Source organism: Streptomyces sp. DSM 40868 (genome assembly GCF_011820545.1).
In the GTDB taxonomy this organism is placed as follows: Bacteria; Actinomycetota; Actinomycetes; order Streptomycetales; family Streptomycetaceae; genus Streptomyces; species Streptomyces eurythermus.
On sequence record NZ_CP050504.1, the window covers coordinates 7,325,649 to 7,556,334 of the forward strand.

General features: G+C 72.4%; 192 protein-coding genes, 3 tRNA genes and 2 pseudogenes (2 of these 197 only partly in view). 114 read left to right on the forward strand and 83 right to left on the reverse strand.

Features of this window, described 5'->3' with window-relative positions; all coding sequences use genetic code 11:
* Window positions 1–122, forward strand: the 3' end of a protein-coding gene (locus HB370_RS33185) for an endonuclease V (RefSeq protein ID WP_030788708.1). It extends 622 nt beyond the left edge of the window; 122 of the gene's 744 nt are visible here — the last part of the coding sequence; its start codon lies off the left edge, out of view; its stop codon occupies window positions 120–122.
* A 47-nt stretch (window positions 123–169) separates the two neighbouring features.
* On the opposite strand, the gene HB370_RS33190 is transcribed toward HB370_RS33185, so the two are convergent.
* Window positions 170–1,351, reverse strand: coding sequence for a saccharopine dehydrogenase NADP-binding domain-containing protein (locus tag HB370_RS33190; RefSeq protein ID WP_030788706.1), 1,182 nt, complete (start codon window positions 1,349–1,351; stop codon window positions 170–172).
* A 338-nt stretch (window positions 1,352–1,689) separates the two neighbouring features.
* Here HB370_RS33190 and HB370_RS33195 point away from each other — a divergent pair, with 338 nt between their 5' ends.
* From HB370_RS33195 to HB370_RS33205, 3 genes are read left to right on the forward strand one after another with little or no spacing between them, the layout of a single operon-like run.
* Entirely contained in the window at window positions 1,690–2,874 is a 1,185-nt protein-coding gene (locus HB370_RS33195) for a CaiB/BaiF CoA-transferase family protein (RefSeq protein ID WP_030788703.1), read from the forward strand.
* Window positions 2,875–2,917: 43 nt separating this feature from the next.
* Complete coding sequence (locus tag HB370_RS33200; RefSeq protein ID WP_030788701.1) at window positions 2,918–4,132, forward strand: acetyl-CoA C-acetyltransferase; 1,215 nt, start codon at window positions 2,918–2,920, stop codon at window positions 4,130–4,132.
* A gap of 41 nt (window positions 4,133–4,173) precedes the next feature.
* Window positions 4,174–6,351 (forward strand): 3-hydroxyacyl-CoA dehydrogenase NAD-binding domain-containing protein, encoded by a 2,178-nt coding sequence (locus HB370_RS33205; RefSeq protein WP_030788698.1) that lies wholly within the window; start codon window positions 4,174–4,176, stop codon window positions 6,349–6,351.
* 88 nt (window positions 6,352–6,439) lie between these two features.
* Here HB370_RS33205 and HB370_RS33210 read toward each other — a convergent pair whose 3' ends face one another.
* Complete coding sequence (locus tag HB370_RS33210) at window positions 6,440–7,261, reverse strand: MerR family transcriptional regulator (RefSeq protein WP_078637697.1); 822 nt, start codon at window positions 7,259–7,261, stop codon at window positions 6,440–6,442.
* Between the two features lie 220 nt (window positions 7,262–7,481).
* On the opposite strand from HB370_RS33210, the gene HB370_RS33215 reads away from it, so the two are divergent.
* The 3 genes from HB370_RS33215 to HB370_RS33225 are packed head-to-tail and all read left to right on the forward strand — an operon-like array spanning window position 7,482 to window position 10,382.
* Complete coding sequence (locus tag HB370_RS33215; protein ID WP_030788692.1) at window positions 7,482–8,948, forward strand: amino acid permease; 1,467 nt, start codon at window positions 7,482–7,484, stop codon at window positions 8,946–8,948.
* 43 nt (window positions 8,949–8,991) lie between these two features.
* Window positions 8,992–9,480 (forward strand): macro domain-containing protein, encoded by a 489-nt coding sequence (locus tag HB370_RS33220; protein ID WP_030788690.1) that lies wholly within the window; start codon window positions 8,992–8,994, stop codon window positions 9,478–9,480.
* Complete coding sequence (locus HB370_RS33225) at window positions 9,477–10,382, forward strand: adenosine kinase (RefSeq protein WP_030788688.1); 906 nt, start codon at window positions 9,477–9,479, stop codon at window positions 10,380–10,382. Before HB370_RS33220 ends, HB370_RS33225 begins: the two co-directional genes overlap by 4 nt.
* Before the next feature lie 59 nt (window positions 10,383–10,441).
* Here the strand turns inward: HB370_RS33225 and HB370_RS33230 are convergent, their stop codons facing one another.
* Window positions 10,442–11,929, reverse strand: coding sequence for a M1 family metallopeptidase (locus HB370_RS33230; RefSeq protein ID WP_030788685.1), 1,488 nt, complete (start codon window positions 11,927–11,929; stop codon window positions 10,442–10,444).
* A 178-nt stretch (window positions 11,930–12,107) separates the two neighbouring features.
* Between HB370_RS33230 and HB370_RS33235 the strand changes: the two genes are divergently transcribed.
* Window positions 12,108–14,054, forward strand: a complete 1,947-nt coding sequence (locus HB370_RS33235) for a Xaa-Pro dipeptidyl-peptidase (RefSeq protein ID WP_030788682.1) — start codon at window positions 12,108–12,110, stop codon at window positions 14,052–14,054.
* 451 nt (window positions 14,055–14,505) lie between these two features.
* On the opposite strand, the gene HB370_RS33240 is transcribed toward HB370_RS33235, so the two are convergent.
* Entirely contained in the window at window positions 14,506–15,444 is a 939-nt protein-coding gene (locus HB370_RS33240; protein ID WP_244405727.1) for an FAD-dependent oxidoreductase, read from the reverse strand.
* Window positions 15,445–15,569: 125 nt separating this feature from the next.
* Between HB370_RS33240 and HB370_RS33245 the strand changes: the two genes are divergently transcribed.
* Window positions 15,570–17,207 carry an ABC-F family ATP-binding cassette domain-containing protein gene (locus HB370_RS33245; RefSeq protein ID WP_030788678.1) on the forward strand — a complete coding sequence of 546 codons (1,638 nt, stop codon included), beginning with the start codon at window positions 15,570–15,572 and terminating at the stop codon, window positions 17,205–17,207.
* Here the strand turns inward: HB370_RS33245 and HB370_RS33250 are convergent.
* From HB370_RS33250 to HB370_RS33260, 4 genes are all read right to left on the reverse strand, one after another.
* Window positions 17,204–17,779, reverse strand: coding sequence for a DinB family protein (locus tag HB370_RS33250; protein WP_030788675.1), 576 nt, complete (start codon window positions 17,777–17,779; stop codon window positions 17,204–17,206). The two genes, HB370_RS33245 and HB370_RS33250, sit on opposite strands and share 4 nt — an antisense overlap.
* Before the next feature lie 85 nt (window positions 17,780–17,864).
* Window positions 17,865–20,306 (reverse strand): Tex family protein, encoded by a 2,442-nt coding sequence (locus HB370_RS33255; protein ID WP_167513059.1) that lies wholly within the window; start codon window positions 20,304–20,306, stop codon window positions 17,865–17,867.
* A 104-nt stretch (window positions 20,307–20,410) separates the two neighbouring features.
* Window positions 20,411–20,542: an LPFR motif small protein gene (locus HB370_RS42525; RefSeq protein WP_268253357.1), complete on the reverse strand. Its 132-nt coding sequence runs from the start codon at window positions 20,540–20,542 to the stop codon at window positions 20,411–20,413.
* Between the two features lie 307 nt (window positions 20,543–20,849).
* Window positions 20,850–21,605 (reverse strand): enoyl-CoA hydratase/isomerase family protein, encoded by a 756-nt coding sequence (locus HB370_RS33260; protein WP_030788668.1) that lies wholly within the window; start codon window positions 21,603–21,605, stop codon window positions 20,850–20,852.
* A 257-nt stretch (window positions 21,606–21,862) separates the two neighbouring features.
* Here HB370_RS33260 and HB370_RS33265 point away from each other — a divergent pair, with 257 nt between their 5' ends.
* Window positions 21,863–22,357 carry an ATP-binding protein gene (locus HB370_RS33265; protein ID WP_030788666.1) on the forward strand — a complete coding sequence of 165 codons (495 nt, stop codon included), beginning with the start codon at window positions 21,863–21,865 and terminating at the stop codon, window positions 22,355–22,357.
* Between the two features lie 9 nt (window positions 22,358–22,366).
* On the opposite strand, the gene idi is transcribed toward HB370_RS33265, so the two are convergent.
* Both idi and HB370_RS33275 read right to left on the reverse strand, forming a co-directional pair.
* Window positions 22,367–22,960 (reverse strand): isopentenyl-diphosphate Delta-isomerase, encoded by a 594-nt coding sequence (gene idi / locus HB370_RS33270; RefSeq protein ID WP_030788662.1) that lies wholly within the window; start codon window positions 22,958–22,960, stop codon window positions 22,367–22,369.
* A gap of 199 nt (window positions 22,961–23,159) precedes the next feature.
* Window positions 23,160–24,101 carry a cation diffusion facilitator family transporter gene (locus tag HB370_RS33275; protein WP_030788660.1) on the reverse strand — a complete coding sequence of 314 codons (942 nt, stop codon included), beginning with the start codon at window positions 24,099–24,101 and terminating at the stop codon, window positions 23,160–23,162.
* A gap of 594 nt (window positions 24,102–24,695) precedes the next feature.
* Here HB370_RS33275 and HB370_RS33280 point away from each other — a divergent pair.
* The 19 genes from HB370_RS33280 to HB370_RS33370 all read left to right on the forward strand — a co-directional run bounded on the left by HB370_RS33280 (window position 24,696) and on the right by HB370_RS33370 (window position 45,982).
* Window positions 24,696–26,513 carry a DUF5941 domain-containing protein gene (locus HB370_RS33280; protein ID WP_030788658.1) on the forward strand — a complete coding sequence of 606 codons (1,818 nt, stop codon included), beginning with the start codon at window positions 24,696–24,698 and terminating at the stop codon, window positions 26,511–26,513.
* Window positions 26,510–27,262 carry a phosphocholine cytidylyltransferase family protein gene (locus HB370_RS33285; RefSeq protein ID WP_167513060.1) on the forward strand — a complete coding sequence of 251 codons (753 nt, stop codon included), beginning with the start codon at window positions 26,510–26,512 and terminating at the stop codon, window positions 27,260–27,262. Before HB370_RS33280 ends, HB370_RS33285 begins: the two co-directional genes overlap by 4 nt.
* A complete protein-coding gene (locus HB370_RS33290) occupies window positions 27,250–28,311 on the forward strand; it encodes an iron-containing alcohol dehydrogenase family protein (RefSeq protein WP_030792650.1) in 1,062 nt (353 codons plus the stop codon). The genes HB370_RS33285 and HB370_RS33290 overlap by 13 nt, the downstream gene beginning before the upstream one ends.
* A complete protein-coding gene (locus HB370_RS33295; protein ID WP_078637786.1) occupies window positions 28,289–29,068 on the forward strand; it encodes a CDP-alcohol phosphatidyltransferase family protein in 780 nt (259 codons plus the stop codon). The genes HB370_RS33290 and HB370_RS33295 overlap by 23 nt, the downstream gene beginning before the upstream one ends.
* Window positions 29,065–29,949, forward strand: coding sequence for a glycosyltransferase (locus HB370_RS33300; RefSeq protein ID WP_037703100.1), 885 nt, complete (start codon window positions 29,065–29,067; stop codon window positions 29,947–29,949). Before HB370_RS33295 ends, HB370_RS33300 begins: the two co-directional genes overlap by 4 nt.
* Before the next feature lie 90 nt (window positions 29,950–30,039).
* Entirely contained in the window at window positions 30,040–30,969 is a 930-nt protein-coding gene (locus tag HB370_RS33305) for an ABC transporter permease (RefSeq protein WP_030792658.1), read from the forward strand.
* A complete protein-coding gene (locus HB370_RS33310; RefSeq protein ID WP_030792661.1) occupies window positions 30,962–31,741 on the forward strand; it encodes an ABC transporter ATP-binding protein in 780 nt (259 codons plus the stop codon). The genes HB370_RS33305 and HB370_RS33310 overlap by 8 nt, the downstream gene beginning before the upstream one ends.
* A 361-nt stretch (window positions 31,742–32,102) precedes the next feature.
* The gene (gene hpnC, locus HB370_RS33315) at window positions 32,103–32,999 is read left to right on the forward strand and encodes a squalene synthase HpnC (RefSeq protein WP_030792664.1); all 897 of its coding nucleotides are present in this window, start codon (window positions 32,103–32,105) and stop codon (window positions 32,997–32,999) included.
* Complete coding sequence (hpnD, locus tag HB370_RS33320; RefSeq protein ID WP_030792667.1) at window positions 32,996–33,946, forward strand: presqualene diphosphate synthase HpnD; 951 nt, start codon at window positions 32,996–32,998, stop codon at window positions 33,944–33,946. Before hpnC ends, hpnD begins: the two co-directional genes overlap by 4 nt.
* A 265-nt stretch (window positions 33,947–34,211) precedes the next feature.
* On the forward strand, window positions 34,212–35,690 hold the full coding sequence (hpnE, locus tag HB370_RS33325; RefSeq protein ID WP_030792670.1) for a hydroxysqualene dehydroxylase HpnE: 1,479 nt from the start codon (window positions 34,212–34,214) through the stop codon (window positions 35,688–35,690).
* Between the two features lie 67 nt (window positions 35,691–35,757).
* The gene (locus tag HB370_RS33330) at window positions 35,758–36,822 is read left to right on the forward strand and encodes a polyprenyl synthetase family protein (RefSeq protein WP_030792673.1); all 1,065 of its coding nucleotides are present in this window, start codon (window positions 35,758–35,760) and stop codon (window positions 36,820–36,822) included.
* 111 nt (window positions 36,823–36,933) lie between these two features.
* Window positions 36,934–38,967 carry a squalene--hopene cyclase gene (gene shc / locus HB370_RS33335; protein ID WP_030792676.1) on the forward strand — a complete coding sequence of 678 codons (2,034 nt, stop codon included), beginning with the start codon at window positions 36,934–36,936 and terminating at the stop codon, window positions 38,965–38,967.
* A gap of 1 nt (window position 38,968) precedes the next feature.
* Window positions 38,969–39,652 carry a hypothetical protein gene (locus HB370_RS33340; protein ID WP_030792679.1) on the forward strand — a complete coding sequence of 228 codons (684 nt, stop codon included), beginning with the start codon at window positions 38,969–38,971 and terminating at the stop codon, window positions 39,650–39,652.
* A gap of 5 nt (window positions 39,653–39,657) precedes the next feature.
* Window positions 39,658–40,680 carry an adenosyl-hopene transferase HpnH gene (gene hpnH, locus HB370_RS33345; RefSeq protein WP_030792682.1) on the forward strand — a complete coding sequence of 341 codons (1,023 nt, stop codon included), beginning with the start codon at window positions 39,658–39,660 and terminating at the stop codon, window positions 40,678–40,680.
* 5 nt (window positions 40,681–40,685) lie between these two features.
* The gene (gene ispG / locus HB370_RS33350) at window positions 40,686–41,819 is read left to right on the forward strand and encodes a flavodoxin-dependent (E)-4-hydroxy-3-methylbut-2-enyl-diphosphate synthase (RefSeq protein ID WP_167513061.1); all 1,134 of its coding nucleotides are present in this window, start codon (window positions 40,686–40,688) and stop codon (window positions 41,817–41,819) included.
* Window positions 41,820–41,850: 31 nt separating this feature from the next.
* Window positions 41,851–43,749, forward strand: coding sequence for a 1-deoxy-D-xylulose-5-phosphate synthase (gene dxs, locus HB370_RS33355; protein ID WP_030792686.1), 1,899 nt, complete (start codon window positions 41,851–41,853; stop codon window positions 43,747–43,749).
* On the forward strand, window positions 43,746–45,131 hold the full coding sequence (locus HB370_RS33360; RefSeq protein WP_030792689.1) for an aspartate aminotransferase family protein: 1,386 nt from the start codon (window positions 43,746–43,748) through the stop codon (window positions 45,129–45,131). The genes dxs and HB370_RS33360 overlap by 4 nt, the downstream gene beginning before the upstream one ends.
* Window positions 45,132–45,239: 108 nt before the next feature.
* Window positions 45,240–45,863, forward strand: coding sequence for an XRE family transcriptional regulator (locus tag HB370_RS33365; RefSeq protein ID WP_030792692.1), 624 nt, complete (start codon window positions 45,240–45,242; stop codon window positions 45,861–45,863).
* Window positions 45,860–45,982, forward strand: coding sequence for a DUF6126 family protein (locus HB370_RS33370; protein WP_037703104.1), 123 nt, complete (start codon window positions 45,860–45,862; stop codon window positions 45,980–45,982). The genes HB370_RS33365 and HB370_RS33370 overlap by 4 nt, the downstream gene beginning before the upstream one ends.
* Before the next feature lie 16 nt (window positions 45,983–45,998).
* Here the strand turns inward: HB370_RS33370 and HB370_RS33375 are convergent, their stop codons facing one another.
* Complete coding sequence (locus HB370_RS33375) at window positions 45,999–46,796, reverse strand: tyrosine-protein phosphatase (protein ID WP_030792693.1); 798 nt, start codon at window positions 46,794–46,796, stop codon at window positions 45,999–46,001.
* Between the two features lie 173 nt (window positions 46,797–46,969).
* Between HB370_RS33375 and HB370_RS33380 the strand changes: the two genes are divergently transcribed.
* From HB370_RS33380 to HB370_RS33395, 4 genes are all read left to right on the forward strand, one after another.
* Entirely contained in the window at window positions 46,970–49,042 is a 2,073-nt protein-coding gene (locus HB370_RS33380) for an alpha-galactosidase (protein WP_030792696.1), read from the forward strand.
* Between the two features lie 176 nt (window positions 49,043–49,218).
* Window positions 49,219–50,004 carry an SGNH/GDSL hydrolase family protein gene (locus tag HB370_RS33385; protein WP_030792699.1) on the forward strand — a complete coding sequence of 262 codons (786 nt, stop codon included), beginning with the start codon at window positions 49,219–49,221 and terminating at the stop codon, window positions 50,002–50,004.
* A gap of 214 nt (window positions 50,005–50,218) precedes the next feature.
* Window positions 50,219–51,370, forward strand: a complete 1,152-nt coding sequence (locus tag HB370_RS33390; RefSeq protein WP_051816139.1) for an MBL fold metallo-hydrolase — start codon at window positions 50,219–50,221, stop codon at window positions 51,368–51,370.
* 151 nt (window positions 51,371–51,521) lie between these two features.
* On the forward strand, window positions 51,522–52,358 hold the full coding sequence (locus HB370_RS33395; RefSeq protein ID WP_030792705.1) for an alpha/beta hydrolase: 837 nt from the start codon (window positions 51,522–51,524) through the stop codon (window positions 52,356–52,358).
* A gap of 30 nt (window positions 52,359–52,388) precedes the next feature.
* On the opposite strand, the gene HB370_RS33400 is transcribed toward HB370_RS33395, so the two are convergent.
* The 8 genes from HB370_RS33400 to HB370_RS33435 all read right to left on the reverse strand — a co-directional run bounded on the left by HB370_RS33400 (window position 52,389) and on the right by HB370_RS33435 (window position 61,572).
* Window positions 52,389–53,417: an alpha/beta hydrolase gene (locus HB370_RS33400; protein ID WP_051816140.1), complete on the reverse strand. Its 1,029-nt coding sequence runs from the start codon at window positions 53,415–53,417 to the stop codon at window positions 52,389–52,391.
* A complete protein-coding gene (locus tag HB370_RS33405; protein WP_063766458.1) occupies window positions 53,414–54,463 on the reverse strand; it encodes a helix-turn-helix domain-containing protein in 1,050 nt (349 codons plus the stop codon). Before HB370_RS33405 ends, HB370_RS33400 begins: the two co-directional genes overlap by 4 nt.
* A 643-nt stretch (window positions 54,464–55,106) precedes the next feature.
* A complete protein-coding gene (locus HB370_RS33410; protein ID WP_030792712.1) occupies window positions 55,107–55,463 on the reverse strand; it encodes a GNAT family N-acetyltransferase in 357 nt (118 codons plus the stop codon).
* Window positions 55,460–56,389 (reverse strand): pirin family protein, encoded by a 930-nt coding sequence (locus HB370_RS33415; RefSeq protein WP_037703121.1) that lies wholly within the window; start codon window positions 56,387–56,389, stop codon window positions 55,460–55,462. The genes HB370_RS33410 and HB370_RS33415 overlap by 4 nt, the downstream gene beginning before the upstream one ends.
* Before the next feature lie 123 nt (window positions 56,390–56,512).
* Window positions 56,513–58,195: an MFS transporter gene (locus HB370_RS33420; RefSeq protein ID WP_030792715.1), complete on the reverse strand. Its 1,683-nt coding sequence runs from the start codon at window positions 58,193–58,195 to the stop codon at window positions 56,513–56,515.
* A gap of 141 nt (window positions 58,196–58,336) precedes the next feature.
* The gene (locus tag HB370_RS33425; RefSeq protein ID WP_030792718.1) at window positions 58,337–58,861 is read right to left on the reverse strand and encodes a DoxX family protein; all 525 of its coding nucleotides are present in this window, start codon (window positions 58,859–58,861) and stop codon (window positions 58,337–58,339) included.
* A gap of 38 nt (window positions 58,862–58,899) precedes the next feature.
* A complete protein-coding gene (locus HB370_RS33430; RefSeq protein WP_030792722.1) occupies window positions 58,900–59,562 on the reverse strand; it encodes a hydrolase in 663 nt (220 codons plus the stop codon).
* Between the two features lie 123 nt (window positions 59,563–59,685).
* The gene (locus HB370_RS33435) at window positions 59,686–61,572 is read right to left on the reverse strand and encodes an amidohydrolase (RefSeq protein ID WP_030792725.1); all 1,887 of its coding nucleotides are present in this window, start codon (window positions 61,570–61,572) and stop codon (window positions 59,686–59,688) included.
* Between the two features lie 485 nt (window positions 61,573–62,057).
* Between HB370_RS33435 and HB370_RS33440 the strand changes: the two genes are divergently transcribed.
* The 15 genes from HB370_RS33440 (at window position 62,058) to HB370_RS33515 (ending at window position 77,895) form a co-directional block, all read left to right on the forward strand.
* Window positions 62,058–63,029: an alpha/beta hydrolase gene (locus tag HB370_RS33440; RefSeq protein ID WP_030792726.1), complete on the forward strand. Its 972-nt coding sequence runs from the start codon at window positions 62,058–62,060 to the stop codon at window positions 63,027–63,029.
* Window positions 63,030–63,296: 267 nt separating this feature from the next.
* Entirely contained in the window at window positions 63,297–64,013 is a 717-nt protein-coding gene (locus tag HB370_RS33445; RefSeq protein WP_051816145.1) for a GPR1/FUN34/YaaH family transporter, read from the forward strand.
* An 83-nt stretch (window positions 64,014–64,096) separates the two neighbouring features.
* Window positions 64,097–66,385, forward strand: coding sequence for a tetratricopeptide repeat protein (locus HB370_RS33450; protein WP_030792739.1), 2,289 nt, complete (start codon window positions 64,097–64,099; stop codon window positions 66,383–66,385).
* A 555-nt stretch (window positions 66,386–66,940) separates the two neighbouring features.
* The gene (locus HB370_RS33460; protein ID WP_208974465.1) at window positions 66,941–69,367 is read left to right on the forward strand and encodes an ATP-binding protein; all 2,427 of its coding nucleotides are present in this window, start codon (window positions 66,941–66,943) and stop codon (window positions 69,365–69,367) included.
* A gap of 89 nt (window positions 69,368–69,456) precedes the next feature.
* Complete coding sequence (locus HB370_RS33465; protein WP_030792745.1) at window positions 69,457–69,891, forward strand: roadblock/LC7 domain-containing protein; 435 nt, start codon at window positions 69,457–69,459, stop codon at window positions 69,889–69,891.
* A gap of 2 nt (window positions 69,892–69,893) precedes the next feature.
* Entirely contained in the window at window positions 69,894–70,265 is a 372-nt protein-coding gene (locus tag HB370_RS33470) for a DUF742 domain-containing protein (RefSeq protein ID WP_030792747.1), read from the forward strand.
* Window positions 70,243–70,842, forward strand: a complete 600-nt coding sequence (locus HB370_RS33475) for an ATP/GTP-binding protein (protein WP_030792750.1) — start codon at window positions 70,243–70,245, stop codon at window positions 70,840–70,842. Before HB370_RS33470 ends, HB370_RS33475 begins: the two co-directional genes overlap by 23 nt.
* Window positions 70,843–70,904: 62 nt before the next feature.
* Entirely contained in the window at window positions 70,905–71,477 is a 573-nt protein-coding gene (locus tag HB370_RS33480; protein WP_030792753.1) for a GAF domain-containing protein, read from the forward strand.
* Between the two features lie 219 nt (window positions 71,478–71,696).
* Window positions 71,697–72,725, forward strand: a complete 1,029-nt coding sequence (tdh, locus tag HB370_RS33485; protein WP_030792756.1) for an L-threonine 3-dehydrogenase — start codon at window positions 71,697–71,699, stop codon at window positions 72,723–72,725.
* 34 nt (window positions 72,726–72,759) lie between these two features.
* Window positions 72,760–73,953, forward strand: coding sequence for a glycine C-acetyltransferase (locus HB370_RS33490; RefSeq protein ID WP_030792758.1), 1,194 nt, complete (start codon window positions 72,760–72,762; stop codon window positions 73,951–73,953).
* A 31-nt stretch (window positions 73,954–73,984) separates the two neighbouring features.
* Complete coding sequence (locus HB370_RS33495; RefSeq protein WP_030792761.1) at window positions 73,985–74,887, forward strand: LysR family transcriptional regulator; 903 nt, start codon at window positions 73,985–73,987, stop codon at window positions 74,885–74,887.
* 46 nt (window positions 74,888–74,933) lie between these two features.
* Complete coding sequence (locus HB370_RS33500) at window positions 74,934–75,500, forward strand: XRE family transcriptional regulator (RefSeq protein WP_030792764.1); 567 nt, start codon at window positions 74,934–74,936, stop codon at window positions 75,498–75,500.
* 2 nt (window positions 75,501–75,502) lie between these two features.
* Window positions 75,503–76,030: a GNAT family N-acetyltransferase gene (locus HB370_RS33505; RefSeq protein ID WP_037703123.1), complete on the forward strand. Its 528-nt coding sequence runs from the start codon at window positions 75,503–75,505 to the stop codon at window positions 76,028–76,030.
* Window positions 76,031–76,060: 30 nt separating this feature from the next.
* On the forward strand, window positions 76,061–76,420 hold the full coding sequence (locus HB370_RS33510; protein ID WP_030792768.1) for an MmcQ/YjbR family DNA-binding protein: 360 nt from the start codon (window positions 76,061–76,063) through the stop codon (window positions 76,418–76,420).
* A gap of 149 nt (window positions 76,421–76,569) precedes the next feature.
* Entirely contained in the window at window positions 76,570–77,895 is a 1,326-nt protein-coding gene (locus tag HB370_RS33515; protein ID WP_037703108.1) for an MFS transporter, read from the forward strand.
* A gap of 111 nt (window positions 77,896–78,006) precedes the next feature.
* Here the strand turns inward: HB370_RS33515 and HB370_RS33520 are convergent, their stop codons facing one another.
* Window positions 78,007–78,951, reverse strand: coding sequence for a transketolase (locus HB370_RS33520; RefSeq protein ID WP_030792773.1), 945 nt, complete (start codon window positions 78,949–78,951; stop codon window positions 78,007–78,009).
* 32 nt (window positions 78,952–78,983) lie between these two features.
* Entirely contained in the window at window positions 78,984–79,691 is a 708-nt protein-coding gene (locus tag HB370_RS33525; protein ID WP_030792776.1) for a transketolase, read from the reverse strand.
* A 126-nt stretch (window positions 79,692–79,817) separates the two neighbouring features.
* On the opposite strand from HB370_RS33525, the gene HB370_RS33530 reads away from it, so the two are divergent.
* A tRNA-Pro gene (locus tag HB370_RS33530) sits at window positions 79,818–79,891 on the forward strand.
* Window positions 79,892–79,991: 100 nt separating this feature from the next.
* On the opposite strand, the gene HB370_RS33535 is transcribed toward HB370_RS33530, so the two are convergent.
* Window positions 79,992–80,921: a hypothetical protein gene (locus tag HB370_RS33535; protein WP_051816141.1), complete on the reverse strand. Its 930-nt coding sequence runs from the start codon at window positions 80,919–80,921 to the stop codon at window positions 79,992–79,994.
* 1,081 nt (window positions 80,922–82,002) lie between these two features.
* Here HB370_RS33535 and HB370_RS33545 point away from each other — a divergent pair.
* The 3 genes from HB370_RS33545 to HB370_RS33555 all read left to right on the forward strand — a co-directional run bounded on the left by HB370_RS33545 (window position 82,003) and on the right by HB370_RS33555 (window position 88,204).
* Window positions 82,003–83,709 (forward strand): VCBS repeat-containing protein, encoded by a 1,707-nt coding sequence (locus tag HB370_RS33545; RefSeq protein ID WP_030792782.1) that lies wholly within the window; start codon window positions 82,003–82,005, stop codon window positions 83,707–83,709.
* A 377-nt stretch (window positions 83,710–84,086) separates the two neighbouring features.
* Complete coding sequence (locus HB370_RS33550; RefSeq protein ID WP_051816143.1) at window positions 84,087–87,926, forward strand: hypothetical protein; 3,840 nt, start codon at window positions 84,087–84,089, stop codon at window positions 87,924–87,926.
* Window positions 87,927–87,940: 14 nt separating this feature from the next.
* Window positions 87,941–88,204 (forward strand): hypothetical protein, encoded by a 264-nt coding sequence (locus tag HB370_RS33555; protein WP_030792788.1) that lies wholly within the window; start codon window positions 87,941–87,943, stop codon window positions 88,202–88,204.
* Window positions 88,205–88,415: 211 nt separating this feature from the next.
* Here the strand turns inward: HB370_RS33555 and HB370_RS33560 are convergent, their stop codons facing one another.
* The 8 genes and pseudogenes from HB370_RS33560 to HB370_RS33595 form a co-directional block, all read right to left on the reverse strand.
* The gene (locus tag HB370_RS33560) at window positions 88,416–89,267 is read right to left on the reverse strand and encodes a putative RNA methyltransferase (protein WP_030792791.1); all 852 of its coding nucleotides are present in this window, start codon (window positions 89,265–89,267) and stop codon (window positions 88,416–88,418) included.
* A 223-nt stretch (window positions 89,268–89,490) separates the two neighbouring features.
* Window positions 89,491–90,186: pseudogene (locus tag HB370_RS33565) on the reverse strand (SDR family oxidoreductase); the annotation flags it as partial.
* A complete protein-coding gene (locus HB370_RS33570; RefSeq protein WP_030792799.1) occupies window positions 90,183–91,154 on the reverse strand; it encodes a fumarylacetoacetate hydrolase family protein in 972 nt (323 codons plus the stop codon). The gene HB370_RS33570 and the pseudogene HB370_RS33565, both read right to left, overlap by 4 nt.
* A gap of 96 nt (window positions 91,155–91,250) precedes the next feature.
* Window positions 91,251–92,183, reverse strand: a complete 933-nt coding sequence (locus tag HB370_RS33575; RefSeq protein WP_030792802.1) for a VOC family protein — start codon at window positions 92,181–92,183, stop codon at window positions 91,251–91,253.
* Between the two features lie 4 nt (window positions 92,184–92,187).
* Complete coding sequence (locus HB370_RS33580; protein WP_030792805.1) at window positions 92,188–93,189, reverse strand: amidohydrolase family protein; 1,002 nt, start codon at window positions 93,187–93,189, stop codon at window positions 92,188–92,190.
* Window positions 93,186–94,316, reverse strand: coding sequence for an FAD-dependent oxidoreductase (locus tag HB370_RS33585; protein WP_030792806.1), 1,131 nt, complete (start codon window positions 94,314–94,316; stop codon window positions 93,186–93,188). The genes HB370_RS33580 and HB370_RS33585 overlap by 4 nt, the downstream gene beginning before the upstream one ends.
* A 25-nt stretch (window positions 94,317–94,341) precedes the next feature.
* Window positions 94,342–95,298 carry a cyclase family protein gene (locus HB370_RS33590; RefSeq protein WP_167513062.1) on the reverse strand — a complete coding sequence of 319 codons (957 nt, stop codon included), beginning with the start codon at window positions 95,296–95,298 and terminating at the stop codon, window positions 94,342–94,344.
* Window positions 95,295–96,290, reverse strand: coding sequence for a fumarylacetoacetate hydrolase family protein (locus tag HB370_RS33595; RefSeq protein WP_030792808.1), 996 nt, complete (start codon window positions 96,288–96,290; stop codon window positions 95,295–95,297). Before HB370_RS33595 ends, HB370_RS33590 begins: the two co-directional genes overlap by 4 nt.
* 143 nt (window positions 96,291–96,433) lie before the next feature.
* Here HB370_RS33595 and HB370_RS33600 point away from each other — a divergent pair, with 143 nt between their 5' ends.
* The 6 genes from HB370_RS33600 to HB370_RS33625 all read left to right on the forward strand — a co-directional run bounded on the left by HB370_RS33600 (window position 96,434) and on the right by HB370_RS33625 (window position 102,383).
* Window positions 96,434–97,360, forward strand: a complete 927-nt coding sequence (locus tag HB370_RS33600) for a LysR family transcriptional regulator (RefSeq protein ID WP_030792811.1) — start codon at window positions 96,434–96,436, stop codon at window positions 97,358–97,360.
* A gap of 26 nt (window positions 97,361–97,386) precedes the next feature.
* Window positions 97,387–97,743: a DoxX family protein gene (locus tag HB370_RS33605; protein WP_037703111.1), complete on the forward strand. Its 357-nt coding sequence runs from the start codon at window positions 97,387–97,389 to the stop codon at window positions 97,741–97,743.
* Window positions 97,744–98,531: 788 nt separating this feature from the next.
* Complete coding sequence (locus HB370_RS33610; RefSeq protein WP_030792818.1) at window positions 98,532–99,800, forward strand: beta-ketoacyl-[acyl-carrier-protein] synthase family protein; 1,269 nt, start codon at window positions 98,532–98,534, stop codon at window positions 99,798–99,800.
* Window positions 99,797–101,017: a ketosynthase chain-length factor gene (locus HB370_RS33615; protein WP_030792824.1), complete on the forward strand. Its 1,221-nt coding sequence runs from the start codon at window positions 99,797–99,799 to the stop codon at window positions 101,015–101,017. The genes HB370_RS33610 and HB370_RS33615 overlap by 4 nt, the downstream gene beginning before the upstream one ends.
* A gap of 45 nt (window positions 101,018–101,062) precedes the next feature.
* A complete protein-coding gene (locus HB370_RS33620) occupies window positions 101,063–101,323 on the forward strand; it encodes an acyl carrier protein (RefSeq protein WP_030792826.1) in 261 nt (86 codons plus the stop codon).
* Window positions 101,324–101,426: 103 nt separating this feature from the next.
* A complete protein-coding gene (locus HB370_RS33625; RefSeq protein WP_030792829.1) occupies window positions 101,427–102,383 on the forward strand; it encodes an aromatase/cyclase in 957 nt (318 codons plus the stop codon).
* Between the two features lie 78 nt (window positions 102,384–102,461).
* Here HB370_RS33625 and HB370_RS33630 read toward each other — a convergent pair whose 3' ends face one another.
* Entirely contained in the window at window positions 102,462–103,247 is a 786-nt protein-coding gene (locus HB370_RS33630) for a 3-oxoacyl-ACP reductase (RefSeq protein WP_030792832.1), read from the reverse strand.
* 194 nt (window positions 103,248–103,441) lie between these two features.
* On the opposite strand from HB370_RS33630, the gene HB370_RS33635 reads away from it, so the two are divergent.
* From HB370_RS33635 to HB370_RS42140, 3 genes are read left to right on the forward strand one after another with little or no spacing between them, the layout of a single operon-like run.
* The gene (locus HB370_RS33635; RefSeq protein ID WP_030792835.1) at window positions 103,442–103,867 is read left to right on the forward strand and encodes a nuclear transport factor 2 family protein; all 426 of its coding nucleotides are present in this window, start codon (window positions 103,442–103,444) and stop codon (window positions 103,865–103,867) included.
* Between the two features lie 4 nt (window positions 103,868–103,871).
* Entirely contained in the window at window positions 103,872–104,684 is an 813-nt protein-coding gene (locus tag HB370_RS33640; protein ID WP_030792839.1) for a hypothetical protein, read from the forward strand.
* Entirely contained in the window at window positions 104,681–105,424 is a 744-nt protein-coding gene (locus HB370_RS42140; RefSeq protein WP_051816144.1) for a 4'-phosphopantetheinyl transferase superfamily protein, read from the forward strand. The genes HB370_RS33640 and HB370_RS42140 overlap by 4 nt, the downstream gene beginning before the upstream one ends.
* Window positions 105,425–105,439: 15 nt before the next feature.
* Here HB370_RS42140 and HB370_RS33650 read toward each other — a convergent pair whose 3' ends face one another.
* The 5 genes from HB370_RS33650 to HB370_RS33670 all read right to left on the reverse strand — a co-directional run bounded on the left by HB370_RS33650 (window position 105,440) and on the right by HB370_RS33670 (window position 111,096).
* Window positions 105,440–106,249 carry an AfsR/SARP family transcriptional regulator gene (locus HB370_RS33650; RefSeq protein WP_030792845.1) on the reverse strand — a complete coding sequence of 270 codons (810 nt, stop codon included), beginning with the start codon at window positions 106,247–106,249 and terminating at the stop codon, window positions 105,440–105,442.
* A gap of 104 nt (window positions 106,250–106,353) precedes the next feature.
* Entirely contained in the window at window positions 106,354–106,485 is a 132-nt protein-coding gene (locus HB370_RS42530; protein ID WP_267925348.1) for a hypothetical protein, read from the reverse strand.
* 24 nt (window positions 106,486–106,509) lie between these two features.
* On the reverse strand, window positions 106,510–108,279 hold the full coding sequence (locus tag HB370_RS33655) for a biotin carboxylase N-terminal domain-containing protein (RefSeq protein WP_167513379.1): 1,770 nt from the start codon (window positions 108,277–108,279) through the stop codon (window positions 106,510–106,512).
* Between the two features lie 231 nt (window positions 108,280–108,510).
* Window positions 108,511–110,103, reverse strand: coding sequence for an acyl-CoA carboxylase subunit beta (locus HB370_RS33665; protein WP_030794352.1), 1,593 nt, complete (start codon window positions 110,101–110,103; stop codon window positions 108,511–108,513).
* A gap of 96 nt (window positions 110,104–110,199) precedes the next feature.
* Complete coding sequence (locus tag HB370_RS33670) at window positions 110,200–111,096, reverse strand: MBL fold metallo-hydrolase (protein WP_030794348.1); 897 nt, start codon at window positions 111,094–111,096, stop codon at window positions 110,200–110,202.
* 306 nt (window positions 111,097–111,402) lie between these two features.
* On the opposite strand from HB370_RS33670, the gene HB370_RS33675 reads away from it, so the two are divergent.
* Window positions 111,403–112,008, forward strand: a complete 606-nt coding sequence (locus HB370_RS33675; protein WP_078637844.1) for a response regulator transcription factor — start codon at window positions 111,403–111,405, stop codon at window positions 112,006–112,008.
* 203 nt (window positions 112,009–112,211) lie between these two features.
* On the opposite strand, the gene HB370_RS33680 is transcribed toward HB370_RS33675, so the two are convergent.
* From HB370_RS33680 to HB370_RS33705, 6 genes are all read right to left on the reverse strand, one after another.
* On the reverse strand, window positions 112,212–113,138 hold the full coding sequence (locus HB370_RS33680; protein WP_167345777.1) for a histidine kinase: 927 nt from the start codon (window positions 113,136–113,138) through the stop codon (window positions 112,212–112,214).
* 575 nt (window positions 113,139–113,713) lie between these two features.
* On the reverse strand, window positions 113,714–114,622 hold the full coding sequence (locus tag HB370_RS33685) for an NmrA family NAD(P)-binding protein (RefSeq protein WP_030794340.1): 909 nt from the start codon (window positions 114,620–114,622) through the stop codon (window positions 113,714–113,716).
* A gap of 82 nt (window positions 114,623–114,704) precedes the next feature.
* A complete protein-coding gene (locus HB370_RS33690) occupies window positions 114,705–115,685 on the reverse strand; it encodes a zinc-binding dehydrogenase (protein WP_030794337.1) in 981 nt (326 codons plus the stop codon).
* Window positions 115,686–115,720: 35 nt separating this feature from the next.
* Window positions 115,721–117,397, reverse strand: a complete 1,677-nt coding sequence (locus HB370_RS33695; protein ID WP_051816269.1) for a CocE/NonD family hydrolase — start codon at window positions 117,395–117,397, stop codon at window positions 115,721–115,723.
* 28 nt (window positions 117,398–117,425) lie between these two features.
* Complete coding sequence (locus HB370_RS33700) at window positions 117,426–118,904, reverse strand: MFS transporter (RefSeq protein ID WP_051816267.1); 1,479 nt, start codon at window positions 118,902–118,904, stop codon at window positions 117,426–117,428.
* Between the two features lie 5 nt (window positions 118,905–118,909).
* On the reverse strand, window positions 118,910–119,395 hold the full coding sequence (locus tag HB370_RS33705; RefSeq protein ID WP_157855679.1) for a MarR family transcriptional regulator: 486 nt from the start codon (window positions 119,393–119,395) through the stop codon (window positions 118,910–118,912).
* 162 nt (window positions 119,396–119,557) lie between these two features.
* Here HB370_RS33705 and HB370_RS33710 point away from each other — a divergent pair, with 162 nt between their 5' ends.
* The 5 genes from HB370_RS33710 (at window position 119,558) to HB370_RS33730 (ending at window position 123,066) form a co-directional block, all read left to right on the forward strand.
* Entirely contained in the window at window positions 119,558–120,625 is a 1,068-nt protein-coding gene (locus tag HB370_RS33710) for an LLM class flavin-dependent oxidoreductase (RefSeq protein WP_030794329.1), read from the forward strand.
* Entirely contained in the window at window positions 120,622–121,581 is a 960-nt protein-coding gene (locus HB370_RS33715) for a 3-hydroxyacyl-CoA dehydrogenase NAD-binding domain-containing protein (protein ID WP_030794327.1), read from the forward strand. The genes HB370_RS33710 and HB370_RS33715 overlap by 4 nt, the downstream gene beginning before the upstream one ends.
* Window positions 121,578–122,081 (forward strand): flavin reductase family protein, encoded by a 504-nt coding sequence (locus tag HB370_RS33720; protein ID WP_051816264.1) that lies wholly within the window; start codon window positions 121,578–121,580, stop codon window positions 122,079–122,081. The genes HB370_RS33715 and HB370_RS33720 overlap by 4 nt, the downstream gene beginning before the upstream one ends.
* 148 nt (window positions 122,082–122,229) lie before the next feature.
* A complete protein-coding gene (locus tag HB370_RS33725) occupies window positions 122,230–122,697 on the forward strand; it encodes a hypothetical protein (protein ID WP_030794323.1) in 468 nt (155 codons plus the stop codon).
* A gap of 177 nt (window positions 122,698–122,874) precedes the next feature.
* Complete coding sequence (locus HB370_RS33730; RefSeq protein ID WP_157855678.1) at window positions 122,875–123,066, forward strand: hypothetical protein; 192 nt, start codon at window positions 122,875–122,877, stop codon at window positions 123,064–123,066.
* Here HB370_RS33730 and HB370_RS33735 read toward each other — a convergent pair.
* The 5 genes from HB370_RS33735 to HB370_RS33755 form a co-directional block, all read right to left on the reverse strand.
* Window positions 123,043–124,767, reverse strand: a complete 1,725-nt coding sequence (locus HB370_RS33735) for a hypothetical protein (RefSeq protein WP_051816262.1) — start codon at window positions 124,765–124,767, stop codon at window positions 123,043–123,045. The two genes, HB370_RS33730 and HB370_RS33735, sit on opposite strands and share 24 nt — an antisense overlap.
* A 95-nt stretch (window positions 124,768–124,862) precedes the next feature.
* The gene (locus HB370_RS33740) at window positions 124,863–125,390 is read right to left on the reverse strand and encodes an NUDIX hydrolase family protein (protein ID WP_030794315.1); all 528 of its coding nucleotides are present in this window, start codon (window positions 125,388–125,390) and stop codon (window positions 124,863–124,865) included.
* Between the two features lie 16 nt (window positions 125,391–125,406).
* Complete coding sequence (locus HB370_RS33745) at window positions 125,407–126,606, reverse strand: amidohydrolase family protein (protein WP_030794311.1); 1,200 nt, start codon at window positions 126,604–126,606, stop codon at window positions 125,407–125,409.
* A gap of 2 nt (window positions 126,607–126,608) precedes the next feature.
* Entirely contained in the window at window positions 126,609–128,012 is a 1,404-nt protein-coding gene (locus tag HB370_RS33750; RefSeq protein ID WP_030794310.1) for a glutamine synthetase family protein, read from the reverse strand.
* A 49-nt stretch (window positions 128,013–128,061) separates the two neighbouring features.
* Window positions 128,062–128,871, reverse strand: a complete 810-nt coding sequence (locus HB370_RS33755; protein ID WP_030794309.1) for an SAM-dependent methyltransferase — start codon at window positions 128,869–128,871, stop codon at window positions 128,062–128,064.
* 154 nt (window positions 128,872–129,025) lie between these two features.
* Between HB370_RS33755 and HB370_RS33760 the strand changes: the two genes are divergently transcribed.
* Window positions 129,026–129,880 carry a Cof-type HAD-IIB family hydrolase gene (locus HB370_RS33760; protein ID WP_030794308.1) on the forward strand — a complete coding sequence of 285 codons (855 nt, stop codon included), beginning with the start codon at window positions 129,026–129,028 and terminating at the stop codon, window positions 129,878–129,880.
* 77 nt (window positions 129,881–129,957) lie between these two features.
* Here the strand turns inward: HB370_RS33760 and HB370_RS33765 are convergent, their stop codons facing one another.
* From HB370_RS33765 to HB370_RS33780, 4 genes are all read right to left on the reverse strand, one after another.
* Window positions 129,958–130,605, reverse strand: a complete 648-nt coding sequence (locus HB370_RS33765) for a hypothetical protein (RefSeq protein ID WP_030794307.1) — start codon at window positions 130,603–130,605, stop codon at window positions 129,958–129,960.
* A gap of 4 nt (window positions 130,606–130,609) precedes the next feature.
* Complete coding sequence (locus tag HB370_RS33770; RefSeq protein ID WP_030794304.1) at window positions 130,610–130,951, reverse strand: DUF3140 domain-containing protein; 342 nt, start codon at window positions 130,949–130,951, stop codon at window positions 130,610–130,612.
* Between the two features lie 58 nt (window positions 130,952–131,009).
* On the reverse strand, window positions 131,010–131,501 hold the full coding sequence (locus tag HB370_RS33775; protein ID WP_030794301.1) for a DNA starvation/stationary phase protection protein: 492 nt from the start codon (window positions 131,499–131,501) through the stop codon (window positions 131,010–131,012).
* A gap of 146 nt (window positions 131,502–131,647) precedes the next feature.
* Entirely contained in the window at window positions 131,648–132,457 is an 810-nt protein-coding gene (locus HB370_RS33780; protein WP_030794299.1) for an alpha/beta hydrolase, read from the reverse strand.
* Window positions 132,458–132,600: 143 nt separating this feature from the next.
* Between HB370_RS33780 and HB370_RS33785 the strand changes: the two genes are divergently transcribed.
* The 4 genes from HB370_RS33785 (at window position 132,601) to HB370_RS33800 (ending at window position 137,096) form a co-directional block, all read left to right on the forward strand.
* Window positions 132,601–133,788 (forward strand): thiolase family protein, encoded by a 1,188-nt coding sequence (locus HB370_RS33785; RefSeq protein ID WP_030794297.1) that lies wholly within the window; start codon window positions 132,601–132,603, stop codon window positions 133,786–133,788.
* Window positions 133,789–133,862: 74 nt separating this feature from the next.
* Window positions 133,863–135,374, forward strand: a complete 1,512-nt coding sequence (locus tag HB370_RS33790; protein ID WP_030794294.1) for a long-chain fatty acid--CoA ligase — start codon at window positions 133,863–133,865, stop codon at window positions 135,372–135,374.
* A 108-nt stretch (window positions 135,375–135,482) separates the two neighbouring features.
* On the forward strand, window positions 135,483–136,256 hold the full coding sequence (locus HB370_RS33795; RefSeq protein ID WP_030794291.1) for a sulfite exporter TauE/SafE family protein: 774 nt from the start codon (window positions 135,483–135,485) through the stop codon (window positions 136,254–136,256).
* A gap of 78 nt (window positions 136,257–136,334) precedes the next feature.
* Window positions 136,335–137,096 carry a cobalt-precorrin-6A reductase gene (locus HB370_RS33800; RefSeq protein WP_030794290.1) on the forward strand — a complete coding sequence of 254 codons (762 nt, stop codon included), beginning with the start codon at window positions 136,335–136,337 and terminating at the stop codon, window positions 137,094–137,096.
* 251 nt (window positions 137,097–137,347) lie between these two features.
* Here the strand turns inward: HB370_RS33800 and cobF are convergent, their stop codons facing one another.
* Both cobF and HB370_RS33810 read right to left on the reverse strand, forming a co-directional pair.
* Entirely contained in the window at window positions 137,348–138,136 is a 789-nt protein-coding gene (gene cobF / locus HB370_RS33805) for a precorrin-6A synthase (deacetylating) (RefSeq protein ID WP_030794288.1), read from the reverse strand.
* A gap of 91 nt (window positions 138,137–138,227) precedes the next feature.
* On the reverse strand, window positions 138,228–138,806 hold the full coding sequence (locus tag HB370_RS33810; RefSeq protein ID WP_037703360.1) for a DUF309 domain-containing protein: 579 nt from the start codon (window positions 138,804–138,806) through the stop codon (window positions 138,228–138,230).
* 183 nt (window positions 138,807–138,989) lie between these two features.
* On the opposite strand from HB370_RS33810, the gene HB370_RS33815 reads away from it, so the two are divergent.
* A tRNA-Pro gene (locus HB370_RS33815) sits at window positions 138,990–139,063 on the forward strand.
* Window positions 139,064–139,389: 326 nt separating this feature from the next.
* Here HB370_RS33815 and HB370_RS33820 read toward each other — a convergent pair.
* Window positions 139,390–140,142 (reverse strand): aspartyl/asparaginyl beta-hydroxylase domain-containing protein, encoded by a 753-nt coding sequence (locus tag HB370_RS33820; protein ID WP_030794282.1) that lies wholly within the window; start codon window positions 140,140–140,142, stop codon window positions 139,390–139,392.
* A gap of 239 nt (window positions 140,143–140,381) precedes the next feature.
* On the opposite strand from HB370_RS33820, the gene HB370_RS33825 reads away from it, so the two are divergent.
* The 4 genes from HB370_RS33825 (at window position 140,382) to HB370_RS33840 (ending at window position 160,488) form a co-directional block, all read left to right on the forward strand.
* Window positions 140,382–148,361: a non-ribosomal peptide synthetase gene (locus HB370_RS33825; protein ID WP_167513063.1), complete on the forward strand. Its 7,980-nt coding sequence runs from the start codon at window positions 140,382–140,384 to the stop codon at window positions 148,359–148,361.
* A gap of 2 nt (window positions 148,362–148,363) precedes the next feature.
* The gene (locus tag HB370_RS33830) at window positions 148,364–158,788 is read left to right on the forward strand and encodes a non-ribosomal peptide synthetase (RefSeq protein WP_244406065.1); all 10,425 of its coding nucleotides are present in this window, start codon (window positions 148,364–148,366) and stop codon (window positions 158,786–158,788) included.
* A gap of 84 nt (window positions 158,789–158,872) precedes the next feature.
* Window positions 158,873–159,079: an MbtH family NRPS accessory protein gene (locus HB370_RS33835; RefSeq protein WP_030791634.1), complete on the forward strand. Its 207-nt coding sequence runs from the start codon at window positions 158,873–158,875 to the stop codon at window positions 159,077–159,079.
* Window positions 159,080–159,153: 74 nt separating this feature from the next.
* Window positions 159,154–160,488: an MFS transporter gene (locus tag HB370_RS33840; RefSeq protein WP_063766450.1), complete on the forward strand. Its 1,335-nt coding sequence runs from the start codon at window positions 159,154–159,156 to the stop codon at window positions 160,486–160,488.
* 91 nt (window positions 160,489–160,579) lie between these two features.
* On the opposite strand, the gene HB370_RS33845 is transcribed toward HB370_RS33840, so the two are convergent.
* Both HB370_RS33845 and HB370_RS33850 read right to left on the reverse strand, forming a co-directional pair.
* Window positions 160,580–161,053 carry a hypothetical protein gene (locus HB370_RS33845; protein WP_051816118.1) on the reverse strand — a complete coding sequence of 158 codons (474 nt, stop codon included), beginning with the start codon at window positions 161,051–161,053 and terminating at the stop codon, window positions 160,580–160,582.
* Window positions 161,054–161,504: 451 nt separating this feature from the next.
* Window positions 161,505–162,479: a helix-turn-helix transcriptional regulator gene (locus tag HB370_RS33850; RefSeq protein WP_244405730.1), complete on the reverse strand. Its 975-nt coding sequence runs from the start codon at window positions 162,477–162,479 to the stop codon at window positions 161,505–161,507.
* 320 nt (window positions 162,480–162,799) lie between these two features.
* Between HB370_RS33850 and HB370_RS33855 the strand changes: the two genes are divergently transcribed.
* The 3 genes from HB370_RS33855 (at window position 162,800) to HB370_RS33865 (ending at window position 164,063) form a co-directional block, all read left to right on the forward strand.
* A complete protein-coding gene (locus tag HB370_RS33855) occupies window positions 162,800–163,024 on the forward strand; it encodes a hypothetical protein (RefSeq protein WP_030791623.1) in 225 nt (74 codons plus the stop codon).
* Window positions 163,025–163,270: 246 nt separating this feature from the next.
* A complete protein-coding gene (locus HB370_RS33860; RefSeq protein WP_051816117.1) occupies window positions 163,271–163,513 on the forward strand; it encodes a helix-turn-helix transcriptional regulator in 243 nt (80 codons plus the stop codon).
* Window positions 163,514–163,793: 280 nt separating this feature from the next.
* Complete coding sequence (locus HB370_RS33865; protein WP_157855645.1) at window positions 163,794–164,063, forward strand: hypothetical protein; 270 nt, start codon at window positions 163,794–163,796, stop codon at window positions 164,061–164,063.
* Between the two features lie 31 nt (window positions 164,064–164,094).
* Here the strand turns inward: HB370_RS33865 and HB370_RS33870 are convergent, their stop codons facing one another.
* Window positions 164,095–165,870: a lipase family protein gene (locus HB370_RS33870; protein WP_051816116.1), complete on the reverse strand. Its 1,776-nt coding sequence runs from the start codon at window positions 165,868–165,870 to the stop codon at window positions 164,095–164,097.
* Window positions 165,871–166,061: 191 nt separating this feature from the next.
* On the opposite strand from HB370_RS33870, the gene HB370_RS33875 reads away from it, so the two are divergent.
* The 4 genes from HB370_RS33875 (at window position 166,062) to lysA (ending at window position 170,807) form a co-directional block, all read left to right on the forward strand.
* A complete protein-coding gene (locus HB370_RS33875; protein WP_030791613.1) occupies window positions 166,062–166,739 on the forward strand; it encodes an SAVMC3_10250 family protein in 678 nt (225 codons plus the stop codon).
* Entirely contained in the window at window positions 166,736–168,838 is a 2,103-nt protein-coding gene (locus HB370_RS33880; protein WP_106980775.1) for a HEAT repeat domain-containing protein, read from the forward strand. The genes HB370_RS33875 and HB370_RS33880 overlap by 4 nt, the downstream gene beginning before the upstream one ends.
* A 251-nt stretch (window positions 168,839–169,089) precedes the next feature.
* Window positions 169,090–169,458 carry an SAV_915 family protein gene (locus tag HB370_RS33885; RefSeq protein ID WP_030791607.1) on the forward strand — a complete coding sequence of 123 codons (369 nt, stop codon included), beginning with the start codon at window positions 169,090–169,092 and terminating at the stop codon, window positions 169,456–169,458.
* Between the two features lie 14 nt (window positions 169,459–169,472).
* Window positions 169,473–170,807, forward strand: a complete 1,335-nt coding sequence (lysA, locus tag HB370_RS33890) for a diaminopimelate decarboxylase (RefSeq protein ID WP_030791604.1) — start codon at window positions 169,473–169,475, stop codon at window positions 170,805–170,807.
* A 124-nt stretch (window positions 170,808–170,931) separates the two neighbouring features.
* On the opposite strand, the gene HB370_RS33895 is transcribed toward lysA, so the two are convergent.
* The 7 genes from HB370_RS33895 to HB370_RS33925 form a co-directional block, all read right to left on the reverse strand.
* Window positions 170,932–172,299, reverse strand: coding sequence for an RICIN domain-containing protein (locus HB370_RS33895; RefSeq protein ID WP_051816121.1), 1,368 nt, complete (start codon window positions 172,297–172,299; stop codon window positions 170,932–170,934).
* Between the two features lie 38 nt (window positions 172,300–172,337).
* Window positions 172,338–173,774 (reverse strand): endo-1,4-beta-xylanase, encoded by a 1,437-nt coding sequence (locus HB370_RS33900; RefSeq protein ID WP_030791598.1) that lies wholly within the window; start codon window positions 173,772–173,774, stop codon window positions 172,338–172,340.
* Window positions 173,775–174,042: 268 nt separating this feature from the next.
* The gene (locus tag HB370_RS33905; protein ID WP_030791595.1) at window positions 174,043–175,263 is read right to left on the reverse strand and encodes a metallophosphoesterase; all 1,221 of its coding nucleotides are present in this window, start codon (window positions 175,261–175,263) and stop codon (window positions 174,043–174,045) included.
* Between the two features lie 275 nt (window positions 175,264–175,538).
* Entirely contained in the window at window positions 175,539–176,750 is a 1,212-nt protein-coding gene (locus HB370_RS33910) for a PucR family transcriptional regulator (RefSeq protein WP_030791593.1), read from the reverse strand.
* Between the two features lie 210 nt (window positions 176,751–176,960).
* Window positions 176,961–177,902, reverse strand: coding sequence for a hypothetical protein (locus tag HB370_RS33915; RefSeq protein WP_030791590.1), 942 nt, complete (start codon window positions 177,900–177,902; stop codon window positions 176,961–176,963).
* A 53-nt stretch (window positions 177,903–177,955) separates the two neighbouring features.
* Entirely contained in the window at window positions 177,956–179,566 is a 1,611-nt protein-coding gene (locus HB370_RS33920) for a DUF6801 domain-containing protein (protein ID WP_030791587.1), read from the reverse strand.
* Between the two features lie 125 nt (window positions 179,567–179,691).
* Entirely contained in the window at window positions 179,692–180,327 is a 636-nt protein-coding gene (locus tag HB370_RS33925; protein WP_030791584.1) for a hypothetical protein, read from the reverse strand.
* Between the two features lie 652 nt (window positions 180,328–180,979).
* On the opposite strand from HB370_RS33925, the gene HB370_RS33930 reads away from it, so the two are divergent.
* The 16 genes from HB370_RS33930 to HB370_RS34005 all read left to right on the forward strand — a co-directional run bounded on the left by HB370_RS33930 (window position 180,980) and on the right by HB370_RS34005 (window position 197,221).
* Entirely contained in the window at window positions 180,980–181,984 is a 1,005-nt protein-coding gene (locus HB370_RS33930; protein WP_030791580.1) for an ATP-binding cassette domain-containing protein, read from the forward strand.
* Complete coding sequence (locus HB370_RS33935) at window positions 181,981–182,745, forward strand: ABC transporter permease (protein ID WP_030791577.1); 765 nt, start codon at window positions 181,981–181,983, stop codon at window positions 182,743–182,745. The genes HB370_RS33930 and HB370_RS33935 overlap by 4 nt, the downstream gene beginning before the upstream one ends.
* 6 nt (window positions 182,746–182,751) lie before the next feature.
* A complete protein-coding gene (locus tag HB370_RS33940) occupies window positions 182,752–183,558 on the forward strand; it encodes an ABC transporter permease (RefSeq protein ID WP_030791574.1) in 807 nt (268 codons plus the stop codon).
* Between the two features lies 1 nt (window position 183,559).
* Complete coding sequence (locus HB370_RS33945; protein WP_030791571.1) at window positions 183,560–184,813, forward strand: MCE family protein; 1,254 nt, start codon at window positions 183,560–183,562, stop codon at window positions 184,811–184,813.
* Window positions 184,810–185,868 (forward strand): MlaD family protein, encoded by a 1,059-nt coding sequence (locus HB370_RS33950; RefSeq protein ID WP_030791568.1) that lies wholly within the window; start codon window positions 184,810–184,812, stop codon window positions 185,866–185,868. Before HB370_RS33945 ends, HB370_RS33950 begins: the two co-directional genes overlap by 4 nt.
* Window positions 185,865–186,953 carry an MCE family protein gene (locus tag HB370_RS33955; protein ID WP_030791565.1) on the forward strand — a complete coding sequence of 363 codons (1,089 nt, stop codon included), beginning with the start codon at window positions 185,865–185,867 and terminating at the stop codon, window positions 186,951–186,953. Before HB370_RS33950 ends, HB370_RS33955 begins: the two co-directional genes overlap by 4 nt.
* On the forward strand, window positions 186,950–187,972 hold the full coding sequence (locus HB370_RS33960; protein ID WP_030791562.1) for an MCE family protein: 1,023 nt from the start codon (window positions 186,950–186,952) through the stop codon (window positions 187,970–187,972). Before HB370_RS33955 ends, HB370_RS33960 begins: the two co-directional genes overlap by 4 nt.
* Window positions 187,969–189,270, forward strand: a complete 1,302-nt coding sequence (locus HB370_RS33965; protein WP_078637763.1) for an MCE family protein — start codon at window positions 187,969–187,971, stop codon at window positions 189,268–189,270. Before HB370_RS33960 ends, HB370_RS33965 begins: the two co-directional genes overlap by 4 nt.
* On the forward strand, window positions 189,267–190,544 hold the full coding sequence (locus tag HB370_RS33970; protein WP_030791558.1) for an MlaD family protein: 1,278 nt from the start codon (window positions 189,267–189,269) through the stop codon (window positions 190,542–190,544). The genes HB370_RS33965 and HB370_RS33970 overlap by 4 nt, the downstream gene beginning before the upstream one ends.
* Window positions 190,541–191,053, forward strand: coding sequence for a hypothetical protein (locus HB370_RS33975; protein WP_030791556.1), 513 nt, complete (start codon window positions 190,541–190,543; stop codon window positions 191,051–191,053). Before HB370_RS33970 ends, HB370_RS33975 begins: the two co-directional genes overlap by 4 nt.
* A complete protein-coding gene (locus tag HB370_RS33980; RefSeq protein ID WP_244405732.1) occupies window positions 191,050–191,829 on the forward strand; it encodes a hypothetical protein in 780 nt (259 codons plus the stop codon). The genes HB370_RS33975 and HB370_RS33980 overlap by 4 nt, the downstream gene beginning before the upstream one ends.
* A gap of 26 nt (window positions 191,830–191,855) precedes the next feature.
* Window positions 191,856–192,404 carry a hypothetical protein gene (locus HB370_RS33985; RefSeq protein ID WP_030791552.1) on the forward strand — a complete coding sequence of 183 codons (549 nt, stop codon included), beginning with the start codon at window positions 191,856–191,858 and terminating at the stop codon, window positions 192,402–192,404.
* 44 nt (window positions 192,405–192,448) lie between these two features.
* Window positions 192,449–193,279 carry a hypothetical protein gene (locus tag HB370_RS33990; RefSeq protein ID WP_030791550.1) on the forward strand — a complete coding sequence of 277 codons (831 nt, stop codon included), beginning with the start codon at window positions 192,449–192,451 and terminating at the stop codon, window positions 193,277–193,279.
* A gap of 100 nt (window positions 193,280–193,379) precedes the next feature.
* Window positions 193,380–194,651 (forward strand): lytic murein transglycosylase, encoded by a 1,272-nt coding sequence (locus HB370_RS33995; RefSeq protein WP_030791548.1) that lies wholly within the window; start codon window positions 193,380–193,382, stop codon window positions 194,649–194,651.
* A 272-nt stretch (window positions 194,652–194,923) separates the two neighbouring features.
* The gene (locus HB370_RS34000) at window positions 194,924–196,264 is read left to right on the forward strand and encodes a hypothetical protein (protein ID WP_030791547.1); all 1,341 of its coding nucleotides are present in this window, start codon (window positions 194,924–194,926) and stop codon (window positions 196,262–196,264) included.
* Window positions 196,265–196,453: 189 nt separating this feature from the next.
* A complete protein-coding gene (locus HB370_RS34005; RefSeq protein WP_030791545.1) occupies window positions 196,454–197,221 on the forward strand; it encodes a restriction endonuclease in 768 nt (255 codons plus the stop codon).
* Window positions 197,222–197,332: 111 nt separating this feature from the next.
* Here HB370_RS34005 and HB370_RS34010 read toward each other — a convergent pair whose 3' ends face one another.
* Window positions 197,333–199,093: a M28 family peptidase gene (locus tag HB370_RS34010; protein WP_051816115.1), complete on the reverse strand. Its 1,761-nt coding sequence runs from the start codon at window positions 199,091–199,093 to the stop codon at window positions 197,333–197,335.
* A gap of 419 nt (window positions 199,094–199,512) precedes the next feature.
* Here HB370_RS34010 and HB370_RS34015 point away from each other — a divergent pair, with 419 nt between their 5' ends.
* Window positions 199,513–200,460 (forward strand): LuxR C-terminal-related transcriptional regulator, encoded by a 948-nt coding sequence (locus HB370_RS34015; protein WP_051816114.1) that lies wholly within the window; start codon window positions 199,513–199,515, stop codon window positions 200,458–200,460.
* A 74-nt stretch (window positions 200,461–200,534) separates the two neighbouring features.
* Here the strand turns inward: HB370_RS34015 and HB370_RS34020 are convergent, their stop codons facing one another.
* From HB370_RS34020 to HB370_RS34055, 8 genes are all read right to left on the reverse strand, one after another.
* Window positions 200,535–200,996 (reverse strand): S26 family signal peptidase, encoded by a 462-nt coding sequence (locus tag HB370_RS34020; RefSeq protein ID WP_030791537.1) that lies wholly within the window; start codon window positions 200,994–200,996, stop codon window positions 200,535–200,537.
* A complete protein-coding gene (locus tag HB370_RS34025; RefSeq protein ID WP_037702976.1) occupies window positions 200,993–202,843 on the reverse strand; it encodes an ABC transporter ATP-binding protein in 1,851 nt (616 codons plus the stop codon). The genes HB370_RS34020 and HB370_RS34025 overlap by 4 nt, the downstream gene beginning before the upstream one ends.
* Complete coding sequence (locus tag HB370_RS34030) at window positions 202,840–203,379, reverse strand: TlpA disulfide reductase family protein (protein ID WP_030791531.1); 540 nt, start codon at window positions 203,377–203,379, stop codon at window positions 202,840–202,842. The genes HB370_RS34025 and HB370_RS34030 overlap by 4 nt, the downstream gene beginning before the upstream one ends.
* Before the next feature lie 187 nt (window positions 203,380–203,566).
* Window positions 203,567–204,112, reverse strand: a complete 546-nt coding sequence (locus tag HB370_RS34035; protein WP_037702983.1) for a MauE/DoxX family redox-associated membrane protein — start codon at window positions 204,110–204,112, stop codon at window positions 203,567–203,569.
* A gap of 81 nt (window positions 204,113–204,193) precedes the next feature.
* Window positions 204,194–204,391 carry a hypothetical protein gene (locus tag HB370_RS34040; RefSeq protein ID WP_030791525.1) on the reverse strand — a complete coding sequence of 66 codons (198 nt, stop codon included), beginning with the start codon at window positions 204,389–204,391 and terminating at the stop codon, window positions 204,194–204,196.
* Window positions 204,392–204,534: 143 nt separating this feature from the next.
* Complete coding sequence (locus HB370_RS34045; RefSeq protein WP_030791522.1) at window positions 204,535–205,335, reverse strand: AraC family transcriptional regulator; 801 nt, start codon at window positions 205,333–205,335, stop codon at window positions 204,535–204,537.
* Between the two features lie 75 nt (window positions 205,336–205,410).
* A complete protein-coding gene (locus HB370_RS34050; protein WP_030791519.1) occupies window positions 205,411–205,971 on the reverse strand; it encodes a hypothetical protein in 561 nt (186 codons plus the stop codon).
* Window positions 205,964–206,224 (reverse strand): hypothetical protein, encoded by a 261-nt coding sequence (locus HB370_RS34055; protein ID WP_030791517.1) that lies wholly within the window; start codon window positions 206,222–206,224, stop codon window positions 205,964–205,966. The genes HB370_RS34050 and HB370_RS34055 overlap by 8 nt, the downstream gene beginning before the upstream one ends.
* A gap of 519 nt (window positions 206,225–206,743) precedes the next feature.
* On the opposite strand from HB370_RS34055, the gene HB370_RS34060 reads away from it, so the two are divergent.
* The gene (locus HB370_RS34060) at window positions 206,744–207,769 is read left to right on the forward strand and encodes a LuxR C-terminal-related transcriptional regulator (RefSeq protein WP_280117767.1); all 1,026 of its coding nucleotides are present in this window, start codon (window positions 206,744–206,746) and stop codon (window positions 207,767–207,769) included.
* Between the two features lie 107 nt (window positions 207,770–207,876).
* Here the strand turns inward: HB370_RS34060 and HB370_RS34065 are convergent.
* Together HB370_RS34065 and HB370_RS34070 are read right to left on the reverse strand one after the other, a co-directional pair.
* A pseudogene (locus HB370_RS34065) lies at window positions 207,877–208,557 on the reverse strand (polysaccharide deacetylase family protein); the annotation flags it as partial.
* A gap of 121 nt (window positions 208,558–208,678) precedes the next feature.
* Window positions 208,679–209,374, reverse strand: a complete 696-nt coding sequence (locus HB370_RS34070; RefSeq protein WP_037702975.1) for a glycoside hydrolase family 11 protein — start codon at window positions 209,372–209,374, stop codon at window positions 208,679–208,681.
* Between the two features lie 379 nt (window positions 209,375–209,753).
* Here HB370_RS34070 and HB370_RS34075 point away from each other — a divergent pair, with 379 nt between their 5' ends.
* Window positions 209,754–210,839, forward strand: coding sequence for an endo-1,4-beta-xylanase (locus HB370_RS34075; protein ID WP_030791504.1), 1,086 nt, complete (start codon window positions 209,754–209,756; stop codon window positions 210,837–210,839).
* A gap of 195 nt (window positions 210,840–211,034) precedes the next feature.
* Here HB370_RS34075 and HB370_RS34080 read toward each other — a convergent pair whose 3' ends face one another.
* Window positions 211,035–212,057, reverse strand: a complete 1,023-nt coding sequence (locus HB370_RS34080) for a LacI family DNA-binding transcriptional regulator (RefSeq protein WP_030791502.1) — start codon at window positions 212,055–212,057, stop codon at window positions 211,035–211,037.
* Window positions 212,058–212,199: 142 nt separating this feature from the next.
* Between HB370_RS34080 and HB370_RS34085 the strand changes: the two genes are divergently transcribed.
* Genes HB370_RS34085 through HB370_RS34100 form a run of 4 tightly spaced genes read left to right on the forward strand, consistent with a single transcriptional unit; the run spans window position 212,200 to window position 217,667 of the window.
* Window positions 212,200–213,498 carry an extracellular solute-binding protein gene (locus HB370_RS34085; protein ID WP_030791499.1) on the forward strand — a complete coding sequence of 433 codons (1,299 nt, stop codon included), beginning with the start codon at window positions 212,200–212,202 and terminating at the stop codon, window positions 213,496–213,498.
* 7 nt (window positions 213,499–213,505) lie between these two features.
* Window positions 213,506–214,462 carry a sugar ABC transporter permease gene (locus tag HB370_RS34090; protein WP_030791496.1) on the forward strand — a complete coding sequence of 319 codons (957 nt, stop codon included), beginning with the start codon at window positions 213,506–213,508 and terminating at the stop codon, window positions 214,460–214,462.
* On the forward strand, window positions 214,459–215,277 hold the full coding sequence (locus HB370_RS34095) for a carbohydrate ABC transporter permease (RefSeq protein ID WP_030791493.1): 819 nt from the start codon (window positions 214,459–214,461) through the stop codon (window positions 215,275–215,277). The genes HB370_RS34090 and HB370_RS34095 overlap by 4 nt, the downstream gene beginning before the upstream one ends.
* A complete protein-coding gene (locus HB370_RS34100; RefSeq protein ID WP_030791490.1) occupies window positions 215,274–217,667 on the forward strand; it encodes a glycoside hydrolase family 3 N-terminal domain-containing protein in 2,394 nt (797 codons plus the stop codon). The genes HB370_RS34095 and HB370_RS34100 overlap by 4 nt, the downstream gene beginning before the upstream one ends.
* 88 nt (window positions 217,668–217,755) lie before the next feature.
* Here HB370_RS34100 and HB370_RS34105 read toward each other — a convergent pair whose 3' ends face one another.
* Window positions 217,756–219,123 carry a cellulase family glycosylhydrolase gene (locus HB370_RS34105; RefSeq protein WP_030791487.1) on the reverse strand — a complete coding sequence of 456 codons (1,368 nt, stop codon included), beginning with the start codon at window positions 219,121–219,123 and terminating at the stop codon, window positions 217,756–217,758.
* A 210-nt stretch (window positions 219,124–219,333) separates the two neighbouring features.
* Between HB370_RS34105 and HB370_RS34110 the strand changes: the two genes are divergently transcribed.
* Together HB370_RS34110 and HB370_RS34115 are read left to right on the forward strand one after the other, a co-directional pair.
* Window positions 219,334–220,236 carry a sugar phosphate isomerase/epimerase gene (locus HB370_RS34110; protein ID WP_030791484.1) on the forward strand — a complete coding sequence of 301 codons (903 nt, stop codon included), beginning with the start codon at window positions 219,334–219,336 and terminating at the stop codon, window positions 220,234–220,236.
* 125 nt (window positions 220,237–220,361) lie between these two features.
* On the forward strand, window positions 220,362–220,574 hold the full coding sequence (locus HB370_RS34115; RefSeq protein ID WP_030791481.1) for a hypothetical protein: 213 nt from the start codon (window positions 220,362–220,364) through the stop codon (window positions 220,572–220,574).
* 73 nt (window positions 220,575–220,647) lie between these two features.
* On the opposite strand, the gene HB370_RS34120 is transcribed toward HB370_RS34115, so the two are convergent.
* The 4 genes from HB370_RS34120 to HB370_RS34135 form a co-directional block, all read right to left on the reverse strand.
* Window positions 220,648–221,652: a Gfo/Idh/MocA family oxidoreductase gene (locus HB370_RS34120; protein ID WP_030791479.1), complete on the reverse strand. Its 1,005-nt coding sequence runs from the start codon at window positions 221,650–221,652 to the stop codon at window positions 220,648–220,650.
* 77 nt (window positions 221,653–221,729) lie between these two features.
* Window positions 221,730–222,881, reverse strand: a complete 1,152-nt coding sequence (locus HB370_RS34125) for a Gfo/Idh/MocA family oxidoreductase (protein WP_030791476.1) — start codon at window positions 222,879–222,881, stop codon at window positions 221,730–221,732.
* Between the two features lie 113 nt (window positions 222,882–222,994).
* Entirely contained in the window at window positions 222,995–223,339 is a 345-nt protein-coding gene (locus tag HB370_RS34130) for a cupin domain-containing protein (RefSeq protein ID WP_030791473.1), read from the reverse strand.
* A gap of 90 nt (window positions 223,340–223,429) precedes the next feature.
* Window positions 223,430–224,008, reverse strand: coding sequence for a TetR/AcrR family transcriptional regulator (locus HB370_RS34135; RefSeq protein ID WP_030791470.1), 579 nt, complete (start codon window positions 224,006–224,008; stop codon window positions 223,430–223,432).
* A 287-nt stretch (window positions 224,009–224,295) separates the two neighbouring features.
* On the opposite strand from HB370_RS34135, the gene HB370_RS34140 reads away from it, so the two are divergent.
* Window positions 224,296–225,726: an MFS transporter gene (locus HB370_RS34140; RefSeq protein WP_030791467.1), complete on the forward strand. Its 1,431-nt coding sequence runs from the start codon at window positions 224,296–224,298 to the stop codon at window positions 225,724–225,726.
* Between the two features lie 45 nt (window positions 225,727–225,771).
* Window positions 225,772–225,845 (forward strand) — tRNA-Pro (locus tag HB370_RS34145).
* Window positions 225,846–225,946: 101 nt separating this feature from the next.
* On the opposite strand, the gene HB370_RS34150 is transcribed toward HB370_RS34145, so the two are convergent.
* Both HB370_RS34150 and HB370_RS34155 read right to left on the reverse strand, forming a co-directional pair.
* Window positions 225,947–227,164, reverse strand: coding sequence for a site-specific integrase (locus HB370_RS34150; protein ID WP_167513065.1), 1,218 nt, complete (start codon window positions 227,162–227,164; stop codon window positions 225,947–225,949).
* Window positions 227,154–227,315, reverse strand: coding sequence for a hypothetical protein (locus tag HB370_RS34155; protein ID WP_244405735.1), 162 nt, complete (start codon window positions 227,313–227,315; stop codon window positions 227,154–227,156). The genes HB370_RS34150 and HB370_RS34155 overlap by 11 nt, the downstream gene beginning before the upstream one ends.
* Before the next feature lie 1,023 nt (window positions 227,316–228,338).
* Between HB370_RS34155 and HB370_RS34160 the strand changes: the two genes are divergently transcribed.
* From HB370_RS34160 to HB370_RS34170, 3 genes are all read left to right on the forward strand, one after another.
* Window positions 228,339–229,484 (forward strand): hypothetical protein, encoded by a 1,146-nt coding sequence (locus HB370_RS34160; RefSeq protein WP_244405736.1) that lies wholly within the window; start codon window positions 228,339–228,341, stop codon window positions 229,482–229,484.
* Window positions 229,485–229,620: 136 nt separating this feature from the next.
* Window positions 229,621–229,992: a trypco2 family protein gene (locus HB370_RS34165; protein WP_244405738.1), complete on the forward strand. Its 372-nt coding sequence runs from the start codon at window positions 229,621–229,623 to the stop codon at window positions 229,990–229,992.
* 47 nt (window positions 229,993–230,039) lie between these two features.
* Window positions 230,040–230,686, forward strand: partial view of a trypsin-like serine protease gene (locus HB370_RS34170; protein WP_106980828.1) — the start only. It continues 3,526 nt past the right edge of the window; only the first 647 of its 4,173 coding nucleotides appear in the window; its start codon is at window positions 230,040–230,042; its stop codon lies beyond the right edge, outside the window.

Genomic DNA, 230,686 nt, shown 5'->3' on the forward strand with positions numbered 1-230,686 from the left:
GGCTCCCGGAGACCACGCGCCGGGCCGACGCCCTGTGCCGGCGGGCCCTGCGCGAGGCGGCGCGGAGCCTGCCGGACGCCGACGGCCAGGACGCCACGACCCGTCAGGCACCCACCTCCTGATACGCCGAGTCGTGAACGGCCGGCCCGCCGGGACCGGTGCGTTCCGGTCAGCGCCGCGCCGCCTCCCGGAAGGTGATCCCGGCCGCGCGCAGCCGCTCGGTCAGGGCGTCGCCCATCGCCTCTGCCGTGGTGACCTGACCGGCCGTCGGCGGCAGCTCGTCGAAGGCCAGGCACAGGGCGGCCTCGGCGAACATCTTGGCCGTCTCGTCGTAGCCCGGGTCGCCGCCCGCGACCTCGGTGTACACGCGCTCCCCGCCGCCCTCGCCGACGAACCGCACCCGGAACCAGCTCTTCGCCCGCTTCTCGGGGCCCGGGCCGTCCCCCGGCCGGAGCAGGTCCGACAACCGGCGCCGCAGGGGCGGCACCTGGGCGGCGACCGCCAGCGCGCCGACGGCGGCGGCCCCGCCGAGGGCGACCGGCAGGTGGCGTACGGCGGCGTAGTGGCGGTAGCGGAAGTCCGGGCCGTACCGCTCCAGCGCCCGCGCCGAACGGCGTACGACCTGCGGGTCGATGGTGGGCAGCGGCAGCGCCCACGCGCCACCGGCCTCCGGGGCGTACCTCGGCGCGCCGGGCGGCGCCGTGACCCGGCGGCCCGGCAGCCGTGGCTCGTGCCGGGCCCGTGCGCGGGCGGCGGCCCGCATCCGCCCGGCGCGGGCCAGCTGGTTCAGCGCCGAGGCGAGGGTGCCGCCGGAGAAGGCCGCGTCCACGGTCACATAGCCGTCCACGGTCAGTGGCACGCCCTCGGGCAGCCGGCGGACCGTGAAGTACACGCCGAGGTCGTGCGGCACCGAGTCGAAGCCGCAGGCGTGCACCAGGCGCGCGCCCGTCTCCCGCGCGCGTGCGTCGTGCCGGACGTACACCAGGTCCACGAACTCCGGCTCGCCCGTGAGGTCCAGGTAGTCGGTGCCGCTGTCGGCGCAGGCGGCGACGAGTTCCTCGCCGTGGAGCACGTACGGTCCGACGGTCGTGGCGACCACGCGCGCGTGCCCGGCGAGCGCGCGCAGGGTGGCCGGTTCGCGTACGTCGGCCCGCAGGACGCCGATGCCCTCGCCGCCGGGCAGGCTCTCCCGCAGCCGCTCCAGCCGCCGTTCGTCACGGCCGGCGACCGCCCAGCGCAGCCCCCGCGGCGCGTGCTCGGCGAGATAGCGGGCCGTGAGCGCGCCGACGAAGCCCGTGGCCCCGAAGAGCACGAGGTCGTAGGGACGGCCGGTCCTGCCGATGCTGCTCATGTCACCCCTTGTCCACAGCCCCCAGCGCAGCCCGCGCCGCTGTCGGTGGCCGAGGCTAGCGTGAGGAGTGCGCAGTCCGAAGACCAGCCCGGAGGCAGCGGTGCCCGCAGCCAGGAACACCCCGCGCCCGCGGGAGCCGACGCACCCGTCCGGGCGGGCGATGCCGGCACCGCGCACCGGGCGGGGCAGACACGGTCCCGTTCACTCGTCCGGGTGATGGCCGACGCGCCGGGCACTTGGCTAAGCGCTTGCTCGTTGGGTCTTGTGTTCGGTGGAACACGTTCTTAGCATCACCGGTGTTACAGCAGCGGTGTCACACACGCTTGGGGGCTGGACGGATGACAACGGCACAGACGCCGCCGGCGCCGGGTACCGGCCCGCTCGCCGGCGTGCGCGTGGTGGAACTGGCCGGCATCGGGCCCGGCCCGTTCGCCGCCATGCTGCTGGCCGACCTGGGTGCCGACGTGGTCCGGGTGGACCGCCCGGGCGGCCCGGGCCTCGGCCTCGACCCGGCCCGCGACCTCACCAACCGAAACAAACGCTCGGTCGTCGTCGACCTCAAGGCGCCGGACGGCCCCGCACGCGTCCTCGACCTCGCCGAACGGGCCGACATCCTCCTGGAGGGATACCGCCCGGGCGTCGCCGAACGGCTCGGCGTCGGCCCAGGCGACTGCCACGCCCGCAACCCCCGCCTGGTCTACGGCCGGATGACCGGCTGGGGCCAGGACGGCCCCCTCGCCCACCGCGCCGGCCACGACATCGCCTACATCGCGCTCACCGGCACCCTCGGCATGATCGGCCGCCCGGACGAACCCCCGGCCGTGCCCGCCAACCTCCTCGGGGACTACGCGGGCGGCGCCCTGTACCTGGTCGTCGGCGTCCTCGCCGCGCTGCACCACGCGCGCGCGACCGGCACCGGCCAGGTGGTCGACGCGGCCATCGTGGACGGCACGGCCCACCTGTCCACGATGATCCACGCCATGCTCAACGCCGGCGGCTGGCAGGACCGGCGCGCCGCCAACCTCCTGGACGGCGGCTGCCCCTACTACGGCACCTACGAGACCGCCGACGGCCGGTACATGGCGGTCGGCGCCCTGGAAGAGAAGTTCTACGACGAGTTCCTGCGCCTGCTCGGCCTCGCCCCCCTCGCCTCCGCCCGCACCGACCTCAGCCGCTGGGGAGAGCTGCGCGAACGCGTCGCCGCCGCCTTCAAGACCCGCACCCGGGCCGAGTGGACGGCCGTCTTCGAGGGCACCGACGCCTGTGTGGCCCCCGTGCTCGGCCTGCGCGAGGCCCCGCACCACCCGCACCTCGCCGCCCGTGCCACCTTCACCGACCACGACGGCATCACCCAGCCCGCCCCCGCCCCCCGGTTCTCCGCCACCCCGACCGCCGTCCGCACCGGCCCCGCCCGGCCCGGCGCGGACACCGCGGCGGTCGCCCGGGACTGGCGCATACCGCCCCGCCCCGCCGGCGGCCCCGGCACCCCGGCCACCGAAGACGCGGTCACCGACGGCGGCTGACCCCGCCCACCCCGCCCGGACCACCCTCCCGAAAGGCACCCCAGTGAGCACCGAAGCGTACGTGTACGACGCGATCCGCACCCCGCGCGGGCGCGGCAAGGCGAACGGCGCCCTGCACGGCACGAAGCCCATCGACCTGGTCGTCGGCCTCATCCACGAGATCCGCGACCGCTTCCCCGGCCTGGACCCGGCCGGGATCGACGACATCGTGCTCGGCGTCGTCAGCCCCATCGGCGACCAGGGCTCCGACATCGCCCGGATCGCCGCCCTCGCCGCCGGGCTGCCGGACACCGTCGCGGGCGTCCAGGAGAACCGCTTCTGTGCCTCCGGCCTGGAGGCCGTCAACCTGGCCGCCGCCAAGATCCGGGCCGGCTGGGAGGACCTGGTCCTGGCCGGCGGCGTCGAGTCCATGTCCCGCGTCCCGATGGCCTCGGACGGCGGCGCCTGGTTCAACGACCCGATGACCAACCTCGACGTCAACTTCGTCCCGCAGGGCATCAGCGCCGACCTGATCGCCACCATCGAGGGCTTCTCCCGCCGCGACGTGGACGAGTACGCGGCCCTGTCCCAGGAGCGCGCCGCCACCGCCTGGAAGGAGAACCGCTTCGAGCGCTCGGTGGTCCCCGTCAAGGACCGCAACGGCCTGGTCGTCCTCGACCACGACGAGCACCCGCGCCCCGGCACCACCGCCGACTCCCTCGCGAAGCTTAAGCCGTCCTTCGCGGACATCGGCGACCTGGGCGGCTTCGACGCCGTCGCGCTGCAGAGGTACCACTGGGTGGAGAAGATCGACCACGTCCACCACGCGGGCAACTCCTCCGGCATCGTGGACGGCGCCGCGCTCGTCGCGATCGGCTCCCGGGAGGCCGGCGAACGCCACGGCCTCACCCCGCGCGCGCGGATCGTCTCCGCCGCCGTCTCCGGCTCCGAGCCCACCATCATGCTCACCGGCCCCGCCCCCGCCAGCCGCAAGGCCCTGGCCAAGGCCGGTCTCACCATCGACGACATCGACCTGGTCGAGATCAACGAGGCGTTCGCCGCGGTCGTCCTGCGCTACGCGAAGGACATGGGCCTGAGCCTGGACAAGATCAACGTCAACGGCGGTGCCATCGCCCTCGGCCACCCGCTCGGCGCCACCGGTGCGATGATCCTCGGCACCCTCGTCGACGAACTCGAGCGCCAGGACAAGCGCTACGGCCTCGCCACGCTGTGCGTCGGCGGCGGCATGGGCATCGCCACAATCATCGAGCGCATCTGAACTCCCCGCGGAACCAAGCGACTTCAACGGAGACGACTGTCATGACCGAGAGCACCACCATCCGCTGGGAGCAGGACGACACCGGTGTCGTCACCCTCGTCCTGGACGACCCGAACCAGTCCGCGAACACCATGAACCAGGCGTTCCGCGACTCCCTCGCCGTGATCACCGACCGGCTGGAGGCCGAGCGGGACTCCATCCGCGGCGTCATCCTCACCTCGGCCAAGAAGACCTTCTTCGCCGGCGGCGACCTGCGCGACCTCATCCGGGTCACCCCCGAGACCGCACAGGAACTGTTCGACGGCGGCCTCGCCGTCAAGCGCGACCTGCGCCGCATCGAGACCCTCGGCAAACCGGTCGTCGCGGCGATCAACGGCGCGGCCCTCGGCGGCGGCTTCGAACTGGCCCTCGCCTGCCACCACCGCATCGCCCTGGACACCCCCGGCACCCGGATCGGCTGCCCCGAGGTCACCCTGGGCCTGCTCCCCGGCGGCGGCGGAGTGGTGCGCACCGTACGCCTGCTGGGCATCGCGGACGCCCTGCTGAAGGTGCTCCTGCAGGGCACCCAGTACAACGCCCGGCGCGCCCGGGACAACGGCCTGGTCCACGAGGTGGCCGAGAGCCCCGAGGAACTGATCGCCAAGGCCCGCGCGTTCATCGACGCCCACCCCGAGTCCCGGCAGCCCTGGGACACCCCGGGCTACAAGATCCCCGGCGGCACCCCGGCCCACCCCAAGTTCGCCGCCAACCTGCCCGCCTTCCCGGCCAACCTGCGCAAGCAGACGAACGGCGCCCCCTACCCGGCCCCGCGCAACATCCTCGCCGCGGCCGTCGAGGGCTCCCAGGTCGACTTCGAGACCGCCCAGGTCATCGAGGCCCGCTATTTCGTGGAACTGGCCGCCGGGCAGATCTCGAAGAACATGATCCAGGCGTTCTTCTTCGACCTCCAGGCGGTCAACTCCGGCGCCAACCGGCCCAAGGGCGTCGAGCCCCGCCAGGTGCGCAAGGTGGCCGTCCTCGGCGCCGGCATGATGGGCGCCGGCATCGCCTACGCGTGCGCCCGCGCCGGCATCGACGTCGTCCTCAAGGACGTCTCCGCCGAAGCCGCGGCCAAGGGCAAGGGCTACTCGGAGAAGCTGTGCGCCAAGGCCGTCGCCAAGGGCCGCACCACCCAGGAGAAGGCCGACGCGCTGCTCGCCCGGATCACCCCCACGGCGGAGACGGCCGACCTCGCGGGCTGTGACGCGGTCATCGAGGCCGTGTTCGAGGACACCGCCCTCAAGCACAAGGTGTTCCAGGAGATCGAGTCCGTCGTCGCCCCCGACGCGCTGCTGTGCTCCAACACCTCCACCCTCCCGATCACCACGCTCGCCGAGGGCGTCGAACGCCAGGCCGACTTTATCGGGCTGCACTTCTTCTCACCGGTCGACAAGATGCCGCTGGTCGAGATCATCAAGGGCGAGCGCACCGGCGAGGAGGCGCTCGCGCGCGCCTTCGACCTCGTCCGGCAGATCAACAAGACGCCGATCGTCGTCAACGACTCGCGCGGCTTCTTCACCTCCCGGGTGATCGGCCACTTCCTCAACGAGGGCGTCGCCATGGTCGGCGAGGGCGTCGAGCCCGCCTCCGTGGAACAGGCCGCCGCCCAGGCCGGCTACCCGGCCAAGGTGCTCTCCCTGATGGACGAGCTGACCCTCACCCTGCCCCGCAAGATCCGGGCCGAGACCAGGAGGGCCGTGGAGGAGGCCGGCGGCACCTGGACCGCGCACCCGGCCGAGACGGTCGTCGACCGCATGGTGGACGAGTTCGGCCGCACAGGCCGCAGCGGCGGCGCCGGCTTCTACGACTACACCGAGGACGGCAAGCGGGCCGGACTCTGGCCCGGGCTGCGCGAGCACTTCACCAAGCCCGGCCACGACATCCCGTTCCGGGACATGCAGGAGCGCATGCTCTTCGCCGAGGCGCTCGACACCGTACGCCTGCTGGAGGAGGGCGTCCTGACCTCGGTCGCCGACGCCAACATCGGCTCCGTCCTCGGTATCGGCTTCCCCGGCTGGACCGGCGGTGTGCTCCAGTACATCAACGGCTACGAAGGGGGCCTGCCCGGCTTCGTGGCCCGCGCGCGCGAGCTGGCCGAGCGCTACGGCGACCGGTTCACCCCGCCCGCGCTGCTCGTGGCGAAGGCGGAGAAGGGGGAGACCTTCACCGACGCCCGCTGACCCGGTGCACCGCGGACCGCGCGCCCCCGGGACTCCGCGCCCGGGGGCCGCCGCGCCGTCCGCTGTCCGTGCCGTTCCGGTCCACCGTTCACGCGGTGCCGTCCGCGTCCCCGGCTCGTCCAGGGCCGCCCGCGCCCACCGCGCCCTCCGGACCGCCGCCGCCCTGAGGACCGTCCCCTCCGCCCGGGCCGTCCGCTCCGTCCAGCCACTGGCGCAGCTCCTCCCGCAGCGACCGCTGGAAGGTGGTGAGCAGTGCCTGGACCACGAGCGGGTGCATATGGGCCGACAGGGACTTCACATCCCGCGTGTCGCGTTCGGCCACCGCCTCGCGCAGCAGGTCCGACAGCTCGTGGGCCGCCGCCCGCGCGTGGCCGGTCAGCACGGTCCGCGCGGCCAGGATCGTCTCCTGCGCCAGCGGCACGTCCAGCAACTGCACCGCGAGCCGCAGCAGACCGCAGTCCACGCGGAAGGACTCCCCGTCCCGCTCCCCGTCCCCCTCGGGGGCCGGTGTCACCACGTTCATCGCGGCCAGCCGGTCCAGGTCCTCCCCGGTCAGCCGCCGCCCCGCCCGCCGATGGAGCTCCGGACGGGACACGGTCTCCACGGTGTCCGGCGCCCAGGACGCGACCACCGCCCGGTGGATCGCCAGATCGTGCGGGCCGAGATCGGCCGGCAGCTGCCGCAGGTGCCGCTCGATCGCGGCCAGGGTCATGCCCTGGTGCTGCATCTCCTCGATCAGCGCCAGCCGGGCCAGATGCTCGCGGCCGTAGTGGCCCACCCGGCGCGGACCGAGCACCGGCGGCGGCAGCAGCCCCTTGGTGCCGTAGAACCGGACCGTGCGGACCGTGACGCCCGCCCGCGCGGCCAGCTCGTCGATCGTGAGGGTGGGCTCCCCGGTGTCGGTCGTCATGCACAGCAGTATCGCTGTCTCACCAATGGTGTGAAACCCACGGGGAGTGCGTGCGAGTGGTGTGAGAAGTACCGCTCTGTGACGTGGACCACCGCTTATCGGCCGTCGCGTCTGGGAAGCTGCTGCCTTGGTCTGTGCCGCGACAAAGGGTGGTGCGGGCCAAGACCTGCACGAACCCCGGGCCCACGAGGTCCGGGCGCACCAGGAAGTGAAACCACCCGTGAGCAAGGAAGCCGTGGAATCGGCACAGGCCACCCCCCACCCCCAGGTGGCCGCAGCGCCCGCGGACGCGGGCGACGCCGGATACAGCAAGGACCTCAAGGCCCGCCACGTCAACATGATCGCCATCGGCGGCGCCATCGGCACCGGCCTCTTCCTGGGCGCCGGCGGCCGCCTGCACAACGCCGGTCCGGCGCTCGCCCTGGCCTACCTGGTCTGCGGTGTCTTCGCGTTCTTCGTCGTGCGGGCCCTGGGCGAGCTGGTCCTCTACCGCCCGTCCTCCGGGTCCTTCGTGTCGTACGCGCGCGAGTTCCTCGGCGAGAAGGGCGCCTACGTCGCCGGCTGGATGTACTTCCTGAACTGGTCGACCACCGGCATCGCGGACATCACCGCGATCGCGCTCTACACGCACTACTGGAGCATGTTCACCTCCATCCCCCAGTGGGTGCTGGCGCTGATCGCCCTCGCCGTCGTCCTCACCGTGAACCTGATCTCGGTGAAGATCTTCGGTGAGATGGAGTTCTGGTTCGCGATCATCAAGGTCGCCACCCTCGTGGGCTTCATGCTGATCGGCATCTTCCTGCTGGCCACCCAGCACGACGTCGGCGGCAGCAAGCCGGGCCTGAGCGTCATCACCGACCACGGCGGTGTCTTCCCGCACGGCCTGATGCCGGTCGTCCTGGTCATGCAGGGCGTGATCTTCGCCTACGCCGCGCTGGAGCTGGTCGGCGTCGCCGCCGGCGAGACCGCCGAGCCCGAGAAGGTCGTCCCGCGCGCGGTGAACTCGATCATGTGGCGGGTGGGTCTGTTCTACGTCGGCTCGGTCGTGCTGCTCGCCCTGCTGCTGCCCGGTTCGGTGTACTCCGCCGACCAGAGCCCGTTCGTGACCGTGCTGTCCAAGATCGGCGTTCCGGCGGCCGGCGACGTGATGAACCTGGTCGTGCTGACCGCGGCCATGTCCTCGCTGAACTCCGGCCTGTACTCCACCGGCCGCATCCTGCGCTCGATGGCCATGGCCGGCTCGGCGCCGAAGTTCACCCGCGTGATGAGCCGCAGCCAGGTGCCCTACGGCGGCATCCTGCTGACCTGCGCGGTCTGTGTGCTCGGCGTCGTCCTGAACTACCTGGTGCCCAGCAAGGCCTTCGAGATCGTGCTGAACGTCGCCTCGCTCGGCATCATCAGCACCTGGGTGATCATCATGATCTGCCACGCGATCTTCGTCCGCCGCGCCCGCGCCGGCCTGGTCACCCGGCCGCACTTCCAGCTGAAGTTCAGCCCGGTCACCGAGATCGCCACCATCGTGTTCCTGCTGGTCTGTCTCGGCATGATGTGGAACGACGAGGAGGTCGGCCGCAAGACCCTGCTGCTGATCCCGGTGATCGCCGTGATGCTCGTCGCCGGCTGGTTCGGTATCCGCCGCCAGGTGGCCAAGGACGCCGCCAAGGCCTCCGCCGAGCCGCCGAAGTAACGGACCGGCCGCCACTGTCAGTGGCGGCGTCTACGGTGGCGTCATGGCGGAGATCACGTATGTCCGGGGTGACGCCACCGTGCCGTCGGGCAAGGGCGTCAAGGTGATCGCCCATGTCTGCAACGACATCGGCGGCTGGGGGAAGGGCTTCGTCCTGGCGCTGTCGCGGCGCTGGCCGGAGCCGGAGGCCGCGTACCGCGCCTGGCACCGCGACCGCGCGCACAACGACTTCGGACTGGGCGCGGTCCAGCTGGTCCGCGTCGAGCCCTGGGTGTGGGTGGCCAACATGGTCGGCCAGCGGGGGATCAGGAGGGGCAGCAAGGGAGTCCCCGTTCGCTACGAGGCCGTCGACACCGCCCTCGCCCGCCTCGCCGACGAGGCGCTCCGGCTCGGCGCGTCCGTGCACATGCCCCGGATAGGCTGCGGCCTGGCGGGCGGGAAGTGGTCCCGCGTGGAGCCGCTCGTCGCCGGCCGGCTGGCGGCGCGGGGGATCGCCGTGACGGTGTACGACCACGGGGAGGGCGGGGCATGACCGCGGCCGATGTGCTGGTACTGGGCGGGGCCGGGGTGGACACGATCGTCCGCGTTCCTGAACTGCCCCTGCCGTACGCCGACAGTTACATGATCGACTCGGGGATCCGCACCCGCGCCGGGCAGACCGGTGACTTCGTCGCCCTCGGGCTGGCCGCGCTGGGCCTGCGCACCCACCATCTCGACTTCCTCGGCGACGACCCCGAGGGCGACCTCGTCCGCGCCCTGCACTCCGAGCACGGCATCGCCCTCACCGCGCTGCCGCAGCCGGCCGGGACCAAGCGGGCGGTCAACCTCGTCGGCCCGGACGGCCGCCGTCTGTCGCTGTACGACACCACCCGCGCCCGCCCCGGTGACCGCTTCCCCGAGGCCACCCTGCGGGCGCTGGCCGCCGCGAGCCGGCATGTGCACGTGACCATCACCCAGCCCGGCGCCCACGCCCTGCCCGTGCTCCGGGAGACCGGCGTGCCGCTCTCCACCGACCTGCACGACTGGGACGGCGAGAACCCGTACCACGAGGCGTTCGCCCACGCGGCCGACGTCGTCTTCCTGTCGGCCGCCGCCCTCACCGACCCCGAGCGGACCATGCGGCGCATCGCCGGGCGCGGCCGCGCCCACACCGTCGTCGCCACCGCCGGGGCCGAGGGCGCCTATCTCCTGGCCGACGGCGCGCTGACCCGGATACCGGCGGCGCGGCCGCCCGCGCCGGTGGTGGACTCCAACGGCGCGGGCGACGCCTTCGCCGCCGCGTTCCTCTACGGCCTGCTCGCCGGCGAGCCGCCGGAGCGCTGCGCCCGGTACGGCGCGATCGCGGGCGCCCACGCCTGCACCGTCCCGGCCGACCGCGCGGAGGCGACAAGCCGGAAGGAGCTGCTGCGGCGGGCCGCCGCACCGGGCCACTGAGGCACCGCGGCGCGGGCACCGGCGCCCCGTGGCCGAACGGGGCGCCGGCGCCGGCCGGCTCAGTGCTCGTGCACCGAGTTCGTCGCCTCGATCTTCTTCCACGACTTCGGCTGCGCCACCGTCGTGGTCGTCTTCACCAGGGCGCGGGCCGACGGCGCGGCCGGCTTCTCCGGCTGGAACAGCCAGGTGTCGAACAGCGCGGCCAGCGGCTTGCCGGACACCCGCTCGGCGTACCGCTGGAAGTCGGCCACCGAGGCGTTGCCGTAGGCGTGCTCCTTCGGCCAGCCCTTCAGGACCGCGAAGAACGCGTCGTCGCCGATCTCGTTGCGCAGCGCCTGGATGGCCAGGGCGCCCCGGTCGTAGACGGCGCCGGCGAACTGGTTGTCCGGTCCGGGGTCGCCCGGCGCGATCGTCCAGAACGCGTCGTCGGCCGGGTGCGAGGCGTACACGTAGTCGGCCAGCTCCTGCGCGGTGCCCTCGCCCTCGTGCTCGGACCACAGCCACTGCGCGTAGCGGGCGAAGCCCTCGTTGACCCAGATGTCCTTCCAGCCCCTGACCGACACGTAGTCGCCGTACCACTGGTGGGCCAGCTCGTGCACCACCAGGGAGGTGTTGGCGCCGTTCGCGAACTGCCGCGGGCTGTAGAAGACGCGGGTCTGCGTCTCCAGCGCGTACGAGGTGGTGGTGTTCGGCACGTACCCGCCGGCCGAGGAGAACGGATACGGCCCGAAGTAGCCGCTCAGCCAGTCCACGATCTCCCCGGTGCGCTCCACGCTGGCCCGCGCGGCGCCCTCGTTGTCGCCGAGGTCCTTGCTGTAGGCGTTGATGACCGGCACCCCGCCGTCGGAGGTGCCGGTGGTGATGTCGAACCTGCCCAGCGCGAGCGTGGCCAGATAGGTGGCCTGCGGCTTGTTCTGCCGCCAGTTGTAACGGGTCCAGCCCAGCCTCGAACTGGTCGACTGGAGCGTGCCGTTGGAGATGGCCTGGGTGCCGTCCGGGACGGACACCGACACGTCGTAGGTGGCCTTGTCGGTCGGGTGGTCGTTGCTCGGGAACCACCACCAGGCGGCCTCGGGCTCGTTGGCGGCCACCCCGCCGTCCGGGGTGCGGTGCCAGGAGGTGAACCCGTAGGCGCTCTTGGCCGACGGCACCCCGCTGTAGCGGACCACGATCGTCACCGGCGTGCCCTTGGGCAGCGGGGTCTTCGGGGTGACGACCAGCTCGTGCTCCCCGGAGGTGGCGAAGGCGGCCTGGGTGCCGTTGACCCGCACCTCGCTCACGTCCAGCAGGAAGTCCAGGTCGAAGCGGGACAGGTCCTGGGTGGTCTTGGCCAGGATCGTCGCGGTGCCCTGCAACTCGTCCGTCTTCGGCTGGTACTGCAGCCTCAGGTCGTAGTGCGAGACGTCGTAGCCGCCATTGCCGTAGTACGGGTAGTAGGGGTCGCCGATACCCGGTGCGCCGGGGGTGTAGCTCGCGGCCGATGCCGGGATCGCCAGCAGGACGGAGGCCGCCGCCAAAGCGCCCGGCGCGATGATTCTGCGGTGCACGTCAGCTCCAAGTCGTCAGGACCACGGGTCCGTTCGGAAAGGCTCTGTTCCGCAGCCTATTCATTACCTGTGTCCCCTGACCTGTCCATGGCACCCCCTGTCACATGATCGCCATTCAGCCGTCACGTGCCCGGAGGGTCCTCTTTTTCAGGGGAGTTGACCGGAGTACCGTCCGCCCATGCCGACACGCACGCGCTCCGCGATCCGGAGAACGCTCGTCACCGCCGCCGTCGTCACCCTGACGGCCCTCCTCCCCACCCCGGCCGGCGCCCGGCCCGCGCCCCGGGAGAGCACCCCCGTCTACTCCTACGCCCAGGCGATCCGCGAGTCCGTATGGGTCGACACCGGACTGGACGAGGACGGCGACGGGAAGCACGACCGCGTCGCCGCCGACATCGTCCGGCCCGCCGAACCCGCCCGGCAGGGCCGCAAGGTGCCGGTCATCATGGACGCCAGCCCGTACTACTCCTGCTGCGGGCGGGGCAACGAGAGCCAGCTCAAGACGTACGACGCCCAGGGCCACGTCGTCCAAATGCCGCTGTTCTACGACAATTTCTTCGTACCGCGCGGCTACGCCTTCGTCGGCGTCGACCTCGCCGGCACCAACCGCTCCGACGGCTGCGTGGACATCGGCGGCCCCTCCGACATCGGCTCCGCGAAGGCCGTGATCGACTGGCTGAACGGCCGCGCCAAGGCCTACACCAGCCGCACCGGCGGCACCCCGGTGCGGGCCGGCTGGACGAACGGCCGCACCGGCATGATCGGCAAGAGCTGGGACGGCACCATCGCCAACGGTGTCGCCGCCACCGGCGTCAAGGGCCTGAAGACCATCGTCCCGATCAGCGCCATCTCCTCCTGGTACGACTACTACTTCGCCCAGGGCGCCCCCCTGTACGACGGCGGCCCCGACCATCTCGCCGACCGCGTAGAAAGCGCCGGCGCACGCGCCCACTGCGCGGCCGTACAGCGCAGGCTGGCCGAGGGCAGCCCACGCAACGGCGACTGGACCCCGCTGTGGACCGAGCGGGACTACGTCAAGGACGCGGCCAAGGTCCGGGCCAGCGTCTTCGCGGTGCACGGCATGCAGGACCTCAACGTCCGCACCCAGCACCTCGGCCCCTGGTGGGACGCCCTCGCCCAGAACGGCGTCCGGCGAAAGATCTGGCTGTCCCAGACCGGGCACGTCGACCCGTTCGACTTCCGGCGCGGCGCCTGGGTGGACACCCTGCACCGCTGGTTCGACCACGAACTCCTCGGCTACGACAACGGCGTCGACCGCGAGCCGATGGCCGACGTCGAACGCCACCCCGACCAGTGGGTCACCACCCCCGTCTGGCCCCCGGCCGGCACCCGCGCCACCGTGCTGCACCCGGCCCCGGGCCGCCAGGCGGGCGTCGGCACGCTCGGCCCGCGCCGGGCCCACGGCACCGCGGTCCTCACGGACGACCCGCGGCTGGGCGAGACCGACTGGGCCGCCCACGTCACCGCGGCCACGCCCGAGAAGGCGGGTTTCCTCACCGCGCCGCTCTCCCGCGCGCTCCGGCTGGCCGGCTCCGCCGAGGTGACGGTCACCGCCACCCCGACCACCTCCTCCGCCCATCTGTCCGCCGTCCTGGCCGACATCGGCCCGGACACCATCCGCGACTACGCCGACCCCGCCGAGGGCATCACCACCCTCGCCGAGCGCACCTGCTGGGGGGAGAGCACGGCCGGGGACAGCGCCTGCTACAAGGAGACCCGGGCCAGGACCGCGGCCGTCGGCTACACCGTGGTCAGCCGGGGCTGGGCCGACCTCGGGCACCACGCCTCGGTGACGAAGGGCGTCCCGCTCACCCCGGGCAAGGCCTACACGATGACCCTCCGGCTGGGCGCCACCGACCATGTCGTCCCCGCCGGGCACCGGCTGGCGCTCATCATCGCGGGCACGGACAAGGACCTCCTGGAACCGCCGTCCACCCGGCCGACGCTCACCGTGGACCTGTCCCGTACGACGGCCGAGGTGCCGCTGGTGGGCGGGGCGGGTGCGTTCGCCCGGGCCACGTCCGGCGCGGCGACGGCACCGGCGCCGACGGTGTTGAAGGGGGTGGGAGCACCGCGAGCCGGCCGGCACCTGCCACTCGACTGACGGTTCGGGGAGCCGGAGGGGGCGGGACGGCTGGCCGTGGTGTTCGGCCGCGGGTGGTCCTGGGCCGGGCGCGCAGTTCTCCGCGCCCCTGGGGGTCGCCGCCCGGCTCGGCCGAAACGCCGACCCCCGTTCCCGCTCGGCCGAACCGCCGACCCCGGCTTGCGTCCAGCCGCTCGCCGGGCCGCTGGTCCCGCTCACGCCAGCTGACCAACCACGCCGCCGGCCCCGGTTCACGCTCAGCCGGGCCACCGGTCCCCGCCTCCGCCGGCCGTCCCATCACGCCGCCAGCCCCGGCTCTCGCCCACCGCACCGCCGGCCCCGGTCTCGCCCAGCCCGGCCGCCGGGCCCCGCCACGCCCCGGGCGGTCGGTCGAAACGCCGGCCCCGCTCCGGCCCAGCCGCTCACCCCGGGCGCCCGGCGACGCCCTCTCCCCGCTGCCCGTAGCCAGTGATCAGGGTGTCGGGGACGTCAGGCGGGCCGCCTCCCGGGCGCAGCCCCATGCCACCGTGACGCCGGCGCCGCCGTGGCCGTAATTGTGGACCAGGACGCGGCCGTCCGGCAGGAGCTGTCGCTCCAGGCGTACCGCCGTGCGGGCCGGGCGCAGGCCCACCCGGTGGGCGAGGATTCGGGCGCCGGCGATCTCGGGCCGGACCGACGCGCAGCGGGTGACGATCGACGCGGCGGTGCCGGGGTCCGGCTCCAGGTTCCAGTCGTCCTCCTCGGCCGTGCCGCCCAGCAGGAGCCGGCCTGGCTGCGGGATGACGTACGTGGAGGTGGCCGACGAGTCGTCGACGGTGGTGAACCACTGTGTGACGCCCGGGTTCTCCACCACGACCAGCTGCCCGCGCACCGGACGCACCGATGGGTCCGGCACCAGGGAACGGGCCCCGAGCCCCGCGCAGTTCACCACCATGGCGGCGGGCACGGCCGCCAGGTCGGTCACCTCGCGGAGTTCCACCGTGCCGGCCGCCCGCTCCAGCCGCCGCCGCAGCCACGCCAGGTGCACCGGCATGTCGGCCACCGGCAGCCGCGCCGCCAGCCCCCCGGTCACCGCCCGCAGCCCCGGCACACGGCCCGCCCAGGCGCCCAGCTCCGCGAGGTGCGCCCCGTGGTGGACGCCGTCGACCAGGCGCACCCCGGTCTCCTCCGGCCGCGCCGCCAGCTCCTGGTACACGCGCAGCGACTCCAGCGCCCACGCCCCGACCAGCGGCTCGGGTTCGATGCGGTACGGCCACCACAGGCCGCCGGCGACCGCCGAGGTGGTCCGCTCGGCCGGCTCCCGCGCCCACACCCGTACCCGTCGCCCCGACTCGGCCAGCAGCACGGCCGTCGTCAGCCCGGCGACCCCGCCCCCGACCACGATCACTTCGTCACTCGGCTCAGTGTCCACGCCAGGACGATAGGCCCCGTCCGGCCCACCCCGGCAGACCGGGGGAGGACCGTGCCCCCGGCCCCGGTGACCGGCCACGCACATGGCCGGGGCCGGCGCGGGGCGCCGTTAGGATCGGCGTCCTGATGACTGCCACCCTCGTTGCCAAGAACCTCGCCGCCGGACACGGCGACCGGCCCCTGTTCTCCGGGCTCGACCTGGTCGTCGCGCCCGGCGATGTGATCGGGCTGGTCGGCGCCAACGGCGCGGGAAAGTCCACCCTGCTGCGGATGCTCGCCGGGCTCACCCCGCCCGAGCAGGGCGAACTGAGGCTGTCCCCGCCGGCCGCGACCGTCGGTCACCTGCCGCAGGAGCCGGAGCGCCGGCCCGGCGAGACCGTCCGGGAGTTCCTCGCCCGCCGCACCGGTGTCGCCGCCGCCCAGCGGGCCATGGACGAGGCCACCCAGGCGCTGGTCGACGGCGCGCCCGGCGCCGACGACGCCTACGCCACCGCCCTGGAGCGCTGGCTCGGCCTCGGCGGCGCGGACCTGGACGAACGCGCGAAGGAGGTCGCCGACTCGCTCGGCCTGGCGGTGGACCTGGACCAGCCGATGACCGCCCTGTCCGGCGGCCAGGCGGCCCGTGCCGGCCTCGCCTCCCTGCTGCTGTCCCGCTACGACGTCTTCCTCCTGGACGAGCCCACCAACGATCTCGACCTGGACGGCCTGGAGCGTCTGGAGCGGTTCGTCACCGGGCTGCGCGCGGGCACGGTCGTCGTCAGCCACGACCGCGAGTTCCTCACCCGCACGGTCACCAAGGTCCTCGAACTCGACCTCGCCCAGCGGCAGATCAACCTCTACGGCGGCGGCTACGCGGCCTACCTGGAGGAGCGCGAGGTGGCCCGTCGGCACGCCCGCGACGAGTACGAGGAGTACGCGGACAAGAAGGCCGCCCTCCAGGACCGCGCCCAGACGCAGCGGGCCTGGATGGACAAGGGCGTGAAGAACGCGCGCCGCAAGGCGGGCGACAACGACAAGATCGGCCGCAAGTTCCGCAGCGAGGCCAGCGAGAAGCAGGCCGCCAAGGCCCGCCAGACCCAGCGCATGATCGAACGTCTGGAGGTGGTCGAGGAGCCCCGCAAGGAGTGGGAGCTGCACATGGAGATCGCCTCCGCCCCGCGGTCGGGCGCGGTCGTGGCGATCCTGCGGGACGCCGAGGTGCGGCGCGCCGGCTTCACCTTCGGACCGGTGTCGCTCCAGGTCGACTGGGCCGACCGGATCGCGGTGACGGGCGCCAACGGCGCGGGCAAGTCCACCCTGCTCGGCGCCCTGCTGGGGCGGATCCCGCTGGACTCCGGGCACGCGGCCCTCGGCTCCGGGGTGCTGGTCGGCGAGGTCGACCAGGCCCGGCGGCTGTTCCACGGCCCCGAGACCCTGCTGGACGCCTTCCGCGCGGCCGTACCCGATACCGAGCCGGTCGAGGTCCGTACCCTGCTGGCGAAGTTCGGCCTGAAGTCCGAGCACGTCCTGCGGCCCGCCGAGACCCTCTCCCCGGGCGAACGCACCCGCGCCGCCCTCGCCCTGCTCCAGGGCCGGGGAGTCAACCTCCTGGTCCTCGACGAGCCGACGAACCACCTGGACCTGCCCGCCATCGAACAGCTGGAGTCGGCCCTCGACTCCTACGAGGGCACCCTGCTGCTGGTCACCCACGACCGGCGCATGCTGGACGCCGTCCGGGTGACCCGGCGCCTGGAGGTGGCGGACGGCAAGGTGACGGAGCGTTAACTCCCGTCCGTGGCGGCCTCCTTCGCCGCCCGTGCGACCCGGCCGTAGTGGTCCGGGTCGTGGGGCGCGACGTTGAGGCCGTCCGGCCGCTGGCCCACAACGCCGTCGATCAGCTCGCGCACGATGTCGGCGTGCCCGGCGTGCCGCTGGGTCTCGGCGACCATGTGGGTCAGCGTCCGGTGCAGCGTGATCTCCCCGGGCGCACCCGGCAGTCGGCCGACCGCGTCCAGGGGGAGCGCCGCGATGGTCTCGTCCGCGTGCGCGCAGGCCCGCCGGTACCGCTCGATGATCTCCTTACGGGTCTCGTCGGCCCGCGCCCACAGGTCCGAGTCCGGCTCGGCGTCACCCGTCACCCACAGGGGCGTACCGGCGAAGGGCCGGCCGAAGGCCGCGCCGAGGTACAGGGCCTCGGCACCCGCCAGATGCTTGACCAGGCCCAGCAGATTGGTGCCGGTGGGCGTCAGCGGGCGCCGTATGTCGTACTCCGCGAGGCCGTCGAGCTTCCACAGCAGCACGTCACGCGCGTCCTGGAGATACACCTGAAGGTCGGCTTTGGGATCTGATCCTGTCATGGGACGAGTCTGACGATCAGGTGATCGTTGTCCACGGGTTGTCCGGGGCCGGGCGGAGGCACCGCCCGGCCCCGGACCCGTCGCGTCAGCGCTTCTTCTGGTCCAGCAGCCCCGCGCGGCGCAGGGCGTCCGCCATCGCGCTGTTGGCGGGCGCCGGGGCCTGGCGCCCGCCGCGGTCGCCACCGCCCCGGCCCTGCCGCTGCCCCTGGCCACCGCCCTGCCGCCGGCCCTGGCCGCCACCCTGCCGCTGGTCCTGCCCCTGGCCACAGCCCTGCCGCTGCTGGGGCGGACGGGCACCGCCGCGCTGCGGCCGGCCGCCGCCCTGCCCCTGCGGGGCCGCCTCGTCGTCCAGCCGCAGCGTCAGGGCGATCCGCTTGCGCGGGATGTCCACGTCCAGGACCTTCACCTTGACGATGTCACCGGGCTTGACGACATCACGCGGGTCCTTCACGAACGACTTGGACATCGCCGACACATGCACCAGGCCGTCCTGGTGGACGCCGACGTCCACGAACGCGCCGAACGCCGCCACGTTCGTCACCACGCCCTCCAGGACCATCCCGGCGGCCAGGTCGGAGATCTTCTCCACGCCCTCCTTGAAGGTGGCCGTCCGGAAGGCGGGACGCGGGTCGCGGCCCGGCTTCTCCAGCTCCTTGAGGATGTCGGTGACGGTCGGCAGACCGAAGGTGTCGTCCACGAAGTCGGCCGGCCGCAGCGAGCGCAGCACCCCCGTGTTCCCGATGAGGGACGCCACCTCCTGGCCCGTGGTCTTCACCATGCGGCGCACCACCGGGTAGGCCTCCGGGTGCACGCTGGAGGCGTCCAGCGGGTCCTTGCCGCCCCGGATGCGCAGGAAGCCCGCGCACTGCTCGTACGCCTTCGGGCCGAGCCGCGCCACCTTCTTCAGCTCCGCGCGGGAGGTGAAGGGACCGTTGGCGTCCCGGTGCGCGACGATGTTCTCGGCCAGCCCGGCGGAGATGCCCGACACACGCGACAGCAGCGGCACGGACGCGGTGTTGACGTCCACGCCGACGCCGTTCACACAGTCCTCGACGACCGCGTCCAGCGAGCGGGACAGCTTCACCTCGGACAGGTCGTGCTGGTACTGGCCGACCCCGATGGACTTCGGGTCGATCTTCACCAGCTCGGCCAGCGGGTCCTGCAGCCGCCGCGCGATGGACACCGCGCCCCGCAGCGACACGTCCAGGTCCGGCAGCTCCCGCGAGGCGTACTGCGACGCCGAGTACACCGACGCGCCCGCCTCGGACACCATCACCTTGGTGAGGTTCAGCTCCGGGTGCTTCGCGATGAGTTCACCGGCGAGCTTGTCGGTCTCGCGGGAGGCCGTGCCGTTGCCGATCGCGATCAGCTCGACCGCGTGCTCCTTCGCCAGCCGCGCCAGCGTGGCGATCGCCTGGTCCCACTTGTTGGCCGGAACGTGCGGGTGGATCACGTCCGTGGCGACGACCTTGCCGGTGGCGTCGACCACGGCGACCTTCACCCCCGTACGGAAACCCGGGTCGAGGCCGAGCGTGGCGCGGGTGCCGGCCGGCGCGGCCAGCAGCAGGTCCCTCAGGTTCGCCGCGAACACGTTCACCGCCTCGTCCTCGGCGGCGGTGCGCAGCCGCAGGCGCAGATCGATGCCGAGGTGCACCAGGACGCGGGTGCGCCAGGCCCAGCGGACCGTGTCCGTCAGCCACTTGTCGGCCGGGCGGCCCCGGTCGGCGATCCCGAACCGCGACGCGATGACGCCCTCGTACGACGACGGTCCCTCGGTGGGCTCCTCCGGCTCCAGGACGAGGTCCAGGACCTCCTCCTTCTCCCCGCGCAGCATCGCCAGGATCCGGTGCGAGGGCAGCTCGGTGAACGGCTCGGCGAAGTCGAAGTAGTCGGCGAACTTGGCGCCCGCCTCCTCCTTGCCCTCGCGCACCTTCGCGGCGAGCCGCCCGCGCACCCACATGCGCTCGCGCAACTCGCCGATCAGGTCGGCGTCCTCGGCGAACCGCTCGGTCAGGATCGCCCGGGCACCGTCCAGCGCGGCCTGCGGATCGGCCACGCCCTTGCCGGCGTCCACGAACGCGGCGGCCGCGGCCTGCGGTTCCACCGTCGGATCGGCCAGCAGCCCGTCCGCGAGCGGCTCCAGACCCGCCTCGCGCGCGATCTGCGCCTTGGTGCGCCGCTTGGGCTTGTACGGCAGGTAGATGTCCTCCAGCCGCGCCTTGGTCTCGGCGCCGCGGATCCGCGCCTCGAGCTCCTCGGTGAGTTTGCCCTGCTCCCGCACCGACTCCAGGATCGCCGTCCGCCGGTCCTCCAGCTCCCGCAGATAGCGCAGCCGCTCCTCGAGCGTGCGCAGCTGCGCGTCGTCGAGCATCTCGGTCGCTTCCTTGCGGTAGCGCGCGATGAAGGGCACCGTCGAGCCGCTGTCCAGCAGCTCCACCGCGGCCTTGACCTGCCGCTCCCGTACGCCGAGCTCCTCGGCGATCCTGCCTTCGATGGACCCTGCTCCGAGGGACCCGGGTGTGGTCACGTCCCGTACCGCCTTCTCCACTGGGGTTGCGCGGCAATTGTGGCAGGTGACGCCGGCCACCGGGGATCAGGGCGGCGCCCGGCGGGGCGCCGGGCCCGGGGAGGTCAGGCCCGGCTGCCGCGCGCGGTGGACGAGGCTCCGCCGAACAGCCGGGCGAGCGCCCGGAACGGCAGCGTGACCACCGTCGCGACGGCTCCGCCGATCTGTCGCAGTACGTCTGCGAGGGCACGGAACACGGCACGGTCTCCTCTCGTCGGGGAACTCACGCGCACCGGGTACCGCACGACGGCCCGGGAAACCACGGGGGGACGACGAAACCCGGCCCGGGAAACGGCGGGAGGGCGGCGAACCCCGGCTGGGAAACCACGGGATGGTGAACTACGGCCCGGGCCACCGCGGGCCGGCGAACCAACGGCCCGGGCCACCGCGGGCCGGCGAACCGACGCCCGGGCAACCGCGCGACCATGAACCCCGGTGCGGAAGAGCCGTGGGCAGCGTGACCGGCCGGCCGCCACGCGGCCCGGACGTCGGTGGACCCGCGCCTCAGCCCGTCGTGGACGTCGTCCACGTGAAGCGCGGCTGCCGGCGCTCCAGGAACGCGGCGACCCCCTCCGCGGTCTCGCCGCTCTCGCGCGCCCGCGCCGCCCAGTGGGCGTCCCGGTCGGTGCGGCCGGCCGCGAACTCCTTGGCGGCGGCCTGGGTGAGCTGCGAGCGGGACACCAGGACCCCGGTCAGCTCCGCGGTCCGCTTGTCCAGTTCCCCCTCGGGCACCACCTCGTCCACCAGACCGGTGCGCAGCGCCCGGCCGGCGTCGATCAACTCCGCCGTGAACAGCAGGTACTTGGCGGCGGCCGGGCCCACCAGGGACACCAGCCGGCGGGTGGCGGAGGCCGGGTAGACGATGCCGAGCCGCGCCGGTGTCACCCCGAACAGCGCCCCTTCCTCCGCCAGTCGCAGATCGCAGGCCGCCGCCAGCTGCGCCCCGCCGCCCACGCAGTGCCCGCGTACCGCGGCGACGGTCGGCTTGGGGAACGCGGCCAGGGCCTCCTCGGCCGCCACCGCGAGACCCTGGGCCTCCTCCGGCGAGCCCTGGAGCGTGCTGATGTCGGCGCCCGCGCAGAAGGTGCCGCCCTCGCCGGTCAGCACCAGCGCCCGGACGTCCGGATCGGCCGCCAGGGTGTCCAGCAGCGGGGGCAGGGCCCGCCACATCGCCGCCGTCATGGCGTTGCGCTTGGCGGGATGACGGATCACCACGGTGGCGACGGAGCCGGCGATGCGATGGGACAGCTCGGGGTCCATGCGGCGGATCGTAGCGGAGGCGCCGCGCGGCGCCGCCGGGGGAGCGGGCGGCACGGCCGGGCAAACCCGTACAACCCGACTAGTTCGCGAACCGGCGCCCGGAGAACAGGAGCAGTCCCGCCCGCGACCAGGTCGGACGCGGGCGGTCAGAAAGCGTTCGATACCCGCTGACTTGTGTTCAGTTGTCCGGGCGGCAGCGCATCGTTACCAACACTCGACGTGTGGTGACAATCGAGCGCGAGGACGGCGACCGGACGATGGACGACCAGGGGCACGGGAACGGCCCGCGCCCGGCGGAGGAGGGTGAACGGCCCCCGGGCCCCCTGCCCTATGAGGGCGTCTGGCGGTTCACCGCCGCCGCGGTGGACGCCTCGGTGCCGCAGGCCCGGCACGCGGTGCGGGACCTGCTGCTGCGCCAGGGCGTACCGGCCTCCGACGACCTGGTGCACGGACTGCTGCTGATCGTCACCGAGCTGGTCACCAACGCGGTGCGGCACGCGGCGCTGCTGTCGCCGGTGCTCGCCGTGGAGGTGGCCGTGGGCGCCGAGTGGGTGCGGGTGTCGGTGGAGGACAACCACCCCTACCGCCCCACCGCCCTGGAGGCCGACCACGGCCGCACCGGCGGCCGGGGACTGCTCCTGGTCCGCGAGGTGGCCCGGGAGGCGGGCGGGGTGGTCGACGTCGAGCACACCGCGAGCGGCGGCAAGGTGATCTGGGCCGCCCTGCCCCTCAAGCCCCCGGCGCTGCCGTAGCGGACCGCGTCACCAGCCGGCGGTCGGGCCCGTCAGTTCCCTGATCGCCGGCCGGGCCGCGTCCAGGACGGTCATGAACCAGGCCGAGAACGGGTCCCGGGCGTGCCGCTCGGCCAGCTCGTCCGCCGTCACGAAGACGGTCTGGGCGACCTCCTCCGGGTCCGGCGCGGGCGGCGCCTGCACCAGGCCGACGAACAGGTGGTTGTACTCCTGCTCCACCAGGCCCGAGGCGGGGTCCGGGTGGTTGTAGCGGACCGTGCCGGCCGCCGCGAGCAGCGACGGCGACACGCCGAGCTCCTCGTGGGTGCGCCGGGCCGCCGCCGCGAACGGTGCCTCGCCCGGGTACGGGTGACCGCAGCAGGTGTTGGACCACACACCGGGGGAGTGGTACTTGCCGAGCGCCCGCTGCTGGAGCAGCAGCCGCCCCCGCTCGTCGAAGAGGAACACCGAGAACGCCCGGTGCAGCCGCCCCGGCGGCTGATGGGCGGCGAGTTTCTCCTCGGTGCCGATCGTCACGCCGTTCTCGTCGACCAGTTCCAGCAAGATCGCCTCTGCGGTGTCCTCCGACGAGCCGTGCGGCGCGGTGGCGGGTGTGATCGGCATACGCATCCTTCGCTTCGGTCCCAGCTTCCCCAGTCTGCCGTACGGATCCGGCGCCCCGGCCGCGCCCCGCGGCTCCGCGCGGCGCGGCACCGGATGCCGGACCCGGTAGCCCATCGTGCCCGGCCCCCGCCCCGGGAAACCGGCCGGGGCACGCCGGGCGGTGATGCACGGCCGGGCCGGGCCGCGCGGGCCCGCGCCGTCAGTGGCAGAGCCGCGCCTCGTGCTCCGCGTGTCCGCCCGGTTCCAGCTGGAACGTGCAGTGCTCCACATCGAAGTGGTCGCCGATGCAGCCCTGGAGTTCGTGCAGCATCTTCTCGTTCCCGATGGCGTTCAGCACCTCGGAGCTGACCACCACGTGCGCCGACAGCACCGGCATGCCCGAGGTGATGGTCCAGGCGTGCAGGTCGTGCACGTCCTCCACGCCGTCCAGCGCGAGGATGTGCGCCCGCACCTGCGCCATGTCGACGCCCTTGGGGGCCGCCTCCAGCAGCACGTCCAGCGTCTCGCGCAGCAGCTTCAGCGTGCGCGGCACGATCATCAGCCCGATGACCAGGGAGGCGACCGGGTCCGCCGGCTGCCAGCCGGTGGTCAGGATCACCGCCGCCGACACCAGCACCGCCACCGAGCCCAGCGCGTCCGCGGCCACCTCCAGGAACGCGCCGCGCACGTTCAGGCTCTCCTTCTGCCCGCGCATCAGCAGCACCAGCGAGACGGAGTTCGCCACCAGGCCCACCAGACCGAACACGATCATCAGTCCGCCCCGGGTCGGCGCCGGTTCGACGAACCGCTGGACCGCCTCGTACAGGACGTATCCGCCGACCCCGAGCAGCAGCAGACAGTTGGCCAGGGCCGCGAGGATCTCGGCGCGGGCGTAACCGAAGGTGCGGTTGGTGCTCGGCGGGCGGTTCGCGAAGTGGATCGCGAGCAGCGCCATGCCGAGGCCGACCGCGTCGGTCGCCATGTGCGCCGCGTCCGCGATCAGCGCGAGCGAGTCCGCGACCAGGCCGCCGACGATCTCCACCACCATGATCGTGAGCGTGATGCCCAGCGCGACGCGCAGCCGGCCGCGATAGGCGGCCGTGGCCGTACCCGGGGCCGGCGCGTGGGAGTGCGCGTGCCCGTGGTCGTGCCCTGCCCCCATGACTACCGCCTTCCGTTCGCCTGCCAGGAGGGCCAGTGAACTACGGGTAGGGGGTATTGGCAACGCGGCACTGAACACCGTTGTCATGTGCCATGACCTGCGGAAACGTTCCGCAGGTCAGCGCGCCGGCCTGCTCGCCGAAGGCACGTCCGGCGGGCCGGCGGCCCTCCTGCCGCAGACCCGTCCCCGGGCCCGCGGCCCCCCGCCACGGACGCCTCCCTAGCGCGGACGCCCGCCACGGCCGGTGCCGGACGCGCCCCGGCGGACCCGGCACCGCCCCCGACGGAACGGCCCGGCGTCCGGCCGCCCGGCGGCCTCGAGCCGCCCGCTGTCGGTTGCCCGGCGCCTCGAGTCGCCCGGTGTCCCGGTTGCCCGGGTCTGCTCCACGGGTTTGTGGGCGGGGCCCCGGATCCCTGATGATGATCGCGGCAAAGGCCGGGTCAGCCCCGGTGGACCGGGCCGTGAACGGCCGGTGAACGCGGGCTCCGGCCCATCCGATAGCCTCTGCCGACATGCCGCCCGGTGCCGCAGGCCGGGGCGCCCCACCATGCAGCAGACCGGCGCCGCGCGCCGGCACCCAGGGAGTGAGTTCGGTTGTCGACCGCCATCGTCACCGGTCAGCCGGTCCCCGGATCGTCACTGGAGAACGATCTGCGGTCCCTCGGCTTCGACGTGCGCGTGGCCGCCGACGCCGCCGAGACCGAGACCCTGCTCGCCGCCGTGCCGGCCGACCGGCGCGTCGCCCTGGTCGACGCCCGCTTCGTCGGCCACCCGCACGCCCTGCGCCTCGGCCTGACCGACCCGCGCTTCCCGCTCGCCGCCGTACCCGGCGCCGTCACCGCCCAGCCCGCCGCCCGGCAGGCCCTCACCCGGGCCGTGGCCCGCGCGACCTCCGCGCCCGCCCGCCCCGCCGAGGGCGGCGCCCCCGCGCTCGCCGTGGACAGCCTCGCCGACCACGTGGCCGGCGCCCTGGCGGACGACGGCGGCGCGGTGCACCGGCCCGAGCTGGGCAGCCTGGTCGCCACCGTGCCCGCCGATCCGCGGGCACGGGACGAGGCCCGGCGGGCCGTCGCCGCCGTCGACGAGGAGGCCGTCCGCCTGAAGTCGGCCGTGAAGTCCCGCGACGGCTTCTTCACCACGTTCTTCATCAGCCCCTACTCGCGCTACCTCGCCCGCTGGTGCGCCCGCCGCGGCCTGACCCCGAACCAGGTCACCACGGCCTCGCTGCTCACCGCGCTGATCGCGGCCGGCTGCGCGGCGACCGGCACCCGCGGCGGCTTCGTCGCGGCCGGCGTGCTGCTCATCGCGTCCTTCGTGCTGGACTGCACCGACGGCCAGCTCGCCCGCTACGCGCTGAAGTACTCCACCCTCGGCGCCTGGCTCGACGCCACCTTCGACCGGGCCAAGGAGTACGCCTACTACGCGGGCCTCGCCCTCGGCGCGGCCCGCGGCGGCGACGACGTCTGGGCGCTCGCCCTCGGCGCGATGGTCCTGCAGACCTGCCGGCACGTGGTCGACTTCTCCTTCAACGAGGCCAACCACGACGCCACCGCCAACACCAGCCCCACCGCCGCCCTCTCCGACAAGCTCGACAGCGTCGGCTGGACGGTCTGGGTGCGCCGCATGATCGTGCTGCCGATCGGCGAACGCTGGGCGATGATCGCGGTCCTCACCGCGGCCACCACCCCCCGCATCACCTTCTACGCCCTGCTCGTCGGCTGCGCCCTGGCCGCGGCGTACACCACGGCCGGCCGGGTGCTGCGCTCGGTGACCCGCAGGGCCCGGCGCACCGACCGGGCCGCCCGGGCGCTCGCCGACCTCGCCGACTCCGGGCCGCTCGCGAACGCGGTCCGCCGGGTGTTCCGGCGCGGCCTGCCCGGTTTCGCCGTGCCCGCCGTCGCCCTCCTCGGCGGCGCCGCGGTCGTGGCCTGCTCCGCCCTCTCGGACTTCGGCGGCGCCCTCCCGGTGGCCGGGGCCCTGGTCTACGTCCTCACCTCGGCCCTCGCCGTGGCCCGCCCGCTCAAGGGCGCCCTGGACTGGCTGGTCCCCCCGCTGTTCCGGGCCGCCGAGTACGGCACGGTCCTCGCCCTGGCCGGTGAAGCGGGGGTGAACGGAGCCCTTCCCGCCGCTTTCGGGCTGGTGGCGGCCGTCGCCTACCATCACTACGACACGGTGTACCGCATCCGCGGCAACGCCGGAGCGCCCCCGGCCTGGCTGGTGCGCGCCATCGGTGGGCAGGAGGGGCGGACGCTGCTCCTCACCGTCCTGGCCGCCGTGCTCACGGCCGCGCAGTTCAAGGCCGCGCTCACGGTTCTCGCCGTGGTCATCGCCCTGGTGGTGCTCGTCGAGAGCGTCCGCTTCTGGGTGTCCGCCGGGGCGCCCGCCGTACACGATGAAGGAGAAACCGCATGATCGGCCTCGTGCTGGCGGCCGGCGCCGGACGGCGTCTGCGCCCCTACACCGACACGCTGCCCAAGGCGCTGGTGCCGGTGGGGCCCGAGGGCGTGGAGGGCGAGCCCACGGTCCTGGACCTGACGCTGGGGAACTTCGCCGAGATCGGGCTGACCGAGGTCGCGGTCATCGTCGGTTACCGCAAGGAGGCCGTCTACGCGCGCAAGGCGGCGCTGGAGGCCAAGTACGGCCTGAGGCTCACGCTGATCGACAACGACAAGGCCGAGGAGTGGAACAACGCCTACTCCCTGTGGTGCGGCCGGGACGCGCTGCGCGACGGGGTGATCCTCGCCAACGGTGACACCGTGCACCCGGTGTCGGTGGAGAAGACGCTGCTGGCCGCCCGGGGCGAGGGCAAGCGGATCGTCCTCGCCGTGGACACGGTGAAGAAGCTGGCCGACGAGGAGATGAAGGTCGTCGTCGACCCCGCCAAGGGGATGACGAGGATCACCAAGCTGATGGACCCGGCGGAGGCCACCGGTGAGTACATCGGCGTCACCCTGATCGAGGGCGACGCGGCGCCGGAGCTGGCGGACGCGCTGAAGACGGTCTGGGAGAGCGACCCGCAGCAGTTCTACGAGCACGGCTACCAGGAGCTGGTCAACCGCGGCTTCCGTATCGACGTGGCGCCGATCGGCGAGGTCGACTGGGTCGAGATCGACAACCACGACGACCTCGCCCGGGGACGGGAGATCGCGTGCCGGTACTGACGAGGCTGATCCCCTCGCCGGTCGTCGTGGACATCCGCCCGGGTGCCCTGGACGACCTGGCCTGTGTGCTCGCCGACGAACGCATCTCGCAGTCGGGCCGGCTCGCCATCGCCGTCAGCGGCGGCTCCGGCGCCCGGCTGCGCGAGCGCATCGCCCCCACCCTGCCCGGCGCCACCTGGTACGAGGTCGGCGGCGGCACCCTGGACGACGCCATCCGGCTGGCCGGCGACATCAAGGCCGGTCACTACGACGCGGTCGTCGGTCTCGGCGGCGGCAAGATCATCGACTGTGCCAAGTTCGCGGCGTCCCGCGTCGGCCTGCCGCTGGTCGCCGTCGCCACCAACCTCGCCCACGACGGCCTGTGCTCACCGGTCGCGACCCTCGACAACGACGCGGGCCGCGGCTCCTACGGCGTGCCCAACCCGATCGCGGTCATCATCGACCTCGACGTGATCCGCGAGGCACCCGTCCGGTTCGTCCGCTCCGGCATCGGCGACGCCATCTCCAACATCTCCGCCGTCGCGGACTGGGAGCTGTCCCACCAGGTCAACGGCGAGAAGGTCGACGGCCTCGCCGCCGCCATGGCCCGCCAGGCCGGCGAGGCGGTGCTGCGGCACCCCGGGGGAGTCGGCGAGGACGGCTTCCTCCAGGTGCTGGCCGAGGCGCTGGTCCTCACCGGGATCGCCATGTCCGTGTCGGGCGACTCCCGCCCGTCCTCCGGCGCCTGCCACGAGATCAACCACGCCTTCGACCTGCTCTACCCCAAGCGCGCCGCCGCCCACGGCGAGCAGTGCGGCCTCGGCGCCGCCTTCGCGATGTATCTGCGCGGCGCCCACGAGGAGTCGGCGTACATGGCCGAGGTGCTGCGCCGGCACGGGCTCCCGGTCCTGCCGGAGGAGATCGGCTTCACGGTGGACGAGTTCGTCCGCGCGGTCGAGTTCGCCCCGGAGACCCGGCCCGGCCGCTACACCATCCTCGAACACCTCGACCTCAAGACGAACCAGATCAAGGACATCTACGCCGACTATGTCAAGGCCATCGGTAGCTGAACTCCGTCCGGTCGTCCACCCCGCGGGGGTGAAGGACCGGCGCAGCGGTGAGCACTGGGCGGGACGCCTCTACATGCGCGAGGTGTCCCTGCGCGTCGACCGCTACCTGGTCAACACCAGGGTCACGCCCAACCAGCTCACGTACCTGATGACCGTCTGCGGCGTGCTCGCGACCCCGGCCCTGCTGGTGCCGGGGATCACGGGCGCGGTGCTCGGCGTGGTCGCCACCCAGCTGTACCTGCTGCTGGACTGCGTGGACGGCGAGGTCGCCCGCTGGAAGCAGCAGTACTCACTGGGCGGGGTCTACCTGGACCGGGTCGGCGCCTACCTCACCGACGCGGCCGTGCTGGTCGGCCTCGGCCTGCGCGCCGCCGACCTGTGGGGCACCGGCCGGATCGACTGGCTGTGGGCCTTCCTCGGCACCCTCGCCGCGCTCGGTGCCATCCTGATCAAGGCCGAGACCGACCTGGTCGGCGTCGCCCGGCACCAGACCGGCAAGCCCCCGGTGCAGGAGGCCGCGTCCGAGCCGCGCTCCTCCGGCATGGCGCTGGCCCGGCGGGCCGCCTCGGCGCTGAAGTTCCACCGGCTGATCCTCGGCATCGAGGCATCGTTGCTCATCCTCGTCCTCGCGATCGTGGACCAGGCCCGCGGCGACCTGTTCTTCACCCGCCTCGGCACCGCCGTGCTGGCCGGCATCGCCCTGCTGCAGACCCTGCTGCACCTGGTGTCCATCCTCGCCTCCAGCAGGCTGAAGTGAGCGCGCCCATGAAGGTCGGTGCCGTCATCATCACCATGGGCAACCGGCCCGAGGAACTGCGGGCCCTGCTCGACTCCGTCGCCAAGCAGGACGGCGACCCGGTCGAGGTCGTCGTCGTCGGCAACGGCTCGCCCGTCCCGGAGGTGCCCGAGGGCGTACGGACCGTGGAGGTGCCCGAGAACCTCGGCATCCCCGGCGGGCGCAACGTCGGCATAGAGGCCTTCGGACCCGGCGGCCGCGATGTCGACATATTGCTCTTCCTCGACGACGACGGCCTGCTCGCCCGCCACGACACCGCCGAGCTGTGCCGCGAGGCCTTCGCCGCGGACCCCGAGCTGGGCATCATCAGCTTCCGCATCGCCGACCCCGACACCGGCGTGACCCAGCGCCGGCACGTCCCCCGGCTGCGCGCCTCCGACCCGATGCGCTCCTCCCGGGTCACCACCTTCCTCGGCGGCGCCAACGCCGTGCGCACCCGCGTCTTCGCGGAGGTCGGCGTCCTGCCCGGCGAGTTCTTCTACGCGCACGAGGAGACCGACCTGGCCTGGCGGGCGCTGGACGCGGGCTGGATGATCGACTACCGGTCCGACATGGTGCTGTACCACCCGACGACCGCGCCGTCGCGGCACGCCGTCTACCACCGCATGGTCGCCCGCAACCGGGTCTGGCTCGCCCGCCGCAACCTGCCCGCCCCCCTGGTCCCGGTCTACCTCGGCGTCTGGCTGCTGCTCACCCTGGCCCGCCGCCCCTCGGGACCGGCACTGAAGGCGTGGTTCGGCGGCTTCCGGGAAGGCTGGACCACGCCGTGCGGTCCCCGCCGCCCGATGCGCTGGCGTACGGTATGGCGACTCACCCGACTGGGCCGTCCCCCGGTCATCTGACAAGCTCGTCCCCGACGGGCCGGTGCCGCCGTGCGCGGCCCCCCGCAGGACGAACCAGACACGCGTACCCGAAGACGAAAGTTTCCACCTGTGAGTGAGACCATGCACGACGGCACGGTCGCGGTGACCGCGGCCGCGTCGCCCGACGCGGGACTGACGGCGGCCGAGCTGGCCGCCAAGTACGGGCTCTCCGTGAGCGGCGCCCGGCCCTCGCTCGTGGAGTACGTCCGACAGCTGTGGGGCCGTCGCCACTTCATCCTGGCCTTCTCCCAGGCCAAGCTGACCGCCCAGTACAGCCAGGCCAAACTCGGCCAGCTCTGGCAGGTGGCCACGCCCCTGCTGAACGCGGCCGTCTACTTCTTCATCTTCGGGCTGATCCTGCACGCCAGCCGCGGCATGTCCCAGGACGTGTACATCCCGTTCCTGGTCACCGGCGTGTTCGTGTTCACCTTCACCCAGAGCTCGGTGATGTCGGGCGTCCGCGCGATCTCCGGCAACCTCGGACTGGTGCGCGCCCTGCACTTCCCGCGCGCCTCGCTGCCCATCTCCTTCTCGCTCCAGCAGCTCCAGCAGCTGCTGTTCTCGATGCTGGTGCTGTTCGCCGTGGCGATCGGCTTCGGCAGCTACCCCGGCCTGTCCTGGCTGCTGATCGTGCCGGTGCTGGTGCTCCAGTTCCTGTTCAACACCGGGCTGGCGCTGATCGTGGCCCGCATGGGCGCCAAGACGCCGGACCTCGCGCAGCTGATGCCGTTCCTGCTGCGTACCTGGATGTACGCCTCCGGTGTCATGTTCTCGATCAACAACATGCTGGCGGGCCGCCCCGAGTGGATCGTCCGGGTGCTCCAGGTCAACCCGGTCGCGATCTACATGGACCTGATGCGGTTCGCCCTGATCGACGGCTACGGCTCGTCGCACCTGCCGCCGCACGTGTGGGCCATCGCCCTGTTCTGGGCCGTGGTCTTCTTCGCCGGCGGCTTCGTGTACTTCTGGAAGGCGGAGGAGCGGTACGGCCGTGGCTGAGCAGCACAATCAGGACCGGCGCCCGACGGTCATCGCGGACGATCTGCACATCGTCTACCGGGTCAACGGAGCCAAGTCCGGCAAGGGCAGCGCGACGGCGGCCCTCAGCCGCATCCTCCGGCGCGGCGAGGAGCGGGGCGTGCGCAAGGTGCACGCCGTGCGCGGCGTGTCCTTCGTCGCCTACCGCGGCGAGGCCATCGGCCTGATCGGCTCCAACGGCTCCGGCAAGTCGACCCTGCTGCGCGCCGTGGCCGGCCTGCTGCCCGCGGAGAAGGGCAAGGTCTACACCGACGGCCAGCCGTCCCTGCTGGGCGTGAACGCGGCCCTGATGAACGACCTCACCGGCGAGCGGAACGTCATCCTGGGCGGTCTGGCCATGGGCATGTCCCGGGAGCAGATCAAGGAGCGTTACCAGGACATCGTCGACTTCTCCGGCATCAACGAGAAGGGCGACTTCATCACCCTGCCGATGCGCACCTACTCCTCCGGTATGGCGGCCCGGCTGCGTTTCTCCATCGCCGCCGCCAAGGACCACGACGTCCTGATGATCGACGAGGCGCTGGCCACCGGCGACCGCAAGTTCCAGCAGCGCTCCGAGGAACGCATCCGGGAACTGCGCAAAGAGGCCGGAACGGTCTTTCTGGTCAGTCACAACAACAAGTCGATCCGCGACACCTGCAACCGCGTGTTGTGGCTGGAGCGCGGTGAACTGCGGATGGACGGACCCACCGACGAGGTCCTGAAGGAGTACGAGAAGTTCACGGGCAAGTAACCCGTTTCGGCCAGGGCCCCGTCGGAATTTCGTCCGGCGGGGCCCTTCCACTGCAAAGGAAACGTCAACTCGGCCCAGCTTCAGGAATCTTGGAGCCAATCGGTGTGTTGTTGTGATGTGCGGGACACCCCGACGATGGGCGCCACGTTGTACAACGTAAGCTGTACCGGTGCCGGAAACCGGCAAGTGCGGCCATAATGCGCGCCTTCCCTTGCGGAGGTGTCTTCGCGCATTGCGGGGCGGCGTGTCCGAAATAGTGTGTATTGGGTCGGCAGTGTAGAACGGGAGATGTGACGGCAATGGCTACGGAAACGCCCCAGCTCAACGCAGCGTGTGCCGTCCCCGCCCCGGGCAGCGTCCGATGACGGCCACCGATACGGCGTCCGGCCTGGAACGCGCCACCCTGGACAAGGCCGCGAGCGAGAACTTCCCGGTGGCCCCCTTCTTCCTGCCCCGCGCCTGGCGCGCCGACCTCATGGCGGTGTACGGCTTCGCCCGCCTCGTGGACGACATCGGCGACGGCGACCTCGCCCCCGGCGGCGCCGACGCCCGCGCGCTCGGCGTGTCGCCCGCCGAGGCCACCGACCGGCTGCTCCTCCTCGACGCCTTCGAAGAGGACCTGCGCCGGGTCTTCGACGGCACGCCGCACCACCCGCTGCTGCGCCGCCTGCAGCCCACCGTCCGGCGCCGCGCCCTCACCCCCGAGCCGTTCCTCGGGCTGATCGCCGCCAACCGCCAGGACCAGCTCGTCGCCCGGTACGAGACCTACGACGACCTCCTCGCCTACTGCGCGCTGTCGGCCAACCCCGTCGGACGCCTCGTCCTCGGCGTCACCGGCACCTCCACCCCCGAGCGGATCCGGCTGTCCGACGCGATCTGCACCGCGCTGCAGATCGTGGAGCACCTCCAGGACGTCGCCGAGGACCTCGGCCGCGACCGGATCTACCTGCCGGCCGAGGACATGAAGCGCTTCCACGTCCAAGAAGCTGATCTTGGCCAAAAAAGCGCGGGCGCATCAGTGCGCGCCCTGGTTGCATACGAAGCACAACGCGCCCGCGATCTGCTGGATGAAGGCGCTCCCCTGGTGGGTAGCGTCCACGGCAGGCTGAAGCTGCTGCTCGCGGGGTTCGTGGCGGGGGGAAGGGCGGCGATCGAAGCGATCACCGCCGCCGGATTCGACGTACTTCCCGGCCCGCCCAGACCCGGCAAGGTCCAGTTGCTGCGTGAGGTGGGCGTGATCCTGCGAGGAGAGGGGTGATCCGGACCGTGGAGTCTGCGCCGCACGTGTCCGCACCGGTACTCGCCGCCTACAGCTACTGCGAGGCCGTCACCGGGCAGCAGGCCCGTAACTTCGCGTACGGCATCCGGCTGCTGCCGGCGGCCAAGCGCCGCGCCATGTCGGCGCTGTACGCGTTCTCCCGGCGCGTGGACGACATCGGCGACGGCGGCCTAACCGACGAGGTCAAGCTGTCGCGGCTCGAGGACACCCGGGCGCTGCTCGCCCGGATCCGCGCCGGAGAGGTCGAGGAGGACGACACCGACCCGGTGGCCGTCGCCCTCAGCCACGCCGCGCGGGCCTTCCCGATCCCGCTCGGCGGCCTGGACGAACTGATCGACGGCGTCCAGATGGACGTGCGCGGGGAGACCTACGAGACCTGGGACGACCTCAAGCTGTACTGCCGGTGTGTCGCCGGTGCCATCGGCCGCCTCTCGCTCGGCGTGTTCGGCACCGGACCCGGCGCGCGCGGCGCCGAACGCGCGGCCGAGTACGCCGACACCCTCGGCCTCGCCCTCCAGCTCACCAACATCCTCCGCGACGTCCGCGAGGACGCGCTCGGCGGCCGTACCTACCTGCCCGCCGACGACCTCGCCAAGTTCGGCTGCTCGGCCGGCTTCCGCGCGCCGACCCCGCCGGAGGGCTCCGACTTCGCCGGCCTCGTCCACTTCGAAGTACGGCGCGCCCGGGCCCTTTTCGCCGAGGGCTACCGGCTGCTGCCCATGCTCGACCGGCGCAGCGGTGCCTGCGTCGCCGCGATGGCCGGCATCTACCGCCGGCTGCTCGACCGCATCGAGCGCGACCCGGAGGCCGTGCTGCGCGGCCGGGTCTCGCTGCCCGGACACGAGAAGGCGTACGTCGCCGTGCGCGGCCTGTCCGGCCTCGACACCCGCCATGTCGCCCGGGGCTCCGTCCGGAGGCGCGCCTGATGCAGCGCACCGAACCGGAGCCGGCCGGAGAGGACGGCACGCGCCAGGCAACCCTCCACCCCGGCGCGGCGTCCCTGACTGCGGCGGCTGTCCGTGCGCCCCGTGCCCGGCATGCCCGCGCCCCGCGAGGGCGCGGGGCCGTGTCCGGCGCGCGGCCGCCGGCGCGCGGGCAGGACCGCCCGCACGGCCGGCCACGACGAAGCCGCGGACGAAGGGCGGCCCGCACCGGTTCGGCCCGCGCAGCGCTCGCACGGAAGGACGCACGATGAGCGACGGCTCACCCCACCCCGCACCGGCACCGGCCGCCCCCTCGCCGACGGCCGCCCGCAGCGCGGTCGTGGTCGGTGGCGGACTCGCCGGGATCACCGCGGCGCTCGCCCTCGCCGACGCGGGCATCCGGGTCACCCTGCTCGAAGGCAGGCCCAGGCTGGGCGGCCTCGCCTTCTCCTTCCAGCGCGGCGAACTGACCGTCGACAACGGCCAGCACGTGTACCTGCGCTGCTGCACCGCCTACCGCTGGTTCCTCGACCGGATCCAGGGCGCGGCGCTGGCACCGCTGCAGGACCGCCTGGACGTGCCCGTCGTCGACGTCGCCAAGCCCGTGGGCCGGCGGCTCGGCAGACTGCGGCGCGACCCGCTGCCCGTCCCCCTCCACCTGGGACGCAGCCTGGCCGCCTATCCGCACCTCTCGCTCGCCGAGCGCGCCGCCGTCGGGCGGGCCGCGCTCGCGCTGAAGGGGCTCGACCTCGCCGATCCGACCCTGGACTCCCAGGACTTCGGCAGCTGGCTGGCCGCGCACGGCCAGTCCGCGCGCGCCATCGAGGCCCTGTGGGACCTGGTCGGGGTCGCCACCCTCAACGCGGTCGCGGGCGACGCCTCGCTGGGGCTCGCCGCGATGGTGTTCAAGACCGGTCTGCTGTCCGACCCGGGCGCGGCCGACATCGGCTGGGCCCGCGTCCCGCTGGGCGAACTGCACGACCGGCTGGCCCGCAAGGCGCTCGACTCCGCGGGCGTCCGTACCGAGGTCCGTACACGCGTCACCTCCGTCTCCACCAACGACAACGGCGGGTGGACCGTCCGAGTTCCCGGCGAGACGCTTTCCGCGGACGCCGTCGTTCTGGCCGTGCCCCAGCGCGAGGCCCACGACCTGCTCCCGCCCGGCGCCCTGGACGCGCCCGAACGGCTGCTGGAGATCGGCACCGCGCCGATCCTCAACGTCCATGTCGTCTACGACCGCAAAGTGCTCGCGCGCCCCTTCCTCGCGGCGCTCGGCACCCCGGTGCAGTGGGTGTTCGACCGCACCGACGCCTCCGGACTGCTGAAAGGCGGGCCCGAAGGGCCTTCGGACAAGGGTGGTGGCGGGCGACGGGCGGGCCAGTACCTGGCGCTGTCCCAGTCGGCCGCGCAGGACGAGATCGACATGCCGGTGGCCGAACTCCGCGAGCGCTATCTGCCCGAGCTGGAGCGGCTCATCCCCGGCACCCGCGCCGCCGAGGTGAAGGACTTCTTCGTGACCCGGGAGCGCACGGCCACGTTCGCCCCCGCCCCCGGCGTCGGACGCCTCAGGCCCGGCGCCCGGACCAAGGCCCCCGGCCTGTACCTGGCCGGAGCGTGGACCGCCACCGGGTGGCCCGCGACCATGGAGAGTGCGGTCCGCAGCGGAGTGAGCGCGGCCGACGCCGTGCTCGGCACCCTGGGCCGGCCCCGACCCCGCCACCTCTTCGAGTTCGAGGAGGCGGCCTGATGCCCGGTCGGAGGGCGAACGCCCCCGCACCCCCGGTACCGCAACCAGAGGAGAGATTGTGCCCACTGTGCCCCCGGCCGCGACGCCCGCTCGGAGGCCCGCGGTGGACGTGACCGCGCTCCTGGAGCGCGGCAGGAACCTGGCCACACCGGTGCTGCGGGCGGCCGTCGACCGCCTGGCCCCGCCCATGGACACCGTGGCCGCCTACCACTTCGGCTGGATCGACGCCGCCGGCAACCCCGTGGACGGCGACGGCGGCAAGGCCGTCCGCCCCGCGCTGGCCGTGCTGTCCGCCGAGGTCACCGGTGCCGCGCCCGAGGCGGGCGTGCCCGGCGCGGTCGCCGTCGAACTCGTGCACAACTTCTCGCTGCTGCACGACGACCTGATGGACGGCGACGAGCAGCGCCGGCACCGCGACACCGTCTGGAAGGTGCACGGCCCCGCCCAGGCCATCCTGGTCGGCGACGCCCTGTTCGCCCTCGCCGGCGAGGTCCTGCTGGAGCTCGGCACGGTCGAGGCCGGCCGCGCCGCCCGTCGGCTGACCGCGGCCACCCGCGCCCTGATCGACGGCCAGGCCCAGGACATCTCCTACGAGCACCGCGACCGCGTCAGCGTCGAGGAGTGCCTGGAGATGGAGGGCAACAAGACCGGTTCCCTGCTCGCCTGCGCCTCCTCCATCGGCGCGGTCCTCGGCGGCGCCGACGACACCACCGCCGACGCCCTGGAGCGCTACGGCTACCACCTCGGCCTCGCCTTCCAGGCCGTGGACGACCTGCTCGGCATCTGGGGCGACCCGGAGGCCACCGGCAAGCAGACCTGGAGCGACCTGCGCCAGCGCAAGAAGTCCCTGCCGGTCGTCGCCGCCCTCGCGGCCGGCGGCCCCGCCTCCGAACAGCTCGGCGAGATCCTCGCCGCGGACGCCAAGAGCAGCGACTTCGAGAACTTCTCCGAGGAGGAGTTCGCGGCCCGCGCCGCCCTCATCGAGGAGGCCGGAGGCCGCGAGTGGACGGCCGCCGAAGCGCGCCGTCAGCACACCATCGCCATCGAAGCCCTCGACGCCGTGGACATGCCCGACCGGGTGCGGGACTCCTTCACGGCGCTCGCCGACTTCGTCGTCGTACGAAAGAGATGATCACCATTGGCTGGATAAGCCTCGCGTAGTCGCCGGCCGGTGTCGCCAAGGACACCGGCCGACGGCGGACCCACAGCAGCACGACTCGCACGACTGCACGAAGGGGAAGCCATGACAGCGACGACCGACGGAAGCACCGGGGCCATCTTGCCGTCCCGGGCTGCCGCGGCCAGCGACTCCACCCTCACCATCCCCGAGACGGCCGGGGTACAAGAAGCCGCCGCGCGCGCCGTACAGCGCGCCACCGATTTCCTGCTCGCCCGGCAGGACACCGAGGGCTGGTGGAAAGGCGACCTGGAGACCAACGTCACCATGGACGCCGAGGATCTGCTGCTCCGTCAGTTCCTGGGCATCCTGGACGAGAACACCACGCGGGCCGCCGCGAAGTTCATCCGCGGCGAGCAGCGCGAGGACGGCACCTGGGCCACCTTCTACGGCGGCCCCGGCGACCTGTCCGCCACCGTGGAGGCGTACGTCGCCCTGCGCCTGGCCGGCGACGCGCCCGGCGCGCCGCACATGGCGAAGGCCTCGGCCTGGATCCGCGAGCAGGGCGGCATCGCCGCCGCCCGGGTCTTCACCCGGATCTGGCTCGCCCTGTTCGGCTGGTGGAAGTGGGACGACCTGCCCGAACTCCCGCCGGAGCTGATCTTCTTCCCCACCTGGTTCCCGCTCAACATCTACGACTTCGGGTGCTGGGCGCGGCAGACCATCGTGCCGCTCACCATCGTCTCCGCCAAGCGCCCGGTGCGCCCGGCCCCGTTCGCGCTGGACGAGCTGCACACCGATCCGGCCAATCCCAACCCGCCGCAGCCGCTCGCCCCGGTGGCGAGCTGGGACGGGGTCTTCCAGCGGCTGGACAAGGTGGTCCGCGGCTACCGCAAGGTCGCCGTGCGCAGGCTGCGCAAGGCCGCGATGAACGCGGCGGCCCGCTGGATCATCGAGCGGCAGGAGAACGACGGCTGCTGGGGCGGCATCCAGCCCCCGGCCGTGTACTCCGTCATCGCCCTGCACCTGCTCGGCTACGACCTGAAGCACCCGGTGCTGCGCGAGGGCCTCGCCTCCCTGGACCGCTTCGCCGTGTGGCGCGAGGACGGCGCCCGGATGATCGAGGCATGCCAGTCCCCGGTGTGGGACACCTGCCTGGCCACCATCGCCCTCGTGGACGCCGGACTGCCCGCGGACCACCCGCAACTGGTCAAGGCCGCCGACTGGATGCTCGGCGAGGAGATCGCCCGACCCGGCGACTGGGCCGTGCGTCGGCCCGAACTCCCCCCGGGCGGCTGGGCGTTCGAGTTCCACAACGACAACTACCCCGACATCGACGACACCGCCGAGGTCGCGCTCGCGCTGCGCCGGGTCCGCCACCACGACCCCGAGCACGTGGACCGGGCCATCGGCCGCGCCGTCCGCTGGAACCTGGGCATGCAGTCGAAGAACGGCGCCTGGGGCGCCTTCGACGTCGACAACACCAGCCCGTTCCCGAACCGGCTGCCGTTCTGCGACTTCGGCGAGGTGATCGACCCGCCGTCCGCCGACGTCACCGCGCACGTGGTGGAGATGCTCGCCGCCGAGGGCCTGGCCGACGACCCGCGCACCCGGCGCGGCATCGACTGGCTGCTCGCCGAACAGGAGCCGAACGGCTCCTGGTTCGGCCGCTGGGGCGTCAACTACATCTACGGCACCGGCTCGGTGGTCCCCGCGCTCACCGCGGCCGGACTGCCCACCTCGCACCCGGCGATCCGGCGGGCCGTGACCTGGCTGGAGAGCGTCCAGAACGACGACGGCGGCTGGGGCGAGGACCTGCGCTCCTACAAGGACGCCAAGGAATGGAGCGGCCGGGGCGCCTCCACCGCCTCACAGACCGCGTGGGCGCTGATGGCGCTGCTCGCGGCGGGGGAGAAGGGCTCCGCGGCCGTCGAGCGCGGCGTGCGGTGGCTGGCCGGCACCCAGCGGGAGGACGGCGGCTGGGACGAGCCGTACTTCACCGGCACCGGCTTCCCCTGGGACTTCTCCATCAACTACCACCTGTACCGGCAGGTGTTCCCGCTCACCGCACTCGGCCGGTACCTGTACGGGGACCCCTTCGAGCGCAAGCTGCTCACCGCCCCGGCCGGGAAGGTCTCCGCACGGGCCGAGGGAGACTGATGTGAGCCACCAGCCCGCTCCGGCTCCGCTGCTGATCGCCTGCGCGCTCGGCATCGAGCACCTCGCCCTGCGCACCGGCGACCGCCGGGCGCGCAGGGCGGGCGCGCCGGTGCCGCGGGGCGCGGGGCGGGGGGCCGGCGGGCCGGTGACCTACGTCCGCACGGGCATGGGACCCCGTGCGGCGGAACGCTCCGTCACCCGGCTCCTGACCGGCCCGGCACCCGCCGGCACGGCCGTCCTGGCCACCGGCTTCTGCGCCGGGCTGGCCCCCGGGATGCACCCCGGCGACCTGGTGGTCGCCGAGGAGACCCGGGACCCGCGCGGTACCGTGCCGTGCGTGGGCACCGAGCTCCTGGCCAAGGAACTCGCGCGCCTGCTGCCCGGACGCACCGTCCACACCGGCCCGCTCACCGGCTCCGACCACGTGGTCCGGGGCCCCGAGCGATCCGATCTGCTCGCCACCGGCGCGATCGCCGTGGACATGGAGTCGGCGGCCACGCTGCTGGCCGCCGTCCGCACCGGCGAACGGCCGGTGGCCGCCGTCCGGGTCGTCGTGGACGCTCCCGAACACGAACTCGTCCGGATCGGCACCCTGCGCGGAGGGATATCGGCCTTCCGCGTTCTCCGCTCCGTCCTTCCCGCATTTTTCGATTGGCACCGTTCTTTGCTGCTCCCCCGGAGGTGAGCCAGATGGCCATGCCGCTGCGCCAGTCCATCAAGGTCGCTACATACCTGGCTGAACAGAAGCTCCGCAGGCGGGACAAGTTCCCGCTCATTGTCGAGCTGGAACCGCTCTTCGCCTGCAATCTGAAGTGTGAGGGCTGCGGCAAGATCCAGCATCCCGCCGGTGTGCTCAAGCAGCGCATGCCGGTCGCCCAGGCCGTGGGCGCCGTGCTGGAGTCCGGTGCGCCGATGGTCTCCATCGCCGGCGGCGAACCGCTGATGCATCCTCAGATCGACGAGATCGTGCGGCAGTTGGTGGCCAAGAGGAAGTACGTCTTCCTGTGCACCAACGCGATGCTGCTGCGCAAGAAGATGGACAAGTTCACCCCCTCGCCCTACTTCGCGTTCGCGGTGCACATCGACGGGCTGCGCGAGCGGCACGACGAATCCGTCGCGAAGGAAGGCGTGTTCGACGAGGCCGTGGCCGCCATCAAGGAGGCCAAGCGGCGCGGTTTCCGGGTGACCACCAACTCCACCTTCTTCAACACCGACACCCCACAGACCATCATCGAGGTGCTCAACTTCCTCAACGACGACCTCAAGGTCGACGAGATGATGATCTCGCCCGCCTACGCCTACGAGAAGGCCCCGGACCAGGACCACTTCCTCGGCGTGGAGCAGACCCGCGAGCTGTTCAGGAAGGCCTTCGCGGGCGGCAACCGCCGCAAGTGGCGGCTCAACCACTCCCCGCTCTTCCTGGACTTCCTGGAGGGCAAGGTCGACTTCCCGTGCACCGCGTGGGCGATCCCGAACTACTCGCTCTTCGGCTGGCAGCGGCCCTGCTACCTGATGAGCGACGGGTACGTGCCCACGTACCGCGAACTGGTGGAGAAGACCGACTGGGACAAGTACGGCCGCGGCAAGGACCCGCGCTGCGACAACTGCATGGCGCACTGCGGCTACGAGCCGACCGCCGTCCTCGCCACCATGGGTTCCCTGAAGGAGTCCCTGCGGGCCATGCGCGAGACGGTCGCCGGGAACCGGGAGTGACCGCGGTGACCGCCGTCCCCCTGGGCGTCCCCGAGGTACCGGCCCGTCCGGTCGCGCCGCGGCGGCAGTCGCGGCAGATCCAGGTCGGGCCGGTACCGGTCGGGGGCGGGGCCCCGGTGTCGGTGCAGTCGATGACGACGACCCGTACGTCCGACATCGGCGCCACCCTCCAGCAGATCGCCGAACTCACCGCGTCCGGCTGCCAGATCGTCCGCGTCGCCTGCCCCACGCAGGACGACGCGGACGCCCTGGCGACCATCGCGAGGAAGTCGCAGATCCCGGTGATCGCGGACATCCACTTCCAGCCGAAGTACGTGTTCGCGGCCATCGAGGCCGGCTGCGCGGCGGTGCGGGTCAACCCGGGCAACATCAAGAAGTTCGACGACCAGGTCAAGGAGATCGCGCGCGCCGCCAAGGACCACGGCACGCCGATCCGGATCGGTGTCAACGCCGGTTCCCTGGACCGCCGTCTGCTCCAGAAGTACGGCAAGGCGACGCCCGAGGCGCTGGTGGAGTCGGCGCTCTGGGAGGCGTCCCTCTTCGAGGAGCACGGCTTCCGGGACATCAAGATCTCCGTCAAGCACAACGACCCGGTCGTCATGATCGAGGCCTACCGCCAGCTCGCCGAGCGGTGCGACTACCCGCTGCACCTCGGCGTGACCGAGGCCGGCCCCGCCTTCCAGGGCACGATCAAGTCGGCGGTCGCCTTCGGCGCGCTGCTCAGCCAGGGCATCGGCGACACCATCCGGGTGTCGCTGAGCGCGCCGCCCGTGGAGGAGGTCAAGGTCGGCATCCAGATCCTGGAGTCCCTGGGACTGCGCCGGCGCCGACTGGAGATCGTCTCCTGTCCGTCCTGCGGCCGGGCCCAGGTGGACGTCTACAAGCTCGCCGAGGAGGTGACGGCCGGCCTGGACGGCATGGAGGTGCCGCTGCGGGTCGCGGTGATGGGGTGTGTGGTCAACGGTCCGGGCGAGGCCCGCGAGGCCGACCTCGGGGTGGCCTCCGGCAACGGCAAGGGACAGATCTTCGTCAAGGGCGAGGTGATCAAGACCGTGCCCGAGTCGAGGATCGTGGAGACCCTGATCGAGGAGGCCATGAAGCTCGCCGAGAGCAAGAGCCCGTCGGACCAGGTGAGTTGAGGCAAGACACGCAACGAGAGGGGGCCCGAGAGTGACCATTCTGGAGAGCATCCGGGGACCACGCGACGTCAAGGCGCTGTCCGAGGCGGAACTCGGGGAACTGTCCGGAGAAATACGCGAGTTCCTGGTGCACGCGGTGTCGAGAACCGGTGGTCACCTCGGGCCCAACCTGGGCGTGGTGGAACTCACCATCGCGCTCCACCGGGTCTTCGAGTCACCGGTCGACCGCATCCTGTGGGACACCGGCCACCAGAGTTACGTCCACAAACTGCTGACCGGCCGCCAGGACTTCTCGAAGCTGCGCGGCAAGGGCGGACTGTCCGGCTACCCCTCGCGCGAGGAGTCCGAGCACGACGTCATCGAGAACAGCCACGCGTCCACGGCGCTCGGCTGGGCCGACGGCCTCGCCAAGGCCAACCAGGTCCAAGGGGAGAAGGGCCATGTGGTCGCCGTCATCGGCGACGGCGCGCTGACCGGCGGCATGGCCTGGGAGGCGCTGAACAACATCGCCGCCGCCCGGGACCGGCCGCTGATCATCGTCGTCAACGACAACGAACGCTCCTACGCCCCCACCATCGGCGGCCTGGCCAACCACCTGGCCACGCTGCGCACCACCGACGGCTACGAAAAGGTCCTCGCCTGGGGCAAGGAGGTGCTCCAGCGCACCCCGGTCGTCGGCAACACGCTCTACGAGTCCCTGCACGGCGCGAAGAAGGGCTTCAAGGACGCCTTCGCCCCGCAGGGCATGTTCGAGGACCTGGGTCTGAAGTACCTCGGCCCGATCGACGGCCACGACATCAAGGCCGTCGAGTCGGCGCTGCGCCGCGCCAAACGCTTCCACGGCCCCGTCCTGGTCCACTGCCTCACCGAGAAGGGCCGCGGCTACGAACCCGCCCTCGCGCACGAGGAGGACCACTTCCACTCCGTCGGCGTGATGGACCCGCTCACCTGCGAGCCCCTCGCCCCGTCCAAGGGCCCCTCGTGGACCTCGGTGTTCGGCGAGGAGATCGTCCGGATCGGGGAGGAGCGCGAGGACGTCGTGGCGATCACGGCGGCCATGCTGCACCCGGTCGGCCTCGCCGAGTTCGCCGAACGCTTCCCCGACCGCGTCTGGGACGTCGGCATCGCCGAACAGCACGCGGCGGTCTCCGCGGCCGGGCTCGCCACCGGCGGACTGCACCCGGTCGTCGCCGTCTACGCCACCTTCCTCAACCGGGCCTTCGACCAGCTGCTGATGGACGTCGCCCTGCACCGCTGCGGGGTCACCTTCGTACTGGACCGGGCCGGCGTCACCGGCACCGACGGCGCCTCCCACAACGGCATGTGGGACATGTCCATCCTCCAGGTCGTCCCCGGCCTCAGGATCGCCGCGCCGCGCGACGCCGACCAGCTGCGCGCCCAGCTGCGCGAGGCGGTCGCCGTGGACGACGCGCCCACGCTGGTCCGCTTCCCCAAGGAGACCGCCGGTCCGCGCGTCCCCGCCGTCGACCGGGTCGGCGGCATGGACGTCCTGCACCGGACCGAACGCCCCGAGGTGCTGCTGGTGGCCGTCGGCGTGATGGCCACGGTGTGCCTGCAGACCGCCGAACTGCTCGAGGCCCGCGGCATCGGCTGCACGGTGGTCGACCCGCGCTGGGTCAAACCCGTCGACCCGGCCCTGCCCGGGCTCGCCGCCGGGCACCGGCTGGTGGCCGTGGTGGAGGACAACAGCCGCTCCGCCGGCGTCGGTTCGGCCGTCGCGCTGGCCCTCGGCGACGCCGACGTGGACGTGCCGGTACGGCGGTTCGGCATCCCCGAGCAGTTCCTCGCGCACGCCAAGCGCAGCGAGGTGCTGGCCGACATCGGCCTCACCCCCGTCGAGATCGCCGGGCGGATCAGCGCGAGTCTGGCCGTCAAGGACGCCGGCGGCACAGTCAAGGAGAGTGAATGACCACCGAGTTCGACCTCGGCGCCCTGCTCGCCGAGCGCGGAGCCGAACGCTACGAGCTGCACGCGAAGCACCTCAACCCGCAGCTGCCGCGGATGCTGCACACCATCGGCTTCGACAAGGTCTACGAGCGTGCCGAGGGAGCGCACTTCTTCGACGCGGACGGCAACGACTACCTGGACATGCTCGCCGGGTTCGGTGTGATGGGCCTGGGCCGCCACCACCCGGTCGTCCGCAAGGCGCTGCACGACGTCCTGGACCTCGACCTCGCCGACCTCACCCGCTTCGACTGCCAGCCGCTGCCGGGCCTGCTCGCCGAGCGGCTCCTCGCCCACAGCCCGCACCTGGACCGGGTGTTCTTCGGCAACAGCGGCACCGAAGCGGTCGAGACGGCCCTGAAGTTCGCCCGGTACGCCACCGGCAAGCCCCGCGTCCTGTACTGCGACCACGCCTTCCACGGCCTGACCACCGGCTCGCTGTCGGTCAACGGCGAGGACGGCTTCCGCGACGGGTTCGCCCCGCTGCTGCCCGACACCGCCGTCCCCCTCGGCGATCTCGACGCCCTCGCCCGGGAGTTGAGGAAGGGCGACGTCGCCGCGCTGATCGTGGAACCGATCCAGGGCAAGGGCGTCCACGAGGCACCCCCCGGCTATCTGCGGGCCGCGCAGGAACTGCTGCACAAGCACAAGGCGCTGCTCATCGCGGACGAGGTGCAGACAGGTCTCGGCCGCACCGGTGACTTCTACGCCTACCAGCACGAGGACGGCGTCGAACCGGACCTGGTGTGCGTGGCCAAGGCCCTGTCCGGCGGCTATGTGCCGGTGGGCGCCACCCTCGGCAAGGAGTGGATCTTCAAGAAGGTCTACTCGTCCATGGACCGCGTCCTGGTGCACTCGGCGAGCTTCGGCTCCAACGCCCAGGCCATGGCGTGCGGTCTCGCCGTGCTGTCGGTCATGGAGAACGAGCAGATCGTCGCCGGCGTGCGCCGCACGGGCGAGTTGCTGAAGTCCCGGCTGACCGCGCTGATCGACAAGTACGAGCTGCTCGCCGACGTACGCGGCCGGGGCCTGATGATCGGCATCGAGTTCGGCAAGCCGTCCTCGCTGAAGCTGCGCGGTCGCTGGACCATGCTCCAGGCGGCCCGCAAGGGCCTGTTCGCCCAGATGGTCGTCGTACCGCTGCTGCAGAAGCACCGGATCCTCACCCAGGTCTCCGGCGACCATCTGGAGGTGATCAAGCTCATTCCGCCGCTGGTCGTCGACGAGGCCGACGTGGACCGGTTCGTGGCCGCCTTCACCGCGGTGATGGACGACGCGCACAGCGGCGGCGGCCTGATGTGGGACTTCGGCAAGACCCTGATCAAGCAGGCCGTGGCCAACCGCTGACGGCCGTCCTGAAGGAGGGGGCGCCTACGGCGGTGAACGCCGAGACGCCCCTCTTGCCTCAGAGGCAAGAAAATTGCCCCAGGGGCAACGGTGGGGCTCAATAGAGGCATGAACGCCTCGGACGCCGCGCCGCCGGCGGCTGCGGACGGCGGCCTGCCCGCCGTCGCACCCCAGCTGCGCGCCCTGCGCCGGCGCGCCGGCCTCACCCTGGAGGCCGCGGCCCGCTCCGCCGGTCTCTCCCCGGCCCACCTCTCCCGCCTGGAGACCGGACACCGGCAGCCGTCGCTGCCGATGCTCCTCGCGCTCGCCCGTATCTACGGTACGACCGTCTCCGAACTGCTCGGCGAGACGGTCGCCGACCGGGACGCCATCGTGCGCGCCGCCGACATGGAACCGACCCGGGCGGGCGGCTGGACGTACGTCCAGGCCGGGGCGCCCGGCCGCGGCATGCAGGCGCTGCGGGTGCGGGTGCCCTACGGCTCCCAGGGCGACATCGTGCGCGTCCACCCCGGTGAGGAGTGGCTCTACGTCCTCCAGGGACGGCTGCGGCTGCGGCTCGGGGACACCGCGCACCTGCTCGGCCCCGGCGACAGCGCGCACTTCGACTCGCTCACCCCGCACCGCCTCGCCGCCGACGACCATGACGGCGTGGAGCTGCTGTTCGTCCACACCCTGCTGCAGAGCCCCACGGCCACGCTGTGCCTGGGCTCGCCGACCGGAGAGCTGCCATGAGCAACTTCGAGACGAAGTTCCCCCGTTCCCTGTGGATCCGGCTGATCATCTACATCGCCCTCGGGCACGTCCTGGCCGCCTTCCTCTACCTGCTGTTCGCGGTGGGCGGCAAGGGCTGACCGCCCCGTCCCCGCCTCAGTCCAGCAGGCGTTCGCGCAGCCGCTCACGCGTCTCGGGAGCGAGCCCGAGGCCCTGCGTCAGATAGGTGTCGACGTCACCCCAGGTCTCCTCGATGCTCGCGAACGCGGCCTGGAGATACTCCGCGCGAGCGTCGAAGAGCGGGTCCAGCAGCTCCATCACCTCCGGCGTGTACGCCGTCTCCGCGCTGCCGCTGCGCCGGACCTTGTAGCGGCGGTGCTTGGCGCCGGACTCCAGATAGTCGGCCACGATCGCCTCGCGCTCCACGCCCAGCGCGAGCAGCGTGACGGCGACGGACACGCCCGCACGGTCCTTCCCGGCCGCGCAGTGCATCAGCGCGGGGACGCTGTCGTCGGCGAGCGCGTGCAGCACCTGGGAGTGCTCGGCGGTGCGGTGCTTGACCATCGACCGGTAGGAGGCGATCATCCGGGCCGCCCCCTTGCCGTCGGAGAGGATCGCGCGCAGCTGGTCGAGGTCGCCGTCGCGGACCATCTTCCAGAACTCGGCGCCGTCCGCCGGGTCGCTCAGCGGCAGGTTCACATTCCGCACGCCGGGCAGCTCGACATCGGGGCCCTCCAGCTTCTGGTCGGCCGCGTTGCGGAAGTCGAAGACCGTGTGCAGCCCCAGGGAGGCGAGGAAGGCCGCGTCCTCCTCGGTCGCGTGCGCGAGGTGCCCGCTGCGGAACAGCACTCCGTGGCGCACGCGCCGCCCGTCCACGGTCGGCAGCCCGCCCACGTCACGGAAATTGCGCACTCCTGCCAGCTCCGGCTCGGTCGACGGGACCTGCTGCGTCACGGGGGCTCCTCCCGGTCGTTCCCCGCCGTCGCGGCTCGCCGGCGGGCACTCAGACCGACCATACGGCATCGATTTCCTCGGGCAATGAGTTATCCACAGGCATTGTCAGGCAGGCCCGAAGCCCTCGATGATGTTGAGACCTGCGCGGAACTGTTGACCCCTGTGAGGTCTCGATGGTGGACATCGCCGAAAACGGTCGTACCTGGCTGCTGTCGGGCCCCGGCAGCGGCTACGCCCTGCATCTCACCGACGCGGACGAACTGCTCCACCTGCACTGGGGACCGCCGATCGCGCTCGCCGACGCCGAGGAACTGGCGAAGCGCCCGCTGCCCGGCCCCTGGCCCTTCGAGTCCCCGCTCGACGGCCGCGAGGAGTACCCCGTCGAGGGCGGCCCCCGCTTCGCCCGCCCCGCCCTGTCCGTGCGCACCGGCCTGCGGCGCGGCACCGAGTGGCGCTTCGTGTCGTACGACGTGGCGGACGGCACCCTGCGGCTGCGGTTCGACGACGACGGCCTGGGCGTCACGCTGCACTACCGGATGCGCGGCGACGTGGTCGAGCGCTGGGTGACCGTCGCCAACGGCGGTCCCGAGCCCGTGGAGCTGCTGCGCGCCGACGCGGCCACCTGGACGCTGCCCGACCGCGAGGGCTGGCGGCTGTCCCAGCTGCACGGCCGGTGGGCCGCCGAGTCCCGCCTGACCACCGCCCCCCTCACCTACGGCGAGAAGGTCATCGGCAGCCGCCGCGGCCACACCGGCCACCAGCACCTGCCCTGGGTCGCCCTCGACACCGACGCCACCGAGGAGCGCGGCGAGGTCTACGGCTGCGCGCTCGGCTGGTCCGGCTCCTGGCGCATCACCGTCGCCCAACTCCCGGACGCGCGCGTGCAGATCACCGGCGGCGCCGGACACGACGACTCGGGCCTGCTGCTCCTGGCGCCCGGGGAGTCGTACACCACCCCGGTCTTCGCGGGCCTGTGGAGCGACGGCGGCTTCGGGGGCGCGAGCCGCGCCTGGCACGCCTACCAGCGCGCCCATGTCATCCCGGACGCCGAACAGCACCGGCCCGTGCTGTTCAACTCCTGGGAGGCGACGTACTTCGACATCTCCGAGGAGCAGCAGGCCGCCCTCGCCCGCCGGGCCGCCGAGATCGGCGTCGAGCTGTTCGTCGTGGACGACGGCTGGTTCGGCGCCCGCACCAGCGACCGCGCCGGCCTCGGCGACTGGACGCCCAGCCCGGACCGCTTCCCGCGCGGCCTGAAGCCCCTCGCCGACCACGTGCACGCGCTCGGCATGCGGTTCGGGATCTGGGTCGAGCCCGAGATGGTCAACCCGGACAGCGAGCTGTACCGCGCCCACCCCGACTGGGTGCAGCACCACCCCGGCCGCACGCGCACGGAACTGCGCAACCAGCTCGTCCTCAACCTCGCCCGCGAGGATGTCCAGGAGTACCTGTGGGAGCAATTGGACACCCTGCTCTCCAGCGCCCCGATCGACTACGTGAAGTGGGACTTCAACCGCTGCTTCACCGACGCCGGCTGGCCCGGGGAGCCCTACCCGCAGCGCCTGTGGGTGGACCATGTGCGCGCCCTGTACGCCCTCCTGGACCGGCTGCGGGCCGCCCACCCGCGGGTCGCCTTCGAGTCCTGCTCGGGCGGCGGCGGCCGGATCGACCTCGGGGTGCTCGGCCGTACCGACCAGGTGTGGACCTCCGACAACACCGACCCGCTGGACCGGCTCGCCATCCAGCACGGCTTCACCCAGCTCCATCCCGCGCGCGTGATGGCGGCCTGGGTCACCGACAGCCCCAACACCCAGCTCAACGGGCGGGCCAGCTCGCTGCGCTTCCGGTTCGTCAGCGCCATGGCGGGCGTGCTCGGGGTCGGCGGCGACCTGACACGGTGGAGCCCGGAGGAACGGGCCGAGGCCCGGCGGTGGGTGGAACTCTACAAGGAGATCCGGCCGCTCGTGCAGCACGGCGAGCTGTACCGGCTGCGGCCCCCGACGGGCGGCCTGAGCGCCGTCCAGTACGTCCGGGGCGCGCAGACCGTCGTCCTCGCCTGGCTCCAGGCGCAGCACTACGGCGAGCCGGTGCCGGCGGTACGGCTGCGCGGACTCGACCCGACAGCTTCGTACGAATGCCGCGAAACGGGCGAAGTGCATCGGGGTGCGGTCCTGCTGCACCATGGACTGCGCACCGGGCTCAAGGGCGACTTGGATGCGACGGTTCTCCGGTTGCGCCGCGTATGAAGCACCCGGAGAAAACAGAAGCCACCGGTTCGGGCCGCCTTTATTCCTGTATTACAAAGTCTTTAAGAGTGGCTCATCTCACCGCTCGTCAACCCCTGCCTACGGTCGCGTAGGTCACATCCGAAGGTGAATCATGGTCCGACGTGGCAGACGATTCGAAGAGTGACAGCAGATCAGTGATCGGGTCGTACGTGGCGGTGGGGGACAGCTTCACCGAGGGCGTCGGCGACCCCGGGCCCGACGGGGCGTTCGTCGGCTGGGCCGACCGGTTCGCGGTGCTGCTCGCCGACCGGCGTCCCGAGGGCGACTTCCAGTACACCAACCTCGCCGTGCGCGGAAAGCTGCTCGACCAGATCGTGGCCGACCAGCTCCCGCAGGCCGTCGACCTGGCACCCGACCTGGTCTCCTTCTGCGCCGGGGGCAACGACATCATCCGTCCGGGCACCGACCCCGACGAGGTGGCCGAGCGCTTCGAACGGGCCGTGGCCCGGCTGGCCGCGGCCGCCGGCACGGTGATGGTGACGACCGGCTTCGATACCCGTGGCGTGCCCGTGCTCAAGCACCTGCGCGGCAAGATCGCCACGTACAACGGGCACGTCCGTGCCATCGCCGACCGCTACGGCTGCCCCGTGCTCGACCTGTGGTCCCTGAAGTCCGTACAGGACCGCCGGGCCTGGGACAGCGACCGCCTGCACCTGTCGCCCGAGGGGCACACGCGCGTGGCGCTGCGGGCCGGCCAGGTTCTCGGCCTCGACGTACCGGCCGACCCCGAACAGCCGTGGCCGCCGCTGCCGCCCCGGGGCACCCTGGAGGTCCGCCGCGACGACGTCCACTGGGCGCGCGAGTTCCTCGTGCCCTGGATCGGACGCCGGCTGCGCGGCGAGTCCTCCGGCGACCATGTGACCGCCAAGGGCACGCTCTCGCCGGACGACATCAAGATGCGCATCGCCTCCGTGGCCTGACGCCGCCGGCCGCGTCCTGGACCGCCCGCACGGGCGGCCCAGGACGCGGCCCGCGTCTCTTGCTGCCCGGACAACGTCCGCCGCGACAGGCGCGGTTCGCGGGCGAGAGCACCGTCTGCCCGCCCCGCATGCCGTACCGGGACCCCGCCCTGCCCGGGCTGTCGGAGGTGCCGACCATAATGGAGGGCCTCACCCCATTCCACCGGGAGGTACCGTGACCGGTCTGCGTTCTCCGGGCTCCGGGCCGCGTGCCCTGCGGCCCGCCGCGTTCGGAGCGGAACCGGGCGGCGCCCGCCTGGCGCGCATCCGCCGCTCGCCGCACTTCAAGGACGGTGTCTTCCAGAACCCCGGCGGCCCCGTCCGCACCCGGCCCAGCGCCTCGGCACTGGACCTCGCCAAGGTGTTCCTGGACAAGGACACCCGGCCGCTGCGCTCACCCCAGGGCACCCTCCCGGTGCACCCCACCACCTACGCCGACCTGGCCGAGCCGCCCGCCACCGGACTGCGGCTGACCTGGATGGGCCACTCCAGCGTGCTCGCCGAGATCGACGGCCACCGGGTGCTGTTCGACCCCGTCTGGGGCGAGCGCTGCTCCCCGTTCCCCTTCGCCGGCCCCAAGCGGCTGCATCCGGCCCCGCTGCCACTGGCCGCGCTCGGTCCGGTCGATGTCGTCGTCATCTCGCACGATCACTACGACCACCTGGACCTGCCCACCGTCAAGGCGCTGGCCGGCACCGACACCCTGTTCGCCGTGCCGCTCGGCGTCGGTGCCCACCTGGAGCGCTGGGGCGTCGCCCCGGACCGGCTGCGCGAACTGGACTGGCACGAGTCCACCCGGATCGGCGGACTCACCCTCACCGCCACCCCGGCCCGCCACTTCTGCGGCCGGGGCCTGCGCAACACCCAGCACACCCTCTGGGCGTCCTGGGTCGTCGCCGGCGAGGAGCACCGGATCTACCACAGTGGTGACACCGGCTACTTCGACGGCTTCCAGGAGATCGGCGCCGCGCACGGCCCCTTCGACGCCACGATGATCCAGATCGGCGCCTACAGCGAGTTCTGGACCGACATCCACATGACGCCGCAGGAGGGCCTGCGCGCCCACCTCGACCTCCAGGGCGGGACACCGCACGGCGTGCTGCTGCCCATCCACTGGGCGACCTTCAACCTGGCCCCGCACGCCTGGGCGGAGCCGGGGGAGTGGACGAAGTACGAGGCCGAGGAGGCCGGCCAGGCGGTGGCGTTCCCTCGTCCCGGCGAGCCGTTCGAGGCCGCGGGAAAGCTGCCCGGCGAGCCGTGGTGGCGGACTGTCACACCGGCGATCGCCCAGCCGTGGCGCCGCCCGTCACCGAGACCTGGCCACTGACCCACCCTCACTTGGCGCTCCGACGGCACGGTGCCGGCCGCCGTTGCGTCTGTGGTCAAGAAGAGGTGCGCTGCGCGGCAAACGGTGGTGCCGTGTCCGGCATAGCGTCACGGAGTTCCCTGAGAGACATTCCGAAACGAGGTACCAGCGCATGCCGTTCATCACCGTGGGCCAGGAGAACTCCACCACCGTCGACCTCTACTACGAGGACCACGGCACCGGGCAGCCGGTCGTCCTCATCCACGGCTTCCCGCTCGACGGGCACTCCTGGGAACGGCAGAGCGCCGCCCTCCTGGAAGCCGGCTACCGGGTGATCACCTACGACCGCCGCGGTTTCGGGCAGTCTTCGCAGCCGACGACCGGCTACGACTACGACACCTTCGCGGCCGACCTGCACACCGTGATGGAGACCCTCGCCCTGGACGACGCCGTCCTCGTCGGCTTCTCCATGGGCACCGGGGAGGTCGCCCGCTACGTGTCCACGTACGGCTCCGCCCGCGTTGCCAAGGTCGCCTTCCTGGCCTCGCTGGAGCCCTGCCTGCTCAAGACCGACGACAACCCCGACGGCGTTGCCCCGAAGGAGTTCTTCGACGGAGTCGTCGCCGCGGTGAAGGCCGACCGCTACGCGTACTACACCGCCTTCTACCGGGACTTCTACAACCTCGACGAGAACCTCGGCACCCGGATCAGCGAAGAGGCCGTCCGCAACAGCTGGAACGTCGCCGCCGCCGGCGGCTCCTTCGCCGCCTCCGCCGCGCCGTCGACCTGGTACACCGACTTCCGCGCCGACATCCCCGCCATCGACGTGCCGGCGCTCATCCTGCACGGCACGGCCGACCGCATCCTGCCCGCCGAGGGCACCGCCCGCCCCTTCCACAAGGCACTGCCCTCCGCCGACTACGTCGAGATCGAGGGCGCCCCGCACGGACTGCTGTGGACCCACGCGGAAGAGGTCAACGAGGCCCTCCTGGCCTTCCTGCGGAAGTGATCCGCACCGGTCCCTCCCGGTGACCCCGCGTCACCGATCGGAGGCTGGCCGGAGCGGTAGGGCTGGTGCCTGGTCGCGGCGGGTGTGCAGGGCCACGTGGACGATGTCGAGCGTGTGGACGAGTGCGGCGCGGGCGGATTCGGTGTCACGCAGCCGGTCGAGGACCATGAAGCCGTGGATCGTGCCGTGGTACCGCATCGAGACCACCTCCACACCGGCCGCGCGGAGCCTGGCCGAGTACGCCTCTCCCTCGTCACGGACGACATCGGCCTCACTGGTGACTACCAGGGCCGGCGGGAGTCCCGCGAGCTGCTCCGGCGTCGCCCGCAGAGGCGATACGGTGGTCAGACCGCGCTGCCGGACGTCGGGTACGTACCGGTCCCAGAACCGCCGCATCGTGTCGCGGCCGACGAAGTACCCCTCGGCGAACTCCCGGTAGGAGGACGTGCCGAAATCGGCGTCGGTGACGGGGCACAGCAGCACTTGCTGCACCAGCCGTATCCCACCCCGTTCCTTGGCGAGCAGGGTCAGTGCCGCCACCAGGTTGCCGCCGGCCGAATCACCGACGGCGGCTATCCGGCTTCCGTCCAGTCCGATGTCCCCACCCCGTTCGCAGAGCCATCTCGCGACGGCGTAGCACTGCTCGACGGCGACCGGATACGCGGCCTCGGGAGCAGGCGTGTAGTCGACGAGGACGACGGCCGCGTCCGTACCGAGGGCGAACGCGCGCACCAGGCGCCCGACATGGGTCTGGGACGGCGTACGAGTGCCCGTGTCCCCGAGGACGCAGCCCAGGCCGTGCAGGAACAGGACGACGGGCATCGCCCCGGCCCCGCTGCCGGCGGGCCTGACCACCTCCACCCGTACGTGACCGGTGGGCCCGCCGGGCAGCAGGAACCACTCCGTGGACGTGGCGTCCTCGTCGAGAACGGGATCCTCCTGCCCGGAACCCGGCTCGAGCCGGTACGCCGCCGGGGAGGCGGGGTCCTGGTGCACGAACTCCCGGGTGGCGCGGTCGAGGACGGCGCGGGGCCGTGACCAGGGAGGAAGGCCGCTCACCTGCTCTCCAGCGGCGAAGCCCCGGGGTGTCGCGGACCGCCGGGCATCGGGACCGATGGCGTCGTCGACAGGCCGGCGGGTGCCGCGAGGAGCCGGTCCGGGGCGGTGTGCAGCGCGCGCCACTCGCGCGGGGGGACGCCGTACGCGGCGCGGAAGACCCGGCTGAAGTGGGCGGGGCTGCTGAAGCCCCACCGGTGGGCGACCGCCGACACACTGGGGGTCGCCCTGCCGCGGCGGGCCAGTTCCCGGCTGCATTCCTCCAGGCGCCGTCGCTGGACGAGCCGGCAGACGGTGGTTTCCTCGCCTTCGAACAGCCGGTGGAGGTAGCGCACCGACATGCCGTGTGCCTGGGCGATGCTCTCCGGCGACAGGTCCGGGTCCCCCAGGTTGCGGTCGATGTGCTCGCGGATGCGCGACAGGAGGGCACCGGAAACGGTGTCCGGTTCCGTGCCGTCCGGGTGTGCCCGTTCGGTGATCAGGGTGCTGAGCAGATCGACGAAGACATCGGCCAGTCTGCGTGCGATGACCGGGGGATGGCCACCGGCCACGGAGGTCAGCGAGGACAGGAAAGGGAAGAGCATCGCTCCGACGCCGCCGCTGGTGTGGATGGCGTCGCCCGCGATCCGGCGGATGTCGCCGTCCGGCACGGACAAGGTGCGCCGGGGCAGCTGGAAGACGTGCGTGGTGAACCGCCGCGGATAGTCGAAGGAGTACGGCCGTCCCGTCTCGTACACCACCAGGTCCCCTTCACTCACCTCCGTCGTCCGGCCGCCCTGCGCGAAGGTGGCCGTGCCTGATATCTGCACTCCCACCGCCACCAGTGCCTCGCAGGACGGGGTGATGAGCGCCGGTGTACGGCTGACGCGTTTCGCGTCGGCCTCCACGGTCGAGACCTGGAGATACCCGATGCGGCGGGTGGCGATCCTGCCGTCGAACGGGCCGGTGCCCCGAGGGGACACCGTCATCGGGACCAGCGTTCTGCTCAACACCTCGTTCCAGTACGTCACCTTCTCCTGATCCGGCACGGAGTCGGTCGTCAGCACCACGCTCAAGCTGGCCTCCACTCAGGGGGTCTCAAGGACTGAGGGCGAGGCGGCGGCGAAGGGGGAGTGCCTCTTGCGGAAGGCAGGACCGAAGCCGGCGGTACCGTTCTGCCGCCCGTCCAGGCGGCATCACCCGAGGACAGGGCTGTATATCGACGCTGACCTGCGGGTTCTCGCTCTCTGGGAATAGCCAAACACCCCGCGGGCGTCGGTCCCAGGCACAACAGAGGCAGAAATTTCCTGCCGGTCGGCCGCCGGACCGGTCGTGTGCGAACGGCTGCCCCGTGCGCCGCCGGTGGGCACGGTCAGGCCACAACCGGGGCGCTGAGAGGCAAATGAGCCGCGCGGTCCGTCACTACCGTCACCGACGTCGTGCGCTACGGCTACCAGCGGGCCGGCATGACCACCACCGAGGGCGGCCCCTCCCACCCGGTGATGCGCTCCCACCCCCAGCGCGTGGTCGAGCCGATCGAGGAACCGTCCGGGCCGCCCGCGCCTGACCGCCCTCGTCGGGCGGGACGGTCGTTTCCCCGACCGCGGGGTCCCCGAGCGGCGAGCTGTTCCACCGGATCAAGGCCTGGCAGGGCACACACCAAAGGGGCGGCGCCGAACCACGGCGCCGCCCCTCCGGTCTCCGAGCCCCGGCCTACGACCGTCCAGGGGCGTGCTTCAGCTCGGTGTCCAGCCACTGGACAACCTCGGGCGTCACGGGATCGGTGAGATCGTCGTAGTCGTCGTGCTTCGACAGGTAGGCGGCCACGAAGGGGCACACGGGCACGACGCGTCCGCCCGAGGCGCGCACATCGTCGAGCGCGGCCCGTATCAGCTGCGAGGCCAGTCCCTGGCCGGCGTACGCGGGGTCGATCTCCGTGTGGAAGAAGACCCGCTGCTCGCCGCGGTCACGGTAGGCGGTCAGGCCGGCCCGCTGTCCGTCGACACGGATCTCGTAGCGGTGCCGGGCGTCGACGCGTTCGACGGTCGGAGTGGTGGGAGTGTCGGTCATGGTGATTCTTCCGGTTGACGTGGTGCGGTGGCGCGAGGGTTTCCGCGTGGTCTGATGACGGTGTTCGGGAGGGAGGGGGCCGGCAGCCGTTCACCGTTGTATCCCTCGACGGTGCCGAATCGTGCCGATGCGTTCTGCCAGTCCTCCCGGGCCTGGGCGATCTCTTCGTGAGTACGGCCGATGAAGTTCCACCACATGACGAACTGCTCCCCGAACGGCGTTCCGCCGAGCAGGACGGTCCGTGCTCTCTCTTCGGACGTGTTGGCCAGCGTCAGAGCGGTGTTGCCCTCGGCGGCGTATCCCAGCTCTGCGGGCCGCAGCAGGGTGTCGCCCAGGCGGACCGGGCCCGTGTCGACGAGGAGTCCGTGCTCGAAGGAGGCGTCCACGGCGAGCGTGACGGTGGCCCGGGGCTCCAGGACGATCTCCGCGCCGAGAAGAGGCGTGAAGGCCGGCACGGGAGAGGTGACCCCGGCCAGGGAGCCGAGGAAGACCCGGATCTCGGCGCCGCCGACGCGCACCGGCTCGGGCACGTGGTGGCGGAAGTCGGGGTCCGTGTTTCTGTGCTGTTCCGGCAGGGCCACCCACAGCTGCACCCCGTGCAGGACCGTGGTCCCGGAGGTGGAGACCTCCGAGTGGCTGATCCCGTGCCCCCCTGTCATGAGGTTCAGTTCGCCGGGCCTCACGAGCGTGTGGTTGCCGAGGCTGTCCCGGTGCTCGATCTCGCCGCTGAACAGCCAACTCACCGTCTGCAGTCCGATGTGCGGGTGCGGCGGGACGTTCATGCCGCCGGTCAGCGCGACGTCGTCGGGGCCGTAATGGTCGGCGAAACACCAAGCGCCGATCGTGGGCCGGGAACGCTGCGGCAGAGTGCGCCGCACCTTCATGGCACGCGGGCCGCCAAGAGGAACGTCTCGTGGGGTGAGTATGCCGACGCGGGGAGCCTCAGTGCTCCGCGCGCCGTCGAGTGCCGTCTGGTCGTAGGACTGCGTGGAGTCCTTTTCGACAGTGCCCACCGGGCGTGCTCCTTTCCGGGAGAGATCGTCGTCCGTTCAGTCCCATGCTGCCTGGTCGTGGTGAGGGGGCGGCGGGACCGCTTCGCCGTCTTCCGGGACGACAGGGCCCCCGGACGTGTCGAAGGCGTGGGTGACCTCCGGGCGAGTGCCGGGAGCGAGGAGAAGACGGGCCCGGTCCTCGTGGTGCCGGTCGGCGAGAGTGAGCCTGCCCCTGTGCTGGGCGAGGTGCTCCGACCAGGAGGCCACGAGGTAGTTCTCGATGAAGTGGGCCGGATCCTGCCCGTCCTGGTACAGGCCCCAGGTGAGGGCGCCGGTGCGCCGGCGGGCCCGGCCGACGTGCTCCATGCGCTCTGCGAAGGCCGTGCCGTGCTCCGGGGCGACCCGGTAGGAGACGGTGACCAGTACGGGGCCCGTGGCCGGCCCCGGTTCGAACACCAGGGGCGGGGCGGGCCAGTGGGCGGAGGGGGAGGGGTCGGCCTCCTCCCCCTCCCGCAGGGGCCAGCGCCGCAGGCTGACGGCGCAGACGACCAGCAGCGCCGCGGCGGACAGCAGGGGAACGGTGACGCCCAGGCCGGCGGCGAGCGTGCCCCACAGCGGTGCCGCGAGGGCCTGCCCGCCCTGGAAGACAAGGAGGTAGACGGCGAGTCCGCGGGCCCGGACCCAGCCGGGGAGCTGCGTCTGCATGGCGGCGTTGAGCGTGGACAGGACGGCGATCCACGCCAGCCCGGCGAACAGCAGCGCGAGCGTGACCAGCCAGCGGTCGCGTACGGTGGCCAGGACGACCAGGACACCCGCGAAGAGCAGGGAGCCACAGCCCAGGGTCCGGCTCGCGCCCAGCTTCCGGTTGCCGCGCGGCAGGACGAAGGCACCCGCCACCGCCCCGACGCCCACGGCCCCCAGCAGCAGCCCGTAACCCCCGGAGCCCAGGCGCAGGGAGCGGTTCGCGACGACCGGCAGCAGCGCCCACAGAGCGGCGCCACCGGGGACGAAGAGAAGCGTACGGAGCAGGACACGGCGAATGCCGGGGGCGTGCCAGACGAAGCGCCGGCCCGCGTCGAGGGCGGCCGGCCACTTCTCACCGTGAGGCACAGGAGTGTGCGGCCCGGGACGTCGCCAGAGCAGCAGGACGACGCCGATGCCGAGGTACGACACGGCGTTGAAGGCGAAGACCCAGGCCGGGTCCGCCGCCGCCACCACCGCGCCGCCCACGGCCGGCCCGACGGCACGAGCCAGGTTCATGTTGACGCCGCCGAGGGCGGCGGCCTGTCCCAGCTGGCGGCGCTGCACCAGCTCGGGCTGGATCGCCTGCCAGGCCGGCCCCATCAGCGCCGTCCCGCAGCCCAGCAGGAAGGTGAGGACGAGCAGCAGCACGGGGGTGAGGAGATCCGCGAACGTCAACGCGGTCAGCACGCCGGACACCGCGAACAGCGCGCCCTGTGTGACCAGCAGTACTCTCCGGCGGTCGTGGCGATCGGCCACCACACCGGCCGGCAGGGCCAGGAGTACGACGGGAAGGCTGGACGCCGTCTGGACCAGTGTCACCAGAGCCGGGTCGTGCCCGATCAGCAGCCATTGGGCCCCGACCATCTGCATCCAGCTGCCGATGTTGGAGACCAGCTGGGCGATCCACAGGGCGCGGAACACGCGTGCCGCGAGCGGGGCCCAGGCCGAGTCCTGCCGTGCGGGCCGGGCGGGCGGGGAAGGGAGCGTGGGGTTCATGCGTGTCCCTGCGGGAGTACGAACGCGTCCGCTCCAGGGCGGTGACGCGAGGGCGGTGGGCCGGGGGATGCGCGCACGGCGACGGCCGGCCCACCGGCCCCACCGGAGGCGGCGTCCGGGCCGTGCCGGGGAGCCGGCTCGTCAGCGGGCGGACGGTGGCTGTCGGGTTCCTCCTCGCGCGGGGGCTGTCCGGTGCAGCACCACGCGCGTCAGCAGGCCGCTCGCCGGCCCCAGGACGATCACGGCCACGGAGATCCACACCGGCCAGGGGGTGACGGCCAGCGCGTGGTCCGCGGACCACCGCCCCGGCCCGGCCAGGGCCAGCGAAGCGGAGGCGGCGACGAGGACCAGCGGGTACTCGTAGCCGTCGTTCTGCACCCAGAGCCCCTTGGACCACTTCACGGTGCCGGCGACCGTCATCACCCCCATGGCGGCCATCGCGGCCAGGGGGGTGAGCAGGCCGGCCGCCAGGAACAGACCGGAACCGATCTGGCTGGCTCCCGCGGTGAGCGCGGTCAGCCGGCCACCGCGGAATCCGTCCCCCCGGAATTCCTCGGTCCCGCCTGCCAGCCCTTTTCCTCCGAGGCGGAAGCTCACCTTCTGCACACCGTGCCCGGCGATGAGGAGTCCGGCCACGAGCCGCAGGATCAAAAGTCCAGCGTCCATCATGTCCCTGCCTGTTCCCGACGTGTCCGTGGTGAGGGTCAGCCCGCGGCGTGGGCGCCGATGACGGCCTGCGCGTAGACCATGCCGAGGCCGTAGGCGCCGCCGTGCGCCTTGACCACGTCGCCCACCGCGGCGTACGTCTCGGTGCGGGCCCAGTCGCGCTGGAGCTCCAGGAGCACCTGCACCCAGGTGACCGGGACGGCGCCGGCCTGGATCATGCGCTGCACGGCGTGCTCGTGGGCCTGCGGGCTGACGCCGCCGGACGCGTCGGTGACGACGTAGACCTCGTAGCCCTGGGCGATGGCGGAGAGGGCGGGCAGGACCACGCACACCTCGGTCCACAGACCGGCGATGACGAGCTTCTTGCGGCCGGTGGCCTTGACCGCCTCGACGAAGTTCACGTCCTCCCAGGCGTTCATGGTGCTGCGGTCGATGATCTTCTGCTCGGGGAAGACATCGGCCAGCTGCGGCATGAGCGGGCCCGAGAAGGACTCGGCGGCCACCGTGCTCAGGACGACCGGCACGTCGAACACCTTGGCGGCCTTGGCCAGGCCCACGGTGGAGTTGATGATGGCGGTGCGGTCACCGCTGCCGGTGCCGAAGAACATCTGCGGCTGGTGGTCGACGAACAGCACCGCGCAGTTGTCCGGCGTGAGCAGGTCGGGGCCGGGGGCGGCGGTGACCTGGGCGATGTTGACCATGATGAGGTGCCTTTCTCGGAAGAACGACGGCGCGGGCCGCTGCCCGGGCCGTGCTGGACCGTCCGCTCGGACGGAGACTCGGTGCCGGAAGAAGTGCGGCGAAGGCCGGGGGCTTCCGGAGGTTCAGAGGTCGAAGCAGGGGTCGAAGGGGGTGCCCACCGCTTCGGGGGCCAGGCCACGGGCCGTGCGCCACCTGCGGTGCCGCTCCGACTCGGCGACGGCTTCGCCGAGCAGCTCCGCCTGGCGGGCGCCGGCGAGGGGCGCATGGCGGGAAGCCTGGTAGCCGCCGAACCGCGCGACCGGGCTCCAGGCCGGGACCGGCGGGAGTTCCTCGTCGAGCCCTTCGTACTCGGCGGCGGCGTAGACGATGCGGCCGCCCGTCACGGTCAGCAGCGACTCGATGCCGGCGATCTCCGGTTCGGGCACGGTGAAGTAGTCGTCGGACAGCACCGCGAGGTCCCCGTAGCAGCCGGGCCTGAGGACGCCCTTGACGTCGTCCTCGCCGGTCAGCTTCGCCCCGGCCTGGGTGAACATCGTCAACGCCGTCCGCCGGTCGACGCGGTTGGCCGGCGGTCGCAGCGTCAGATCGCCGACGGAACGGCCGCTGACGAGCCAGTGCAGGGCGACCCAGGGGTTGTAGGTGGAGACCCGGGTGGCGTCGGTGCCGGCGCCCACGGTCAGGCCGCGGTCCAGCATCGCCCGGATCGGCGGGGCGTCGGCGGCGGCCCCCGGCCCGTAGCGCCGCAGGAACGCCTCGCCCTGGAAGGAGAGACGGTTCTGCACGGACAGCGCGCCGCCGAGGGCGCTGATGCGGTCGAGGCTCTCCGCGGAGACGGTCTCGGCGTGGTCGAAGAGCCACCGGTTCCCGGCCGGGAACAGCCCTTCCGCGGCGAGCTTCTCGAACACGCCGAGATCACGGCGGATGGTCTCGTCGTAGGTGGCGTGCAGCCGGAACCCCCACCCGTTCTCCATGAGAAGACGGACCGCCTTCTCGAATTCCACCTCGTAGTCGGGAGAAAGTTCCGGGCGCGGCTGGGTGAAGTTCTCGAAGTCGGCTGCCGCCCAGGTGAGATTCTCGCCGGCGCCGTTGAGGCGGAGCCATGCGTCGCCTTCCTCGGGCCGGACCGTCTCGATCCAGCGCGCGAGATCGTCGATCTCCTGGCCCGCGGTCTGCGGAAAGAGGTGATAGGAGATGCGCAGCGAAAGCCGGCCCTCCTTGGCCAGTTCGATGACGGTCGCGTAATTGTCGGGGAAGTTCTGGAATCCCCCGGCGGCGTCGATCGCCGACGTGAGCCCGAACCTGTTGAGTTCGCGCAGGAAATGGCGGGTGGAGGTCTTCTTGTCCTCGCCCTCCAGCGTCGGCGCCTTGGCGAGGGTCGAATACAGGATCAGGGCGCTCGGCGCGGCCAGCAGCATGCCGGTCGGCTCGCCGTCACGGCCCCGCACGATCTGGCCCCCCTTGGGATCGGGGGTGTCCTTGGTGAAGCCGGCCGCCTTGAGCGCCGCCCGGTTCAGGACGGCCGACTGGTACAGGTGCAGGACGAACACGGGCGTGTCGGGGGCGGCCGCGTTCAGTTCGGCGACGGTCGGCAGCCGTCGCTCGGCGAACTGCTCCGCCGACCATCCGCCGACCACCCGGACCCACTGGCCCTTGGGAGTGCGGGCCGCCTGCTCACGCAGCATCGCCAGCCCCTGACGCAGACTGCGCACGCCGTCCCAGCGCAGTTCGAGTACGTAGTTGAGGCCCCCGCGGATCACGTGCAGATGGGAGTCGTTGAGGCCCGGGATCACCCGTCGTCCGAGTGCGTCCACCACCTTTGTGTCCGGGCCGATGTGGCCGGCCACGTCCCTGTCGTCGCCGATGACCGTGACGACACCGTCCCGGATGCCCAGTGCCTCGGCGTGCGGTCGCGACGGGTCTCCGGTGTGGATCCTGGCATTGCGGACGACCAGATCGGCGGCGTCGGCGGCGGGATGCGGAACCAGCCCGCCGACGGGCATTGTTGACATCTTCTGCGACTCCCTCTGGAAAACGACTTCGGCCCGGGCCATGGACCTTCGAAGGCGGACTTCGGCAACCGCGACACCCGATGAACGCACCGCCGTCGGAATCGGACGGCGAGCCGCCTGCCGGTACGTGTCATGTCTTCGGAACACCGAGATCGGACCGGTGCCGTTCGGCGGCGGCCGCTGCGTCATCACGATAGGCACGGTGTCTCCGGCGGGATTACACCCGAGCGCACAGGGCTTTGCCTCACCGTGCACTGTGCTTCCCGACCTCGTCAGCGGAGACAGGAAGGAGACAGGAGGAAGAGGGAAGGGGGCGGGAAGGGGCGGGAGAGGACAGGCGACGAGTGCACGGCGGGGAAAGAACCGGTGCGCTGTCGGAGAAATCGTCCGGGCCGACGGAACTAGCGTCACGTCGGGCGCCGCAGACGGCGCCCGGCCCGTCATGCCGGAAGCGCCGGCATGCTCCGTACCTCCTGGAGACCGCTGTGTCTGATGCCACCGAGCCGGTTCAGCCTGTGCTGGAACCCGCGGCAGCCGCCTTCGCCAAGGCCACTGCCAACCCGCCCTACCTGTTCGAACTCCCCCCGGCGGAGGGCCGGAAGGCCGTGGACGAGGTCCAGTCCGGTGCGATCGACAAGCCGGCGATCGACGAGGAGTGGGTCACTGTTCCGGGCGGCCCGACGGGCAGCGTCCGTGCGCGGATCGTCAAGCCGGCCGGCACCGAGGGCCCGCTCCCGGTCATCATCTACATCCACGGCGCCGGCTGGGTCTTCGGCAACGCCCACACCCACGACCGCCTGGTCCGCGAGCTGGCCGTCGGCGCCGATGCCGCGGTGGTCTTCCCGGAGTACGCCCTCTCGCCGGAGGCCCGTTATCCGGTCGCCGTCGAGCAGAACTTCACCGTGGCCCGCTGGGTCGTCGAGCAGGGCGCGGCGAACGGGCTGGACACCGGCCGTATCGCGGTCGCGGGTGACTCGGTCGGCGGCAACATGGCGGCCGCGCTGACCCTGATGGCCAAGGAACGCGGCGGTGTTCCGCTGGTGCAGCAGGTGCTGTTCTACCCCGTCACCGACGCCGCCTTCGACACCGGCTCCTACCACCAGTTCGCCACGGGGTACTTCCTGCGCCGCGACGGCATGCAGTGGTTCTGGGACCAGTACACGACGGACGAGGCGGAACGCGGAGAGATCACCGCGTCCCCGCTGCGCGCGACCACCGAGCAACTCACCGGCCTGCCCCCTGCCTTGGTGATCACGGCGGAAGCCGACGTGCTGCGCGACGAGGGCGAAGCCTACGCGGGCAAGCTCCGCGCGGCCGGCGTCCCCGTCGTCGCCGTGCGCTTCCAGGGCATCATCCACGACTTCGTCATGCTCGACGCCCTGCGCGAGACCCACGCGGCCACCGCCGCCATCACGCTGGCGGCCGACACCCTGCACGTCGCCCTGCACAGCGTCTGACCACGAGGAACCACAGCCGGGACGAGAGGCACCGGCCGCGCGGACGAGCCCGGTTCGTCCGCGCGGCGCTGTCTCGGCCTGCTCGTATTCGTGCGCCTCGGCGTACGAGGACTCCCTCAGGAACGAACGCCCGCGCAGATCCGGCGTGCCGTGCGCTGCAAGGCACCCGCACATCCGCTGACGGGCAGACTCCGCCCTTCGCCGGCACTTGGCGTGCGGCGCACGACGCTGGTCTCGCAGGTGAAGAACGACTCACAGGAGAACCACATGAACCACGGATCCGAACCCCCCGAACAGCAGAGCCCCCGGGCCGCCCGGCACTTCGAGCCGGACCTGCGTCCGATGACCCGCATCAACCTGCGCCCCATCGCCTCCCCGATGCCGGTCGGATTCTTCGCGGTGGCGATCGCGTCGGTCATCGTCGGAACCCTGCAACTGGGCTTGCTGGGCGACGAGGCCCACCTGGCGGTGGCGCTGACCATTCTTCCGGCCTTCGTCCTGCAACTCGTCGTCAGCATCCTGGCCTTCGGAGCGAGGGACGTGCTCGCCGCGACGCTGATGGCCTGCTTCTCCGGCACCTGGCTGGCGAGCTCCCTCGTCCTTGCGTTCGACGCGCCCTCGGGCGCACGCGTGCTCGGCGTACTCAACCTCGCGTTCGCCCTCTTCGCTCTCATGATGGCGTCCGTCGCGCACCGCAAGCGGTCGATGTGGCTGGTGCTGTGCGTCGCCGTGCCGAGGTTCACCGTGGCGGCGCTCTTCAACTTCACCGGCGCCACCTGGGTCGGCTACCTCTCCGGAGCGCTCGGACTGCTCCTGGCGGTCGCCGCGCTGTACGCGGCGTTCGCCCTCATGCTCGAGGACATGCGGGGCGAGGAGGTCCTGCCCGTCGGACGTCGCGGCCCCGCCCACGAAGCCGTGGAAGGCAACCTGGCGCTGCAACTGCGCGACCTGGAGCGGCAGGCGGGCGTACGGCGGACGCTGTGAGCCGGTGACGACAATTTAGTTGCACGTTAAAATGCCCCGGACATGCTCGGGCGCCCGGCTTGAGCGGGGAGCCTGGAGGCGGAGTGGCCGGTGAGGGTACGGCGTTCGGGGCGCTGCTGCGGGAATTGCGGCTGGAGGCGTCGCTGACGATCGAGGCTCTGTCCGCCGCGTCGGGTGTGAGTGTGCGGGGGATCGGCGATCTCGAACGGGGCCGGCGAGCGGCACCGCAGCGGGGAACGGTGGCCGCGCTCGCCGAGGGCCTGGGACTCGGTGAGGTGGAGCGGGAGCGACTTCTGGCCGCCGCCCGGTCCGGTCGTAACCGGGGCTACAGTCCGTTGGGCGTACGCGCCTTCCCCCGGGGCATCGACGACTTCGTGGGCCGCGAGCGGGAGTTGGGGCGACTGGCGGAGCTCGCCGCCGAGCACTGCTCCGCCGGCGAGGCGGGGGCCGAGGCCGCCGGGCACGGGCGTCCGGTGGTGGTGACGGTGTCCGGGCCGCCGGGAACGGGCAAGACCACCCTGGCGCTGCACGCCGCGCGGGAGCTGGCCGACCGGTTCCCGGACGGGCAGCTGATGGTGGACCTGCGGGGAATGGACGACGTTCCGCCCGAACCGCCCGAGTTGTTGCTGGGTGTGCTCAAGGCCTTCGGCGTGGCCGACCGGGACCTGTCGAAGGCCGGTCCGCAGGGGCACCCCGAGCTGTACCGGCAGGTGCTGGCCGACCGGCGATGCCTGCTGGTGCTGGACAACGCCCGCGACGAAGCCCAGGTCCGCCCGCTGCTGCCCGGCGCGGGCGCGGGGATGGTGCTGGTGACCAGCCGGCGCATGCTCACCGGCCTGGAGAGCGTGCATCGTCTGACCCTCGACGAGCTCTCCCCGGTAGAGGCCGCCGCTTTCCTGACCGCCTTGGTGGGCCGGGAGCGGGCGGAAGCGGACCCGGGCGCGCTGGCCGAGGTGGCCGGCCACTGCGGCAACCTGCCACTGGCCCTGCGGGTGGCGGGCAACTGGCTGGCCACCCGCACCGGTTGGTCGGTCCGCCGTCTCGCCGACCGTCTCGCGCTGGAAGAGCGCCGGTTGGACACCCTGACCGCCGGTGACCTCCAACTGCCGGCGGCCTTCAACCTGTCCTACCGCCAGCTCACTCCCGCCGCCGCCCGCATGTTCCGGCTGCTGTCCCTCGTCGACGGACCCGATGCCGGCGCCGCCGGAGCCGCCCGGCTGACCGGGCAGTCACTGTTCGACGCCGAGGACACCCTCGAGGAACTGGTCGAGACCGGCCTCCTGGGCACGGACCGGGACCGCTACCGCTTCCACGACCTGCTGCGCCTGTACGCTCGCGGCCGGCTCCGGGCCGAGGAACCGGCCGCGGTGGTCGAGGCGGCCCGCTCGGCACTGCACCGCTGGCTGCTGGAAACCACCGTCATGGCCGGCCGTTGGTACGAACCCGACCACGGTGCCCCGCCCGTCACCTGGCAGAGCGACGTCGACCTCTCCACCGCTGATCAGGCCCGTCGGTGGCTCCAGGACGAGGGCCTCAACTGGCTGGCCGCCCTGCGCGCGGCCGCCGCCGCCGGCGACCACGCCACCGTGGTCGAGGTGGCCGAGGCTCTGCACTGGTTCTCCGACCAGTGGATCTTCTGGGGCCACTGGCCCGAGATCTTCGCCACCGCTGCCCGGTCCGCCCAGGCCCTCGGCGATCCCCTCCTGGAAGCCACCCAGATCAACTACCACGCCTGGGCCCTGCTCGTCTGCGAAGGCCGCCCCCACGACAGCCTCGACCGCTCCGCCCAGGCCCTCGCCGCGGCTCGGCGCGCCGGCGACCTCTCCCAGCAGGGCTGGTCCCACAAGTACGCCGCCTGGGCCCACCGGCTGCTCGGCGAACACGCCGAGGCGGCGCGTCACAACAGCGAGGGGGCCGCGCTCTTCGAGACCGCCGGCGACCTCCACGGCGCCCTCCAGTCCAGGGTCGAGCACGATCAGCTCCTGGTGGACGGAGGACGCCTCGAGGAAGCCGTCGAGGCGACCCTGAGCACGCTCTCCTTCCTCGACCAGGCCGGTGACCGCATCGAGCCGCACGCCGCCGAGTTCACCCGCATGAACCTGCGGACGGTCCTCGGCGGCGCCCACGCCCGCCTCGGGAACTGGGACGCGGCCATCGAACACCTGCGCATCGCCGTGGAACTGTGCCGCGCCGGCGGCAACACGGCCATGGAGAGCCGTGTTCTGGTCCACCTCGGCGACAGCCTGCTGGCCGCCGGGCACCGTGCCGAGGCCCGGGACGCCTTCTCCCGGTGCCGTGCCCTCGGCGTGACAGCCGACCCCAACAGCCTCACCGAGGCCCGGAAACGCCTCGCCGAACTGGACAACCGGTGAACGGCGGCGGCGGAGAGGTCCTGGCCCGAGGGTGCCACCAGTCCCGCCGCCCGCGGCTACGCCGATGTCGTTCGACGACTTCAGGCCAAGGCGAACACTCTCGGTGACATTCGCCGGGACGGCCCCCGTGAGGGAGGCCGGCCCGGCGGCCGACCGAGGCGCACTGGCGTTCGCGCGTTCACACCCGACCGGGGGCGGCGGGCCGATCCGGCCCGCCGCCCCCGGTCGTGCCTCAGCCGCTCCCCGTCTTGCTTTCTGATCGCTTCCGACCAGGTCGCACCGGTCTTTTTCACCCCGCCCGGGGGAAATTCGGCCGGGTTATCGGTCTGTCGTACGGCTCCTCATACCAGAGCGGGACGCTCCTCGGGGGACTTTGTCAACTGCCCACCACACAGGATGCGCGGACAACTACTGTGAGTGTCCGTCGGGTGGCATGCGGCCGGATTCCCCGGTCCCGTCGGCCGACACCGCGATGACGCGTGCCCGCATCGACGCATGCCCGCAGCGCGCACCGCACGAGGACCACAAGCCCGACGGACCAGTACGAGGACGCAGATGTCTCACCTCCGAGCGCCGGCCGCCCGCGCCGACCGTCGCGAGGGCGGCCGGCACGGGCGGCCGGTCGCCCGACCCGCTCCCGCACTGCCCGAGACGCACATACGGCCCCAGTTGATGCGGCTCGCCGTCCTGCCGCCCCTCGCGGTCGCGCTCGGCGCCGGCGCCGCGGTGCTGTTCAGCGTCCGCTCCGCCGGGACGCACACCGGGCCCCTGCTGTGGGCCATGGTCGCCGCGGCGGCGGGCGTGGCCGTCGCCGGCATCCTGATCGCCGCCGTGGCCGCCGACCGCGCCGCCCGCTCGATCGCCGACCGCGTCGACGCGCTCCGGCGCACCGCCGCGCGGGTCGAGGCCGACCTGCACGCCCTGGTCGACGCGCTCCGGCAGGGCGAGGCCCCGCCCCAGCGCGGCCGGCGCCGCGGGCCGCCCGCGGACGCCGACGACTTCGAGCTGCTCGCCGCCGACCTGGCCCGCGCGTACGACGGCGCCGTCACCGCCGTCGTCCGGGCCGCCCAGCTCTCCAGCCAGACGGGCAGCGAACAGAAGCTGGAGGTGTTCGTCAACCTCGCGCGCCGGCTTCAGTCCCTCGTGCACCGGGAGATCTCGATCCTCGACGACCTGGAGAACGACATCGAGGACCCCGGGCTGCTCAAGGGTCTCTTCCACGTCGATCACCTGGCCACCCGGATCCGGCGGCACGCGGAGAACCTCGCCGTGCTCGGCGGCGCCGTCTCCCGCCGCCAGTGGAGCAACCCGGTCAGCATGACCGAGGTGCTGCGCTCCGCCATCGCCGAGGTCGAGCAGTACTCCCGGGTCAGGCTGGTGCCGCCCATCGACGGCAAACTGCGCGGCCACGCCGTCGCCGACGTCATCCACCTGCTCGCCGAACTCATCGAGAACGCCACGGTGTTCTCCGCCCCGCACACCCAGGTGCTGCTCCGCGCCGGCCTCGTCACCTCCGGGCTCGCCGTGGAGGTCGAGGACCGAGGGCTGGGCATGCCCGTCGCCGAGCAGAACCGGATGAACGCCCTGCTCGCCGACCCGGACCAGGTCAACGTCGCCAGCCTGCTGGCCGACGGCCGCATCGGCCTCTACGTCGTCTCCCAGCTCGCCCGCCGGCACGGCATCCAGGTACGCCTGCAGACCAACATCTACGGCGGTGTGCAGGCCGTCCTCGTCGTTCCCCAGGCGCTGCTGGGGCAGGACCGGGCGGTGCCGGGCGCGGACACGGATGCCGGTGCGGGACCGGATGAGGGGGCGGGACCGGTGCCGGTACCGCTGTCGGGATCGGGATCGGATGAGCACACGGGCGCGGGCCTGGGCACCGAGGTCGTCGCCGTGCCGCAGCCCCGGGTGCCGGCGTCCTCGTCCTCGCCAGGGGACGGGCGCCCGGACACGGACGGGCAGGGTGCCGGGGGTGGCGCGGGAAACGGTTCCGCGCCGGCCACCGGCACGGGGACCGAGGGCGGAGGGACCGGAGCCGGCGGCACCGAGACCGGCGGTACCAGGACCGGTGGCACCTCGGCCGAGGAGGGGACGACCGGTGCCGGTGCCGGACCGGCGCCGGGTACCGGACGGCGGCGCCACGCACAGCGCGGCTCCGGGCGGCGCGACACCGAGAACGGTACGCGCGGACGCCGCGGAGCAGGCGCCCTGCCCCCGCTGCCGGTCCGCGGCGCCCACGGGACCCGGCCCAACCCCGCCGACGCCGTGCCCGGCATCAGCGCCGAGGACCGGCCGGTGGTGGAGGCACACACACATCTGCCGCCCACCCCCCGCGTCGACATGGTGCGCGACACCATGGACAAGCCCGAACTGCCCCGCAGGCGCGCCCAGGAACACATCGCGCCCCAACTGCGCGGCGGCCCGGCACCCCGCCAGGACGCCGGCACCGTCGCCGGCCACGACCCCGGCCTGATGGCCGCCTTCCAGCGCGGGTTCGGACTCGCCGAGGCCCAGCAGCACCTGGAGTCCGGGTACGCGGAGCCGGGGCAGGAAGAGCCGGAGTACGAGGGAACGACGGGGGAGGGGAGGACGTACAGGGCCTACGGCGAAGCGGCGTACGCGCACACCGCCTACGGACACATGGATCCGCCCCACATGGACGCCCCGCACATGGAGGCTCCCCACACAGCTTCCGCACACATGGCGCCCGAGCACACAGTCCCCCGGCACACAGCCCCCACCCACACGGGCTCCGCGCACATGGCGTCCGAGCACATGGCGCCCGAACACATGGGCTCCGCCCACACGGCCTCCGCCCACACGGACCCACCCCACATGGGCTCAGAGCACATGGATCCGGACCACACCACCCCCGAGCAACTGCCGGCTCCAGCCGCCATACCCCAGCCGCACACCCACGTGCCCGTGCCGGACGGCGCTCGCGGTACCGGCCGAGCCGACGGGAGCGCCCCGGCCGGATGACCGTACCCGCCCGGACCCCCGCCCCCGCACGTCCTACCCCCACCCCCAGCGCTCCCGCAGATCTTCGTACCCCAAGGAGTCGATCCACCATGGCGAGCGATGCGCCGACCATCCCCGCATCCGACCTCGACTGGCTGCTGAGCGGCCTCGTGCAGCGCGTACCGCACACCACCAGCGCGGTGCTCCTCTCCTCCGACGGGCTGGTGAAGTCCGTACACGGCCTGGACGCCGACAGCGCCGACCACATGGCGGCGCTGGCCTGCGGCCTGTACTCCCTCGGCCGCAGCGCGGGCGTCCGGTTCGGCGACGGCGGGGACGTGCGCCAGGTCGTGGTCGAACTCGACGCGACCCTGCTCTTCGTCACCACCGCCGGCTCCGGCACCTGTCTCGCCGTGCTGGCCGGCCGCGAGGCCGACGCCGCCGTGCTCGGCTACGAGATGGCGATGCTGGTCAAGAGCGTGCGCCCCTACCTGGTGACCGCCCCCCGGCAGCAGACCGCGGACCCCGCGGTGACGAGGCCTTGAGCGTGGCCGCAGCCGGCGACGGGCCCTGGCTGGACGAGGCGGCCGGGCGGCTGGTGCGGCCGTTCACGGTCAGCGACGGCCGCACCGAGCCCACCATCGCCCTCGACCTGATGTCGCAGGTGATGGCCACCGGCGTCACCCCGCTCGGCTACCTCGGTCCCGAGCACGCGCAGGCCCTCGACCTGTGCCGCGCGCCCGTCCCGGTCGCCGAGGTCGCCGCCCAGCTGAAGCTGCCCGCGGTGGTCACCAAGGTGCTGCTGTCGGACCTGGTCGACTGCGGCGCGCTGACCACCAAGCCGCCCGCCTACCACCACACTCCCACTGACCGGTCTCTGCTGGAGGCAGTGCTCGATGGACTACGACGACAGCTCTGACCCGTTTCCCACCGCGCTCAAGATCCTGGTCGCGGGCGGGTTCGGGGTCGGCAAGACGACCTTCGTGGGCGCGGTCAGCGAGATCGCGCCGCTCAGCACGGAGGAGCTGCTCACCACGGTCGGCGTCGGCACGGACAGCCTCGACGGCGTCGAGAACAAGATGGAGACCACCGTCGCGATGGACTTCGGCCGGATCACCCTCGATCCGGAACACGTGCTGTACCTGTTCGGCACGCCGGGGCAGGAGCGGTTCTGGTTCATGTGGGACGAACTGTCCGAGGGCGCGCTCGGCGCGGTGATCCTCGCCGACACCCGGCGCCTGCAGGACTGCTTCGCCGCCGTCGACTTCTTCGAGGAGCGCGGCCTCGCCTTCATCGTCGCCGTCAACGAGTTCGACGGCGCCCACCGTTACGCACCCGACGAGGTGCGGGCCGCCATCGACCTCGGCCCGGAGATCCCGGTGGTGCGCTGCGACGCGCGGATCTCCAGCTCCGGCGTCCAGACCCTGCTCACCCTCGTACGCCATCTGCTGGCCCTCGCCCCGGCGGCCACGCCCGGCCAGGGCGCCCACAGGTGATCGAAGACCCACCGTCCACGGAGTTCCTGTATGAGGTACACCCACAGCGCCGGGGCCCGGCGATGAGCTACCAGCCGCCCCGGCCGGTCCGGGGTCTGCTGCTCACCCCCGAGGACAAGGAGGCCCCCGCCCGCGTCCGGCGACTGCGCCGGCTGGGTCTGGCGGACCGGCCCGACCCCGCGCTCGACGCCTTCGCCGGCCACCTCGCCCGGCTCACCGGCGCGAGCTACGCCATGGTCAACTTCATCGGCGAGCACCACCAGTTCTTCGCGGGCCTGAGCGCCCCCGCCGCCCCGGTCGTCCGCGAGGACGGCAGCAGGGCCGAGATGGGCCGGGTGCTGCCGCGCGACCATGGGTTCTGCCCCCATGTGGTGGTACGACACAAGGCGCTGGTCCTGGACGACGTGCGCGACTTCCCGCGGTTCGCGGGCAACCCGGTCGTCGACGAGTTCGGCATCCGCTCCTATCTCGGCGCCCCGCTCATCGACGCCTCCGGCATGGCGCTCGGCACGGTGTGTGCCGCCGACACATCCCCGCGTGCCTGGGGCAGGACCGGCCTGGACACCATCAAGGCGCTGGCCGCCGATCTCGTCGTACGCCTCGAACGGAGCGCGCCGGACGGCCTGCCCCTCTGAGGCACCGCCCCGCCGGAGCCGGGCTCGGGAACCCGGCGGCGCAAGGGACATGAGGGACATCCGCGGGGCCTGAAGGAAAGCTGAGGCGCCGGTTAAGAAAAGCTCGATGGACCCCGGCGCGCGCATAGGGCAGATTGCGGGGTGATTCCACCCCTCTGACCCGGTGCGGGCTCCTTCGGCATGCCCGCGGGCCGGGCCTCACCCACAGGAGCCGTAGCGTTGAAGGCGCTGGTCAAGGAGAAGGCGGAGCCGGGACTCTGGCTCACGGACGTCCCGGAGCCCGCCATCGGCCCCGGTGATGTCCTCATCAAGGTCATGCGGACCGGTATCTGCGGCACCGACCTGCACATCCGGGCCTGGGACGGCTGGGCCCGGCAGACCATCAGCACCCCGCTCGTGGTCGGCCACGAGTTCGTCGGGCAGGTCGTGGAGACCGGCCGGGACGTGACCGACGTCCGCGTCGGCGACCGGGTCAGCGGCGAGGGCCACCTGGTGTGCGGCAAGTGCCGCAACTGCCTGGCCGGCCGCCGCCACCTGTGCCGGGCCACCGTCGGCCTCGGCGTCGGCCGCGACGGCGCGTTCGCCGAGTACGTGGCCCTGCCCGCGTCCAACGTCTGGGTGCACCGGGTCCCCGTCGACCTCGACGTGGCCGCGATCTTCGACCCGTTCGGCAACGCGGTGCACACCGCGCTCTCCTTCCCGCTGGTCGGCGAGGACGTCCTGATCACCGGCGCCGGACCGATCGGCCTGATGGCCGCCGCCGTGGCCCGGCACGCGGGCGCCCGCAACGTCGTCATCACCGACGTCAGCGAGGAGCGCCTGGACCTGGCCCGCAAGATCGGCGTGAGCCTCGCCCTGAACGTCGCCGGGACCAGCATCGCCGACGGCCAGCGCACCCTGGGCCTGCGCGAGGGCTTCGACATCGGCCTGGAGATGTCCGGCCGCCCCGAGGCCATGCGCGACATGATCGCCAACATGACCCACGGCGGCCGGATCGCCATGCTCGGCCTGCCCGCCGAGGAGTTCCCCGTCGACTGGGCCCGGATCGTCACCTCGATGATCACCATCAAGGGCATCTACGGCCGCGAGATGTTCGAGACCTGGTACGCGATGTCGGTGCTGCTGGAGGGCGGCCTCGACCTCGCCCCCGTGATCACCGGCCGGTACGGCTACCGCGACTTCGAGGCCGCCTTCGCCGACGCCGCGAGCGGCAAGGGCGGCAAGGTCATCCTCGACTGGACCGCCTGACCCCCTGCAACCGCGAGCACCTTCAGGAGCCCCCATGTTCGACACCGTCCGCGACGACCTGCGCGCCACCCTCGACGAGATCCGCGCCGCCGGCCTGCACAAGCCCGAGCGGGTCATCGGCACCCCGCAGTCCGCGACCGTGAACGTCACCGCCGGCGGCCGCCCCGGCGAGGTCCTCAACTTCTGCGCCAACAACTACCTCGGCCTCGCCGACCACCCCGAGGTGATCGCCGCCGCCCACGAGGCCCTGGACCGCTGGGGCTACGGCATGGCCTCCGTCCGCTTCATCTGCGGCACCCAGGAGGTGCACAAGGAGCTGGAGGCCAGGCTGTCGGCGTTCCTCGGCCAGGAGGACACCATCCTGTACTCCTCCTGCTTCGACGCCAACGGCGGTGTCTTCGAGACCCTGCTCGGCGAACAGGACGCGGTGATCTCCGACGCCCTCAACCACGCCTCCATCATCGACGGCATCCGCCTGTCCAAGGCCCGCCGGTTCCGCTACGCCAACCGCGACCTCGCGGACCTGGAGGCCAAGCTGAAGGAGGCGTCCGACGCCCGCCGCCGGCTGATCGTCACCGACGGCGTCTTCTCCATGGACGGCTACGTGGCGCCGCTGCGCGAGATCTGCGACCTCGCCGACCGCTACGACGCGATGGTCATGGTCGACGACTCGCACGCCGTCGGCTTCGTCGGCCCGACCGGCCGGGGCACCCCCGAACTGCACGGCGTCATGGACCGCGTCGACATCATCACCGGCACCCTCGGCAAGGCCCTCGGCGGCGCGTCCGGCGGTTATGTCGCCGCCCGCGCCGAGATCGTCGCCCTGCTGCGCCAGCGCTCTCGCCCCTACCTGTTCTCCAACACCCTCGCCCCGGTGATCGCCGCCGCCTCCCTGAAGGTCCTCGACCTGCTGGAGTCCGCCGACGACCTGCGCGTCCGGCTGGCCGAGAACACGGCGCTGTTCCGCCGCCGGATGACCGAGGAGGGCTTCGACATCCTCCCCGGGGACCACGCCATCGCCCCCGTCATGATCGGCGACGCGGCGAAGGCCGCCCGCATGGCCGAACTGCTGCTGGAGCGCGGGGTGTACGTGATCGGTTTCTCCTACCCGGTCGTCCCCCAGGGCCAGGCCCGCATCCGGGTCCAGCTGTCCGCCGCGCACTCCACGGACGACGTCCACCGCGCGGTCGGGGCCTTCGTCGCCGCGCGCGCCGAACTGGCGGCCTGACCAGGCCGGACGAGCTGGGATAATCGGGGACATGATCGAGGCACGGCGGCTCCACATCCTCCGCGCGGTGGCCGACCACCGCACGGTCACCGCGGCGGCCGCCGCGCTCTACCTCACCCCCTCCGCCGTCTCCCAGCAGCTGACGGCCCTGGAGCAGGAAACCGGCCACCGCCTGGTGGAGCGCGGCGCCAAGGGCGTACGGCTCACCCCGGCCGGTGAGATCCTGCTCAGCCACACCAACGCGGTCCTCGCCCAGCTGGAGCGGGCCGAGGCCGAGCTGGCCGCCTACGGCTCGGGCGAGGCGGGCACGGTCACCGTGGCCGCCTTCGCGACCGGCATCGCCCAGGTCGTGGCCCCGGCGGTGGCCCGTCTCGCCGCCAAGGCACCCGGCATACGGATCCGGGTCAGGGACGCGGAGGGGGACGCCAGCCTGCCCATGGTCCTGGACCGGCAGGTGGACGTGGCGGTCGCCGTCGAGTACCGGGGCGCCCCGCCGGCCGACGACCCCCGCCTGACCCATGTCCCGCTCTACGCCGAGCCGTTCGACGCGGTCGTCCCGCTCGGACACCGGCTGGCGGACACCGCCGAGGTGCCCCTGGCCGAGCTGGCCAAGGACCCCTGGATCGGGCCCTACCCCGGCAACCCCTGCCACGACGTGGTCGTCCTCGCCTGCGAGAGCGCCGGCTTCCAGCCCCGTCTGGAGCACTCCTCCGACGACTTCCGGGCCGTCGTCGCGCTCGCCGCCGCCGACGCGGGCGTGGCCCTCGTACCGCGCTCCGCGCTGTGCGGCATGGACCTCGCCGGCGTGGTCGTACGCCCCGTCGACGGCGTGGCCCCGACCCGCCGCGTCTTCGCCGCCGTACGCCGGGGAGCCGAGGGACACCCGCTGATCCGGCCGGTGCTGGAGGCGCTCGGCGAGGCCGCCCGGAGGTGAGGCGTCCGTAACACGGCCGTCTCATATCAGGGATAGCGTCCCGGATATGAGAAGCGAGGATCCTGTCGATCTCCTCATCGGCGCCCGGCTGGCCGAGCTGCGCGCCGAGCACGGCTGGTCCCTGGGCGAGCTGGCGGAGCGCAGCGGAGTCAGCCGGTCCACCCTGTCGCGCGCCGAACGCGCGGAGATCAGCCCCACCGCCGCCGTCCTGAACCGGCTCTGCCATGTGTACGGCCGCACCATGTCCCAGCTGCTCGGCGAGGTCGAGGCGGCCCCGGCCCCGCTGGTCCGCGCAGCCGAGCAGCAGGTGTGGGAGGACCGCGCCGCCGGCTTCGTCCGCCGGTCGGTCTCCCCGCCGCACACCGGACTGCGCGGCGAACTCGTCGAGGGCCGGCTCGCCCCGGGCGCGGACCTCGCCTACGACCGCCCGCCCGTGTCCGGCCTGGAACAGCACCTGTGGCTCCTCGCGGGGACCCTGGAGGTCACCGTCGGCGACCAGGCCCACCGGCTCGACACGGGGGACTGCCTGCGGATGCGGGTGACCGGCGCGACCCGGTTCCGCTGCGCCGGCCCGGACCCGGCGCGCTACGTCCTGGCGGTGGTACGGCCGTGAGGATCGAGCGCTGGGACGGCGACCGGATACGCGCGCGGGCCGACGGCCTGGCGGCGCTGCTGACCGACACCGTGGCCTCGGGCGCCTCCGTCGGCTTCCTCGCCCCGCTCGGCCACGCCGAGGCGGTCGCCTGGTGGCGGGAGCGGGCCGACGCCGCGGCGGCCGGCCGGCTCGCCGTCTGGGCGGCCCTGGACGCCACGGACCGGGTGACCGGCACCGTCGGCCTGGACTTCCCGGACAAGCCGAACAGCAGGCACCGGGCCGAGCTGGTCAAGCTGATGGTGCACCGGAGCGCGCGCGGGCAGGGACTCGGCCGCCGGCTGCTGACCACCGCCGAGTGGGCCGCCGCGGCCGACGGGCGCACCCTGCTCCACCTCGACACCGAGACCGGCAGCCCCGCCGAGCGGCTGTACCGCTCGGCCGGCTGGACCGAGGCCGGCACCCTCCCCGACTACGCGGCGAGCCCGGCGGGCGAACTGCGGCCGACGACGCTGTACTACAAGCGGCTCGGTGGCAGGCCCGGAGGCTGATTGTCAGTGGCAGGGGCTACCTTGCGTGTCATGCCGGACGCAGAAGACGTACGCCGAATCGCCCTGTCCCTGCCGGACACCACGGAGAAGGTGGCCTGGAGCATGCCCACGTTCCGGGTGGCCGGGAAGATGTTCGCGACCCTGCCCGAGGACGAGACGTCCATCGCCGTGCGCTGCCCCAAGGACGAGCGCGACGAACTGGTGCTGGCCGAGCCGGACAAGTTCTGGATCGCCGGCCACGAGGCCCAGTTCGCCTGGGTGAGAGCCAGACTGGCCGCCCTGGAGGACGAGCAGGAGCTGCGGGACATCCTGGCCGACTCCTGGCGCCAGGCCGCCCCGCCCCGACTCCTGGACGCCCACCCCGAGTTGGGGCTGCCGTCCGGGGGCTGAAAAACCCGGTGGGGGCGGCCGGCGGGGTGGCATCATCCCGCGACGGAGACGGCACGGGGCGGCGTGCGCCTGCGGGTGACGGCACCGGTGCGGACATCGGGGCCGGCTGAGCCGCCGGACGCGCCGGTGACAGGGAGGGGAGCACTCGGATGACCGGAAGAACGGACGCGCGGCGCGCCCTCGGCGTACGGCGGGTGCGGGAGGCGCGGGGGGCCGCGGCCGGTGCCCCGGCCGTGTGGTCGCGGGACTTCGCGCTGTTCTTCGTGGCCCGGGCCGTCGCCCGGCTCGGTGACACCATGCTGCCCGTCGCCCTCGCCGCCGGCCTGCTGGAGCACGGGTACGGCGCGGGCGCGGTCGGGCTCGCCATGGCCGCCACCGCCGCCGCGTTCGCGGGACTGGTCGTCTTCGGCGGGGTCGTCGCCGACCGGTTCAGCACCCGCAGGCTGATGATCGGCGCGGACCTCGTCCGGCTCGTCACCCAGTCCCTCGCCGCCGGCCTGTTCTTCGCCGGGCACGTGGTGCTGTGGCAGATCTGTGCCGTCGGCATCGTCAACGGCGTGGCCGGGGCGGTCTTCCAGCCGGGCGTGGCCGGCACCGTGCCCCGCCTCGCCGCGGACGTCCAGGGCGCCAACGGCGCGATACGGATCGCGGAGTCCGCCGCCCAGCTCGCCGGCCCCGCCGTGGCCGGCGTCCTGGTCGGCCTCGCCTCGGCCGGGGGCGTCTTCGCCGCGCACGCCGCCACCTACGCGCTCAGCGCCCTGTGCCTGCTGCTGCTCCGGCTGCCTCCGCTCCCCGCGGGGCCCCGGGCCGCCACCGGCTCCGCCCTGCGCGCCTTCCGCGCCGATCTCGCCGACGGCTGGCGGGAGTTCCGCTCCCGCGCCTGGCTGTGGGGCGTGATCGCCGTGTGGTGCCTCTACATGATCGCCGTATGGGGCCCGACCGTCCCGCTGGTCGCGACCGAGGTCGTCCGGCAGCACGGCCCGGGCGCCTACGGACTGGTCAACTCGGCCCTCGGCGCGGGCACGGTGTTCGGCGGCCTGCTCGCCCTGCGGCTGCGCCCGCGCCGCATGCTGCGCGCGGGAGCGCTGTCCCTCTTCGCCTTCTTCGGCTTCCCGGCGGCCGTCGGAGCCGGCCTCGGGGTGCCGGTCATGGCGGCGGGCGCCGCGCTCGCCGGTGCCGGCATGTCCTTCTGGGGCGTGATGTGGGCGACCACCGTGCAGACGCAGGTCCCGCCCGACGTCCTCAACCGCATCCACGCCTACGACGTGGCCGGCTCGCTCGCCATGCTGCCCGTCGGCCAGGCCCTGGCCGGTCCGGCGGCGGGGGCGCTGGGCACCGGCCGCGTCCTGCTGACCGCCGCCACTGTGAGCCTGCTCGTGGCGGTGATCCTGCTGGCGATACCGGCGATACGCGACCTGGTACGAGCCGAACCGGCCGCGCCCGCCCACGGGGGCGCGACCGCACCGGCCCGCTGAGGCCCCGGCCACGCGCCTGACCGATGCCGGATCCGGCCACGCGCCTGACCGAAGTGGGCCGCGGCCACGCGTCTGACCGGTGCCGGACCCATTCGCCCGGGGGCCGGTGGCTCACCCGCCCACGGACACCGGACCACGTCCGCCCGCCGGCACCCGTCCGGCTCCGAGGAAGCCGCCGATCCGCTCCCGCAGGCCGGCCGCGTCCAGCCCGTGCGCGGCCACGTGCTCCTCGATCGTTCCGTAGCGGCGCAGCTCGCGCCGGCCGACGCCGAGGCCGAGCACCCGGTGCGGCACGTCGGACAGCGCCTCGCCGGCCGCGGCCGCGGAGGTCCCCGCCAGATACGGCTCGACCAGCACGATGTCCGTACCGGCGGCCTCCGTGGCCCGGCGCAGCCCGGCCGCGTCGAACGGCCGTACCGTCGTCGCGTACAGCACGGTCACGTCCAGGCCCTCCGTGGCGGCGAGGACCGCGTCCAGCAGCGGGCCGACGGCGACCACGACACCCGAGCGGCCCTCGCGGACGGTGACGAAACGCTGTCCGTCGACCGGCCGCCCCTGCCGGTTGGACTGCACGGACAGCCGTACGTACACCTTGTCGTCGCCCGCCGCGACCGCGTGCCGCAGCAGGGTCTCGGCCTCGTCCGGATGCCCGGGCACATGCACGGTCCAGCCGTCCAGCGTGTCCAGGAGGGCCACATCGCCCGGAGCCATGTGGGTGAAGCCGCCGGCCGGCCAGTCGAAGGAGGCGGCGGCGCTCACCAGCACCGCGCCCGTGTCCTGGTGCCCCAGGTCCAGTTTGACCTGCTCGAACGGCCGCTCCACGAGGAAGCTGGCGAAGGTGTGCACGACGGGCCGCAGTCCGGTGAGCGCCAGCCCCGCCGCCGCCCCGACCAGCAGCTGTTCGCGGATGCCGACGTTGATCACCCGGTCGGGATGGCGGTGCATGGCGTCCCGGAAGCCGTCGAGGCCGATCTCGGCGAGGACGACGGCGAGGCGCGGGTCCTCGTCCAGCAGCCGGGAGACGACGGGGGCGAAGCGGTCACGCATGGTGTCCATGGAGGTGTGCCCTTTCGGGAAGCGGAGGAGGGTCAGGAGTTCTTCGGCTCGACACGGGCGACGACGACATGCGGCCGGCCCGGGTGCGGCGCGGTGAACGCCGCGTACAGCGCCGCGTGGTCGCGGCCGTCCACGGTGACGGCGGACCAGCCGGCGGCCTCGAACCGGGCCGCGATCCCGCCGGGCAGCGCGTGGCTGGCGGAGGAGTTGTCGATCACGACGGTGTGCAGCCGGTCCAGTCCGGCGGGCCCGGCGAAGGCGATCGCCTCGTGGTTGCTGCCCTCGTCCAGTTCGGCGTCCCCGATCAGCACCCAGACCGCCGGGTCGGTGCGGCCCTGGGCGCGCAGGCCGAGCGTGGTGCCCACGGCGATCGGCAGCCCGTGCCCGAGCGACCCGCTGCCGATCTCGGCGCCCGGCACCAGCACCCGGTCGGGGTGGTGCCCGAGCGGGGAGTCGTACGTGCCGAACCCCGGCAGCCACTCCACGGGAAGGAAGCCCTTCGCGGCGAGCACGGCGTAGTACGCCATGGGCCCGTGCCCCTTGCTGAGCAGGAAGCGGTCCCGGGCGGGGTCGGCGCGCCGTTCGGGGGTCACACGGAGCACCCGGTCGTAGAGCACCCACAGCACGTCGAGCGTGGAGGTGGCGGCCGGGCCGTGCTTCTCGTCGCCCGTCATCAGCCCCATCAGCCGAGGCAGGTCGTCGTAGCCGTACGTACGGCCCTGATCCGTTGCGGTCGTCATACGGTTGATCGTGCAACCTCAATCAAACTTGAGGTCAAGGACGAAAGGGGCGCGCGACCACCGACCCGAGTGCGGTATTGTTTCCCTGCGCGTTCGCCCGGGGAAACCCCAGGTCAGACCGCGCATCGGGACGTGGCGCAGCTTGGTAGCGCACTTGACTGGGGGTCAAGGGGTCGCAGGTTCAAATCCTGTCGTCCCGACTGGAGACAGTCGCAGGTGTGGGCCGGTTTCGGAGCAATCCGAAACCGGCCCTTGATCTTTTTGGGGACCGGTTGGGGACCAGTGCCTCCTTGACCGGTGTCAGCGGGTCATGAGGGAGCCGCGCCCGGCGATGCGCCGCAGGTGTTCGTAGCCGAGCCTGATGACCACGTCGTCCCCGTGGGTGGCGTCGCGCAGGACGACGGTGTGGACCGTGCGGGCCCGCTTGCCCTTGGTGCCCTTGTCGGTCAGTCCGCCGGGTGCGGGTCTGGCCTGGCGTCGCACGGTCCGGATCCACTGGTCGGTGTCGATGTCCTGGACTCGGCAGCCTGAGACTTTGCCGATCCGGGCGGCGGCGCGGGCGGCGAAGACGACGACGTCTCCGCACCCGCGGTACTGGTCGCGGGAGGCGGCCACGGGCGCGTCGGCCAGATGGATGAGGCTGTCCCAGTCGGGCAGGGCTGGCGCGCGCGGACCACGGAGTTCTTCTTCGGCCGGTTTGTGATGCTTCTGCCGGCCGGTCACGCGGGCGGGGTTGACGCTGACGATGCTGACCCGCACCGACTGTTCCATGCCCCGGACCAGCACGGCGATGATGTTCTTCACCGTTTGGCGGCTGGGCGCGTCGGCGATCCGGTTCTGCACGGTCCGGTCGACGACACCGTTGATGATCAACCGAACGGCGAGGTGACCCACGGCGGGAACCACACGCTTCCGCCATCCCGCGAGGTAGGGGTTGAGTGTCTTCGGCTCCACGCCGCGCAGCGCGAGGCCCATGTTCGCCTCGCCGCATTCGGCCGGCGTCATGGTGGCGGTCGACGGGGTCAGGCCGGTTCGGGCGGCCTGGATGATGGCCTGGAGCCACTCCTGCGCTTCTTCTTCGCTGTTGCTTCCCTCGGATATTGACTGGCGGCGTTCGGTGGTGGGATCAAACCATCGGACGCGCGCCCGGTACGGGGCGGGACGGTCGGGGCGGTGTTCGATGTCGGTGGAGATCCGGATGCCGGCGGCGATGGTGGTTCTATCGGCCATGGATCCCCTTGGCGGGGGTGGTCCGACGGTTGCGCGGCCATTCCTCGACATCTAGCGCGCTGTACATGACGACCCGTTCCGAGAGAGCGACGAAAGGCGGTCCCCGGGGAGGCCGGGCGGTGCGCCAACGGCGGCGCAGGGTTGAGGTGTCACCCGGAGATGAGCGGCCAGGTCGCTGGTCGAGTACCGGGCGTTGGTCAGGAGGGGTGCTTGGCTACCGAGCTGACGGAAATCACTATCACTCGCGATTGTGCTCCGAGATGGGCGCTGGCCAGTTACTGAGGTTTTCGACTTGGCGTTGCTGGTCCTCCTGGCAGACGCCCGTCCGCCGTGCTCTGGAGCGCGACAAGCACACGGTGGAGCTGTGGAAGAAGGAGGTGTGGCCGCGGGTAAAAGCCTCATGGCGGCGTCCGGCTCTTGGATCGTCTTCAACGACGAGGCCGGGTTCTCGATGACGCCACCGATCGCTCGCACCTGGGGCCGGCGCGGACGCACGCCCGTCATCCGTGTTCGTGGCAAGTTCCACCGTCGGACATCGGTGGCCGCCTTGTGCTGATACAGGCCGGGCCAGACGAGCCGCCTCATTCACCGGCCCGGCAGCCACCTCCTGCTCAAGGGCGCCCGGCAGAGTTTCTCGTGGAAGGACTGTCGTGACCTGCTGGCCCGCGCGCACCACCAGCTCGGCGGCCCAATCGTCGTGGTGTGGGACAACCTCAACACCCATTTGGCCACCGGACTGAAACGGTATGAATCCGAGCAAGACTGGCTCACCACCGTCCGCCTCCCTCGTGGGCAGAGTGATGACCAGCAGCGCTTTCAACACACCCGACGACCCCGGCCGCGTGCTGCGACGAGAGTTACGCGTGTAGTTGGGCGTTTTCGCAGGTTGGCGGTTCCGTGGGGTCCTCCGGCCGAAAACGGTCTCCAGGTTTCTGTGAGTCATCTGTACGGTGCATGAAGATCCCGTGGAGATAGACGCACTATGCGAGTCGCCATGTATCCGGCGGGAGGGCGTGCTTGGTCAGGGGACGTCCCAGTCAGTGACGTTGCTGAGCACGTTGTTCCTGTGGGGGGATGTGCGATGGGTACTTCAAAGGCACGTACGCGTGGCCTTGCGGTCGTCGTGGCTGTTTCGGCCTGCATGGCGGCGCTGTCGGTTCCGGCCGCAGCAGGCGATCACGAGCGGGGGCCGGGGCTCGTCAAGCCCGGGCCCCCGCACTGGACGCCACCGACCGCGGAACTGCCGTCCGCCGTACGAGGTTCTGCGCGTGCCGGTGTGCGGGCGGCCGGGTCGGTGACACCGCGTTTTGACGTCGACGGGGATGGCGTGAGCGATCTCCTGATCCGCGGCCTGGATGACGCCATGTACGTCAAGCGTTGGCAGACCGGCCACGCGGAGACCTACCCGCCCAGCTACAACCTGCCGTTCCTTCCGGACGTGTGGAAGGACGTGATCGAGCCGGGCGACATCGACGGCGATGGAGTGCCCGACTTGTTCGTGCTTACGCCGGACGGCACCCTGACCCTGAATCCCTCCAAGGTCTACCTGGGCAAGAAGGAATGGAAGCAGTCGGGCTGGCAGAAGTTCAACAAGATTTTCGTGCCGGGTGACGTGACCGGTGATGGCAGGAACGACCTGATGGCCCGGACCCCGAGCGGTGATCTCTACCTCTATGCCGGCACGGGCAAGGTCGACGCTCCGCTCGCGGCGTCGGTCAAGGTCGGCTACGGCTTCGGCCTGTTCGACCAGTTGACCGGCGCCGGTGACATGAACGGTGACGGATACGGTGACGTGGTGGCCCGCACTCCGGCCGGGGACCTCTACTTCTACGCCGGCACCGGCGATGCCTCGGCGCCCTTGAAAGCCCGAGTGCAGACCGGGTCCGGGTGGGGCAACTACAACCAGATCCTCGCCCTGGACAACAGCTCCGGCCACGTCGACCTGATCGCCCGGGACGTCTCCGGCACGCTGTGGATGTTCCCCGGCGACGACAAGGGCGGTTTGGGTGCGCGCGTTCAGCTCGGCACCGGCTGGCAGGGGGCGACGCTCGTCAACACGGGCGGCAACCCCTTCTTCGGCAAGGGCGAACTCATCGGCTGGGACACCACCGATACGCTCAACTACTACCTCAACCTGGGCAACGGTCTTCTCGCCGGGCGACTCCTCATCGACGGCGACATGTCCGGTTACGGTCTGACGAAGCTGTCCAGCGCCTCGTCGATGGAAAGCAGCTCCCGCTGGTCCACTCTGACCCTGGTCCGCTCCGATGGGCACTTGGAGATCGGCGGCAACGACATCGGCGGCGGGTGGAACGTGATGACCGCGTTCGCCGGCATCGGAGATATCGACAACGACGGCAAGGGCGACCTGCTGGCCCGCGACTCCGGCGGCCACCTCTACTTCTACCCCGGCACCGGGACGAACGGCCTCGGTGCCCGCACCGACCTCGGCACCGGATGGAACGCCCTCGACGTGCTCGTCGGCTCCGGCGATGTCACCGGTGACGGGCTGCCCGACCTCCTTGCTCGGGCATCCTCCACCGGACACCTGTGGCTTTATCCCGGTGCTCAGAAGACCGGCTTCGGGGCTCGCGTCGACATCGGCGCCGGCTGGAACGTGTACGACAAGATCGCGTCCCCTGGTGACATGAACGGTGACGGGCTGGCCGATCTTGTGGGCGTCGACGCGGCCGGTGATCTCTGGCGCTACGACGCCGACGGCGCGGGAAAGTTCCACACCAAGGTCAAGATCGGTACCGGCTGGAACATGCACAAAGCCCTCTACTGAGAATTCCTCGACGAACCCGGGATTAATTCCGGGGATCCGTGCAAAGCGCAGCGGTCGTGGCCCCCACAGACCGCTGCGCAGCTTTCCCTGTCTCGATATGAACCCCTGGCTTTCCGGAAAATTTGAAGCTGTCAAAAAATCTCTTTCGGAAATGGCCAGCCATATGTAAAGATCTCCTCTGTCTTGCCAGAGGAAGGTGAAAAGCGGCATTCCGCGGTCGTGTGTCGAACGTGGATTACCTCGGTTTCCCTCCCTGCCCTTCACGACAGCCGGAGGAGATACACGTGGGGTTACCCGACCCACCAGCACACAGACAGGCCCGCCGCTCCCGGCTCGCACGCGCGCTCCACGCCACGACGCTGACCACGGCCCTGGCCGTGACCGCGACCCTGATGGCCACGGCCCCGGCACGCGCCGACGAGCCCGGCGACTTCCCCAGTAACCCCTACGAGCGCACCCCGCGCATCAGTCTGGGGCAGCACGAGCGCCAGGACCGCTGCGCCTTCAGCCGCGACATCCGGGTGGCGGGCCCCATACAGAAGGCGTTCGCCAACGACGTCCTCGCGGGCCCGGACTCGAAAATCCATGACACACTCCATTACGGAGGGTCTGGTTACCCCAGCGCTGAATACTTCAATGCGATACTCTCCGACAAAGATGTCGAGTCGGTGCGGGGGCAGGAGTTCCAAGAGCGGCAGACTCAGCTCAACAAAACCAACGCCCCGTACGCCGTTGTGAACTCTCAAGGGGGGCGCCCCTACCATGCCCCAGAGTTCGGTGCCGACATCCTCGCCTTCACCTGGAAGGGTCGCGAGAAAGTCCGCGCGGCCGTACCGGAAGACCTCACTCCCAAACCCTCTCCGGCCTCGCTTTCCAAGGCCAAGGAGGTTTACTCCGCGATCCCCGCCAGCGATGACGACTGGACCAGCAAGACGGAGCTGGCAGCCGACGGCATAGGCGTCACATCCGGAAGCGGGTCCACCGGCTCCGCGAACGACATCGCCTCGTTCCTCCGGTTCGGAGGCTTCCCCACCAAGGCCCCGGAACCAGACTCCCTGGAATTCCGCACAGAGGTCGAAACGCTCAAAGCCGCCTGGGCCGCCTGCGACAGCAGCAACCCCGTCGACCTCAACCGCGTCCTGACCGGACCGGTCCTGCAGGCCCACACCGAGTGGGAGGCCGAGTACTCCTCCCAGGGGACCCAGCGCAAGAACATCGTTGCTGCGGAGATCGCCGCCTCCAAGGAAACTCAACTCGCCGCCGACTACATGATCGAGGCCATCCGGCAGTCATGGCAGGCCGACCAGATCCTCTTCTGGCAGCAGTACTGGCGTGACCACCCCACCGCCCTGAACAAACCCTCGCTCAACGACCAGAAGAACGCCACCCGGCTCCTGGCCACCATCCGCGACACCACCTCGCATCTGCTCCCCGACGTCAACGCAGCCGTCACCAGAGCCAAGACCGCCGCGGACCAGGCCACCGCAGCGCAGAATGACGCGTGGGCCATCGCCGACCAGAACCACTACCCGCGCGGCCGCGGCCTGATGTACGCCGCCCAGTCCGTCCAGATCGCCCGAGCCTCCGCCGCCGCGACCCAGGCCGCGGCCAAAACCGTCGACACCGCCCTGAAGGCCATCCAGGCCAACAGCACCAACAGCCAGGCCTACTACTCCCTGGCACAGACCCAGTCCCACGCAGTCGCCACAGAATTCCGCAAAGCGGCCGCACTCGAAGCCAAGGAGCAGGCCAAAGCGGCATCAGAAGCCGCGGCCAAGCAAGCCCAGGAAGCCGCCGCCAACGCCGCAACCGCCAAGCAGGCCCGCGCAACCGCCGAAAAAGCCGAACAGGACGCCAAGACCGGTGCGGCAGAAGCGAAGCGACAGCGGGGCATCGCGGAGGCCGAGAAGGCCACCGCTGAGCGGGAACGCGACAACGCCGCCAGCGAACGGCAGAAGGCCCAGGCCGCAGAAGAGCGGGCGCAGCAAGAGAAGGCCACGGCCAGTCAGGCCCGTGCCGACGCCGAAGCCGCCGGCAGCACGGCAGCGGAAAAACTGGCGGCGGCCGAAGAGGCCGAACGGCGCGCGTCCACAGCACGCGACGAAGCGGTCAAGGCCGAACACGAGAAGAATGCCACTGCTTCCAGGGCGGCCGCCCTGGAAGCAGTGGCTGCCGCAACAGAGGGCACCGAGGCAGCAAGCGAGACCAGGGCGGCAGCCACAGAAGCGCGTAGCGCCGCCACCGACGCGGCTGGTGCCGCGCAGCGGGCCCGAGCGGCGGCGAACGACGCAACGACCGCCGCAGTGAACGCGCGCGCCGCCGCGACGCGTGCCGAAGGCGCGGCTGCGCGCTCCAGATCCGCGGCTGAAGCCGCCTGGTCGGCGTACCAGAAGACGCATGCTGCGGCGGCCACTGCCCACGCCGCTGCGGCAGTAGCGATCGACGCAGCGGCTGCTGCGCAGAAGAATGCGGACCAAGCGGAAGCCGAGGCGAAAAAGGCGCAGACTGCGGCAGCCAACGCCCGTAAGGAAGCCGCCTCCGCCGTGGCGGAGGCCAAGAAAACAGAGACATGGTCCGCCAGGACGGCCGGCTACGCCTATGCCACCGCCCAATACGCCGGCGGCGCCCGCGACGCCGCGATCGCGGTCACGAAGGCGGCCGACGAGGCGATCAGCCTCGGCGCCCCCTATCGCGAGACGGACTCCTCGGCAGCCTTCGCCGTCTTGATCGGCCAAATGACCAAGACTCTCGCCGAACAGCAGGCCGCCGCGGCCAAGGCCAAGTCGAACGAGGCCGACAAGGCGGCCGTCCAGGCCAAGACGCTCGCCGACAAGGCAGCCGGTGACGCCAAAATCGCCCTCCAGGCCGCAGCCGACGCCGCCACCTACGCAGCGCAGGCACAGAAGTCCGCAGACGCGGCCCGCGCCTCAGCGGCAGCAGCGTCCACGGACGCGACTGCCGCCAAAAAGGCCGACGCCGGCGCACAGAAGTACGACGCGCAGGCCGGCGTCGACGCCGGCTACGCCGGTTTCGCGGCCGATGACGCCGAGTCCGCAGCCGCACAGGCCGACCGCGAGGCCACCGACGCCGAACGTGATGCCGCAAGCGCGCAGTCCGCGGCAACCTCCGCCCGGACTGACGCCGCCGTCGCGGACAAGGTCGCCGAGTCCGCCGAGAGCTACGCCAAGACGGCGGAGGAGGCGGCCGAGAACGCGAACTCCCACGCGGAGGAGGCCATGAAGGCCGCCGAACGCGCCGAGGAGGACGAGCGCGAGCGGCAGCGCAAGGCCCTGGCCGAGGCCGCCAAGGAGAACCCGAAGTACACCGATCCGCAGCCCGGCAGCGGGGGCGGCGAGCCCGGCAGCGGTACCGAGGCCCTGGACGCGCTCATCCTGCGCATGGCCACCGAGTACGCGCTCGCCCAGCTCGGACTGAGTGAGGAGGAGCTGGCGCTGGTCCGGGACCTCTCCGGCCAGGACCTTCTGGACTACTTGAAGGACAACGGCGCCGAGATCCTGGTCGAGCTGTTCGCGGCCGACATCAAGGAGTGCATCGACGATCCTGACATCGGGATCTGCATCTGGGCCATCGTCCAGAACGCCGGCCCGGTCAAGCTGGCGAAGATCGGGAGCAAGCTGCCGAAAATCAGCAAGGCGATCTGGGGCATCAAGGGGTTCCTGGAGAAGGTCGACAAAGCGCGCAAGAAGTTCGACGCCTTCACCGAGAAGCTGGACGGCGCCAAGGAGAATTTGGACCGGCTGAGGGCGTTCTGCGATCGCGACTTCGGAGACGGCAAGCCGGGCCAGCGGTCGAAGGCGGCAGCCGTCCAGCGATCCGCGGCAGCCGGCGACGACAAGCCGAAGGCGGACACGGACTGCACCTTCCCCATCTTCCGGACCCCGAAGACCGTGGACGTGGCCTATGAGAAGCTGCACGGTCCGAACCCGGCCCGGGGGGCCGAGGATGGGAGCGACGGCAAGGTGTACTTTGGTGAGCAGAGCGTCGCCGCCGAGTACTGGGGGCGTGGTACCTACGCCTCCGGGATGTACCGGTACGACATGGACATGAAGTTCCTGGTGCAGTTCGCCGCAGCGGCCAAGCGCTACGACTGGCAGGGCCCGAACGGAAGCCCCAGGATCGAGTGGGACATCGACTACAGCAGGCTGGACGAGTTCAACGCCCTGACCGTCGCCCGCACCTGGATACCCAAGCCGTGAGGAGGCTGAGTGCCATGCCCTCGACACTTCATCAGGAGTACGACGTCCGTGTGCTCGCGGTACGGCCCTGGGGACTGGACGTGGTGCTCCCGGACGGCACCGCGGGCCTGATCGACAACACGAAGGACCCGCGCTGGCCGGACGGTGACCAGCAGGCAGCTGTCGGAACGGTGGTCCGCGCCGTCGTTCTGGACGACGAGAGGGACCCCGTCCGGATGAGCGCCCTCGACGACGACCGGGCCGTCGCCCGTACCTTGCGGGGGGCCGCGGGTCGTTAGCCGCGGGGCCGAGGGCCGCGTTCCCGGGGGAGATCCCGGGAACGCGGCCCTCGGCGTGGGGTCCGGGCCACCACCGAGGTGACAGCGGCCGTACAGACATGCTCCGGGGAGGGCCCGCGAGGGTTCGGCCGGGGCGGCGCGTGGGCCACCGGCAAGGGGATCACGGCGGCCACCGTCTGAGGCCCCCGGCGGGCGGGCAGATGAGCCGGGGTCACGTCAGTGGACGGTACGCGGTCAGGGTCACGGACAGCGTCACGTCGCAGGGCTCCGGCAGTCTCGCGATCCGCTCCTCCAGCAGGCCGCCGTCCTGGTGCCACGCGTTGGGACCCATCCCCACCAGCCGCGGCAGGGCCTTGTGGTCCAGCGCCATGGTGCTGCGCGCCCGCTCGCGGGCCACCTCCGTGAAGTGCGCGGCGAACCGGTCGGCCAGACGCTCGTCCTTCTGCTCGTCCACCCGCAGCAGTCCGAGGGAGTCCACCAGTTCGCGCAGATGACCGGGGTGCGGCGTCACCACGAGGAGCACGCCCTCAGGGCGCAGGATCCGCCGCAGTTCGGCGGGGTTGCGCGGCGCGAAGACGTTGAGGACCACCGACGCGACCCCGTCACCGAACGGCAGCCTGTCCCAGGCGTCGGCCACGACGGCACTGATACGGGGATGTGCCCGGGCGGCGCGGCGGGCGGCGAACTTGGAGATGTCGAGCAGGATGCCCTCGGACCCCGCCAACTCCGCCATCACGTGCGCGTGGTAGTAGCCCGTGCCGCCGCCGATGTCGACGACGCAGCCGGGATCCCCGTCCACCGGCTCCAGAGCCGTCTCGCGGGCCAGCGCGGTCAGGGACTCGGCGATCGGCGCGTAGTGACCCCCGGCGAGGAAGTCCGCGCGGGCCGCGACCATGCCGGCGGTGTCCGCGCTGAACTTGACCGCCCCGCGCAGCAGGTTCACGTACCCCTGCTTCGCCACGTCGAAGTCGTGTCCCGAGCCGCACCGCAGGGTGGTGCCGTCCATCGTCATCGTGCCGGAACAGTGAGGACAACGAAGGTACCGCACCGCCTCTTTCCGCATCGTGTCCCCTGGTGCCGCCGTGATCGTGACAAGAGCCCAGCCTATGCAATACGGCGCGGACGACGCGCCCCGCCCGTACGGCGAGCGGGCGCGTCAGTACAGCGTGTGGGCACACGCGCCGATGTACCCCATCCGCAGAGCGATCTGCGTGCCCATGCCCAGTGCCGAGGGCGGCGAGACGATGTCGGCGGGTCATGACGATCGGGTTCGGCGGCGCATTCGTGAGCCCGCCGTCGACGGGGATCTCGGCACCCGTGATGAACGACGACTCCTCCGACAGCAGGAACGCGACCAGCGGCGCGATCTCGTCGGCGGTGCCGGTGCGGCCGAGCGGGGTCTCGCGGATGTTGGCCTCACGGAAGGCGGGGGCGGCCGAGGCGGTCATCTCGGTCTCGATGTAGCCGGGGTGGATCGTGTTGACGCGGATGCCGCGCGGGCCGAGCTCCAGCGCCGCCGTCTTCGACAGGCCCCGCAGCCCCCACTTGCTGGCGGTGTAGGCGACCGGGTAGTGGGCGGTGAGGGCCGCCGAGGAGCCGACGTTGACGATCGAGGAACCGGGCGGCATCAGCGGGGCGAGGTGCTGGATACCGAGGAGCGGGCCGGTGACGTTGACGGCGTGCACCCGGGCGAAGTCCTCGGCCCCTACGTCGCCGAGGCGGGCGCGCCAGGTGATGCCCGCGTTGTTGACCAGGCCGTGCACCTGCCCGTACGACTCCTTCAGCTCGGCGGCGAGACCCGCCCAGTCCGGTGCGCTGGTCACGTCGAGGCGGCGGCAGTCGCCGTCGGGCCGTACGTCGGTGGCGATCACCCGGGCGCCCTCCCGGGTCAGCCACTCCGCCTCGGCGGCGCCCTGGCCACGTGCCGCACCGGTGACCACGACCACCTTGCCCAGGAGCCTCCTGGGGTGCGGGCCGCTCACGGCCGCTCCCGGGACCGGCGCCGGCCGGCGGGCAGCGGCACCGGGTCCGCGCCGGGCACGACGGTGTTGGACACGCTGCCGATCCCCTCCACGGTGAGGGTGACGGTGTCGCCGGGCCTCAGCGGGGGCGGTGTCCGTTCGCCGCGCGATCCCCACAGCTCGGCGAGGCAGCCGCCGTTGCCGCAGGTGCCCGAGCCGAGCACGTCACCCGGGACGACCCGGGTGCCGCGCGAGGCGTAGGCCACCATCTCCTCGAACGTCCAGCTCATGTTCGACAGCAGGTCCCGGCCGACGACCTCGCCGTTGACCTCCGCGGTGAGCGCGAGGCGCAGGAAGCCGTCGGTGTCCCGGTACGGCGCCAGTTCGTCGGCGGTGACCAGGTACGGGCCGAGGGTGGTGGCGGTGTCCTTGCCCTTGCAGGGGCCGAGACCGACCTTCATCTCGGCGGACTGGAGGTCCCTGGCCGACCAGTCGTTGAAGACGGTGTAGCCGACGATGTGGTCGCGGGCCTGTTCGGGGGTGAGGTCGCGGCCCTCACGGCCGATGACGGCGGCCACTTCCAGCTCGAAGTCGAGGACGGCCGAGCCGGGCGGCACCGGGATGCCGTCGCCCGTCGCGTAGACCGCGTGCGGGTTGGTGAAGTAGAAGGTGGGCGCCGCGTACCACTGGTCGGGCACGCCGGCCGCGCCGTCCACCGACCGTCGTACGCCCTCGACGTGCTCCTCGAAGGTGACGAAGTCCCGCACGGAGGCGGGCCGGAGCGGCGGCAGCAGCCGGACCTGGGACACAGGGGGGCCGGGCGGCACGTCGAGCGCCGCCGCGCCCGCGGCGAGCAGGCCGGGCAGACCGCCGGACTCCCGCAGCAGGCCGGTGAGCGAGGTGACGCCGGGCAGGGGGAGAAGCGTGCCGTCGTCCTGCACTACGGCGACTCGGACGCGGTGATGGTGTTCGTAGGCGGCGAAACGCATGGTGCGGCTCCTGGCCGGTGAGGCCCGGGGGCGCGGCGGGACCGAGTCAGGACAGGTGACAGGGCCGGCCGTGCCCCCGGGAGCGAGCGGGTGTGATCAGACCGGCGGGGCGACGAAGACGCCGCGGTCGGGGTCGTTGAAGGACTCCTTGGCGATGAGCTCGTTCATGGGATTGGCCGTGCCCCACTGGTCGGTGACCTCGGGCCGGGAGAAGTCGTAGACGTGCGGGTGCCAGGTGTCCTCGTCCAGGCATTCCAGCTCGGTGGTGTACTCGACGGTGTTGCCGTGCGGGTCGAGGAAGTAGGTGAAGGTGTTGTCGCCCGCCATGTGCCGGCCGGGTCCCCAGATCTTGCGGTACCCGGCGCGGATCACCCGGCCGGAGCCGCGCATGTACTCGTCGATGCCGCGCATCTCGAAGGAGATGTGGTGCAGGGAGGTGTGCGGGCCCTTCGCCAGCGCCATGGAGTGGTGCTGGCTGGAGATCCGCATGAAGTGCATGACCTCGCCCATGTGCGGCGAGCTGAGCGTGTCGGAGAGGCGGAAGCCGAGGTGGGTCTCGTACCACTCCCGGGTCCGGTTCAGGTCGGGGGAGTTGAGGACGACGTGGCTCAGCTTGACCGGGATCGACTCCTTCTCCTCGATCTTGCGGTGCTGCCGTACCGCGACGTCGGCCAGGACCTCGACGGTACGGCCGTCGACGTCGAAGAAGCGGAAGCCGTAACCGCCTCCGGGGGTGTCCACGGTGCCCGGACGGGTGATCAGTCGCACGCCCCCGGCGAGCAGCTGTTCGGCGAGGGTGTCCACGTCGGCGGCCGAGGCGGCGCCGTAGGAGACCAGGTCGAGGCGCTTCTCCTCGGCCTTGCGCAGCCGGACGACGTACTGCTCCGGGGAGCCCTCGGCGGCCAGGAACGAGATCCCGGAGTCCTCGGCGACCTTGGTCAGGCCCCAGACACCGGCGTAGAAGTCGAGCTGCTTGTCGTAGTCGGGCACGGCGAGGTCGACGTGCCGCAGATGGGTGAGCAGACGCATGGGATCACTCCGTGAAGAGGAGGGCGGAGGCATTGCCGCCGCGTACGGCGTGGAAGTCGGTGTCGGGCAGCCGGGCCGCGCGCAGTGCGCCGACGGGGTCCTCGGTGCCCATGTCGAAGGGGAAGTCGGAGCCGAGCAGCACCCGGTCCGCGCCCGCGACCCGCACCAGCTCCCGCAGCACGTGCGGATCGTGGACGAGGGAGTCGAAATACAGGCGCCTGAGGTAACTGCTGGGCGGGTGGGCGCAGCCGGCGCCCGCGTCGGAGCGGGTGGTCCAGGCATGGTCGGCGCGGCCGATGTGGGTCGGCAGATAACCGCCGCCGTGTGCCGCGATCAGCTTCAGCCCCGGGTGCCGGTCCAGAACGCCGGAGAAGATGAGGTGGGAGAGCGCGACGGCGTTCTCCACCGGCTGGCCGACGCTGTTGGACAGGTACCACCGGTCCAGCCGCTCGTCGAGCGTGCAGCCGAAGGGGTGCAGGAAGACGACCGCGCCCGTCTCCCGCGCCCGGGACCAGAAGGGTTCGTAGTCCGGGTCGGACAGGTCCCGCCCCGGGGCGTGGCTGGAGATCTCCACCCCGGCCAGGCCCTGCTCCAGCGCGTGGTCGAGGGCACGTACCGCCCGACCGGGGTGCTGGAGCGGGACGAGCCCGAGCCCCCGCAACCGGTCGGGCGCGGCCGAACAGTGGGCGGCGGTCGCCTCGTTGGCCAGCCGGTACACCTTCTCGGCGGTGTCCTCGTCGGCCCAGTAGTGGTAGTGCGAGGGCGAGGGGCTGACCAGTTGCACGTCCACGCCCTGCGCGTCCATCGCGGCCAGCCGCAGACGCGGGTCCGTCATCCTCGGGACCCGCTCGCGCACCATCGGGCCGTTGACCGCCAGGGCGGCCGGACCGTTGCGGCGGGCGTCGAGCGCCCTGGCCTCGGCCAGGCCCGGCAGACCGGCCACCAGCGCCTCGACCTCGGGCAGCAGGACGTGCGCGTGCACGTCCACCGTGGGGATCGTCGTCACGGCAGCTCCCGCAGCATCGTCATGGTGCGGCCCATCAGGCCGGGCACGTCCGCGTCCCGCACGCCGTCCAGCTGCCACTGGCCGAGCCGCACGGACGCCTCGACCACCGCCCGTACGCGCGGCATCCGGCGCTCGTGGTACTCCCGCAGCAGCGCGTCGTCCCACTCCCGGCCGCTGGTGAGCAGTTCGGCGAGGACGAGCGCGTCCTCCAGGGACATCGCCGCGCCCTGCGCCAGGGTGGGCGGACAGCAGTGGGCCGCGTCACCGGCGAGGACGACCCGGCCGCGGTGCCAGGGGCCCTCCACCAGCATCCGGTCGAACCACGTGTAGTTGACCTTCGCCGGGTCGGTGATGTGCGGGGTGATGTCCGCCCAGTGCCCGCCGTAGGAGGACGCCAGGCGGCGCATCTCGTCGGCGTATGTCTCCGGGGGGATGGCGGCGCGGTCGCGGTTGGCCTCGACGACGTACGCGTAGATCGTGGTGTCGCCGGTGGGGCAGTAGCCGGCGATGTAGGCGGGGCCGCCGTAGGTGAGGTCGGTGCGGACCACGCCGGCCGGGCGGGGGGCGGCGACGCGCCAGATGGCCATGCCGGTCGGTTCCGGCTTGTCGGTGATGCCGACGGCCGCGCGGGTCGCCGAGCCGATGCCGTCGGCGGCTATCACCAGGTCGTAGCGGCCCTCGGTGCCGTCGGTGAAGCGTACGGTCACGCCGTCGGCGTCCTGCTCGAACTCCGTGGCCCGGGTGCCCAGCCGGACCCGGGCGCCGCCGGCGCGTACGGCGTCGATGAGGATCCGCTGGAGCCGGGGCCGCTCCATGCCGACGGTGGCGGGCAGGTCGTCGCCGCCGGTGCGGACGTCCCGGGCGACGTGCAGGACGGTGCCGTCGGGAGCGGTGATGCCGACCGAGTCGAAGCCGAAGCCGGACTCCTTCACCCTTTCCCAGACGCCGAGTTCGCGCAGGACGCGCAGGGCGTTGCCCTGGAGGGTGATGCCGGAGCCGGCGGTGGCGTTCCAGTCGTCCTTGGCCTCGACGAGGTTCACCGCGATCCCGGCCCGGCGCAGCAGGACCGTGGCGGCGTTGCCGGCCGCGCCGCCGCCGATCACCAGGACCGTACGGGGGGTGCTCATATGCGTAACTCCTTTGTCGCGCTGGTTACTTGACGGCGACCGGGTTGACCGGGGAGCCGACGGCGCCGGTGATGGGCAGGGGCGCGGCGGTGAGCCAGAACTCGTACACGCCGTCGGCGGCGCAGTCCTCGGCGAGCGCGTCCGGGTCCCACATCTCGCCGATCAGCAGGCCGATGTTCGGGATGGCGACCTGGTGCAGCGGCTGGAAGGCGTGTGCGAACTCGTTCGGGCGGACCTCGAACCCCCAGGTGTCGGTGGCGATCGCGGCGATCTCGGTGCGGTGCAGCCAGCCGGCCGTGGTGAACGACAGCCCGGGCGCGGGACCGCCGGCGTAGTCGCCCCAGCCCTCGCGGCGGGCCCGGGCGAGCTGCCCGGTCCGTACGACGACGATGTCCCCGCGGCCCACGCTCACGCCGTGCGCCTCGGCCGTCGCCGTCAGATGCTCCTCGGTGATCGCGAACCCGTCCGGCAGTTCCCCGTCCTCGCCGACCACCCGGCCCACGTCGAGCAGGACACCGCGACCGGCGACGTACGGGGCCATGTGCTCGATGCCGGTGACGAGGTCGCCGTCGGAGGTGACCACCTTCTCGGCGTCCCGGCCGTTCCACGCCTTGCCGTGGTCGAAGATGTGGCCGAGCCCGTCCCACTGGGTCGAGCACTGCAGCGGCATCGCGATCACGTCGTCGGCGCCGCCGAATCCGTGCGGGAAGCCCTGGTTGCCGAGGGCGGCGTCGGTGCCGGTGTCCAGCATGGTGTGCACCGGGTTGGTGCGCCGCCGCCAGCCCTTCTGCGGGCCGGTCATGTCGAAGGACTGGGACAGCGAGAAGCCGACGCCCCGCCGCACCAGGGCCGCGCCCGCGCGACGCGTGCCCTCGTCCAGGAAGTTGAGGGTGCCGAGCCGGTCGTCCTCGCCCCAGCGCCCCCAGTTGGAGTACGCCTTGGCGGCCTCGGCGATCGCCCCCTCCGCGTCGTGGCGGTTCACGCGGCGCCCTCCGCGACACAACGGGTGCGCTGGACCCCGAGCCCGGTGACCGTGCCCTCCATGACGTCGCCGTCGCGCAGCAGCCGGCCCCAGTGCATGCCGTTGCCGGCGGGGGAGCCGGTGAGCACCAGGTCCCCGGGGAGCAGACGGGCGGCCTGGGAGGCGTACGACACCATCCGCGCGACCTTGAAGATCATGTCCCGGGTCGACTCGTCCTGCATGGTCTCGCCGTTGAGCTTGAGCGTGACGCGCAGGTCGTCCGGGTCGGCGATCGACTCGGCCGGCACGATCCAGGGGCCGAGCGGGGTGAACCCGGGGGCGTTCTTGCTGCGCAGCCAGTCGGTGCCGATCTGCGGCATGTCCCGGCGGAAGACCGTGGCCCGGTCCGTCAGGTCGTTGGCGATGGTGTAACCGGCGATGTACCGCGCCGCGTCCTCCACCGGCACCCGGTGGGCGGGCCTGCCGATGACGACCGCCAGCTCCAGCTCCCAGTCGGGCTGCTCGGCCCACGCGGGCAGGACGACATCGTCGTACGGCCCGGTGATCGCGCTCGGCAGTCCGATGAAGACGTACGGCAGGTCCTCGGCCGCCCGCCGGTCCATGATCTCGGCGGCCTCGGCGCGGCGTTCGCTCTCCGGCCGGTCGTCACCGGGCGCGCGGTGGGCGACGTGCAGGTCGATCACGTGCTGCCGGTAGTTCGCCCCCGACTGGAACACCTGGCGCGGCGACACGGGCGCGTGCACCCGCAGGTCCGTGAGGGCCGTGCGGGCCGGGCCCGGGCCGGCCGCCAGCGCACGCAGCCGCGGCAGCGCCGACTCCCAGCGGTCCAGCACGTCCAGCGTGGTCAGCCGGTCCTCGCCGAAGGCGTCCCGCAGGTCGAGGGCGAAGCCGTCCGGGGTGACGAGGGCGGGGAATTCCGGCCCGTCCGGGGCCGAGAGGGTGGCGAGGGCGAACGGTCCGGCGAAGAGCGCGGACGTGGATGCGGGTTTCACGGACGTGTCCTCCTGATTGCGGTGGGACTAATCTGGACCCGCCGCTCGCGATCAGGGAAATAGATTCTGTGGATGGTCGGCATCCATCGCGTTTATTCCCGCCGCTCACCGCCCTGCTCGTCGCCCCGTACGAGGACCGATCCGTGAACCTGACCCGACTCGACCTCAACCTCGTCGTCGCCCTGCGCGCCCTGCTGGAGGAACGCAACGTCACCCGCGCCGGGCAGCGCGTCGGCCTCAGCCAGCCCGCCATGAGCGCCGCCCTCGCCCGGCTGCGCCGCCACTTCGACGACGACCTGCTCGCCCGCGTCGGCGGCCACTACGAACTGACCGCCCTCGGCCAGGTCCTCCTCGACCGCACCGCCACCGCCTACGACGTGCTGGAACGCCTCTTCTCCAGCCAGGCCGACTTCGACCCGGCCGTGGAGAGCCGCGAGTTCCGGCTGGTGGCGTCCGACTACGCGGTGGCCGTCTTCGGCACCGAACTCGCCCGCGTCGTGCACGAGGAGGCCCCCGGCATCCGGCTCCGCTTCGCCCAGGCCCAGCCGGCCGTCGTCGACGACACCGCCACCCTGCTCAGCGCCACCGACGGCCTGCTCATGCCACACGGCGTGATCAGCGGCTTCCCCGCCACCGACCTCTACGACGACCGCTGGGTGTTCCTCGTCGCCGAGGACCATCCGGACGTCGGCGACCGGCTCACCCGCCAGGACCTGGCCCGGCTGCCGTGGGTGACGTACCAGCGCACCTACGACGCGCCCGCCGTGCGCCAGCTCGGCATGCTCGGCATCGAACCGCGCGTGGAAGTGTCCGTCGACAGCTTCCAGCTCCTGCCCCTGCTGGTCACCGGCACCCGGCGCATCGCCCTGATCCAGGCACGGCTGGCGCGGCTGCTGACGCCGATCGCCGCCGTCCGGGTGGTGGAGCCGCCCTACGAGGCGGTGCCGCTGCGTGAGGCGCTGTGGTGGCACCCGGTCCACACCCATGACGCGGCCCACATCTGGCTGCGGGAGACGGCCATGCGGGTCGGCAGCCACCTGACGGACCGGCCGGGTTCAGCGCGTTCCTGAGCGGCACGAGCGCGCCCGCGCCGACCGTGACGGCCCGGGCGGTCACGGTCGGGGAGTCGGCCGGAGGAGTCTTCCTCGTCCTCGGACTGTTGTCACGGCTGACCGCGCTGTCGCTGACCGTCCACATGTGCCTGGCGATGGTCCTGGTCAACGCCGGCACCGGGTTCACGACGCCCCGGCAGGGGGTCGCGAGCGGGGCGGGGACCGAGCTTCCGCCGATGAAGGTGGCGGCGCTCCTCGTCGTACTGCCGGCCGGGCCGGGCCCGCTCGCGCTCGACCGCGTCCTCGGGGTCGAAGCGGCGCGCCGGGGCGTCACCGGCCCGCTTGCGGCCGGCCCTCCGCGGTGCGCGCCTCGGTCGTCGGCGGCGCGATCGGGGGTGTGATCGGCGCGGTGATGAGCGCCCTCGTCAACTACTCGGCCGTCGGGGTGCCTTCCAGCGCCGGGGTGAACGCCGCCGACCACGCCGTGTCCGGACCGGTCAGCGGCTTCCTCACCGGGTTCCTCGGACTGCTGGCGCACCAGCGTCGCCACGGCCCCCGGGGCACGGCCCGCGACCGGCGACACCCCGCCCGCACCCGCGCTCGACTCACGGCCGTGACGCGGCCGGTGTGTTCTGCCCGGCCGTGGCCTGAAGGTGGTCCAGGAGTGCGCGGGCGCCCCGGACGGCGAGGGCGACGGACGTCAGGGTGGGGTGCAGGCGGTGGCCGTCGGGATGACGTTGTCGCCGGCGACCCACACCCACGGGTGTTCCAGACGCGGCTGTGACTGTCGCGAACGCTGGTGCCGTCGTGGGCGGGGCCCATGCGCGTGGTGCCCTGGTGGTGCGGTGAGCCGCCCGCGGGCAGCAGGAAGGGGCTGTCGTCGAGGGGGATGCCGACGGCGGCCCCGGCTTCGGCGACGGCCTTCTTGGCCTGCTCGATGGTCTCCGGATCGCGGTCGCTGTAGCGGTAGCGGACGCGCGGGGCGGGCAGCCCGTGGTCGTCGGCCGCGGTGTCGCTGAACTCCTCGCTGTCGTCGCCGCGCTCGCGCGCTCCCGGTGGCGCCACGCGTTCTCCCGAGGCGGGGTCGAGTGGTGCTCTAGACCGTCGCCACAGCCTTTCACCACGTAACTGCCGCTGTTTCAGAGGCGAAAGGACTTACAGCGATGTTGTCTACGAACGCGGGCCGGACATGACCCGGCGCGTCGTGATCACCGGTGTCGGTGTACGCGCTCCCGGCGGCAACGGAACGAAGGCGTTCTGGGACCTGTTGTCGGCGGGCCGCACCGCCACCCGGAGCATCTCCTTCTTCGACGCGTCGCCGTTCCGTTCGCGGATCGCCGGCGAGGTCGACTTCGACGCGGCGGCCGAGGGCTTCGGCCCGCGCGAGATCCGCCGCATGGACCGGGCCACGCAGTTCGCGGTGGCCTGCACCCGCGAGGCGGTCGCGGACAGCGGGCTGGACCTGTCCGCGCTGGATCCGCACCGCATCGGGGTCAGCCTGGGCAGCGCGGTCGCCTCGGCGACCAGCCTGGAGAACGAGTACCTCGTGATGTCGGACGCGGGCAAGGAGTGGGAGGTCGACCCGGCCTACCTGTCCCCGCACATGTTCGACTATCTGTCCCCCGGCGTGATGCCGGCCGAGGTGGCCTGGGAAGTGGGCGCGGAAGGCCCGGTGACCATGGTGTCCGACGGCTGCACCTCGGGGCTCGACTCGGTCGGCTACGCCGTCCAGCTGATCCGCGAGGGCACGGTCGACACCGTCGTCGCCGGCGCCGCGGACACCCCGATCTCCCCGATCGTGGTCGCCTGCTTCGACGCCATCAAGGCGACGACGACCCGCAACGACGACCCGGCGCACGCCTCGCGCCCCTTCGACGGCACCCGCAACGGATTCGTGCTCGCCGAGGGCGCCGCCATGTTCGTGCTGGAGGAGTACGAGGCGGCCAAGAAGCGCGGCGCGCACATCTACGCGGAGGTCGGCGGGTACGCCACCCGCTGCAACGCCCACCACATGACGGGCCTGCGCAAGGACGGCCGCGAGATGGCCGAGGCCATCCGTGTCTCGCTGGACGAGGCACGCCTGGACGGCACCAAGATCGACTACATCAACGCGCACGGCTCGGGCACCAAGCAGAACGACCGCCACGAGACCGCCGCGTTCAAGCGCTCCCTGGGCCAGCACGCCTACGACGTGCCGGTCTCCTCCATCAAGTCGATGGTCGGCCACTCCCTGGGGGCCATCGGCTCCGTCGAGATCGCCGCGTCACTGCTGGCGATCGAGCACAACGTCGTGCCGCCGACGGCCAACCTGCACACCCCCGACCCCGAGTGCGACCTCGACTACGTACCCCTGACCGCCCGCGAACAGCGCGTGGACACGGTGCTCACGGTCGGCTCCGGCTTCGGAGGCTTCCAGAGCGCGATGATCCTGCACCGTCCGGAGGTGGCCGCGGCATGACCACCGTCATCACGGGTATCGGGGCGGCCACGCCCAACGGCCTGGGCACCGAGGCGTTCTGGAAGGCGACGCTGACGGGCACCAACGGGGTCCGGGAACTGACCGGCTTCGACACCTCCGCGTACCCCTCGCGCCTGGCCGGGCAGATCGTCGACTACGACGCCAAGACCCATCTGCCCAGCAGGCTGCTGCCGCAGACCGACGTGTCGACCCGCTACGCGCTCACCGCCGCCGCCTGGGCCCTCGAGGACGCGGGCGTCGACGAGAACACCCTGCCCGACTACGACATGGGCACGGTCACCTCCAACGCCCTCGGCGGTTTCGCGTTCACCCACCAGGAGTTCAACAAACTCTGGTCCAAGGGCTCGGAGTTCGTCTCCGTCTACGAGTCGTTCGCCTGGTTCTACGCGGTCAACACCGGCCAGATCTCCATCCGGCACAAGCTGCGCGGGCCCAGCGCCGCCCTGGTCGGCGAGCAGGCCGGCGGCCTGGACGCCGTCGGGCACGCCCGGCGCACCGTCGAGCGCGGGACCAAGCTCGTGGTGTCCGGCGGCGTGGACTCCGCGTTCGACCCCTGGGGCTGGGCCTCCCAGCTGGCGGGCGGCCGGGTCACCACCGCCACCGACCCGGAGGCGGCCTACCTCCCGTTCGACGAGCGGGCGGCCGGCTATGTGCCCGGCGAGGGCGGCGCGATCCTCATCGCCGAGGACGCCGCGAGCGCCCGGGAGCGCGGCGCGCCCCGGATCTACGGCGAGATCGCCGGCTATGCCTCGACGTTCGACCCCAAACCGGGATCCGGGCGCGAGCCCGGGCTGCGCCGGGCGGCCGAACTGGCCCTGGCCGACGCCGGGCTGGCACCCGCCGACATCGACGTGGTGTTCGCCGACGCGGCCGGCCTGCCCGAGCTCGACCGGATCGAGGCGGACGCGCTGCGCGCCGTCTTCGGCCCGCGGGGCGTGCCGGTGACCGCGCCCAAGGCGCTGACCGGCCGGATGTACGCGGGCGGCGGCCCCGCGGACCTGGCGAGCGCGCTGCTGTCCATCCGGGACGGCGTCATCCCGGCCAGTGGCTTCACCGCCCAGGTCCCCGACGCCTACGGCATCGACCTGGTGACCGGCGAACCCCGTACCCGGCCGGTGTCCGCGGCACTCGTCCTCGCACGCGGACGCTGGGGCTTCAACTCGGCCGTCGTCGTCACGCGCCACACCGACCACTGAGCTGCCCGACGCCGGCAGTTCCCCACCTGACAGGAGAAGACCCTCATGGCTCAGCTCGCCATCGAAGATCTGCGACGCATCCTCATCGCCTGCGCCGGCGAGGACGACAGCCTCGACCTGACCGGCGACATCCTCGACAGCACCTTCGAGGACCTCGGTTACGACTCGCTCGCCCTGATGGAGTCCGCCGCGCGCATCAAGCAGGAGTACGGCATCGACCTGTCGGACGACGACATCGCGGAGGTGGAGACACCCCGCGCGCTCCTCGCCCTGGTCAACGCCGACACGGCAACGGCCGCCGTCTGACGTCCGGGCCCGACCGTACGCCTCCGGGGCCCGTATCCGCCGTCACCGGGATACGGGCCCCGGCCCCTTCCGCGCCACCGTCCCGAGCCGAGGAGAAGCCGCCATGGAACGAACCGTGATCCACCGCACCGAGCACACCCGCATCGTGTCCGCTCCCGCCCAGGTCGTGTACGACCTGGTGGCCGATGTCACCCTGTGGCCCGCGGTGTTCGGGCCCAGCGTGTACGTGCGCCACCTGGAGCGCGACGAGCGCAGCGAGGTCTTCGAGATCTGGGCGCAGGTCAACGGCAAGGTCACCAGCTGGACGTCGCGGCGGGTCCTCGACCCCGCGCGCCGCTACGTGAGCTTCCGGCAGCAGCGCAGCTTCGCACCGGTCACCTCCATGGCCGGCAGCTGGCTGCTGCGCGAACTGCCCGACGGCAGCACCGAGGTGGTGCTGCGCCACCGCTTCAGCGTCGAGGACGACGCCCCCGCCGCCGTCGAGGCGCTGATCACCGCGCTGGACCGCAACAGCGGCGAGGAACTGGCGGCACTGGCCCGGGTCGCCGAGCTGGGCCACCCGGTGGCCGACGTGGTGTTCTCCTTCACCGACGTCGTCCCGATCACCGGCGGTGCCGCGGCGGCCTACGACTTCGTCAACCGGGCCGACCTGTGGGCCGAGCGGCTGCCGCACGTCAGCCGGGTACGGCTGACCGAGGACGAGCCGGGCGTGCAGGACCTGGAGATGGACACCGTCACGGCGGACGGCTCGGCACACACCACCCGCTCGGTGCGCATCTGCCACGAGCCGTCGTGGATCGCCTACAAGCAGCACGTACTGCCGAAGCTGCTGACCGGACACAGCGGCCTGTGGACGTTCACGGACGGCCCCGACGGGCCCGTGGCCACCGCCCGGCACACCGTCGCGCTGAACCCGGCGACGGTCCGCGAAGTGCTCGGCGAGCAGGCCACCCTCGCCGACGCCCGTGCCTTCGTACGCGAGGCACTGGGCCGCAACAGCCTGACCACGATGACCCACGCCGCCGCGCACACGGGCGAGGGGAGCCAGGTCTCCGCCTGAACTCGGGCGCGGGCACACACGGCCGCCCCTCTCCGGGACCGGGGAGGGGCGGCCGTGTCATGGCCGTGGCGGCGCGGATCAGTAGTTGCCCAGACCGCCGCACACGTTGAGGGCCTGCGCGGTCACCGCGGCCGCGTCGTCGCTCACCAGGTACTCGACCATGGCGGCCACCTCACGGGTCTCCACGTAACGGCCCAGCGGCACCCGCGTGGTGATGCGGTCGTGGGTCTCCTGCTCGCTCACGCCCCAGATGCCGGCGTAGTGCTCGCGCACCCGCTCCGCCATCGGCGTCTCGACGAAGCCGGGGCACACCGCGTTGACCGTGATGCCGGTACGGGCCAGCTCCAGACCGAGGGCCTTGGAGAAGCCGACCACGCCGTGCTTGGACGCCGAGTAGGGCGCGGCGTGCACGACGCCCTGCTTGCCGCCGGTGGAGGCGATCGAGATGATGCGGCCGGACTTCTTCGCCAGCATGCCACCGGTGTTGAGGACTTCCTTGGTCATCAGGAAGACACTGTTGAGGTTCGTGTTGATGACGTCGAACCACAGGTCGTCCGGGATCTCGTTGGTGGCTCCGCCGCCGCTGCGCCCGGCGTTGTTCACGAGGATGTCGACCGGCCCGAAGCGGTCGACGGCCGCGCGGACGAAGGCCCTGATCTGCTCGGGGTCGGACACGTCACACGTGGTGCCGTCCACCTCGTACCCCGCGTCCGTCAACTCCTTGATGGTGTCGGCCAGTTGGTCCTCATGGCGCGCACACAGGTAGACCCGGGCCCCGAGCCCGGCGAGGCGCCGGGCGATCTCGAGACCGATCCCGCTGGTGGCTCCCGTGACCAGGGCGACCGGCTTGACTGCCTGTGACATGTGTTCTCCCGAATCGCTGTGACGGCAGGTGCCCACCGAGCGTGCTGGGCGCGCCTCGTGCCCTGCTGGAAGGCGCCTTGAAGCACACCGGCCGCGCTCATGCGCCGCCCCGACCGTGCTCCAGAGCGATTCGAGCGCCGGTGGCGATCCTGGCCCGGCCACCACCCGCCCGACGACCCAGGTGAGGAACCCTCATGCCCACGCCCGTCAGCAGTGATCTCTACACCCAGGTCCAGCACTTCTACGCCCGCCAGATGCAGGCCCTCGACGAGGGCCGGCTGGAGGAGTACACGCAGACGTTCACGAAGGACGGCAGCTTCCAGCACTCGCCCGACATCGCCCCGGCCGTCGGCCGCGACGCCATCCTCGAAGAGCTGCGGTCGTTCCTGAAGAAGTACCAGGACAACCCCACCCAGCGCCGCCACTTCTTCAACCAGATGGTCCTGGAGCCGCAGGAGGACGGCAGCATCCGCTCCACCGTGTACGCGCTGATCGTGCGGGTGCGGCCGAACGAGCGGCCGGAGGTGTGGCCCAGCACCGTCGTGCACGACGTCATCGAGGTCACCGACGGCGAGATCCTGCTGCGCTCCCGCTCGGTGAGCTACGACCAGCTGGTCTGACGCCGTGCGGACCACCGCCGCCCCGCCCCCGGCCCAGCTCATGGTCCACGCCGGCCTGGCGCTGCGCAGCGCCCTCGCGGCCGTGGCCGGCACCGAGCCCTCGCGGCTCGGGCGGGCCGCGGCCGGAGCCGCCTACCTGGACCTGTGGGCGGGCGACCGGCTGCTGCGCGCCGACGGCGGCAACCACTCGGCCGTGGCCAGGTTCCTGCTGCCGCGGCTGCTCATGGAGAGCGTCGACACCCTGTCCGTACTGCTGGGCGCGCAGGCACAGCGGAACACGGGGCCGGGCGCCGCGTACCGGGAGCACGCCCGGCGGCTGCACCAGGCCATGTGGCACCCCGACCACCGTGCGCGGCTCGACGCCGTGACGGCACGGCTGGACGGGCCGCCCACCGGGGAGGACCGGCTGGCCCGGCCCCTCACCTCCGTACGCCCGGCCGCGCTGCCGCTGGCCCTGCACGCCCTGCTCGACGAACTGGAACGGGAACGCCGCGCCGTGGTCGGCGCCTGCGCCCTCGCGCCGGCGGACGCCTCGGCCGGCATCTGGGCCCTGGCCGACCGCTACGCGCTGCTGACCGCGGCGGCCGCCTGCCTGGACGGCTGGCGGGGGACCGGCCGGGGACGGCGGATCACCACCGACCGGGACCGCCTGGTGGCCGCGCTCTCCCGGATCGCGATCCGCCTCGGCCTCGAACCGGTCGGCCCCGACACCGAGTTGAGCGCCGCCCTGTTCGACGAGGCGGTCGCGCACTGCCGCCGGCCGACGGTCCCGGCCCGCACGGCACCCGCCGCCGCGCGCCGGCTGGTGGGCGCGTGACCGCGCCCGCGGTGACGTACCTGCGCGCGGACGGGCCCGGCGGAGGCTGGGCCCGGGCCGCCGGGCCGGCCCTGCACGCCGGAACCGCCGTCGTGCTGTACGCGTCGGCCGGTTCCTGGAGCGTCCCCGACGGGCCCGGACTGCGCGTCCTGCTCGGCCGGGAGTACGAGCGGTACCGGGCCGCCGGCCACCGGCCGGCGGCCCGCGCCCGCTTCGCCGCTTCGCGCCGGTTGGTCAAGCACGCCGCGGCAGCCGTCCTGGACGTGCCGGCGGACGAGCTGGAGCTCGCCCGGGGGCCGGCCGGGCGGCCGTATCTGCGGGGCTGCGACCGGCTCGGTCTGAGCCTGAGCCACACCGGCGATCTGCTGGTGCTGGCCCTGAGCCTGCACGGTCCGATCGGTGCGGACGCGGAGCGGCTCGGCCGGTCCGGATGCCGCGTACTGCTCGCACAACGTGCCTGCACGGCACAGGAGTTGTCGGACCTGCGCGCCCTTCCCGCACCCGAGCGGGGCGATGCCGTGCTGCGCCTGTGGACACTGAAAGAGGCATACACCAAGGCCCTCGGCGTGGGCACGGGGCTGCCGTTCCGCACCTTCGGTTTCCGGGTGGAGGGCACGACCGCCGTGCTGCACGACAACACCGGTGAGCCGGTGCGAACCGGGGAGTGGACGTTCGCCACTCACCGGCTCGGCACCGGCCACGTCGTCAGCACGGCGCACGCGCTGCCGCCCGGAGCGTGAACCGCCCCGCCCGGTTCAGGCGCTGAGCAACCGCTGGGCCAGGGTGAACCGGTCCAGCCGGTCGTCGTTGGCGAGTATCGCGCGGTGCAGCCGTTGCAGCCGGGGCGAGGGCTCCACACCGAGCTCGTCGACCAGGGACTGGCGCAGGGTCTGGAAGACCTCCAGGGCCCGCCAGGGGTGACCGGCGCGGTAGAGGGCGGTCATCAGCTGGGCACACAGGTTCTCGTGCAGGGGTTGCTGGGCGACCAGCATGCGGAGCTCGCCGATGAGTTCCGCGTGCCGGCCCAGTTGCAGATCCGCCTCGATCCGCAGTTCGAGGGCGCGGGTGCGCGCCTCCTGCATCCCGATGACCTCCATGCGCAGCACCTCGCCCAGCGGCACGTCGACCAGGGCGTTGCCGCGCCACAGGGCGAGGCCCTCGCGCAGTTTCTCGCTCGCGACGTGCGGAGCGTGCTCGGCCATGGCACGGGTGCCGTGGGCCGTCAGCCGCTGGAACTCCACGAGGTCGCAGCGGATCGGCTCCACCGGGGCGAGCTGATATCCCCCGTAGGACGTGGCGAGGATGTCCTTCGCCGTCAGTTCGCTGTCCACGGGCAGGGCATCGGTGATCTTTTTGCGCAGTTGCAGGATGTACGTCTGCAATGTGGGGGCGGCACTGCGCGGGACCGCGTCTCCCCACACCTCTTCGATCAGCGTCTCCACGGAGACGACACGGCCCGCGCGAATCGCGAGCAGCGCCAGGATCTGCCGGGGTTTTCCGGCAGTCGGGACGATCGACAGGCCGTTTACTCGTGCTCCAAGTGGTCCCAGAACATCGATTTCCATGGCCATGAGCATCGCAGGATCGTTGTATGATGAACCAGTGTGCCCGGCATGAGCGGGCATGAATTATTCACACCCGCTCACCTGACACACTCATCCAAGGGCCATCAATCGATCCCCCGGACGATGTGCGGGTCCGGGTCGTCCTCCTCCCCGGCGAGACGCAGCGCGGGCGCGTTCAGCGGGCCGCCGGCTTCCCCGGGGTCGCCGGCGTCGAGTTCACCGTGCTCGTGGTTCATCGGTTCCTCCTGCTGGGGCAGACGTCAGTCCTTGATCTCGCAGATGACGGCGCCGGAGGTCAGCGAGCTGCCGACCTCGGCCGACAGTCCCTTGACGGTGCCGGACCGGTGGGCGTTGAGGGGCTGTTCCATCTTCATCGCCTCCAGGACGACGACCAGGTCGCCCTCCTTGACCTGCTGGCCCTCCTCGACGGCGACCTTGACGACGGTGCCCTGCATCGGGGAGGCGAGGGCGTCGCCGGAGGCGACAGGGCCGGACTTCCTGGCCGCGCGCCGCTTGGGCTTGGCCCCGGCCGCGAGGCCCGTGCGCGCGAGGGACATGCCCAGGGACGCCGGGAGGGAGACCTCCAGGCGCTTGCCGCCGACCTCGACCACGACCGTCTCGCGGCCCCCCTCGTCTTCCTCCGCGACCGCGGGGGTGTCGAACGGCTTGATGTCGTTGACGAACTCGGTCTCGATCCACCGGGTGTGGACCGTGAACGGTTCGCTGGAGCCGGTGACTTCGGGGGCGAAGGCGGGGTCGGTGACGACCTTGCGGTGGAAGGGGATGGCGGTGGCCATGCCCTCGACACGGAACTCCTCCAGCGCGCGGGCGGCCCGCTGGAGGGCTTCCTTGCGGGTGCGGCCGGTGACGATCAGCTTGGCCAGCAGGGAGTCCCAGGCCGGGCCGATGACACTGCCGGCCTCCACGCCCGCGTCCAGGCGGACGCCGGGGCCGGTGGGGGCTTCGAAGGTGGTGACGGTGCCGGGGGCGGGCAGGAAGTTACGGCCCGGGTCCTCACCGTTGATACGGAACTCGAAGGAGTGACCGCGCAGGACCGGGTCGTCGTAGCCGAGGGGTTCGCCGTCGGCGATGCGGAACATCTCGCGGACCAGGTCGATGCCGGCGACTTCCTCGGTGACCGGGTGCTCGACCTGCAGGCGGGTGTTGACCTCCAGGAAGGAGATCGTGCCGTCCTGCCCGACCAGGAACTCACACGTGCCCGCGCCCTCGTACCCGGCCTCCTTCAGGATGGCCTTCGACGCCCGGTACAGCTCCGCCATCTGCTCCTCGGACAGGAACGGTGCGGGAGCCTCCTCGACCAGTTTCTGGTGTCGGCGCTGCAGGGAGCAGTCGCGGGTGGAGACCACGACGACGTTGCCGTGCTTGTCGGCCAGGCACTGCGTCTCCACATGCCGGGGCCGGTCGAGGTAGCGCTCGACGAAGCACTCGCCACGGCCGAACGCGGCGACGGCCTCACGCACGGCGGACTCGTACAGCTCGGGGACCTCTTCGAGGGTGCGGGCGACCTTCAGACCGCGCCCGCCGCCGCCGAACGCGGCCTTGATCGCGATCGGCAGACCGTGCTCCTTCGCGAAGGCCACGACCTCGTCCGCGCCCGAGACCGGGTCGGGGGTGCCGGCGACCAGCGGGGCGCCGGCGCGCTGGGCGATGTGGCGGGCGGCGACCTTGTCACCCAGGTCCCGGATCGCCTGCGGCGGCGGGCCGATCCAGATCAGGCCCGCGTCGAGAACGGCCTGGGCGAACTCGGCGTTCTCGGACAGGAAGCCGTAGCCGGGGTGGATCGCGTCCGCACCGGACTGCTTGGCGGCCAGCAGCACCTTCTCGATGTCCAGGTAGCTGGTGGCAGGGGTGTCACCCCCCAGCGCGAACGCCTCGTCCGCCGCGCGGACATGCAGGGCCGCCCGGTCAGGGTCGGCATAGACGGCGACACTCGCGATCCCGGCGTCCCGGCAGGCCCGGGCCACGCGGACAGCGATTTCGCCACGGTTGGCGATGAGCACCTTACGCAGACTCACGTGTGTCCTCTCACGACGAAGACGTCCAGGCGGGCCGCGCTGCGGCCGCCCAGGCGACGGCGGATCCATGGGCGGGGTTGGCACGGCACCAGGCGAGTGCGGGGCGCGGCGGTACCGACCTGCCCCCGGAACCGCGGGAGACGGTCAGCAACACCGCTGCCAGCGCGGCCAGTTCATCCGTGCCGGGACTGCCGTGTGCCACCACGACGAGCGGCCGGCCGGCGCTCACTGGGGCTGGTTCCCGTGCTTGCGGGTGGGCAGCGGGGCGTGCTTGTGGCGCAGCATGGCCAGCGCCTCGATCAGCCGGGACCGTGTCTCGGCCGGGTCGATCACATCGTCCACCAGGCCGCGCTCGGCGGCGTAGTAGGGGTGCATGAGCTGGGTGCGGTACTCCTCGATCCGCTCCCGGCGCGTCGTCTCGGGGTCGTCGGACGCCGCGATCTCCTTGCGGAAGACGACGCCCGCCGCCCCCTCCGCGCCCATCACCGCGATCTCGTTGGTGGGCCAGGCCAGGGCGAGGTCGGTGCCGATGGAGCGGGAGTCCATGACGATGTACGCCCCGCCGTACGCCTTGCGCAGGGTCAGCGAGATCCTCGGCACGGTCGCGTTGCAGTACGCGTACAGCAGCTTCGCGCCGTGCCGGATGATCCCGCCGTGCTCCTGGTCGACACCCGGCAGGAAGCCGGGCACGTCGACGAGGGTGACCAGCGGGATGTTGAACGCGTCGCAGGTCTGCACGAACCGGGCGGCCTTCTCCGACGCCTCGATGTCCAGGACCCCCGCGAGGGCGGCGGGCTGGTTGGCGACGATGCCGACGACGTCGCCGTCCAGGCGCGCGAACGCGCAGATGATGTTGGTGGCCCAGGTCTCGTGGACCTCGAAGTACTCACCGTGGTCCACGATCTCGCCGATGACCTGCTTCATGTCGTACGCCCGGCCGGGCTCGGCGGGCACCAGGTCGTAGAGCGCCTCGTTGGTGCGGTCGGCGGGGTCGTCGGCCGGTTCGGCGGGCGGGCGTTCCCGGTTGTTGGCGGGCAGCATCGAGAGCAGGTGGCGGACGTCCTCCAGGCAGGTCCGCTCGTCGTCGTACGCGAAGTGCGCGACACCGGAGAGCGTGGAGTGCGCGTCGGCGCCGCCGAGCGCGTCCTGGGTGATCTGCTCGCCGGTGACGGCCTGGACCACGTCGGGGCCGGTGATGAACATCTGCGAGGTGCCGCGCACCATGAACACGAAGTCGGTGAGGGCCGGGGAGTACGCGGCGCCGCCCGCGCACGGACCCAGGATCACCGAGATCTGCGGGATGACGCCGGAGTTGCGGACGTTGCGCTGGAAGATGCCGCCGTAGCCGGCCAGCGCGGTCACGCCCTCCTGGATGCGGGCACCCGCGCCGTCGCACAGGCCGACGATGGGCGCACCGGCCTTCTCGGCCAGGTCCATGATCTTGTGGATCTTCTCGGCGTGGGCCTCACCGAGCGCGCCGCCGAAGATGCGGAAGTCGTGCGCGTAGGCGAAGACGGTACGGCCGTGCACCGTGCCCCAGCCGGTGACGACGCCGTCGGTGTACGGCCGCTTCGCCTCCAGGCCGAACCCGGTGGCCCGGTGCCGGCGCATCCCCTCGACCTCGGTGTACACCCCCTCGTCGAAGAGGAGCGCCAGTCGCTCGCGCGCGGTCAGTTTGCCCTTGGCGTGCTGCGCCGCGGTGGCCGCCTCGCCCGGCCCGAGGCGCACGGCTTCGCGGACCTGGGCGAGTTCGGCCGTGCGGGCGCTCAGGGATGAGAAGTGAGCCGTCGGTAACGGCCGTTCTTCAACGGTGCTCATGTGCCGCCCCCTTCTGGAAGGTCGTACATGCGGTCATGCCGGACGAGGCTGTGCCTGGTGGCTAGAGCCGTCCTGGAAACCGTCTGGAAGCCGGTGTCAGGCGTGGCAGGCGGGCAGGCCGCCGTTGAACTCCACCATCTCCGCGAACAGCGCCGGCATGTCCACCGGGCAGCCGCGCTCTGCCCCCTGCTCCTCGAGATAGGCGCGGTGCAGGTTCGGGACGATCCGCTCCGCGTCCAACAGCTCGCCGAAAGCGCCGAGTTCGGCCTCGCGGGCCACGTCCAGGACGGTGGCCCCGGCCGCCACGCCCTCCTTCGCCAGACGCTGGAGCAGCAGGAGATAGCCCTCGGTGGTGTCCAGCAGCTCCTCGCCGGCCACCGGCCCGTGCCCGGCCACCACCACGCGGGGCCGCAGGTCGCGCAGCGCCCGCACGGCGTCGAGCGAGCCGGCCACCGAGCCCATCGGGCAGAACGGTGTCGCTCCGGACATCACGATGTCCCCGGTGAACAGCACGCGCCGGCCGGGCAGCCACACCACGACGTCGCTGCCGGTGTGGGCGGGACCCAGGTGCAGCACCTGGGCCTCCGTGTCGCCGACGTGGATGGTGAGCCGGTCCTCGAACGTCACCTGCGGCGGGCGCAGTTCGAGATCGCCCCAGCACACGTCCGGCCAGAGCGTCGTCAGGTGCGTGCCGATCTGGGTCACTTCGGTGCGGGTGCCGCGGTGCCCGATGACGGCGGCCTCGGGGAAGAGGTAGTTGCCGAAGGTGTGGTCGCCGTGCGAGTGGGTGTTGACCAGCAGCCGGGGAAGGGCGGGGCTGACACTCTTGACGGCCTCGCGCAGTGCCAGGGCCCGGCGCTCGGTCGCCGCGGTGTCGATCAGCAGGGCCTCTCCGTCCGCCACGACGAGACCGGCGTTGTTCAGGCACCAGCCACCGTCCGGCTGGACGTAGGCGTAGACGTCGTCGGCGATTTCCGACAGGTACGGCGGCATGCTCTCTCCTCGGTGGGTCGTTCCGCTCTCACCACGACCCTGGCGCCCCCGGCTCGAGGCGCACCGGCAGTCCCGCTCAAGCGCCCGCTCGCCGCCGTCGCCCGCCCCCTTCGCACAGCCGCCACGAGCACGCCTGGAGCGGGCCTCGAGCGCCCGTCGAGCACGCCTGGAGCGGACGGTGCCTGCTGCGCGAGACCAGCTGCCCGAATCCTGACATACCGTCAGGAAGCGTTTACTGGTTCGGAACAGGCGCTGTGTATGATCAAGTTACTCAGGGGCCGACCGCCCTGAGGTGGGGGGCGGAACGTGATACGAGTCATGTTGGCCGAGGACATGGAGATGATCCGTGGTGCCCTCGTGGCCCTGCTGGCGGGCGAGCGCGGCATCGAGGTCGTGGCCGAAGTGGGCCGGGGGGACGCCGTCGTACCGACGGCGCTGGAGCACCGCCCGGACGTCCTCGTGGTGGACATCGACCTGCCGGGACTGGACGGACTGAGCGCCGCCGCGGCCCTGCACGAACAGTTACCGCAGTGTCGCACACTGGTCCTGACGGCGCTGGGCCGGCCCGGAGCCCTGCAGCGGGCGATGGCCGCGGGCGTGAGCGGGTATCTGCTCAAAGAGGCGCCCCCGAAGGAACTGGCCATGGCGATCCGGCGGATCGCCGCCGGCGGCCGTGTCATCGATCCCGAACTCGCGCTGGCCTCCTGGGAAAGCGACGTCAGCCCGCTGACCCCGCGCGAGACGGAAGTGCTGCGCCAGGCGGCCACCGGCGCCGACCCCGCCGAGATAGCCCGCCGTATGCACCTGTCGACCGGGACCGTCCGCAACTACCTCGCGTCCTCGGTCAACAAACTCCACGCGCGCAACCGACTGGACGCCGTGCGCATCGCCGAACAGGCGGGCTGGCTGTAGCCCACCGCGGCCAAAGCGCTTTCCCTTCCGCGCCCAAACCTCTGCGGCCCACCGCGACCGGAGCGCCGTACCCCCACCACGGTCGAACTCCGCGGCCCGCCCCGGCCAACTGCCGTAGCCACCACGGCCGAAGCCCTGCCGGGGCCCGGCGGACCGGGCACCTCGGCAAGTCTTCGGGTGACGCGCGGCGCGGCCCGCACCGCTCAGGTCGCCGCATACGTTCCGTACACCGCGACGGACTGCGGAGCACGGGCGGTCAGATGGAACCACCCCCCCTCGTGTGTCCAGGTCAGCGTGCCGTCGAACGCGGTGAGCCGGGAGGAGAGGCTCGCCAGGCCGGTGCCCAGTGGCTCGCCGCCCTCGAACTCGCCCATGTAGCCGTCGTTGGAGAGCCGTAGCGTGACGGTGCCGTCCTCGCTGCTCAGGGTGATCCGGCAGAGGCCGGCCCGGCTGTGGCGCAGGATGTTGGTCGCGCCCTCGCGCAGCACGAGCGAGAGCGCCGCGCCCAGCGCCGGATCGTGCACCTCGGAGGCGTCGCCGTAGACCAGCGTTTCCACGCCGGCCGCCGCCAGCACCCGCCGCACGGAGGCGAGTTCGACGCCGAGGGACAGCCGTCGCGCGGCCGAGGAGAAGGAGCGCATCTCGGCGAGCGTCCTGCGGGACAGCGCCAGCAGCTCGGCCACCTCTTCCCTGACCCGTGGGTCGTTCTCCACCAGGTACCGGTCGACGAGTTCCGCCTTGACCGTGATGGCCGACAGGCTGTAGCCGAGCACGTCGTGCACGTCGCGCCGCAGCTGGCGGCTCTCGCGCAGGGTCCGTTTCCGTTCCTCGACGATTCTGCGCTGCTGGGCCCAGAGCAGCTCCCGGATACGTCGTCGGCAGTCGAGCGCCACCACCGACACGACCAGGGCCAGCACGGGGTAGCTCAGCGCGTCCGGCATGAACACCAGCAAAGGAGTCACCGCGAGCGCGGGCAGCAGTGCCAGGCACGCGGACAGGCGGCGTGGTCTACAGGTCGAGGCGTCCATGACCAACAGGGCCGGGAGGCCCGCGTACATCAATACGGTCAGCAGGGCGACCAGGCCCCGCAGTATTCCGTGGCCGCCCCACAGGGGGGCGTCGGCCACCATGGCCGCTCCCGCGGCCGGCACCATGACGATCACCACTGGGACCAGGCGTGTCGCACATTTCCTGCGCGCGATGTGAGAGATCACCTGGCCCTGCCTAATACGGCTCGGACGGGGTGGCCGATACACGCCATGACGCTGGGGGACAGCGTCCGGGTACAGGTGGTCAAACCGTAGAGATCGTGCATAACCATCCGGACCTCCTGTATTTTTTGTAGAGGCAGGTCACGAAATTACAAACCGGTCTCACGGTTCGTCAACGGTCACCTGTCCTCTCCCCGCAGCCCAGGGCACCACCTTTCGCGGACGTCAGGGCGGACGTCGGTCGATTGCCGGATGAACAGTCCACCGGGCCGCCGGTCGCAAGGGCGGGAGGCGCGCCCTCTTACCGAACCGACCCGCCGGTATGTTGTGTGGATGTGCTGTATCCGGCCGGGACAGGAGCACAAGAAGCCGGGGCGGCGGCGAACCGCGGCGGTGAGCGGGGGATTCCCACCGCCGCGGCAGGCCGCCGCCCCGGTGACCGCCGGTACGGCGATGACCGCCGCACCGGTCACGTCGTACCGGCGGTGCCTGGGTCACGCCTTGGGCGCGTTCTCCCGGACGAAGTCCTCCAGCGAACGAGGCTTCACCTGCGGGTACTTGGCGTTGTCCAGGGTGTCGAACTTCGCCTTGCCCGTCACCATGCACCACTGGTATTGCAGACCCACGTACTCGAACGGGTTCTGGGTGCCGGCGGCCTGCCGGGTGATCTCGGCGCGCAGCTCGTCGGCGGTGCCGAGGTTCTTCAGGGTCAGGCTGCGGCCGGTGGCCCGCTCGAGGGTCTGGTGGAACTGGCGCATCGACAGCACCTCACCGGCGAACCGCTGGGTGCCCTTGGCCTCCGGGTCGAGGGCGACCGCGGCGGTGAAGGCGGCGGTGTCGGGGACCGAGGTCATGTCGAGCGGCTGGTCGGGGTCGCCGAAGTGGGAGACGGTACCCGCCTCCCAGTCGACGAGGCCCATGAAGCCGATCATGACCTCGTAGAACGCGCCGTTGAGCACGGAGATCACCTCGAGGCTGGTGTCGCCGTACGCGGCCGCGGCCTGCCGGCGCCAGCCGATCATGACGTTGTCCTCGTCGTCCAGCTTCGTGATGTCGATCGCGAAGTCGGACGGGATGAAACGGCGGGCACCGGCCTGCTCGGCGGCGCGCACCAGGTTCACCTGCCCGTCGATGATCAGGTCCGGGCCGCCCTGGACGGCCGAGACCACGGTCGTGGCGTCACCGATCGCGGCGGCCAGCTTCTCCACCGGGTCGGTGATGTCACCCTCGACGAGCTCCAGGCCGCGGGCCTGAAGCGCGGTGAGGGCGGCCTTCTTGTCGCCGTCGGTGCCCGGCCGGACCAGCGCCCGCACGGAGGCGCCCTTGTCCAGCAGGTTGCTGACGATCTGGCCGCCCAGCAGGCCGGTGGCGCCCGCCACGAAGATCTTGGATGCGGTGGTCATGATGTTGTCGTTCTCCTCGGTAAGACCCGGGCCTCGGCCGGCCCGGACGTTTGTGCGCAAGGTGCGTGCTGCGGAAGGTGGCTCACGGGATGAGCAGGGTCTTGCCGATGGTGCTGCGCGCCTCCACGGCGGCATGCGCCTCGGCCGCCCGCTCCAGCGGGTAGCTCTGGCCGATGACCGGCTTGATCTCGCCGGCGACCGCCAGGCCGAGCACGTCGGTGACCAGCTCGCGGGCGAACGCGGGCCGGTTCCAGATGAGACCCGCGCTGAAGCCGGTCAGGGTCAGCCCGCGACCGAACAGCTCCATGGGCTTCACGTCGAGCGGCTGCCCGCTGGAGAAACCGAACACGATCTGCCGGCCGGCGCCGGGGGCGAGCAGCGAGAAGGAATCGCGCCCGAGTTCGCCGCCGACGTGGTCGTAGACGACCTCGACGGCGCCCCCGGCGGCCTGGCGCACCTGCTCGGTCCAGCCCGGCAGCGAGTAGTCGATCACGTGGTCCGCGCCCAGCTCCTTGACGAGGCCGAGCTTCGCGGCGCCGCGGGCCGTGCCGATCACCGTCGCGCCGGCCCGCTTGAGCAGCTGGACGAGGATCGTGCCGACGGCGCCGGCGGCGGCCTGCACCAGGACCCGGTCGCCCTCGCCGACGCGTGCGGCGTCGATCAGGCCGCGGGCGGTGGCACCGTAGCGGTAGAGCGCGACGGCGTCGCGGAAGTCCAGCCCGTCGGGCACCGGGACGAGCTCATCGGCGGGCGCGGTGGCGAGTTCGGCGTAGCCGCCGACACCGCCGGTCGTGGCGAGCACCCGGCTGCCGACGAGCGCCGCATCGACGCCCTCCCCGGCCTCGATGACCTCGCCCGCGATCTCCTTGCCGAGGATCACGGGAAGGGGCGCGCCGCCCAGGGCCCCGCGCATCATGCCGGAGCGGACCTGGGTCTCCAGGAACTGGATGCCGACGGCGGCGACCCGGATCGTCACCTCGCCCCGGGCGGGGCGCGGGTCGGGTACCTCGGCCACGGTCAGCCGGTCCGGAGGACCGAAATCTTTCAGCAGGACGGCACGCACCTGTCCTCACTCCTTCTTGGTGAATCGTGTACGGATTACTCGTCCGCGACGACGGGGACGAGCAGATGGCTGTCGAACCGGCCGCCGGTGCGGATGATGTGGTCGCCCGCGTTGCGGGTGACGCGGTGTCCGGGCAGTACGCCGGTGACGACATCGCCCGCCTGGACGACGACCTCGAGGCTCTCGCCCGGCTCGAAGAGCGTCGACGAGGGCCAGATCTCGATGTCCAGGGCGACCGGGACGCCCGGTTCGAGGAGTTCCTCGCGGTCGTGCGGGTGCCAGGGCTGCCACGGCGTGGAGCGCTGCTCGTCCAGGGCCCGGTGGCTGGCCCGCAGCCAGCCGAGGGCGACGGGGCCGTTGTCGTACAGCGCGAAGAACGGGAACGGCACCTCCTGGCCCGTGGCGTCCCTCTTGCGCAGCGCGACGAAGACGTCGGCGTCGTCGGAGCCCCGCGCCTCCAGCCACAGCCGCAGCTTGGCGTGGCCGGTGAGCCGGGTCCGCTCGGTGAACCGGTAGGTGAAGCGGGTCCCGCCGACCCCGTCGCCGTCCTGGACCGGGTAGCTCACCTCGGCCTCGGCCAGCGGCGGCTTGTCGGCCAGGGTGCCCGTGGCCGCGTCCAGGTGCAGCGGCACGTACTCGGTGCGGGCGATGGGCCACTCCCGCTCCTGCGCGACATAGCCGGCGTTCGCCCGTTCGCGCACCTCGGTGAGCACCTTCGGCCGCTGGGTCCAGCCGTTGTCCTCGCCCTTCAGCGCCCAGTCGAAGAACTTGAGCTGGTTGGCGACGTTCTCGGGCCGGTAGTAGTACTCCCAGGTCTTGCGGCCGTGCACCTCCAGCCACTTGTGGGCCGAGGAGATGCGCTTGAAGCCCTCCAGGGTGCCGCGGCCGTGCAGGCCCTGGTTGGACCAGCTGGCGACCACGTACGCGGGCACCTCGACGTTCTCCAGGACCGCCCGCTTGGCGTCCCAGTACGCGTCGTCGAAGGGGTGCTCGGGGGCGAGGCGCTCCAGGTCCTCGACGCGGGTGGAGGAGTAGCCGAGGCTGTGCCGGGCGAACACCTCCATGAAGCCGGTCTCCGGGATGCCGCCGTGGTAGGCGATGTCCCGGTAGAAGTCGGTCAGGCCCTCCCAGGGGTTGATGGCGGCCAGGTGCGGCGGCCTGGTCGCGGCCACCCGCCACTGGGCGATGCTCAGGTACGAGACACCGGACAGCCCGACCTTGCCGTTGGACCAGTCACGGGTGCCGGCCCACTCGATCGCGTCGTGGAAGTCCTGTGCCTCCTGCTCCGAGGCGAGGGTGTAGTCGCCGGGGGTGCTCCAGGTGCCGCGCGGGTCGATGTAGATCACCGCGTAGCCGTGGCGGCACCAGAACAGCGGGTCCGGGGCCTCGATCGCCGCGTACGGGGAGACCCAGGACGGGTCGACGCCGCTGGCGGCGCTGCGGCTGGGGGCGGTGCTGCGGCCGCCGTGCTTGCCGTAGGGGCCCCAGGAGATCAGCACGGGCAGCGGTGCCGCGCCGGGGTCGGCGGGCCGGTGCACGTCGGCGTACAGGACGCTGCCGTCACGGACCGGGATCTCGACGTCGCGGTCGATGCGCATCCCGTCGGCGACGCGCGAACCCGGCGCGAATCCCGGGTAGTTGCCGTCGGCGAGCGGGTTGGGCTCGCGGAAGTGCAGGTGCGGGTAGGTCAGTCGGGGCTTGTCGCTGCTCAACGAGGTCTCCTTGTAGAAAGGTCGGCCGTCAGGAGCGGTTCTTGGCGACGCGTGGCAGGACGAGTGCCGACGCCGCGCCGAGGACCACGAAGGCCGCGGCCACCAGGAAGGCCAGGCCGTAGCCGGAGACCAGGTTGTCCGGGGTGGGCTGAGTGTCACCGGAGAGCGACTGGATACGGCTCGTCGCGATGGTGGTGAGGATGGCGAGGCCGAGGGCGCCGCCGATCTGGCGTGAGGTGTTGAGCAGTCCGGAGACCACTCCGGCGTCGGCGGGCGCGACTCCGGAGGTGGCCGCCGCGGCGACGGGGGTGAAGACCAGTCCGACGCCGAGCGCCATCAGCATGCCGGGCAGCACGACCATCAGGACGAAGTTGCTGTGCGGTCCGAGCTGGGACTGCCACACGAAGCCGGCGAGCGCGCTGAGGGCGCCGGCCAGGATGAGCGGACGGGTGCCGGCCTTGGAGATGAGCCGGGAGCTGAGACGCGCCCCGGTCATCACCATCAGTGTGTGCGGCAGGAAGGCGAGTCCGGCCTGGACGGGGCTGTAACCGCGCACGTTCTGCAGGTACAGCGAGACGAAGTACCACATCGACAGGAACGCGGCGTTCATCAGCAGTCCCACCAGATTGCCGCCGGCCACCGAACGGGCGCGCAGCAGGCCGAGCCGTATCAGCGGGACCTTGGCGACGCGCTCCTCGACGAAGCAGAACAGCGCGAGCAGCACCAGGCCGATGATCAGCGGTGGCAGCACTTGCGGTGAAGTCCAGCCGTACGAAGCGGTGTTGACGATGCCGTAGACGAGGGCGAGGAGGGCGAGGGTGACGGTGGCCGCGCCCAGGATGTCGAGCCGGCGCGGCCCCTCGCTGCGCCGGTGGTCGAGGTAGCGCATGCAGCCCGCGATGAGGGCGATGCCGATGGGGATGTTGACCAGGAGGATCCAGCGCCAGGACAGATAGCCGGTGAGCAGACCGCCGGCGATGGAGCCGACCGCGCCGGCGCCGCCCGCCACCGCGCTCCACAGGCCCAGCGCGGAGGCCCGTCTGGGTCCCTCGGGGAAGGTGGTGGTCAGCAGGGCGAGGGTGATCGGCGACAGGAAGGCGGCGCCGACGCCCTGCACGACACGGGCGACGATCAGCACGCCGGGGCTGTCCGCGAGGCCGCCGACCAGGCTCGCCGCGGTGAACACGGCGATGCCGGCGATGTAGACGCGCTTGCGGCCGAGGAGGTCACCGGCCCGGCCGCCGAGCATGAGGAAACCGGCGAAGGCGAGCGTGTAGGCGTTCACGACCCACTGCAGTCCGGTGTCGCTGAAGCCGAGGCCGCTCTGGATGGACGGTAACGCGACGTTCACGATGGACACGTCGAGCAGCACCATGAACTGGCCGAGACAGGCGAGGGTGACGATCACCCAGGGCGGTGCGGTGCGGCCCGGGGACGGCGGGGTGCCGGGAGCAGCGGTGGCCGCGCCGCCGCCACCCGTGCCGTCCTGGGTCCCTAAGTGGGTCACGGTCCCTACCCCTTCTTCTCGATCGCTTCGGCGAAGGCCGCCAGATGGGTGGCCAGGTTCTTGATGTCGGCGGTGCTCCAGTCCTCCATCAGCTCCGCCACGATGGCGGCCCGGGCCTGCCAGAGCTTGCGGACGGCCTGCTTGCCGGCCCGGCTGACGCTCACCAGCTGGGCGCGGGCGTCCGCCGGGTCGGGCTCGCGGACGATGAAGCCGCGGGCCTGGAGCCGCTTGGCGGGCGGGGTGAGTGTGGACTTGTCGACCTCCATCAGGTCCGCGAGGACCGACAGCCGCACGGGTGCGTGCTGGGAGATCTGGGCGAGCAGCGTGTAGTCCCCGAGGGACAGTTCGAGACCGGAGGCCGCCATGATGCGGCGCCTGGCCGCCGTGGAGAACATCCAGTTCCCCACCACGGCGAGGGCCGACGCCACCTCACCGGAGGCCTCGCGCTGCTCGTCCGGTCCCTCTGGTGGATTGGCTGACGTGCGTCCCATGTCCGGCACCGATCCCGCTCGGTTGGTTGTGACAAACCAACTATTACTCGGTGGTCCGGTCTCTGGCAAGTACGTTCTTGCTCGATCCGGCCTCCAGCCGACTGCGAGCCAGGCTTGCGAGCGTCGCCGTACCGCAGTCGACATCAGCCCGCGAGGTGCACAGTGGAATTCGGAGTGACCTTCTTCCCGACCGTGGGTCCCGCCGACAAGGACGGCGCGACCTACTACGACGAGGCACTGTCCGTGGCCGAGCACGCCGACACGCTCGGCTTCCAGCACGTGAAGATCGTCGAGCACTACTTCTTCCGGTACGGCGGCTACAGCCCCGACCCGGTCACCTTCCTGGCCGCCGCGGCCGCCCGCACCCGCCGCATCCGGCTGATCACCGGCACCGTGCTGCCCGCGTTCACCCACCCCGTCAAGCTCGCGGGCAAGCTCGCCATGCTGGACAACCTCTCGCACGGCCGGCTGGAGGTGGGCTTCGGACGGGCCTTCCTGCCCGACGAGTTCGCGGCCTTCGGCGTGTCCATCGACGACAGCCGCGCCCTGTTCGAGGAGAACGTGGAGGCGATCCGCCGGCTGTGGACCGAGGAGGACGTGGTCTGGGAGGGACGCTTCCACAAGTTCGGCCCGGTCACCCTGCAGCCGCGCCCGGTGCAGCGGCCGCACCCGCCGACCCACGTCGCCACCGCCATGAGCCTCGAGTCCTGCGAGTCCGCGGGGCGCGCCGGCCACCACCTGCTGCTCGTGCCCGCCACCTCGTCCGTCGAGAAGGCCCAGGAGATGCTCGGCGCCTACCGGGCGGCGCGCGCCGCGGCGGGCCACGAGGGACCGGGCCGCGTGCAGTTCAGCTACCCCACCTACGTCGCCGAGGACGGCGACGAGGCACGCCGCCTGGCCCGCAAGGACGACGAGGCGTACAACCAGCGCATGGCCGAGGCCGTCTCCGCGTGGGGACGCGTCTCCAGCAGCGCCTACCCGGGCTACGAAAGGATCCTCGAGGCCACCCGCACCTACGACTTCGACAAGAAGCTGGAGGCGGACAAGCTGCTCGCCGGATCGCCGGCCGAGGTCCGCGCCCAGATCGAGCGCATCCAGGGCTGGTTCGGCCCGGACATCACCCTCAGCCTGACCATCCACTCCGGGCTGCTGCCCGTGGAGGTCGCCAAGCGCTCGACGGAGCTGTTCGCGCGGCAGGTGGCACCGCACTTCGCCACGCCGGCCCGATGACCGGGCCCGTACGCACCGTCACCGTGGTCGGTGCGGGCACCATCGGTCTGGCCTGGACCACACTGTTCCTCGCCCACGGCCTCGACGTACGGCTCAGCACCCGCAGGACCGACGCCGAGCGGGCGGCACGCGAGGCGGTGGAGCTGTTCGCCCCGTCGCTGCCCGCGCCGCCCGCCGACCCGGCCCGGCTGCTGGACCGGCTCACGATCGAGCCGGACGTGGCCAAGGCGGTCGCCGGCACCGACCTGGTGCAGGAGAACGTACGCGAGCAACTCGCCCTGAAGCAGGAGCTGTTCGCCGAGGCCGAGCGGGCCGCCCCGGACCACGTGCTGCTGCTGTCGTCGTCCTCGTCGCTGTCCGCGGACGCGCTGGGCGCCACCATGGACGACCCTTCGGGACTGCTGGTCGGCCACCCGTTCAACCCGGCCCATCTGATGCCGCTGGTGGAACTGGTCCCGGGCACCCGCACCCGGCCCGACGCCGTGGAGCGGGCCGCCGCGTTCTACCGGTCCCTGGGCAAGGTGCCGGTCGCGCTGCGCCGCCCCCTGGCCGGCACCCCCGCGAACCGGCTGCAGTCGGCCCTGTTCCGGGAGGCCGTGCACCTGGTGGCCGAGGGATACCTCACGGCCGAGGAGGTCGACGCCGTGGTGACCGGATCGATCGGACTGCGCTGGGGCGCGGTCGGACCGTTCCAGGCGTTCCACCTGGGCGGCGGTCCCGGGGGCCTCAGGCGGATGCTGGGCGCCGTCGGGGACCGGATGGCCGCCGAGTGGGAGCACCTGGGCACGCCCGCGCTCACCGACGACATCGTGCGGACGCTCGCCGAGCAGACCGAGCGGGCGTACGGACAGGGCGCCGACGCCTACCGGCGGCTGGCCGCCGCTCGGGACGTGCGCCAAGGGGCCGTGCTCGCCGCGCTGCGGGCCGGCGAGGACACCGGGAGGGCCGATCCGTGACCGGCGGCATCACCGAAACGGTACGCGGCGTCGACGCCGACAGCTTCCGGGCGGCCCTGGCCCGGTTCGCCAGCGGGGTGGTCGTGGTCACCGCGCGCGACGCGCTCGGGGCACCGCACGGCTTCACCGCGAGCTCCTTCTGCTCGGTGTCGCTGCGGCCGCCGCTCGTGCTCGTCTGCCTGGCCGAAACCGCCACCTCGTACGACACGTTCACCCGGGCCGCCGACTGCGGGATCAGCATCCTCGCCCACGACCAGACGGCCGTCGCGCGACGGTTCGCCACCCGGGGCGCCGACAAGTTCACCGACGGCGCCTTCGAGACGCTGCCCAACGGCACACCGGCGGTGCGCGGCGCCCTGGCCACGCTCGCCTGCCGGATCCGGCAGCGGCACACCGCGGGCGACCACATGATCCTCGTCGCGGAGGTCACCCACACCGGGGAGGGCGAAGGGCGCCCGATGCTCTACTTCGGCGGCGCCTTCCGGGAACTGGCGCCCTGAGAATACGGGTCAGCCGCCTTGCGAGCAGCCCTCGATCGCCGCTCTAGGAGACCGCATCAGACTCCTTTTCGCACCACGCACCAAGCACCACCTGAGAAGTACCACGCATCACCTCACCATCGACACCACATCTGGAAGAGGGCACCTCATGCGCAGCATCGCCACCCGCGCCGGCGTCGTCGCCGCCACCGCCGTACTCGCCCTGACGGGCCTGGGCGCCGCCACCGCGTCCGCGGCCACCACCGCCGACGCCCCGATCGCCGCCGACGCGACGTACGCCAGCCTGGCCGGCGAGTGGCAGGGCTCCGGCACCGCCGGTTCCAACCCGGTCCAGCCGCACTTCTTCTTCTACGGCAACGGCACCCTGAAGATGATCCCGGAGGACAACGCCTACCTCGCCACCGGCACCTGGAAGCAGAGCGGCTCCTCGTTCACCTTCCACCTGGAGCACCCGATCTACGACTCCACCGGCGCCGTCGTCTCCTACATCAAGGCCGACCAGACCGGCACCATCAACGGCGACACCTGGACCTCGACCGGCACCTCCGGCCGCTACGACACCCAGGGCAACCTCCTCGAGACGTTCACCGTCACCCTGAAGGCCAACCGCGTCTGACCCCCGCCCGGCGAAGACCCCCGATGCCACCCGGCACGGGGGTCTTCGCTGTGTGCACGGCCATGTGCCGGCGAAGGCGCGGTACACGGCACGTCACCGAGGCCGGTGGCCGGTGGCCGGCACGGAGACGGTGACCTGATCCGGCAGGACGCCGTCACCCCCCACTGCGCTCCCGTCATGGCCGGTGAGCAGGTGACTCCCACCCGGCGGGGCGACGTCCACCGGCAGTTGGGGGACGAGCGGCGGGCGGCCGCCGACTGGGCCGCCGCCGGGGCGCTGTTCGAGCAGGCCCGCAGCCCGCGCGCGGAGGAGGCCCGGCGCCGCCTCGGCAACAGCCGCGTGCGCTCAGGGGACGGTGAACTCGACTAGCCCGGCCTCGGGATGGTCACCGGCCCGCACGGTCAGCCGCGCCCGGACGCCGGGCCGGAGCGGGACCGGGCCGGACCCCGCCCAGGCGTACGCGGCCGAGGCCGCGACGGCGAACGACGCCCAGGCCGGGCGCTCGGCCCAGCGGGCCCGGAGCCGGGTGCCGTCGCCGAACAGCGCCGTACAGCCGTGACCGGCCTCCTCGACGGCCACCAGCGCGCACCCCGGGAAGCGCCGGGCGAGAGAGGACCCGCTCACCTCGTCCGGGAGCAGCCCGCGCTCGGCGGGCACCAGCAGCACGTCGGCCGAGCGCGGCCAGCGGGGATCGGGGTCGTCGGGGTCGGCGGCGAGATGCGCGTCGGCGAGGTGACGGCTCTGGGTGCGCTGCGCCGTGGCCGGGAAGCGCCGGACCCGGACCGTGACACCGTCGCCGGGCTCGTCGTCGGCGGTGGCGGTGACGAGGGTGGCCGGCAGGTGCGGCAGCCGGGGCGCGGCGGGGCCGGGGGAGGGGACCGGTATCGCGCGGGTGGCCGCCGGGTGCGCGGGCTCCGGCAGCTTCAGCCGGCTGTAGAACAGCCGGCGCAGCCGCCGGGCCGACTCGCCGGGCGCCGAGGACACGCTCTGCCGCAGCGCGGCCAGTCCGGGGTCGTCCGGCTGGGTGCGCGCCGCGTGCAGCAGCTGGGGGAGCAGGGGCACGGTGCGGGAGAGACGGGGGAGAAGCCGGCCGAGGCGGTCCATGGGGGAGTCGGGGGCCACGGCGGAATCGTCGAAGGCACCCAGAACGCACGGAATTCCCAGGGCGGTGCCGTACATGGTGAGCGATCCGTGGTCGCCGATGAGGAAATCGGCCGCGCACAGGGCGGCTTTCCACGTCTCGGTCTCCGGCGCCGGGAGCAGCATTCCGGATTCGGTCAGCGGGGCGAGCCAATGGCATATCTGCCAGGCGCCGTGGCCGTACCACGCATTGGGGTGTACGGCGGCGAGAACGCGGAATTCGTCGGCCGGGAGTTCGGCCAGCGCGCGGCGCAGCACATCCGCCCCGGGCGTGCCGAGCACCGAGCCACGGCCCCAGGTCGAGGAGACGACCACCAGACGCTGGCCGGGCAGCAGTCCGAGGGCCCGCCGGTACGCCGCCCGGAAGGCCAGTCCGGCACGGAGCTGGTCGAGACACGGATCACCGGCGACGACGGCGCGGGGAACCGCCTCGGGGCAACCGTCCGCGAGCCGCCGCAGCTGCTCGTCATGGGACAGCACGATCGCGGCCGGCACGACCCGCCCCTCATGGACCAGCCACTCCGACGTCAGCCCGAATGCCCCAGATTTCCGCTCCCGGCTCAAAACCTTGTTGTATCCAGCCCCGTGCGGCGCCCCTACAAGAGGAAAAGGAATTCTGTGCAATTCCCCGCCACGACTCGTGGCCACGGCGAGGTCGAACGGCTGGGACAGCGCCTCCTGCCAGGAAATCCGCGCCATTCCGCGCGAGGTGAGGAATTCCTCCGTCCCGCCGTCGAGTTCGGAGGAACCGGTGCGCGTGAAGAACACCTGGACCCGCTCGTCGCCCTCGAAGACGGCCAGCAGATCCAGCAGCCGCGTGGCGGACGTGATGTTGTGCACGACGCCGAGCACACTGCGCTCGGCGACCACCGTGCTCCACCGCGGCCCGTCCTTCCGCAACGGCAGCGGCAGCCGGCCCGTCTCCCGCACGCGCACTCCCGGCCACGATCGGCTCACCCTGTCGGAGCACACGATAGTCATGCCGGGTACACGACACCGTCATGCGCCGGCCACGACCCGTGTGCTCAGGACACCAGCCCGACGTGTGCCAGCGCCTGCTTCAGCAGCACCCCGTGCCCGCCCGGCATCTCGCTCTGCACGGCCCGGGAGGCGGCCTCCTGCGGGCTGAACCAGACGAGGTCCAGCGCGTCCTGGCGGGGCCGGCAGTCGCCGGTGACCGGCACGATGTAGGCCAGGGACACCGCGTGCTGGCGCGGGTCGTGGTACGGCGTGATGCCCGCCGTCGGGAAGTACTCGGCGACGGTGAACGGCTGGAGGGAGGCGGGGACACGGGGCAGCGCGACCGGGCCGAGGTCCTTCTCCAGGTGGCGCAGCAGCGCGTCGCGGACCCGCTCGTGGTGCAGGACCCGGCCGGAGACCAGGGTCCGGCTGACCGTGCCGTCCGGGCCGATGCGCAGCAGCAGCCCGATGCTGGTGACCTCACCGCTGTCGTCCACGCGCACCGGCACGGCCTCGACGTACAGGATCGGCATCCGGGCCCTGGCCATCTCCAGCTCGTCCGTGGTCAGCCAGCCGGGCGTGGTCTCGGTCATGTCAGACATTGCTTGATCATACTTTCCGGGTGGGGCGCCCGCCGGGATCGCGGGCCGCTTCGGACATGGAGAGGCCGTCGGGTTCGGACACGGGCGGTCCGTACAGCCGTCGGGCGTTGCCGCGGCCCGTCCAGTCCGCGATCCGCAGGGCGTCGGCCAGACTCAACTCGTCGGCGTCCACCCGGTCCTGCAGCAGACCGGCCAGGCCCCGGCGGAAGCACAGGGCGCCGAGGTGGTGGAACTCGGCCACACCGTAGGCGTCGGAGCTGTACAGCAGTTTGCGGAACGGGGTCACCTCCAGCGCCTCCTCCAGCACCGCCCGGCAGCGGGCCGGCCCGGTGTGGTGCAGCGCGAGGCCGACGTCCAGGTACACGTGCTCGAACACCGCCGCCAGGTACGCCGCTTGACGGTGGTACGGCCAGCAGTGCAGCAGCAGGACCGGGACCGTGCCGGCGGTCAGGCGCAGCCAGTCGGTGAGCAGGGCGGGGTCGGCGTGGTGCAGCCGCAGGTCCGCGTCGCCGAACCCGGTGTGCAGTTGCAGCGGCAGCCCCAGGTCGACGGCGGTCCACAGCAGGTGCCGTACCAGCACCGGGTCGGCCAGGCGTCCGCCGCGCGCCGCCCAGTGCCGGGCCGCCCGGGTCACCTCGGTGTCCGTGGGACGCCCGGGGTCCAGGGCGAAGCCCGTGCGGTAGGCCGCGACCGACTTCACCGCCACCACGCCCGGCCGCCGTACGGCCTCCTCGGCGGCGGCGCGGAACACGGCCGCGTACTCGCCCGCCTCCACGCCCCGCGCCACCACCGCCTCGGCGACCCGCTCCAGCCGTACCACCTCGCAGGCGGTGGCCCCGGCCGCCGCTCCCAGCTCGGCGGGCGTGGTGAGCGGGTGCGGGGCGAAGCCGGTGTCCACGCAGAACACCTCGGCCCCGGCCGCCGCCAGGAACCGCCGGTTGACCTCCCGCCAGCCGAGTTCCGCGCGCCGGGCCGCGTAGTCGGCGGGCGGGGCGTGCCGGGGCAGGTCCAGCAGGGGTGCGCAGTGGCGGCGCACGGCCACGCCGGCGGGGGTGTCGAAGGGGGAGACGCCGGGCCAGGCCGCACCCTCGGTGAGCAGGGACGCGAACTGGCCGGCGGTCAGATCGGCGGTCACCGCGCCGTGGCAGTGGTGGTCCACCAGCGGCAGCGCGGCGAGGGCCTCGTGGACCGGTCCCGGGGCGGCCACGGTCAGTACGCCCAGCGGTAGAACGCCGCCAGCGCGGTGGGGGCGAGCCCCTCGACGGCCGCCGCCTCACCGAGCCGTACGGCGCTCACCGCGTCGGCGAGGACCGGGCCCAGCGCGGCCCGCAGCACCGGGTCCGCGCGGAACTCCGTCACGGCCGCCGGCAGGGACCGCGGCAGCCGTCGTACGCCCAGCGCCGCCGCCTCGTCGGGGCCGTACCGCACCGGGTCGCCGGTGATCTCCCCGGGCAGCGGGCGGTCCGCCGTGATGCCGTCGCTCCCGGCGGCGATCACACAGCCGAGGGCCAGATACGGGTTGGCGGCCAGGTCGACGGGCTTGACCTCCAGGTTGGCGTCCTGGTCCCGGCGGCCCGCGGTGCCGGTGACGACCCGTACGCCGGCCTCGCGGGTCTCCCGGCCCCAGGCGGTGAACACCCCCGCCCACTGGGAGGGCTGGAGCCGCAGATAGCTGGCCGGGCTCGGCGCGGTCACCGCGGTCAGGCCGGGCAGATGGGCAAGGATCCCGGCCAGGAACGCCTGGGCCGTGGCCGTCATGCCGTACCGGCCCTCGCCGCCGGAGTGCAGGTTCATCCCGTCGCGCCAGCAGGACAGGTGCAGATGGCCGCCGTTGCCGACCCCCTCGGGGAGGTAGGCCGGCGCGAAGGAGACCCGCAGCCCGTGGCGCTGGGCCACCGCCCGGATCGTCTGCCGCACCAGCACGCTGCGGTCGGCCGCCGCCACCGGGTCCAGCGCGCCCACCGACACCTCGAACTGGGCGGGCGCGTACTCGGGATGGATCTGGTCGACGTCCACGCCCTGGGCGGCGAGCGCGGCCAGCAGCTCGGCGGTGTAGTCGCTCAGCTCCACCTGCCGGACGGCGCCGTAGGCCGGCCCGGTGGCGGCCGGGACGAACTCGTCGGCGGGCGCCGAACCGACGCCGACGGCCCACTCGATCTCGATGGCCGCCTTGAAGGCGAGGCCGTGCCGGTCGGCGGCGTCCGTGACGATCCGGCGCAGGAAGGTCCGGGCGCAGCCGGGGTGCCGCTCGCCCTCCTGGGTGATCCGGTCCACCGGCGCCCACGCCCAGCCGGGCTGTCCGGCCAGCGGTACGAGGTGGTCGAGGTCGGGGTAGAGCCTGAGGTCGCCGTCGGGGGAGCCGAGGACGTCGGTGGTGACGATGGAGTCGTCGGCGAGGAAGGTGTCGAACACCGGCGACATGCCGACACCCCAGGCCACGGCCGCCTCCAGCCGTGCCGTCGGGATCGTCTTGACCCGGCAGACGCCCGCCGTGTCCACGTACGCCAGGACGATGCCGTGCACGCCCCGGGCCGCCAGGTCCGCGGTGAGGGCGGGCACCCGGTCCAGGTCGCCGGGGCGGCCGCCGGGTCGGGGGTCGGCGAGCGTGGTCATGCGTCCTCCTCGACGGGCCCGGCCGGCGGGGGACGGCCGGGCCCCGGGGTCAGGGTTTCACGGCGACCGCGCCGTACTGCGGCACCACGGCGGCGTCCGCCCCGGCGCGCCACCGCGAGCACGGCACCAGCCCGGGCTCGACCGGCTCCAGGCCGTCGAGGAAGCCGGCGATCTCGGCGTGGCTCCGGGCGGTGATCGGCGGGGTGGCGTGGGCGTTCCAGAACTCCATCGCGGCGACGTTGCCCGCGCCGCCCGCCTCGGCGTCGTACGTCGGGTGGGTGAGCACCAGGTGGCTGCCGGACGGAACGGCCGCCATGACGCGCCGCACGATGTCCCGGGCCTCGGCGGTGTCCGGCACGAAGTTGAGGATGCCCAGCATCATCACCGCCACCGGCCGGTCCAGGTCGAGGGTCCGCGCGGCGTCCCGCACGATGACGTCCGGGTCGCGCACGTCGGCGTCGAGATAGTCGGTGACGCCCTCGGGGGAACTGGTCAGCAGCGAGCGGGCGTGCACCAGCACGATCGGGTCGTTGTCGACGTACACGATCCGTGACTCGGGCGCGATCCGCTGGGCTATCTCGTGGGTGTTGTCGGCCGTGGGCAGCCCGGTGCCGATGTCGAGGAACTGCCGTATCCCCCGCTCGGCGGCCAGGAACCGCACCGCCCGGCCCAGGAAGTCCCGGTCCGCGCGGGCCACCGCCCGGATCACCGGGAACATCCCGGCGATGTGGTCGCCCACCCGCTGGTCGACCTCGTAGTTGTCCTTGCCGCCCAGCCAGTGGTTCCAGACCCGTGCGTTGTGCGCCACGCCGGTGTCCAGCCGTGCCGCCCCGGTCGCCGGGGAGTGCCCCTCGCTCACCTGTCCGCCCCTTCTCACATGCTGTTCTCCGCCGTCATTGTCCCTCCCGGTGATCGTTCTGTCCCGGGAAACGGATCACCCCGGGCGGTTCGGGGCCGGTCGGGCGGATGAGGAACACTGGACCGGTATCCCCGCACCCGACCGGAAGCAGCACATGTCCGCCATACCCGCCCCCCTCCTCGACACCGCCGCGCTGCCCGCGGGCCCCGCCGACATCCGGCTGATCGTCACCGACATGGACGGCACGCTGCTGGACGACGCCAAGCGGATCCCCGACGGGCTGTGGCCGATGCTCGCCGAGCTGCGCCGCCGCGGGGTGCTGTTCAGCCCGGCCAGCGGACGGCAGTACGCGACCCTGCGCCGGCAGTTCGAGCGGGTCGCCGAGGGCATGGTGTTCATCGCGGAGAACGGCACCTACGTGGTCCGCGACGGCGTGGAACTCAGCTCCGACCCGCTGGACGGGCCCGTCGCGGCGCAGATCGCGCGGACGGTACGACGGCTCGCCGCGGACGGCGCGGACGTCGGCGCCGTCGTCTGCGGCAAGCGGGCGGCGTACGTCGAGCGGACCGACGAGGCGTTCCTCGCCGAGGTGCGCCAGTACTACGCCGAGCACCGGATCGTCGAGGACGTCACCGCCGTCGAGGACGAGATGATCAAGGTGGCGGTGTTCGACTTCGCGTCCGCCGAGCACACCGTCGCCCCGGCCCTCGCCCCCTTCGCCGGCACCCACCAGGTCGTCGTCTCCGGCGAGCACTGGGTGGACGTGATGAACCGCACCGCGAACAAGGGCACCGCCCTGCGCCGCCTGCAGCGGGCGCTCGGCGTCACACCCGCCCAGACGATGGTGTTCGGCGACTACCTGAACGACCTGGAGATGCTCGACGCCGCCGAGTGGTCCTTCGCCATGGCCGGCGCCCACCCCGAGGTGATCCGCAGGGCCCGGCACCTGGCCCCGTCCAACAACGACGCCGGCGTACTGCGGACGATCGCCCACGTGCTGGGCCTCTGACCGGGGTCAGGGACCGAGGGCGCCCCGCCGGAGCCGTGCTGGGGGCGGTCCTGCGCGATCAGCCTGCGCGGCCACGATCACCCGGCGCGGCGCAGGCAGTCCTCGACCACCTGTTTGTCGAGCGCCGCCCGGACCAGCGCGGCGGCCAGCACGGCCGGCTGGGTGTCCCCGGCCAGCCCGGCCAGCTTCCGCGGATCCTCGGGCAGGCCGAGCCGCCCGGCGCCGGACAGCGCCTTGCCGTCCAGGTACGGCGCCACGTCCGGCCACACCCGCTGCGCCTCGCGCAGGAAGATGTCGGCGCCGGCCGGCCCGATGCCCGGCTCCTCCTGCAGCAGTTCCCGCAGGGTGCCGACGTCGCCCTCCGCCTCCCGGTGCAGCCGGCGCAGATCGCCGCCCCAGCGCCGGCCGAGCAGCTCCGCGCCGTTCCCGAGCTGGGTGGCCGTCCGCTCGTCGTAGCGCCGGTAGCCGCCCCGGCCGAGCGCGTCCACCCGCCGCTGCCGGCCGGCCTCGGCCATCCGGCGCGGGCTGTCCAGGTGCTCCTCGTGCAGGGCGCGGGCGGCGGCCACCGCGACCGAGGCCCGGATCCGGGCGCTGAGCAGCAGGGACAGCACCAGCAGCCGGTACAGCGGCTGCGGGGTGTCCTTCAGCCGGATGCCCGCCTCCTCGGCGAACGTCCGTCCGTACGCGGACACCAGCTCCCGCAGCACGCGCTCGTCGCGGTTCACGGCCCTACGGCTTGAGCGGGTCGTGGCCCAGCGTCATCAGCCGGTGCCGGCGGCCGGTGTCCCGGGCACTCTCCGGCTCGGGCTCGTTCTCCGCGTCCACCAGCTCACCGACCGTGTCGACGACCCTCCGCATGACCTCTACGTCGTCCTCGGTCAGGTCGGTGCGGCGCTTCTGCAGGATGGCCAGGACGTGCTGCCCGGTCTCGCCGCCCGCCCGCTCCGGCAGCGGTTCGCTCTCCTCGCCGGCGTCCCGGACCTTCAGCCAGGCCGCGAGCTCCGCCGAGCTCATGTTCACCACGCGGTGGAAGTCGTCCCACAGCGCTTCGAATTCCAGCGAGTCGGCCATGGGTTTTCTCCTTCCGTGTGTGCCCCGCCCGGGGCGGGGCGGTGTGCGGGGCCGTGGATCAGCCCGCGGACGTGTCGCGCGGGTGGTTCTCGGCCTCGAACATCCAGCGCTGCTTCTCCAGGTCGGCGGTGATGGTGATCAGCAGGTCCTGGGTGACCGGGTCGGCCTTCTCGGTCGCCTCGATCCGCTCCCGCAGCCGGCCGATGGCCGCTTCCAGCGAGGACACCATCAGCTCCACGACCTCCGTGTCGCGCAGCCAGCCGTCCTTGGTGCCGGGCAGCGCGAAGGTCGCCGCGATGGTCTCCGGCCGGCCGTCCGGCGGCACGCCCAGCGCGGAGGCCCGCTCGGCCACCGTGTCGGAGTGGGCGCGGGCCGTGGCGACCACCTCGTCCAGCTGGAGGTGGATGGAGCGGAACCGGGGGCCGACGATGTTCCAGTGCGCCTGCTTGCCCACCAGCGACAGCCCGAGCAGGTCGACCAGCGTGTCCTGGAGGGCGGTGCCGGTGACACCGAGCGCCTCTTCGGGAAGTGTGCTCTTGACCACGGTCATGGTGCGCGGATCCCCTTTCCTTGACTTGCCTCAGTGAGGTCCGAAAGGGCGGGTGCCCCCGGCACGCACCGGCAAACCGGCTGATCAGCGGGGGCGGCACCCGGAGGTTTCTCTGCCTGGCCGGGTCGGTCGGGCCGTACCCGGGGTCAGTCGGGCAGTACCCGGTCCAGGAAGCGGAGCAGTTCCGCGTGGGCCGTCGCGCGGTCCGTCTCGTGGAAGACCTCGTGCCGCGCTCCGGGGAAGATCCGTTCGGTCGGCCGGCCGCCGCTCAGCCGCTCCACCCCGGGCCGGCTCCCGGACAGCGGCACCAGCCGGTCGTCGTCGCCGTGCAGCCACAGCAGCGGCAGCCGGCCCACGTCACCACCTCGCGCGACCGTCTCCAGGGTGCGGGCGAACGCCCGGAGCGTCGGCCGCTTCATGGGCCCGTGCCACACCAGCGGGTCGGCCGCGTACGCCGCTCCCACGGCCGGGTCCCGGGACAGCGCGGACGGGCTGACCGGGGTGTCCGGGATCTCGTCCAGGGCCAGCAGCCGCCCCGGCAGCTCCCAGGCGCCGATCACCGGCGCGGACAGCACCAGCGCGCTCAGCCCGTCGCCGTACCGCTGGGCGTAGCGGGCCGCGATCAGCCCGCCCATCGAGTGCCCGAGCAGGACCAGCGGCAGGCCGGGACGCGCGGCCCGGGCGAGGTCCGCGACCGCGTGCACATCGGTGACCACGTCCTCGAAGTCCTCGATCAGCACCCGCTCCCCGGCCGACCGGCCGTGACCGGCGTGGTCGGGCGCGTACACGGCGGCCCCGTACCCGGTCAGCACGCCGGCCAGTTCGTCGTACCGGCCGGCGTGCTCGCCGTACCCGTGCACCAGGAGCGCCAGCAGGCGGGGCTCCGGATGCGGCCACTCGCGTACGGCGAGGGCTCCGTGCGTGCCGTCGAGGACGTGCTCGCGGACGTGGTGCATGTCTCCTCCCGTCACCCCGGCTCCGGCCCCGGGGGAGCTTCCCAGCGGGGCGGCCGGAGGTCTATAGTCCAAAACTAGCAGTGCTAATTAATGGGTGCTGCACCGTTCCGTGATCCACAATGTCGTAGGTCAGGAGTCCCGCCGTGCGTCCCGTCCACTTCGCGACCGCCCGCCGCACCCCCATCGGCAAGGTGCGCGGCGCCCTCTCCTCGGTCCGCCCCGACGATCTGGCCGCGACCGTGATCCGCCACCTGGTGGCCGACGTGCCCGCGCTCGACCCGGCCCGCATCGACGACGTCTACTGGGGCGCCGCCAACCAGGCCGGCGAGGACAACCGGAACGTCGCCCGCATGGCCGCCCTGCTCGCCGGACTGCCCGACTCCGTGCCCGGCGCCACCGTCAACCGGCTGTGCGCCTCCGGACTCGAAGCGGTCACCGCCGCCGCCCGCACCATCGCCGCGGGCGAGGCCGACATCGTGATCGCCGGCGGCTCCGAGTCCATGAGCCGCGCCCCCTTCGTGCTGCCCCGGCCCGACGAGGCCCTGCCGCACCGCATGGAGACCTACGACACCCGGCTCGGCTGGCGGCTGGTCAACCCCGCCATGAAGGAGCTGCACGGCCTGCTCGCCATGGGCGAGACCGCCGAGGAGGTCGCCGCCCGCCTCGGCATCTCCCGTGCCCGGCAGGACGAGTTCGCCCTGCGCAGCCACCAACTGGCCGCCGCCGCCCGCAAGAACGGCCACTTCGACGACGAGATCCTGCCCGTGGAGCGCCCGGACGGGGTCACCGTCCAGCACGACGAGTGCGTCCGCGAGGACACCTCGCTGGAGAAGCTGGCCCGCCTCAAGCCGGCCTTCCGCGCGGACGGCACCGTCACCGCCGGGAACGCCTCGCCGATGAACGACGGCGCCGCCGGGCTGCTGCTGGTCAGCGAAGAGGCCCTGAACGAACTGGGCCTGGAGTCCCTCGGCCGGTACGTCGCGGGCGCCTCCGCCGGCGTCCACCCCGATGTGATGGGCCTCGGCCCGGTCCCCGCCACGCAGAAGGTGCTCACCCGGGCCGGCTGGCAGACCGGCGACCTCCAGGAGGCCGAGCTGAACGAGGCGTTCGCCGCCCAGGCCCTCGCCTGCGTCGACCAACTGGGCCTCGACCCCGACCTGGTGAACCCCACCGGCGGCGCCATCGCCCTCGGTCACCCCCTCGGCTGCTCCGGCGCCCGCATCCTGACCACCCTGCTGCACCGCATGCGCCGCACCGGCGCCCGGCGCGGCCTCGCGACCATGTGCGTGGGCGTGGGCCAGGGGAGCGCGGTGCTGGTCGAGCGGCACTGAGGAGTCTTCAACGGGGGCTCCCCGCAAGGGGATCCGGTAGTACGAGCCGCAGCAAGGAAACGGAGCAGCACTCCATGGCAACCCTGTCCGTCGCCGCCATCCTCGCCGAGAACGCCCGGCGCCGCCCCGGCAAGACCGCCCTGGTCGAGGGGGAACTGCGGCTCACCTTCGCCGAGGTGTGGCAGCGGGCGCTGGCCCGGGCGGGCGTGCTCACCGGCCTCGGCGTACGACCCGGCGACCACGTCGCCCTGATGGCCCCCAACACCGCCGAGTTCCCGGTCGCCTACTACGCGATCGCCGCTGCGGGCGGTGTCGTCGTCCCCGTCCACCTGCTGCTGTCGGCCGGGGAGGTCGAGCACGTCCTCAAGGACAGCGGCGCCACCGTGCTGCTCGTCCACCCGGCCCAGGCCGACACCGGCCGGGCCGCGGCCGAGGCGGCCGGCGTCCGAGTGGTCACCCTGGGCGAGGAGCTGGACAAACTGGCGGTCGACGCCGAGCCGCTGCCCTCGTACGTCACCCGGGCCGCCGACGACCCCGCGGTGATCTTCTACACCAGCGGTACGACCGGTGTCCCCAAGGGCGCCGTCCTCAGCCACTTCAACCTGGTGATGAACGCGACCGTCAACGCCTTCGACGCGCACGACGTCCGCGCCGACGACATCGCCCTCGGCGCGCTGCCGCTGTTCCACGCCTTCGGCCAGACGGTCTCGCTGAACTCCACCTGGCGGGCGGGCGCCACGCTCGTGCTGCTGCCCCGCTTCGACGCGGCCCGGGCCATCGAGCTGATGGTCGAGGAGGACGTGAACACCTTCCACGGCGTGCCCACCATGTTCGTCGCCCTCGCGGCGGCCGCCGCCGACGCCGAGCGGCTCCCCGGACTGCGGCTGTGCATCTCCGGCGGCGCCTCGCTGCCGGTCGCGGTGCTGGAGCGGTTCGAGGCCGCGTTCGGGGCGCGGATCTACGAGGGGTACGGGCTGTCGGAGACCTCGCCGGCCGCCACCGTCAACCAGCCGGTGTTCGGCGCCAAGGCAGGCACCATCGGGCACCCGCTGTGGGGCGTCGACGCGGAGATCGCCCGCGCCGAGGTGGAGGACCGGATCGAGCTGCTGCCGCCCGGCGAACTGGGCGAGGTCGTCATCCGCGGCCACAACGTCTTCTCCGGCTACCTCGGCCGTCCCGAGGCCACCGCCGAGGCCCTGGTGGACGGCTGGTTCCGCACCGGCGACCTCGGCACCAAGGACGACGAGGGCTTCCTGCGGATCGTCGACCGCAAGAAGGACATCATCATCCGCGGCGGCTACAACGTCTATCCGCGGGAGGTCGAGGAGGTCCTGATGCGGCACCCGGAGATCGCCCAGGTCGCCGTCATCGGCCTGCCCGACGAACTGCACGGCGAGGAGGTGTGCGCCGTCGTCGTCCCGGCCCCCGGCACCGCCCCGGACGCCGCCGCCCTCACCGAGTGGTCCAAGGAACACCTGGGACGGCACAAGTACCCGCGCCGCGTGGAGTTCACGGACAACCTGCCGCTGGGCCCCAGCATGAAGGTGCTCAAGCGGGCGCTGCGGGCACGGTACACGGAGCGGTGACGCCGCGCGGGCTGCCGCGGCGGTACGGGGCGGCTCGGGTTGTCATGGACCGGCCCGCGAGACGGTCCTTACGCGCGGGATGATCATGCGCATAGCATCGGTCCCCGAATGAACACGATGACGCTCTGGCACATATCAGGCTGGGAGTTCGCCGCGCTCGCCTTCGCGGCCGTACTCGTCGGCTTCTCCAAGACCGCGGTCAGCGGGGCCAACACGGTCAGCCTCGCGATCTTCGCGGCGGTCCTGCCCGCCCGCGCCTCCACCGGCGTACTGCTGCCCCTGCTGATCGCCGGTGACGTACTCGCCGTCGTCACCTACCGGCGCCACGCGCACTGGCCCACCCTGTGGCGGCTGTTCCCGGCCGTGGCGGTGGGCGTGGTGGCCGGCACCCTGTTCCTGGTGTGGGCCGGCGACGGCATGGTGCGGGTCTCGATCGGCGCGATCCTGCTGTTCATGGCCGGGGTGACGATCTGGCGCCGGCGGACGGCCGAGACCCCGCCGGACCCGGAGGCGGTGACGCACCGGACGGGCCGCATGAAGGCCCACTCCTACGGCGTGCTCGGCGGTTTCACCACGATGGTCGCCAACGCGGCCGGGCCGGTGATGTCGCTGTATCTGCTGTCCGCCGGCTTCCGGAAGCTCGGATTCCTCGGCACCTCCGCCTTCTTCTTCCTCATCGTGAACGTCTCGAAGGTGCCGTTCAGCGTGGGCCTGGGCCTGATCGACGGACCCTCCCTGCTCCTTGACGCGGCGCTCGCGCTGTTCGTCGTGCCCGGTGCGCTGTTCGGCAAATGGGCTGTGAGCCGAATCAACCAGCGACTCTTCGAACAACTCGTCATCGCGGCGACGATCGTGGGCGGCGTGCAACTGCTGCTGCGCTAGCCCAGGGACGGACGCCGTGCCCCGGCCGTCCCGCCCCGGCGGTCCGGTCGGCGCCCGGCACCTCGTACGCTCACCCCTATGCCCGCGCATGTGCTGATCCTCGGCGGCACCACCGAGGCCCGTCGCCTCGCCGCCGATCTCTCCGTCCGGCCCGGGATACGGGTCACCACCTCGCTCGCCGGCCGGGTCGCCCGGCCGGGGGCGCTGCCCGGCGAGGTGCGCGTCGGCGGCTTCGGCGGGCCGGAGGGCCTGGCCGCCTGGCTGCGCGAGCACCGGGTGGACGCCCTGGTGGACGCCACCCACCCCTTCGCCGGGACGATCACCGCACACGCGGCGCACGCGGCACGGGCCGCCGAAGTCCCCGCCGTCGTACTGCGCCGCCCCGGCTGGCGGCCGGGTCCCGGAGACCGCTGGTACGACGTGGCGTCGCCGGCCGGGGCCGCCGAGGCGCTGCCCGGTCTCGGCAGCCGGGTCTTCCTCAGTACCGGACGCCTGGGCCTCGCGGCCTTCGCGTCCCTGACCGGCCTGCGCTTCCTCGTCCGCTCGGTGGAACCGCCCGAACCGCCCCTGCCGCCGGACACCCGGGTGATCCTCGCCCGCGGCCCGTTCACGGTCCCGGACGAGACGCGGCTCCTGCGCGCCCACCGGATCGACGTGCTGGTCACCAAGGACAGCGGAGGCGAGGCCACGGCGGCGAAACTCACGGCCGCGCGCGACCTGGGGCTGCCCGTCGTCGTCGTCCGCCGCCCGCCGCTGCCGGACGGAGTCGAAGCGGTACCGGACGTGGCGAGCGCCCTGGAACGCCTGGGCTTGGCAGCACATGGGGGAGCGGGCGCCTGACCCGGCAGGGGAGCCGCCCCGCCGGGTGCATGTCCCCGGAGCACCTGTCTCCGCCGGCCGCCGGTCCGTGTCAGCCGCCCGTCCCCGCCGGGCCTGCGCTCCGCCGGCCCGGGCCCGCGGCTCCACGCCGGCTGTTCCCGCTCGGGTCAGGCCCGTATCGCCGGCCCCGCGCTGCTCGGCCACGCCCCTGCGTGAGCGGGCCGGCCCCGTTCCCGGTCTCGTTCCCGGCCGGGCCGCCGATCCCGTTCCTGTCAGTCCCGGGTGGGCCGGTCCTCCGCCGGGTTCCTGCGCAGCAGGTACGTGTCCATGATCCAGCCCTTGCGGTCGCGCGCCTCGGCGCGCAGGCGCTCGATGCGCGGAGCGGCCTCGGCGATCGGGCCGGAGACGAGGATCTCGTCCGGCGTGCCTATGTAGGCACCCCAGTAGATGTCCATGTCCTCCTCGGCGTACCGCCGGAAGGCCTGGTGCGCGTCCAGCATCACGACCACGTCGTCCACCCCCTCCGGGAAGCCCTCGGCCAGCCGTCGGCCCGTGGTGATCTGCACCGGCCGGGCGACCCGGTTCAGCCCCGTGCGATGCCGGGCGACCAGGGCGGAGACGCTGCTGATGCCGGGCACCACGTCGTACGTGAACTCCACCGCGCCCCGCGCCAGCACCTCCTCCAGGATGCCCAGCGTGCTGTCGTACAGCGCCGGATCCCCCCATACGAGGAACGCGCCGGTGCCGTCCTCGTCCAGTTCCCCGGCGATCAGCCGCTCGTAGATCCCGGCGCGGGCGCTGCGCCAGTCGCCGACGGCCGGGGAGTAGGCCGATCCGCCCGCGGAGCGGTCCCGCTCCGGGTCGCGGGCCTCCACCACCCGGTACGACCCGGCCGGCAGATGCGCGTCCAGCATGTCCCGGCGGAGCTGGGTCAGATCGCTCTTCACCTCGCCCTTGTCGAGAAGGAAGAACACGTCCGTGCTCCGCAGCGCCTTGACCGCCTGCAGGGTCAGCTGGTCGGGGTCGCCCGCGCCGATACCGATGACATGAATCTTTCGCACGCCCCGAGTCTGCCGTATGCCACTGACCATGCGTCCACCGCCTCCGTACGCGCAGCGACGACCCCTCGGCCGCGCCCGGGGAGCCCCCGGGTCAGGAGCCCGACCGGGGTGCCTTCGCGGGGCCCGGCCGGGGAGCCTCGGCAGGGCCCGGCCGGGGGGCTTCGGCGGGGCCCAGCCAGGGGGCCTCGGCGCGTGGGTCGACCGGTGCCGAGTCGCGCTCCACCCGCCCGGCCAGCTCCCGCGCCCACCGGGTCAGCCCGGGCAGATCCAGTCCGTAGGGCCGGTCCTCGCCCTGCCCGGCAGCCCATTCCTCGACCGCGCCGGCACCCCGCCGCAGCAGCCGGGAGCCGCCGACGGCGTTGCCCCGGGCCGCGTGGGTGAGCCCGACGGCCAGCTGGGCCAGCCCCCGCCAGAGCGGGCGTTCCTCCCGGGGCCCGGACTTCCAGGCGTCCTCGAACACCTCGTGCGCGTGGAACGGCCGTCCGGCGGCCAGCAGTGCCTGCGCCTCGCCGACGGTCTCCTGCGGTGCCCGCAGGACCCCTTCCGGCTGCCGGGGAACGCCCTCGGCACCGTAGGGCAGGGGGCGCCCCAGCCCGTCCCGGGGCCGCGCGTTCCGGGCCCGCCCGGCGGTGTCCCGGTCCCTGGCTTCCGATGACCCCGAGTTCGTCATACCGCCGATTGTGCCCCGCCGCGTTCCCTGCCGCGCCCCCGCCCCGCTCCGGCTCCCGCCCGGCCGATGATCCCGCTTTGATCCGTTTTGTAAGCATCCCTGACCGGCCCGCTTCGGCGCACCAGCCGACGTGGGGTAAAGTGCTGTCCGCACGATCACGCGGGCCACCGCGCGGCAGTGCGACGGGACGTGGCGCAGCTTGGTAGCGCACTTGACTGGGGGTCAAGGGGTCGCAGGTTCAAATCCTGTCGTCCCGACTGGAGACAGTCGCAGGTGAGGGCCGGTTTCGGAGCAATCCGAAACCGGCCCTCGGCCGTTTGGGGGACCAGTCGGGGACCAGTGACCCGTGCCCTTGACCGCTGCCGGCGGGTGATGGCGATCGGGCTGGGGTGTCAGCCGGGGCGCGGACCGGTCGAGTGATGCGGAGAGTGCTGTGTCGGCGGCCGGCTGTCGCGGTTCCTCGACGGTTGAGGACGCCGCCGCCCTGTCTCCCTCCCCGGGTCCCGCACACGCCGACGGCGAGCCGACCGCGTGCAGGTCCGCGCGCGGTCGGCTCGCCGGAGGGGGCGGGTGGGGCGGGGGATCAGGCATCACCGGTGAGGCGGCGGATCTCGGTGACCAGTACCGTGAGCGCCTTGCGTTCCGCCAGGGTGGTTTCCGGGTGCCAGAGGTCCACCAGGAGGCAGGTGCGGGGGCGGGTGCCGTGGTTCCAGGCCTCGTGCTCGAAGGAGTAGTCGAACAGCAGGCACTCGCCCTCCTTCCACTGGCGTGCCTCGCCCGCCACGCTGATGCCGCAGCCCTCGGGGATGTCGACGGCGAGGTGGAGGTTGATGCTGAAGTTCCACAAGTCGCAGTGGGGCGCGATGGACGCGCCCGGCAGCAGCGTGGAGAAGTGGCTCTCCAGGAGCGGGCAGAGCTTGTCGGTGTCGAGGGCCGTCTCCCGCAGGATCCGGTACGCCGTCGGCACCAGCGGCTCGGACGACGGTACGGGCGCGCCCGCCCGGAAGAGGTAGAGCGCCTGCCAGTCGTCCTGCCGCACCAGGTAGTGCTCGTAGTCGGAGAAGCGGCTGCGGCGCTCCGCCCACGCCACTGCCAGCTCCTCCTTGATCGCGGCGTGGCCGGCCTCGAAGGCCCGCACGACGGGAGCGATCTCCGGGTGCCCGTACGGATCGTGCCAGGGCAGCCGCGAGATCCCCGGCATGACCCACTTGGCGTCCTTCTGCAGGGGATGCCGGTTCTGCGTGGCCGGGTCGATCATCTGCGTGACCCTGTCGATCGACCCGCGGCCGTACTCGTCCTCGATCGCCGCGAAAGCGGCCTCGATCTCCGGTGTCATCCCGTCGCGTTCCTTCCCTGAGGGCCTCGATTCCCAGGGGGCAGCGTCGTCCTTGCGGACGCGGCGGGGAAGTCGCGCGTTTCCGGGACCGTGATTTCCGCGATCCGCGCCTCTAACACAGCCATTTTAAACGGGTCAAGAGCCTGTTATCCGTGACTTTTGGGCCTCTCCCTCGCCTCGCACAGTGGACGTGACCACGACCACGTCCGTCCTGCCGCCAAGTGAGATGAGACAAGCGCATGTCTGCTGAGGAGCGTGACCGTCTTCCGCTGACGTCCCCGCAGTTCGGGATCTGGGTGGCCCAGCAACTCGACCCAGAGAGCTGTGCCTACCACATCGCCGAATACCTGGAAATCCACGGTGCGGTCGATCCCGGGACCTTCGAGAAGGCCCTGCGCATCATGATCGCCGAGAGCGAGTGCCTGAACGTGCGCTTCGAGGAGGACGAGGGCCGGGTCTGGCAGATTCCCCAGCGGGCGCTTCCGCTGGAACTGGAGGTCGTGGACGTCTCGGACCGTCCGGACCCCGAGGCCGCCGCGCTGGAACACATGCGGGAGGTGCTGGCGCAGCCCACCGACCGGCTCGTCCGCCATCAGCTTCTGCGGGGCGGGCCCGAGCGCTACTACTGGCTGCACGCGGTCCACCACATCGTCGTCGACGGCGTCACCGGCGCCATGATGAGCCGCCGGGTCGCCGAGGTGTACACCGCACTGGTGGAGGGCACCCCGATCGCCCCCGCCGTCGGCGCGGGGCTGCGCGAGATCGTGGCGGAGGACCAGGAGTACCGCGCCTCGGAGGAGTTCACGCGGGACCGGGACTACTGGCGGGAGCGGATGACCGGCCTGCCGGAGGCCGTCGCCTTCGGCGGCCGGACCGGCGCGGCCCCCTCCGGCCGGATCCTGCGCAGCCGCACCGACCTCGGCGAGGAGACCGCCCACGCGCTGCGGGACCTGGCCCGACGCTCCCGCACCCGGTGGACCATCGTGGCGCTCGCCGCGGCCGCCGCCTATCTGCACCGGATCAGCGGGGCGGAGGACCTCGTCCTCGGCATGCCGGTGACCGGCCGCGCCACCCCGGCCGCCCGAGGCGCCCGCGGGATGTTCTCCAACATCCTGCCGCTGCGGCTCACGGTCACCTCCGACACGACCGTCGACGACCTCGTACGGCAGACCTCCGGAGCCGTGCGCGAGGCGCTGCGGCACCAGCGCTACCCCGTCGACGAACTGAAGCGGGACCTCGCCCTTGCGGAGAGCGGGCGCAAACTCTGGGACGCCGCCGTCAACATCATGTCCTTCGACTACGGTCTGACGTTCGCCGGCGTCCCCGCGACCGCCCACAACCTCAACGTCGGACCGGTCGACTACCTCTCCGTCAACGTCTACGAGCGCGGCGACGGCGCCATCGGGCTCCAGTTCGAGGTGGACGCGGCCCGCTGCGACGCCGACGAACTGGCCGCCCACGAGCGCCGTATCACCGACTTCTTCACGCGCGTCGCCCGAGCCGCCGAGGACACCACAGTCGGCGGGATCGACCTCGTCTCCCCGGCCGACCTCCGCCTGCTCATGGAGTACGGCAACGGCGGCACCGCGCCCCTCCCCGCAGGCCGCGGCCTGCACCAGCTCTTCGAGGAGCAGGCCCGGCGCACCCCGGACGCCGTGGCCGTGGTCTGCGCCGGCGAACAGCTCACCTACCGCGAACTGGACGAGCGGTCCGAGGAGATCGCCCGGCGACTGCGGCCCCTCACCCGCCCGGACCGGCCCGTGGGCGTCTGCGTCGACCGCTCGCCCGGCATGGTCAGCGCCGTCCTGGCCGTCCTCAAGGCCGGCGGCTACTACGTACCCCTCGACCCGGGGCTGCCGCTGCGCCGCCTGCAGTACATCGTCGAGGACGCCGGCATCGACACGGCGGTGAGCCGGCCCGAACTGGCCGACCGGTTGCCCACCGTCCGCACCCTGGTCCCCGTCGAGCCCCCGGCGGCTCCGTCCTGGGACGCCGTCCCGGACGAGGCCACCCACGACGCCCTCGACAGTTCCGTCGACCCCGCCCGCGCCGCCTACATGCTCTATACCTCCGGCAGCACCGGACAGCCCAAGGGCGTCGTCGTGGGCCACGGCGCCGCCGTCGGCTTCACCCTGCAGAACCTCGCCGCCTGCCGTGTCGGTCCGGGCGCCCGCTTCCTCGGCTTCGCGGCGCTCACCTTCGACGTCTCCGTCCTGGAGATCTTCGGGGCGCTGCTCAGCGGCGGGACGCTGGTGCTGGCCACCGACGAGGAGCGGCTGGACATCGACCGGCTCCAGGCCCTCATGGCCGGTCAGGCGGTCACCATCGCCGACCTGCCCACCGCGCTCATGCCGCTGCTCGACCCCACGGCCCTGCCCGCGCTCACCTTCGTCTCCACGGGCGGAGAGGCCCCCTCCGGCGACGTCGTCGACCGCTGGGCGGCACCCGGACGCGAGGTCTGGAACACCTACGGCCCGACCGAGACCACCGTCGTCGTGGCCATGCACCGCTGTACCGCTCCCTCCGAGGGCCAAGCCCCACCGATCGGCCGGCCCACCGTCAACCACCGGCTCTACGTGGTGGACGACCAACTGCGTCTGGTACCGCCCGGCGTCCCCGGCGAGCTGTGCGTCTCCGGCGACGGGCTGGCCCGCGGCTACCTCGGCCGCTCCGCCCTGACCGCGGAGCGGTTCGTACCCGACCCCTGGTCCGGCATCCCCGGCGCGCGGATGTACCGCACCGGAGACCTGGTCCGCTGGAACGACCGGGGCGAACTGGAGTTCCTCGGCCGGATCGACCAGCAGGTGAAGATCAACGGTCACCGCATCGAACTGGGCGAGATCGAGGCGGAGTTGACCCGGCACCCCTCCGTCGCGCAGGCCGCCGTCCTGGTTCAGGAACTGCCGACCGGCGGCAGGCGACTGGTCGCCCACGTCGTCGGTGCCGACGACGCGCGGCCCGACCCCGAAACCCTCCGGACCCACCTCGCCGAGACCCTGCCCCGCCACATGGTCCCGCACAGCTACACCGTCCGGGCGAGCCTGCCCCTGACCACCAGCGGAAAGCTCGACCGCAAGACCCTCGCCGCGGAACTCGCACCCGCCACCGCCACCACGCCCGAGCCGGCCGGCCGGGCCACCGACGCCCAGGCATCGGCACCGGGCTCCGGTGCGGTCGATGTGCTGTGCGGTCTGTTCGCGCAGGTGTTGGGGCGGGACCGGGTCGGTGCCGAGGAGACGTTCTTCGAGTTGGGCGGTGACAGTATCGCCGCCTTGACGTTGGTGAGCCGGGCGCGTGCGGCAGGGCTGTCCATGACGCTGCGTGACGTGTTCGCCCACCGCACCCCTGCCGGGCTGGCCGACCACATCGCCGAAACGGCTGCCCCGGACGGTGACCGGGCTGTCGACGGCGACTCGATCGCCCCCGGCATGGCGCCCGACGTCCCCCTCACCCCGATCATGCGCTGGCTGCTGGACACCCCCGTCTCCGTGGACCGCTTCAGCCAGTCCGTGCTCGTGCAGACCCCCGCCGACGCCACCGAGGACAACCTGAACGCTGTACTCGGGGCGCTCGTCGACCACCACGAGATGCTGCGCCTGCGCACGGTGACGGCCGAGGACGGCCGTACCGTCTGCCGCGTCGAACCCCGCCCCGCGCCGGTCCGTGTCACCCGCGTCAACCTCGCCCGCCTCGACGAGGACGCCCGGCGGGCGGCCGTCAGCAGGGAGACCGAGGCCGCCCCCGGGCGGCTGGACCCGGCGGCCGGGACGGTCGTGCAGGCCGTCTGGTTCGACTCCGGCCACGACCGGCCGGGCCTCCTGCTGCTCTGCCTGCACCACCTCATCGTCGACGGCGTCTCCTGGCGCGTCCTGCTCGCCGACCTGGCCGACGCCTGGGCGGCGGTCTGCGCGGGCCGGCCGGTCCGGCTGCAGCCGGTCGGGACCTCCTTCCGCGACTGGGCCCGCCACCTGTCCACGCTCGCCCTCGACCCCGCCACCACCGGCCAACTCCCGTACTGGCGCCGGGTCCTGAGTCCCGCCGAAGCCCTCCCGGCCCCCCTGACCGACCGACAGCCCGTCCCCGCGCGCGACACCGCGGCCACCAGCCGCACGCTCACCGTCACCGTCCCCGGAGAAGTCGGCGAACCGCTGCTGACCACCGCCCCCACCGTCCTGCGCACCGGCCCCGACGCGCTGATGCTCGCTGCCCTGGCCCTCGCCGCGCACCGCGGTCACCGGCGCTCCGGGGACACACCCGCACCGGCCTCGCTGCTGGTCGACCTGGAGGGGCACGGCCGCGACGCCGACCCCGCCGGCGGCCCCGACGTCTCCCGTACCGTCGGCTGGTTCACCACCCAGTACCCGGCCCGGATCGACCTGCGGGGCATCGACCTGGCCGGTGCCTGGGGCGGCGGCCCGGCCCTCGCGGCACTCGTCCGCCGGGTACGCGACGACCTCGCGGCCCTGCCGAACGGCGCCGGCTACGGACTGCTGCGCCACCTCCACCCCGTCGCCCGCACCGAACTGGCCGGAATGCCGCAGCCGCCCATCCTCTTCAACTACCTCGGCAGGTTCCCCGAAGCCGTCGAGGGGCCGTGGAACCCGGCGCCCGGGAGCGATGCCCTGCGGGCCGACGTCCCGCCGGACATGCCCGCCGAACACTGCCTCCAGATCGACGTCCTGGCCCGCGACGAATCGGGTTCCACCCGGCTGACCGCGCAGTGGACCTATCCGCCGGCCCTGCTGACGGACACCGAGGCCGCGGCGTTCGCCGAGGACTGGACCGAGGCCCTGCGACTCCTCGCGACCTTGCCGGACCGGACCGAGGCGGCACCCGACGGAGCCCATGCGGCCCTCACCGACCTGACCGACGCGACCTCCGGCGGCGCCGCGTCCACCGACCTGACCGACGCCACTCCCGTCGGCAGTTCGGACCTGCCCGACCGGCCCGGCACCCCGCGCCTCACCCCCGCCGACTGCCCTCTCGTGAGTCTTGGTCAGCCCGAGCTGGACCGGCTCGCGGACGCCCACCCGCGACTGGCCGAGGTACTGCCGCTCTCGCCGCTCCAGGAGGGGCTGTTCTTCCACTCCTCCTACGACGAGGACACCGTCGACGCCTACACCGGCCAGCTCATCCTGGACCTGCGCGGCCCGCTGGACCTGCCCGCCCTGCGCGAGTCGCTGCGCACCCTGCTCGAGCGCCACGACGCCCTGCGGGCCGGCTTCACCGACCACGGCCTGCCCGAGCCCGTCCAGTTCGTCCTCGCCGCGACCGACGCCCCCCTGGAGGTGGCGGACCTGTCCAGCCTCCCCGGCGACGAACGGCCGGGGGCTCTCGACCGGCTGCTCACCGCGGACCGGCTGCGCCGCTTCGACCTGGCCAGGCCGCCTCTGGTGCGCTTCACCCTCGTCCGGCTGGGGGACGACGAGCACCGCCTGGTGATGACCAACCACCACATCCTCTGGGACGGCTGGTCCGCCGCGGTGCTGCTGAAGGAACTCCTCGCCGCCTACACCTCCCGTGCCGGGCACACCCCGTGGACCCCGGAAGCGGCCGAGCCGTTCCGGTCGTATCTGGCCTGGCACGCCCGCCAGGACCACGAGGCCGCGGCCGACGCCTGGCAGCGGGCCCTCGACGGACTGGAGGAGCCGACCCTTCTGGCGAACACCGGACTGAACCGTGTCGGTTCGCTGCCCGAGCGTGTCCCCGTGGAACTGGACGCCGCGCTCACGGCACGGCTGACCGCTCGCGCCCGGTCCGCGGGCGTGACGCTCAGCAGCGTGGTGCAGGGCGGCTGGGCGATCCTGCTGAGCCGGTTCACCGGCCGCGACGACGTGGTGTTCGGCGGCACGGTCTCCGGGCGCACCCCCGACCTCCCCGGCATCGAGACCATGGTCGGCCTGCTGATCAACACCCTTCCAGTACGCTTCCGCGTCCGGCAGGACGAACCGCTGGCCGACGCCCTGGCCCGATTCCAGGACGAGCAGACCCCGCTCCTCGACCACCAGTTCCTCGGCCTCGCGGACATCCAGGGCCGGGCAGGGCTCGGCACCCTCTTCGACACGGCTGTGGCCTTCGAGAACTACCCCGTCGACGAGGACGCCCTGAGCGCCACGGCCGCCGGCCTACGGCTCGCGGGCGCCGAGGGCACCGACGCCACGCACTACACCGTCAACCTTGTCGTCCTGCCCGGCGAACGGCTCCGCGTCAACCTTGACCACCGGCCCGACCTCATGGACGCGGCGACCGCCCGCAGCCTGGCGGAGGGGCTGCGACGGCTCCTCACCGCGGTGGCCGAACAGCCGGAACTCCCGGTAGGTGCCGTCGAGTTGCTGTCCGACGAGGAGCGTCATCGTGTCCTGTGTGAGTGGAATGACACCGGGCATCCGGTGCCCGGGGGTACGTTGGTCGACTTGTTCGAGCGGCAGGTGGCCTGTTCCGCGGATCGGGTGGCGGTCGTTTTCGAGGGTGAGGCGCTCACCTATGGTGAGCTGGATGCCCGTGCTGATCGTCTGGCCGTGTGTTTGCGGGCTCGGGGTGCGGGTCCCGAGGGGATCGTGGCCGTGGCCCTGCACCGCTCGGCGGAGATGGTGGTCGCGTTGCTGGCGGTGCTGAAGTCGGGTGCCGCTTATCTGCCGGTGGATCCCGGGCTGCCGGCCGACCGTGTCGCTCACATGCTGTCCGATGCGGCTCCGGCTCTGGTGATCACGGATGGGGCCACTGCCGCCGTACTGCCCGACGCCCCGGCGGTACCGCGTCTGCTGCTGGATGTGCCGGACATGTCTGATGGGGCGGGCGGTCAGGCAGATCTGGGTGTCGTGCGGGTGGGTGTCCCGTCTCGTCCGGTTGGTTCTCACCCTGCTTATGTGATCTATACGTCTGGGTCTACTGGTCGTCCCAAGGGTGTGGTGGTGTCGCATGATGCGATCGTGAACCGGTTGGCGTGGATGCAGGGTGTTTACCGGCTCGATGGGACGGACCGGGTGTTGCAGAAGACGCCGTTCGGGTTCGATGTTTCGGTGTGGGAGTTCTTCTGGCCGTTGTTGGAGGGTGCGACGCTGGTTGTGGCGCGGCCTGAGGGGCATAAGGATCCGGCTTATCTGGCCCGGGTCATTCGGGAAGAGCGCATCACGACGGTTCATTTCGTGCCTTCGATGCTTGCGGCTTTTCTGGAGGAGCCGTCCGTGGTCGGCTGTCGTTCGCTGCGTCGGGTGGTGTGTAGTGGTGAGGCGTTGTCGGAGCAGACGCAGAACCGGTTCCTCGAGTTGGTCGGTGTTCCTCTGTACAACTTGTACGGGCCGACTGAGGCCGCGGTTGATGTGACGTACTGGGAGTGCCGTCCGGGGGCTGGTGCGGTGCCGATCGGCCGGCCTATATGGAATACCCGTCTTTATGTTCTTGACGGGGAGCAGCGGCCTGTTCCGGTGGGTGTGCCGGGGGAGTTGTATCTCGCGGGGGTGGGTCTGGCTCGTGGTTATCTGAACCGGCCTGGTCTGACGGCGGAGCGTTTCCTGCCGGATCCTTTCGGTTCGCCTGGTTCCCGGATGTACCGTACGGGGGATCTGGTCCGGTGGCGTGCGGACGGGGTGGTGGAGTATCTCGGTCGTACCGATGATCAGGTGAAGATCCATGGGTTCCGGATCGAGCTCGGTGAGATCGATGCCGTGCTGGCCAGGGTGGCGGGTGTGGCCCGTAGTGCGGTGATCGTGCGGGAGGACGTTCCCGGGGAGCGTCGTCTGGTCGGGTACGTTGTCGCGGAGCCGGGTGCGGTGTGTTCTCCGGATGCCGTGCGTGAGGCCCTGGCGGCGACCCTGCCTGAGTACATGGTTCCGGCTGTGGTGGTCGTCGACGACCTGCCGGTCACCCCCAACGGCAAGCTCGACCGCAAGGCGCTGCCGGCTCCCGCGGCCCCGACTGCCGTGTACGCGCCGCCCGCCACCGAGACGGAGGAACTCGTCGCCGCCGTGTGGGCCGAGGTCCTGGGCCTCGAACGCGCCGGACGCCACGACGACTTCTTCACCCTCGGCGGCCACTCCCTCAGCGCCACCCGGGTCATGGCCAGGCTCCGGCATTCCCTGGGGCTCGACCTTCCCCTGCACACCCTTTTCGACCACCCCACCGTCGCCGGACTGGCCGACGCCGTGGAAGCCGCGCTGCTGGAGGAACTCATCCACGCCAGCGGTGAGCAGCCGCACACCCACCAGGGAGGCCTCGCGTGACCATGCAGGACAGCCGACTGACCGACGCACCGACCGACGCACGGCTCGCGGCCGCCCGCGAACTGCTGCGACGCCGCGTCCGGGAGGCCCGCGACGGGCAGACCGCCCGCCCGGACTCCGTCATTCCCACGGGCCCGGCCGAACCCGTCGCGTCCTTCGGCCAGGAACAGCTCTGGCTGACCGACCGCATCCTCGGTGACACGGCCGGCTACGTCGTGCCCGAACTGCTGCGGCTGCGCGGCCCGCTGGACGCCGACCGGCTGCGGCACGCCCTGACCACCGTCGTCCGCCGTCACGAGCCGCTGCGTACCGTCTTCGAGGACCACGACGGCGCCGCCCGCCCGGTCGTCCTGCCGCCCGACGACGTACCGCTGCCTGTGCGCGACCTGCGCGGCACCGACCCCGCCGACCGCGAACGGCTGGGCCTGGAGACGGCCGTGGAGGAGGCCCGCAGGCCCTTCGACCTGGCGTCCGGGCCGCTGCTGCGGGCCCTGCTCGTCCGCCTCGCCGACGACGACCACCTCTTCCTGCTGACGGTCCATCACATAGCCACCGACGGCTGGTCGATGACCCTGCTGTGGAAGGAACTGGCCGCCGCCTACCGCGCCCCGGCCCCCGGTGCCGCACCGCTGCCCGCCCTGCCGGTCGCCTACCGGGACTGGGCCCACTGGCAGCGGCAGCGCTTCGACCGGGGCGAACTCGACGGTTCCCTGCGGTACTGGGAGGAGCGGCTCGGCGGCCTCACCCCGCTGGAACTGCCCGCCGACCGCCCGCGCCCGGCCGCCCGCAGCGGCCGGGGTCGCAGCGTCGACTTCACGCTCACCCCCGAACTGTCCGACCGGCTACGGCAGCTGGCGCGCGAGGCGGACGCCACCGTCTTCATGGTGCTCACGGCAGGCTTCCAGGCCCTGCTGGCCCGCTGGAGCGGCCGGTCCGACATCGCGGTGGGCACCCCCGTGGCCGGCCGCGATCGGATGGAACTGGAGCCGCTGATCGGCTTCTTCGTCAACGCCGTGGTCCTGCGCACCGAGATCCCCGCGACCCTCACCTTCCAGGACCTGCTGAAGCAGGTACGGCAGGTCACGCTCGACGCCCACCAGCACCAGGAGGTGCCGTTCGGCCACCTCGTCGAGCGGCTGCGGCCGGAGCGGAGCCTCGACCGCAACCCGCTGGTGCAGGTCATGATCGCCGCCGCCGACGACGAGACCGGCGGCTTGGACCTCCCCGGCGTCACCGCCGAACGCGTGCCCGCGGACTTCGGCGGTGCCCAGTTCGACCTGAACCTCTTCGTGACCGAGCGCCCCGACACCTGCGCGGGCTCCCTCGTCTTCGACACCGACCTGTTCGACCAGGACACCGCCGAACGCCTCGTCGCCCACTACCTCCGCCTGCTGGAGAGCGCCGCCGCGGCCCCCGGCCGGCCACTGGGCGAGCTGGACCTGCTGTCCGACGAGGAGCGTCATCGTGTCCTGTGTGAGTGGAATGACACCGGGCATCCGGTGCCCGGGGGTACGTTGGTCGACTTGTTCGAGCGGCAGGTGGCCTGTTCCGCGGATCGGGTGGCGGTCGTTTTCGAGGGTGAGGCGCTCACTTACGGTGAGCTGGATGCCCGTGCTGATCGTCTGGCCGTGTGTTTGCGGGCTCGGGGTGCGGGTCCCGAGGGGATCGTGGCCGTGGCCCTGCACCGCTCGGCGGAGATGGTGGTCGCGTTGCTGGCGGTGCTGAAGTCGGGTGCCGCTTATCTGCCGGTGGATCCCGGGCTGCCGGCCGACCGTGTCGCTCACATGCTGTCCGATGCGGCTCCGGCTCTGGTGATCACGGATGGGGTCACTGCCGCCGTACTGCCCGACGCCCCGGCGGTACCGCGTCTGCTGCTGGATGTGCCGGACATGTCTGATGGGGCGGGCGGTCAGGCAGATCTGGGTGTCGTGCGGGTGGGTGTCCCGTCTCGTCCGGTTGGTTCTCATCCTGCTTATGTGATCTATACGTCTGGGTCTACTGGTCGTCCCAAGGGTGTGGTGGTGTCGCATGATGCGATCGTGAACCGGTTGGCGTGGATGCAGGGTGTTTACCGGCTCGATGGGACGGACCGGGTGTTGCAGAAGACGCCGTTCGGGTTCGATGTTTCGGTGTGGGAGTTCTTCTGGCCGTTGTTGGAGGGTGCGACGCTGGTTGTGGCGCGGCCTGAGGGGCATAAGGATCCGGCTTATCTGGCCCGGGTCATTCGGGAAGAGCGCATCACGACGGTTCATTTCGTGCCTTCGATGCTTGCGGCTTTTCTGGAGGAGCCGTCCGTGGTCGGCTGTCGTTCGCTGCGTCGGGTGGTGTGTAGTGGTGAGGCGTTGTCGGAGCAGACGCAGAACCGGTTCCTCGAGTTGGTCGGTGTTCCTCTGTACAACTTGTACGGGCCGACTGAGGCCGCGGTTGATGTGACGTACTGGGAGTGCCGTCCGGGGGCTGGTGCGGTGCCGATCGGCCGGCCTATATGGAATACCCGTCTTTATGTTCTTGACGGGGAGCAGCGGCCTGTTCCGGTGGGTGTGCCGGGGGAGTTGTATCTCGCGGGGGTGGGTCTGGCTCGTGGTTATCTGAACCGGCCTGGTCTGACGGCGGAGCGTTTCCTGCCGGATCCTTTCGGTTCGCCTGGTTCCCGGATGTACCGTACGGGGGATCTGGTCCGGTGGCGTGCGGACGGGGTGGTGGAGTATCTCGGTCGTACCGATGATCAGGTGAAGATCCATGGGTTCCGGATCGAGCTCGGTGAGATCGATGCCGTGCTGGCCAGGGTGGCGGGTGTGGCCCGTAGTGCGGTGATCGTGCGGGAGGACGTTCCCGGGGAGCGTCGTCTGGTCGGGTACGTTGTCGCGGAGCCGGGTGCGGTGTGTTCTCCGGATGCCGTGCGTGAGGCCCTGGCGGCGACCCTGCCTGAGTACATGGTTCCGGCTGTGGTGGTCGTCGACGACCTGCCGGTCACCCCCAACGGCAAGCTCGACCGCAAGGCGCTGCCGGCTCCCGCGGCCCCGACTGCCGTGTACGCGCCGCCCGCCACCGAGACGGAGGAACTCGTCGCCGCCGTGTGGGCCGAGGTCCTGGGCCTCGAACGCGCCGGACGCCACGACGACTTCTTCACCCTCGGCGGACACTCGCTGCGTGCCACCCGAGCGGTGTCCCGGCTGAGCGCACGCCTGGGCACCGGGATCCCGCTGCGGACCCTGTTCGAGCACCCCGTCCTGTACCGGTTCGCCGCCGCGGTCGACGCCCTCCTCGCCCCCGCTGCCCCCGTCGCTCCCGCCGGCCGGGACAGCGCGCTCACCCGCCGCCCCGACGGCCCGGCCGCGCCGCTGTCGTACGCCCAGCGGCGGCTGTGGTTCCTCGACCAACTCCAGCCCGGACGGCCCGACTACAACATCCCCGTCGTGGTCCGCCTCGACGGTCACCTCGACACCGCCGCCCTGACCGGCGCCCTCGACCTGATCGTCCGCCGCCACGAGGTGCTGCGCTCCCGGATCACCGCCGACGGCGGACGCCTCGTCCAGGTCGTCGAGCCGCCCCATGTCTTCACCACCGCGTACACCGACCTCACCGCCCTGCCCGCGGACCGGGCCGAGGACGAGGCGGTCGGCCTCGCCCGCACCGACGCCGCCACCCCCTTCGACCTGACCGCCGCACCCCTGCTGCGCGCCCGCATCGTGCGCCTCGCCGAGGACGGCCACCTGCTGGTCCTCGTCCTGCACCACACCGTCGCCGACGGCTGGTCGCTGCCCGTCCTGTGGCGGGAACTGTCCGCCGGCTACGCCGCACTCGTCCGCGGTGTCTCCCCGGACCTCCCCGAACTCCCCGTCCAGTACGCCGACTTCGCCCACTGGCAGCAACAGCGCATGGACGCCGACGGCTTCGCCGCCGAGCTGGACCACTGGCGGGCCGAACTCACCGGCACGGCCCCGCTGGAACTGCCCACCGACCGGCCCCGCCCGCGCGTCCGCACCGGCCACGGCGACACCCTCACCTTCCAGCTGCCTCCCGACCTGCGCGACGGCCTGACGGCGCTTGGCAAGGAGCACGGCGGCACCCTCTTCATGGTGCTGCTCGCGGGCTTCAAGACCCTGCTCGCCCGCTGGACCGGCCAGACCGACGTGGCGGTCGGCACCCCCATCGCCGGCCGCGGCCGGATCGAGCTGGAACCTCTGATCGGCTTCTTCGTCAACACCCTCGTCCTGCGCACCGACCTCTCCGGCGACCCGTCCTTCCAGGAGCTGCTGACCCGCGTACGGGACACCGCCCTGGCCGCCTACGACCACCAGGACCTCCCCTTCGACCGGCTCGTGGAGGAACTGAGCCCGGACCGCGACCTCAGCCGCAACCCCCTGTTCGACGTGCTGTTCCAGCTCCACCCCGAACAGCTCGACACCCTCCCCCTGGACGGTGTGTCGGTGCGGACCGTGGACGTGGACAACGGCACCGCCAAGTTCGACCTGAGCCTCGCCGTCACCGAACTCCCCGACGGACTGCTCGGCACCCTGCAGTACGCCACCGACCTCTTCGACCGCGCCACCGTGGAGCGCTTCGCCGAACACTACGTACGGCTCCTGCGCGACGCCCTGGCCGACCCCGCCCGCCGGCTGTCCCGCCTGGACCTGCTCACCCCGGAGGAGTCGTCGGCCCTCCACGCCCTGCCACCGGCCCCGCAGGCGGCCGCGGCCACCCTGCACGGGCTGGTCGAGCGACAGGCCCGCCGCACCCCCGACGCCATAGCGGTGACGTACGGTCGCGAACACCTCACCTACGCCGAGCTGGACCGGCGCGCCAACCAGGTCGCCCACGCCGTGCGGGAACGCGGCGCCGGCCGCGGCGACACCGTCGCGGTGCTGATGCCGCGCTCCGCGGAGACGGTCGTCGCGGTCCTCGCCGTGCTCAAGGCGGGCGCCGCCTACGTACCGGTCGACCCCGGCCACCCCGCCGAGCGGATCCGCACCGTCCTCGACGACAGCGGGGCCGCCCTCGTCCTCGTACAGGGCGACACGGCCGCCGTACCGGACGGGACGCCCGTGCTCGACCTGGACCGGGAACGCGCCCGCACCGCCGCCCTCCCGGACACTGACCCGGGCGTACCGACAGGCCCCGACGACCTCGCGTACGTCCTCTACACCTCCGGTTCCACCGGCCGCCCCAAGGGCGTGGCCGTCCGGCACGGCGGCATCACCGGCTACCTCGCCTATCTCACCGGCACCTTCGCGCTGGACGAGCGGGACGTGGTCCTCGCCCGCACCGCCCTCACCTTCGACCCCTCCGTCCGCGACCTGTTCGCCCCCCTGAGCACCGGCGCCCGCGCGGTCGTCGCCTCCGACGACGAGGCCCGCGACCCCCGGGCACTCCTCGCCCTGATGGAGGAGGAGCACGTCACCGCCGTCCTGTCCATCGTGCCCTCCATGCTCGGCGAACTCGCCGCCACCGCCTCCGGCCCGCTGAACGCCCCGCCGCGGCTGGTGATGACCACCGGCGAGGCCCTCACCCCCGACTGCGCACGCGACGTGCGCCGCCTCGGCGAAGGCATCCGGCTGATCAACCAGTACGGGCCCACGGAGTGCACCAACACCTCCACCTACCACCCCGTCACCGACGAGGACGTCGACAGCGGTCGCATCCCCATCGGCCGCCCCATCCCCGGCGTCCGCTGCCTCGTCCTCGGGGACCACCTCGAACCGGTGCCGACCGGAGCCGTCGGAGAACTGTTCATCGCCGGACCCGGCGTCGCCCGCGGCTACCTCGGCGACCCGGCCCGCACCGCCGCCGCCTACCTCCCCGACCCCTACGGACCAGCCGGCAGCCGGATGTACCGCACCGGCGACCTGGTGCGCCGCCGTGCCGACGGCGTCCTGGAGTTCCACGGCCGCCGGGACAACCAGATCAAGATCCGCGGCCACCGCATCGAACTGGGCGAGGTCGAGGCGGCCATGGTCCGCCACCCCGACGTGGAGAGGGCCGTCGCGGCCGCCCACGGCGAGGGCGCCGACCGGCAACTCGTCGGCTACGTCGTCCGGCACACCCCCGGCGAGCCCACCGCCCTGCGCGACTTCCTGCGCACCGCCCTGCCCGATGTGATGGTGCCGTCCGTCCTCGTCGAACTGGACGCCCTGCCGCTGCTGCCCAACGGCAAGGTGAACCGGGCGGCCCTGCCCGCCCCCGACCGCACGCGCCCGGACCGCCCCCACACCGCGCCGCGCACCGGACTGGAGCGCACCGTGGCCGACGTGTGGGCGGAGGTGCTCGACCGCGGCCGCGTCGGCGCGCACGACCAGTTCTTCGAACTCGGCGGCCACTCCCTGAAGGCGGCCCGCATGGTCTCCCGGCTGCGGGACGTGCTCGGCCGCGAGATACCGCTGCACCTGCTGTTCCAGCACCCGGTGCTGGCGGACTTCGCCCGCGCCCTCCAAGGCGCCGACCGGGCCGCCACCGGGATCGCACCTCTCCCCGAGGGCCCCGCGCCGCTGTCCTTCGGGCAGCAGCGACTGTGGCTGCTCGACCAACTACAGCCGGGACGGCCCGACTACAACATGCCGGCCGCCGTACGCTTCACCGGCCCGCTCGACCAGGACGCCGCCGAAACCGCCCTGCGCGACGTGGTGCGGCGGCACGAGGTCCTGCGCTCCCGTATCGTCCTCGGCCCCGACGGCCCCTGCCAGGTCACCGAACCCGTCGGCACTTTCGTCCCCGAACGGGACGACCTGACCGCCCTCGGCCGCGACCGGGCCGAGGCCCGCGCCATGGAGCTCGCGGAGGCCGACGCCGCCCGGCCGTTCGACCTCACCCGGGCGCCCCTGCTGCGCGCCCGCCTGATCCGGCTGGGCCCCGAGGAGCACCTGCTCGTCGTGGTCGTCCACCACCTCGCCTTCGACGGCTGGTCGGCCGGAGTCTTCTGGTCGGAGTTCCACGCCGCTTACCGGGCCGCGCTCTCTCTTGGCCCCGCGCCCGTCCCGCCGGCCGTCGGCTACCGGGACTTCGCCGCCTGGCAGCGCGAACGCCTCACCGGCGCCCTCCTGGACGGCCAACTCGCCTACTGGCGTGAACGCCTCACCGGTACGCCCCCGCTGGAGCTGCCCACCGACCACCCGCGCCCGGCCACCCCCTCCGGACGCGGCGACCAGGTCGACTTCACGCTCCCCGCACCACTCCTGGACGGCCTGCGCGCCGTCGGGCAGCGGCGGAACGCCACCCTGTTCATGGTGCTGCTGGCCGGCTTCCAGGCCCTGCTCGCCCGCTGGTCCGGCGGCACGGACATCGCCGTCGGCGCGCCCATCGCCGGCCGGGACCGGGCCGAACTGGAACCCCTGATCGGCTTCTTCGTCAACACCCTCGTCCTGCGCACCGACCTGTCCGGGAACCCCTCCTTCGACGACCTCGTCTCCCGCGCCCGGGAGACCGCTCTCGGCGCCTACGCCCACCAGGACGTCCCCTTCGAACGGCTGGTGGAGGAGGTGCAGCCGGAGCGTGACCTCAGCCGCCACCCGCTGTTCCAGGTCATGCTGGTCCTCAACGACGACACCGCGCCCCCGCCCCGCTTCCCCGACCTCACCACCGAAGCCGTGACGCTCAGCAACGGCGGCGCCAAGTTCGACCTGTCCCTGTACCTCACGGAGGGCACCGAAGGACTCCACGGCCACGTCGTGTTCGCCGCGGACCTCTTCGAGAAACCGACCGTCGTACGGATGATGCGGTCCTTCGAGCGGCTCCTCGAAGCGGCCGTGGCCGCGCCCGGCCGCCCGTTCGGCGAACTGGACCTGCTGGACACCGCCGAGCACGACCACCTCGTCCACACCCTCAACGACACGGCCGTACCGCTGCCCGACGACACCCTCCACGCCCTGATCGCCCGGCAGGCGGCCCGCACCCCCGGTGCCACCGCGGTCCGCGACGAGCGGCGGAGCCTGACCTACGCCGAACTCGACGAGCGGGCCGAACGCCTGGCGGCCGTGCTGCGCGCGCGGGGCGCCGGGCCCGGCTCGGCGGTCGCCGTGGCCGTGGAACGGTCGGTGGACCTGCCCGTATCCCTGCTGGGCGTCCTGAAGACCGGCGCGGCGTACGTCCCGGTCGACAGCTCCTACCCCCGGGACCGGGTCGAGTTGATGGTCGCCGACAGCGGTGCGCGTGTGCTCCTCACCAGCGCCGGAACCATGGACGGGGCCCAGCTGCCGGACGGGGTGGAGACCCTGCGGGTGGAGGACGCGACGACGGGGTCCGGGCGGCCGGCCGGACCCACCGGCCCCGACACCTCCGCCGACGGCCTCGCGTACATCATCTACACCTCCGGCTCCACCGGTCGCCCCAAGGGCGTGATGGTCCCGCACCGCGGCGTCGTGAACTTCGCCCTCGACATGATCGGCCGGCTGGAGATCACCGAGGGGGACGTCGTCGCCGCGGTGACCACCGCCTCGTTCGACATCGCCGTCATGGAACTGCTGGTGCCGTTCGTGGCCGGGGCCACCGTCCAGGTGATCGACCGCGACACCGCCCGCGACGGCAGCAGGCTCGCCAGGGCACTGGACCGGTCCGCGGTCTCCCTCGTCCAGGCGACCCCGGCCACGTGGCACCTCCTCATGCAGGCCGGCTGGCGGGCCCCGCACGTCCGCGCCCTGTGCGGCGGCGAGGCACTGCCCCCCGTCCTCGCCGAACGCCTGCGCGCCGCCGTCGGCAGCGTGTGGAACGTCTACGGCCCCACAGAGACGACCATCTGGTCCACCGCGCACCGGCTGACCGACGAGGCCCCGGGCCGCCCCGTGCCGATCGGCCGGCCCCTCGCCAACACCCGCGTGCACGTCCTCGACGAGCACCTGCGGCCGGTCCCGGCCGGCGTCTACGGCGAGCTGTACATCGCCGGCGACGGTGTCGTACGGGGCTACGCGGGACGGCCCTCGCTCACCGCCGAGCGCTTCCTGCCGGACCCCTACGCGGCACCCGGCAGCCGCATGTACCGCACCGGGGACATCGTCCGGCGCCTGCCCGACGGCACCCTGGAGTACCGCGGCCGGGGCGACGGACAGGTCAAGGTGCGCGGCCACCGCATCGAACTCGGCGAGATCGAGACCGCGTTGGCCCGCCTGCCGGAGGTCGCCGAGGCGGCGGTCGCCGTCCGCGGCACCGGAGTGGACGCGATCCTGGTCGGCTACGTGGTGTGGGACGGGCCCGCCGGTGACGTCGTCCGACTGGGCGAGGCCCTGCGGGAGTCGCTGCCGGCGTTCATGGTCCCGTCCGTGATCGTGGAGTTCGGCGCGCTGCCGCTCACTCCCAACGGCAAGCTCGACCGCAAGGCCCTGCCGACGGTGGACCCGGCCGCGGCGCGGCACGACCTGCTGCTGCCTCGCGACGCACTGGAACTGCGGATGGCCCGCATCTGGGAACAGGTCCTCGACGTGCGGCCGCTCGGTGTGCGGGACGACTTCTTCGCCCTCGGCGGCCACTCCCTCAAGGCGTTCGAGCTGATCGCCGCGGTCCGTGAGGAGATGGGCATCGAGCTGCCGCTCCACATGGTCTTCCGCAAGCCGACCGTGGAACTGCTCTGCGAGGCCCTGCCCGACGCCGGCGACGCCGCCGACCGGCTCGTGGTCCCGCTCGCCGACGGTGACCCGGAGCAGCCCCCGCTGTTCCTGGTCCACCCGCGTGGCGGCGACGCCTGCTGCTACCTCCCGCTCGCCGGGGCCCTCGGCGGCACCCGCCGGGTGTACGGGGTGGAGGCGCTCGGCTACAACACGCCCGACACGCCCCTGCGGCGTGTGGAGGACATGGCCGACCGGTACCTGACGGAGATCCGCGCGCTCGCTCCGCACGGCCCGTACCTGCTCGCCGGCTGGTCCTTCGGCGGGACGGTCGCGTACGAGATCGCCGCCCGGCTGGAGGCGGCGGGCGAGACGGTCGCCTTCTTCGGCGCCGTCGACACCGCCGCCCCCGGACTGGACGGCCGCCCCGACGACCCGGAGGCCCGGGGCGGCGCGGACGGCGATCCGGACATCGTCCGGTACGGTGTCGCGGCCGGTCTCGACGCCGGGGAGATCCGCGGGCTGGACGAGGACGCCCTGATCGAGGCCCTGGTGCACCGAGGCCACGAGCGGGGCAGTCTGCCCCGCCGGACCCGTACCGACGCCCTGCGGCGGATGCTGAGGGTCGCCGGGGCCAACGGCGAGGCGGCCGCGGCCTACCGTCCCGGCTCCGTCCTGCGGACCGACGTCCGGCTGTTCACGGTCGCCGAGCGGCACGCGAAACTGGACACCCCGCTGGTCGACACCGCCGCCTGGGCCGCGCACACCCGCGGACGGGTCCACACCATCCCCGTGCCCGGCAACCACCACACCCTCCTCGACCCCCCGCACGGAGCCGTCCTCGCGGAGCGGCTGTCGGCCGCCCTGGACGAGGCGGTACGGAAGCCGGCCGCCCCCTGAACGCGCTGTCCGGCCCCCGGGGCCGGACGCGCCACGACCCCACCGAGTAACCCACTGAAACCCCTGACACCGAAGGAGCACCTCATGAACGCCGCCGCGGCACAGGAATGGACCGTCGTCGTCAACGACGAGGAGCAGTACTCCCTCTGGGCCGCCGACCGGGAGATCCCGGCCGGCTGGCGGGAGAGCGGGATGCGCGGCAGCAGGGAGGACTGCCTGGCCCACATCGACCGGGTGTGGACCGACATGCGCCCCCTCAGCCTGCGCCGCACGATGGACGCCACCGCCTGACCCCCGTCGCACCCCGCCGTCCGTGCCCGGCGTTCCACGCCGGGCACGGCCCCTTTCCCAGGAGTACGACGCCCATGAACAGACGCGTGCCACTGCTGACGCTGGTCGTGGTGACCGCCCTCTCGTCGGCCGGGACCGCCGCGAGCATGCTCGCCTTCCCCTGGTTCGTCCTGCGGAGCACCGGAAGCGGGACCAGCACCGGGACGGTCGCGGCGGCCGAGACCGTCGGCCTGCTCTGCTCCGCCGTGCTCGCCGGCCCCCTCGTCGACCGCCTGCCCGCCCGCTCCGCCGGCGTCGCCGCGGACCTGCTGACCGCCCTCGCCCTCGGCCTCGTCCCCCTCCTGCACGGCACGACCGGACTGCCCCTGCCGGTCCTGGCCCTCCTCGCCCTGCTCACCGGCGTCTTCCGGGGGCCCGCGGACACCGCCAAGCAGGTGCTGGCGGTTGCCGCGATGCGCCGCGCCGGAACCCCGGTCGAACGCGGCACCAGCGCCATGGAGGGCGCCCGCCGTATCGGCCTCATGGCCGGCGCCCCGCTCGGGGGCGTCCTGGTCGCCGCCGTCGGCCCCGTGCTCACCCTCCTCACCGACGGAGCCGCCCTCCTGCTGTCCGCGCTCCTCGTCCTCGCTTTCCTGCCGGGCGAACCCCCGGCGCGCTCCGCCGACGAGGGCTCCTACGCCGCCCGCCTCCGCGAGGGCTTCGTCAGCCTGCGCGCCGACCGGCTGATGTGCGCCATGGTGGGGGTCCTGCTGGTCTCCAACGCCCTGGACAGCGGCCTCAACGCGGTCCTCTACCCGGCCTACGGCACCCGGGTGCTGCACAGCAGCTCGCTGCTCGGTGTGATGGTGACCGCGATCGGCGCCGGCGCGCTCGTCGGTACGGCCCTGCACGGCTGGCTCGGGCAGCGCTGGCCGCGCCGGAAGGTCTTCGTCGCCTGCTTCGTCCTGCTCGGCGCGCTGCGCTGCGTCCTGCTCGCCCAGGAGCCCACCCCCGCCCTGCTGCTGGGCGGCCTGGCCGTCTCCGGGATCGGGTCGGGCATCGTGAACCCGCTGATGATGTCCGTGGCGTACGAACGCGTCCCGGAGGCGGTGCGCGCCCGGGTCTTCGGGCTGATCGTCGCCTGCGCGCTGGCGGCGACCCCGCTGGGCGCGCTCGCCGCCGGAGTGCTCATCGACCGGCTGGACGTCCCGAGCGCGCTGCTGGTCTTCGCCGGGGTGTACGGGACGATCGCCCTGGCGCCGCTGATGTTCCCGGTGTGGCGGGAACTGGACGCGTCACGCCCGGACGGGTCTTGCCCGGACCCGGTGGGCCAAGCTGCCGGGGAGCAGGGGGCCGAGGCGCGAGAGGCCGGGGCGCACGGGGGCGCGGTGCGGGCCGCCGAGGGTCACCCGGCGAAGGCGAGGGGGTGACCGGCGCACGCGCGGGGGCGGCCCCCGTCACCGGAAGCCGCCCCCGCACGGACCCGGCGGACGCGGCAGACCTTCCCTTACGGCGGAAGCGTCACCACCTCGCTGGATGCAGTGCCAGCACCTGGAGTCTGCACGGGGTGTGCGCGGAGTCGAGGGAGTACACGAACCCGCGCGGCACGTACAGCGCCTCCCCGATCCGCAGCCTCAGCTCCAAAGTGTGTTCCGAAGCGGCGAAGCCCTGACCGGGGGGCAGCGGTCCGACCCGGCCGCGGCAACTGCCCCGCACGGGCAGCAGCACCAGATCGGTCGCGACCGTGTCGCCGTCACTGCGTCCGCCCACTGGCAGGGAGAGGGCCGAACTGGTCACCTCACAGCCAAGCAGGGTGCCCAAGGGCCCGGTGAGTCCGGGAAGTTCGCCGCTCGCGTCGGCCACCAGGTCATCGATGCCCTCCGGCCACACGAGCGCCGGACTCCGGTCGCGGTGGACCGACAGGCACAGCGCCAGGTCCCTGACGAAGCGGCCCGGGCCGGCCGCGGCGCCTTCGGAGACCGGTTCGAAGTCCACGTCCCACTCACACTCCCCGTCGCTGCGCCCTCTCCCCGTGCCGTGCCCGGGGCCGGGTGCCGGCCGCGGGGACCACACCGCATGCACGGCGGCTCCGCCTCGGTGGCGAGCGGGTGCCGGCATGCGGCGCGGCCGCGGCGCGGACAACCTGTCTCCGCGCACGGGACATCCGGGACGAGGGTGCCCGCTGTTCTTCCGCCACATGACCGCAGGGACCGGTGCGGTCCGCCGACCGGGTAACGCGCCTGCGCAGTTGAACTCTGGTGCATCGGAGGGCGTTCGGGAAGTCCCGGGACGGCGGTACCGCGCGCCCCGGGCGGGGCGGGGCGGGGCGCGCGGCGGAGACCGGAACAGGCGACGGCGGGGCGAGGCCTCGGGCGGGGGACGCGGGCCCGGGGCGCGGGTGCCGGCCGCGGGCCGGGGCTGCCAGGGGGAGGCGAGAGGGGGGGGGTCAGCCGGCCGGAGAGGTTTTCCCGCCGTCGTCGAGCAGACCTTGCCGGGCAGCGAGGACACCGGCCTGGAAGCGGCTCTCCGCCCCCAGCTGCTCCATGATGTCGGCGATGTGCTTGCGGGCCGTCCGCAGGGACATGCCGAGGCGGCGCGCGATGGTCTCGTCCTTCATTCCTGCCGCGAGCAGCCGCACGATGGTCCGGTCGATGTCCTTCGCGACGGCCTCCAGCCCGTCCGTCACCGCGTCCGAGAACGGTTCGGCGTGGGTCCAGTACTGCTCGAACAGCTCGCACAGGAAGTGCACGACCGAGGGTTCCCGGATCACCACGGCGCCCCAGCCGTCCCCCTGCTCCGGGATGAAGGCCACCTTCCGGTCGAAGACGATCAGGCGCCCGAACAGCTCGTGCGCGGTGCGGTACTCTGCGCCGAGTCCGGACGCCATGGCGACGTAGGCCTGGCTGGGCCCGTTGAAGCGCGCCGTGTGGTGGTACAGGGTGCGCATCCGCACGCCCCGGGACAGCATCTCCGTGTCGCGGGCCAAGGCCTCCTGGAGGGCGGCGGGCACCCGGTTCCCGCCCGGCTGGCTGGTCAGTATCTCCTCGGTGCACTCCGCGGAGGCCCGGTTGAGGGCGGCGCGCACCTCCTCCAGCCCGGGTATCAGTTCCAGGCCGACGGACCCTCGGCGCAGGCTGTCCAGGTAGTGGCCGCGCAGACTGGCGAACTGGTCGCGTATGCGGTGCAGCGCGGCCTGCTGGGCGCGGATCGACGTCTCCAGCGAGGTCGTGACCACCACTGCCACGAGGTCCGGATCGACCGGGCGCAGCCGGGCCGGATCGTCCACGTCCGCCTTTAACAGGCCCCGTTCGGTGAGCGCGGCGAGGGCCGCGTCGACCTCGGCCCGCCCCAGGTCCAGCTCCCGCGCCGCACGGTCCCGGTCGAGCCGCTCGTTTCTGACGACCCATTGGTACAGGGCCACTTCATGGTGCCCGGGGCCCGCGGACGGGTCCACGGACGATTCGCTGGAGGGGCCGGGGGAAGGACTGACGGAAGGGCCGGCGGAGGTGCTGATAGTCCCGGGTTCTCCAGTGATGTGCATTTCGTCTCCTGTTCGTCTTGCTGCGGGGCAGCTTGGTGAACGGCTCGGTCCATGGTGTGGCTGCCGGCGGCAGGCGAGCCTTGAGGCACCGGAAACCCGGACCGACCCGAGGTCCCGGGCCGGTTCCCCGCGGTGCTGAACTGTCGAAGCGTCGACACGTCGGCATCCTGAGACTTCGAAACACTAAGGAGCTACCCCCCATGAGGTCTCTGGCCGTTCACGCCCTTGTCCCCGTTGCCGCCGCCCTGGCCCTTGGTTCCACGTTCGCCGCCACGCCGTCCGCCTCCGAGAGATCCGAGATCAGGATCGTAGCCTCCGGGGCAGGGCTGGACGGCGACAGCGCCTGGGGCGGCCGACGCCCGACCACGGGTGACGGCGACAGCGGCTGGGGCGGGTACGTCGCTGCCCACGGCACCGGCGTCTGAGCGTCCGCGCACTCTCTTCGGGGCCGGGGCGGGCGCCGGCAACAGCGGCCGTCACGGCCACGGGTTCGCCCCTGCCGGGAAGACGTTCTGCGACAAGCAGCCGCTCAACAGCGGGACGAGCCGTCCCGGCATCGCCTCCCCGGGGGCGAACTCACCCCATGACCCCCACGAGCCCGAACACCCCAGACCGGACTGGGGTGCCTTGACGAAAGACGCAGAGACCTCCCCCGCGCGAAAGGCACACCCGTGAGCTCGACCGCCACCGACGTACTCGATCTGCTGAGCGCCCGCGAAATCGAATTGCTGGGCCACCTCGCGGAAGGGCACACCTACACCTCCATCGCCCGGCGCATGCACCTGAGCCCGCACACCGTCGACACCTATCTGCGCAGGATCCGCGGCAAGACGGGAGCCAGCAACCGGGCCCACCTCATGATCCTGGCTCTCCAGGTGACCCGAGTCGACGCCTCCAGGACGAACGACGTCTGACGGTTTGCCGTCGCCGTGGGGACGCCGTGCCGAAGGACGGGCGAGGCCGCACCGCTCGTCGCCGGTCTCGTCCTGGAGCCGTCTACGGGAGCGGATGATCGCGGGCCTGGCAGCGGTGGCCGCGGTGCCGGCCGGAGGGCGGGAGCAGCGCGATGCCGACTTCGCGCGGGCAGGCGCGGAATCCGTGGGAGCTGTGGGCCTTGTCGGCGACGGGCTGGTCGGTTCGGCGGCGGGCGGCTCAGGCCGGTGTGCGGCACCCGGGCCCGTTCCAGGAGGGGGCGTGCGCGGACCCGCTGTCGTCGCGGTGGCCGGTGTCGGCAGGATGGCGGGCGGCCGGCGCCGGCCGCCGCGGGCGAGGCGGATCGTGGTGGTCGGCGCTCGGACGCCGCGGGTGTGGGCGCGAGGGCCGGGGCCCGCTCGCAACGGCAGCGGCTCGGGGGCCGTGCTGGACGCCGTGGTCACGGGCGAACCGGCCGGCCTCGCAGGCCGACCGGTCAGCGCGTGCGGCGACAGCCCGTATCTGGTCGATTCCGGCTGCCCCGCCTCGTGAATCCCGCCGCAGGCGTCCTCGGCGGGACGGCTCAGTACGACTTCGGTTCCGGGGGCACCACCGTGAAGGTGTAGCCGTTGCCGGGTCCGGAGAAGGCCAGGCTGAGCGTCGGCCCGAACAGCCCGCAGTCGGTGAGGGAGGGGAAGGCGGTCGTTCCGGAGAACGTCAGCCCGCCGCTGCCGAGCGCGGAGACCGGCCCCTCGAAGTCCAGCGCGAACTCGACGGGCTCCGCGGTCCGGCAGCCCACCGGGATGTGGATTCCCAGCTCACCGGCGGACACGATCTCCACGGTGGCGAGCGCCTTGCCGTGGACGGCCAGCCGGCCCGCGTCGTCCAGCGAGACGGTGCCGCTCGTCCCCTCGGACTTCAGCCCGATGCGCACCTGCACCGGCAGCCCGATCACCCGCAGGTGTTCCAGGAACGTCGGCACGGCGAGGGAGCCTTCGAGTCGCCGGGCCGTCAGGTCGGTGTCCGCCGTGAAGGTGGACCCCTCCGGCATGAGCACCGTCTCGTCCAGCGTCTTGAGCCGGAGGCCGCCCTTGAGCAGCCACTTGTTCAGCGAGACGACGAAGTCGCCGCCGCCGGGGTTGGCCGTGGACCGGGGCGGCGGAAGGATGTTCAGGCAGTCGCCGACGAGCTGCGGCTTGCCGTCGAACCGGTCGGTGAGCCACTTGGTGACGTTCGGCGCGGCCTGGAACTGGGTGGCGATGTGCTCGCTCGGGTAGACGTCGAACTTCACCGCCGTGCCGCGCGAGCAGTAGCGCTTCTTCAGGCTGATCGCCTGGTCGAGCGGCAGGATCTCGTCGGCCTGTCCGTGGTACTGGTACACCGGTGCCTGGATCTTCGTGCCGCCCAGGTCCTGGTCGCCCAGCACCTCCCCCACGGACCCGATCGCCATCAGCTCGTCCAGCGTCCGGCCGCCCGCCGTGTACTGCTTGATGTCGTCGTTGATGTAGTCGAAGAGCGTCTCGAAGACGCACTTGCCCTTGGCGTCCGCGACGGCCGCCCGCCCCGCGTCGTTGACCAGCTCGTCGAAGGGGATCTTGTCCGGGTACTCGGCCGCGAGCCCCACGACCCCTTGGAGCAGGAAGGAAGCGCCGGTGCTCCCGTTCAGATAGCGCGCCGACGCCTTGAAGTCGCCGGGCACGCCGCCCGCGACCACACCGGCGAGGTTCAGCGACGAGGCGTACGAGGGTTCGAGCTGACCGGCCCACCCGGCCGACTGCCCGCCCTGCGAGTAGCCCCAGACCGCCGTCATCGCGCTGCCGCTCAGCCCGCTCCCCGGCACCTGGAACGCGGCGAGCGCCGAGTCCAGCACCGCCTGTCCCTGCGACCGGCCCGCCAGGTACGTAGGTGTCCGCCCGGCCCCGTATCCGGCGTAGTCGGTGACGACCACGGCCCAGTTCTTCCTGAGCAGCGCCACGATGTTCGCCGTCTCGTAGTCCGTTCCCGCCGCGAGCTGCGCGGACGGCGCGCACTTCGACCCCAGCCCGTGCGTCCCGGGCGCGTACGCCACCAGCGGCCGCGCCGAGCCGCCGGACCAGGCGGTGGCGGGCACGAGAACCGTCCCGGTGACGGTGTTCGCGCCGCCTCGTGAGTCGGTCGACGCGTACGAGATGTGCCAGGCGTTCACGGCGGGTGCCCCGGTCCCCAGCCTGACGTCCGCCGGGGCGGACGTCAGCAGGGTGCCGTGGGAGGGTGCGGCGGCAGCGGCCGCGCCGGTCGTCACCGGGAGGGCGGCGACTCCGGCGGCGGCCAGGGCCAGGGGTAAGGCTCTTGTCGTCAGCTTTCTGACCAGGTGTTTCACCGTTGCTCCTTACGTGGGAGTGTGTTCGGTTCCACCAGACCCTTACTTACTCCACGGTAAGTTACCGTCGGTAAGCCTACCGGGGAACCCCCGATTCGGGTTGCGCCACGAAACGGGCCACGGGTGGGCATCCCCGGCTGAATGCGTCAACTGCGTATGCTGAAACGGCCGTTGCGGTGAGGGAGGCGGGGTTGCGGTACTACCTGTACGTGTCCGAGGCGAAGGTGGAGATGCTCCACGCGCAGATCCCGCAGAAGCTGCTGTCGCGGCTGACGACGGAGGCGAAGGTGGATCTGAAGGTCGCCGGGGTGTCCGTGCAGCGGCCCGCGCGCCAGGACGCGGGGCTGTACGAGCGGCTGGACGTGGTGGAGGGGTTCCTGGAGCGGGAGTACGACGTCGGATGGGTGTCGTCGGATGCCGGGGAGGAGCCGGGGCCCGGGTTCTGGTTCCGGGGCGAGGCGGGGCTCCGGGTGTCGTGGGACGGGCGGGCCGAGGGGCCTGTGCTGATGTCGGGGGCGGCGGGGGACACGCTGGTCTCGCTGGTGGGGTCGGTGCACCATCTGGTGGGGCACAGCGCGGCACCGGAGTTGGGAAGGGTGGGGCACTCATGGCTGCCGGCCCTGTATCGGCTGCTGCGGGATGCCTCGCGGGCGGAGGCGGCCGGGGAGCCGGTGGCGCGGCCCGGGGGCGGGGTGCTGCATGACGTGGTGGAGGTGTGCGACCGGCTGGCCGGGCCCGCGATGTGGTGCGAGTTCCTGGCGCGGGAGCTGTTGCGCGGCCAGGTGACCGACGGGTCGGGGGCGCGGCGGGAGGTGGTGGTCGGGACGCCGTTGTACGTGGCCCTGTCGGAGGAGCGGCCGGGCGGATGAGGGCGGGTGAGGGGCGGGGGCGGACGGGAGGCGAGCGGGACACCGGGGTCGCGCGGTTGTGGCTGGCCGGGGATCTCGACGGATTGTGCCGGGCGTTGGAAGGGCCGGACGCTCTCACGGCGGCGCGGGCGGCCGAGGTGCTGGGCGAACCGGCCTTCGGCGCGGAGGGCGGGGCGGCGTTGATCCGCTGCCTGGAGCGGTGCGAACCGCTGCTGACGGACCCGGACTTCGGCTCGTACAACCACGACCGGTCCTGGCCGCTGATCGAGGCGGTGCGGGCGCTGGGGCGGCGACGGGAACAGCGTGCCGTGCCGGCGTTGTGCCGTTTGCTGGACGGGGAGGCCGGTGAGAGTCTGCGTTACCGGCTGGAGACCGCCGCGTTCGAGGCACTGATCGCGATCGGGGCGTGGGCGGAGGCGAGTGAGCGGCTGCTCGTACGGTTCGACCGGCAGCCGGAGCCGCATCTCGTGTGGCTGCTCACCGAGGCGCCGCACCCGCAGGCGCTGGAGCCGGTGCTGGCCCGGGTGTGGCGGTTGCTGCCGTACCAACTGGCCGAGGCGGTCGGGCTGCTGGCCGCCTTCCGCGATCCGCGCACCGCTCCCGCGCTGCTGCACATCGTCGACACCGCGGAGGCCGCGCACCCGACCCGCCGGGCGGCGCTGCGGGCGCTGCTCGAACTGCCGGGGCCGGAGCGGTGGTTGCACGCTTCCCGGATCGAGCCGCTGGTGAGGCGGTTGCGCGGCCCCGACCGCGAGACGGCGCGGTTGGCCGGGCAGCTGCTGGCCCGCACCGAGCAGGGGCGTGCGCGGATGCGGGGGCTCCTGAAGGACCCGCAGGGGCACTGGCCGCGTGGGCACCGGGAGAACGTCCCGGATTCGTATCCGCGGGAGGCTTACCCGTACGAGGCCGGGTGCGTCGTCATCTGCGAGGTGATGACCGAGCGGCCGCAGGCGTTCGTCTCGCCCTCTTGCGGCGCGCTGCGTTCCGCGGAAGAGGCGGAAGCAATTCTGCCGCTGCTGGATCCGGCCCTCCCGGCCGAACTGCGCAGGGCTGCCGTGCGGGCGCTGGGCGCGTTCGGAGCGGTCGACTCCAGGGCCGGGCGGATGGTGGCGGCGGCGCTGCTGGAGCGTGCGCTGCCGGACCGGCGGACCGTCGAGACCGCCGCGGCGACACTGGCCCGGCTGCCGGAGCCGCCCGTACGGGAACTGCTGCGGCTGCTCGGGCCGGACGGCGGGCGCGGGCACGAGGGCACGCCGGTGTCCCGGCGAGGTGCGGCGATCTCGCTCGGCCTGCTGCGGCACGAGGCTGCCGCCCCCGGGCTGCTCGCGGCCCTCGCCGCCGACGAACCGCCCGCCCTGCGCCGCGCCGCCGCCGACGCGCTGGGCCTGCTCGGCCACCGCCCGGCCGTCCCGGCGCTGGTGGTCCTGGCCGGGGACGAGGAAGAGGCGACCGCCCTGCGGGCGCGCGCTGTCACGGCGCTGGGGCGGATCGGCGCCCATGATGCCCTTCCGGCGCTGCTGGGCGCGGCCCGCTCGGACTCCGAGTCGCTCCGGCTGCGGGCGGCCGGATCCCTCGGGAGCTTCCCTACGGCGGAAGCGGTCGCCGCCCTCACGGACCTGGCGTCCGACACGGAACCGGAGACGGTACGGGCGGCGGTCGACTCCTTGGCGCGGATCGGCCCGCCGGCCGCCGCCGCCCTCTGTGCCCTTCCGGACCTGGCCGGCCGTGACCGCCGGCCGGGCGACACCCTCCGCGCCCTGGTCACGGCGCTCGCCGCCTGCCCCGGACCGGAGTGCACCACGGCCCTGGCCCGGCTGGCCCACCCGCCGTACGCGCAGTCCGTCCGGGCCGCGGCCGAACGCGCCCTCGCCGGACGCCCCGCCGCCGAGGCCCTGCCCCACCTGCTGCGGCTGCTCGCCGACCCGATGATGCGGCACCCCCACGGCCCGGCCCTGCTCGCCCTGGCCCGCAGCGGCGCGCCCGAGGCGGAGGCGATCGTGGTCGAACATTTCGAACATCAGCGGTCGTTCGTCGCCGACCGCTACCGGGACGAGGCGCGGGAGGCACTGCGCGTCCTGTGCCGGGCGGGGACGCCGTAGGCCCGAAGGAGGAGATCGCGACGGCCCGCGCCGAGTACGACCGGCGTACGGAGCTCGGTGCGAAGGCGTCGTGAGGGGAGCCGGGGTCGCCTGCCCGGCACGTCAACAGCGCGTCAAGGTCGTCCCGGTCACCGTCAGCGTCGCGTCAGGAGGGGCCGGGGACCGGGCGCGGACGGGCATAACGTCGACGGCGAGCCCCGGCCCGCCTTCCCGGGTCCGGGGCACTCCGGCTCTCTCCTGGTAGGTGTCCCATGGAACAACTCCTGTACGGCGAAGACCCCGAGCCCTCCGATCGGTTCCCGGCCGGACCCCTGTACGTCCCGGTCCGGCCGGGCCCCTCCGGGTCCGTGGTCCGCCTCTTCCGTACACCGCTCGGTGACCGCTCGGCCGTCGGCTTCACCTCCGCGCGCGGACTCGTCGCGGCCCTCGGCACCGGCCAGGCGTGGATCCGTCTCGCCGAGCCCGCGCTGCGCGCGCTGACCGCACCGCTCGGCGTCACCACCGTCACGATCGACCCGCCCTTCACGGCCTGCGCGCCGGCGCCGGCCGGACCGGCAGTCCCGGCCGGACCGGCAGTCCCGGCGGCGGCCCTGGCCGCCTCGGCCCGGTGGACCGGCTGAGAGGAGAGCAGGCGATGACCACCGTTCACGAACCCGCCGCCCCCGCGGCCCTCGCCGAACTGTCGGTGTGGCCCGCTTCGGCCACCGAGTCCCGCCCCGGCGACCTGGCCGTGGGCGGAGTACCGCTCACGGAGATCGCCGACCGCTTCGGCACCCCCGTCTACGTCCTCGACGAGGCCGAGGTGCGCGACCGCTGCCGCACCTACCGGAACGCCTTCCCGGACGCCGAAGTCCTCTACGCGGCCAAGGCGTTCCTGTGCCGCGCCATGGCCCGCTGGATGGCCGAGGAGGGCCTCGGCCTGGACGTCTGCTCGGCCGGTGAGCTGGAGCTCGCGGTCACCGCCGGCTTCCCGCCGGAGCGGATGGTGCTGCACGGCAACGCCAAGTCTCCGCGGGACCTGGAGACGGCACTCCGCCTGGGCGTGGGCCGTATCGTCATCGACAGCCCCTCGGAGATCGCCCGGCTGGCCGCCGCCGTGGGCCCCGGCGGCCACCAGAAGGTCATGGTGCGCGTGGTCCCCGGCATCAGCGCGGGCGGCCACGAGAAGGTCCGCACCGGCACGGACGACCAGAAGTTCGGGCTCTCCATCACCGACGGCCACGCCCAGCACGCCATCGCCCGCGTCCTCGGTCAGCCGCAGCTCGAACTCACCGGGCTGCACTGCCATCTGGGCTCACAGATCACCAGTGTGAAGCCGTATCTCGCGGCCGTGCGCCGCATGGTCGGCCTGATGGCCCGCCTGCGCGAACAGCACGGGCTGGTCCTGCCCGAACTCGACCTCGGCGGCGGGCACGGCATCGCCTACCGCCCCGGCGAGGACGCCCTGGACCTGACCTCGCTGGCCCGCAAGGTGCGCAAGGAACTCGCCGGCGCCTGCGCCGCCGCCGGACTCCCCGTCCCCCGGCTGGTCATCGAGCCGGGCCGGGCGATCGCGGGCCCCGCCGGTGTCGCTCTGTACCGCGTGCTGTCCGTGAAGCGCTCGGGCGGAAACCTCTTCGTGGCCGTGGACGGCGGCATGAGCGACAACCCCCGCCCGGCCCTGTACGGCGTCCGCTACGCCCCCCGCCTGGCCGGCCGGCACAGCACCGCGGAACGGGCCCGCGTCACCGTGGCGGGCCGGCACTGCGAAGCGGGCGACATCCTGGCCGCCGACGCCGAACTGCCCGCCGACGTCCGCCCCGGCGATCTGCTCGCCGTACCCGTGGCGGGCGCCTACCACCTGTCCATGGCCTCGGGCTACAACCTGGTGGGCCGCCCGCCCGTGGCCGCCGTACGCGACGGCCTCGCCCGCCTCCTGGTGCGCCGCGAGTCCATGGCGGACATCCGCGGCCGGGACGTCGGCCTGTAGCCGCGCCGGCTCCGGAGTCGCATGGCGTGGGGGCCGGTGCCGGAGCGGAGACCGAACCGTCGGGGACGGAAAACGACGGAGTGGAGCCAGGGTCGTCCTGGCTCCACTCCAAGGTGCGGGTGTGTCACTGGAACTGCGCGAAGAACTTCCAGATCTCCGTCTTGGTCCAGGTGGTGACGCCGCTCTCGCCGGAGGAGCCGTCGACCGGACCGGGGATGTGGTCCCCGTCGAACGCGGCCCACTGGACCGGGTATCCGGCACGGCAGCCCGAGTAGAGGGTGGTGATGTGCGTGCGGCTGCCCGGCGCCGGCTCGCGCGGACTCTGGGCGGTGCAGCCGTTGTTGGCGACGAACCTGTCGCGCAGGGACCGTCCCTGCGCGATACCGAGGACGGAGTCGCCGATGCCGTGGATCCCGAAGTAGGCGATGGGCTGGGTGCCACCGCTGCATCCGCTGATCTCGGCGCCGGACATGACCGCGACGGCCCGGAACACGTTCGCCCGGCTGCACGCGAGCGCGTAGCTCATACCGCCGCCCCAGCTGAATCCCGTGGCGAAACGCTGTGCCGGGTTGACGCAGAGGGCGCCCTCGATGCGCCGGATCATGTCGTCGACGAAGGTGACGTCCTCACCGCCGGAATTCGCCCAGCCGTTGCCGAGGCCCTGGGGGGCGACCAGGATCGCGCTGTTGCCCGACTGTTCCTGCTGGCCGTAGTAGGACCAGGCGCTCCCGCTGGTGCCGCCCGAGGCGACGTCGCCGGCGGTTCCGCCCCGCCAGTGGAAGGCGAAGATCAGCCGGTAGGGGTGGCTGCTGTCGTAGCCGTCGGGGACCCGGAGGATGAAACTGCGGCTCTTGCCGCCGCTCTGGATCGTGTGCGTACCGCTCGTCAGAGCGGGGGCGCTGCCGCAACCGCTTCCGCTTCCGCCGCCGGACGACAGCTTGACCAGCTGCCATTGCTGGTTGGCGCCGCCCCAGTCGGTGTACTGCACGACGTTGCCGCCGTCGGCGGTGGAACCGCCCTGCACCTCCACCGCCTTGCCGCTGCCCCGGTTGATCAGCCGGACGTGGCCGGCGTCGGAGTCGGCCAGGCGGAACTGCTGGTTGGTCCCGTTGTGGTCGGCCCACTGCTGGACCGCGGCACCGTCCGCGGCCGAGGCGCCGGCCACGTCGAGAACCTTCCCCGAATGCCGGGCCTTGAGGCGGAAGAAGCCGCCGCCGGAGTCCACGAACTGCCACTGCTGGTTGGCTCCGTCGGTGCGCGTCCACTGGGCGACCCGCGCGCCGTCGGCGGTGGACGCGCCGGAGACGTCCAGCGCCTTGCCGCTGTTGCGGTTGACCAGGACGTACCAGGCGTTGGTGTCCACCGTCGCCGCCTCGGCGGGCGCCGGCCGCACGGCGGCGAGCAGGCCGATCGCGAGGGTCGCCGCCACCACGGCCGCGATCCGGGACCACCAGCGATGCCGTCCCGCGGAGGCCGGACCGTGCGTCGTCATCGATTCACCCCCCTTCGTCTCGTCGGCGGACGGTTCCATCAGGTCCGCGTCCAGCGCTGGTTGCTGCCGCCCGAGCAGGAGTAGAGCTGGATCTGGGTGCCGTTGGCGGTGCCGGCTCCGACGGCGTCGAGGCAGAGGCCGGACTGGACGCCGACGATGGAACCGTCGGAGTTCAGGCGCCACTTCTGGTTGTCGCCGCCCCAGCAGCTGTAGATCTGGACCTTGGCGCCGTTACCGGTGCCGGCGGCGTCCAGGCACTTGTTGCCGTAGACCCGGAGCTCGCCGGAGTCGGTGGACGTCCACTGCTGGTTGGTCGCGTTGTTGCAGTCCCACAGCTGGAGCTGGGTGCCGTCGGTGGTGGCAGCGTTGGGCACGTCCAGGCAACGGCCGGAACCCACGCCCTTGATCTGCCCGCCGCCGTCCGTGGGGGGCGGCGTGGTGGTGCCGCCGTTGAGCGCGTTGAGGACGGCGGTGTAGGCGGGCTTCTTGCTGCCGTCGTTGTTGAACAGCAGCGGCGTGTCACTCGCCCGCCAGGAGTCGCTGTCGCGCACACCCCAGACGGTGATGCCGAGGCAGCGCGAGACGGCCAGGCAGTCGTTGGTCACGGCGGCGTAGGTCGAGGACGAGGCGCCCTGGATGTCGAGTTCGGTGATGGCCACGTCGACGCCGAGGGCGGCGAAACTCTGCAGGGTGGTGCGGAAGTTGCTGTTGTACGGGCTGCCGCTGTTGAAGTGCGACTGGAAGCCGACGCAGTCGATCGGCACGCCCCGCTGCTTGAAGTCCCGGACCATGTTGTACACGCCCTGGGTCTTGGCCCAGGTCCAGTTCTCGATGTTGTAGTCGTTGTAGCAGAGCTTGGCGGCCGGGTCCGCGGCGCGCGCGGTGCGGAAGGCGACCTCGATCCAGTCGTTGCCGGTGCGCTGGAGGTTGGAGTCCCGCCGGCCGCCGGAACCGTCGTCGGAGAAGGCCTCGTTGACGACGTCCCACTGGGCGATCTTGCCCTTGTAGTGGCCCATCACGCCGTTGATGTGGTCGATCATCGCCTGGCGCAGGCTGCTGCCGCTGAGGCTCTGCATCCAGCCGGGCTGCTGCGAGTGCCAGGCCAGGGTGTGCCCGCGCACCTTCTTGCCGTTCTGCACCGCCCAGTTGTAGACGCGGTCACCGGAGGTGAAGTTGAACTGGCCGCGCTGCGGTTCGGTGGCGTCTATCTTCATCTCGTTCTCGGCCGTCACCATGTTGAACTCACGGTTCGCGATCGACGTGTACGTCGAGTCGCCGAGCCGGCCCGAGGCGATGGCGGTGCCGAAGTAGCGGCCGCTCTGCGCGGCCGCGGCGCCGAGCGTGCTCTCGGCGGCGTTCGCGGTCGTCGGCGCGGCCAGTGCGCCGACCGAACCGAGGGCGCCGACGAGCAGCGCCATGAGCGGGCCGCGGAGCCTGCGGCGGACAGCGGATCCGGGAAGGGCGTACGAGCCCATGACTGTGCCTCCAAGACGGACATCACGGAAGGACTGAAGCGCGGGGGATCGCGTCCCGGGACGGAACGATCCCGACGTCGCGCGGGTGGGCGTGGATCGGCCGTGCGGCATGGATTGCGCAGGGCCGATGTGGTTCGAAATGTCGAACTGCGGTCGCTTTCTCAGACAGGGATGATCGAGCCATGACGGTGCACCGTCAATACTCCCCGCAGGAAAAGATTCCGATTTTCGCTCGAAAGTTTCGTAATTCCGTGGTGTGACACCCGTGTTACGACGAGGTCGACGGGTGGGAGGAACGGAGCACGAGCAGGGTGATCTCGCTGGAGGCGAAGACGCGGAACGGCGGGCCCCAGAAGCCGGTGCCGCGGCTGGTGTAGAGGAGGGTGCGGGCGCCGTGCCGGCTGAGGCCGGCGAGGGCGGGCTGATCGAGTCGGACCAGGTGGTGGAAGGGCCAGATCTGGCCGCCGTGGGTGTGGCCGGAGAGCTGGAGGTCGATGCCGGCGGCTGCCGCCCGATCGACGAACTTCGGCTGGTGCGCCAGGAGCAGGACGGGCAGGCCGGGGTCGGCGCCGTCCAGGGCGCCGGCGAGATGGGCGCGGTGGCCCGCCAGGCCGGAGGACTCGGCGGTGACGTCGTCCACGCCGGCGACCACGAGGGTGTCGCCGCCGCGTTCGAGCAGCAGATGGCGGTTGCGCAGCGGCTCCCAGCCCAGCTCGTCCATCAGGTCGACCCAGCCCTGGGCCTCGCTGTAGTACTCGTGGTTGCCGGTGACGTAGACCCGGGCGCGGGTGGCCCGTACGGTACCGAGGGGGGCGGCCTGGGCGCGGCGCTGTCCGGCCGTGCCGTCCGCGATGTCGCCGGTGTGGCAGACCAGGTCGGCCTCCAGGGTGTTCACCCGCTCGCACACCCGCGCCGACCAGCGGGCGCGGTCGAGTGGGCCGTAGTGGGTGTCGGTGATGAGGACGACCCGCAGCCCGTCCAATCCGGCGCCCAGGCGCGGGAGTTCCACGTCGAGCCGGCGCACGCGGGGAACGCGGCGGGCCTCGGCGTACCCCCAGGCGAGCAGGGCGGCGCTCACGCCGAGGACGGCCCATGTCACGACGCGGGCCCGGTCCTGGCTCCCGCCGACACCGGCCACGGTCAGCGCGAGCCGCAGCAGGACGCCGAGCAGAACGGACCAGGTGAACAGCACCCAGCCGGTGCCCAGCAGGGTGTCACCGAGGATCGCCGCCCGGTCCTGCCGGCGCCGGCCGTGTCCGCGCGCCATCGCGAGCGGCATGCAGACGAGGCAGGCGGCGAGCAGGACGGTGCCGGCCAGGGTGACGGGCAGCGGCCAGTGCTGGCCGGTGTACAGGAGCACCCAGCAGGGCACGGTCCACAGCAGGACGGGGGCGATCAGGGGGAGGTAGCGCATCAGGCGGTGCAGCGGGCTGCGCCGCGGCGCTCGCGCCTCACCCCCGGCGGGCCGGGTGCTGCTGGTGTCGGTCACGCTTCCCCTCCTGACCGGGCTGCCGTCTCGCCGCACTGTATCCGGTCGCCCACGGGCCGCCCGGACCGGTGCTCAGGGGAGCGGTCGCCGGGTGAGGGGTCGGGGGGGCAGGTACGGCGCTGCTCTGAGCGGCCGTCGGGTGAAGCGGCCGACGGGGCACGCACGGTGCTGCCGTCAGCGGCCACCGGGGAAGACGGGCAGAGCGCGCGCGGCGCCGCCGTCCGCCGGTGGGGGCGCCCCGGCCGCCGGTTCCCGCGCACCCGTACGCCGCCGCCTCACCGCGAGCCGTCGTGCCCCCGCAGGTGCAGGGCGCGCAGCGCGACCTCCAGGGCGAAGCGGTGCTCGGGGTCGGCGAGCCGGTCGCCGAGGTGGGAGTCGAGGGTGCGCAGGCGATAGCGGACGGTCTGGGCGTGCACGCCCAGCATCTCGCCCACCTGCTCCGCGGGCGCGCGGGTGGAGACGTGGACCCGCAGGGTCTCGATGAGCCGGCCGCGCCGGCTGGCCGGGAGCCCGTCGAGCGGGGCGAGTTCGCGGGCCGCGAGATGGTCGACCAGGGCGTGGTCGGACAGCAGCCACAGGGTGGTGAGGTGGTCCTCGCAGGCGATCAGCGGGGCGTCGGGGACCACTCCGTCGTCGACCAGTTGCAGGACGCGGCGCGCCCAGCGCACCGAGTCGGCGGCCTGGCCGAGCGGGACGGTGAGCCCGAGCACGGCACGGGTGCCGGACAGGGCCTTGCGGAGCATCGTCAGGCGCTGCGGGGTGAGGTTGCCGGGGACGAGCAGGTGGGGCTGGGGCATGTCGAGGTCGACGAGGACGTCCTCGTCGAGCGCGGCCTGGATGCGGTCGGCCACCGGGGGGCGCAGCGCGACCAGGGTGCACCGCTGGGGCAGCTCCCAGCCGGCGGCCTCGGCCAGCTCGGTGACGGTGGTCCCCGGCAGCGGCGGCGCGGCCAGGATGAGGTGTAACAGGCGTCTTCGTAACGCGGACACCTCGGACGCGGCCCGCTCCCGCACCTCCGCGTACCCCTCGCGGGTGACCGCCTCCAGTTCGTCGACGTAGGCGAAGAGGGCGTCGGCGAAGGAGAGGACGAGGGTGGGGGAGAGGTTGTGCTGCCGCCCGATCGTCTTGGCGCGGCGCAGCGTGATCCGCGCCCCGAGGCGGTAGGCGCCTTGCAGGGTGTGCAGGTCGCGGCCTTCGTACGCCTCCACCCGGCCGAACCTGCGCAGCAGTTCGTCGCGGGCCTCGGAGCGCCTGCCGGGGTCGGCCACCCGGTCCACGAAGGTGACCAGCGCCAGTTCCACGCCCTGGCGGATCGCGTCCCCGCTCGGCCCGTTGAGCAGCCGGCCGTACACCGGGTAGGCGCGGGTGACCTCCGCTCGTATCTCGTTGAGCAGGCTCGGCAGTTCCGGCCGTATGACGGCCGCGAACCTCTTGGGCAGGGGGCCGAGCGGTTCGCCGACTTCGGGGGACCGTGCGATCGAGGGCATAAGTCACCTCTTGCGCTCAGAAGTGTCCGGCGAGGCGGCCGGCCGGGCGCCGTCCGCCTCGAGCGGAGGGTGCCCGGCCCGGTCCACCAGGTGTCACACCGGTCTGGGTGCTGACACTTAATCAACTGAGCCGCCCGGTGTACACCGCTCAGGCGGATTACGCCGGTGCCTGCCGGAGCGCGCCGCCGGAGAACGGCCGGGCCGTGGCCGTCACCGCACGGCGGAGTGCCAGTTGCGGGCGAGCACCTCGCCGGCGTCGGGTACGGCGGTCCCGGGCGCGGTGAGGCCGGCCAGGAAGGTCTGGGCGCTGTTCAGGGTGAGGCTGTTGTTCCCGGCGGCGGAGGGCAGGCCGGTCTTGGCGTTGACGGCGGCGTTGATCAGGCCGACGTTCAGGCCGCAGCCGGTGGCCCCCGGCACCGCGAAGCCGCCGTCGTTCTGCGGGGCGCCGGTGAGGTCGATCCGGCTCATCTCGCCGGCCTCGTCGGCCGTGCCGTCACCCTTGAAGAAGCTCATCCCGAACGCCGGGTAGTCGAGGTTCTTCGGCCGCAGCACGATCGGGGCGGACGCCGACCCGATGTAGCAGTTGTCGCCGAGGAGCGGGTTCTGCAGGTGGACGCGGACCGGCAGGGCGATGATCGGCATGTCCTTGAGGACGCCCGCGGTCTGGTCGAAGGCGTACGGCGCGCCGACGGACTCCATCGTGGCGGTGATCTTGTTGAGCCTGGCGTCGCTGAGGGTCTGGCAGATGCCGGTGATCACCGGGATGTCGCTCGGACACATCAGGCCGAGCAGACCGCCGGGGACGGTGGCGGAGTCGGCGACCAGCGCGCCGGAGGGCGGGGCGACGACGGTGCTGGTGCCGTCCGCGTTCTGCACGACACCGAACTGGAGGTTGGTCCTGCCCGTGACCACGGTGGTCTTGCCCAGCTTGATGGAGCCACTGGCGGAGGTGGAGACCACGCACTGCGGGGTCTTGTCGGAACCGTCGGCGGCCAGCATCGCCGGGGCGTCCACGGGGCAGCGGGTGAAGGGGGCCCACTGGCCGTTCAGCGTGGGGTCGGCGGCCGACGCGCCGCCGATGGAGGCGAGGGTGCCGAGCGCGGTCAGGGCGGCGACGGCGGAGAGCCGGGTGCGGGTGGAGAGCCGGGGCATGGTGGTGGCCTTCCGGGGAGAAGGGGACGGGGGGAGCGCCGAGCGGGAGCGGCTCAGCGCTCGGGGACGGGGATGACGAGGGGTTGCAGATCCTTGGTGCACTGGTCGGGGTTGAAGACCTGCACCGCGCACGTCTGGCCCTGCGTCTGCTTGACGTAGTTGCCGGGGCCGGACACCGAGGCGGTGAGCAGACGGTCGAGGTCCTCGCCCTTGCCGCCGCAGTGGGTGAAGGCGGGGATGGTCACCTCGCCGGTCAACGGGCCGCCGGAGCTGAGCAGATAGCCGACCGGCAGGGCGGGCGGCTGGTGCGAGCTGCGGCCGGTCAGCACCAGGTGGTCACCGGGGAACTTCGCGGGCTCGGGCTCCTCGGAGCGCAGCGGGCTTCGCGTGCGGCAGCCGGTACCGACGTCCAGCGGGGTTCCGTTGACCTCCAGGGCGGTCACCCTGAGGACCAGCGGGACCCGTACCCGTGTCTCCATCTTGGTGAACAGGGTGACGAACGAGGTCTCGCCCTTGCCGTCCATGGTCATGGGCCCCGTCTGCTCCAGCACCATCGTGGCCTTCGTCGGAACGAAGCCGAAGGTCAGGAAGGTGGCCTGGAACGGCGGGGTCTGCGGCTTGCCCCGGTACCAGAGCGTTCCCTGCGAGTGCTGGCTGAGATAGCCCCCGGAGTAGTCCGGGAAGAGCTCGATGTCGGTGGGGCCCTGCTCGATCAGCGCGCAGGACAGGGGGATCAGTGAGGCCCCGGCCAGCTTGCGCACGTTGGTGTAGCCGGTGACGTAGGCGTTGAGCGATGCCGAGGTGGACGGGTGCCGCTCGTCGTAGCGGCAGGGCGGGGCGTCCGGGCGGCGGGTCGCGGCACCCCGCGGGGCCCGTTCCGTCACCGTCGGCGCCCGGCCCTCCGGGTCGTCCCGGCCCCCTCGGCCGTCCTGGCCGGTCTGGTCGTCCGGGGAGTGCGGGGCGCCGGGTGTGCCGGTGTCCGGCGCGGGGACGGAGGGGGTCGGTGAAGCGGGGCTGGTCGCCGGGGACTCGGGGTCCGGCTCGATCCGTACGGTGGCCAGCAGGCCCCGCTTCGGCGCGTCCTCGGCGAGCGCGCAGCCGACGGTCAGCGCGGCGGGGTCGGCGGCGGCGCCGTCCGGGGTGTCGAGCGCCAGGTCGAGGTCGAGGGCGCGGGCGGAGAAGGCGAGGGCGCCGTCCACGCGCGCGGTGACGGAGGGGACTTCGCCCGTCGCGGTCAGCGTCAGGGGTCCCGAGGCGGGCAGGGCGGCCGGCGGCGCCGTACCGCGCCAGGTCGCCTCGGCTGCCGACTCGCCCTGCGCGATCCCGACCCCGAGACGGGTCACCGCGCGCACGCCGGACGCCCGGCCGCGGGCGAGGTCCGCCACCGCTTCGGCCGGCAGCTCGACGGTGGTGGTGACATCGGCGGGGGTGAACGCCTTGCCCGCCGTGGCCGCGGTGGGGAAGGCCGCCGTGACGCGTACCGTCGCGGGCAGTTCTCCCGAGGGCAGCCGGCAGACATAGGGGAGCGCGACATCGGCCTCCTGGGTGCCCGTGGCCGAGACCGCGGCCGGGACCATGGCGGCGAGTACCACGAACGCGCCGATGGCCGTGGTGCGGGCACGGACCCGGGGCAGCCGCGGCGCGGCGGCGCGATGGCCTCTCATACAGCTCCAGTCGGTCGTACACCGGTGTGGACAAAGGGGAAGAGCCGAAAACGGGCGGGGCCGGGCGGTCCGCGTCCGCCCGGCCGGGGTGCGTGACCGGCCGGGCGGACGCGCACGGCGGCGCCTTACGGGTTCGAGCCGACGATCTTCGGGATGGTGCCGTTGGAGGACTTGATGACGTAGTTGCCCTTGAAGGTGGGCTTGGTGGAGGTGGTGACCACCGTGCCGCAGTTGACGGGCGCCGGGTTGGAGCTGACGACCAGCTCGCCCGCGACGCTGTTGACCGCGAGGACGCCCGAGGAGTTGGTGTAGGTGCCCGAGGCCTTGCCCGTCACGGTGAACTTGCAGGCGCCCGCGGACACGTTGGCCGTGATGTTGCCGACGTAGCCCGTGGTGACACCGGTCGAGGCGTTGTAGTCCTGGGCGACGACCGTCCAGGGGGTGACCGCCACGGTGCTGACGTTGCCCAGGACGCTGGTGCACGGCGATGCCGAGGTGCCGAAGCTGATCGCGTTGATGGTGGCGACCGTGGCCGGGTTGCCGGTGGCGCTGGCCATGGAACCGGACGCGCTGGACGTCGTGCACGTCATCGGAATGGTCGCGGTCAGCACGATGTTGCCGCTGTTCGTCGCCGTGTAGCTGCCCGTCGGGGTGACGGTCCAGACCGTGGAGGGAGCCGCCGAGGCGGGCCCGGCGGTGAGACCGAAGGCGGCCGCGGCCGCACCCGCCACGACGGCGAGCCTTCTCGTGTGCTTCTTCATGGCGTCAGGGCTCTCCTTGTGGTTGAACGGCAGGGATGGGCCGCTGCTGAATCGAGCGAGGGTGTGCGGCCCGCGGCTCGGTGTTCCCCGTCCGCGAACCATGACGTTACTGGCGGGAAACTTCGCCGAACAATGCCGTTGTTCATGATTCTTTGAAAAGAAGAACCATCTCTTTCCCGGGTGAGTGATCCGCAACCGGTCTTAGTCATCCGCTGCCAAAGCCGGGGGCCTTTGGCGGCGGTGGAGGGGGTGTCCCCGGCCTGCCCGTACGGGGACGGATTGCTCACTCGGCAACAAGTTCCGGGTGTGGGTTTGTCTGCGCCGTGACAGATTTCGCATGGCCGAACCGGGACTCTCCGAAAACCTGGGACCCTGTATTGCCCACCGCGGTTACTCGGCCGTAACGTGCCGGTGCGGTGCTCGGTGCCAGGTCGGCGACCCCCGCCGGCCGAGCCGTGGCGGATGCCCTCCGGCCGCCGGCCCGCCCGTTCGCGCCGAGGCGCGGACGGACGGAGCGAGGTTGTCTGCGGGGTGACAAACGCCGGGCCGACGGCGGGGGTTGGGGCGCAGCACCCGAAGCCGGCGTGGTGCGCGCCGACGTGAGCCGCGCACCCGGGAACACGGAACCGACCTGTCGTCCGCTGGAGGTGATATGGGCGTCGAAGTGGTGGTCGAAGGCCTGACCAAGTCCTTCGGTAAGCAGAGCATCTGGCGGGACGTGACACTCACACTTCCGGCCGGAGAAGTAAGCGTCATGCTGGGGCCGTCCGGCACCGGGAAGACCGTCTTCCTGAAGTCGCTCGTCGGGCTGCTCAAACCCGAGAAAGGCCGGGTGCTCATCAATGGAGTGGACATGGTGAACAGCCCGGAGCGGGAAATCTACGAGACCCGTAAGTTATTCGGGCTCATGTTCCAGGACGGGGCCCTGTTCGGATCCATGTCGCTGTTCGACAATATCGCCTTCCCGCTGCGCGAGCACACCCGCAAGAAGGAGTCCGAGATCCGCCGCATCGTCATGGAGCGGATCGAGATCGTCGGACTGCTGGGCGCGGAGGGCAAACTGCCGGGGGAGATCAGCGGAGGCATGCGCAAACGGGCCGGACTGGCCCGCGCGCTCGTACTGGACCCGCAGATCATCCTCTGCGACGAACCGGACTCCGGCCTCGATCCGGTCCGTACCGCCTACCTCTCCCAGCTGCTGATCGACCTGAACGCGCAGCTCGACGCGACGATGCTGATCGTCACCCACAACCTCGACATCGCCGCCACCGTGCCCGACAACATGGGGATGCTCTTCCGGCGCGAACTCGTCACCTTCGGCCCGCGCGAGGTGCTGCTCACCAGCGAGGAACCGGTGGTCGCCCAGTTCCTCGACGGCCGGCGCGAAGGCCCCATCGGGATGTCGGAGGAGAAGGACGCGGCCACCCTCGCGGCCGAGGCGGGCACCGCCCGCGCCGCCGAGCCCCGCAGGATCGTTCCGCAGCTGGAGCCGTCGCCCGGACTGCCGCACCGCCGCGCCGTCACCCGGCGGCGCGAACGGGTCCTGCGCATGATCGACCAACTGCCCTCCGCCGCCCGCACCGCCATCCTGCGGACCTACGCGGACAGTGCCGCGACACCCACCCGGCCGATCCCCGCCGCCGGGAGCGGCGCATGATCAGCGGCGCGCTGCGGCAGACCGGGCGGCTCTTCGCGCTCGCCGTCGAGGTCGGCCGTGCCATCTTCCGACGGCCCTTCCAGTTCCGCGAGTTCATCGAGCAGTTCTGGTTCGTCGCCGGGGTCACCATCCTGCCCGCCGCCCTCGTCTCCATTCCCTTCGGCGCGGTCATCGCGCTCCAGGTCGGCTCGCTCACCCGGCAACTGGGCGCCCAGTCCTTCACCGGGGGCGCCAGCGTGCTCGCCGTGGTCCAGCAGGCCAGCCCGCTCATCGTCGCCCTGCTGATCGCCGGCGCCGGCGGCTCCGCGATCTGCGCCGACCTGGGCTCCCGCAAGATCCGCGAAGAGCTGGACGCCATGGAGGTCATGGGCGTCTCGCCCGTGCAGCGCCTGGTCGTGCCCCGGGTGCTGGCCACCATGGGCGTGGCGGTCCTGCTCAACGGCCTGGTCTCCGTCGTCGGCACCCTCGGCGGCTACTTCTTCAACGTGATCATGCAGGACGGCACCCCCGCCGCCTACCTGTCCAGCTTCTCCTCCCTCGCCCAGCCGGCCGACCTGTACATCAGCGAACTCAAGGCACTGGTCTTCGGGTTCATCGCGGGCATCGTCGCCGCCTACCGGGGGCTCAACCCGCGCGGCGGCCCCAAGGGGGTCGGCGACGCCGTCAACCAGTCCGTCGTCATCACCTTCCTCCTGCTCTTCTTCGTCAACATGGTGATGACGGTCCTGTACCTCCGGATCGTCCCGCCGAAGGGGGGCTGACCCGCGATGGCCTCCCCGCTCGCCTGGCTCGACCGCTCCGGCGACCACCTGCTCTTCTACACCCGGGCCCTGCTGTGGATCCCGCGCGCCCTGCGCCGCTACCTCAAGGAGGTCCAGCGCCTCCTCGCCGAGGTCGCCTTCGGCACCGGAGGGCTCGGCGTCATCGGCGGCACCATCGGCGTGATGATCGCGATGACCCTGTTCACCGGGACCGTCGTCGGACTCCAGGGATACGCGGCACTCGACCAGATCGGCACCGCCGCGTTCACCGGATTCGTCTCCGCCTACTTCAACACCCGCGAGATCGCCCCCCTCGTCGCCGGACTCGCCCTCTCCGCGACCGTCGGCGCCGGTTTCACCGCGCAGCTCGGCGCGATGCGCATCAACGAGGAGGTCGACGCCCTCGAAGGCATGGGCATCCGCTCCATGCCCTACCTCGTCACCACCCGCGTCATCGCCGGGGTCGTCGCCATCATCCCCCTCTACGCGATCGGCCTGCTCTCCTCCTACGTGGCCTCCCGCCTGGTGACCGTCCTGTTCAACGGCCAGTCCCGGGGCACGTACGACCACTACTTCGGCCTCTTCCTCTCCCCGACGGACGTGCTCCTGTCCGTGCTGAAGGTGCTGATCTTCAGCGTGATGGTGATCCTCGCCCACTGCTACTACGGCTACCGCGCCGCAGGCGGCCCGGCCGGTGTCGGCGTCGCCGTGGGCCGGTCCGTACGCAACGCCATCGTGCTGATCAGCGTCACCGACTTCTTCCTCTCGCTCGCCCTGTGGGGCGCGACCACGACCGTGAAGGTGGCGGGGTGAGATGAGCCGACCACGAGGCGACACGCTGCGCCGCCGCTCGGCCGGGGTGGTGTTCCTGCTGGTGCCCGCCCTGCTGATCTGGCTGGCCGTCGCCGTCTACGACAAGAAGTTCACCGCCTCCGCTCCGGTGGTCGTCGAGACCGGCAGCGTCGGCAACGAGATGCACCTGGGCGCCGAGGTCAAACTGCGCGGTGTCGTCGTCGGCGAGGTCCGCGCCATCCACGCCACCGGCGACGGCGCCCGGCTCACCCTCGCCATGAAACCCGGCGCCCTCGACCGGGTGCCGTCCGACGTGCGCGCGCAGATGCTGCCGACCACGCTGTTCGGCGAACGGTACATCGCGCTCGTCCCGCCCGCGCGCCCCTCGCCACGGCCGCTGGCCGCCGGGGCCGTCATCCCGCAGGACCGCTCCGCGAACGCCGTGGAACTCCAGCAGGTCCTCGACAACGTGCTGCCGCTGCTCACCGCGGTCCAGCCGCAGAAGCTCTCCGCCACCCTCTCCGCCGTCTCCCAGGCCCTGGAGGGCCGCGGCGACCGGCTCGGCTCCACCCTCACCCGGCTCGACGCGCACCTGCGCCGGTTCAACCCCCAGCTGCCCACGCTCAACCGCGACCTCAAGGAACTCGTGAAGGTCAGCCATGTCTACGCGGACGCCGCCCCCGACATCCTCGCCGCGCTCACCGACTTCACCACCACCGGCGGCACCCTCGCCGAGCAGGAGGCCGAACTCGCCGGCACCTTCGGCGCCACGACCCGGACGGCCGAGGACATGACCGCCTTCCTCCAGCAGAACGCGGAGAACGTGATCCGGCTCAGCGCCGCGAGCCGGCCCACCCTGGAACTGCTCGCCGAGTACTCCCCGTCCTTCCCCTGCACGCTGCGCACCCTCGCCGAGTTCGTGCCCGCCATGGACAAGGCGCTCGGCAAGGGCACCGACCGGCCCGGCATTCACGTCGACATCACCGCCGTGCCCTCGCGCGGCGCCTACCGCCCCGGCCGCGACACCCCGGTCTACGGCGCCGGAGGCGGCCCCCGCTGCCACCCCGTGCCCTACCTGGGCACCGCGGCGGAACCCGCCCTGACGGCGTATCCGGGAACCGGCGCCGGGCTCGGCCCGGCCAACACCCCGCAGGAGAACGACCTCGTCAACGAACTGCTGGCCCCCGCCACCGGCCGGCCCCCCGGCGAACTCCCCGACTGGAGCAGCCTGCTGGCCGGCCCGGCCTACCGCGGCACGGAGGTGACCCTCGGATGACCGCCCCGGACCACGCCCACACCCGGCGGCGCTCCCTGGCCGGGCCGCTGCTGAAGTCGCTCGCCTTCGTGGTGGTGACCGGCCTCGCCACCGCCGTGCTCGGCCTCAGCGTCGCCGACACCGGCATCGGCGGCGACACCACCACCTACCGGGCGCTGTTCACCGACGTCACCGGCCTCGACGAGGGCGCCAGCGTGCGGATCTCCGGGGTGAAGGTCGGCGAGGTGACCGATGTGCGGGTCGTCCACCGCCGCACCGCCCAGGTCACCTTCACCGTCCGCGAGGACCGCCGGCTGCCGCGGTCGGCCACCGCCGCCGTGAAGTACCTCAACATGGTCGGCCAGCGCTACGTGGCCCTCGACCGGGGCAGCGGCGACCTCACCGGCACCCTCCGGCCGGGCGACACCATCCCGCTGGAGCGCACCACCCCCGCCCTGGACCTGACCCTGCTCTTCAACGGGTTCAAGCCGCTGTTCGAAGGACTCTCCCCGAAGGATGTCAACGAACTCGCCGGTTCCATCGTCCAGGTGCTGCAAGGAGAGGGCGCCACCGTCGACAGCCTGATCCGCCACGTCGGCTCGCTCAGCACCACCGTCGCCGCCAAGGACAAGGTGATCGGCGAAGTGGTCGCGAACCTCGGCACCGTCCTGCGGACCCTCAACGAACGCGAGGCCGGCTTCGACGACCTGGTCGCCACCCTGCGGTCCCTCGTCACCGGCTTCAACGACGACCGCAAACCCCTCGGCGACGCCGTCCAGGCCATGGGCGAGCTGACCACCGTCACCGCCGGGCTCCTCCAGGACGGCCGCGCGCCCCTGAAGAAGGACATCCGCGAACTGGGCCGGCTGTCGACGGGCCTGGCCGGGCACACCCCGCAGATCCAGGACTTCCTCGACCGCAGCCCCGCCAAGATGTCCGCCCTGGCCCGGCTCTCCTCCTACGGATCGTGGTTCAACCTCTACCTGTGCGAGGCCCGGGTGAGCAATGTGACCACCTCCGACGGCTCGAAGGCGCCGACCGGTATCGCGCTCACCGAATCGAGGTGCCGCGGATGAGACTCCTCGCACGGCGCGGCACCACCGGCCGCCCGGGCGCGGCCCGGCGCCCGCGCTTCAAGCCGGTCAGGGAGCGGGACCCCCGTGCCGTGGGCGTCGTCGGACTGCTCGTCCTCGCCCTGCTCGCCCTCCTCGTCCTGCGGCTGGACCGGCTGCCGTTCGGCGGCGGCACCACCTACAGCGCCGACTTCTCGGAGGCGGCCGGACTGGACGCCGGCGACGAGGTGCGCGTCGCCGGCGTGAAGGTCGGGGAGGTCACCGGCGTCGCCCTCGACGGCCCCAAGGTCAAGGTCAGCTTCGAGGTCGAGGACGCCTGGATCGGCGACCGGACGACGGCGGCCATCGCCATCAAGACCGTCCTCGGCGACAAGTACCTGGCGCTCGACCCGCTCGGCGCCGCCCGCCAGGACCCCGGCAGCCGCATCCCGCTGTCCCGCACCACCTCCCCGTACGACGTCACCCAGGCGTTCCAGGACCTCGGCGGCACCATCGACGCCATCGACACCCGGAAGCTCGCGGACAGCTTCGAGACCATCTCCAAGACCTTCGCGAACTCCCCGCCCCATGTGCGCAAGGCCGCCGACGGCCTGTCCGCGCTGTCGAAGTCCGTCTCCCGGCGCGACACCGAACTCGCCGAACTCCTGCGGGGCAGCGCCCGGTTCACCCAGACGCTGAAGGACAAGAAGTCCAGTTTCGAGATCCTCCTGCGGGACGGAGGCTCCCTGCTCGGCGAACTGCGCGACCGCCGTGACGCCATCCAGGCACTGCTCGAGGGAAGCCGGGACCTCGGCACCGAACTCGGCGGCCTCGTCGAGGACAACGACCGGCAGCTGGGCCCCACCCTCGAGGCACTCGGCCGGGTCACCACCGTCCTGGAGAAGAACAACGCCCAACTCGGCAAGACCCTCGCGCTGGCCGGCCCGTACTACCGCCTCGTCGGCAACACCCTCGGCAACGGCCGCTGGTTCGACAGCTATCTGTGCGGTGTCGTCCCCCGCGCCTATCTGCCCGAGACGTCCCGGCCCTCGACCGGCTGCATGCCGCCGAAACAGCGCACCACGGCCGAGGGGAAAGGTCAGCGATGAGCACACGCCGGAAACTCCTCGCCTGCGCGCTGGCCCTGACGGTGCTGATCGCCGCCGGGCTCGCCGCCGTACGGGTCCTCGGCTCCGACGGCACCCGCCTCACCGCCTACTTCGACCGCGCCGTCGGCATCTACGCCGGGTCCGACCTGCGGATCCTCGGCGTACGCGTCGGCGAGGTGGAGTCGGTACGGCCCCAGGGCACCACGGTACGGGTCGGCCTCCGGCTCGACGAGGGCGTCAAGGTGCCCGACGGCGCCCGTGCCGTCGTCGTCGCACCGAGCGTCGTCTCCGACCGGTACGTGCAGCTCACCCCCGCCTACCGTGACGGCCCGGCCCTGGCCGACGGCGCCGTACTGCCCGCCGCCCGCAACCGCACCCCCGTCGAGATAGACCAGCTCTACGACTCGATCACCGAACTCGGCCGGGCGCTCGGCCCGGACGGCGCCAACTCCACCGGCGCACTGTCCGACCTGCTGAAGACCGGGGCGGCCAACCTCCAGGGCAACGGCGAGGCCATCGGCGACAGCATCGAGCAGTTCGGCAAGGCCGCCAAGACCCTCGACGGCAGCAGCGACGACCTGTTCGACACGCTGAGCCGGCTCCAGGCCTTCACCACCATGCTCAAGGACAAGGACGACGACGTGCGCACCGCCCAGGAGCGCCTGGCCGAGGTCGTCGGCTTCTTCGCCGACAACAAGGACGACCTCGCGGGCGCCCTGGACGAACTCGGCACCGCCCTGGGCCAGGTCAAGACCTTCATCGAGGACAACCGGGGCGCGCTGAAGGAGAACGTGGACCGGCTCGTCCCCCTCACCCGGACCCTGGTCGAGCAGCGGGCCTCGCTCGCCGAGGCCCTGGATGTGGCCCCGCTGGCCGCGGGCAACGTCGTGAACGCCTACAACCCCGACACCCGCACCCTCGACGGCCGCGCCAACCTCAACGAGATCAGCCTGGGCGGTCCGTTGCTGCCGCTGTACCCGACGGACGGCATCACGGCATCCGGGAAGGGACGGCGATGAGACTGCGTACCCGGCCCGCCGAACGGGTGGACACGGCGGTCCCGAGACGGACACTCACCAGGCCGGGCGCGGCCCGCCTCACCGCCGGCGGACTGCTCGCCCTCGGCCTGGCCCTGGTCCTCGGCGCCGCCACCCTCGGCGTGACGCGCTTCGACGGCATCCAGGAACTGCCGCTGCCCGGCGGCGCCGACCTCGGCGACCACCCGTACACCGTCACGGCGGAACTGCGCGACGTGCTCAGCCTGGTGCCGCAGGCGGCGGTGAAGGTCAACGACGTCGCCGTCGGCCGGGTCACCGGCATCGCACTCGACGGCTGGTCCGCCCGCGTCACCATGAAGATCAACGGCGCGGTACGGCTGCCCGCCGACGCCACCGCACGGGTGGAACAGTCCAGTCTGCTCGGCGAGAAGTACATCCAGCTCGTGGCGCCCGCCCGGCGGACCGGCGCCGGGAGGCTGGCGGACGGCGCCGTCATCCCGGTCTCCCGCACCAGCCGCAACACCGAGGTCGAGGAGGTGTTCGGCGCGCTGTCCCTGCTGCTCAACGGCGGCGGCGTCAACCAGCTCAAGACCATCACCCGGGAACTGAACGAGGCGCTCGGCGGCCGCGAGGGCGAGGTCCGCTCCGTACTGAGACGGGTCGACACCCTGGTGACCGACCTCGACGACCACCGGGGCGACATCACCGACGCGCTCGACGCCGTCAACCGGCTCTCCGCGACCCTCGCCACCCGTGAGGACGACGTCGCCACCGTCCTCACCGACCTCTCACCCGGCCTCAAGACCCTCGACCGGCAACGCGGCTCGCTGCTGACCATGCTGCGCTCCCTCGACACGCTCTCCGAGGTCGCCGTCGCCACCATCGACGCGAGCAAGGACGACATGATCGCCGACCTCAAAGCCATCGCCCCCACCCTGAAGGCTCTCGCGGACGCCGGCACGGACCTGCCCGACTCGCTCCAGGTGCTGCTCACCTACCCGTTCACCGACGAGGTGCTGCGCGGCGTGAAGGGCGACTACCTCAACGTCTACCTGGAGATGACGGCCGCGCCGGGAACGCGGATCATCCCGCCGCTGGTGCCGCAGGGAACACCCTCACCGACGGCGAGCGCGCCACCCGGCACGACGGCGAGCGAGCAGCCCGGCACGACGGCCCGCGAAGGCACCGGCAAGGGACGCCGGACCACCCCCGCGCCCACCTCGCCGCTGCCCCTGCCCGCCGTCTCCACCCCCGCCTCCGGTCCCGCAGCCACCGGCACCGGCTCCGGGGCACCCACGCCGGGAGGTGAACTCGGTTGATCACCCGCGCCGTCCGGCTGAAGAACCTCGCCTTCCTCCTCATCGCCGTCCTCGCCTGCTCCTACCTCGGCATCCGTTACGCCGACCTCGGCCGGTACGCCGGCGTCGCCGACTACTACACGGTCGACGTGCTGCTGCCGCAGACCGGCGGCCTGTTCACCCACTCCGACGTCACCTACCGGGGCGTCTCCGTGGGCCGCGTCGGCCCGATCGGCCTCACCGCGGACGGTGTCGTGGCCGAACTGCGCATCAAGAAGTCCGCCCCGCGCATACCCGCCGACGCCCGTGCCGTGGTCGCCGGACTCTCCGCCGTCGGCGAGCAGTACATCGACCTGCGCCCGCGCGGCGACGACGGTCCCTACCTCGCCGACGGCGCCCGGATCGAACAGTCCGACACCCAGGTGCCCGCACCCGTCACGGACGTCCTCGCGAGCATCGACGACCTCACCCGGTCCGTACCGCTGGAGGACCTGCGCACGGTCGTGGACGAGTTCGGCAAGACCTTCGAAGGACACGGCGACGATCTGCGGGAACTGCTCGACAGCGGTGACGCCTTCCTGCGGGCCGCCGACCGCAACCTGCCGTCCACCACCCGGCTCCTCGCCGACGGCGAGACCGTGCTGCGCACCCAGGCCGAAGAGGCCCGGGCCATCCGGGACTTCGCCGTCGGAGCCAAGGAACTGGCCCGCACCCTCAAGGGCTCCGACGCGGACCTGCGCCGCCTCCTCGCCGCCGCGCCCGACGCCGCCACCCAGGTCAGCGCGGTCCTGCGGGACCTCGACCCGAGCCTCGGCGTCGTCCTCGCCAACCTGCTCACCACCTCCGAGATCGCCGTCACCCGGCAGCGCGGCCTGGAGGAACTGCTCGTGAAGTACCCGGCGGCCGTGTCCGCCGGGGCCACCGCCGTCGACGGAGGGAAGCTGAACCTCGGCATGGCCGTCACCTTCTTCAAGCCCCTGCCCTGCACCGCCGGTTACGGCGCCACCCGCTACCGCAACGGACTCGACCTCGGCACCGCGCCCGCCCTCAACACCGGCGCGGCCTGCACCGCCTCCGCCGCGGACGGCTACAACGTCCGCGGCTCGGCGCACGCGCCCAAGGGCGGCCCGGTCCCCGGCCCGGCGAGGCCCGGCTCCCTGCCCTCCGGCGGCGCGGCGGCACCGAGCGGCACCGCCACCCCGCTGCCCGGCGCCCTCGCCCTGCCCGGCCAGGAGGGGGCGGCGCCGCAGGACATGGCGGACCTCCTCCTGCCCGGCACCGGGAGCACACGGTGAGGGGGGCCAGGCTTCTCACGGCAGCGGGACTCGTGCTGGCGACGGGCTTCTGCGGGACCGGCGCGTGGACGTACGCGCAGGCCCGCACCGACGACGCGGCCGCCTACGGCCGACAGCGGGACCGGGCGCTCGCCGAGGGCCGCTCGGGCGTCACCGTCCTCACCACGCTGGACGCCTCCACCCGGCAGCGGGCCGAGGCGGGCATCCGGGCCTGGCGCGCCGCGTCGACCGGGCCGCTGCGCGACGCACTGGGGCGTACGGAGCCGAAGGCGGGCGCCTCGGCCCGCGGCACGGTCACCGAGGCCGCCGTCACCGCGCTCGACAACCGTGCCGGCACGGCCAAGCTCATCGCCACCGTCAGCGTCGAGGTCACCCCGGCGGGGACCAAGCGGCCGACCACCGACCGCAAACGCCTGGAGGCCGTGCTGACCCGCACGGACGCGGGGGAGTGGAAGGTACGGGCCCTGAACGCGGTACCGCTCGCCGGGTACGGGGAGGAGCACCGATGAGACTCACACGCCCGCGACGCGCCTCGGCACCGGCCCTCACGCGCCCCGCAACGGCCGACCCCACCGACGACGAGGCGACGGTCGGCGCCCCCGTCGAGGAAGCGGCGCGGCCGGAGCCCGGGATGCCGGGGGGTGAGCCGGCGGGCTCCGGGGCGGCCGACACGCGCGGGGGCGGGCCGGCCGAGCCGGAAGCGGGACCGGACCCGGATGCGGAGGGACCCGTGGAAGGGGCCGCCCAGGCGGAAGCGGGCGGGAGCGATTCCCGTAGGTCACGGGGCGGCCGGCTGCGCGGGGTCGCGGCGGCGGGGATCGTCGCCGTCCTCCTGGGCGGCGGGTGCGCCTTCCACTACGGCGCCCACCAGCTGAGGTCGACGGAGGCCGCCCGTAACCACGCGCTCACCGACACCGAGGCCACCGCCCGGGTCGCGGGGGAGATCGACAACGCCCTCGCCCGCGTCTTCTCCTACACACCCGACGGCACCGCGACCGCCGAGCGCTCCGCACGCACCGTGCTCGACGGCCGCGCGGCCCGCCAGTACCGGGACCTGTTCGCCCGGATCCGCGACGACCTCGCCGGCCAGCGGATCACCCTCAGTACCAAGGCCGTACGCACCGGTGTGATCGAACTCGACGGAGACCGGGCGCGCCTGCTGGTGTTCCTCGACCAGACCTCCCGCCGGGGCAACGGCAAGGCCACCACCGCCGCCGCCCAGCTCACCGTAACGGCCCGGCTGGAGAACGACCGTTGGCGGATCGTCGACATCAAGGCCCGCTGACCGTGCGCGAGATACGGGAGAACCTCATGCCACGCACCCCGCGTGTCCCCGCCGGAAAACGTCCCCGGCCACTGACCGCCCTGTCCCTCGCCCTCGCCCTCTGCGCGGCGGGCTTCGCGGCCTGGGCGGGCGAGGACTGGTACGAAGCGGCCCACGACGACCGGTCCGCGTACGCCGCCGAGCGGGACGAGGCGCTCGCCGCCGGGGAACAGGCCGTGCAGAACCTCAACACCCTCGATCACCGCGACCTGGACCACGGCCTCGACCTGTGGGAGTCGTCCACCACCGGCGAGCTGCGCGAGCAACTGGCCTCGGGGCGCAAGCAGTTCGCCGAGCAGGTGAAGGCGGCGAAGACGGTCACCACGGCCCGGGTGCTGTCGGGCGCCGTCACCGAGCTCGACGACCGTGCCGGGCGGGCCCGGGTGCTGGTCGCCCTGCGCGTGACCGTCAAGGCGTCCGACGGGGCGAAGACCGAGAAGGACAGCCGGATGTTCGGCGAACTCACCCGCACCAAGAGCCAGTGGCGGCTCAGCGCCCTGGGTCAGGCCCCGGTGGGCGGCGCCTCGGCCGGCTGACCGTTCCGTCCGCGCACGCCGCCCGCACGAGAGGACACCGCACGATGTCGACGACCCGCCACCACATCAACCGCGAGCGGCGCCGCCAGTCGCGCGACACCCGGCCCGCCGCCTCCCCGGAGCAGCAGCAGCCGGAGCAGCCGGGGCAGGCCGAGCAGCCGGAGCAGCCGGCACATCGCACCCGTACCGTCACGGCCGTACGCCCCCGATCCGCGCGAACGGCCGTCGGAGCCCCGGACGCCCCCCGGGACCGGAAGACGGACGGCCCCCCGCCCGCCGCCGGAGAGGCACGGGACCGGGCGTCGGACGGCTCCACGCCCGCCGCCGGAGAGGCGCCCCGCCCCCGCTCTCACCACCGCACCGCCCTCGCACTGCTGTGCGCCCTCACCCTCCTCCTCGGCGGGTTCGCCGGGTGGGCGCACGCCAAGGCCGAGTCCCTGCGGGACGACCCCGCGCTGCGCAACACCGCCCTGACCGACCTCGCCCGCACCAGCGAGATCAAGGGACAGGCCGCCAAAGCCGTCGACCGGCTCTTCTCCTACGACCACACCGACCCCGGCGCCCTCCGGAAGGCCGCCGAGGACCTCCTCACCGGGAAGGCCGTCGCCCAGCACCGCGCCCTGCTCGCCGATGTCCGCAAGCGGGCCGACGCACAGAAGGCGGTGATCACCACGACGGTCACCGACAGCGCGGTCGAACGCATCGACGGCGACCGGGCCCGGGTCCTGGTCTACGCCGACCAGAGCAGCGTCAGCACCTCCGGGACCCGCGGGAAACAGGACGAGGGCGTGTACGCCGGAGCGATGCTCGCCGTCGACGTCGTCCTCCGCGACGGGCGGTGGCTCGTCTCCGGCATCGACACCTTCGGCCGCTGAGGACCACGCGAACCACCCGACCGCACCACCCGAACCCCCGAACCACGCCATCGAGACAACGACCGTGAAGCCCACGACAACCACGGGAGTGACACCAGCGATGTCCACGCGCCGCGTACGACGCCCGCTTCCCGGCCGGACCCGCAAGGGGCTGCGGACCACCGCCCTCGTCGTGACGGTCGTGGCCGCCCTCACCGCTTCCCAGGCACCCGGCCTCACGGAGGGGGTGAAGGACGCCCACGCGGCACCGCCGGCCGACGGGGAACACCGGCCGGGCACGGACGCCGCGTACCCCCCGTACGCCGAATCCGCCCCGCCGGGCGACGGTTCGTACCACACCGAACTGCCGCCCCGGGCCCGCCGGTCCGGCGTGGGCTCCCCGGCCGTCCTGCGCGACACCCGCTCCCAGTCCGGCATCCCGGCCACCGTGCTGCGTGCCTACCGGGCCGCCGAGACCTCGGTCGGCCGGTCCGATCCCGGCTGCCGGCTGCCCTGGGAGCTGCTCGCGGCGATCGGCAAGGTCGAGTCCGGCCACGCGGGCGGCGGCGCGGTCGGCCCGGACGGCACCACCATCCGCCGGATCACCGGCCCAGCCCTCGACGGCCGCGGTTTCGCCCTGATCCGGGACACCGACGGCGGGTCGTATGACGGCGACCGGCTCTACGACCGTGCGGTGGGGCCGATGCAGTTCCTGCCCTCCACCTGGGCCCGCTGGGGCACGGACGGCAACGGTGACGGCCGGGCCGACCCGGACAACGTCTTCGACGCGGCCCTGGCGGCCGGACACTACCTGTGCGCGGGCGACCGCGACCTGGGCCGGAGCGCGGACCGGGCCGAAGCGATCCTCGGCTACAACCACTCGCGGCTCTATCTCGAACTGGTCGGGCGCTGGCTGGAGTTCTACAGCGGGGGAGTCCACGCCGTACCGGACGGCACGGGTGTGCCGCCGCGGAGCCCCGGCGCGGGCGGTGACACACCGGCGGTCGAGCCCGCCGACGGCGCGGGACAGGGCGGTGGCGCCGGACACGGCGACGGCGCGGGGGACGGCGACATCATCGTCGGCCCGGACCCGACCCCGCCGGGCCGTCCCGGGCCGTCCCCCACCGTTCCCTCGCCGGCCCCTGCCCCGACCTCCGCCTCCCCGGCCCCGAGCCCCACCGCTCCCACGACGCCCCCGGCGAGCCCGGAGCCCTCCCCGTCGCCCGGACAGCCGACGGGCGGCCCGTCACCGTCCACCTCACCGGACCCGACGGCCGAGCCGAGCCCGTCGCCCACCGGCCCGGAGGACTGCGCCCCGCAATCCGCCACCCCGTCCCCCGCCCCCAGCACCTCCCCGAGCCCGACACCGTGCCCCACCACCGTCACCGGGTGAGGACGGGACGCCGCTGACCGGGAGGGCCTCCGCGTACGTCCGCCGGCCCTGTCCGCCGTGCGTCCTGTGCCGCCCGGTGCGTTCACCCGGATGGTGCCCACCGCGCGCGTGGGCGGGCACCGTCCGTCGCAACAAGCGGTGAGCGCCGCGTGGGGTACCCGGGGCATGCGGGTCCGGAAATTCCCGTGCCGGGCACGGCCCCGGCTCTCTACTGTGACGGAGGCCGGTCACAGAGCGATCCGGCCGGTCCTGACCCGCACGGAGAGGCCCGCGTGGAAGACATCTCGCAGTATGACGACGACCTCTGGGACGACTTCGAGGACGAGGACTTCGAACCGCCCCGGATCACGTACCAGGAGGCCGTCGAACGCCTTCAGCGCCTCGCGGGCCGACGCACCGACGTGACCGTCGAGTGGGACGGCAAGCAGAAGTGGGACGGCCGGCGGTGGCGCGACGACGCACGGATCGTCTTCACCGGAGCCGGCGGCCCGCGCATACGCCTGAGGTCGGCGGCGCAGCTCCACCTCATGGAACGCCTCGTAGGCTCGGCAGTCCCGCTGCCCGAGCGCCACGCCGTCTGGTACCCGCAGAGCGGAGTGATCACCGCGCGCCTCATCGGCGACTTCGACCAGTTCCACAGCGCTTTGGTACGCAGCCTCCTCCCACGACAGCGGCGAGCCGCCGACCTCGAGGGCCCCCTGGGCGCCGACCTGGCCGGCCTGCTCGCCTCGACGGGGGCGTTTCGCGTGAGCGAGGAGGCGGACGGCTCCGGCCGGTCGCTGCGGCTGGTCTCCGTCCCGCCCGAACTGTCCCTGCTGTACAACACGCGGGACGGGGGAGGACTCTCGCCGAGTCTGGAACTGTCGGGGGTGTCGGCCCCGGACGCGGCCGAGGCGCAGAAGGCGCTGGTGGCGTACGGCACTTCGTATCTCTTCGGCCTCGCCAAGGCGCAAGGAGCCTCGCTGCGCCTCTGGGACAGCGGATACCGCCTCGGCAGCCGGAGGGGGCCCTCCTACTCCACGAAACTCCGTTTCCCCCAGCGGCAGTACGACGCCGAGCCCGCCGAACTGTACGGCGCCGGCAACGCCGCGGGGCGTCACCCGGTCGAACGGTGGCTGAAGTACTACCAGGTGCTCGAGTTCTACATGCCGAAGGCCGTCGCCCGGGAGATGGCCGTGCAGGGAGTCGCCAAGCAGGACCAGGCGCAGTCCCCGTACGCGCGTCCGCAGAAGACCCGCAGCCTGGGGACCGAACAGAACCAGCTCGATGCCGTGATCAACCTGGCGGTGACACAGGCGGAGGTCGCCGGACTCCTGCGGGACCGGGACCTGTTCGCGACACTGAGCGACCCCGCGGTCATCCGGCATGTCGAGACGCTCGCGGACGACGGCTCCGGCGCCCCGCTGCCCGGCAGCGACTACCGCGCGGCCATCTCCTCACGGGTGTACGGCATCCGGAACAGGATCGTGCACATGAAGGAGGGCGGCGGAAAGAAGGGTACGCCCCTGCTGGGCCTGCACAGCCGGGAAGCCCGGGACCTGGCCGCCGACCTCAGACTGGTCCGCTACCTGGCCGAAAAGACCATGGAGCACTGGGCCACGGCCCTGCCGTAGACCTCTGCGCCGCGTCCCGTCAGCGGGCTGCTGACGGGACGGCGTACGAGGAACCGGGCGGCATCTCGCAGGCCCTGGCGCGCTACGCGCACGAGAGAAGCGTCCCCGGGATGAAGGGGGCGCGGGCTTTGCGGGCAGACGGAAGTGATCTTCACGTTCCGCCAGGGAAGGGGGCGTCACCTCGTGACCATGCCCGCACGCCGTACACGACCGCGCACCGGCCGCCGGTCGTTCGACCTACGCTCGACCGCCCTGTTCTTCGTGCTGCTCGCCCTGCTCCTGTGTGTCCTCGGCTTCGCCGTCCGTACGCTGGCCGGGACCGCCGAGCGGCGCCCCGCCTGGGTGGCCGTGCTGTGCCTGGCGGGTCTCGCCGCCGTCCTGGCGTGGGGCCGCCGACGGCACCGCCTCTTCGGCGCCCGGACCGCCCGGCGGGCCGCCGCGGCACTGGAGGAGGGCGTGCACACGGCGCTGGAGGAGTGGGAGGCGCCCGCGGCGGCCGCCCCCTCCGTCGGCGACCGTCGCGTCGCCGATTCCGCCGGGTACGCGTGCGCGGACGACTACGACGCCCTGGACGCCGACGAGTTCGAGCGGGCCGTGGCCGGGCTGTGCGAACGGGACGGCTGCACCGGAGTCGAAGTCGTCGGCGGGGCCGGGGACTTGGGCGCCGATGTGCTGGCCGTGGCGCCGGACGGGCGGCGGGTGGTCATCCAGTGCAAGCGCTACGGCGACGGGCACCGGGTCGGCTCGCAGGACCTCCAGCGCTTCGGCGGCACGTGCTACACCGTGCACGAGGCCGATGTCGCGGTCCTCGTCACCACCAGCGACTTCACCGCTCCGGCCGTCGAGTACGCCGAGCAGTGCGGGATCGTGTGTGTCGGCCGGCCGGCCCTGCGGGCGTGGCACGACGGCACCGGGCCGGCACCTTGGCTGCTCGTGGACGCCGTCGGCGGTTGCTGAACGGTACCGGGCCCGGCGGTCGGAGCCTGCCCGCCCGCCGCGGTCCGGATACGGCGTCCGTGGCGGGGGAGCCGGGAACGGTGGTCCGGCTCCCCCTCGGCGTGCGGGTGGTCAGCCGGTCGTCAGGGTGGCGTCGTCGACGACGAAGCTGGTCTGGAGGCCGGAGTCCTCGGTGGCCGTGAACGTCAGCGTGATCTGCTGGCCGGCGTACTGGCCGAGGTCCAGGGTGCGTTCGGTGTACCCGGTGGCCGCGTCGGCGTTGGAGTAGGTCTGCTTGGCGGTCCCGTTCACCTTGACCTGGAAGGTGTCGTACACCGTCGTGCCCGACTCGGCGGTGTCGATGTGCAGCCAGTACCTCAGGGTCGCCTTCGCGCAGCCCGCCGGGACGGTCACCGTCTGGCCGATGCTGTCGGTGGCGGCGTAGCCGTACCCCGCCAGCCAGGCGTACCGGGACCCGGAATGCGCGGACTGGCCGCTGAACGTGCCGATCGCGCCGGTGTCACCCGTCCACGGCGACGTACCGCTCTCGAAGCCGCCGTTGGTGATCACCTGGGTCGGCGTGCAGCCGCCGGCGCCCCTGACGGTCAGCGTGTACGACGCGCTGTGGGTGGCGGTTCCGGTGCCGGTGAAGGTGAGCGGGTAGGTGCCCGGCGCCACGGAGGAGCCGACGGAGACCGTCGCCGTGGACGAGGCACCGGAGGTCACCGAGGCCGGGCTGAAGGAGACCGTGACGCCCGCCGGAGCACCCGAGGCGGACAGGTTCACCGTCTGCGCCGAGCCGCTGGTGGTGGCCGTGGACACGGTGGCGGTCAGCGAGGTCCCCGGGTCGGCGCTGCCGGTGGCCGGGTTCACCGAGACCGAGAAGTCGTTCGCCGGGGCGGTGTCCGACACCGCCTGCTTCCACAGCGTGTAGGCGACACCGTCCGCGCTGCGGTTCAGCCCGGTGGCGTTGATGTTGCTGGTGGTGTCGCACGCGGAGTGGTAGCAGCCGTCGTACGCGGCGCCCGCCGTACCGCCCCACTTGGCGGCCTGCGCCGAGGTCTTGCGGGCGCTCGCGCCCATGGCGTAACCGGAGGTCGGAATGCCGTAGTTCTCGAAGGAGTAGTCGTCGGAGCGGCCCGCGCCCTCGGTGTTCTCCTCGGGCTGGAGGTTCAGCGAGTCCCAGTACGCCTTCATCGGCGCGGCGGCGGCCGAGGTGATGTGGTTGATGAAGTAGCCGCCGTTGGGCGAGGCGAGCATGTCGAAGTTGTAGTACGCCTTGATCGCCGAGCGCTGGGCGGAGGTCAGCGAACGGACGTAGAAGTCCGAGCCGTTCAGGCCCTGCTCCTCGTCCGTCCACCAGCCGAAGCGGACGCGCGCCGCCATGGCGGGGTCGGTCTGGGCGAGTTTGAGCGCGACCTCCAGCAGGGTGGCGCTGCCGGAGCCGTTGTCGTTGATGCCGGGGCCGGCGGAGACACCGTCCAGGTGGGAGCCGAACATGTACACCCTGGACGCGTCGCCGCGGGGCCACTCGGCGATCAGGTTGGGGCCGGCGCCGCTGGTGCAGCCGGAGGTGCAGGCCTGCTCGGTGACGGTGTAGCCGGCCGCCTGGAGCTTGCCCTTCACATAGGCGACCGAATCCCGGTAACCCTGCCCGGTGGAGCGGCGGTTGCCGCCGTTGCGGGTGGCTATGGAGTTCAGCTCGGTGAGGTGCGCCTGCACCCTGGTGACGTCGATGTCGGGCGCGGCGGCGGCCAGGGCGGGGGAGTGGGCCGCCGTGGGGAGGTGGCCCGCGGGGGCCGCCCCGGCGCTCGCGGGCAGCAGGGCGAGGCCCGCGGCGGCCGTGGCCAGCGCCAGGCCCGCCAGGGACAGTCTTCGTGGTCGTAGCACCATGTCTCCTTGTGGGGTGGAGGAAACGCCGGGTGCGCGGCGGACTCGGGTGAGCCGCGCCACCACACCCTGAAAGAGCATGCGCATGCCAAGCCCTCGGCAAGCATGGGCGTGCGGGACCGGCCGGATCAGCGGCTCCCGCCCGTCCTCCCGGCAGACGCCGGCACGGATGCCGTACGGGCGTGCCGGGCCCCGAGGAACCGGGCGGGCGGCCACGAGGTTAACGGCCCCGCCCACCTCGGGTCCCCGGCCGAAACCGGCGCGTCCGCACCCGGCCAGATCCGCCGCCCCGCGTCCGGGTCCGGATGACGGCTCTGGTCTCCGGTGCGAGCCGCCCGTATCGTGCGCGCATGCGTGCGCGGGAGAACCCTTCGCGGGGTCGGCGGCCGACGGACTCCGAGGCGAAGGAGGCCTATCTGGCCATGAGGGAACGGATCGGGACATCGGACGCGCGGCATGCCACCGAGCGGGAGGAACTACGCGGACTGCCCGCCGAAGTGACGCGGTGGCTGGCGGAGCGGCGGCTGCTGGACCCGAGCGGGGAGCGGCTCAGCCCGCCGGAGCGCGCCCTGCGGCACGTCGTCTCCGAGCACCGGCGCCGCCTGCGGGAGACGGTCGACGGGCTCGCCCGGGACGCCCGGGCCCTGGACGACGTACTGTCCCTGCTGACGGTCCCGCGGCCCGGCACCCGGGAAACCGTGGAGACGGAGTTCTTCACCGACCGCGAGCGCACCCGGCAGCGGCTGGAGGAACTGGACGCGCTGAGCCGGGAGGAGTTCCTGGCGATGCGCAACACCTTCCCCGGGGCACGGGTCCTGGACGCCAGCCTCGCGCGGGACCTGGAGATGGCGGCCGACGGCATCCGCATGCGCCTGCTGACCTCTCAGCAGGCGCTGCGCTCGCCCGCGCCGGCCCGCTATCTGGCCGCGCTGGCCGGGGCCGGGGTCGAGGTGCGGGTCGCGGCGACGGTACCGCTGCACATGAACATCATGGACCGCGCGGTCGTCGTGATCGGGGTGGGGGCCGGTCCGCGGGGCGAGGGCGGTGACGTCATCCTGCACAGCGGGCCCGTGGCGCAGTGCTTCGCCCGGGTCTTCCTCCACGCCTGGGACCTGGCCCGGCCGCACACCGGACGGCCCGCCGGACCGGATCCTTCCGGGCCGGATCGCCCCGGGCCCGAACTGTCGGCGCTGGAACGCGAGGTGCTGGCGCTGCTGGCCACCGGCGCCAAGGACGACACCATCGCCCGCCGGCTGGACTGCTCGGACCGCACCCTGCGCCGCGTGATGCACCAGATCATGGCGAAACTCGGCACCTCCAGCCGCTTCGAGGCGGGAGTGACCGCGGCCCGCCTCGGCCTGGTGGACTGAACCGGGCCGGCCGCGGACGTCACCCCGCGCACAGGGGCGGAGCCATCGGGCCGCAGCCGGTTCGGCCGCGGCCCTCACCGGGCGCGCACGACCACCCCGAGGACCGCGTCGGCGGGGAAGAGGCCCATCCGGCGCGAGTCCTGGCTGACCCGCGGGTTGTCGCCGAGCAGGACGAGCTTGCCCGGCGGCACCAGGTCCTCCGGGACCGCGGCGAGGGCCGGGCCGAGGCCGCGGGGCACCGGGTCGCCCGGTACCGCCGCCACCCGCTTGATCACCCAGGTGGGTTCCGGCCCCGGCAGGCCGGGCGGGGCCGGCCGCCGCCCGTGGAACGGCAGCCGTTCCACCACGACCACCCGGCCCTGGACGAGCGGCCCGCCGCGCCGCACCAGGACCCGGTCGCCGTCGCGGTACGTCGGTTCCATGCTCCGGCCGCGCACGGTCACGGCCACCAGGGTCCGGCGCGTCCGGCGGGCCACGGCGGCGAGCACCGCCAGGGCGAGGCCGCCGAGGACGAGCACGGGTGCGCAACGCTTCATGATCCGCCTCCGGTGAGCGCGGCCGTGTCGTCGCACGCGCCGCGGTAGCCCTCGGCCTGCAGGCCGAACATCCGGGCGTACGGGCCGCCTTGGGCGAGCAGCGCGGCATGTGTGCCCTGCTCCGCGACGCGTCCCTCGGCGAGGACCACGATCCGGTCCGCCTCGCGCACCGCGCCCAGGCGGTGCGAGATCAGCAGGCTGGTGCGGCCCTGCCGGGCGTGGCGCAGCGAGGTGTGGATCTCGTGCTCGGCCTCCGCGTCCAGGCCGGCCGACGGTTCGTCCAGGATCATCAGGTCGCGGGCGTCGCGCAGGAACGCGCGGGCGAGCGCCACCCGCTGCCACTCGCCCCCGGACAGCAGCACGCCGTTCTCCGGGTCGTCCTTCTCCGTGTCCATGAAGAACATGCGGGACAGCAACGTCCGGTAACCGTACGGAAGCCGGGCGAGCCGGTCGTGGATACCGGCGCGGGCGGCGGCGGCCCGCAGCCGTTCCTCGTCGTCGAGGGCGGCCAGGTCGCCGAGCGCGATGTTCTCGTGCGCCGTCAGGTCGTAGTGCATGTAGTCCTGGAAGACCGCGCCGATCCGTTCGCGCAGCCGGGACACGTCCAGCTCGCGCAGGTCCGTGCCGTCCCAGAGGATCGCGCCCCTGGTGGGGTCGTAGAACCGGCACAGCAGTTTCACCAGGGTGGACTTGCCCGCACCGTTGAGGCCGACCAGCGCCAGCGCGCTGCCGTGCGGGATGCGCAGGTCCACCCCGCGCAGCACCCACGGGTGGTCCGGCGAGTAGCGGAACCACACGTCCCGCAGCTCGATGCCCGACCGCAGCGGCGGCACCTCGCCCCGCGCCCGCACCAGGTCGGGGCCGGCCGAGGTGACCGCGACATGGTGGTCGAGCAGCAGCAGGGCCTGATGCGCGTTGGCGGCCTCGGCGGCCAGGGACGCCAGGGCGCCCTGCACCCCGGCCACCGCCGCGACGAAGACCGTCACGTCCCCGGGCGTCAGGGCGCCGGTGCGGGCGGCGGCCATGGCCCACAGCAGTCCGCCGCCGGACACCGCCGCGGCGAGCAGCGCGAGCAGACCCTGGGTGCGTACCTCCCCGCGGTCCACGGACCGCCTGGCCGCGTTGGCCGTGCGCTTCTCCCCGGTCATCCGCTCGCGGAAGAACCGGCCGGTGCCGAAGAGCCGGATCTCCTTGGCGGCCTCGACGGTGGACAGCAGGTCTCCGTAGAACATCTCCCGGCGTTCCACCGGGCCGAGGTCCCACAGCATCCGGGCCCGGCGCCGGGACAGCAGCACCTGGGCGAGCAGTGCGGGCACCCCGGCGCACAGCACCACGGCCGCCATCGGCGGGCTGAGCACCAGCAGCGAGCCGAGGAAGCCCACGACGGTCACGGCGGCCCGCGCCGCGCCGAGCAGGCCGTCGAGGGCCTGGTTCGCGTACGGGGAGCCGCCGGAGCGCTGGGCGAGACGCAGCCGGTCGAGAAAGGCGGGATCCTCGAACCGGCGCAGGCCGGTGAAGCCCTCCACCGCCCGGAACAGCTCGTCCTGCGCCAACAGGCCGATTCTCCGGTCGAGTTCGCCGCGCAGGTACTGCGTCATGTGGGGCTGCGCCCCGGCCGCCATTCCGGTCAGCGCCAGGGCGGTGCCCAGGGTGAGCAGATGTCCCGTGGTGGCCGTACCGACCAGCCCGTCGAGCAGCAGCTTCGTCAACCAGGTGGCGGCCACCGGCAGACCCGCCGCCAGCAGGGTGAGCGCCAGATGCAGGCCGAGCGTGCCGGGCGCGGCCCGCCGGGCGAGCGAGGCCGCGACGGCGAGGCGACGGCCGGCCGGGCTGGTCGCGGTGGTCATGCGGCGACCGCGGACCGGTCCAGCGCCACCTGGTCGCGGCGGACCACGACCCGTCCCTCACGGTCCGCGCCGACCGCGAGCACCAGCGGGTAGGCCCGGGCCTTGAAGGCGGCCCCCAGCATGCCGTCCGGGGTCTCGCGCACCACCTTGGCGACAGGGCTGAGGGTGTCTACGAACTCGGCACTCTCCTCGGGCTTGCCGACCACGACCGCGACGGCACGGTCCCGGCCGCCGGGCAGCGCGCTCACGTACTCCACGAACTTCGGCATCTTCTCCTGGCACGGCCCGCAGGTCGGCGAGAAGAAGGCGACCAGGGTCTCGTCGGCGAGCTGGTCCCGGGTCAGGGCCTCGCCGTCCACGGTGGCCGCGGTGAACTCGCCCACCTCCTCGCCCTGTTTGATCGAGGCGGGTCCGCCGTTGAGGTCGGTGAGCAGCGCGGTGTGTTCGCGCAGGCGCTTGATCACGCCGAGGGTCAGGGTCAGATCGAGCAGACAGAGCAGCCCGACGAGGGCCAGGGCCGCGATCACGAATGCCATCGTGCTTCTCCTTGAGGACGGTTGGGGTGCGGGGCCGAGGAGTGGGACAGGGGTGCGGAGGCGGGATGCGGGGCCGAAGAGCGGGGCACGCGTGCGGAGGCGGGACGCGGGGCCGGACCAGGGCGCGGGAGCCGTGTGCGGGTCGGGCGGCCGGGAGCTGATACGGGGCCCGGGTGCGGTGGCGCTGTCACGGGCCCGGGTGCGGTGGGGACGGGACGGGGCGGAACAGGGCGACGAGGTCGTCGAAGAGCGCGACCAGCGCCCCGAGCAGCAGCCCCGCGCACACCGCCACGACCAGCCCGCCGGGCCGTACCGCTCCCCCCGAGGGCAGCACGGGCGCCACGGCCGCGGCCCCGGCGAGCAGCAGATTGCGGACCACGTGCCACGGGCCCAGCGGGGTCGTGGAGGCACCGAAGCAGCGGCAGGGCACCTGCTCGCCCCGGCGCAGGGACAGGGTGATGCCCGCGGCGAACACCGTGAGCAGCCCCGCCGCGACGAAAAAGCCGGCTGTACGGGCGACGGACACGGGAATGACGAGCAGTACCCAGATGGCCACCTCGGCGGCCAGTACGCAAAAGGCGGCCGGCCCTGCCGCGGACGCCGGGAGAATACGCAACCGGCGCAGGGAGGCGGTGAATTCCCGGATGTCGCCGCGGCTTTTCAGTTTCCCGGCCGACGAGACCAGGAAGACCACGACGACGAGGCTCTGAACGGCCAGGACCACGTAGTGCACCGTGCGTTCCTCTCCGTGCCGGCCGGCGCGGCGGTGGTGCACCGCGCCGGCCGCACGATCAAGCGGACGAAAGGGCGGGCCTCAGCAGAAGCAGCTGTACGAGGCACCGTTGTTGCAGGTGGAGCAGGGGGCGTTGTAGCTGCACGCGCCGCCGTACGCCTTGTTGCACTGCCAGCAGGCGGACCACGACTGGCACGCGGACGAACTCGCGGCGGCCTCGACCTTGGGCACGAACAGGCCGAGCAGACCGCTGCCGAGCGCTTCGATCTTCTTGAGCATGACGTTCCTCCTTCTGTTTTCCGTACTGGTGGTTTTCCCGACCCCGGAACCGGGCCGTGTCATCACTGTCGCAGCGGAACGGACGCGGGGTCTTGGATAAATTCGGCGACTTCCCCGGAATGCCGTGGATTCGCTTTCGCCGCTCAGCCGCCAAGGGGAAAGCGCCGCGGCGGGACGCCGGTCATGGCCTTGAACTCGCGGCTGAAGTGGGCCTGGTCGCAGTAGCCGGTCTGCAGCGCCGCGTCCGCGGCCGAGCAGCCGCCGGCCATCAGGCCGAGCGTCCGGCGCAGCCGTACGATCCGTGCCGCGGCCTTCGGAGTGACCCCGACCTGCTCCACGAACCGGCGCGCCAACTGGCTTTGTGACAGCCCCACTTCACGGGCCAGCTCGGCGACGGACGGGGCCGCCGCGGCCTGGGTCAGGGAACGCCAGGCCCGGGCCACGGGCACGGCCGGCACCGGGCCGCGCGCGAGCAGGGCGCCGAGTTCCGCGTCGAGCATGCGGAACCGCTCCCGCCAGTCGCCCGACGCGCCCAGCGCGCGCAGCAGGGCGGCGCACCGCCCGGCGGGCAGCAGCGTGTCCAACTCCACGACGCGCCGCGAGAGATGCCGTAAAGGTGTGCCCAGCAGCCGGAACGCCGCCCAGGGGGCCAGGGCCACCTCGACACCGGTCACCGCCGTACGGTGCTCGAAGCGCAGGCCGTGGGTGCACAGCCCGCACACACTCGCCCGCCGGACGACGAACGGCGCCTGGTGGTGCGGCGGTTCGCTGATGAGCAGTTCGCCCTCGGTGACCAGGAACAGGATCACGGCGTCCGCCGGAGGCTCCAGGCGCCGGCACGCTTCGGCGGCGGCGAGCCGGAATCCCCGGTAGCCGAGGACTCCGGGGTGGGACGGGACACCGGACAGGTGCGGGAGGGCATGCGAGCACGCCGAGAACTCCATTCCGGTCCTTTCGGGAGGATGGGTTTCGGTGGGTTCGGGCCTGGGCTTCCGGCGGGGGAGGAACGCAAGGACGGCTCAGCGCGCGTGGTCGTCCCCGCCGCCCGTCACCTCGATGCGCCGGCCGTGCAGGCCCGCCGCGTCCGGCCCCAGCAGCATCAGCACCGCCGCGGCCACCCGGCGTGCCGAAGCACCCGGGCCGGCGGTCACCACATGGGTGCCGGCGGGCGGCGGTTCCTCCCCGGCGCCTTCGGGAGCGGCACCGGACCGTGCGACCAGGACGACCCGGCGGCGGCCGGCCGGCAGCTCGCGCAGGGCCGCGCCGAGCGGGTGGGCCGCACCGGGTGTGTACGCCAGATCCACCACCGCGTCGATGCCGCCCAGTTCGCCGGTCACCTCGGCGAGCAGGCGCCGCGGATCGGCGGGGCTGTCCGGGACGAGCAGATAGGGCAGGGCCCGGTTGCCGTAGCGGTCGTGCAGGTGCCGGCACAGCAGCGCGCAGCGGCGCGCCGAGCGGGCGGTCACGGCGAGCGTGGTCCCCGTCGCGGCCAGCCGCCGGCAGACGAGCCTGCCCACGAGGGTGTGCCCGTCGACGATCAGCGCGACCGAAGCCGCGCCGAGCGGGGCATCGTCAGGCATGGAGGGACCGCGCGGACGTCGCGGCCGGCGCGGGGTTCGGCGGCGCCGGCCAGGTGAAGTCCTCCTCGTACGCCTGGACGGGGTTCGGGGCGGCGGCCACGGGCCGCGCGGACGCGTCGGGCGAGGCGTGGCCGAGGCCGGGCACCAGGGCGGCGCCGAGCAGCAGCAGTGCGGCCGGTGTCGTGCGGCGGGCCGCGCGGGAGCGCGCGGCCGGACAGGAACGGTGGATGAGGGAAGCGAGACGCGCACGCATGACGGCTCCTTGGTCGGAAGGACTGTGCCGGGGCCCGGGCGGCTCCCGGTGACGCAGGCAAGCAGAGCACCGCCCGGTGTGCCCCGGAAGGCCGATCGGGCGGCATCCGGTTGCCAGGCAGCTTTCTGCCAGGGGGAGGTCCGGCGTTCCAAGGCCGGTGGGTCCAGGGCGCCCCGGCGCCAGGCGGCAAGGCGCGTTCCGTGGCGGACGACCGTACCGGAAGGGACGCGTGGGCGTACGGAGGCGGGTATGACGCAAACCTGACTGGTCAAGGGGCGGGCGTTCGCGAACTGTTGACCATGAGGCGGAGTCGCGGAGGCGGCGCGGGTCCTGACGGGGCTGCCGTCACCCGGCTGACCGGAGCCGCGTGACCTGCCCGCGCCGGCCGGCCCGCCGCCGTCCGGGACACCGCCCGGCGTACCGCGTACAGGAGACCCGCGGCGAAGGCCGCGCGAACGGCCCACGCGCCAGCGTGGGCCCGAGCCCGGGGCAGGTTCCGGGGGAGGGGGATGCCGCACCGTGACCTTGGGGGACGAAGGGGCGGAGCCCTGGGGGGACAAGGGAGTGGCGCTCGACGCGGACGCGCTGGCGGTGTACCGGGCGGTGCTGCTGCACCGGGAGGGCGACCCGGCGGCGCTCGCCGCGATCCTCGGCATGAGCGACCGCCGGGTGCGGGCCGCCTGCGACCGGCTGACCGAACTGGCCCTGCTGCGCCCCTCCAGGGACCGGCCCGACCTGATCCGCGCGGTCAGTCCCGACCTCGGCCTGGAGCTGATGCTCCAGCGCGAACAGCAGGAACTGCTGCTGCGACAGGAACGGCTCGCGCAGACCCGTTCGGCGCTCCGACTGCTCGCCACGGAGTACGCGGCGGCCGGCGGGTCCGCGGACCGGTCCCCGGACGCCGTGGAGGTGCTGCGCGGGATGGACGAGATCCGCACCCACCTCGAATCGCTGGCCGGCCGGTGCACCCGCGAGGTGCTGTCCTTCCAGCCGGGCGGCGCGCTGCCCACGGAGGCCCTGGAGGCGAGCCGTCCGCTGAACGAGCAGGCGATGGTACGGGGTGTCCGGTTCCGTACGATCTATCTGCAGAGCATCACCACGGACCGGGTGACCACGCAGTACGTGCGCTGGGCCCGGGAGTTGGGCGGCGACATCAGACTCGCGCCCACGCTGCCGATGCGGTTGCTCGTCGTGGACCACGAGGTCGCGGTGATACCGGGCGAGACCCGGGCCGGCCTGCCCACCGCGCTGCTGCTGAGGAGTGCCCCCGTGGTGCGCGCCCTGCACGCCCTGTTCGAGGCGTACTGGAAGGACGCCGAGCCGTTCGGGACGGAGCCGAAGGAGGCGCCGTCCGTGGGGCCGACGGCGCAGGAGCGGGCCGTGCTGCGGCTCCTCGCGGACGGCTGCAAGGACGAGACGGTGGCCCGCGCCCTCGGCATCTCGGTCCGCACGGAACGCCGCATGGTCGCCGAGCTGACGGCCCGTCTCGGTGCGTCCAGCCGCTTCGAACTGGCCGTGAAGGCGACGCGGTCGGGCTGGGTGTGACCGGGCCGGGCGGGCGCGTCGCGGGGCAAGGGGTGGTTCCGGAGGGCTCCGGAACCACCCCTGAGGTGCTCACCTCTGCCGGGTGGACAAGGGTGTCGGTTTTGTCAGGGAGCCACGGCGCGGCCGGTCTGCGGGGAGATGCGGCCGGCGCACAGGCCCTTGCTCGCCAGGGTCTGGGCGATGCGCGGGATGGCGGCGAGGGTGTTGGCCGGCCACTCGTGCATCAGGATGATCTGGCCGTTGCCGAGCCGGGAGACGGCCTGCACGATGGCGTCGGTGCTCGCGCCGTTCCAGTCCTGCGAGTCGACGTCCCAGATGATCTGCCGCAGCCCGTACTTGGCCTCCACCGCCTGGACGGTGGCGTTGGTCTCCCCGTACGGCGGGCGGAACAGCTGCGGTGTGCCGCCGCCGGCCGCCGCGATCGCCTGCTGGGTGCGGGAGATCTCGGAGTCGATCTGGGCCTGGCCGAGCTGGGTCAGGTGGGGGTGGGTGTAGCTGTGGTTGCCGACCCACATGCCGGCGCTCACCTCGGCCCGCACCTGGGCCGGGTAGGCGGCGGCGAACTGGCCCTCGTTGAACATCGTGGCCCGCAGGCCGTTCTGCCTGAGCGCGTTGAGCAGGGCCGGGGTGTGGTCGTTGGACGGGCCGTCGTCGAAGGTGAGTCCGACGTAGCCGTTGCAGGCGGCGGCCTGCGCCGGAGCGGCCTGGGCGGCGGCGGTGACGGTGCCGGCCACGGCCGTCACGGCGACGGCCAGTCCGGTCAGCAGGGAACGGGGTGCGGCGCGCATGCGGGTGGGTCCTCCTCGGGTCGTGCGGGACCGGGGGCGGGGATGAGCGGACGGAGGGGAGGAGAGGGGAGGGCCGGCAGGCCGCTCGGTCAGCCGGTCAGCCGGTCAGCCGTTGGGCCGCTCAGCCGCTCACCGTGATGTTGGAGTAGCCGCTGCTCTGGTAGCCCTCGGTGGCGAGGATCATGTAGTACTTGAAGCTGCCCATGGGCATGCCGACGCGGGACCAGGCGTCGAAGTGGTTGCCGGTGGTGATGGTGCCGCCGGTCCGCTTGGACTGCCGGACGCTCCAGTACTGGTTGAAGGTCTTGGTGCCTTCCACGGAGGGGGCGTTGTACCGCGTCGTCTGGTAGATGTCGTACGTGCCGCCGTCGCTGGTGACCGTGCCCTTGTACGTGCCGGTGGGCCGGTAGGTGCCCCAGTTGTCGACGATGTAGTACTCCACCAGCGGGTTCGAGGTCCATCCGTACAGGGCCAGGTAGCCGTTGCCGGACGGGCTGAAGCTGCCCGAGTAGCTCACGGTCCTGCGGCCGCCGGTGCTCCAGCCCTTGCCCGCGACGAAGTTGCCGCAGTTCGTCCACGAAGTGCTGTAGTTGCCCCCGGAGTTGAGGGTCATCGAGACCGCGCCGCCGCCGTCGGTCCAGAACGAGTAGTAGAAGCCGTTGTTGGTGCCGGTCTGGTTGGTGGTGATGACGGTGGCGGCCTCGGCGGTGCCGGGCAGCAGCAGACCGGACGCGGTGGTGGCCGCCGCAAGGGCGCCGGCGCGGCCGATGAAACCCCTGCGGCTCATCGGGCGGGAGAGGGCCTTGTCCATGTCCATGCTTCCTCCTGGTGGGGGTGGATGAGCACCAAGCCCGGGGCGGGCACGGCCGTGCGGGTGCCGGGCGCAGGGGTGGTGGGGCCGGGCGGGAATGGCATGTACACGCCATACGCCAGGACGGGGCCGTTCCTGCCGGGGGGCGGGCTCGATTGCTGGAGAGTATGCGGCCGGGCCGAAACGGCGGTCAATCCGTCTGTTTCCGAAACTTCATCGAAACAAGGCGGGCACGCGCGAGCGATTGCGTCGAAAGTTTCGTGTGTACTGGTGGGGCGAGTGCCGACCTTGGCCGTCCGGACGGTTGACGGGGTAGAAGCAGGTGTTTAGCGTGACGCAACGCTCGGCATCTGATTCGAAACTTTCGACCGCCTCAGGAGTGCTTGTGAACCTGCCCCGCATCACCGCAGCCGCCGCCGCGGCCTGCTGCCTCGCCCTGCTGCCGCTCACCACCGCGAGCCCCGCGGGCGCGGCGGGCGGCCCCGCCGCCGCGGACCGTCCGCTGCGGCAGCTCGCCGCCGACGACCACCTGCGGATCGGCACCGCCGTCGACATGTCGGCGCTCGCCGACGACGCCGCCTACCGCCGGCTCGCGGGCTCGGAGTTCTCCACCGTCACCGCGGAGAACGTGATGAAGTGGGAGGCGATCGAGCCCCGCCAGGGCGAGTACGACTACGCCGCCGCCGACCGGTTCGTCGACTTCGCGCAGCGGCACGGTCAGAAGGTGCGCGGCCATGTCCTGGTCTGGCACAGCCAGTTGCCGTCCTGGCTGACCTCCGGCGACTTCACCGCCGACCAGCTGCGGGAGATTCTGCACCGCCACATCACCGACACCGTCCGGCACTACAAGGGCCGGATCTGGCAATGGGACGTGGTCAACGAGGCGTTCAACGAGGACGGCACCCTGCGCGACAGCATCTGGCTGCGCAAGCTCGGGCCCGGCTACATCGCCGACGCCTTCCGCTGGGCCCACGAGGCCGACCCGCACGCCCTGCTGTTCTACAACGACTACAACACCGAGTGGACGGGCCCGAAGAGCGACGCCGTGTACGACCTGGTGCGCCGTCTGCGGGCCGAAGGCGTGCCCATCGACGGCGTCGGCTTCCAGGGGCACCTCGGCATCCAGTACGGCCTGCCCACCGACATGGCGGCCAACTTCGCCCGCTTCGACAAGCTCGGTCTGGCGACCGCCGTGACGGAGGCGGACGTCCGCATGGAGATGCCGGCCGACGAAACCAAGCTGGCCACCCAGGCCGAGGGCTACCGGCGCCTGCTCGACGCCTGTCTGCGCGCGCGGCACTGCATCTCGTTCACCGTGTGGGGCTTCACCGACAAGTACTCCTGGGTGCCCGACACGTTCCCCGGCGAGGGCGCGGCCAACCTGTTCGACGAGAACTACCGCGCCAAGCCCGCGTACCGCACCCTCCAGGCCGAACTGACGGGCCGCGCACGGCCGCGGGCCGCGGAGTGAGGCCCCGTACCGCCCGTTGACGGGACGAACCCGCCGGGGCCGGTGTCCACCGGCCCCGGCGGGCACTCGTGTCCGTTCGTTATGGAATGATCGGTCCAGAACGCGCCCGCGCCGTCGTACTCGCGCCACCGGAGACGGCCGCCTCGCCCGGAACTCCCGCCCGGCTCAGGCCCCCGACCGCCGCACCGCCACCCCTCACCTCCCCCCGGGCGGAGCCGTGCTCTGGCGTATCACCAGGTGGGTGGCAAGTTCGATGCGCAGGGCCGACTTCCGGGCGTCCTTGGGCCGCAGCAGCATGCGCGCCGCTTCCTCGGCCATGCGCTGGAGCGGCTGCTGGACGGTGGTCAGGGGCGGGCTCGACCAGCGGGCCGGGGGCACATCGTCGTAGCCCACCACCGACAGCTGCCCGGGGACGCTCAGCCCCAGGACCCGGGCCGCCTCCAGTACACCGAGGGCCTGGAGGTCGCTGCCGGCGAAGATCGCCGTCGGCCGGTCGGGGCGCCGCAGCAGGTCCATGGCGTGTTCGAAGCCGCCCTGGACGTGGAAGTCGCCGAACCGCACCAGCGCCGGGTCCGGTTCGTGCCCAGCCATCGCCATCGCCGAGCGGTATCCGTCCAGCCGGGCCAGCGAGCACATCAGGTCCTCGGGGCCGGTGATGATGGCGACCCGCTCGTGCCCCTGGTCGGTCAGATGACGCGTCGCCGCCATGCCCCCGGCCCAGTTGGCCGAGCCGACGGACGGCACGTCGGGGTCCGGATCGCCCGCCGGGTCCACGATCACGAACGGGATGGCCCGTGACCGCAGTTGGCGTTTCACGTCCTCCGGCACCGTCGAGAAGACCAGCAGGACGCCCAGCGGACGGCGGCGCAGCACACCCCCGATCCACTCCGGGCCGGGCGCCTGCCGGGTCCCGCTCTCGGTCAGCGCCACCGTCGCGTCGTTCTGCTTGGCGACGTTCTCCACCCCGCGGATGAGCTCCATCGCCCACACGCTCTCCAACTCGTGGAAGACGATCTCGATGAGCGGCGCCTGCGACGCCCCGGCCGTCCGCCGGCGATAGCCGTGCGCCTCCAGCAGGCGCTCCACCTTCGCCCGGGTCGCCGGGGACACATCCGAACGACCGTTGAGAACCTTCGAAACTGTCGGAAGCGAGACGCCGGCCTCTCTGGCCACGGCTGCCAGGGTGACTCTCCGACCGACCTGGGCTTCTTCGCGCATGGTCGCAGCATAGGGCACGGACGCCGGGTAACGGTTTGGCCGCGTACGTGCACGACCGTTGACCATTTCTTCCCCGGCCTCCTACTGTCCAGCCGCAGGACTTTCGGCTCTTATACCGAAACTTTCGGAAGGCGGATGACCCATGCGTACACGGATGTCCAGAATGGTCGCGGGTGGCGCGACCCTCGCCCTGGCGGCCACCCTCGCCGCCTGCGGCAGCGGCAGCGGCGGCGGTTCCGCCAACGACGGCAAGATCCACGTGCTCGTCTACGGCGACTCCGGCAACAAGATCGAGAAGCAGATCGTCGACACCTTCAACAAGACCTCGAAGGTCAAGGCGGTCCTCGACACCATTCCCGGCGCCGACTACCAGCAGAAGCTGCAGACCATCATCAGCACACCCCAGGCGCCGGACATCTTCTTCCACTGGGGCGGCGGCAGCATCAAGCCCTTCGTCAAGGCGGGGCTGCTGATGCCGCTGGACGACTTCATCAAGAAGGACCCCAACCTCGACGACAAGTTCCTGCCCACCGTCTACAACAGCTCCGTCGTGGACGGGAAGCCGTACGGCATCCCCATGCGCGGCACCCAGCCGGTGCTGCTGTTCAGCAACAAGAACGTGCTGGACAAGGCGGGTGCGAAGCAGCCCCGGACCTGGGACGAACTGCTCGACGCCGTACGGAAGCTGAAGTCCTCGGGCGTCACCCCCATCGCCCTCGGCGGTGGCGACCAGTGGCCGACGCTGATGTGGTTCGAGTACGTCTACGACCGGGTCGCCGGCCCGGGGCTGTTCGAGAAGGCCCTCAAGGGTGACAAGGACGCCTGGGCGAGCGCGGACAGCAAGAAGGCGCTCGGCATGCTCAAGGAGCTGGTCGACGCCGGTGCGTTCGGCAAGAACTACGACTCGGTGAAGTACACCAACGGCTCCTCGCCCGCCCTGGTCGCGCAGGGCAAGGCAGGCTTCGAGCTGATGGGCTCCTGGTACTACTCGCAGCAGCAGACGGACGCCAAGGACTTCGCCGCCAAGGGCCTGGGCTACGGCCCGTTCCCGACCGTCCCCGGCGGCAAGGGCGACCCCTCGGACGTCGTCGGCAACACCAACAACTTCTACTCGGTGATGAAGAAGACCAAGCACCCCGAGGCCGTCGCCGAGTTCCTGAAGCTGATGTACTCCGACGAGTTCGTCAAGGCCCAGCTGTCCATCGGCAACCTGCCCACCACCACGACCACCCCGCAGTTCCTGGACAAGTCGGCGAGCCCCGAGTACTCCCGCTTCCAGTACGACCTGGTGGCCAAGGCCAAGACCTTCCAGCTGTCCTGGGACCAGGCCTACCCGCAGACCGCCGCCACCTCCATGCACCAGGCCGTTCAGCAGTTCTTCAACGGACAGCTCGACGAGGACGGCTTCATCAAGGCCATGCAGGCCCTCCCGACCGAATGAACCGCTCATGACCACACAGCTCACGAGCGCCCCGCCCACCGCCGAGGCCACCCGTAAGGCCCGGCGGCGGCCGGAGGACTCACACGCCGCCCGCGGCACCCGCCCCGGCTTCCTCTGGGCGCTGCCGGCCACCCTGTTCTTCACTCTCTTCGCCATCGCACCACTGATCATGGTCGCGGTGCTGTCCTTCATGAGCTGGAACGGCCTGGGATCGCCCGAGTTCGTCGGCACCGACAACTGGAAGCGGATCCTCGACGACCCGGTCATGATCCGCAGCATCTGGCTCACCCTGCTGCTCACCGCCCTCGGTGTGGTCCTCCAGACCCCGCTGAGCATCGTGCTCGGCGTCTGGGCCGCCGGCCACCAGCGCAACCGGGCCGTCCTGTCGGCGGTCTACTTCATCCCGCTGCTGCTGTCCGCCACCGCCGTGTCGGTGCTCTGGCGGGCGCTGCTCGACCCGAACTTCGGCATCCCCGCGCGGATGACCTGGCTGTTCGGCGACGGCAACCTGTTCGGCGAACAGTCCACCGCCATCGGTGTCCTCGCCTTCGTCAGCACCTGGCAGTACACCCCGTTCCACACCCTCATCTACCAGGGCGCGGCCCGGGCCATCCCGCCGGTGCTGTACCAGGCGGCGGAGATCGACGGCGCCGGGCGCTTCCGCCAGTTCTTCCACATCACCCTGCCGCAGCTGCGCAACTCGATCGTCACCTCGATGATCCTGATGATCGTCGGCGGCCTCACCACGTTCGAGACCGTGCTGATCCTCACCCAGGGCGGACCCGGCACCGACACCACCATCAGCGCCTACTACATGTACCAAAAGGCCTTCAAGAGCTTCGACTTCGGAGCCGGCGCGGCCATCGCCCTGTGCCTGGTCGTCGCCGCCACCATCGTCTCGCTGATCGTGGTCCGCGTCTCCGGCTACGACAAGATGCGCAGTGACATGGAGGGGGTGTCATGAGGCGCCGCCCCAACTACCTCGCCGGAGCCGGCTCGATCGTCTGGCTCGTCGTGGTCGGCCTGCCGCTGTACGTGATGCTGGCCGCGACCCTGCGCACCCGGCAGGACTACGCCAAGAAGGGCCCCGTGTCCTTCCCCAGCGAGTTCACCCTGGACAACTACACCGGGGCGTTCGACGCCGGCTTCGGCCGGTACTTCCTCAACACCATCATCGTCACCGTCTGCGTCGTCGGTGTGGTGCTGCTGCTCGTACCGCCGCTGGCCTACGCGATCGTCCGCAGCCGCTCCCGGATCACCTCGCAGATCTTCCGGCTGTTCCTGCTGGGCCTCGCCATTCCGGCCCAGGCCGTGATCGTGCCGATGTTCTACCTGATCAGCGAGGCCGGGCTGTACGACAACCTGCTGGGCGTCATCCTGCCCACCGCGGCGTTCTGCCTGCCGATGTCGGCGCTCATCCTCAGCGGGGCCATGCGGGACATCTCCCCGGAGCTGTTCGAGGCCATGACGATGGACGGGGCGAGCCCGAGGCGGATGTTCTTCCAGCTCGTCGTGCCGCTCTCGCGCGGCGGACTGTCCACGATCGTGGTGTTCTCCGCGCTCCAGGCCTGGAACGGCTTCCTGTTCCCGCTGGTCCTGACCCAGTCCGAGGAGACCAAGCTGATCACCCTGGGTCTGTACAACTTCCAGACCGCCCACGGGATCGACATCCCCGGTCTGCTGGGAGCCGTGACGCTGTCCATGGTGCCCGTCCTGCTCGTCTACCTGTTCGCCCGCCGCGCCCTGGTCCAGGGCCTGATGGGCATGGGAGGAAAGTGACCGCCAACGTGGCCGTAGAGACCACCCCCGAAGTCCCCGTCTGGAACGACCCGACCCAGGACGTCGGCACCCGCGTCTCCGCGCTGATCGACGCGATGACCCTGGAGGAGAAGACCGCCCAGCTGTACGGCGTATGGGTCGGCGCGTCCGACGAGGGAGGTGAAGTCGCCCCGCACCAGCACGACATGGAGGAGGCCGTCGACCTCGACGCCCTGCTGCCCGCCGGACTGGGCCAGTTGACCCGACCGTTCGGCACGGCACCGGTCGATCCCGCGCTCGGCGCGCTGTCCCTGCTGCGCACCCAGAGCCGGATCACCGCGGCCAATCGCTTCGGCATCCCGGCCCTCGCCCACGAGGAGTGCCTGGCCGGATTCGCCACCTGGGGCGCCACCGCCTACCCCGTCCCGCTGTCCTGGGGCGCCACCTTCGACCCCGACCTGATCCGCCGGATGGCCGCCGCCATCGGCCGCGACATGCGCTCCGTCGGCGTCCACCAGGGCCTCGCGCCCGTCCTGGACGTGGTGCGCGACGCCCGCTGGGGCCGGGTCGAGGAGACCATCGGCGAGGACCCCTACCTCGTCGGCAGCATCGGCACCGCCTACGTCCAGGGGCTGGGCTCGGCCGGTGTCGTCGCCACCCTGAAGCACTTCGCCGGCTACTCGGCCTCCCGCGCCGGCCGCAACCTCGCACCCGTCGGCATGGGCCCGCGCGAACGGGCCGACGTCCTGCTGCCGCCGTTCGAGATGGCCATCGTCGAGGGCGGAGCCGACTCCGTCATGCACGCCTACACCGACACCGACGGCATCCCCTCGGCGGCCGACGAGGACCTCCTCACCGGACTGCTGCGCGACACCTGGGGCTTCGAGGGCACGGTCGTCGCCGACTACTTCGGCATCGCCTTCCTCAAGACCCTGCACGGGATCGCCGGGGACTGGGCCGAGGCCGCGGCAGCGGCCCTGCGCGCGGGCGTCGACGTGGAACTGCCCACCGTGAAGACGTTCGGCGCGCCCCTCGCCGAGGCCCTCGCCGCGGGCCGGGTGCCGGAGGAGCTCATCGACCGCGCCCTGCGCCGGGTGCTCACCCAGAAGGCCCGGCTCGGCCTGCTCGACGCCGGCTGGGACCCGGTCCCGGCCGCGCTGCGCGCAGCCGACCTGGACGACCCCGGCACCCTGCGCGGCACCGTCGACCTGGACACCGCGGAGAACCGGGAACTGGCCCGGACCATCGCGGAGGAAGCCGTCGTCCTACTGACCAACGACGGCACCCTGCCCCTCGCCCGGCCCCGCCGCATCGCCCTGATCGGCCCCAACGCCACCGTCGGCACGGCCGTGCTGGGCTGCTACTCCTTCCCCCAGCACGTCGGCGTGCACCACCCGGGAACCCCGGCCGGCATCGACCTGCCCACCCTCGAGGACGCCCTGCGGCGGGAGTTCCCCGACACGGAACTCACCGTCGTCCAGGGCACCGGCGTGGACGACGGCGACATCTTCGGCATCGCCGAGGCCGTCGACACCGCACGCCAGGCCGACGTCGTCGTGGTGGCCCTCGGCGACCGCGCCGGCCTGTTCGGCCGGGGCACCAGCGGCGAGGGCTGCGACGCGGAGTCCCTGGCCCTGCCCGGCGCCCAGCAGCGGCTGCTCGACGCGCTGCTCGACACCGGTACGCCCGTGGTGACGGTCCTCCTGGCGGGCCGGCCCTACGCCCTGGGCCGGGCCGTGGACGAGGCCGCGGCCATCGTGCAGTCCTTCTTCCCCGGCGTGGAGGGCACCGGCGCCATCGCCGGCGTGCTCAGCGGCCGGACCAACCCGTCCGGACGGCTGCCGGTCAGCGTGCCCCGCGACACCGGCGGTCAGCCCGCCACCTACCTCGGCGCACGGCTCGCCCAGGCCAGCGACGTCTCCAGCATCGACCCCAGCGCGGCCTTCGCGTTCGGGCACGGGCTGTCCTACACGTCCTTCGACTGGGGCGAGCTGGCCGTCGGCCGGGCGGAGGCGGACACCGACGGCGAGTTCTCCCTCGCGTTCACCGTGCGCAACACGGGGGAGCGGGCCGGCACCGAGGTGGTCCAGCTGTACCTGCACGACCCCGTGGCCTCCGTCGTCCAGCCGGTGCAGCGGCTCATCGGCTACACCCGGGTACGGCTCGCCGCGGGCGAGGCCCGCCGGGTACGGGTCACCGTGCCCGCCGACCTGGCCTCCTTCACCGGCCGCGACGGCCGCCGGGTGGTCGAACCCGGCGAGTTGCAGCTGCGTCTGGCGGCGTCCAGCGCGGACGCCCGGCTGACCGCGACGGTGACCCTGACCGGCCCGGCACGCCACGTGGACCACACCCGCCGGTTCCACGCGCGGTTCGAGCAGGAGACGCTGCGGCCGGCGGACCCCGCCGCCTGACCCGCCGCGTGCGGCCGGCCCCACCCGTGGCCGGCCGCACGCCGGCGCCGTGACCGGTCCCGCGCCGAGGCCCGTACCCACCCGGGACTCACCCGCGCGTCACCGTCACGGTCACCAGTGCGCCGGGAGCCGCCCGGACCCATGCCCGCCCGGCCGTCCGCCGTACGACGTCCGCCCCGCCCCCGGCCGTGATCCGCCAGGCGCCCGGCGGCACGGACAGCACGCTCACCCGGGAGCCGTGCGGTGCCGCCCGGTAGACCAGCCGGTAGACGCCCGCCCCGGAGTCGTGGGCGGCGGAGCGCACCGTACCCGCGACGGCCTCGGCGTACGGCTCCGCGGTCAGCTCCTTGTTGACGCGGAACGCGCCCGTGCCGTCGAGCGCGCAGTACCCGCCGCCGTAACACCACACATACCCCGCCCAGCCGGACGCGTAGCGCCCGAGCGAGGCCATGGCGTCCCGGTAGAAGCGGTTCATCCGCGGCAGCGAGCTGTCCGGCGGGCCCCACTCGCCGACCACCACCGGGACCCGGTACCGCCTCGGGTACGCGGTGACGGCCCGCTCGTACGCCTCGATCCAGCCGGCCCCCGGGTCGTAGTCGGCGCCCGCCTCCATCGCGGTGTCGTAGAAGTGCGGCGCGTACACCACCCGGGGATCACGGACGCGGCCCAGGCCCGTCGGCACGCCCTCCCCGACGACCGGGGTCGGCTCGACGAACAGCCAGGCGTCCCGGTCGGCCGGGCGGACGGCGTCGGCCAGCCGGTTGTACATCGGGGTGAGCTGTTCGCGTTCGATACGGCGCGCGGCCGCCGGCAGGGCCTCCCCGGGCCGCGGCTCGCCCATGGGCTCGTTGATCAGGTCGTAGCCGAGCACGGCCGGATGGCCGGCGAAGCGGGTGGCGAGCGTGCGCCACATCCCGGCCTGGGCGCGCCTGAGGTCGTCGTCCTCGTAGAGATGGGTGAAGGCGCGCTGCACGGCCGGCTCGAAGTACTCGGCGAACCAGTCGTCCGGGTGCGGGGTGAACGGCAGCCCGTCGGTCCTGGTGGCCCACTCGGGGATGCCCCGGTGGCCGAAGGCGGGCCCGAAGACGTCCTGGTGGGCGTCGAGGACGACCCGTACGTCCTGACGCTCGGCCCGGTCCAGGACACGCTCGATCCTGCGCAGGTACCCCTCGCTGTACTGACCGGGCCGGGGCTCCAGGTCGTCCCAGAAGACCAGCAGCCGGGCGAAGTCGAAGCCTTGGGCGCGCAGATCGCGCAGATGGCGTTCGGTGATCGCGCTCAGGGCCTGCTCGCCCCGGTGCGTCTTGTCCTCGATGTTCCAGCCGCGCAGGGTGAGCACCCGCCCCTGCCCGTCGGTGAGCGGGGGAATGCCCGGCCCGCCTTCCCCGGCGTGGGCGGTGGCGGGGGCCAGCAGCGCGGCGACGGCCGCGGCCGCCGTCAGCATCGCTCGCAGCACGGGAAACCTCCGGGGCGGTGGGACCGGCAGCAACTTCGCTGACTCCGCGCGTACTTCGAACACTCCTGTGCTACCAGGCACACACGGGAAAGACCAGCACCAGGGAGCACGCATCCCCGTTGCACGCGGACGCGTTCGTGAAATGATGTCCTGACAAAGGATGGACGGCGGGCCCGCCCGCGACGACCGCCCCGGAGAGGAACCCCTGACATGGCCCAGACCCTCGACCGCATCCGGGTCGGCTCCGCCCCCGACTCCTGGGGCGTCTGGTTCCCCGACGACCCGCACCAGATCCCCTGGCACCGCTTCCTCGACGAGGTGTCCGAGGCGGGTTACGACTGGATCGAACTCGGCCCCTACGGCTACCTCCCCACCGACCCGGTCCGGCTCGCCGACGAACTGGCCCGGCGGAACCTGAACGTGTCGGCGGGCACGGTCTTCACCGCCCTGCACCGCGGACCGGCCGTCTGGGAGGAGACCTGGGCCCACGTCGGCCGGGTCGCCGCGCTCACCCGGGCCATGGGCGCCCGGCACCTGGTGGTGATCCCCTCCTTCTGGCGCGACGACAAGACCGCCGAGATCCTGGAGCCGCCCGAGCTGACCCCCGAGCAGTGGACCCACCTGAGCCGGGGCATGGAACGGCTCGGCCACCGGGTCCGGGAGACCTACGGCCTGGACATCGTCGTCCACCCGCACGCCGACACCCACCTCGACACCGAGGCCCACGTCACCCGCTTCCTGGACGCCACCGACAGCCGGCTGGTGAGCCTCTGCCTGGACACCGGGCACTACGCCTACTGCGGCGGCGACAGCGTCAAGCTGATCGAGACCTACGGCGAGCGCATCGGCTATCTGCACCTCAAGCAGGTCGACCCGGACGTCCTCGCCGAAGTCGTCGCCCAGGGGCTGCCGTTCGGGCCCGCCGTGCGGCGCGGGGTGATGTGCGAACCGCCTTCCGGCGTGCCGGACCTGGCGCCGGTGCTGCGGGCGGCACAGGGACTGGGCGTGGACCTGTTCGCGATCGTCGAGCAGGACATGTACCCGTGCGAGCCGGAGCGTCCGCTGCCGATCGCCGTCCGCACCCGGCGCTTCCTGCGCTCCTGCGGCGCCTGAGCGGGCGTGCGCGCCGGATCCTGCGCCCTCCTGACGGATTCGGCCACGGCGCGGCCGGGAACCAACCGGGGGCACCCGGGCGTTCCACCGACAACGGGGAACGCCCGCGTGGACGGGAGGACGACATGACGCACCGCACGCACACCCACGACACGCCCCGCGACGACACCGGCGCCGCCGACACGGCCGACGCGGCCGTCGCCCGGCGGCAGCGCTTCGGCCGCCTGCCCGAGCGGATACGCCTCCAGGACACGGTCGAGACGAAGCCGGCCACCCGGCCGGACCCGGCACGGGACACCTACCACGCGGACGAGTGGCTGATCCGGTACTGCGGCTGACCCGGGCGCGGGGACGGGGCCGGCGCCGCGTACCGGCCCGCCGACCGGGGCTTTCGCACCGTCCCCGCGCCGCTCAGGCCGACCGCACCTCCGCGAGCGTCACCGGCCGGTGCTCGCGCAGCGACAGGGTGCACGCCTCGGCGATCCAGCCCGCCTCCAGGGCGTCCCGCACGGTGCAGGGGGAGGGCCGGGTACCGGCCACGACCTCGGTGAACGCGGCGAGTTCGGCGCGGTAGGCGGCGGCGAACCGGTCCATGAAGAAGGCGTGCGGAGTGCCCGAGGGGAAACCCGCGCCCGGCTCGGCCGAGCGCAGCGGAAGCCGGTCGTCCAGGCCCACGGCGAGCGAGTCGGCGAAGCCGTGCAATTCCAGGCGCACGTCGTAACCCCGCCGGTTGTGGCGGGAGTTCGACACCACCGCGACCGTGCCGTCGTCCAGGGTGAGCAGCGCGCCGGCGGTGTCGGCGTCGCCCGCCGCCGCGATGTGGCCGGCGCCGCGATTGCCGCCCACCGCGTACACCTCGGCCACCTCACGGCCCGTCACCCAGCGGATGCTGTCGAAGTCGTGCACGGAACAGTCCCGGAAGATGCCGCCGGACGCGGCGATGTACGCGGCAGGCGGCGGCTCCGGATCCAGCGTCGTGGACCGCACGGTGTGCAGCGCGCCCAGCTCACCGGCCCGTACGGCGGCCCGGGCGGCGGCGAACCCCGCGTCGAAGCGCCGGTGGTAGCCGATCTGGACCGGCACGCCCCCGTCCCGCACGACGTCCAGGAGCTCGACGCCCTCGCGCATCGTCCGGGCGACGGGCTTCTCGCAGAAGACGGGGACACCGGCCTCGACACCGGCCCGGATCAGCGCGGGGTGGGCGTCGGTGGCCGCCGCCACCACGATGCCGTCCACCCCCGACGCCAGCAGTGCCCGCGGCGACGGGGCCACCTCGGCACCGAACCGCTGAGCCGCCCGCTCGGCGGCGTCCGCGAACGGGTCGGTGACGACGAGCGATTCGACGGCGTCGAGCCCGAAGAGGGTCTCGGCGTGAAAGGAGCCGATCCGGCCGAGACCGAGGATTCCGATACGCATGCGTCCCATTCTTGTCCTTACAAACCCCGCACCGCACACCATCGGCGGAGAACCACCGAAACCCGGGAACGGCCCCCCTACGGGCTGACCCAGCCGCCGGTCCGCGCGGACCGCTCCATCGCGTCGAGCGCACGCGCGCTGTGCACCGCGTCCGCGAGGGTGGTGCCGTGCGGCGTGCCCTCGGCGACGGACCGTACGAAGCGGCAGGCCTCGATCACCTTCAGGTCGTCGTAGCCCATCGCGTTGGCCGCGCCCGGCTGGAACGCGGCGAACTCGCCGGCGCCCGGGCCGACATGGACCGTGCTCACGGCCTGGTCCCGGTAGCCGGTGCCGCGGCACACGCCCAGCTCGTTCATCCTCCGGAAGTCCCAGAACACCGCCCCGCGGCTGCCGTGCACCTCGAAGCCGTAGGCGTTCTGCTCGCCGACGGAGACCCGGCAGGCCTCCAGGACCCCACGGGCGCCGGAGGCGAAACGGAGCAGACAGCCGACGTAGTCCTCGTTCTCCACCGGGCCCGGCTCGCCGCCCGGGGCCAGGGCGTGGCCGGCCGTCGCACCGCCCGGCCGGGCGCGCTCGGGGACGAAGACCGCGGTGTCCGCGGCGAGGGAGGCGATCTCCCCGCACAGGAAGCGGGCCAGGTCCACACCGTGCGAGGCCAGGTCGCCGAGCACCCCGCTGCCCCCGCGCCGCCGCTCGTAGCGCCAGGTCAGAGCGGTGTCCGGGTCCGCCGCGTAGTCGCTGAACAGACGGACGCGCACATGCGTGACCGTGCCGATCCCGCCGGAGGCGAGCAGCTCGCGGGCGGCCTCCACGGCGGGCGCGTTGCGGTAGTTGAAGCCGACCGTGCCCTGCACACCGGCCCGCGCGACCGCGTCGGCGACCGCGCGCGCGTCGGCGGCGGTCAGGCCCACCGGCTTCTCGATCCACAGGTGCTTGCCGGCCTCGGCCAGCGTCACGCCGATCTCCCGGTGCAGGAAGTTCGGCGCGGTGACGCTGACGGCCTGGACGCGCGGGTCGGCGGCCACCTCGCGCCAGTCGCGGGTCGCGGAGACGAACCCGAACCGCTCGGCGGCCTCCTCGGCCCGCCCCGGCACCTCCTCGGCGACCGTGACCAGCCGGGGCCGCAGCGGCAGGTCCGGATAGTGGTGCGGGAGCCGCGCGTACGCCCGGGTGTGCACACGGCCCATCCAGCCGAACCCGATGACGGCGACACCCAGCGCATCCACCATGACAGCCTCTCCCAGAAGCGTGGGACCGGCGCCCGGACCGGTCCGTCCCGGCTCCGGGCCACCTTTGTCCGGACATGGAGGCGTGTCAACCCTCCCGACGCTCCCTCGGAGTCTCAGAGGTCGATGGCGTACGCCTTGCGCAGCGTCTCGTGCACCGTCCACCGCGTACGGTCCCCCGCCCGCAGCACCGCCATGTCGCCGGGCCCCACCCGCAGCGTCGGACCGTCCTCGACCTCGATCGTGGCCGAGCCGCTGATCACCACGAACAGCTCGTCGGCCTCCGTGTCCGTGACCACACCCGGGGTGATCTGCCAGATCCCCCGGATCCGCCGCCCGTCCGGCGACTCCCAGACCACCTTCCCGGTCACCTCCGGATGCCCGGAGACGATCTGCGCCGGGTCCAGGTGCTCGGGTTCGAGGCCGGCGTCGGGGATGTGGAGCGCGAAGCTGTGCGTCATGCGGGCGACCCTAGTCGGCGGGTGCGGCGCGGTGCCGTGGACAGGGTGTGGGGCATCGGGCCCGGGCACGGGACACTTCGTCGCCCTTGGTCAGCGGCGGCTGCGCACGCCGTCCAGCGCGATGGCGAGCACCCGGTCGCGCTGGGCGTCGTCCTCGAAGTTCGTCGCCATGATCCCGGCGACCAGCCGCAGCAGGTCCCCGAAGTCCATGTCCGTCCGCGCCGCGCCGACGCGCTGGGCACGCTCCAGCAGCGGGCCGCCGGCCGCGTACATGGACTCGCGGCAGGTCTGGAAGATGTCCGACTCGCCGTTCAGCGCCTCGCGCACCGCGCGCTTGGTGACCATGTAACCGGCGAACCGGTCCAGCCATGCCGTCAGCGCCTCCCACGGCTCCCGGTCCGTCAGCTCCAGGGCGGCCGCGCACAGGGCGGAGACCTCGTCGGCGTAGACCGTCTCGAACAGGTCGCGGCGGGTCGGGAAGTTCCGGTACAGGGTGCCGATGCCGACACCGGCGCGGCGGGCGATGTCCTCCAGGGAGGCGTCGGCCCCGTGCTCGGCGAACGCCTCGCGGGCCGCGTCGAGCAGGGCGTCGTAGTTGCGGGCAGCGTCCTTACGGTGCGGCCGGCGGGCCGCGACGATCTCGCTGACGGGGAACGGCGTGGCCGTCACTGCTGCCTCCCGGAGGGAATCGGATTGAAGCGGAGGTGACCCTCCGCTAGAGTGGAGGGGTACCTCCACTTTACCAGTGCGGGGTGGCTCCGCCATGGCCGGACGCGGCCCGCACGTGCCGCCCCCGCGACCGGGCACGGCCGCCACGACCGTGCCCCCGCGCACCGCTCACCCCGGGTACCGGCCCACCACGCACCCCAGGCACCCGACCCTCGCTTCCCTGATCCGCTTCCCCCTTCCCCTTCCCCTTCCTTGATCCGCTTCCTCGATTACGGAGAGGCTTCTCCATGCCCCGCGCCTCCGCCCGGCTCACCTTCGCGGTCCTCGCGACCGGAGCCGGTGTCTTCTCCATGCTCCAGTCGCTGATCGCGCCGGCCCTGCCGACCGTCCAGCACGCCCTGCACGCCTCCCCGTCCACCGCGACCTGGGTGATGACGGCGTACCTGCTGTCCGCCTCGGTCTTCACCCCGATCCTCGGCCGGGTCGGCGACCTGGCCGGCCGGAAGCGGACCCTCGTCGCCGTCCTGCTGACCGTCCTCGCGGGCTGCCTGGTCGCCGCGCTGGCCCCGAACATCGGCGTACTGATCGTCGCCCGGGTCGTCCAGGGCGTCGGCGGCGCCCTGTTCCCGCTCTCCTTCGGCATCATCCGGGACGAGTTCGCCCCGGCCGAGGTCAGCGGCAGCATCAGCAACCTCTCCGCCGTGATCGCGGCCGGCGGCGGCGTCGGCATGGTGGCCGCCGGACCGATCGTGTCCGCGCTCGACTACCGCTGGCTGTTCTGGATCCCGGTGGCGATCGTCGCCGCGACGGTCCTGATCGCCCTGCGCTACATCCCCGAGTCGCCCGAACGGACCGCGGGCAAGGTCGGCTGGACCGGTGCCGTGCTGCTCTCCGGCTGGCTGGTGGCCCTGCTGCTGCCGCTGAGCCAGGCCGGGCAGTGGGGCTGGGGCTCGCCGAGGGTGCTCGGCCTGTTCGCCGCCGCCGTCGTGCTGTTCGCGGTGTGGCTGGTGACCGAGGCCCGCTCGCGCACCCCGCTGATCGACCTGCGGGTGCTGCGGCTGCCCGCGGTGTGGACGACCAACACCGCCGCCCTGCTGTTCGGCGCCGGCATGTACTCCATCTGGTCCTTCCTGCCGGGCTTCGTCCAGACACCGGCCGCGGCCGGCTACGGCTTCGACGCCAGCGTCACCGAGTCCGGACTGCTCATGCTGCCCATGCTGGTCGCGATGTTCCTCTCCGGCGTGGTGTCGGGCCGGCTGGAGCCCCGCGTCGGCGCCAAGGCACTTCTCACCACGGGAGCCGCACTCGGCGCGCTGGCCTGCGGCTTCCTCACCCTCTGGCATGACGCCCGGTGGCAGATCGGCGTCGTCGCGGCTCTGTTCGGCCTCGGCATCGGACTGGCCTTCGCCTCGATGGCCAACCTCATCGTGGGCAGCGTGCCGCCGGCCCAGACCGGCGCCGCGACCGGCATGAACGCCAACATCCGCACCATCGGCGGCTCCATCGGCGCCGCGCTCACCAGCGTCCTGGTCACCGGCCGGCTCCAGCCCTCGGGCCTGCCGTACGCCTCCGGCTACACCCACGGCTGGGCCCTGCTCACCCTCCTCTGCCTGGCCGCGGCCGCCGCCGCCCTCCTGGTCCCGGCCCGCCGCCAGGGCCCGCCGGCCGAGGCGCCCACCACCCCGGGGGTGACACGGGCACCCGTCCGGGTGCGGTAATGTTGACCTGCGTGATCACGCGGGAAACCCCGCGTGGGACCGCGGCGGGACGTGGCGCAGCTTGGTAGCGCACTTGACTGGGGGTCAAGGGGTCGCAGGTTCAAATCCTGTCGTCCCGACTCGTGAGAGTCGCAGGTCAGGGCCGGTTTCGGAGCAATCCGAAACCGGCCCTCGGCCGTTCTTGGGGACCAGTTGGGGACCAGCGCTCCCTTGACCGGTGTCAGCGGGTCATGACGATCGGGCCGGGGAGTGAGCGGGGGGCGCGGACCGCGCTGAGGTGTGCGGAGAGTGCTGCGCCGGCGGCCGTGATCTTGTGGACGTCGGGGTGGAGGTAGCGCTGGGTGGTCATGAGGGAGCCGTGGCCGGCGATGCGCCGCAGGACGTGGACCGGCACTCCCGCGTCGGCGAACCAGGTCAGGCCGGTGTGCCGGAGGTCGTGGCGGCGCAGGTGTTCGTAGCCGAGCCGGATGACCACGTCGTCCCAGTGGGTGGCGTCGCGCAGGACGGCGGTGGAGATGCGTCCGCCGCGCGGGCCGGTGAACAGGCGGGCGTCGGGGTCGGGGCCGGCGGACAGGATGCGCTGGGCGACGAGGGGGCGGATCTCCTCGATGATGGGGACCTTGCGGGCCCGCTTGCCTTTGGTGCCCTTGTCGGTCAGGCCGCCGGGTGCGGGTGTGGTCTGGCGCCGTACGGTCCAGATCCACTGGTCGGTGTCGATGTCCTGGATGCGGCAGCCTGAGACTTCGCCGATCCGGGCGGCGGTGCACGCGGCGAAGACGACGACGTCTCCCCACCCTCGGTACTGGTCGTGGGAGGCGGCCACGAGCGCGTCGGCCAGCTGGACGAGACTGTCCCAGTCGGGCAGGGCCAGCGCGCGCGGATTACGGAGTTCGTCCTCGGCCTGCTTGTAGAGCTTCTGCCAGCCGGTCACGCGGGCGGGATTGACGGTGATGATGCCGTCCCGGACGGCCTGTTCCATGACGCGGACCAGGACGGCGATGGTGTTCTTGACCGTTGAGCGGCTGTGCTCGTCGGCGATCCAGTTCTGCACGGTCCGGTCGACGACACCGTTGGTGATCAACCGAACAGCGAGGTGCCCCAGAGCGGGAACGACACGCTTCCGCCACCCCGCGAGATAGGGGTCCAGCGTCTTCAGCTCCAGGCCGCGCAGCGCGAGGTCCATGTTCGCCTCGCCGTATTCGGCCAGCGTCATGGTGGCGGTCGACGGGGTCAGACCGGCTTGGGCGGCCTGGACGATGGCCTGGAGCCACTCCCGCACTTCTTCTTCGCTGTTCTTTCCCTCGGACAGTGACTGACGGCGTTTGGTGGTGGGATCCCACCATCGGACGCGCGCCCGGTACGGCGCGGGGCGGTCGGGGCGGTGTTCGATGTCGGTGGAGATCCGGATGCCGGCGGCGATGTTGGTCCTATCGGCCATGGATTCCCTTGGTGGGGGTGGTACGACGGCTGCGCAGCCATTCCTCGACGTCGAGGGCGCTGTACATGACGACGCGTTCCGACAGCGCGACGAACGGCGGCCCTTGGGGAGGCTGGGCGGTGCGCCATCGGCGCAGGGTCGAGGTGTCCACTCGGAGACGAGCGGCCAGGGCGCTGGTCGAGTACCAGGCGTTGGTCAGGAGGGGTGTTTGGTCGTCGGCTGGGCCGGGATAGGGAGGTGCGGGTTGTGCTGTGGTCTTCTTCTCGTGATGGGGTTCGGCGTTGGTGCTTGTTGCTATTGGGACAGGCAAGTGTGGGCGATCTCCGGGCAGTACGGAGCACCGGGCGGGTTGGCGGAAGGCTTCAGATGCGGGCGACACGTTCCGGGAACGGAGGCGTGTCGTGTCCCATCGGCAGCAGCGCTGACGCCAGTCACCGTTACTCGCCGGTTGTGCTCCGAAACGGGCGTTGACCAGATAATCGTCTCCGGATACGCCGGTTTGGCTAACCGGCGATCAGGGGCTATGTTGCCCGGCTGACGCGACATGATCGGGGGTGAAGAGCCAGCCGCTGCGGTCCTCGATCGACCTGTTTCCTATGACGCATCATGTGGAGTGCGTTGCCATCCTTGAACCGACGGCAAAGGGCTTCTGACCTGCCGTTTTGTGCGTGCGCATTATGTGCGGTGTGGGCGTTACGGGCGATATCTTGACGCTCATTTGACGCTCGTTCTGGTGGGGTGTCAGGTGCCCTTTTGGGCGGGTCAGGCCCTGCCAGGGCGGCGTATACCGATGGGGTGTCGAGCGTGGGTGACGCCCTGCGTGGAGCTGCTGGCCCCTGATGGCCGGTTGTCCCGGAAGTGATCAGCGAGCGCGGTGACCTGCCGTGATGGGGGCGTGGTGGCCTTTGAGCAGCGCGAATGGACTTTCGGTTGTTTCACGCTCGTGCCGGTTGCCAGGGCCGGAAGTCCCAGAGGACTCCCGTGGCTGGCGGAGGCCCTTTCGGCTCTACTCGAGGTAGGGCAGCGCGGTGGGCTGGAGCCTGTGCGCTGGTGGTTGGCCTCGATCGAACGGCAGCATCGGCTCCCCGTGCACCCTGTTGTCGACGAGGGTGCTCGGACCTTGATGTCAAGTGGCTAGCGTTTGGCCGACGTGATGCGGGATCGTTGTCTCCTGATGATCGACGACGACTCTGCGGTCGCCGACGGCGGTGAGCCGACGGAGCCTGCCAAGTCTCGGCCGCCCTGTAGCGCGCGGCCCATCGCGCGCGCCCGGCAGGCGAAGGCGCAGGAACTGATTGAGCGGCTTGTCGCCGAGGGCCACGTCCCGATCGCTGATCCCGATGACGACGAGATCGCGGAGTGGCGGCGCGTAGTCAATTACGCGAATCGCCACGGCCTGGAGCCGACGGGCAAACGCATCGAGAAGGTCCCTTATGGCGGTCCGGGGCTGGAGTTGTTCCTTGCGGAGGGCCCGCATCCCAACGCGCGGAGTCAGCGGCCGAAGGCGGTCGGAGGGTCGGTTCCCGTCCCCGCACGGCTGGGGCGCCTGCATCCGGTGATGGCTGCGCTCAAAGACGCCGAGAGTCGGTTGGTGATGCCGTCTGCGCTGCGCCATAGGTCGCTGCTGCTGTTGCAGGGCCAGGCGGCTGAGGCGGTACGGCGAGGGTATGAGGTGCAGAAGGCACGGTCGTCCTTCTTCCCGCGCGAGGGCGGCGTGGACGTCGCTGTCGACGGCTTCGCGTACACCGTCACAGTCAGGCAGGAGTTCCCGGAGTCCACGGATCTGGAGCGCTCCGCTCGTCTCGTCGTGGAGCTTGCCCATGGTCTGACCGGTCGGCCCGGTCGCTGGCGGGATCGGAAGAGCCGGACGCTTGAAGAAGCCTTGGGCGTGATCCTTAGAGAGATCGAGGCGCGAGCTGTAGAGGATGCTCGGCGCCGGCAGGATGAACAGCAGGCCAGGGCGGAACGCGAAGTTCGTTGGCAAGCGGCCATGGGCGTGGCGAAGGAACAGGCTGTTCGCGAACGACTTGCCCAGGTGCTACGCGAAGAGGCCGGGCGGTGGCAAGAAGCGGCTGCCCTCAGTGCGTACTGCATGGCATTGGAACGTCGCATCGGCGAGTTGGACGGCGCCGTGGACGAGCCGGCTCTGGACTCGGCCCGAGATTGGTTGGAGTGGGCAAGGGGGTACGTGACGTCGGTCGACCCCTTGGGCAGCGGGCTTCCGGAGATGCCGCACACACGTGAACCCACGCCGGAGGAGCTCGAGCCGTACCTCAGGGGATTGAGTCCCCATGGGCCGGAACGGCACGCCGGGCGGTGACGCGAGCCGTCGGCCAAGCACATGGCTGGGACGACTACTCGGTTGCTCTTTCTGCTGTCGGTGACCCTGCACAGTTGGCGCGACATGACGTGGTTGGGCAGACTGCTGCGGACGCGGCGGCTGCAATCGGCCGTTGATGATCAGATCCGAAGCTGCAAGGTCGCTTCGACAGGTGAGGGCGCGGGGGTACAGGATGGCAGAGATCGGGCTGGCTGCAGCAATCGAGGAGCTGCGTCAGGAGCTGTACGCAGCCCAGGGGGCAAGCGTGGGGCAGCAGTTCGCATTTGAGATTGAGGATGCCCAACTTGAGCTGCTGTTGGAGCTACGCAACGAGGGCCGTGGGGAGGGGAAGCTGACGTTCGGCGTGGCCACCGTAGGTGCTGGCGGCTCGACCGGGTCGACGAGAACACACAAGCTAACCCTCACGCTGAAGGTCAAAGATCGGGCCACTGGCGGCGGGCGGGCTGAGGTTAGCGCCGACGAGACTGGCTCCTGGGGCGAGGACTGACGGTAACGCAGAGGGTGGCTGATTAGGGCATAGGCTGAGAAGACTGCATGGACAAGCACAGACTGGCAGATGTCCGCTGCGATGGCACAGGTCGTCGCAAATCTGGGTCGGGCTACCTTATCGCTCCTCAATTGGTGCTGACCGCCCGCCATGTCATCGTCGATGAAACCGGTAAGGTTTGGCCGAGGATCACCGCCGGGGTGGGCCATCCGCCGTCCGGCGGCGTGGAACGGCGTGTGGCCACCGTCTGCTGGACCGATCCTGACGGCGCGGACGCGGCCCTGCTGCACCTGGACGCGCCAGTGGACGTCCCAGGAACGGTGCGCTGGGGCCGTCCGGTCGGCACTGAAGCCCTTCCATACTCTGGCCTGGGTTACCCGCTCCAGACCAGAGCCGAGGACGGCCAACGTCTCGTGGAACACCTACGCGGTGTCCTCTCACCGCTGGCCGGAGGTGAAGGCCCGCACGACCTTTACACGCTCGACCAGCACGCTGCGCCGCGCCTACGAACCGACCAGCGGAGGGCGTGGAGTGGGATCTCAGGGGCGGCAGTCTTCTGCCAAGGTTGCCTCATCGGCATCGTGCTTCACGACGACGAGGAGCACGAGAACCGTCGCCTGCGCGCGCTGCCGGCCCGTAGGTTCGCCACAGGTTCTGCCTTCGTCGACCTGCTGCAGAAGAATGGGGCCCCGGC

Coding starts and splice junctions, on each gene's coding strand:
- HB370_RS34070 (WP_037702975.1), bottom strand. CDS start 209,374: ATGGACATGGACAAGGCCCTCTCCCGCCCGATGAGCCGCAGGGGTTTC.
- HB370_RS33635 (WP_030792835.1), top strand. CDS start 103,442: ATGCCCACGCCCGTCAGCAGTGATCTCTACACCCAGGTCCAGCACTTC.
- HB370_RS33245 (WP_030788678.1), top strand. CDS start 15,570: ATGACTGCCACCCTCGTTGCCAAGAACCTCGCCGCCGGACACGGCGAC.
- HB370_RS34110 (WP_030791484.1), top strand. CDS start 219,334: ATGGCCCAGACCCTCGACCGCATCCGGGTCGGCTCCGCCCCCGACTCC.
- HB370_RS33940 (WP_030791574.1), top strand. CDS start 182,752: ATGGCCTCCCCGCTCGCCTGGCTCGACCGCTCCGGCGACCACCTGCTC.
- HB370_RS34010 (WP_051816115.1), bottom strand. CDS start 199,093: ATGGTGCTACGACCACGAAGACTGTCCCTGGCGGGCCTGGCGCTGGCC.
- HB370_RS33740 (WP_030794315.1), bottom strand. CDS start 125,390: ATGACCGAGACCACGCCCGGCTGGCTGACCACGGACGAGCTGGAGATG.
- HB370_RS33945 (WP_030791571.1), top strand. CDS start 183,560: ATGAGCCGACCACGAGGCGACACGCTGCGCCGCCGCTCGGCCGGGGTG.
- HB370_RS33705 (WP_157855679.1), bottom strand. CDS start 119,395: ATGGGACGCACGTCAGCCAATCCACCAGAGGGACCGGACGAGCAGCGC.
- HB370_RS33360 (WP_030792689.1), top strand. CDS start 43,746: ATGACCACCGAGTTCGACCTCGGCGCCCTGCTCGCCGAGCGCGGAGCC.
- HB370_RS34095 (WP_030791493.1), top strand. CDS start 214,459: ATGAGGCGCCGCCCCAACTACCTCGCCGGAGCCGGCTCGATCGTCTGG.
- HB370_RS33395 (WP_030792705.1), top strand. CDS start 51,522: ATGCCGTTCATCACCGTGGGCCAGGAGAACTCCACCACCGTCGACCTC.
- HB370_RS33790 (WP_030794294.1), top strand. CDS start 133,863: ATGGCAACCCTGTCCGTCGCCGCCATCCTCGCCGAGAACGCCCGGCGC.
- HB370_RS33985 (WP_030791552.1), top strand. CDS start 191,856: ATGCCACGCACCCCGCGTGTCCCCGCCGGAAAACGTCCCCGGCCACTG.
- HB370_RS33520 (WP_030792773.1), bottom strand. CDS start 78,951: ATGGACACCATGCGTGACCGCTTCGCCCCCGTCGTCTCCCGGCTGCTG.
- HB370_RS33990 (WP_030791550.1), top strand. CDS start 192,449: ATGTCGACGACCCGCCACCACATCAACCGCGAGCGGCGCCGCCAGTCG.
- HB370_RS33220 (WP_030788690.1), top strand. CDS start 8,992: ATGGCGGAGATCACGTATGTCCGGGGTGACGCCACCGTGCCGTCGGGC.
- HB370_RS34130 (WP_030791473.1), bottom strand. CDS start 223,339: ATGACGCACAGCTTCGCGCTCCACATCCCCGACGCCGGCCTCGAACCC.
- hpnE (WP_030792670.1), top strand. CDS start 34,212: ATGAGCGACGGCTCACCCCACCCCGCACCGGCACCGGCCGCCCCCTCG.
- HB370_RS42530 (WP_267925348.1), bottom strand. CDS start 106,485: ATGAACCACGAGCACGGTGAACTCGACGCCGGCGACCCCGGGGAAGCC.
- HB370_RS33430 (WP_030792722.1), bottom strand. CDS start 59,562: ATGGTCAACATCGCCCAGGTCACCGCCGCCCCCGGCCCCGACCTGCTC.
- HB370_RS33855 (WP_030791623.1), top strand. CDS start 162,800: ATGAGGTCTCTGGCCGTTCACGCCCTTGTCCCCGTTGCCGCCGCCCTG.
- HB370_RS33545 (WP_030792782.1), top strand. CDS start 82,003: ATGGGTACTTCAAAGGCACGTACGCGTGGCCTTGCGGTCGTCGTGGCT.
- HB370_RS33370 (WP_037703104.1), top strand. CDS start 45,860: ATGAGCAACTTCGAGACGAAGTTCCCCCGTTCCCTGTGGATCCGGCTG.
- HB370_RS34005 (WP_030791545.1), top strand. CDS start 196,454: ATGCCCGCACGCCGTACACGACCGCGCACCGGCCGCCGGTCGTTCGAC.
- HB370_RS34160 (WP_244405736.1), top strand. CDS start 228,339: ATGATCGACGACGACTCTGCGGTCGCCGACGGCGGTGAGCCGACGGAG.
- HB370_RS33935 (WP_030791577.1), top strand. CDS start 181,981: ATGATCAGCGGCGCGCTGCGGCAGACCGGGCGGCTCTTCGCGCTCGCC.
- HB370_RS33880 (WP_106980775.1), top strand. CDS start 166,736: ATGAGGGCGGGTGAGGGGCGGGGGCGGACGGGAGGCGAGCGGGACACC.
- HB370_RS33830 (WP_244406065.1), top strand. CDS start 148,364: ATGCAGGACAGCCGACTGACCGACGCACCGACCGACGCACGGCTCGCG.
- hpnC (WP_030792664.1), top strand. CDS start 32,103: ATGACGGCCACCGATACGGCGTCCGGCCTGGAACGCGCCACCCTGGAC.
- HB370_RS33265 (WP_030788666.1), top strand. CDS start 21,863: ATGGACGACCAGGGGCACGGGAACGGCCCGCGCCCGGCGGAGGAGGGT.
- HB370_RS33820 (WP_030794282.1), bottom strand. CDS start 140,142: ATGACACCGGAGATCGAGGCCGCTTTCGCGGCGATCGAGGACGAGTAC.
- HB370_RS33495 (WP_030792761.1), top strand. CDS start 73,985: ATGATCGAGGCACGGCGGCTCCACATCCTCCGCGCGGTGGCCGACCAC.
- HB370_RS33995 (WP_030791548.1), top strand. CDS start 193,380: ATGTCCACGCGCCGCGTACGACGCCCGCTTCCCGGCCGGACCCGCAAG.
- HB370_RS34050 (WP_030791519.1), bottom strand. CDS start 205,971: ATGCCTGACGATGCCCCGCTCGGCGCGGCTTCGGTCGCGCTGATCGTC.
- HB370_RS34150 (WP_167513065.1), bottom strand. CDS start 227,164: ATGGCCGATAGGACCAACATCGCCGCCGGCATCCGGATCTCCACCGAC.
- hpnH (WP_030792682.1), top strand. CDS start 39,658: ATGGCCATGCCGCTGCGCCAGTCCATCAAGGTCGCTACATACCTGGCT.
- HB370_RS34020 (WP_030791537.1), bottom strand. CDS start 200,996: ATGAAGCGTTGCGCACCCGTGCTCGTCCTCGGCGGCCTCGCCCTGGCG.
- HB370_RS33235 (WP_030788682.1), top strand. CDS start 12,108: ATGCCGACACGCACGCGCTCCGCGATCCGGAGAACGCTCGTCACCGCC.
- HB370_RS34030 (WP_030791531.1), bottom strand. CDS start 203,379: ATGGCATTCGTGATCGCGGCCCTGGCCCTCGTCGGGCTGCTCTGTCTG.
- HB370_RS33480 (WP_030792753.1), top strand. CDS start 70,905: ATGAGCTACCAGCCGCCCCGGCCGGTCCGGGGTCTGCTGCTCACCCCC.
- HB370_RS33615 (WP_030792824.1), top strand. CDS start 99,797: ATGACCACCGTCATCACGGGTATCGGGGCGGCCACGCCCAACGGCCTG.
- HB370_RS34165 (WP_244405738.1), top strand. CDS start 229,621: ATGATCAGATCCGAAGCTGCAAGGTCGCTTCGACAGGTGAGGGCGCGG.
- HB370_RS33895 (WP_051816121.1), bottom strand. CDS start 172,299: ATGACGACGCACGGTCCGGCCTCCGCGGGACGGCATCGCTGGTGGTCC.
- HB370_RS33750 (WP_030794310.1), bottom strand. CDS start 128,012: ATGACCACGCTCGCCGACCCCCGACCCGGCGGCCGCCCCGGCGACCTG.
- HB370_RS33490 (WP_030792758.1), top strand. CDS start 72,760: ATGTTCGACACCGTCCGCGACGACCTGCGCGCCACCCTCGACGAGATC.
- HB370_RS33810 (WP_037703360.1), bottom strand. CDS start 138,806: ATGACGAACTCGGGGTCATCGGAAGCCAGGGACCGGGACACCGCCGGG.
- HB370_RS34125 (WP_030791476.1), bottom strand. CDS start 222,881: ATGGTGGATGCGCTGGGTGTCGCCGTCATCGGGTTCGGCTGGATGGGC.
- HB370_RS33930 (WP_030791580.1), top strand. CDS start 180,980: ATGGGCGTCGAAGTGGTGGTCGAAGGCCTGACCAAGTCCTTCGGTAAG.
- HB370_RS33205 (WP_030788698.1), top strand. CDS start 4,174: ATGACCGAGAGCACCACCATCCGCTGGGAGCAGGACGACACCGGTGTC.
- HB370_RS33210 (WP_078637697.1), bottom strand. CDS start 7,261: ATGACGACCGACACCGGGGAGCCCACCCTCACGATCGACGAGCTGGCC.
- HB370_RS33920 (WP_030791587.1), bottom strand. CDS start 179,566: ATGAGAGGCCATCGCGCCGCCGCGCCGCGGCTGCCCCGGGTCCGTGCC.
- HB370_RS33475 (WP_030792750.1), top strand. CDS start 70,243: ATGGACTACGACGACAGCTCTGACCCGTTTCCCACCGCGCTCAAGATC.
- HB370_RS33795 (WP_030794291.1), top strand. CDS start 135,483: ATGAACACGATGACGCTCTGGCACATATCAGGCTGGGAGTTCGCCGCG.
- HB370_RS33515 (WP_037703108.1), top strand. CDS start 76,570: ATGACCGGAAGAACGGACGCGCGGCGCGCCCTCGGCGTACGGCGGGTG.
- HB370_RS34090 (WP_030791496.1), top strand. CDS start 213,506: ATGACCACACAGCTCACGAGCGCCCCGCCCACCGCCGAGGCCACCCGT.
- HB370_RS34015 (WP_051816114.1), top strand. CDS start 199,513: ATGAGGGAACGGATCGGGACATCGGACGCGCGGCATGCCACCGAGCGG.
- HB370_RS33435 (WP_030792725.1), bottom strand. CDS start 61,572: ATGTCAACAATGCCCGTCGGCGGGCTGGTTCCGCATCCCGCCGCCGAC.
- HB370_RS33570 (WP_030792799.1), bottom strand. CDS start 91,154: ATGCGTTTCGCCGCCTACGAACACCATCACCGCGTCCGAGTCGCCGTA.
- HB370_RS34085 (WP_030791499.1), top strand. CDS start 212,200: ATGCGTACACGGATGTCCAGAATGGTCGCGGGTGGCGCGACCCTCGCC.
- HB370_RS33965 (WP_078637763.1), top strand. CDS start 187,969: ATGAGACTGCGTACCCGGCCCGCCGAACGGGTGGACACGGCGGTCCCG.
- HB370_RS33685 (WP_030794340.1), bottom strand. CDS start 114,622: ATGACCACCGCATCCAAGATCTTCGTGGCGGGCGCCACCGGCCTGCTG.
- HB370_RS33225 (WP_030788688.1), top strand. CDS start 9,477: ATGACCGCGGCCGATGTGCTGGTACTGGGCGGGGCCGGGGTGGACACG.
- HB370_RS33260 (WP_030788668.1), bottom strand. CDS start 21,605: ATGGACCCCGAGCTGTCCCATCGCATCGCCGGCTCCGTCGCCACCGTG.
- HB370_RS33915 (WP_030791590.1), bottom strand. CDS start 177,902: ATGCCCCGGCTCTCCACCCGCACCCGGCTCTCCGCCGTCGCCGCCCTG.
- HB370_RS33560 (WP_030792791.1), bottom strand. CDS start 89,267: ATGCGGAAAGAGGCGGTGCGGTACCTTCGTTGTCCTCACTGTTCCGGC.
- shc (WP_030792676.1), top strand. CDS start 36,934: ATGACAGCGACGACCGACGGAAGCACCGGGGCCATCTTGCCGTCCCGG.
- HB370_RS33980 (WP_244405732.1), top strand. CDS start 191,050: ATGAGACTCACACGCCCGCGACGCGCCTCGGCACCGGCCCTCACGCGC.
- HB370_RS34140 (WP_030791467.1), top strand. CDS start 224,296: ATGCCCCGCGCCTCCGCCCGGCTCACCTTCGCGGTCCTCGCGACCGGA.
- HB370_RS33770 (WP_030794304.1), bottom strand. CDS start 130,951: ATGGCCGACTCGCTGGAATTCGAAGCGCTGTGGGACGACTTCCACCGC.
- HB370_RS33190 (WP_030788706.1), bottom strand. CDS start 1,351: ATGAGCAGCATCGGCAGGACCGGCCGTCCCTACGACCTCGTGCTCTTC.
- HB370_RS33950 (WP_030791568.1), top strand. CDS start 184,810: ATGACCGCCCCGGACCACGCCCACACCCGGCGGCGCTCCCTGGCCGGG.
- HB370_RS33925 (WP_030791584.1), bottom strand. CDS start 180,327: ATGAAGAAGCACACGAGAAGGCTCGCCGTCGTGGCGGGTGCGGCCGCG.
- HB370_RS33955 (WP_030791565.1), top strand. CDS start 185,865: ATGAGACTCCTCGCACGGCGCGGCACCACCGGCCGCCCGGGCGCGGCC.
- HB370_RS33715 (WP_030794327.1), top strand. CDS start 120,622: ATGACCGGGCCCGTACGCACCGTCACCGTGGTCGGTGCGGGCACCATC.
- HB370_RS34055 (WP_030791517.1), bottom strand. CDS start 206,224: ATGCGTGCGCGTCTCGCTTCCCTCATCCACCGTTCCTGTCCGGCCGCG.
- HB370_RS34115 (WP_030791481.1), top strand. CDS start 220,362: ATGACGCACCGCACGCACACCCACGACACGCCCCGCGACGACACCGGC.
- HB370_RS33555 (WP_030792788.1), top strand. CDS start 87,941: ATGCCCTCGACACTTCATCAGGAGTACGACGTCCGTGTGCTCGCGGTA.
- HB370_RS33910 (WP_030791593.1), bottom strand. CDS start 176,750: ATGCCCTCGATCGCACGGTCCCCCGAAGTCGGCGAACCGCTCGGCCCC.
- HB370_RS33620 (WP_030792826.1), top strand. CDS start 101,063: ATGGCTCAGCTCGCCATCGAAGATCTGCGACGCATCCTCATCGCCTGC.
- HB370_RS33410 (WP_030792712.1), bottom strand. CDS start 55,463: ATGACCGACACTCCCACCACTCCGACCGTCGAACGCGTCGACGCCCGG.
- HB370_RS33800 (WP_030794290.1), top strand. CDS start 136,335: ATGCCCGCGCATGTGCTGATCCTCGGCGGCACCACCGAGGCCCGTCGC.
- HB370_RS33420 (WP_030792715.1), bottom strand. CDS start 58,195: ATGAACCCCACGCTCCCTTCCCCGCCCGCCCGGCCCGCACGGCAGGAC.
- HB370_RS33835 (WP_030791634.1), top strand. CDS start 158,873: ATGAACGCCGCCGCGGCACAGGAATGGACCGTCGTCGTCAACGACGAG.
- HB370_RS33525 (WP_030792776.1), bottom strand. CDS start 79,691: ATGACGACCGCAACGGATCAGGGCCGTACGTACGGCTACGACGACCTG.
- HB370_RS33250 (WP_030788675.1), bottom strand. CDS start 17,779: ATGACAGGATCAGATCCCAAAGCCGACCTTCAGGTGTATCTCCAGGAC.
- HB370_RS33760 (WP_030794308.1), top strand. CDS start 129,026: ATGTCCGCCATACCCGCCCCCCTCCTCGACACCGCCGCGCTGCCCGCG.
- HB370_RS33885 (WP_030791607.1), top strand. CDS start 169,090: ATGGAACAACTCCTGTACGGCGAAGACCCCGAGCCCTCCGATCGGTTC.
- lysA (WP_030791604.1), top strand. CDS start 169,473: ATGACCACCGTTCACGAACCCGCCGCCCCCGCGGCCCTCGCCGAACTG.
- HB370_RS33275 (WP_030788660.1), bottom strand. CDS start 24,101: ATGGGGGCAGGGCACGACCACGGGCACGCGCACTCCCACGCGCCGGCC.
- HB370_RS33460 (WP_208974465.1), top strand. CDS start 66,941: ATGTCTCACCTCCGAGCGCCGGCCGCCCGCGCCGACCGTCGCGAGGGC.
- HB370_RS33625 (WP_030792829.1), top strand. CDS start 101,427: ATGGAACGAACCGTGATCCACCGCACCGAGCACACCCGCATCGTGTCC.
- HB370_RS33665 (WP_030794352.1), bottom strand. CDS start 110,103: ATGAGCACCGTTGAAGAACGGCCGTTACCGACGGCTCACTTCTCATCC.
- HB370_RS34040 (WP_030791525.1), bottom strand. CDS start 204,391: ATGCTCAAGAAGATCGAAGCGCTCGGCAGCGGTCTGCTCGGCCTGTTC.
- HB370_RS33840 (WP_063766450.1), top strand. CDS start 159,154: ATGAACAGACGCGTGCCACTGCTGACGCTGGTCGTGGTGACCGCCCTC.
- HB370_RS33585 (WP_030792806.1), bottom strand. CDS start 94,316: ATGAGCACCCCCCGTACGGTCCTGGTGATCGGCGGCGGCGCGGCCGGC.
- HB370_RS33725 (WP_030794323.1), top strand. CDS start 122,230: ATGCGCAGCATCGCCACCCGCGCCGGCGTCGTCGCCGCCACCGCCGTA.
- HB370_RS33680 (WP_167345777.1), bottom strand. CDS start 113,138: ATGGTGGCCGACGCCCCCCTGTGGGGCGGCCACGGAATACTGCGGGGC.
- HB370_RS33575 (WP_030792802.1), bottom strand. CDS start 92,183: ATGCGTCTGCTCACCCATCTGCGGCACGTCGACCTCGCCGTGCCCGAC.
- HB370_RS33670 (WP_030794348.1), bottom strand. CDS start 111,096: ATGCCGCCGTACCTGTCGGAAATCGCCGACGACGTCTACGCCTACGTC.
- HB370_RS33295 (WP_078637786.1), top strand. CDS start 28,289: ATGTCAAGGCCATCGGTAGCTGAACTCCGTCCGGTCGTCCACCCCGCG.
- HB370_RS33730 (WP_157855678.1), top strand. CDS start 122,875: ATGGCCGGTGAGCAGGTGACTCCCACCCGGCGGGGCGACGTCCACCGG.
- HB370_RS34045 (WP_030791522.1), bottom strand. CDS start 205,335: ATGGAGTTCTCGGCGTGCTCGCATGCCCTCCCGCACCTGTCCGGTGTC.
- HB370_RS33465 (WP_030792745.1), top strand. CDS start 69,457: ATGGCGAGCGATGCGCCGACCATCCCCGCATCCGACCTCGACTGGCTG.
- HB370_RS33775 (WP_030794301.1), bottom strand. CDS start 131,501: ATGACCGTGGTCAAGAGCACACTTCCCGAAGAGGCGCTCGGTGTCACC.
- HB370_RS33535 (WP_051816141.1), bottom strand. CDS start 80,921: ATGGCCGATAGAACCACCATCGCCGCCGGCATCCGGATCTCCACCGAC.
- HB370_RS33365 (WP_030792692.1), top strand. CDS start 45,240: ATGAACGCCTCGGACGCCGCGCCGCCGGCGGCTGCGGACGGCGGCCTG.
- HB370_RS33285 (WP_167513060.1), top strand. CDS start 26,510: ATGATCGGCCTCGTGCTGGCGGCCGGCGCCGGACGGCGTCTGCGCCCC.
- idi (WP_030788662.1), bottom strand. CDS start 22,960: ATGCCGATCACACCCGCCACCGCGCCGCACGGCTCGTCGGAGGACACC.
- HB370_RS33900 (WP_030791598.1), bottom strand. CDS start 173,774: ATGGGCTCGTACGCCCTTCCCGGATCCGCTGTCCGCCGCAGGCTCCGC.
- HB370_RS33510 (WP_030792768.1), top strand. CDS start 76,061: ATGCCGGACGCAGAAGACGTACGCCGAATCGCCCTGTCCCTGCCGGAC.
- HB370_RS33195 (WP_030788703.1), top strand. CDS start 1,690: ATGACAACGGCACAGACGCCGCCGGCGCCGGGTACCGGCCCGCTCGCC.
- HB370_RS33445 (WP_051816145.1), top strand. CDS start 63,297: ATGAACCACGGATCCGAACCCCCCGAACAGCAGAGCCCCCGGGCCGCC.
- HB370_RS34025 (WP_037702976.1), bottom strand. CDS start 202,843: ATGACCACCGCGACCAGCCCGGCCGGCCGTCGCCTCGCCGTCGCGGCC.
- HB370_RS33425 (WP_030792718.1), bottom strand. CDS start 58,861: ATGGACGCTGGACTTTTGATCCTGCGGCTCGTGGCCGGACTCCTCATC.
- HB370_RS34120 (WP_030791479.1), bottom strand. CDS start 221,652: ATGCGTATCGGAATCCTCGGTCTCGGCCGGATCGGCTCCTTTCACGCC.
- HB370_RS33650 (WP_030792845.1), bottom strand. CDS start 106,249: ATGGAAATCGATGTTCTGGGACCACTTGGAGCACGAGTAAACGGCCTG.
- HB370_RS33780 (WP_030794299.1), bottom strand. CDS start 132,457: ATGCACCACGTCCGCGAGCACGTCCTCGACGGCACGCACGGAGCCCTC.
- HB370_RS33610 (WP_030792818.1), top strand. CDS start 98,532: ATGACCCGGCGCGTCGTGATCACCGGTGTCGGTGTACGCGCTCCCGGC.
- HB370_RS33960 (WP_030791562.1), top strand. CDS start 186,950: ATGAGCACACGCCGGAAACTCCTCGCCTGCGCGCTGGCCCTGACGGTG.
- HB370_RS34080 (WP_030791502.1), bottom strand. CDS start 212,057: ATGCGCGAAGAAGCCCAGGTCGGTCGGAGAGTCACCCTGGCAGCCGTG.
- HB370_RS33825 (WP_167513063.1), top strand. CDS start 140,382: ATGTCTGCTGAGGAGCGTGACCGTCTTCCGCTGACGTCCCCGCAGTTC.
- HB370_RS33500 (WP_030792764.1), top strand. CDS start 74,934: ATGAGAAGCGAGGATCCTGTCGATCTCCTCATCGGCGCCCGGCTGGCC.
- HB370_RS33630 (WP_030792832.1), bottom strand. CDS start 103,247: ATGTCACAGGCAGTCAAGCCGGTCGCCCTGGTCACGGGAGCCACCAGC.
- HB370_RS33380 (WP_030792696.1), top strand. CDS start 46,970: ATGGTGGACATCGCCGAAAACGGTCGTACCTGGCTGCTGTCGGGCCCC.